This window comes from Pseudomonas sp. NPDC089396, from assembly GCF_044749545.1.
Taxonomy (GTDB): domain Bacteria; phylum Pseudomonadota; class Gammaproteobacteria; order Pseudomonadales; family Pseudomonadaceae; genus Aquipseudomonas.
Genome location: NZ_JBIVIC010000002.1, coordinates 395168 through 560137 on the forward strand (window position 1 = coordinate 395168; position 164970 = coordinate 560137).

At 62.7% G+C, this 164970-nt stretch carries 151 protein-coding genes and 3 tRNA genes (1 of these 154 running past the window's edge); 96 read left to right on the forward strand and 58 right to left on the reverse strand.

The features are described from left to right. Positions 1-135, reverse strand: partial view of a membrane-bound lytic murein transglycosylase MltF gene (mltF, locus tag ACIPZB_RS04805; RefSeq protein ID WP_043273522.1) — the start only. The gene continues 1323 nt to the left of window position 1, outside the view; only the first 135 of its 1458 coding nucleotides appear in the window; the start codon lies at positions 133-135; the stop codon falls past the left edge of the window. Positions 136-430: 295 nt separating this feature from the next. On the opposite strand from mltF, the gene purL reads away from it, so the two are divergent. After that, positions 431-4330: a phosphoribosylformylglycinamidine synthase gene (gene purL, locus ACIPZB_RS04810; protein ID WP_400639186.1), complete on the forward strand. Its 3900-nt coding sequence runs from the start codon at positions 431-433 to the stop codon at positions 4328-4330. A 2-nt stretch (positions 4331-4332) separates the two neighbouring features. Continuing rightward, on the forward strand, positions 4333-4644 hold the full coding sequence (locus ACIPZB_RS04815) for an NGG1p interacting factor 3 protein, NIF3 (RefSeq protein WP_043273524.1): 312 nt from the start codon (positions 4333-4335) through the stop codon (positions 4642-4644). Positions 4645-4720: 76 nt separating this feature from the next. Here ACIPZB_RS04815 and ACIPZB_RS04820 read toward each other — a convergent pair whose 3' ends face one another. Beyond that, positions 4721-6745 carry an HET-C-related protein gene (locus ACIPZB_RS04820; RefSeq protein WP_400639187.1) on the reverse strand — a complete coding sequence of 675 codons (2025 nt, stop codon included), beginning with the start codon at positions 6743-6745 and terminating at the stop codon, positions 4721-4723. Between the two features lie 218 nt (positions 6746-6963). Between ACIPZB_RS04820 and ACIPZB_RS04825 the strand changes: the two genes are divergently transcribed. After that, a complete protein-coding gene (locus tag ACIPZB_RS04825; RefSeq protein ID WP_400639188.1) occupies positions 6964-7782 on the forward strand; it encodes a DNA/RNA non-specific endonuclease in 819 nt (272 codons plus the stop codon). Positions 7783-7841: 59 nt separating this feature from the next. Here the strand turns inward: ACIPZB_RS04825 and ACIPZB_RS04830 are convergent, their stop codons facing one another. From ACIPZB_RS04830 to ACIPZB_RS04850, 5 genes are all read right to left on the reverse strand, one after another. After that, a complete protein-coding gene (locus ACIPZB_RS04830) occupies positions 7842-10022 on the reverse strand; it encodes an HET-C-related protein (protein ID WP_400639189.1) in 2181 nt (726 codons plus the stop codon). 117 nt (positions 10023-10139) lie between these two features. Next, positions 10140-12200, reverse strand: a complete 2061-nt coding sequence (locus ACIPZB_RS04835) for a PhoX family protein (protein ID WP_400639190.1) — start codon at positions 12198-12200, stop codon at positions 10140-10142. After that, positions 12200-12520 carry a hypothetical protein gene (locus ACIPZB_RS04840; protein WP_400639191.1) on the reverse strand — a complete coding sequence of 107 codons (321 nt, stop codon included), beginning with the start codon at positions 12518-12520 and terminating at the stop codon, positions 12200-12202. The genes ACIPZB_RS04835 and ACIPZB_RS04840 overlap by 1 nt, the downstream gene beginning before the upstream one ends. A gap of 160 nt (positions 12521-12680) precedes the next feature. Then, entirely contained in the window at positions 12681-13235 is a 555-nt protein-coding gene (locus ACIPZB_RS04845; protein WP_400639192.1) for a murein L,D-transpeptidase family protein, read from the reverse strand. Positions 13236-13256: 21 nt separating this feature from the next. Continuing rightward, positions 13257-13808 carry an NUDIX hydrolase gene (locus tag ACIPZB_RS04850; protein ID WP_400639193.1) on the reverse strand — a complete coding sequence of 184 codons (552 nt, stop codon included), beginning with the start codon at positions 13806-13808 and terminating at the stop codon, positions 13257-13259. 125 nt (positions 13809-13933) lie between these two features. Between ACIPZB_RS04850 and ACIPZB_RS04855 the strand changes: the two genes are divergently transcribed. The 5 genes from ACIPZB_RS04855 (at position 13934) to purT (ending at position 17199) form a co-directional block, all read left to right on the forward strand. After that, positions 13934-14533: a CoA pyrophosphatase gene (locus ACIPZB_RS04855; RefSeq protein ID WP_008094467.1), complete on the forward strand. Its 600-nt coding sequence runs from the start codon at positions 13934-13936 to the stop codon at positions 14531-14533. Positions 14534-14575: 42 nt separating this feature from the next. Continuing rightward, positions 14576-15100, forward strand: coding sequence for a gamma carbonic anhydrase family protein (locus tag ACIPZB_RS04860; protein ID WP_400639194.1), 525 nt, complete (start codon positions 14576-14578; stop codon positions 15098-15100). Then, complete coding sequence (locus tag ACIPZB_RS04865; protein WP_400639195.1) at positions 15093-15293, forward strand: DUF1289 domain-containing protein; 201 nt, start codon at positions 15093-15095, stop codon at positions 15291-15293. Before ACIPZB_RS04860 ends, ACIPZB_RS04865 begins: the two co-directional genes overlap by 8 nt. 180 nt (positions 15294-15473) lie before the next feature. After that, positions 15474-15941 (forward strand): preQ0 transporter, encoded by a 468-nt coding sequence (locus ACIPZB_RS04870; RefSeq protein WP_400639196.1) that lies wholly within the window; start codon positions 15474-15476, stop codon positions 15939-15941. A gap of 76 nt (positions 15942-16017) precedes the next feature. Beyond that, positions 16018-17199 (forward strand): formate-dependent phosphoribosylglycinamide formyltransferase, encoded by a 1182-nt coding sequence (purT, locus tag ACIPZB_RS04875; protein ID WP_008094474.1) that lies wholly within the window; start codon positions 16018-16020, stop codon positions 17197-17199. Positions 17200-17323: 124 nt separating this feature from the next. Here purT and ACIPZB_RS04880 read toward each other — a convergent pair whose 3' ends face one another. From ACIPZB_RS04880 to ACIPZB_RS04890, 3 genes are all read right to left on the reverse strand, one after another. Then, a complete protein-coding gene (locus tag ACIPZB_RS04880; protein WP_400639197.1) occupies positions 17324-18625 on the reverse strand; it encodes an MFS transporter in 1302 nt (433 codons plus the stop codon). Between the two features lie 264 nt (positions 18626-18889). Continuing rightward, positions 18890-20095, reverse strand: coding sequence for a transporter associated domain-containing protein (locus tag ACIPZB_RS04885; RefSeq protein WP_400639198.1), 1206 nt, complete (start codon positions 20093-20095; stop codon positions 18890-18892). 9 nt (positions 20096-20104) lie between these two features. Continuing rightward, positions 20105-20914, reverse strand: a complete 810-nt coding sequence (locus ACIPZB_RS04890) for an inner membrane protein YpjD (protein ID WP_400639199.1) — start codon at positions 20912-20914, stop codon at positions 20105-20107. Between the two features lie 292 nt (positions 20915-21206). Here ACIPZB_RS04890 and ffh point away from each other — a divergent pair, with 292 nt between their 5' ends. The 6 genes from ffh (at position 21207) to ACIPZB_RS04920 (ending at position 25274) form a co-directional block, all read left to right on the forward strand. Beyond that, a complete protein-coding gene (gene ffh, locus ACIPZB_RS04895) occupies positions 21207-22583 on the forward strand; it encodes a signal recognition particle protein (protein ID WP_008094479.1) in 1377 nt (458 codons plus the stop codon). Positions 22584-22830: 247 nt separating this feature from the next. Further along, on the forward strand, positions 22831-23082 hold the full coding sequence (gene rpsP, locus ACIPZB_RS04900) for a 30S ribosomal protein S16 (protein WP_008094480.1): 252 nt from the start codon (positions 22831-22833) through the stop codon (positions 23080-23082). A 5-nt stretch (positions 23083-23087) separates the two neighbouring features. Then, on the forward strand, positions 23088-23624 hold the full coding sequence (rimM, locus tag ACIPZB_RS04905; protein ID WP_008094485.1) for a ribosome maturation factor RimM: 537 nt from the start codon (positions 23088-23090) through the stop codon (positions 23622-23624). Positions 23625-23627: 3 nt separating this feature from the next. Next, positions 23628-24380 carry a tRNA (guanosine(37)-N1)-methyltransferase TrmD gene (gene trmD, locus ACIPZB_RS04910; protein ID WP_008094486.1) on the forward strand — a complete coding sequence of 251 codons (753 nt, stop codon included), beginning with the start codon at positions 23628-23630 and terminating at the stop codon, positions 24378-24380. A gap of 42 nt (positions 24381-24422) precedes the next feature. Beyond that, on the forward strand, positions 24423-24773 hold the full coding sequence (rplS, locus tag ACIPZB_RS04915; protein ID WP_008094487.1) for a 50S ribosomal protein L19: 351 nt from the start codon (positions 24423-24425) through the stop codon (positions 24771-24773). A gap of 93 nt (positions 24774-24866) precedes the next feature. Next, positions 24867-25274 carry an acyl-CoA thioesterase gene (locus ACIPZB_RS04920; protein ID WP_008094490.1) on the forward strand — a complete coding sequence of 136 codons (408 nt, stop codon included), beginning with the start codon at positions 24867-24869 and terminating at the stop codon, positions 25272-25274. Here ACIPZB_RS04920 and ACIPZB_RS04925 read toward each other — a convergent pair. Next, positions 25265-27082 carry a cation:proton antiporter gene (locus ACIPZB_RS04925; RefSeq protein ID WP_400639200.1) on the reverse strand — a complete coding sequence of 606 codons (1818 nt, stop codon included), beginning with the start codon at positions 27080-27082 and terminating at the stop codon, positions 25265-25267. The genes ACIPZB_RS04920 and ACIPZB_RS04925 overlap by 10 nt on opposite strands. A 68-nt stretch (positions 27083-27150) precedes the next feature. Here ACIPZB_RS04925 and xerD point away from each other — a divergent pair, with 68 nt between their 5' ends. The 6 genes from xerD to ACIPZB_RS04955 all read left to right on the forward strand — a co-directional run bounded on the left by xerD (position 27151) and on the right by ACIPZB_RS04955 (position 32803). After that, on the forward strand, positions 27151-28047 hold the full coding sequence (xerD, locus tag ACIPZB_RS04930) for a site-specific tyrosine recombinase XerD (protein WP_400639201.1): 897 nt from the start codon (positions 27151-27153) through the stop codon (positions 28045-28047). Positions 28048-28200: 153 nt separating this feature from the next. Then, complete coding sequence (locus ACIPZB_RS04935; protein ID WP_008094498.1) at positions 28201-28962, forward strand: thioredoxin fold domain-containing protein; 762 nt, start codon at positions 28201-28203, stop codon at positions 28960-28962. Positions 28963-29044: 82 nt separating this feature from the next. After that, a complete protein-coding gene (locus ACIPZB_RS04940; protein ID WP_400639202.1) occupies positions 29045-30349 on the forward strand; it encodes a homoserine dehydrogenase in 1305 nt (434 codons plus the stop codon). A gap of 54 nt (positions 30350-30403) precedes the next feature. After that, a complete protein-coding gene (gene thrC, locus ACIPZB_RS04945) occupies positions 30404-31813 on the forward strand; it encodes a threonine synthase (RefSeq protein ID WP_008094500.1) in 1410 nt (469 codons plus the stop codon). Between the two features lie 229 nt (positions 31814-32042). Beyond that, positions 32043-32441: a histidine kinase gene (locus ACIPZB_RS04950; protein ID WP_400639203.1), complete on the forward strand. Its 399-nt coding sequence runs from the start codon at positions 32043-32045 to the stop codon at positions 32439-32441. An 80-nt stretch (positions 32442-32521) separates the two neighbouring features. Further along, on the forward strand, positions 32522-32803 hold the full coding sequence (locus ACIPZB_RS04955; protein ID WP_400639367.1) for a DUF3509 domain-containing protein: 282 nt from the start codon (positions 32522-32524) through the stop codon (positions 32801-32803). Positions 32804-32933: 130 nt separating this feature from the next. Here the strand turns inward: ACIPZB_RS04955 and ACIPZB_RS04960 are convergent, their stop codons facing one another. Beyond that, entirely contained in the window at positions 32934-33791 is an 858-nt protein-coding gene (locus ACIPZB_RS04960; protein ID WP_400639204.1) for a TIGR02285 family protein, read from the reverse strand. Positions 33792-33805: 14 nt separating this feature from the next. Next, entirely contained in the window at positions 33806-35005 is a 1200-nt protein-coding gene (locus ACIPZB_RS04965; protein ID WP_400639205.1) for a CaiB/BaiF CoA transferase family protein, read from the reverse strand. Positions 35006-35138: 133 nt separating this feature from the next. On the opposite strand from ACIPZB_RS04965, the gene ACIPZB_RS04970 reads away from it, so the two are divergent. From ACIPZB_RS04970 to ACIPZB_RS04980, 3 genes are all read left to right on the forward strand, one after another. After that, positions 35139-35681 carry a YaeQ family protein gene (locus tag ACIPZB_RS04970; protein WP_008100080.1) on the forward strand — a complete coding sequence of 181 codons (543 nt, stop codon included), beginning with the start codon at positions 35139-35141 and terminating at the stop codon, positions 35679-35681. Between the two features lie 12 nt (positions 35682-35693). Beyond that, positions 35694-37403, forward strand: a complete 1710-nt coding sequence (gene recJ, locus ACIPZB_RS04975; protein WP_400639206.1) for a single-stranded-DNA-specific exonuclease RecJ — start codon at positions 35694-35696, stop codon at positions 37401-37403. Positions 37404-37640: 237 nt separating this feature from the next. Beyond that, positions 37641-38747, forward strand: coding sequence for an NADH:flavin oxidoreductase/NADH oxidase (locus ACIPZB_RS04980; RefSeq protein WP_400639207.1), 1107 nt, complete (start codon positions 37641-37643; stop codon positions 38745-38747). 126 nt (positions 38748-38873) lie between these two features. Here the strand turns inward: ACIPZB_RS04980 and ACIPZB_RS04985 are convergent, their stop codons facing one another. The 5 genes from ACIPZB_RS04985 to ydcS form a co-directional block, all read right to left on the reverse strand. After that, the gene (locus ACIPZB_RS04985; protein ID WP_400639208.1) at positions 38874-40298 is read right to left on the reverse strand and encodes a gamma-aminobutyraldehyde dehydrogenase; all 1425 of its coding nucleotides are present in this window, start codon (positions 40296-40298) and stop codon (positions 38874-38876) included. Between the two features lie 16 nt (positions 40299-40314). Continuing rightward, on the reverse strand, positions 40315-41121 hold the full coding sequence (locus ACIPZB_RS04990) for an ABC transporter permease (RefSeq protein WP_400639209.1): 807 nt from the start codon (positions 41119-41121) through the stop codon (positions 40315-40317). Then, the gene (locus ACIPZB_RS04995) at positions 41111-42043 is read right to left on the reverse strand and encodes an ABC transporter permease (RefSeq protein WP_400639210.1); all 933 of its coding nucleotides are present in this window, start codon (positions 42041-42043) and stop codon (positions 41111-41113) included. Before ACIPZB_RS04995 ends, ACIPZB_RS04990 begins: the two co-directional genes overlap by 11 nt. Position 42044: 1 nt before the next feature. After that, positions 42045-43085, reverse strand: coding sequence for an ABC transporter ATP-binding protein (locus tag ACIPZB_RS05000; protein WP_400639211.1), 1041 nt, complete (start codon positions 43083-43085; stop codon positions 42045-42047). A gap of 162 nt (positions 43086-43247) precedes the next feature. Next, on the reverse strand, positions 43248-44399 hold the full coding sequence (ydcS, locus tag ACIPZB_RS05005) for a putative ABC transporter substrate-binding protein YdcS (protein WP_400639212.1): 1152 nt from the start codon (positions 44397-44399) through the stop codon (positions 43248-43250). 220 nt (positions 44400-44619) lie between these two features. On the opposite strand from ydcS, the gene ACIPZB_RS05010 reads away from it, so the two are divergent. The 15 genes from ACIPZB_RS05010 to ACIPZB_RS05080 all read left to right on the forward strand — a co-directional run bounded on the left by ACIPZB_RS05010 (position 44620) and on the right by ACIPZB_RS05080 (position 60837). Beyond that, positions 44620-45306 (forward strand): tellurite resistance TerB family protein, encoded by a 687-nt coding sequence (locus ACIPZB_RS05010; RefSeq protein ID WP_400639213.1) that lies wholly within the window; start codon positions 44620-44622, stop codon positions 45304-45306. Between the two features lie 183 nt (positions 45307-45489). Beyond that, positions 45490-47112: a methyl-accepting chemotaxis protein gene (locus ACIPZB_RS05015; RefSeq protein WP_400639214.1), complete on the forward strand. Its 1623-nt coding sequence runs from the start codon at positions 45490-45492 to the stop codon at positions 47110-47112. Positions 47113-47117: 5 nt separating this feature from the next. Then, positions 47118-47630 (forward strand): chemotaxis protein CheW, encoded by a 513-nt coding sequence (locus ACIPZB_RS05020; protein WP_400639215.1) that lies wholly within the window; start codon positions 47118-47120, stop codon positions 47628-47630. Then, the gene (locus ACIPZB_RS05025; RefSeq protein WP_400639216.1) at positions 47627-48883 is read left to right on the forward strand and encodes a CheR family methyltransferase; all 1257 of its coding nucleotides are present in this window, start codon (positions 47627-47629) and stop codon (positions 48881-48883) included. Before ACIPZB_RS05020 ends, ACIPZB_RS05025 begins: the two co-directional genes overlap by 4 nt. After that, complete coding sequence (locus tag ACIPZB_RS05030; protein ID WP_400639217.1) at positions 48880-49545, forward strand: chemotaxis protein CheW; 666 nt, start codon at positions 48880-48882, stop codon at positions 49543-49545. The genes ACIPZB_RS05025 and ACIPZB_RS05030 overlap by 4 nt, the downstream gene beginning before the upstream one ends. Then, complete coding sequence (locus tag ACIPZB_RS05035) at positions 49542-51836, forward strand: hybrid sensor histidine kinase/response regulator (RefSeq protein WP_400639218.1); 2295 nt, start codon at positions 49542-49544, stop codon at positions 51834-51836. The genes ACIPZB_RS05030 and ACIPZB_RS05035 overlap by 4 nt, the downstream gene beginning before the upstream one ends. Further along, positions 51833-52846: a chemotaxis response regulator protein-glutamate methylesterase gene (locus tag ACIPZB_RS05040; protein ID WP_400639219.1), complete on the forward strand. Its 1014-nt coding sequence runs from the start codon at positions 51833-51835 to the stop codon at positions 52844-52846. The genes ACIPZB_RS05035 and ACIPZB_RS05040 overlap by 4 nt, the downstream gene beginning before the upstream one ends. A gap of 51 nt (positions 52847-52897) precedes the next feature. Continuing rightward, positions 52898-53902, forward strand: coding sequence for a Wsp signal transduction system regulator diguanylate cyclase WspR (wspR, locus tag ACIPZB_RS05045; protein WP_008094032.1), 1005 nt, complete (start codon positions 52898-52900; stop codon positions 53900-53902). A gap of 189 nt (positions 53903-54091) precedes the next feature. Continuing rightward, positions 54092-55187, forward strand: a protein-coding gene (prfB, locus tag ACIPZB_RS05050) for a peptide chain release factor 2 (RefSeq protein ID WP_157214868.1) whose coding sequence is annotated in 2 segments (ribosomal slippage) — positions 54092-54163 and positions 54165-55187 — 1095 coding nt in all. Because the reading frame shifts where the segments join, the coding sequence is not laid out codon by codon here. Between the two features lie 93 nt (positions 55188-55280). Continuing rightward, positions 55281-56783: a lysine--tRNA ligase gene (gene lysS, locus ACIPZB_RS05055; RefSeq protein WP_008094030.1), complete on the forward strand. Its 1503-nt coding sequence runs from the start codon at positions 55281-55283 to the stop codon at positions 56781-56783. Positions 56784-56985: 202 nt separating this feature from the next. Next, complete coding sequence (locus tag ACIPZB_RS05060; protein ID WP_008094029.1) at positions 56986-57690, forward strand: TetR/AcrR family transcriptional regulator; 705 nt, start codon at positions 56986-56988, stop codon at positions 57688-57690. Between the two features lie 29 nt (positions 57691-57719). Continuing rightward, complete coding sequence (locus tag ACIPZB_RS05065; protein ID WP_400639220.1) at positions 57720-58268, forward strand: hypothetical protein; 549 nt, start codon at positions 57720-57722, stop codon at positions 58266-58268. Positions 58269-58341: 73 nt separating this feature from the next. Next, positions 58342-59619, forward strand: a complete 1278-nt coding sequence (locus ACIPZB_RS05070) for a flavohemoglobin expression-modulating QEGLA motif protein (RefSeq protein WP_008101157.1) — start codon at positions 58342-58344, stop codon at positions 59617-59619. Next, positions 59591-60514 (forward strand): alpha/beta hydrolase, encoded by a 924-nt coding sequence (locus ACIPZB_RS05075; protein ID WP_400639221.1) that lies wholly within the window; start codon positions 59591-59593, stop codon positions 60512-60514. The genes ACIPZB_RS05070 and ACIPZB_RS05075 overlap by 29 nt, the downstream gene beginning before the upstream one ends. After that, on the forward strand, positions 60511-60837 hold the full coding sequence (locus ACIPZB_RS05080) for a hypothetical protein (protein WP_008101153.1): 327 nt from the start codon (positions 60511-60513) through the stop codon (positions 60835-60837). Before ACIPZB_RS05075 ends, ACIPZB_RS05080 begins: the two co-directional genes overlap by 4 nt. A 153-nt stretch (positions 60838-60990) precedes the next feature. Here ACIPZB_RS05080 and ACIPZB_RS05085 read toward each other — a convergent pair whose 3' ends face one another. The 3 genes from ACIPZB_RS05085 to ACIPZB_RS05095 form a co-directional block, all read right to left on the reverse strand. Beyond that, on the reverse strand, positions 60991-61776 hold the full coding sequence (locus ACIPZB_RS05085) for an OmpA family protein (RefSeq protein WP_400639222.1): 786 nt from the start codon (positions 61774-61776) through the stop codon (positions 60991-60993). A 49-nt stretch (positions 61777-61825) separates the two neighbouring features. Then, positions 61826-62239, reverse strand: coding sequence for a DUF4398 domain-containing protein (locus ACIPZB_RS05090; protein ID WP_400639223.1), 414 nt, complete (start codon positions 62237-62239; stop codon positions 61826-61828). 277 nt (positions 62240-62516) lie between these two features. After that, the gene (locus ACIPZB_RS05095) at positions 62517-62861 is read right to left on the reverse strand and encodes a pilin assembly protein (protein WP_400639224.1); all 345 of its coding nucleotides are present in this window, start codon (positions 62859-62861) and stop codon (positions 62517-62519) included. A gap of 168 nt (positions 62862-63029) precedes the next feature. On the opposite strand from ACIPZB_RS05095, the gene ppc reads away from it, so the two are divergent. From ppc to ACIPZB_RS05130, 7 genes are all read left to right on the forward strand, one after another. Then, complete coding sequence (gene ppc, locus ACIPZB_RS05100; protein WP_400639225.1) at positions 63030-65657, forward strand: phosphoenolpyruvate carboxylase; 2628 nt, start codon at positions 63030-63032, stop codon at positions 65655-65657. Positions 65658-65914: 257 nt separating this feature from the next. Further along, a complete protein-coding gene (gene adk, locus ACIPZB_RS05105; protein ID WP_008098202.1) occupies positions 65915-66565 on the forward strand; it encodes an adenylate kinase in 651 nt (216 codons plus the stop codon). A 135-nt stretch (positions 66566-66700) separates the two neighbouring features. Then, positions 66701-67375, forward strand: a complete 675-nt coding sequence (gene tsaB, locus ACIPZB_RS05110; protein WP_400639227.1) for a tRNA (adenosine(37)-N6)-threonylcarbamoyltransferase complex dimerization subunit type 1 TsaB — start codon at positions 66701-66703, stop codon at positions 67373-67375. A 130-nt stretch (positions 67376-67505) separates the two neighbouring features. After that, a complete protein-coding gene (locus ACIPZB_RS05115) occupies positions 67506-67793 on the forward strand; it encodes a hypothetical protein (protein WP_400639228.1) in 288 nt (95 codons plus the stop codon). Positions 67794-67796: 3 nt separating this feature from the next. After that, positions 67797-68666: a DUF72 domain-containing protein gene (locus ACIPZB_RS05120; RefSeq protein ID WP_400639229.1), complete on the forward strand. Its 870-nt coding sequence runs from the start codon at positions 67797-67799 to the stop codon at positions 68664-68666. 30 nt (positions 68667-68696) lie between these two features. Beyond that, positions 68697-69527 carry an oxaloacetate decarboxylase gene (locus ACIPZB_RS05125; protein ID WP_400639230.1) on the forward strand — a complete coding sequence of 277 codons (831 nt, stop codon included), beginning with the start codon at positions 68697-68699 and terminating at the stop codon, positions 69525-69527. Between the two features lie 6 nt (positions 69528-69533). Further along, on the forward strand, positions 69534-70220 hold the full coding sequence (locus ACIPZB_RS05130; protein WP_400639231.1) for an extensin family protein: 687 nt from the start codon (positions 69534-69536) through the stop codon (positions 70218-70220). Between the two features lie 2 nt (positions 70221-70222). Here the strand turns inward: ACIPZB_RS05130 and ACIPZB_RS05135 are convergent, their stop codons facing one another. After that, positions 70223-70843 carry an energy transducer TonB gene (locus ACIPZB_RS05135; RefSeq protein WP_400639233.1) on the reverse strand — a complete coding sequence of 207 codons (621 nt, stop codon included), beginning with the start codon at positions 70841-70843 and terminating at the stop codon, positions 70223-70225. A 103-nt stretch (positions 70844-70946) separates the two neighbouring features. Between ACIPZB_RS05135 and ACIPZB_RS05140 the strand changes: the two genes are divergently transcribed. Continuing rightward, the gene (locus ACIPZB_RS05140) at positions 70947-71723 is read left to right on the forward strand and encodes a class I SAM-dependent methyltransferase (RefSeq protein ID WP_400639234.1); all 777 of its coding nucleotides are present in this window, start codon (positions 70947-70949) and stop codon (positions 71721-71723) included. A 136-nt stretch (positions 71724-71859) separates the two neighbouring features. On the opposite strand, the gene ACIPZB_RS05145 is transcribed toward ACIPZB_RS05140, so the two are convergent. Then, the gene (locus ACIPZB_RS05145) at positions 71860-72489 is read right to left on the reverse strand and encodes a TetR/AcrR family transcriptional regulator (RefSeq protein ID WP_400639235.1); all 630 of its coding nucleotides are present in this window, start codon (positions 72487-72489) and stop codon (positions 71860-71862) included. A gap of 182 nt (positions 72490-72671) precedes the next feature. On the opposite strand from ACIPZB_RS05145, the gene ACIPZB_RS05150 reads away from it, so the two are divergent. Together ACIPZB_RS05150 and ACIPZB_RS05155 are read left to right on the forward strand one after the other, a co-directional pair. Continuing rightward, positions 72672-73772, forward strand: coding sequence for an efflux RND transporter periplasmic adaptor subunit (locus ACIPZB_RS05150; protein ID WP_400639236.1), 1101 nt, complete (start codon positions 72672-72674; stop codon positions 73770-73772). Between the two features lie 6 nt (positions 73773-73778). After that, on the forward strand, positions 73779-76844 hold the full coding sequence (locus ACIPZB_RS05155) for an efflux RND transporter permease subunit (RefSeq protein WP_400639237.1): 3066 nt from the start codon (positions 73779-73781) through the stop codon (positions 76842-76844). 135 nt (positions 76845-76979) lie between these two features. On the opposite strand, the gene ACIPZB_RS05160 is transcribed toward ACIPZB_RS05155, so the two are convergent. The 5 genes from ACIPZB_RS05160 to plsB all read right to left on the reverse strand — a co-directional run bounded on the left by ACIPZB_RS05160 (position 76980) and on the right by plsB (position 81385). Beyond that, positions 76980-77666: a DUF4197 domain-containing protein gene (locus ACIPZB_RS05160; RefSeq protein ID WP_400639238.1), complete on the reverse strand. Its 687-nt coding sequence runs from the start codon at positions 77664-77666 to the stop codon at positions 76980-76982. Positions 77667-77699: 33 nt separating this feature from the next. Beyond that, entirely contained in the window at positions 77700-78098 is a 399-nt protein-coding gene (locus ACIPZB_RS05165; protein ID WP_400639239.1) for a YbaY family lipoprotein, read from the reverse strand. Positions 78099-78171: 73 nt separating this feature from the next. Next, positions 78172-78387 (reverse strand): hypothetical protein, encoded by a 216-nt coding sequence (locus tag ACIPZB_RS05170; RefSeq protein WP_400639240.1) that lies wholly within the window; start codon positions 78385-78387, stop codon positions 78172-78174. A gap of 35 nt (positions 78388-78422) precedes the next feature. Then, positions 78423-78818, reverse strand: coding sequence for a YbaY family lipoprotein (locus ACIPZB_RS05175; RefSeq protein ID WP_400639241.1), 396 nt, complete (start codon positions 78816-78818; stop codon positions 78423-78425). A gap of 80 nt (positions 78819-78898) precedes the next feature. Beyond that, positions 78899-81385, reverse strand: coding sequence for a glycerol-3-phosphate 1-O-acyltransferase PlsB (gene plsB / locus ACIPZB_RS05180; RefSeq protein ID WP_400639242.1), 2487 nt, complete (start codon positions 81383-81385; stop codon positions 78899-78901). A 242-nt stretch (positions 81386-81627) separates the two neighbouring features. Here plsB and ACIPZB_RS05185 point away from each other — a divergent pair, with 242 nt between their 5' ends. Further along, a complete protein-coding gene (locus ACIPZB_RS05185; protein ID WP_003252255.1) occupies positions 81628-81837 on the forward strand; it encodes a cold-shock protein in 210 nt (69 codons plus the stop codon). Positions 81838-81929: 92 nt separating this feature from the next. Here ACIPZB_RS05185 and ACIPZB_RS05190 read toward each other — a convergent pair whose 3' ends face one another. The 4 genes from ACIPZB_RS05190 to ACIPZB_RS05205 form a co-directional block, all read right to left on the reverse strand. Continuing rightward, positions 81930-82304, reverse strand: a complete 375-nt coding sequence (locus ACIPZB_RS05190) for a hypothetical protein (protein ID WP_400639244.1) — start codon at positions 82302-82304, stop codon at positions 81930-81932. A 17-nt stretch (positions 82305-82321) separates the two neighbouring features. Beyond that, positions 82322-83134: a putative RNA methyltransferase gene (locus tag ACIPZB_RS05195; protein ID WP_400639245.1), complete on the reverse strand. Its 813-nt coding sequence runs from the start codon at positions 83132-83134 to the stop codon at positions 82322-82324. Then, positions 83134-84285, reverse strand: a complete 1152-nt coding sequence (dapE, locus tag ACIPZB_RS05200) for a succinyl-diaminopimelate desuccinylase (protein ID WP_400639246.1) — start codon at positions 84283-84285, stop codon at positions 83134-83136. Before dapE ends, ACIPZB_RS05195 begins: the two co-directional genes overlap by 1 nt. Before the next feature lie 278 nt (positions 84286-84563). Continuing rightward, positions 84564-87155 carry a glycosyltransferase gene (locus tag ACIPZB_RS05205; RefSeq protein ID WP_400639247.1) on the reverse strand — a complete coding sequence of 864 codons (2592 nt, stop codon included), beginning with the start codon at positions 87153-87155 and terminating at the stop codon, positions 84564-84566. Positions 87156-87288: 133 nt separating this feature from the next. Between ACIPZB_RS05205 and tcdA the strand changes: the two genes are divergently transcribed. Further along, complete coding sequence (tcdA, locus tag ACIPZB_RS05210) at positions 87289-88098, forward strand: tRNA cyclic N6-threonylcarbamoyladenosine(37) synthase TcdA (RefSeq protein WP_400639248.1); 810 nt, start codon at positions 87289-87291, stop codon at positions 88096-88098. 200 nt (positions 88099-88298) lie between these two features. Here the strand turns inward: tcdA and ACIPZB_RS05215 are convergent, their stop codons facing one another. The 4 genes from ACIPZB_RS05215 to ACIPZB_RS05230 all read right to left on the reverse strand — a co-directional run bounded on the left by ACIPZB_RS05215 (position 88299) and on the right by ACIPZB_RS05230 (position 91425). Next, entirely contained in the window at positions 88299-88712 is a 414-nt protein-coding gene (locus ACIPZB_RS05215; protein ID WP_400639249.1) for a SufE family protein, read from the reverse strand. Further along, a complete protein-coding gene (locus tag ACIPZB_RS05220) occupies positions 88709-89914 on the reverse strand; it encodes a cysteine desulfurase (RefSeq protein ID WP_400639250.1) in 1206 nt (401 codons plus the stop codon). Before ACIPZB_RS05220 ends, ACIPZB_RS05215 begins: the two co-directional genes overlap by 4 nt. Before the next feature lie 82 nt (positions 89915-89996). Beyond that, positions 89997-91031, reverse strand: a complete 1035-nt coding sequence (gene dapD / locus ACIPZB_RS05225; RefSeq protein ID WP_400639251.1) for a 2,3,4,5-tetrahydropyridine-2,6-dicarboxylate N-succinyltransferase — start codon at positions 91029-91031, stop codon at positions 89997-89999. 31 nt (positions 91032-91062) lie between these two features. Then, positions 91063-91425: an ArsC family reductase gene (locus ACIPZB_RS05230; RefSeq protein WP_400639252.1), complete on the reverse strand. Its 363-nt coding sequence runs from the start codon at positions 91423-91425 to the stop codon at positions 91063-91065. A 529-nt stretch (positions 91426-91954) separates the two neighbouring features. On the opposite strand from ACIPZB_RS05230, the gene ACIPZB_RS05235 reads away from it, so the two are divergent. The 3 genes from ACIPZB_RS05235 to ACIPZB_RS05245 all read left to right on the forward strand — a co-directional run bounded on the left by ACIPZB_RS05235 (position 91955) and on the right by ACIPZB_RS05245 (position 94837). Continuing rightward, the gene (locus ACIPZB_RS05235) at positions 91955-92953 is read left to right on the forward strand and encodes an SGNH/GDSL hydrolase family protein (protein ID WP_400639253.1); all 999 of its coding nucleotides are present in this window, start codon (positions 91955-91957) and stop codon (positions 92951-92953) included. A 158-nt stretch (positions 92954-93111) separates the two neighbouring features. Continuing rightward, positions 93112-93831 (forward strand): CatB-related O-acetyltransferase, encoded by a 720-nt coding sequence (locus ACIPZB_RS05240; protein ID WP_400639254.1) that lies wholly within the window; start codon positions 93112-93114, stop codon positions 93829-93831. A 304-nt stretch (positions 93832-94135) separates the two neighbouring features. Then, positions 94136-94837 (forward strand): CatB-related O-acetyltransferase, encoded by a 702-nt coding sequence (locus tag ACIPZB_RS05245; RefSeq protein WP_400639255.1) that lies wholly within the window; start codon positions 94136-94138, stop codon positions 94835-94837. A 106-nt stretch (positions 94838-94943) separates the two neighbouring features. Here ACIPZB_RS05245 and ACIPZB_RS05250 read toward each other — a convergent pair whose 3' ends face one another. The 3 genes from ACIPZB_RS05250 to ACIPZB_RS05260 are packed head-to-tail and all read right to left on the reverse strand — an operon-like array spanning position 94944 to position 98198. After that, a complete protein-coding gene (locus tag ACIPZB_RS05250) occupies positions 94944-96818 on the reverse strand; it encodes a glycosyltransferase family 4 protein (RefSeq protein ID WP_400639256.1) in 1875 nt (624 codons plus the stop codon). Positions 96819-96834: 16 nt separating this feature from the next. Further along, complete coding sequence (locus ACIPZB_RS05255) at positions 96835-97104, reverse strand: hypothetical protein (RefSeq protein WP_400639257.1); 270 nt, start codon at positions 97102-97104, stop codon at positions 96835-96837. A gap of 2 nt (positions 97105-97106) precedes the next feature. Continuing rightward, on the reverse strand, positions 97107-98198 hold the full coding sequence (locus ACIPZB_RS05260; protein WP_400639258.1) for a hypothetical protein: 1092 nt from the start codon (positions 98196-98198) through the stop codon (positions 97107-97109). A 726-nt stretch (positions 98199-98924) separates the two neighbouring features. Between ACIPZB_RS05260 and ACIPZB_RS05265 the strand changes: the two genes are divergently transcribed. Continuing rightward, positions 98925-100571, forward strand: a complete 1647-nt coding sequence (locus ACIPZB_RS05265; RefSeq protein WP_400639259.1) for a Na+/H+ antiporter — start codon at positions 98925-98927, stop codon at positions 100569-100571. A gap of 122 nt (positions 100572-100693) precedes the next feature. Here the strand turns inward: ACIPZB_RS05265 and dapC are convergent, their stop codons facing one another. From dapC to map, 3 genes are all read right to left on the reverse strand, one after another. Further along, entirely contained in the window at positions 100694-101890 is a 1197-nt protein-coding gene (gene dapC, locus ACIPZB_RS05270; RefSeq protein ID WP_400639260.1) for a succinyldiaminopimelate transaminase, read from the reverse strand. 30 nt (positions 101891-101920) lie between these two features. Next, positions 101921-104623: a [protein-PII] uridylyltransferase gene (locus ACIPZB_RS05275; RefSeq protein WP_008094918.1), complete on the reverse strand. Its 2703-nt coding sequence runs from the start codon at positions 104621-104623 to the stop codon at positions 101921-101923. Positions 104624-104684: 61 nt separating this feature from the next. After that, positions 104685-105467, reverse strand: coding sequence for a type I methionyl aminopeptidase (gene map, locus ACIPZB_RS05280; protein ID WP_400639262.1), 783 nt, complete (start codon positions 105465-105467; stop codon positions 104685-104687). 459 nt (positions 105468-105926) lie between these two features. Here map and rpsB point away from each other — a divergent pair, with 459 nt between their 5' ends. The 22 genes from rpsB to ispD all read left to right on the forward strand — a co-directional run bounded on the left by rpsB (position 105927) and on the right by ispD (position 131162). Next, positions 105927-106664 (forward strand): 30S ribosomal protein S2, encoded by a 738-nt coding sequence (gene rpsB / locus ACIPZB_RS05285; RefSeq protein WP_008094915.1) that lies wholly within the window; start codon positions 105927-105929, stop codon positions 106662-106664. Between the two features lie 185 nt (positions 106665-106849). Continuing rightward, a complete protein-coding gene (tsf, locus tag ACIPZB_RS05290) occupies positions 106850-107713 on the forward strand; it encodes a translation elongation factor Ts (RefSeq protein ID WP_008094914.1) in 864 nt (287 codons plus the stop codon). A gap of 178 nt (positions 107714-107891) precedes the next feature. Then, complete coding sequence (gene pyrH / locus ACIPZB_RS05295; protein WP_016392310.1) at positions 107892-108635, forward strand: UMP kinase; 744 nt, start codon at positions 107892-107894, stop codon at positions 108633-108635. Next, positions 108632-109189, forward strand: a complete 558-nt coding sequence (frr, locus tag ACIPZB_RS05300) for a ribosome recycling factor (protein ID WP_008094910.1) — start codon at positions 108632-108634, stop codon at positions 109187-109189. Before pyrH ends, frr begins: the two co-directional genes overlap by 4 nt. A gap of 15 nt (positions 109190-109204) precedes the next feature. Further along, entirely contained in the window at positions 109205-109960 is a 756-nt protein-coding gene (uppS, locus tag ACIPZB_RS05305; protein ID WP_400639263.1) for a polyprenyl diphosphate synthase, read from the forward strand. After that, positions 109960-110775 (forward strand): phosphatidate cytidylyltransferase, encoded by an 816-nt coding sequence (locus tag ACIPZB_RS05310; protein WP_400639264.1) that lies wholly within the window; start codon positions 109960-109962, stop codon positions 110773-110775. Before uppS ends, ACIPZB_RS05310 begins: the two co-directional genes overlap by 1 nt. Then, positions 110772-111962, forward strand: a complete 1191-nt coding sequence (gene ispC / locus ACIPZB_RS05315) for a 1-deoxy-D-xylulose-5-phosphate reductoisomerase (RefSeq protein WP_400639265.1) — start codon at positions 110772-110774, stop codon at positions 111960-111962. Before ACIPZB_RS05310 ends, ispC begins: the two co-directional genes overlap by 4 nt. 42 nt (positions 111963-112004) lie before the next feature. Continuing rightward, positions 112005-113357 (forward strand): RIP metalloprotease RseP, encoded by a 1353-nt coding sequence (gene rseP / locus ACIPZB_RS05320; RefSeq protein WP_400639266.1) that lies wholly within the window; start codon positions 112005-112007, stop codon positions 113355-113357. A gap of 70 nt (positions 113358-113427) precedes the next feature. Beyond that, complete coding sequence (gene bamA / locus ACIPZB_RS05325; protein ID WP_400639267.1) at positions 113428-115776, forward strand: outer membrane protein assembly factor BamA; 2349 nt, start codon at positions 113428-113430, stop codon at positions 115774-115776. Positions 115777-115820: 44 nt separating this feature from the next. Beyond that, a complete protein-coding gene (locus tag ACIPZB_RS05330) occupies positions 115821-116324 on the forward strand; it encodes an OmpH family outer membrane protein (protein WP_008094900.1) in 504 nt (167 codons plus the stop codon). A 1-nt stretch (position 116325) separates the two neighbouring features. Further along, complete coding sequence (gene lpxD / locus ACIPZB_RS05335; RefSeq protein ID WP_400639269.1) at positions 116326-117381, forward strand: UDP-3-O-(3-hydroxymyristoyl)glucosamine N-acyltransferase; 1056 nt, start codon at positions 116326-116328, stop codon at positions 117379-117381. Positions 117382-117495: 114 nt separating this feature from the next. Continuing rightward, the gene (gene fabZ / locus ACIPZB_RS05340; RefSeq protein WP_008094893.1) at positions 117496-117936 is read left to right on the forward strand and encodes a 3-hydroxyacyl-ACP dehydratase FabZ; all 441 of its coding nucleotides are present in this window, start codon (positions 117496-117498) and stop codon (positions 117934-117936) included. Continuing rightward, complete coding sequence (lpxA, locus tag ACIPZB_RS05345; protein ID WP_008094892.1) at positions 117933-118709, forward strand: acyl-ACP--UDP-N-acetylglucosamine O-acyltransferase; 777 nt, start codon at positions 117933-117935, stop codon at positions 118707-118709. Before fabZ ends, lpxA begins: the two co-directional genes overlap by 4 nt. Position 118710: 1 nt before the next feature. Continuing rightward, on the forward strand, positions 118711-119838 hold the full coding sequence (gene lpxB, locus ACIPZB_RS05350) for a lipid-A-disaccharide synthase (RefSeq protein ID WP_008094891.1): 1128 nt from the start codon (positions 118711-118713) through the stop codon (positions 119836-119838). Position 119839: 1 nt separating this feature from the next. Continuing rightward, positions 119840-120463 carry a ribonuclease HII gene (gene rnhB / locus ACIPZB_RS05355; RefSeq protein ID WP_008094890.1) on the forward strand — a complete coding sequence of 208 codons (624 nt, stop codon included), beginning with the start codon at positions 119840-119842 and terminating at the stop codon, positions 120461-120463. Positions 120464-120641: 178 nt separating this feature from the next. Next, complete coding sequence (dnaE, locus tag ACIPZB_RS05360; protein ID WP_400639271.1) at positions 120642-124166, forward strand: DNA polymerase III subunit alpha; 3525 nt, start codon at positions 120642-120644, stop codon at positions 124164-124166. A gap of 105 nt (positions 124167-124271) precedes the next feature. Beyond that, positions 124272-125219: an acetyl-CoA carboxylase carboxyltransferase subunit alpha gene (locus tag ACIPZB_RS05365; protein ID WP_400639272.1), complete on the forward strand. Its 948-nt coding sequence runs from the start codon at positions 124272-124274 to the stop codon at positions 125217-125219. A 130-nt stretch (positions 125220-125349) separates the two neighbouring features. Next, positions 125350-126630 (forward strand): tRNA lysidine(34) synthetase TilS, encoded by a 1281-nt coding sequence (tilS, locus tag ACIPZB_RS05370; protein WP_400639273.1) that lies wholly within the window; start codon positions 125350-125352, stop codon positions 126628-126630. Between the two features lie 269 nt (positions 126631-126899). Next, entirely contained in the window at positions 126900-128528 is a 1629-nt protein-coding gene (locus ACIPZB_RS05375; protein ID WP_008099634.1) for a CTP synthase, read from the forward strand. A gap of 196 nt (positions 128529-128724) precedes the next feature. Further along, complete coding sequence (gene eno / locus ACIPZB_RS05380) at positions 128725-130014, forward strand: phosphopyruvate hydratase (RefSeq protein WP_008099635.1); 1290 nt, start codon at positions 128725-128727, stop codon at positions 130012-130014. Between the two features lie 162 nt (positions 130015-130176). Then, positions 130177-130458 (forward strand): cell division protein FtsB, encoded by a 282-nt coding sequence (gene ftsB / locus ACIPZB_RS05385; protein WP_008099637.1) that lies wholly within the window; start codon positions 130177-130179, stop codon positions 130456-130458. Beyond that, positions 130455-131162 (forward strand): 2-C-methyl-D-erythritol 4-phosphate cytidylyltransferase, encoded by a 708-nt coding sequence (gene ispD, locus ACIPZB_RS05390; protein ID WP_400639275.1) that lies wholly within the window; start codon positions 130455-130457, stop codon positions 131160-131162. Before ftsB ends, ispD begins: the two co-directional genes overlap by 4 nt. 182 nt (positions 131163-131344) lie before the next feature. Here ispD and ACIPZB_RS05395 read toward each other — a convergent pair whose 3' ends face one another. After that, positions 131345-132241 carry a LysR substrate-binding domain-containing protein gene (locus ACIPZB_RS05395; protein WP_400639276.1) on the reverse strand — a complete coding sequence of 299 codons (897 nt, stop codon included), beginning with the start codon at positions 132239-132241 and terminating at the stop codon, positions 131345-131347. A 106-nt stretch (positions 132242-132347) separates the two neighbouring features. Between ACIPZB_RS05395 and ACIPZB_RS05400 the strand changes: the two genes are divergently transcribed. From ACIPZB_RS05400 to rpoS, 8 genes are all read left to right on the forward strand, one after another. Continuing rightward, entirely contained in the window at positions 132348-133460 is a 1113-nt protein-coding gene (locus ACIPZB_RS05400) for an S-(hydroxymethyl)glutathione dehydrogenase/class III alcohol dehydrogenase (protein WP_400639277.1), read from the forward strand. A gap of 8 nt (positions 133461-133468) precedes the next feature. Then, positions 133469-134323 (forward strand): S-formylglutathione hydrolase, encoded by an 855-nt coding sequence (fghA, locus tag ACIPZB_RS05405; protein ID WP_400639278.1) that lies wholly within the window; start codon positions 133469-133471, stop codon positions 134321-134323. A gap of 109 nt (positions 134324-134432) precedes the next feature. Beyond that, positions 134433-134906 carry a 2-C-methyl-D-erythritol 2,4-cyclodiphosphate synthase gene (gene ispF, locus ACIPZB_RS05410; protein ID WP_400639279.1) on the forward strand — a complete coding sequence of 158 codons (474 nt, stop codon included), beginning with the start codon at positions 134433-134435 and terminating at the stop codon, positions 134904-134906. Continuing rightward, positions 134903-135961: a tRNA pseudouridine(13) synthase TruD gene (gene truD / locus ACIPZB_RS05415; protein ID WP_400639280.1), complete on the forward strand. Its 1059-nt coding sequence runs from the start codon at positions 134903-134905 to the stop codon at positions 135959-135961. Before ispF ends, truD begins: the two co-directional genes overlap by 4 nt. Further along, complete coding sequence (gene surE, locus ACIPZB_RS05420) at positions 135949-136698, forward strand: 5'/3'-nucleotidase SurE (RefSeq protein ID WP_008099650.1); 750 nt, start codon at positions 135949-135951, stop codon at positions 136696-136698. The genes truD and surE overlap by 13 nt, the downstream gene beginning before the upstream one ends. 38 nt (positions 136699-136736) lie before the next feature. After that, positions 136737-137375, forward strand: coding sequence for a protein-L-isoaspartate(D-aspartate) O-methyltransferase (locus ACIPZB_RS05425; protein WP_400639368.1), 639 nt, complete (start codon positions 136737-136739; stop codon positions 137373-137375). A 191-nt stretch (positions 137376-137566) separates the two neighbouring features. Then, complete coding sequence (locus ACIPZB_RS05430; RefSeq protein ID WP_400639281.1) at positions 137567-138427, forward strand: peptidoglycan DD-metalloendopeptidase family protein; 861 nt, start codon at positions 137567-137569, stop codon at positions 138425-138427. Between the two features lie 109 nt (positions 138428-138536). Then, positions 138537-139544, forward strand: a complete 1008-nt coding sequence (rpoS, locus tag ACIPZB_RS05435) for an RNA polymerase sigma factor RpoS (RefSeq protein ID WP_008099655.1) — start codon at positions 138537-138539, stop codon at positions 139542-139544. A 753-nt stretch (positions 139545-140297) separates the two neighbouring features. Here the strand turns inward: rpoS and fdxA are convergent. Then, positions 140298-140621, reverse strand: coding sequence for a ferredoxin FdxA (gene fdxA, locus ACIPZB_RS05440; protein WP_004375459.1), 324 nt, complete (start codon positions 140619-140621; stop codon positions 140298-140300). Positions 140622-140761: 140 nt separating this feature from the next. Next, entirely contained in the window at positions 140762-143335 is a 2574-nt protein-coding gene (gene mutS / locus ACIPZB_RS05445; protein WP_400639282.1) for a DNA mismatch repair protein MutS, read from the reverse strand. A 140-nt stretch (positions 143336-143475) separates the two neighbouring features. On the opposite strand from mutS, the gene ACIPZB_RS05450 reads away from it, so the two are divergent. The 6 genes from ACIPZB_RS05450 to recX all read left to right on the forward strand — a co-directional run bounded on the left by ACIPZB_RS05450 (position 143476) and on the right by recX (position 147821). Continuing rightward, entirely contained in the window at positions 143476-144222 is a 747-nt protein-coding gene (locus ACIPZB_RS05450) for a helix-turn-helix transcriptional regulator (RefSeq protein WP_400639284.1), read from the forward strand. A 333-nt stretch (positions 144223-144555) separates the two neighbouring features. Beyond that, a complete protein-coding gene (locus tag ACIPZB_RS05455; RefSeq protein ID WP_400639285.1) occupies positions 144556-144891 on the forward strand; it encodes a phage holin family protein in 336 nt (111 codons plus the stop codon). A 14-nt stretch (positions 144892-144905) separates the two neighbouring features. Beyond that, positions 144906-145454: a glycoside hydrolase family 19 protein gene (locus ACIPZB_RS05460; protein ID WP_400639286.1), complete on the forward strand. Its 549-nt coding sequence runs from the start codon at positions 144906-144908 to the stop codon at positions 145452-145454. Positions 145455-145677: 223 nt separating this feature from the next. Continuing rightward, a complete protein-coding gene (locus tag ACIPZB_RS05465; RefSeq protein ID WP_400639287.1) occupies positions 145678-146160 on the forward strand; it encodes a CinA family protein in 483 nt (160 codons plus the stop codon). 103 nt (positions 146161-146263) lie between these two features. Next, complete coding sequence (recA, locus tag ACIPZB_RS05470) at positions 146264-147331, forward strand: recombinase RecA (protein WP_008101027.1); 1068 nt, start codon at positions 146264-146266, stop codon at positions 147329-147331. A gap of 22 nt (positions 147332-147353) precedes the next feature. Further along, the gene (recX, locus tag ACIPZB_RS05475; protein ID WP_400639288.1) at positions 147354-147821 is read left to right on the forward strand and encodes a recombination regulator RecX; all 468 of its coding nucleotides are present in this window, start codon (positions 147354-147356) and stop codon (positions 147819-147821) included. A 130-nt stretch (positions 147822-147951) separates the two neighbouring features. Here recX and ACIPZB_RS05480 read toward each other — a convergent pair whose 3' ends face one another. Further along, positions 147952-149070, reverse strand: a complete 1119-nt coding sequence (locus ACIPZB_RS05480) for a TIGR00730 family Rossman fold protein (RefSeq protein ID WP_400639289.1) — start codon at positions 149068-149070, stop codon at positions 147952-147954. 302 nt (positions 149071-149372) lie between these two features. On the opposite strand from ACIPZB_RS05480, the gene ACIPZB_RS05485 reads away from it, so the two are divergent. Then, positions 149373-149576: a hypothetical protein gene (locus tag ACIPZB_RS05485; RefSeq protein ID WP_008094702.1), complete on the forward strand. Its 204-nt coding sequence runs from the start codon at positions 149373-149375 to the stop codon at positions 149574-149576. On the opposite strand, the gene ACIPZB_RS05490 is transcribed toward ACIPZB_RS05485, so the two are convergent. Beyond that, positions 149577-149996, reverse strand: coding sequence for a quorum-sensing-regulated virulence factor family protein (locus ACIPZB_RS05490; RefSeq protein ID WP_400639290.1), 420 nt, complete (start codon positions 149994-149996; stop codon positions 149577-149579). A gap of 223 nt (positions 149997-150219) precedes the next feature. Here ACIPZB_RS05490 and ACIPZB_RS05495 point away from each other — a divergent pair, with 223 nt between their 5' ends. The 3 genes from ACIPZB_RS05495 (at position 150220) to ACIPZB_RS05505 (ending at position 152197) form a co-directional block, all read left to right on the forward strand. Next, positions 150220-150930, forward strand: a complete 711-nt coding sequence (locus tag ACIPZB_RS05495; RefSeq protein ID WP_008094700.1) for a tRNA-uridine aminocarboxypropyltransferase — start codon at positions 150220-150222, stop codon at positions 150928-150930. Between the two features lie 180 nt (positions 150931-151110). Further along, positions 151111-151761 carry a response regulator transcription factor ErdR gene (gene erdR, locus ACIPZB_RS05500; protein ID WP_008094699.1) on the forward strand — a complete coding sequence of 217 codons (651 nt, stop codon included), beginning with the start codon at positions 151111-151113 and terminating at the stop codon, positions 151759-151761. A gap of 64 nt (positions 151762-151825) precedes the next feature. Continuing rightward, positions 151826-152197, forward strand: coding sequence for a diacylglycerol kinase (locus ACIPZB_RS05505; protein WP_177324910.1), 372 nt, complete (start codon positions 151826-151828; stop codon positions 152195-152197). Here ACIPZB_RS05505 and finR read toward each other — a convergent pair. Then, positions 152194-153120 (reverse strand): LysR family transcriptional regulator FinR, encoded by a 927-nt coding sequence (gene finR / locus ACIPZB_RS05510; RefSeq protein WP_400639291.1) that lies wholly within the window; start codon positions 153118-153120, stop codon positions 152194-152196. The two genes, ACIPZB_RS05505 and finR, sit on opposite strands and share 4 nt — an antisense overlap. 118 nt (positions 153121-153238) lie before the next feature. On the opposite strand from finR, the gene fpr reads away from it, so the two are divergent. Then, the gene (gene fpr / locus ACIPZB_RS05515; RefSeq protein ID WP_008094696.1) at positions 153239-154018 is read left to right on the forward strand and encodes a ferredoxin-NADP reductase; all 780 of its coding nucleotides are present in this window, start codon (positions 153239-153241) and stop codon (positions 154016-154018) included. 68 nt (positions 154019-154086) lie between these two features. On the opposite strand, the gene tsaA is transcribed toward fpr, so the two are convergent. From tsaA to rimO, 5 genes are all read right to left on the reverse strand, one after another. Further along, positions 154087-154782 carry a tRNA (N6-threonylcarbamoyladenosine(37)-N6)-methyltransferase TrmO gene (gene tsaA, locus ACIPZB_RS05520; RefSeq protein WP_400639292.1) on the reverse strand — a complete coding sequence of 232 codons (696 nt, stop codon included), beginning with the start codon at positions 154780-154782 and terminating at the stop codon, positions 154087-154089. A gap of 6 nt (positions 154783-154788) precedes the next feature. Next, on the reverse strand, positions 154789-155250 hold the full coding sequence (locus ACIPZB_RS05525) for a DUF1456 family protein (RefSeq protein ID WP_008094694.1): 462 nt from the start codon (positions 155248-155250) through the stop codon (positions 154789-154791). A gap of 48 nt (positions 155251-155298) precedes the next feature. Next, positions 155299-156009, reverse strand: coding sequence for an rRNA pseudouridine synthase (locus tag ACIPZB_RS05530; RefSeq protein ID WP_400639293.1), 711 nt, complete (start codon positions 156007-156009; stop codon positions 155299-155301). Positions 156010-156131: 122 nt separating this feature from the next. Beyond that, a complete protein-coding gene (locus ACIPZB_RS05535) occupies positions 156132-156587 on the reverse strand; it encodes a GNAT family N-acetyltransferase (RefSeq protein WP_400639294.1) in 456 nt (151 codons plus the stop codon). An 87-nt stretch (positions 156588-156674) separates the two neighbouring features. Continuing rightward, positions 156675-158006, reverse strand: coding sequence for a 30S ribosomal protein S12 methylthiotransferase RimO (gene rimO, locus ACIPZB_RS05540; RefSeq protein WP_008094690.1), 1332 nt, complete (start codon positions 158004-158006; stop codon positions 156675-156677). A gap of 235 nt (positions 158007-158241) precedes the next feature. Here rimO and ACIPZB_RS05545 point away from each other — a divergent pair, with 235 nt between their 5' ends. Beyond that, entirely contained in the window at positions 158242-160140 is a 1899-nt protein-coding gene (locus tag ACIPZB_RS05545; RefSeq protein ID WP_400639295.1) for a potassium transporter Kup, read from the forward strand. A gap of 121 nt (positions 160141-160261) precedes the next feature. Here ACIPZB_RS05545 and ACIPZB_RS05550 read toward each other — a convergent pair whose 3' ends face one another. The 5 genes from ACIPZB_RS05550 to ACIPZB_RS05570 form a co-directional block, all read right to left on the reverse strand. After that, entirely contained in the window at positions 160262-161554 is a 1293-nt protein-coding gene (locus ACIPZB_RS05550; RefSeq protein WP_400639296.1) for a virulence factor family protein, read from the reverse strand. Further along, positions 161554-164196: a bifunctional lysylphosphatidylglycerol flippase/synthetase MprF gene (gene mprF / locus ACIPZB_RS05555; RefSeq protein ID WP_400639298.1), complete on the reverse strand. Its 2643-nt coding sequence runs from the start codon at positions 164194-164196 to the stop codon at positions 161554-161556. Before mprF ends, ACIPZB_RS05550 begins: the two co-directional genes overlap by 1 nt. Positions 164197-164453: 257 nt before the next feature. Then, positions 164454-164530 (reverse strand) — tRNA-Met (locus tag ACIPZB_RS05560). 134 nt (positions 164531-164664) lie between these two features. Next, positions 164665-164741, reverse strand: a tRNA-Met gene (locus ACIPZB_RS05565). A gap of 137 nt (positions 164742-164878) precedes the next feature. Continuing rightward, positions 164879-164955, reverse strand: a tRNA-Met gene (locus ACIPZB_RS05570). Positions 164956-164970: the final 15 nt, after the last annotated feature.

Genomic DNA, 164970 nt, shown 5'->3' on the forward strand with positions numbered 1-164970 from the left:
GACGCGCAGCACGCCATCCTCCTTCACGCGCTCGAGGGTGCTGGGTTTTTCAACGCAGGCACCGAGCATTAGAAAGAGTCCGGTTGCGAAGAGCCATTTGGCGCAACGCTGGCGCAAAGCAGTGTGGGCGAACATAGGTTGCAGTATACGCAAAGGACTGGCACAGCCATATCTCGACAACAGATAGCTTGTCTGCTAGCGCGTTATGTGCAGCCCTGGCCCCATCGCCGGCAAGCCGGCTCCCACAGGTCCTTGTGGGAGCCGGCTTGCCGGCGATGGGGCCAGGGCGGGCAAAACAAGGTAATTTTTTTGACCCGAAAGTCCGGTTCCACCGCCCGGCAGTCATGGCTTAGAGCGGGTGCCGAAAACCGCGGAATTAGGCTAGAATGCACGGCCTCTAAGCACACCCCTTCCTGAGGCTGTCCCGACGATGTTGATCCTGCGCGGCGCTCCTGCCCTTTCTGCCTTTCGCCACGGTAAATTACTCGAGCAACTGAGCCAGAAAGTCCCCGCTGTTACTGGTTTGTATGCCGAATTTGCCCACTTCGCCGATGTTGCCGGCGAGCTGACCGCCGACCAGCAGCAGGTGCTGGGCCGTCTGCTCAAATACGGCCCGAGCGTGCCGGTACAGGAGCCGACCGGCCGCCTGTTCCTGGTCGTACCGCGCCTGGGCACCATCTCGCCATGGGCCAGCAAGGCCAGCGACATCGCCCACAACTGCGGCCTGCAGTCGATCCAGCGCCTGGAGCGCGGCATCGCCTACTACGTTGCCGGCAACCTGAGCGACGCTGACGCCGCATTGATCGCCGCCGAGCTGCACGACCGCATGACCCAGCGCGTACTGGGCCAGCTCGAGCAAGCCGCCGACCTGTTCAGCCATGCCCAGCCCAAGCCGATGACCTCGGTCGACATCCTGGCCGGTGGCCGCGACGCCCTGGCCCAGGCCAACATCGACCTGGGCCTGGCCCTGGCCGAAGACGAGATCGACTACCTGGTCAATGCCTTCCAGGGTCTCAAGCGCAACCCGAACGACATCGAACTGATGATGTTCGCCCAGGCCAACTCCGAGCACTGCCGTCACAAGATCTTCAACGCCAGTTGGGACATCGATGGCCAGGCTCAGGAAAAGAGCCTGTTCGGCATGATCAAGAACACCTACCAGATGCACAACGAAGGTGTGCTGTCTGCGTACAAGGACAACGCCTCGGTGATTGTCGGCAACGTTGCCGGCCGTTTCTTCCCGAACCCTGAAACCCGCCAGTACGGCGCGGTGCAGGAGCCGGTGCATATCCTGATGAAGGTCGAAACGCACAACCACCCGACCGCCATCGCCCCGTTCTCCGGCGCCTCCACCGGCTCCGGCGGCGAAATCCGCGACGAAGGCGCGACTGGCCGTGGCGCCAAGCCCAAGGCTGGCCTGACCGGCTTCACCGTGTCCAACCTGCGTATCCCGGGCTTCGAACAGCCGTGGGAGCAGGCTTATGGCAAGCCGGAGCGCATCGTCGACGCCCTCGACATCATGATCGAAGGCCCCCTGGGCGGCGCCGCGTTCAACAACGAATTCGGTCGTCCGGCCCTGACCGGCTATTTCCGTACCTTCGAGCAGTCCATCAACACCCCGCACGGTGAAGAAGTGCGCGGCTATCACAAGCCGATCATGCTCGCTGGCGGTATGGGCAACATCCGTGAAGATCACGTGCAGAAGGGCGAGATCACCGTCGGCGCCAAGCTGATCGTGCTCGGCGGCCCGGCCATGCTGATCGGCCTGGGCGGCGGCGCCGCTTCGTCGGTTGCCACCGGTGCCAGCTCGGCAGACCTGGATTTTGCCTCGGTGCAGCGCGAAAACCCGGAAATGGAGCGCCGTTGCCAGGAGGTCATCGACCGCTGCTGGCAGTTGGGCGACAACAACCCGATCGCCTTCATCCATGACGTTGGCGCCGGCGGTATCTCCAACGCCTTCCCTGAACTGGTCAACGACGGTGGCCGTGGTGGCCGCTTCGAACTGCGCAACGTGCCCAACGACGAGCCGGGCATGGCCCCGCACGAAATCTGGAGCAACGAGTCGCAAGAGCGCTACGTGCTGGCTGTCAGCGCTGTCGACTTCGAGCGCTTCCAGGCCATCTGTGAGCGTGAGCGCTGCCCGTTTGCGGTGGTCGGTGAAGCCACTGAAGAGCCGCACCTGACCGTAAGCGACAGCCACTTCGGCAACACGCCGGTGGACATGCCGCTCGACGTGCTGCTGGGCAAGCCGCCACGCATGCACCGTTCGGTCACCCGCGAAGCCGAGCTGGGCGATGATTTCGACCCGAGCGAGCTGGACCTGGACGCCGCCGTGCAGCGCGTGCTGAACCACCCGGCCGTGGCCAGCAAGAGCTTCCTGATCACCATCGGCGACCGCACCATCACCGGCCTGGTTGCCCGCGACCAGATGGTCGGCCCGTGGCAGGTACCGGTGGCCGACTGCGCCGTCACCGCCACCAGCTTCGACGTCTACACCGGTGAAGCCATGGCCATGGGCGAGCGTACCCCGCTGGCGCTGCTGGATGCCCCGGCGTCCGGGCGCATGGCAATCGGCGAGACCCTGACCAACCTGGCGGCTTCGCGCATCGAGAAGCTGTCCGACATCAAGCTGTCGGCCAACTGGATGTCCGCCGCCGGCCACCCTGGCGAAGACGCTCGCCTGTACGACACCGTCAAGGCTGTCGGCATGGAGCTGTGCCCGGAGCTGGGTATTACCATTCCGGTCGGCAAAGACTCGATGTCGATGAAGACCAAGTGGAGCGAAGAGGGCGTCGACAAGAGCGTCACCTCGCCGATGTCGCTGATCATTACCGGCTTCGCCCCGGTCACCGACATCCGCAAGACCCTGACCCCCGAACTGCGCATGGACAAGGGCGAGACCGACCTGATCCTGATCGACCTGGGCCGCGGCAAGAACCGCATGGGCGCTTCGATCCTGGCCCAGACCTACGGCAAGATCGCGGCCCTTGCACCAGACGTCGACGACGCCGAAGACCTCAAGGCGTTCTTCGCCGTGATCCAGGGCCTGAACGCCGACGGCCACCTGCTGGCCTACCATGACCGTTCCGACGGCGGTCTGCTGACCACCGTGCTGGAAATGGCCTTCGCCGGCCACTGCGGCCTCGATCTGCACCTCGACCCGCTGACCGACATCCGCAAGGACGTGCCGGCGATCCTCTTCAACGAAGAGCTGGGCGCGGTCATCCAGGTTCGCCAGGATGCCACCCCGGACGTGCTGGCGCAGTTCAGCGCCGCCGGGCTGGGCGAAGGTTGCGTGTCGGTGATCGGCAAGCCGGTCAACAACGCTGAAGTGTCCATCAGCCTCAACGGCGAAGTGCTGTTCGACGACGATCGCCGCATGCTGCAGCGCCAGTGGGCCGAAACCAGCTACCAGATCCAGCGCCTGCGTGACAACGCCGACTGCGCCGATCAGGAATTCGACCTGCTGCTCGAAGAAGACAACCCAGGCTTGAGCGCCAAGCTTGGCTTCGACGTCAATGACGACATCGCCGCGCCGTACATCAAGAAAGGCGTGCGTCCGCAAGTGGCGATCCTGCGCGAGCAGGGCGTCAACGGCCAGGTCGAGATGGCTGCTGCCTTCGACCGCGCCGGCTTCGCTGCCATCGACGTGCACATGAGCGACATCCTCGCCGGCCGCGTCGACTTCGAGGCCTTCAAGGGCCTGGTCGCCTGCGGTGGTTTCTCCTACGGTGACGTCCTCGGCGCCGGTGAAGGCTGGGCCAAGTCGGCGCTGTTCAACGCCCGTGCCCGTGATGCCTTCCAGGCCTTCTTCGAGCGTAACGACAGCTTCGCCCTGGGCGTGTGCAACGGTTGCCAGATGATGTCCAACCTGCACGAGCTGATTCCGGGCACCGAGCACTGGCCGCACTTCGTGCGCAACCGCTCGGAGCAGTTCGAAGCGCGCGTGGCCATGGTCGAGGTGCAGAAGTCCAACTCGATCTTCCTGCAGGGCATGGCCGGTTCGCGCATGCCGATCGCCATCGCCCACGGTGAAGGCCATGCCGAGTTCGCCAGCGAAGAGGCACTGCTGGCAGCCGACCTGTCCGGTTGCGTGGCCCTGCGCTACGTCGACAACCACGGCAAGGTTACCGAAGCCTACCCGGCCAACCCGAACGGCTCGCCGCGTGGCATCACCGGCCTGACCAGCCGCGACGGCCGCGTGACCATCATGATGCCGCACCCGGAGCGTGTGTTCCGCGCCGTGCAGAACTCCTGGCGCCCGGATGAGTGGCAGGAAGATGCCGCGCTGATGCGCATGTTCCGCAATGCGCGGGTGTGGGTGAACTAAGGGTGTACAAGCTCGCCTTCTTCGTCCCGGCCAGCCATGTCGACGTGGTCAAGGCCGCCGTGTTCGCCGCCGGTGGCGGGCGTATCGGCGACTACGACCACTGCGCCTGGCAGACCTTGGGCCAGGGCCAGTTCCGCCCGTTGGACGGCAGCCAGCCGTACCTCGGGCAAGCTGGCCAGGTCGAGGTGGTCGAGGAGTGGAAGGTGGAGCTGGTGGTGGCCGATGAGCTGATTCGTCAGGTCGTCACTGCGTTGAAGCAGAGTCACCCCTATGAGACCCCGGCGTATGAGGTCTGGCCGTTGGCTGACTTCTGAGCGCCTTGAAGCCTCGCGGTTACAAAACGCCAAGCCCCGGTATTCTCCTACCGGGGCTTGGCGTTTTTACAGGGGCTTAGATGAACAGCCCACGCAAGCGGTCCCAGACGCTTGTGTCGACGTGCGCGCGCTCATGCCCGGGCGACTTGTCGAAGATGGAGGCCTTGCCGGCCTGTTCAATGGCTTCGCTGTGCTCGCTTGCCCATACACTGACCAGCTCGTCCTGCCAGTCGCTGTCGTTGGGGTGGGTGAAGTAGCTGCGCGCGACCACCAGCGGATCGAGGAGCCGCCCGCCCTGCCAGTGCTTGTACATGGCAAGGCCGACGTTGCGTACCGCAACGCGTGCCATCAGCACGGCCAGAGTATGCAAGGGATGGACGTCATGGTCCTTGGCCAGCTGGGAGTGGGTCGGGTTGGTGGAACCGGATGTATTGGGGTTGTCCTTACGGAGGGTCTGTATGTCATCGACGGTATTGCCGATCAGGTTGAGCAGGGCCTGGTAACCCATCTTTATCAGGTCCTGCGTATTGCGAATGGGGGAGTCGATGATCCAGGAGGCCAGCCTCAGCCCATTGAATCCGGGTATGTCCGCCAGGATGTCGCGCACTTCGAGAGAGGTCTGCAGATACGCCTGCCATTTCGGGTCGGGGTGGTCACGCAGCAGGATCAGCAGGGCGAGCTCCGAATCAGCACGCTGGCCAGGTGTGATGTTCTCGAAGTTGCCGGACGTCTTGAACAGCACCCGCGCCATCGGTTCGGCCAAGCTGGCGATCACATCGGTGCCGGAGAACATGCCGGTGACGACTGGCCAACCGTGCGTGCAGTCGGTTTTCCCTGTCCATGGCAACACGTGGTCGTGCCCCATTTTGCGCAGGCTCAGTTCGGCGTAGTTGGAGTGGGCAAAGTAATCCTCCAGCACGTGCAGGGCCGCACCGAACTCACGCAGCCCTTGGGGAGTCGGACCCGATGACATGGCAACACGCAGGCGCTCGCACATGTAGTCGACTGAGGTGAAGATGTGGCGCTTCATGGATTTCTTCGGGTCCACCTGCAGCAGGGGATCATCTTGGGCGATGGGCGCCTCGAAATCCTCGTCGATGGTGCGTGGGTCGAAGTTCGATGGGGTGGGGTTGTAGGGGTTGTCGATATGTTCGCTCGGTCGATAGACCCCAAGCATCTGCGGCGTGACCACATAGTGACTGCGTTCTTCCGGGGTGCTTTGCAGGCTGGGGAAAGATCTCAGCGCCAGCAGGTCGACGAGCTGTGTCAGCACCTCTCTGGAAAGCTTGGCGGGGAAGTCTTTCGGCGCATCTGTGGCGCGGACCAGTTTGGGGTCGAGCAGCTGTGAAAAGTCGCGCAACCAGTTGCCGAAATAGATCGCCCGGCGTTGCTTCTCGTTGAAGCCTGCGTATTTGAGATCCTCCTCGATCGACCCGTGCCCCCAGGACTCATCCGGACGATCTTTGTTGCCGCCCCCTGCAGAAAAACCCTCATGGCTTCCGTCCTGGGTATCGGCGTGCTGCGCATGCTCATCCTGGCTCAGGCGGATGAAGCGTTGCAGCGCTGGGTGGCCCACCTGCAAGTGGGTGTCTCGATCGCGCGTGCAGAGGCGGGCGACCGTCAGCTTGCCAGGGTTGATGGGCTCAATGTTCGAGAACAAGTTGGCAAAACGGGCCCCCTCTTCGAACGTGGCATCCTCGGCGACGCTGGCACGGCCGTTGGCCAGGCGGGGCGCGTAATCCTGGCGCAGGACGTTGTCCAGGTGGTGACCGAACTCATGCAGCAGGATGGTCGCCAGCTCGCAGGCGGCCTCCGGCTGTTGCAGCGCGGTCTCGATCACCTCGGGGTGCAGGTGGATGATGCGGGTGGCGTTGTCGTAGCTGGCTTTGCCTACTGCTTGTGTACCGATCTGGTGGACAGGATTGACCAGCGTGCCGTCGCGCATTGCGTTGTGCAGTTGTTGGTAGCAGGTAGCTGGCAGGTCGTCTCCGAACACGGGGACCAGCATCGCGCGGAGGGCTTTCGGCGAAAGCGGTGTGGCAAGTTCAGTCAGTCGATCCAGTGCAAAGGTGGTAGCCAGGGTCGCAGGAAGAGGAGGCATGGCGGGGACTCAGCAAGAGATGGAGCACCCAGCATGTGAGCGCGACCGTTCTCGGGGGAGCGGGCAACTTATCCCGCAGCACGGCTTCCGGCGGGACCTCGCTCAGCCCCGGTGACAAGCCTGCACCTGCGGTCGGTAGTTCCTGCTGCTTGAAGCTGGGGGCAAAACCTTAGCGTCGGTGGCGTTCATTTCGAACGCCACCAACCGAGGTAATGCCCATGCGACATCCATCCTGGCCCAAGCGCTGCCTGTTCGCCTGTCTGCCACTGACGCTGGCCGTCCAATCGGCGGGCTTGCATGCCGAGCCCAGCCCTGAGCTGCCCGACCATTGTCAGGTCGGTTGCCCCGTTGGAGGGGGCGAGCAGACCCTGTATCGACATGGCTATGCCCTGAACAACAACCCACAGACCAAGTTCGCCAACTGGGTTGCCTATCGCATCACCGCGCAAACCCAGGCGCATGGCGCCAAGCGAGAGTGGAAAGCCGACCCGGACATCGACGAAGCGAACACACTTGAGCTGGCTGACTACAAGCATGCCAACGGTACGCTGGGCGTCGATCGCGGTCACCAGGCCAACCTGGCGTCCATGGCGGGCGTGCCGAATGCCTATGAGCTGAATTACCTGTCGAACATCACGCCCCAAATGGGCAATCTCAACAAGGGGGCCTGGGAAAAACTGGAAAGCCGGGAGCGCAATCTGGCGCGAGACGAGGGTGTCGACGCGGTCTACGTGCTGACGGGCCCCTTGTACGAGGCAGACATGGACCCACTGCCAGAGGCGGATGAGCCACACCGAGTACCGAGCGGCTACTGGAAAGTGCTGTTCATCGGCGATACACCGCAGCAGGCCTCCCACGCCGCGTTCGTCATGAGCCAGGCGACACCGTTCAATGCAGGCTTCTGCGACTACCAGGTTACGGTCGAGGAAATCGAAAAACGCGCCGGTCTGAAGCTCTGGAGCGACCTGCCGGCAGATCAGGCGGTTCCCTTGAAAGCTGCCAAGGGAGATCTGGCGAAACAACGTCTTGGCTGCTGATGTCCCGAGGCCTCCATCAGCGCAGCAAAGCTGGGGCCGCTTGGCGGCCCCAGTGGTCCTTACATGTGGTACCCCGGCCCTACGTCGCTCATGTTCGCCACGGTCCAGTAACTGACGCCTGTAAGCTCTTCTGCTTCCTTGATGAACTGTTCGGCCTCCTGCCAGGCGCGTTCGATGTCCTGCAGGGCCCCCGCCAGATCCGACATGTGCAGCGTCCTGAGGCTTTCATAGGATTTCCCCTGTTCGACGCTGGCCGGATTCGCCTGGGCCCATTTCCTGACGATCGCCTCGTGCCACTCGGTATCGTTGGGGTGGACCATGAAGCTTTCGGCAATATCCGCCGGCGTGCGCGCGGTTGCGCCATTGCCTTTCCAGCATTCGAACATGGCCCGGCCCACGGCTTCCACCGCCGCACTGGCCAGCGCCACGGCCAAGGTATGAAAAGGATGTGTGTCATGGTCCTTGGCCAGTTGTGAGTGGCTGGGCATGACATTGGGGTCGACGTTGGGGTTGCCGTCGAGGTGAACCTGCAGGGTCGCGACCTCGTCACCGGCCCATTTCAACAGAGGCTTCTTGAGCAAGGCCAGCGCGTGTTCGACGGTATTGCGCGGAAGCTCGACAACCTGTTGGACCTGGTTGACCAGTTTGTATAGCCAGTTGTCGCGGACCTGATCGCGAGCCTTCAAGTACAGCAGATAGGCTTCTCGATACACGGTCTGTCCGCCGTCATCCAGCAGGATCAGCATGACCTCGTCGAAGTCGCTGCGCTCGCCTGGCTTGAGCTGATCATTTTTCAATATGTCGTCGGGGTAGAGTTTTTCGGCGATAGGATCGATCACGCTGGCGATGATATCGAGTGAACCGAACAGACCGGTGACTACTGGCCATTCATGCCTGGAGGCTTCTTTGCTTTCGACCCAGGTAGTCCAGGTCAATACTTCGTGCCCCAGTTGCCTCAGGCTGAGCTCGACAAAGTTGGAGTGGGCGAAATAGTCCTCCAGCACATGCAGGGCCTCGCCAAAATAACGCAAGCCCTTGGCGCTCATACCCTCCTTCTGCGCCTGACTGAGCTTCATGTGCATGTAGGCGATGGGCCTGCGGATGTAACGCTTCATCGAACGCTTGGGCATCAGTGAATTGCGTTTGTCGCCGGGCAGTACCAGGGGAGGGAAATCCCGGTCGATGGAGCATGGGTCCATGGCATTGGGGTCAAGTACGGTGGGGTTGTCGATGTGCTCGTAGGGCCGGTAGACACCGAGGATCTGCGGTGTCACCCGGTAGTCCTCGCGGCCTTGCGGTGTTTTCTGCAAGTCTTTGAATTCCTTGAGTGCGAGCAAGTCGACAAGTGCGGTCAGCTTGCTGCGCGCAATGCGCGGTGTTTTGCCCTGTATCAGGCTGGCGATCAGGTCGCTCTGTGCGTTCGTACCTTCGCCGGTGGGCAGCACGATCTTGGGATCGATCAGTTGCGAGTAGTCGCGCAACCAGTTGCCAAAATAGATGGCCTTGCATTGCTCGTCACTGAAGCCAATGTCCTTGAGGACCGCCTCGATCGATTCATGACCAAAGGATGCATGTCCTTTGCCGTGCCCGGGGCCGGCAATAAAGCGCTTGTCGCGGCTTTTATCCTGATCCTCATTGGCGATTTCGGGGTCGCTGACGGGCTCCATGGTGACCTGCTCGAGCTTGAGCGGCTGGCGATTGGCAGAGGTGCCATAAGTGGCGAAAGTGCAGTCGGCGCTGACGGGGCTGTCGTAGAACAACAGGGTCGCTGCGAAATGCGCTGCCAGGTTGGCCGGGGGCGGCGGGGCGTCTGAGGGGGCGTCGTCCGGCGAGGCATCGTTGAAGTCGCTGCGCAGCACGGTATCGATGTGCAGGCCCAGGGCTTCGATCAAGGCCATCAGCAGCGCCGCGCTTGTTGCCGGTTGCTGTAGCGCCTGTTCGATGGCTGCCCGGCTGACGTCGATGGCGCGAGCCTCGCTGTCGTAAGTCGCCAACGGACTCATGTCCTTGACCCGATGTACCGGGTTGGGAACCTGCTGGGTGGCCAAAGCATCCTTGAGCCTGGCCAGGTTGGCAACGGGTATGCCGACACCGAACACCGGCCTGAGCAGATAAGTGAACAACTGTGGTTCCAGCCGGCCGGCGATCTCCGAAAGGAGTTCCAGGGCGAAGCGGCTGTGCAGGGTCGGCAGGGAAGGGTCGTCAGTTACTGGACTTTCATCGCTGTCGTCATAGGTCATCATTGTGTCCTCACTGAAGGGGGCACAATGGTGAAGCGAGTGTGCAGACTCAATCAGCCGGAACACGTACCCCGCGCTTGCACAGCTTGCAACGCTGCGCCAGCACGGGGTAGCCGATCAGGCGGTACCGATCTCCCCCCCATCGTCACGCTGGATCACCACCGTCGAAGCCCGTGGCCGCACCTTGGTCCCCGCCGGGGTGACGTCGGTTGCCTTGCCGGTAGACGGCCAGTTGTCCGGATGCTGGATGTTGACGAACAGGGTCTTGTTATCCGGCGTGAAGGCAATCCCCGTCACCTCGCAGCCGTTCGGCCCGACGAAGAAACGCCGCAAATCTACCTGGTTCCTGGCATTGACCGGCACCTGCTTGCCCGTGGCATCCACCAGGTCGGTGGGGATCACCGCCAGCAGCTGGTCGTTGGTGTAGTCGGTCAGCGTGGTTTCGCTATTGTCGGTCTCGAACCACAGCACGCCTCGGCTATCGAAACGCATGCCGTCGGGACTGGCGAACTGGTTGAGCTCGGTCAGGCCCGAGCGGTTGATATCGGCGCTGCCGGCAGCATTGGCGCCGAACACGAAGATGTCCCAGGTGAAGCTCGAATGGTCGTCGCTGTCGTGCCAGCGGATGATGTGGCCGTGGCGGTTGGGGCCCCGCGGATTGGCCGCGTCGACCTGTTCCGGTGACCGCACGCTGTTGTTGGTCAGGGTCAGGTAGACATCGCCGTTGAGCGGGTTGACCGCCGTCCACTCGGGGCGGTCCATCGGCGTCGCGCCTACGGCATCGCCCGCACCGCGCGTGTTGAGGATGATGCCCGGCAGGTCGCCATACAGTGCCCCCAGGGTGCTGCCATCCTGGGTCGCCGTGGCAACGTCCAGCAACAACCAGACGCCGGTGCCATCGGCATTGAAGCGGGCCACGTAGAGCTTGCCCTGGTCCATGTACTTGGCACCGGTAGCCAGGCGATCGGCGGGTTTGGCGTCGGCGGCATCCCACAGGGCGGTGGAGACGAACTTGTACAGGTATTCGTTGTTGGAATCGTCGCCCATGTACCAGACCAGGGGCTTGCCCGCCACCGCCAGGCCCGGGCAGCAGCCTTCGTGACGGAAGCGGCCGAGGGCGGTGCGCTTGGTGGCCAGGGTATTGCTGTTGTACGGGTCGATTTCGACGATGTAGCCAAAGGTGCTGGCTTCGTTGCGGTAATCGTCCGTGGCGCTGGCGCCCTTGAGGGTCACGTCGAAGCGGGCGAATTCGTCGTCCACCTCGGTGCTGTCGCCGGCAGCGCTCTCCCACTTGTACAGGCCGCTGGAGGTGCCGACACCGATACGGCGCTGGTCTGCCGAGAGAGTGCCCTTGTTGACGAAGATGCCCGGCCAGTTCTCTTCGCAAGTCAGGTAGGTACCCCATGGGGTGTAGCCGTTGCCGCAGTTGTTGTTGGTGCCGCGGCAATGGGTGCCGGCGGTCGAGTACTTCGTCTTGACGTGCTCGCTGCCACGCAGCGGGCCGCTGATCTGCATGCGCGAGGCGGTGGTGAAGCGGCGGTTGAGCGGGTCGTTGTCGACCACCTGCCAGCGACCGCCGCGCTTCTGCAGGCGTACCACGCCGGCACCGTGGGCGTTGATTTCCTTGCGTACTTCCTCGGCCGGGCGCTTGCCATCGACGTCGGTGGTCGGGCCGTTGGGGTGCAGGGCGGCGGTATCGATGTATTCGAAATTGATCGCCAGCAGCCCGTCCTCGGCGCTGCCATCGATCGGGAAGAAATGCATGCCGTCATGGTGCATGCCCATGGCATTGGCCTGGTCGCTGGAGGTGTTGCTACCGTCCGCTTTCCAGGGGTTGCCTTGGCTGTTGAGCGGCGTGCCCCACGGCGCCAGCACATAGGCGCTGTAGCCCGCGGCGACCACGCAGCCGTCGGTGCGCGAGCCAGGGATGGACTGGAAGCCCAGCGCCAGTTTCGACCCAGGGCCTGTCACAAGTGACTTGGCGACCGCAGTGTCGCTGTCGGCGCCACCCGCGCTGTCGAAGCAGCCCGTCAGGCCCGTACCGACAATCATGGCGACGGCAGCACCGAGGCTGCCACGCATCACACTGCGCCGGCTCAGGTAAACGTCCATGATGCTGGCCATCGGCGGGTTGCCGCTGTGGTTGCGGTCCCGGTTGTCGCCGGTTTCTCGACTCATCAAGGCGTCCTTATGTTGGCTGAGTTAGAAGAAACCGCGACTTTAGAGCGCAAGTATGATGATTTCTTTACAAAGATATGAATGGGACTTTCACGCGCCAGCGTGACTGCACCGAGTCCGAGGCTCATGCGGTGACGTCCGGTCAGCTCGCGGTCGCGGTTGTCGACGGGGCTGTCGAGGTGCCAACGTGGGGCTAGGTGCCGCAGGGTCTGCCGCCGGTCGCGCAGTTGCTGGCTGGCAGGGTCGTCGGCCAACGCCGTTGATGCGGTCAGGCGACCGGCGATGCAGAAGGCGGCAATGTGGCGCAAGAGGAACGGCATGGAAGCACCCCGCAAAGGCTGTACGGCTTACGTACTTGTTTGCGTGGATGCTAAGAATTTGCTCATCCAGTTGGATGCCGTCCCCTGCCTACGCTGGCGTAGGACGCGAGTGGAACTGAGGTGCGAAAGCTCCTACAGCTTTAATTGCAACGGCGGATTGTCAGGGCCGAATCTCGATCAACGTTCCATCTCGCACCAGCTCCCACACTTCCTGCATGTCGCGGTTGCGCATGGCGATGCAGCCATCGGTCCAGTCGAGGGTGTGGAAGTACCACTCGGGGTAATCGTCGTTCACCGGCGTGCCGTGAATCATGATCATGCTGCCGGCGCTCACGCCTTCGCGGGTGGCGCGGGCGGCGTCGGTGATGTTCGGGTAGGTGATGTGCATGGCCAGGTTGAAGCGGTCGCTTTCCTTGCGCCAGTCAAGCCAGTACAGGCCTTCCGGGGTCTTCTTGTCGCCCTCGCGCTCCTTGGCGCCCTTGGGTTGCTTGCCCAGGGAAATGCGGTAGGTCTTGAGCGGTTCGCCTCGGCTGATCAATTGCAGGCGGCGCTCGGACTTGATCACCAGCACTTTGTCGATCAGCGGCTGCATGGCAGCTTGCGATTGCGATTGCTGCGGTACCGGTGGCAACGGCTTGCGAATGATGGTCTCGGTGAAGGCCGCCTGGGACACCGAGGTAACGCAAAGGCAGAAAAGGGCAAGCAACCAGCGCATGTAACGGTATCCCTGAAGGCTTTAAGTAATGGGCGAGACGGTCATCGGTGGCAGGTACTCATGGCCTACGGGGTAGTGCTGCCCGATGCGGTCGCGATAATAGCATTCTAGTGTGCGTGTGACGGTCCGGAAAGCCAGGCGGTCCCACGGGATCTCGTGCTCCTCGAACAACCGCACCTCCAGGCTTTCGACACCAACCGCGAAGTCAAGGTCCACCAGTTCGGCACGGAAGAACACGTGCACCTGGTTGATGTGCGGCAGGTCGAACAGCTGGTAGAGGGCCATCGCGCCTACCCGAGCGCAGGCTTCCTCGACGGTTTCGCGACGGGCGGCCTGGTCCAGGGTTTCGCCGTTTTCCATGAAACCGCCGGGCAGGGTCCAGAAGCCGCGACGAGGCTCTATCGCGCGGCGGCACAGCAGCACCTGGCTGCCCCAGGTCGGCAGCACCCCGGCGACGATATTGGGGTTCTGGTAGTGGATGGTCTGGCAATGGTCGCAGACGTAGCGCAGGCGGCTGTCGCCTTCCGGGATCCGCTGTATGACTGGCTGGCCGCACGCGTTGCAGAATTTCATGCTGTCTCCCTTTTGTTGCGGTTATCTTGGCGCGCCAGGCAGTGCTGCCGCAAGCGTGCGGGGGTTGGGTGCTGCGTGGCTTTTGGTGCATCATGCACGGCAGGCCTTGGAAACGAGAGTGCGCAATGCTGGACGAGCTACTTCGCCGAATGAGCAACCACCAACCGGCTTCGCTGGAAACCGACCGACGGTTCCCCGAAGCGGCGGTCCTTTTGCCCATTACCCGCAGCGAAGCGCCTGAACTTGTCTTGACCTTGCGTGCCAAGGGCCTCTCGACCCACGGCGGTGAAGTCGCCTTTCCGGGCGGTCGCCGCGACCCGGAAGACCCGGACCTAGTGTTCACCGCCTTGCGCGAAGCCGAAGAAGAAATCGGCCTGCCGCCTGGCCTGGTAGAGGTGATCGGCCCCCTGAGCCCGTTGATTTCCCTGCATGGCCTCAAGGTGACGCCATTCGTCGGGCTGATCCCCGATTTCGTCGAATATCACGCCAATGATGCGGAGATCGCGGCAGTATTCAGCGTGCCGCTGGAATTTTTCCGTCAGGACCCGCGTGACCACACCCACCGTATCGATTACCAGGGCCGCAGTTGGTATGTGCCCAGCTATCGTTATGGCGAATACAAGATCTGGGGGCTATCGGCGATCATGATCGTCGAACTGGTCAACCTGCTGTACGACGCCGGTATCAGTCTGCACCAGCCCCCCGAGCGCTATATAGAGATCTGAGCGGGGCACACCCCGCCGCCGTTGCCATCCTGAGGAGCGAACATGAAATACCGCCTGGGCGACCTGCGGGTCGAAAGCCATCCCACCAGCTGGGCCGCACCGAATGCCACGCTGATCGGCCGCGTGCGCCTGCAGGCCCGCGCCAGCGTGTGGTTTGGCGCGGTACTGCGGGGCGACAACGAGCTGATCGACATCGGCGAGGACAGCAATGTCCAGGACGGTACGGTGATGCACACCGACATGGGTTCGCCGCTGACCCTCGGCAAAGGCGTGACCATTGGCCACAACGCCATGCTGCATGGCTGCAGCATTGGCGACTACAGCCTGATCGGCATCAATGCGGTGATCCTCAATGGTGCGCGCATCGGCAAGCACTGCATCATCGGCGCCAATGCGCTGATCCCCGAAGGCAAGGAAATTCCCGATGGCTCGCTGGTGATGGGGTCGCCGGGCAAGGTGGTGCGCGAACTGAGCGAGCAGCAGAAACGCATGCTCGAGGCCAGCGCCGCCCACTATGTGCACAATGCCGAGCGCTATGCGCGAGAGCTGGTGGTCGACGATGAGTGAGGCGGTTGCCGTTGAGCGGCCGGTCGCTTCGCCTTGCGTGAGCATCTGTGCGCTGGATGAGCAGGATATCTGTACCGGGTGCCAGCGCACCGTGGCCGAGATTGGCCGGTGGGGCCGGATGGACAACAGCGAGCGCCGGGCGGTGCTGAAGTTGTGTCATGAGCGAGCGGTGGCTGCAGGGTTGATCTTGTAGGAGCGGCCTTGTGTCGCGAAAGGGTTGCGAAGCAGCCCCAGCAATTCTCGAAGCACCGCGGAAAAAAAACTGGGGCCGCCTTGCGGCCCTTTCGCGACACAAGGCCGCTCCTACAGGATAGGCGCTGCGGCTGACTCGAAAATCAAGTAATCTGTACCGCTTGCCCGACGGTCTCTGCCCATGTTCTTTCTCATCGCCTACATCGCCAGCGTAGTGCTGATCAACTATGCCTTCTCCAGCGCCCCGCACCTGGACGTGATCTGGTCCGCCTGGGGCGGGCTGGTGTTCATCCTGCGCGACATGGTGCAGACCCGCTTCGGCCATGGCGCGCTGATCGCCATGCTGCTGGCCCTGGTGCTGTCGTATGTCACCTCCGAGCCGGCCATCGCCCTGGCCAGCGCCACGGCATTCTTCGTCTCCGAACTGATCGACTGGCTGGTGTTCAGCATCACCCGCCGGCCTTTGCGCGACCGTTTGTGGCTGAGCTCGGCGCTGAGCATTCCGGTCGACACGTTCATCTTCTTCGGCATGATCGGCGCCCTGACGCCCGCCGTCATCGGCACCGCCATGGCCTCGAAATTCGCCGGCGTGACCGCGGTGTGGCTGGCCATGGCATTTCGTGCGCGGCGGGCCGCCGTCACGGGCTGATGGTGTAGAATACCGGTCCTTTTTCAGCGGGCTGCGCCAAGCCTGGTGCGACCCCGGACGCCTTCGAGGACCTGAAATGACCCGTATCGGAACCCCATTGTCGCCCACCGCGACCCGAGTACTGCTCTGCGGCTGTGGCGAGCTGGGCAAGGAAGTGGTGATCGAGCTGCAGCGCCTGGGCGTCGAAGTGATCGCCGTGGACCGCTACGCCAATGCCCCGGCGATGCAGGTCGCGCACCGCAGCCACGTGGTCAACATGCTCGATGGCGTGGCCCTGCGTGCGGTAATCGAAGCTGAAAAACCGCATTACATCGTCCCTGAAATCGAAGCCATCGCCACCGCCACCCTGGTGGAGCTTGAGAACGAAGGCTTCAACGTGGTGCCGACCGCCCGCGCCACCCAGCTGACCATGAACCGCGAAGGCATTCGCCGCCTGGCTGCCGAAGAGCTGGACCTGCCAACCTCACCCTACCACTTTGCCGACACCTTCGAAGACTACGCCAAGGCCGTGGCCGACGTCGGCTACCCCTGCGTGGTCAAGCCGGTGATGAGTTCGTCGGGCAAGGGCCAGAGCCTGCTGCGCAGCGATGCCGACTTGCAGAAGTCGTGGGACTACGCCCAGGAAGGCGGCCGTGCCGGCAAGGGCCGAGTGATCATCGAGGGCTTCATCGATTTCGACTACGAAATCACCCTGCTGACCGTGCGCCACGTGGGCGGCACCACGTACCTGGAACCGGTCGGCCACCGTCAGGAGAAAGGCGACTACCAGGAATCCTGGCAGCCCCAGGCCATGAGCGCGAAGGCCTTGGCCGAATCGCAACGCGTGGCCAAGGCCGTCACCGATGCACTGGGTGGGCGCGGCCTGTTCGGTGTGGAATTGTTCGTCAAGGGCGACCAGGTGTGGTTCAGCGAAGTCTCGCCACGCCCGCATGACACCGGCCTGGTCACCCTGATCTCCCAGGACCTGTCGCAGTTCGCCCTGCATGCCCGCGCCATCCTCGGCCTGCCGATACCGGTGGTGCGCCAGTTCGGGCCTTCGGCTTCGGCGGTGATCTTGCCTGAGGGGCAGTCGCAGCAGACCAGCTTTGCCAACCTGGGCGCGGCGCTGAGTGAGCCGGATACTGCGATCCGCTTGTTCGGCAAGCCGGAAATCAATGGCCAGCGCCGCATGGGTGTGTGCCTGGCGCGTGATGAGTCGGTGGAAGCGGCGCGGGCCAAGGCGACCCGTGCTTCGCAGGCGGTCAAGGTCGAGTTCTGAATTGAAATTGGGGGGGCCGCTTCGCGGCCCTTTCACGACACAAGGCCGCTCCTACAGGGATTACGCGTTCCCCTGTAGGAGCGGCCTTGTGTCGCGAAAGGGCTGCAAAGCAGCCCCAGCCCACTCAAAGTTTGCTGTCGCGGGTCTCTTTCAGGCACAGGACAGCGATCAAGCTGATCACCGCCGCCACCGACACATAACCCCCCACCCAGCTAAGCCCGCCCATGCTCACCAATTTCTGAGCAAAAAACGGCGCCGCCGAAGCCCCGACGATCCCGCCCAGGTTATAGGCCGCCGAAGCACCGGTATAACGCACGTGCGTGGGGAACAGCTCCGGCAACAATGCGCCCATCGGAGCAAAGGTCACCCCCATCAGGAACAGTTCGATGGCCAGGAACAGCGCCACGCCCGTGGTCGAGCCCGAGGTCAGCAACGGCTCCATGGTGAAGCCCGAAGCTACCGCCAGCAGGCCACCGACGATCAGCACCGGTTTGCGCCCGTAACGGTCGCTGAGCCAGGCCGACAACGGCGTGGCCAGGGCCATGAAGACCACGGCGAAGCACAGCAGGCCGAGGAAGGTTTCGCGGCTGTAGCCCAGGGTGGTCACCCCGTAGCTCAGCGAAAACACCGTCGAGATGTAGAACAGCGCGTAGCACACCACCATTGCCGCCGCGCCCAGCAAGGTCGGCAGCCAGTACTTGGCGAACAGGTCGACCACCGGCATCTTCACGCGCTCATGACGGGCTACCGCCTTGGCGAACACCGGGCTTTCTTCAAGCTTCAGGCGCACGTACAGGCCCACCAGTACCAGCGCGGCGCTGAGCAGGAACGGAATGCGCCAGCCCCAGTCACGGAACTGTTCATCGCTGAGCACCAGCGCCAAGGTCAGGAACAAGCCATTGGCCGCCAGGAACCCGATCGACGGGCCAAGCTGCGGGAACATGCCGAACCAGGCGCGCTTGCCTTCCGGCGCGTTCTCGGTGGCCAGCAACGCCGCGCCACCCCATTCCCCACCCAGGCCCAAGCCTTGGCCAAAGCGCAGCACACAGAGCAGAATCGGTGCCCAGACGCCGATGCTGTCATAGCCCGGCAGCACGCCGATCAGGGTGGTTGATACCCCCATCAGCAGCAACGAGGCGACCAGCGTCGACTTGCGCCCGATACGGTCGCCGAAGTGGCCGAACAGCGCCGAGCCCAGCGGACGGGCGAGGAAGGCGATGCCGAAGGTGAGGAAGGCCGCGAGCATCTGCGCAGTGCCCGACCCGGACGGGAAGAATACCGGGCCGATCACCAGCGCGGCGGCGGTGGCGTAAACGTAGAAGTCGTAAAACTCGATGGCAGTGCCGATGAAGCTGGCGGTGGCCACCCGCGCAGGCGAGTTGACCGGCGCGGCAGGCGCTTCGGCGTAGGTGCTGCTGGTTGTCATTAAGTAGGTCCCTAACAGTCTGATTCCGCTCCATGGGCTTTGCCCGCAGCGGCCTGGCAGGCACGGCTTTGCGGACGCCGGAGCGTATTGTTCTTGTGTTCGCCCGACTGACGATAGCCCAAGGGGGGTAGGGGCGGGAGCGGGCACTGTTCGGGGTGTTGAAGCAGGACCACGGGGCGTGTCAGTGGAGCGGACTGGCCGTGTGGCGCCGGGTGCGGGTAGCAGGCGGGACGGCGGGGCTGGGTAAGCGTGACCCGAGTATAGCTAGCGGGTCACGGTCCACACCAGTACCTTGCTGGCGCAATTGTCCTCTGTTTCGAGGATTTCCAGGCGATAGCGGCCGATCTTCAGGCAAACGGCGCTTTCCGGGATGCTTTCCAGTGCTTCGGTGACCAGCCCGTTGAGGGTCTTCGGGCCGCCGTCGCAGGGCAGGTGCCAGCCAAGGGTGCGGTTGATTTCGCGCAGCGAGGCGGTGCCTTCGATGACGAAGGTGCCGTCGGGTTGGGGGTGGACGTGTGGGTTGTCGAGGCTTTGCTCGTCCTCGAACTCGCCGACGATCTCCTCGAGGATGTCCTCCAGGGTGACGATGCCTTGTACTTCGCCGTACTCGTCCACCACGACGCCCAGGCGCCGTTGCTGCTTGTGGAAGTTCAGCAGTTGCAGTTGCAGGGGCGTGCTTTCGGGAACGAAGTAGGGTTCGTAGCAGGCGCTGTGCAGTGCCTCCAGGGTCAGCTCGGCCTTGGGCAGCAAGTGGCTGATGAGCTTGGTGTTGAGGATCGCTTCGACCTGGTTGATGTCGTTGTGGTAGACCGGCAGGCGAGTGTGGCGGCTGACGATCAACTGCTCGATGATGCGTTCGATCGAGTCGTCCAGGTTGATGCCGTCGACCTCGTTGCGCGGTACCAGGATGTCGTTGACGGTGATCTTGTCCAGTGCCTGCAGGCCGTCCTGCAAGCCGTGGCGAGGCGAGTCGAGCGCGTCGTCCTCGTCGAAGTCGTCAGCTTCCTGCGGGTGCAGGGCGACCGCCGTGGGTTGCACGCGGAACGGGCGCAGCAGCAGTTTGGCGCAACCATCGAGCAGGCAGGCCAGGGGCTGCAGCAGGGTGAGCGGTGGTTTGAGCAGGCTGACACCGAGGCTGACGAACGCCTGCGGGTTGCGCCGTGCCAGGCGTCGAGGCAGGTATTCGGCAAGGATCAGCAGGGTCAGGGTCGCCCCCAGGCCAGCCAGCCAGAAGCCATGCTCGCCGCTGTAGCGCTGGCCGATCAGGCACGCCAGGCCCAGCACCAGCAGCTTGCCCAGGCTGGCGCAGAGCACCAGGGCCTGGGCCGGCAGTGGCGGCAGCCCATCGTCACCGTTGCGCAGCGAGCCGTTGAGTTGCAGGCGGGCGGCATCCACCGCGGTGAACAGCGCCGACCACAGCAGCGCCAGTGCCAGAGTGCCGAATAGCGGAGCGTACGGCAGGGTGTCCATGGGCGACCGTCAGATATGCAGGATGAATTCGCGAACCAGCTTGCTGCCGAAATAGGCCAGCATCAGCAGGCAGAAACCGGCCAGGGTCCAGCGGATGGCCTTGTGGCCTCGCCAGCCCAGGCGCGTGCGGCCCCACAGCAGCACGCTGAACACTATCCAGGCGACACAGGCCAGCAAGGTCTTGTGCACCAGGTGCTGGGCGAACAGGTTGTCGAGGAACAACCAGCCGGAAATCAGCGACAGCGACAGCAGGCACCAACCCGCCCAGAGGAAGCCGAACAGCAGGCTTTCCATGGTCTGCAGGGGCGGGAAGTTGCGGATCAGACCGGACGGGTGCTTGTTCTTGAGCTGGTGATCCTGCAACAGCAGCAGCAGCGACTGGAACACGGCAATGGTGAACAGCCCGTAGGCCAGGATCGACAGCAGGATATGCGCGAGGATGCCTGGCTCTTCGTTGATCAGCGGCACGGTGCCGGGCGTGGCGAACTGGGCCAGCAGCGCGGTGATGGCACCGAGCGGGAACAGCAGCGCCAGCAGGTTCTCCACTGGGATGCGCAGGCAGGCCAGCAGGGTCAGGGCGATGACCGCCACGGCGATCAGGCTGGCGGCACTGAAGAAATCGAGGCTCAGGCCCAGCGGGGTGATCAGCTGGAAGAACAGCGCACCGGCCTGGGCGAGCACGGCGATGGCACCGAGCAGGCCGAGCAGCCGCTTGTCGGCTTTGTCCGACTGGGCCAGGTGCAAACCTTGATACACGGTCGCAGCTATATAGAGGCCGGCGGCGATCAGGGTAGGGATGAGGCTGGGTGAGGAGAACATAAGTCCTGGTTGGCGAGCCTTAAAGAGACGGAGTTTGGCATAGATCGTCACTGTCAAGGAAGTCTGGCAGGGCCCTATCGCCGGCAAGCCGGCTCCCACATGGAAGGCGGTAAGGTCCTTGTGGAAGCCGGCTTGCCGGCGATGGAGGCACCGAATATCCCCCAGGCCGCCACCAAGGTGTGCGCCGCCGCCGCTCTTCGCTATAATCGCCGCCTTGCTGTGCCCAGCGCGTTTACATTTTTACCTGGGCGCCTGACAAACCTCGGCTTTTACTGGGCCTGAAAGGATCACCATGTTCGAAAACCTGACCGACCGCCTGTCACAGACGCTGCGCCATGTCACCGGCAAGGCCAAGCTGACTGAAGACAATATCAAGGATACGTTGCGCGAAGTGCGCATGGCCCTGCTCGAGGCCGACGTTGCCCTGCCGGTGGTCAAGGATTTCGTCAACAGCGTCAAGGAACGTGCGGTCGGCACCGAAGTGTCGCGCAGCCTGACCCCAGGCCAGGCCTTCGTGAAGATCGTCCAGGCCGAGCTGGAAAGCCTGATGGGCGCGGCCAACGAAGACCTCGCGCTGAATGCCGCGCCACCCGCCGTGGTGCTGATGGCGGGCCTGCAGGGCGCTGGTAAGACCACCACCGCCGGCAAGCTCGCGCGCTTCCTCAAGGAGCGCAAGAAAAAGAGCGTGATGGTGGTGTCGGCCGACGTCTATCGCCCGGCGGCGATCAAGCAGCTGGAAACCCTGGCCAACGACATCGGCGTGACCTTCTTCCCGTCCGACATCAGCCAGAAGCCGGTGGCCATTGCCGAGGCCGCCATCCGCGAGGCCAAGCTCAAGTTCATCGACGTGGTCATCGTCGACACCGCCGGTCGTCTGCACATCGACGCCGACATGATGGCCGAGATCAAGGCGCTGCATGCTGCGGTCAAGCCGATCGAGACCCTGTTCGTGGTCGACGCCATGACCGGCCAGGACGCCGCCAACACCGCCAAGGCCTTTGGCGAAGCCCTGCCGCTGACCGGCGTGGTGCTGACCAAGGTCGACGGTGACGCCCGTGGCGGTGCCGCGCTGTCGGTACGTGCCATCACCGGCAAGCCGATCAAGTTCATCGGTATGGGCGAGAAGACCGAGGCCCTCGAGCCCTTCCACCCGGACCGTGTCGCCTCGCGCATCCTCGGCATGGGCGACGTGCTCAGCCTGATCGAGCAGGCCGAGCAGACCATCGACAAGGCCAAGGCCGACAAGCTGGCCAAGAAGCTGAAGAAGGGCAAGGGCTTCGACCTCGAAGACTTCCGCGACCAGCTGCAGCAGATGAAGAACATGGGCGGCCTGGGCGGCCTGATGGACAAGCTGCCGAGCATCGGCGGGGTCAATCTGTCGCAGATGGGCAACGCCCAGGGCGCGGCCGAGAAGCAGTTCAAGCAGATGGAAGCGATCATCAACTCCATGACGCCGGCCGAGCGTCGCGACCCTGACCTGATCAGTGGTTCGCGCAAGCGCCGTATCGCCCTCGGTTCCGGTACCCAGGTGCAGGACATCGGCCGCTTGATCAAGCAGCACAAGCAAATGCAGAAGATGATGAAGAAATTCTCCGCCAAGGGCGGCATGGCCAAGATGATGCGTGGCCTGGGCGGAATGCTGCCAGGCGGCGGCATGCCGAAGCTGTAACCCCTATTCCGGGAGCCGGCCTTTCGCTGGGCAGGCTTCCAGAACCCCCGCCGTGGCGGGGCAACTGCCGTGGATTTCACGGCTAAACCGGCAAATCTGGACGGTGGGGCAATGCCTTGCCGAAAAAGTCATTTGCAAATGTCCGTGTATTCCCCGAGAATATGCGGCCTTTTGGGCACCCGTGTGCCTATTTGGCATTCAGATTTGCAGTACAAACTGCAACACCGACTATAGGAACGATGTTCACATGGTAACCATTCGTCTGGCCCGTGGCGGCTCGAAAAAGCGCCCATTCTACCACCTGACCGTGACCAACTCGCGTAACGCCCGTGACGGCCGTTTCGTTGAGCGCGTTGGCTTCTTCAACCCGATCGCATCGGGCGCCGAAGTCAAGCTGTCGGTCAACCAAGAGCGCGTCACCTACTGGCTGAGCCAGGGCGCACAGCCGTCTGAGCGCGTTGCTCAGCTGCTGAAGGACGCTGCCAAGGCCGCTGCCTGAACAGTATGAACGCGACGCCAGAAAAGGCTGACGACCTCATCGTCGTTGGCAAGATTTTTTCGGTTCACGGCGTTCGCGGCGAGGTGAAGGTGTATTCCTTTACCGATCCGATTGAAAACCTGTTGGATTATCCGCGCTGGATGCTTCGGCACGAAGGCACGGTAAAGCAGGTCGAGCTGGTCAGCGGTCGTGGCTCCCAAAAGGGCCTGGTCGTGAAACTGAAAGGCCTCGATGATCGCGATGAAGCCCGTCTTCTGAGTGGTTACGAAATCTGCATTGCGCGGAGCCTTTTGCCCAACCTGGCCGCAGACGAGTACTACTGGTACCAGCTGCAGGGCCTGAAGGTCATCAACCAGGACGAACACCTGTTCGGCAAGGTCGATCACCTGTTGGAGACCGGTGCGAACGATGTAATGGTGGTCAAACCCTGCGCAGGCAGCCTGGATGATCGCGAGCGTCTGTTGCCCTATACGGCGCAATGCGTGCTCAACGTCGACCTGGAAGCAGGCGTGATGCGGGTTGAATGGGACGCGGACTTCTAGACGATGGGTAACCTTCGCGTAGACGTCATCACGTTGTTCCCCGAGATGTTCTCGGCCATCACGGAGTACGGCATTACCAGCCGCGCGGTGAAACAGGGGTTGCTTCAGGTGACTTGCTGGAACCCGCGGGACTACACCACAGATCGTCACCACACGGTGGATGATCGGCCGTTTGGCGGTGGTCCGGGCATGGTGATGAAAATCAAGCCTCTGGAAGACGCCCTGGTTAGCGCCAGGCAAGCGACCGGAGCATCGGCAAAGGTGATCTACCTTTCGCCGCAAGGCCGCAAGCTTACCCAGCAGGCGGTCAAAGGCCTGGCAGAGCAGGAATCGTTGATCCTGATCGCCGGTCGTTATGAAGGCATCGACGAGCGCTTTATCGAGGCTCATGTCGATGAGGAGTGGTCGATTGGCGACTATGTGCTTTCCGGTGGCGAGCTGCCGGCCATGGTACTGATCGATGCGGTTACGCGGCTGCTGCCCGGAGCTTTAGGGCATGTGGACTCGGCGGAAGAAGATTCCTTCACCGACGGTCTGCTCGATTGCCCGCATTACACCCGACCCGAGGTGTATGCGGATCAGCGTGTTCCCGACGTGTTGCTAAGTGGCAACCATGCACATATCCGGCGTTGGAGGATGAAGCAGTCCCTTGGTAGGACCTTCGAACGACGCGCCGATCTTCTGGAAAGTCGCTCGCTTTCTGGAGAAGAGAAGAAGCTGCTCGAGGAATATCTCCGCGAGCGGGACGATAGTTAAACGTATCGATGGTGGATCAAGTATCCATCTTAGGAGCACAGCATGACCAACAAGATCATCCAGCAGCTCGAAGCCGAGCAGATGAGCAAGGAAATCCCAACCTTCGCACCAGGCGACACCATTGTCGTTCAGGTTAAAGTGAAGGAAGGTGAGCGTTCCCGTCTGCAGGCGTTCGAAGGCGTCGTTATCGCCAAGCGTAACCGCGGTCTGAACAGCGCCTTCACCGTGCGCAAGATCTCCAGCGGCGTTGGCGTAGAGCGTACCTTCCAGACCTACAGCCCGCAGATCGACAGCCTGGCCGTGAAACGTCGTGGTGACGTGCGTAAAGCCAAGCTGTACTACCTGCGCGACCTGTCCGGCAAAGCCGCTCGCATCAAGGAAAAACTGTCCTGAGTACAGTTTGCCCGGTGGCCCAGGCCGCCTAGCGAGAAAAAAGCAGCCTTCGGGCTGCTTTTTTGCTTTTTGAAATTCAGCAATGTGACAGACATGACTGCCCGAGATCAGGAAATCCAGCGCCGCACCGAGCTTTCGGTGACCCGCGTGACCAAAGCCGTATTCCCCAACACCACCAACCACCACAACACCCTCTTCGGCGGCACTGCGCTGGCCTGGATGGACGAAGTGTCGTTCATCGCCGCCACGCGCTTCTGCCGCCTGCCGTTGGTGACCGTGTCCACCGACCGCATCGACTTCAAGCACCCGATCCCGGCGGGCTCGATCGTCGAGCTGGTCGGCACGGTGATCAAGGTCGGCAATACCAGCCTGCAAGTGCAGGTCGACGTGTTCGTCGAAAACATGTACCTCGATGGCCGCGAGCGTGCGATTCATGGCGTGTTCAGCTTCGTTGCCATCGACGAGGACAAGCGCCCGGTGCCCGTGCTGCCTCAGGCCTGATTCAACTCCGCGACTGCGGGTTCCACCAGCGCCACCAATGTCCAGCCTGCTTGGGGTTGCAGTGGTTCGTCAGCGCTGGCGACATGCACCCAACCGTGTTCGTCACGTGCGAACAGCAGGTGTGCCCGTTCACCATGCAGGGCCCGGTAGTCCTCCCAGTCGAAGCCTTCGGTGAGCGTGGTGCTGTAGAACTGCGCGCCTTCATGCAGGCGGTTGGCCAGTTGCAGATAGGTCATCGGGCTTGCGCCGAGCAGATGCCCGCGGTGCTCTTCGGCGGCCCGGTGCTTGTCGCTGCGCTGCTTCTCCAGGCCGCTGGCCAGCACGAACAGGCGGCCGTGGCCAAAGTCATGGCGAAAGCGGGCGCAGGCCAGGGCATTGATCTCGCCCGCGGGCGACAACCCCAGCAGATGGCCCAGGCCGACCAGGTCAAGGTGCGCATCAGCATGCTGCGAGGCCGGGTTGCCAAAATAGGTGGGCAGCCCATCCATGCGCGCTGCACGAATGTTTTCCCAGCTCGAATCGGTCAGCAGCACGCGACAGCCCAGTTGCTGCAACGCCTTGGCGATGGCCCGGGCCGGCTCGTTGGCGCCGACGATGAGAAAGCCGCTGGGCGCCGGCTCTGCGACCTTGAGCAGGCGTGCCAGGGGGCGTGCCGTGGCGCTCTGTATGACCACGGTGCCGATGATCACGGCGAAGGTCAGCGGCACCAGCAGCAGGGCGCCCTGGTGGCCGGCCTCATGCAGGCGGATGGCGAATATCGCCGACACCGCCGCGGCGACGATGCCGCGTGGCGCGACCCAGGCGAGCAGGGCGCGTTCGCGCCAGTTCAGCGATGAGCCCAGGGTCGACAGCGCCACATTGAGCGGTCGCGCCAGCAACTGGATTACCAACAGCAGCGCCAGCACAGCGGGCCCCAGGCCGATCATGGCGTGCAGGTCGAGGCGCGCGGCGAGCAGGATGAACAGGCCGGAGATCAGCAATACGCTGAGGTTTTCCTTGAAGTGCAGGATCTGCCGCACATCGACCCCGCGCATGTTGGCCAGCCACATGCCCATCACCGTGACGGCCAGCAACCCGGATTCGTGGACGATCTGGTTGGCGGCGATGAAAATGCCCAGCACCGCGGCCAGCGAGGCCAGGTTGTGCAGGTATTCCGGCAGCCACTGTTCCCGCATGATCTGCCCGAGCAGCCAGCCGCCTGCCGCCCCCAGGGCACTGCCGCAGAAGATCACTCCGGCGAAGGTCACCAGGCTCTGGGTCAGGCCATCGCCAGCGCCACTGGCGATGATGAAGCTGTACACCACCACGGCCAGCAGGGCACCGATCGGGTCGATCATGATGCCTTCCCAGCGCAGGATGTTGGCGATGGCCGCCTTGGGCCGCACCACCCGCAGCATTGGCACGATCACGGTGGGGCCAGTGACCAGGGTCAGGGTGCCGAACAGGATCGCCAAGGGCCAGTCGAATCCCAGCAGCCAGTGGGTGGCCAGCGCGATCACCAGCCAGGTCGACAGCGCCCCCACGGTCACCAGCCGGTGCACCACGTTGCCGATGTCGCGCCACTGCGACAGGTGCAGGGTCAGGCTGCCCTCGAACAGGATCAGCGCCACCGCCAGCGACACCAGTGGCATCAGCAATGGGCCGAACAGTGCTTGCGGGTCGAGCCAGCCAAGGATCGGCCCGGCGAGGATGCCGGCCAGCAGCAGAAACAGGATGGCGGGTAATTTCAGGCGCCAGGCCAGCCACTGGCAGGCCAAGGCGGCAGCGCCGATACCGCCGACGCTGAGAAGGATCTGCTGTTCGTTCATGCGGGCTCCCTATGCCGGCGTGGTTATGAAAGACTAAGCGCCATTTCGTCGTTTTCCACCGAGTTTTCATGCCTGCCCTCGACCACCCTCTGATCGACCAGTTCCTCGACGCCCTGTGGCTGGAAAAAGGCCTGTCCGACAACACCCGCGTTTCCTATCGCAGCGACCTGGCACTGTTCAATGGCTGGCTGCAGGAGCATTCGGTTACCCTGCCCGACGCCGGCCGCGAGTTGATCCTCGACCACTTGGCCTGGCGCCTCGACCAGGGCTACAAGCCGCGTTCCACGGCGCGCTTTCTCTCGGGCCTGCGCGGCTTCTTTCGTTACCTGCTGCGGGAAAAACGGGTAGCCGTCGACCCCACCTTGCAGGTCGAGATGCCGCAATTGGGCAAGCCACTGCCCAAATCGCTGTCGGAAGCCGATGTCGAGGCGCTGTTGCAAGCCCCGGACCTTGGCGAAGCCATCGGCCAGCGCGACCGCGCCATGCTCGAAGTGCTCTACGCTTGCGGCTTGCGGGTGACCGAGCTGGTGAGCCTGACCCTCGACCAGGTCAACCTGCGCCAGGGCGTGCTGCGGGTGATGGGCAAAGGCAGCAAGGAGCGCCTGGTGCCGATGGGCGAGGAGGCGGTGCTGTGGCTGGAGCGCTATGTGCGGGACGGCCGCGCTGAGCTGCTCAACGGCCGGCCGAGCGACGTGCTGTTCCCCAGTCAGCGCGGCGAGCAGATGACCCGCCAGACCTTCTGGCACCGGATCAAGCACCATGCACGGGTAGCGGGCATCGACAAGTCCTTGTCGCCGCACACCCTGCGCCACGCCTTCGCAACCCACTTGCTCAACCACGGCGCCGACCTGCGCGTGGTGCAGATGCTGCTGGGCCACAGCGACCTGTCGACCACGCAGATCTACACCCATGTGGCCAAGGCCCGTTTGCAGCAGCTGCATGCCCAGCACCACCCGCGTGGATGAATGATTTTCATGTTCCGCCGGCCGGTACCTGCAGACCCCTTCATTGGTGGTGTGATGTGGTAGGCTTGAGCGGTTTGCACCAAGGGCCGCACGGTCGCCGCGGTTTTTCCGCAGGTGACGCCCTCCGGCCCCTGTCCGCCTTCAGGAGTTCCCATGCGTTTGACCCAGATGATCGCCGCCGCCGCGTTGGCGCTGGCCAGTACCTTCGCCGTTGCCGCGGCGACCGATAGCAATGCCGTTGCCGAGCAGGCCATCCGCAAATCGTTGCAGAACCTCGAACTGGAAGTGCCCGTTGAAAGCGTGGCCAGCAGCCCGGTCAGCGGCCTCTATGAAGTGAAGCTGCAGGGCGGCCGCGTGCTGTACGCCAGCGGCGACGGCCAGTTCGTCATGCAGGGCTATCTGTTCCAGATCCAGGACGGCAAGCCGGTCAACCTGACTGAAAAGACTGAACGCCTGGGCATCGCCAAGCTCATCAACGGCATTCCAGCCGCCGAGATGGTGGTTTATCCTGCCAAGGGCGAAACCAAGTCGCACATCACCGTATTCACCGACACGACCTGCCCGTACTGCCACAAGCTGCACGCCGAAGTCCCGGAGCTCAACCGTCGCGGTATCGAAGTGCGTTATGTCGCCTTCCCGCGCCAGGGCCTCGGTTCGTCGGGTGATGAGCAGTTGCAGGCCGTGTGGTGCTCCAGCGACCGCCGCGCGGCGCTGGACAAGATGGTCGAAGGCAAGGAAATCAAGGCCGCCAAGTGCGCCAACCCGGTCAGCAAGCAGTTCCAGCTGGGCCAGTCGATCGGGGTCAATGGCACCCCGGCGATCGTGCTCGAGAACGGCCAGGTGATCCCTGGCTACCAGCCTGCGCCACAAGTGGCCAAGCTGGCCCTGGCCGGCCAGCAGCAGGCCGCCAAGTAATTCATTCAGTACGCCGTCGTCATGGGGTGACGGCATGTTTCACGGTCGGCGCAGGTGCCGGCCGTTCAATGGGGAGTTCACAGTGAAACCGGTCAAAGTAGGCATCTGTGGGTTGGGGACCGTCGGTGGCGGTACCTTCAATGTACTTCAGCGCAACGCCGAGGAGATTGCCCGCCGTGCCGGGCGCGGTATTGAAGTGGCACAGATCGCCATGCGCTCGCAGAACCCGAACTGCCAGATTACCGGTACCCCCATTACCGCTGATGTGTTCGACGTTGCGAACAACCCGGAGATCGACATTGTCATCGAGCTGATCGGTGGCTACACCGTGGCCCGTGACCTGGTGCTCAAGGCCATCGAAAACGGCAAGCACGTGGTCACCGCCAACAAGGCGCTGATCGCCGTGCACGGCAACGAAATCTTCGCCAAGGCCCGCGAGAAGGGCGTCATCGTCGCCTTCGAAGCCGCTGTGGCTGGCGGCATCCCGGTGATCAAGGCGATCCGCGAAGGCCTGTCGGCCAACCGCATCAACTGGCTGGCCGGCATCATCAACGGCACCGGCAACTTCATCCTCACCGAAATGCGCGAGAAAGGCCGTGCCTTCCCCGACGTGCTGGCCGAAGCCCAGGCGCTGGGTTATGCCGAAGCCGACCCGACCTTCGACGTCGAAGGCATCGATGCGGCGCACAAGCTGACCATCCTGGCTTCCATCGCCTTCGGCATCCCGCTGCAGTTCGAAAAGGCCTACACCGAAGGCATCACTCAGCTGACCACTGCTGACGTGAACTACGCCGAAGCCCTGGGCTACCGCATCAAGCACCTGGGCGTGGCCCGCAGCACCGACGCGGGCATCGAGCTGCGCGTGCACCCGACGCTGATTCCGGCCGACCGCCTGATCGCCAACGTCAATGGCGTGATGAACGCGGTGATGGTCAATGGCGACGCTGCCGGTTCCACCTTGTACTACGGCGCCGGTGCCGGCATGGAGCCGACGGCTTCCTCGGTGGTCGCCGACCTGGTCGATGTGGTCCGCGCCATGACGTCCGACCCGGAAAACCGTGTGCCACACCTGGCCTTCCAGCCGGACTCGCTGTCGGCCCACCCGATCCTGCCGATCGAAGCCTGCGAAAGCGCCTACTACCTGCGCATCCAGGCCAAGGACCACCCGGGCGTACTGGCCCAGGTCGCGAGCATCCTGTCGGAGCGCGGCATCAACATCGAGTCGATCATGCAGAAGGAAGCCGAGGAACAGGATGGCCTGGTGCCGATGATCCTGCTGACCCACGGTGTGGTCGAGCAGCGCATCAATGACGCCATCGTCGCCCTGGAAGCCCTGCAGGACGTGGTCGGCAAGGTCGTGCGCATCCGCGTCGAACAGCTCAACTAATTTCCCCCACGGGCCGCGACGGCGGCCCGGGCCCAGCATCGAAGGTTTGTAGCCATGCGTTATATCAGCACCCGCGGCCAGGCACCGGCCCTGAATTTCGAAGATGTCCTGCTGGCGGGCCTTGCCAGTGACGGCGGCCTGTACGTACCCGAGAACCTGCCACGCTTCACCCAGGAAGAGATCGCCTCCTGGGCCGGCCTGCCGTACCACGAGCTGGCCTTCCGGGTAATGCGCCCGTTCGTCACCGGCAGCATCGCCGACGCCGACTTCAAGAAGATCCTCGAAGAAACCTACGGTGAGTTCGCCCACGCCGCGGTCGCACCGCTGCGTCAGCTGAACAGCAACGAGTGGGTCATGGAGCTGTTCCACGGCCCGACCCTGGCCTTCAAGGACTTCGCCCTGCAACTGCTCGGCCGCCTGCTCGACCACGTGCTGGCCAAGCGTGGCGAGCGCGTGGTGATCATCGGTGCCACCAGTGGTGACACCGGTTCCGCCGCCATCGAAGGCTGCCGCCGTTGCGACAACGTCGACATCTTCATCCTGCACCCACACCAGCGTGTGTCGGAAGTGCAGCGCCGTCAGATGACCACCATCTTCGGTGAGAACATCCACAACATCGCCATCGAAGGCAACTTCGACGACTGCCAGGAAATGGTCAAGGCCAGCTTCGCCGACCAGTCCTTCCTCAAGGGCACTCGCCTGGTGGCGGTCAACTCGATCAACTGGGCGCGGATCATGGCCCAGATCGTCTACTACTTCCATGCTGCCCTGCAGCTGGGCGGCCCGGCCCGTTCGGTGGCGTTCTCGGTGCCGACCGGCAACTTCGGCGACATCTTCGCCGGTTACCTGGCGCGCAACATGGGTCTGCCGATCAGCCAGCTGGTGGTGGCAACCAACCGCAACGACATCCTGCACCGCTTCATGAGCGGCAACCAGTACGTCAAGGAAACCCTGCACGCGACCCTGTCGCCGTCGATGGACATCATGGTCTCGTCCAACTTCGAGCGCCTGCTGTTCGACCTGCATGGCCGCAACGGCGCCGCCATCGGCGAACTGATGGCCAACTTCAAGCAGGGTGGCGGCTTCAGCGTCGAGCAAGACCGCTGGACCGAAGCCCGCAAGCTGTTCGATTCGCTGGCCGTGAGCGATGAGCAAACCTGCGAGACCATCGCTGAAGTCTTTGCCAGCACCGGTGAAGTGCTCGACCCGCACACCGCGATCGGCGTCAAGGCCGCCCGCGAGTGCCGCCGCAGCCTTGATACGCCGATGGTGGTGCTGGGTACTGCGCACCCGGTCAAGTTCCCGGAAGCGGTGGAGAAGGCCGGCGTCGGCAAAGCGCTGGAGCTGCCAGAACACTTGAGCGACCTGTTCAGCCGCGAAGAGCGCTGCACGGTACTGGCCAACGACCTGAAGGCAGTGCAGGCCTTCGTCAGCCAGCACGGTAATCGCGGCAAGCCGCTTTAAGCGCAAGTCGAAGGGGCCGCTGTGCGGCCCAATCGCCGGCAAGCCGGCTCCCACTGGGAAACCACTGCGTCATAGCCTGTGGTGTATCTGTGGGAGCCGGCTTGCCGGCGATTGGGGCGCGCAGCGGCCCTTTTTTTGTAGCGCTTTCTTCGGTCTTGTTCGGAATCGTCCTACATAAATCATGCTGAAACTTGCATAAAGTTGCCGCCCTTTTCCAAAGGAGCGGCTCATGCGTCAGCCCTACGTGTTGATTCACCAGTCTCGGCCTTCCCACCAGATCCTCCTGCACCAGGCGTGCAATGCCCAGGGCATTTTCGACGTGCGTGTCACCGCCGATCTTGCCGACCTCGGCGCTTGCCTTGCGCGCCCGCGCAAAGCCGACTTGCTGATCCTTGATCATTCAATGAGCGATGGCCTGAAGTTACTCAAGCGCATCGAGCAGGACCGCTCATTGCGCGCCGTGTTGTTCACCGGCTGTCCCAGTGCCCAGGGGCCGGACCTTGCTGAAGAGGCTCGCAAGCGCGGCCTGTGGGTGCTCGCCGAGCTGCCCTGGCCATTGCCAATGCCGCGCTGGCAACAGGCCATACGGTGTATTCAAACCGTCACATCGCCCAAGCATGCTCAATGAACCAGCCGCAGCCGGGCGAACTTTCCGCTGCGCTTGTTGGTCAGTTCCTGTATGTCCCACTACCTGCGCGAGTGATCCGGATGGAAAGAATCTGCAGACTGCTCAACGACGCCCTGTCGCCTTATCGAACCCACCTTGACGCCGCCGATGCCAGCGGCAACCGCCAATTGATCGTTTACGACAGCCTCGGTGGCACGGCGTTGCGCCGCACTGTCAGCCTGCGCCAATTGCAGGAGCAAAGGCTGCTGATCGACTTGGTAGACGGTTTGCATCGTGACTTGCAGATTGTCGAGGGGCGTTTGCAGCCCTGTGTGATCGCGGCGTTGCAACAGCGTATGCCACCGCAGGGAACCTTTGCCTGATTGGCTTATCAGACGCAGTAGGGCAACCCACTTGCGCAAAGCTCCGGTGCAGGCAGGTTGTCACGGAAAGCCCGTAAGGACTTTCGCTTGACCCCGGACGTCTTCCCCAGCGTTCCGGGGTTTCTTTTTTCTAGCGCTTTTCGAAAAACTGCTTGCTCTGTTGCAGGTAGTCTCCGCGCAACTCCGGGTCCAGCCAGCGGGCATACAGTGCTGGCAGCGTATCGCGACGTAACGCCGGCAAGAGCTGGTCGATATGGGCAATGGCCTCGCGCCCCAGTGGCGAGTCCGAGCAGCCCACATGCAGGAACTGATAGCGGTTCACGCCCAGAATCGGGTGGAAGCGGTATTCGTCCAGCGAGCCCCCCTGTTGCTGAATCAGGTAACGCACTTCTGGCCAATAGCCGAGTACCAGTTGCAGGCGACCGAGTTGCTGCATTTGCAGCAGGCTGGCGGTGGCATCGTTACCGTAATGCCGGCTGAACACGTCGTCGGGTAACTGGCGCAGAATCTCATCGATCTGCGTGCTGTAGCTGCGGCCGGCGACGATGCCCAACTTCAGTTGCGTGCTGTCGAGCAAACCTTTCAAATCGACCTGCTGGCCCTCTAGAAAAGGTGCCAGCAGTGCTTCGCCCTGCTTGCGAACCACCAGCCCGCCGCTCATCACGCCCAAGGTCGGCACCGAGAAGTGCACGAACTTGGCGCGCTCTGCCGTCCACAGCAGGGTCGGGTCGCAGGTGAAACTGCTTCGGTCCTGCAGCATCTGGATGCCGCGGGCACGGTTGACCCGCACGATGGCGTGGTCGTACTCGGGCATCTGTTCGATCAGCAGCGGCAGCATCTGGTCGACCACGCCCTGGCCTTTTTCCGCACCTTCGAAAATGGTGAACGGCGGCAGGTCGCGGACCAGCCACAGCAAGCGTTCCCTGGCCTGCACCGGCGCCAGGGCCATGGAAAGCAACAGACCGCAGAGCAAGGACCGGGCGCGCATGGGCAAGGGCGATCTCAGACCGTGCCCGCGGTGCGCAGGCTGGCGATAGCGGCCGTGTCGTAACCCAGCCTGGTCAGCAACGTGTCGGTGTGTTCGCCCAGGGCCGGGCCGACCCACTCGGTGGAACCTGGCGTTTCGGAAAGCTTCGGCACGATGCCGGGCATCTTGAACGGCTTGCCGTCCGGCAGGCGAGCCTGCAGGAACATTTCCCGCGCCAGGTACTGCGGATCGTTGAACATGTCCTCGGCCGAAAAGATACGGCTGGCGGGCACTTCTGCGTCGTTGAGTGTGCGCATGACCTGTTCCAGCGGCAGGCCGTTGGCCCAGCGGTCGATCACGCCATACAGCTCGTCACGGCGCGCGTCGCGGCCATCATTGCTGGCCAGCGACGGGTCTTCGGCAAGGTCAGTGCGGCCGATGGCCTGCATGAAGCGCTTGAAGATCGCATCGCCGTTGGCGCCGATCTGCACATGCTTGCCATCGGCAGTGGTGTGGATGGAGGAGGGGGTGATGCCCGGCATGATGTTGCCGGTACGCTCGCGAATGAACCCGAACACGTCGAATTCCGGGACCATGCTTTCCATCATGGCGAAGATCGCTTCGTACAGGGCCACGTCTACCACCTGGCCCTCACCGCCGTTGACTTCGCGGTGACGCAGCGCCATCAGCGCGCCGATCACACCCCACAAGGCGGCAATCGAATCGCCGATGGAGATCCCGGTGCGCACCGGCGGACGGTCGTCGAAGCCTGTGATGTAGCGCAGGCCACCCATGGATTCGCCCACTGCACCAAAGCCCGGCTGGTCCTTCATCGGCCCGGTCTGGCCGAAACCCGACAGGCGGACCATGACCAGGCGCGGGTTGAGCGCATGCAGTACATCCCAGCCCAGGCCGAGTTTTTCCAGCACGCCAGGGCGGAAGTTCTCGATCAGGATGTCGGCCTCGGCCAGCAAGCGCTTGAGGATTTCGCGGCCCTCAGGGTGCTTGAGGTTAAGCGTCAGAGACTGTTTGTTGCGCGCCTGAACGAACCACCACAGCGAAGTGCCCTCGTACAGCTTGCGCCATTTGCGCAGCGGGTCACCCCCGTCGGGGGACTCGACCTTGATCACCTCGGCACCGAACTCGGCGCAGATGCGTGAGGCAAACGGGCCGGCGATCAGGGTGCCGAGTTCGATGACTTTGAGTCCGGCGAGGGGTTTGCTGGGCGTAGGCATGTGGCATCCGTGGCAACAAGGCAGAGCGGTGGTTTTATCATAGGTCTTCAGCGGCAGATACTGCTGCGGCGCAAGCCTGGGCAGGATCAGTTAGACTAGGCAACTTTTCTCTTTGCACGAAGCCCATTCGACCATGGCCCAGCCGTCCACCACCTACAAATTCGAACTGAACCTCACCGATCTCGATCGTGGCGTGTACGAGAACGTCCGCCAGACCATTGCCCGCCACCCTTCGGAAACCGAAGAGCGCATGGCCGTGCGCCTGCTGGCCTACGCGCTGTGGTACAACGAGAACCTGTCGTTCGGCCGTGGTTTGTCCGACGTAGATGAAGCGGCGCTGTGGGAAAAGAGCCTGGACGACCGCATCCTGCACTGGATCGAAGTCGGCCAGCCCGACGCCGAGCGCCTGACCTGGTGCTCGCGCCGTACCGAGCGCACCAGCCTGCTGGCCTACGGCAGCCTGCGGGTGTGGCAGAACAAGGTCGTGGACGCGGTCAAAGGGCTGAAGAACCTGAATATCGCCGCCGTACCGCAGGAGGTCCTGGAAGTCCTGGCCACCGACATGCCCCGCACCATCAAGTGGGACGTGATGATCAGCGAAGGCACGGTATTCGTCACCGACGACCGTGGTCAGCATGAAGTGCAGCTCGAGTGGCTGCTCGGCGAGCGTGGCTGAGCCCAAACCCCCATGCGTATCGAACCTCGCCCGCTGCCATCGACCCTGCCATTTCTGGGGAACCTGCCACCTTTGCTGACCCGCCTGTACGCCGCCCGCGGCGTGCAGAGCGAAGCCGAACTGGACAAGAGCCTGGCGCGGCTGTTGCCGTATCAGCAGCTCAAGGGTATCGAGGCCGGCGTGGACCTGCTGGTCGAGGCTATCGACCAGCGCCAGCGCATCCTGATCGTCGGCGATTTCGATGCCGATGGCGCCACGGCCAGTACCGTTGGCGTGCTGGGCCTGCGCCTGCTGGGCGCGGCCCACGTCGACTACCTGGTGCCCAACCGCTTTGAGTACGGCTACGGCCTGACCCCGGAAATCGTTCAGGTAGCCCTGCAGCGCCAGCCACAATTGCTGATCACCGTCGACAACGGCATCTCCAGTGTCGAAGGCGTGGACGCGGCCAAGGCGGCCGGGCTCAAGGTACTGGTCACCGACCACCACCTGCCGGGCGCGCAACTGCCGCAGGCCGACGCCATCGTCAACCCGAACCAGCCGGGCTGCGCGTTCCCCAGCAAGTCGCTGGCGGGCGTCGGGGTGATCTTCTATGTGCTCATGGCCTTGCGGGCGCGCTTGCGCAGCCTGGGGCGCTACGAGACGCAGCCACAGCCGAACATCGGCGAGCTGCTCGACCTGGTTGCCCTGGGCAGTGTCGCCGACGTGGTGCCGCTGGACGCCAACAACCGCATCCTGGTGCACCAAGGCCTGGAGCGCATCCGCGCGGGCCGCGCACGGCCTGGCCTGAAAGCCATTCTGGAAGTCGCGCGTCGCGATCATCGGCGCATTACCTCCACCGACCTCGGTTTCATCCTCGGCCCACGGTTGAACGCTGCCGGGCGCCTGGATGACATGAGCCTGGGTATTGAATGCCTGCTGTGCGAGGACGAGGCGCTGGCCCAGGACATGGCCCAGCAGCTGGATGACCTGAACCAGGACCGCAAGTCGATCGAGCAAGGCATGCAGCGCGAGGCCCTGGCCCAGCTCAAGGATTTGCCGGTCGAATCCATGCCGTATGGTCTGTGCCTGTTCGATGCCGACTGGCACCAGGGTGTGATCGGCATTCTCGCCTCGCGCCTGAAGGAGCGATACCACCGGCCGACCATCGCCTTTGCCGATGCCGGTGACGGCATGCTCAAGGGGTCGGCGCGTTCGGTGCCGGGCTTTCATATCCGCGATGCGCTGGATGCGGTGGCGGCGCGCCACCCGCAGCTGATCAGCAAGTTCGGCGGGCATGCCATGGCGGCGGGGTTGTCCTTGCCCGAAGGCAACTTCCCGGCGTTTGCCGAGGCGTTCGACGAAGAAGTGCGGCGCCAGTTGCGCGAAGAAGACCTGACCGGGCGGCTGCTGTCGGACGGCAGCCTGGCCGTGGAAGAGTTCCACCTCGACCTGGCCAAAGCCCTGCGCCACGCAGGGCCCTGGGGCCAGCACTTCCCCGAGCCGTTGTTCCATGGCGTGTTCCAGCTGGTGGAGCAGCGCGTGGTCGGCGAGCGCCACCTGAAGGTGGTGCTCAAGAGCGAATGCGGGTCGGTGCGCCTGGATGGCATCGCCTTTGGCATCGACCGCGAGGTATGGCCGAACCCGACCGTGCGTTGGGTGGAGTTGGCGTACAAGCTGGATGTGAACGAGTTCCGGGGTAACGAAAGCGTGCAGCTGATGATTGCCCACATGGAGCCGCGCTGACCCCCAGGGCCTCATCGCCGGCAAGCCGGCTCCCACAGGTTCACCACAAGCCTTGAACGCGGTGGGGTTCCTGTGGGAGCCGGCTTGCCGGCGATAGGGCCCTAAAGGCACCCCCAATTCCCGAGGAACCTTCCCCCCTACCAATCTGGTCTAGTCTGATTAATGACCGATACCGGACCAGCGTCGTGCATGAGTGTCCGGGCCGGATCACCATTGGAGTCCTTGGGAGGTGCCCTCATGAGCCTGCTGCTCGAGCCTTACACCCTGCGTCAGCTAACCCTGCCCAACCGCATCGCGGTTTCGCCAATGTGCCAGTATTCCGCCGTCGATGGCCTGGCCAACGACTGGCACCTCGTCCACCTGGGCAGCCGCGCCGTGGGTGGCGCCGGACTGGTCATCACTGAAGCGGTGGCGGTCACCGCCGATGGCCGTATCACCGCCGAAGACCTGGGCCTGTGGGACGACGCGCAAATCCCGCCGCTGCAGCGCATCACTCGCTTCATCACCGCCCAGGGCGCCGTACCGGGCATCCAGCTGGCTCACGCAGGGCGCAAGGCCAGTACCCATCGCCCGTGGCTGGGCAAACAGGGCAGCGTCAAGCCCGAAGAAGGGGGCTGGCAGCCGGTGGGGCCTTCGAGGATTGCCTTCGACCCACAGCACACCGTCCCGCATGAATTGACCCTGGGTGAAATAAAGGATGTGGTCGACGCGTTCGTTGCAGCCACCGAACGGGCACTGAAGGCGGGGTTCAAGGTGGTCGAGATCCACGCCGCCCATGGCTACCTGCTGCACCAGTTCCTGTCGCCGTTGAGCAACCAGCGCCGGGACGAATATGGCAGCTGCTTCGAAAACCGTATCCGCCTGACCCTGCAAGTCACCGAGGCGGTGCGCAAGATCTGGCCCCAGGAGTTGCCGCTGTTCGTTCGGGTTTCGGCGACCGATTGGGTGGAAGATGGCTGGAACCCGGATGAAACCGTCGAACTGGCCCGCCGCCTTCGCGCGCTCGGGGTCGACCTGATCGATGTGTCCTCGGGCGGTACCTCGGTCAATGCCGAGATCCCCACCGGCCCCGGCTACCAGACCCGCTTCGCCGAGCGCGTGCGCAAGGAATCGGAAATTGCCACCGGCACAGTGGGCATGATCACCGAACCGGCCCAGGCCGAACACATCCTGCGTACCGGGCAGGCCGATGTCATCTTCCTGGCCCGTGAACTGCTGCGCGACCCGTACTGGCCGCTGCATGCCGATGACGACCTGGGCGGCAACAAGGCGACCTGGCCGGCGCAGTACCAACGCGCGACCAGTCGGGCGAATCCGATTCATGAGTCCGATTTGCGGGATTAGCTTTAGCTTGTTCTGGCCTCATCGCCGGCAAGCCGGCTCCCACAAGTACAGCGCTGCTCTTATGGCTTGCGCTGTACCTGTGGGAGCTGGCTTGCCGGCGATAGGGCCGGGAGCATCACCCCAGATTCAATGCTTGATCATCACATGCCGCACACAGGTGTAATCCTCCAGCCCATACATCGACAGGTCCTTGCCGTACCCCGAATGCTTCTGCCCGCCATGGGGCATTTCGCTGACCAGCATGAAGTGGGTGTTGACCCAGGTGCAGCCATACTGCAACCGCGCCGCCAGGCGGTGGGCGCGGCCGGTGTCGCGGGTCCACACCGATGAGGCCAGGCCGTATTCCGAATCGTTGGCCCACTCCAGTGCCTGGGCTTCGTCGGTGAAGCGCGTCACCGATACCACGGGGCCGAAGACCTCATTGCGCACGATCTCATCGTCCTGCAAGGCGTCTGCCAGCACCGTTGGCTCGAAGAAGAACCCCTCTCCCGGCAGTGCCTTGCCGCCGGTGATCAGGCGGATGTGCGGCTGGGCAATGGCGCGGTTCACCAGGCCCGCCACCTTGTCACGGTGCTGGGCGCTGATCAGTGGGCCCAGCTCGGTGTCCTCGGCGTCCTGCACGCCGGGCTTGAGGCTCGCCACGGCCTTGCCCAGGCGCTCGACGAAGCGATGGTAAATGCCCTCCTGCACGTACAGGCGGCAGGCCGCCGTGCAGTCCTGGCCGGCGTTGTAGAAGCCGAAGGTGCGGATGCCGTCGATGGCGGCATCGATGTCGGCGTCGTCGAACACCAGTACCGGGGCCTTGCCGCCCAGCTCCATGTGCATGCGCTTCACGCTGTCGGCGGTCGACCCGATGATGTGCGCGCCGGTAGGGATCGAGCCGGTCAGCGACACCATCCGCACCTTGGGGTGGGTGACCAGCGGGTTGCCGACCGTTTGCCCACGGCCAAAGAGGATGTTGAGCACGCCGGCAGGCAGCAGGCCCTTGGCCAGCTCGCCAAAGCGCAGGGCGGTCAGCGGTGTCAGCTCGGACGGCTTGATGACCACGGTATTGCCGGCAGCCAGGGCCGGGGCGACTTTCCAGGCCAGCATCATCAGCGGGTAGTTCCAGGGGGCGATCGAGGCGACCACGCCCAGCGGGTCGCGGCGGATCATCGAGGTATGGCCCGGCAGGTATTCGCCTGCCGCCGAGCCCCCCAGGCAGCGGGCGGCGCCGGCAAAGTAGCGGAACACGTCGACGATGGCCGGTATTTCGTCGTTGAGGGCGGCGGCGAACGGCTTGCCGCAGTTTTGCGATTCCAGCCTGGCCAGTTCATCGCCGTGCGCTTCGATGGCGTCGGCCAGCGCCAGCAGGGCCAGCGAACGTTCCTTGGGGCTGGTCTGCGACCAGCTGTCGAAGGCCAGGTCGGCGGCGCGCACGGCGGCATCGACCTGGGCCTCGCTGGCTTCGTTGATCTGTACCAGGGCGTTGCCCTCGGCCGGGTTGAGGACGGTCCAGGCCGGGCCTTCGCCCGCGACCAGGCGACCGTTGATCAGCATGTTGATTTGCATGGGGGCTCCTTGTAGGTCATTTGCCGCTGCCCGCGACGCTTTCACCGCCGCGGGTCAGGTAATAGGCGCCGAGGATCGGCAGCATGGTCACCAGCATCACCAGCATGGCGACCACGTTGGTCACCGGCACGTCGCGCGGGCGGCTCAGCTGGTTGAGCAGCCAGATCGGCAGCGTGCGCTCGTGCCCGGCGGTGAAGGTGGTGACGATGATCTCGTCGAACGACAGGGCAAAGGCCAGCATGCCGCCGGCCAGCAGTGCCGAACCGAGGTTGGGCAGGATGATGTAGCGGAACGTCTGCCAGCCATCGGCGCCCAGGTCCATCGAGGCTTCGATCAGGCTCTGCGAGGTGCGGCGCAGTCGCGCGATCACGTTGTTGTAGACGATCACCACGCAGAAGGTGGCGTGACCGACCACGATGGTGAATATTCCGGGCTCGATCCCAAGGCTCTTGAACGCCGACAGCAGGGCGATGCCGGTGATGATCCCCGGCAGGGCGATCGGCAGGATCAGCATCAGCGAAATCCCCTCCTTGCCGAAGAAGTTGCGCCGGTACAGCGCCGCCGAAGCCAGGGTGCCGAGCACCAGGGCGATCAGCGTGGCGAGGCAGGCTACCTGGATCGACAGCTTGATGGACTCGAGCACGTCGGGGCGGGCGAAGGCCACAGCGAACCATTTGAGGGTGAAGCCCTGGGGCGGGAAGCTGAACGCCGCGTCTTCGGTGTTGAAGGCGTACAACACGATGATCAGGATCGGAAAGTGCAGGAACAGCAAACCACCCCACGCCGCCAGGCGCAGGCCGGTCGAGGCTTTTTCAGAGTGCATCGAAGGCTCCCAGGCGCTTGACGATGGACAGGTAGACCGCGATCAGCACGATCGGCACCAGGGTGAACGCCGCGGCCATCGGCATGTTGCCGATCGCCCCTTGCTGGGCGTAGACCATGCTGCCGATGAAGTAGCCGGGCGGGCCGATCAGTTGCGGCACGATGAAGTCGCCCAGGGTCAGCGAGAAGGTGAAGATCGAGCCCGCGGCAATACCGGGGATCGACAGGGGCAGGATCACTTGCCAGAAGGTCTGCCCTGGCCTCGCGCCGAGGTCCGCCGAGGCCTGCAGCAATGATGGCGGCAGGCGCTCCAGCGAGGCCTGGATCGGCAGGATCATGAACGGCAGCCAGATGTACACGAACACCATGAAGCGCCCCAGGTGCGAGGTCGACAGCGTGCTGCCGCCCACCCCGGGTATGGCCAGCACGGTTTGCAGCAACCCATCCAGGTGCAGTTGCTGGACGAACCACTGGGCCACGCCGCCCTTGGCCAGTAGCAGGGTCCAGGCGTAGGTCTTGACGATGTAGCTGGCCCACATCGGCATCATCACCGCGATATAGAAAAAGGCCTTGGTCTTGCCGGTGGTGTAGCGCGCCATGTAGTAGGCGATAGGGAAGGCAAGCACCGCGCTGGCCAGCGACACCGCCACGGCCATGACCAGGGTACGCAGGATGATGTCGAAGTTCGCCGGGTTGAACAGCGCGGCGAAGTTGCCCAGGGTCAACGCCGGCGTCACCGCCATGGTGAAGTCGTCGAAGGTGTAGAAACCTTGCCACAGCAAGTTGAGCAACGAGCCCAGGTAAATGGCGCCGAACCAGGTCAGCGGCGGGATCAGCAGCAGTAACAGGTACAGGTTGGGGCGCCGATAGAGCAAGTTGGACAGCCGGCGCAACGGGCTTGAAGGTGGCTGGGCCAGGCTCATTTCAGCGGCCCTCGACCAGCACGGTTTCCTGCAGCGCCGTCATCGCTTCACGTGGCCAGCGCACCTGCACCCGCTGGCCGGCCTGCCAGGGTTGTGGCTGCTCCTGCCAGCGGTCGTTGGCCTGGCTTACCGCCAGCAGCTGGCCGTTGTCCAGTTGCACCTCGTAGCGCGTGGCGCTGCCCTGGTACTGGATGTCGCGCAGCAGGCCACTGAGCTGAACGTCCTGGCCGCTGCTGGGCGTGTCCCCCAGGCGGATGTGTTCGGGGCGGATGGAGAAGGGCGAGCGGCCACCGCTGAGTTGCTCGGCCAGGTCGCCACGCACCACGTTGGAGGTGCCGACGAACTCGGCGACGAAGGTGGTGGCGGGCTTCATGTAGAGCTGGCGCGGGGTGTCGACCTGTTCGATGCGGCCGCGGTTGAACACTGCCACGCGGTCGGACATCGACAGGGCTTCGGTCTGGTCGTGGGTGACGAAAATGAAGGTGATGCCCAGCTGGCGCTGCAGCTTCTTCAACTCGCCTTGCATCTGTTCGCGCAGTTTCAGGTCGAGCGCGCCCAGCGGCTCGTCGAGCAACAGTACTCGTGGCCGGTTGACCAGGGCGCGGGCCAGGGCGACGCGCTGGCGCTGACCGCCGGAAAGCTGCGCCGGCTTGCGCTCGCCGTAGCCGGCCAGGGCGACCATGGCCAGCGCCTCTTCGGCCCGCGCGTGGCGTTCGGCCTTGGCCACGCCCTTGACCTTGAGGCCATAGGCAATGTTGTCGCGCACGTTCATGTGGGGGAACAGGGCGTAGTCCTGGAACACCGTATTGACGTCGCGCTGGTAGGGCGGCACGCCGGCGGCTTCGCTGCCATGGATGCGAATCGAGCCGCTGTCGGGTTGCTCGAAGCCGGCGATCAGGCGCAGGCAGGTGGTCTTGCCCGAGCCCGAGGGGCCGAGCATGGAGAAGAACTCGCCGTCCTCGATGTCGATGCTGACCTGGTCGACGGCCTTGACCTCGGCGAAGGTGCGCGAGACCTGGGTGAACTGGACTGCTAGGGGCATGGGCGACTCCACGGTGAATCGGGGGGCGCTGTGCGCCCCTTTCGCGACGCAAGGCCGCTCCTACAGAAACCGCGCAGGCCCCTGTAGGAGCGGCCTTGTGTCGCGAAAGGGCTGCGCAGCAGCCCCAGTTTCGTCAGCAAAAAAAACCCTTGTAGGCCTACACTAGCGCCCTCCCATGATCGCAATGTAGTCCTGGGTCCATCGGCTATACGGCACGAACTTGCCCCCCTGGGCCTGCGGGGTTTTCCAGAAAGCGATCTTGTCGAAGTTGTCGAAGCCGTTGGTCTTGCATCCCTCAGCCCCCAGCAACTCGCTGCTGGTGCACGCCGCCGGCACCGCTGGCAACGACCCGAACCAGGCCGCCACATCGCCCTGCACCTTTGGCTGCAGCGACCAGTCCATCCACTTGTAGGCGCAATTGGGGTGCTTGGCCTCGGCGTGCAGCATGGTGGTGTCGGCCCAGCCAGTGGCGCCTTCCTTCGGAATGGTCGAGGCCACCGGCTGGTTCTCGGCCTTCAGGCCATTGACCATGTATCCCCAGGAGCTGGAGGCGACCACCCCTTCGTTCTTCACGTCGCTCATCTGCACCGTGGCGTCATGCCAGTAGCGGTGAATCAGCGGTTGCTGCTGGCGCAGCAGGTCGAGCACCGCCTTGTACTGGGCTTCGTTCAGCTCGTAAGGGTCCTGGATGCCCAGTTCCGGTTTGGCCGATTTCAGGTACAGCGCCGCGTCGGCGAGGTAGATCGGACCGTCATAGGCCTGCACACGGCCCTTGTTCGGCTTGCCATCGGGCAGGTCCTGCGGCTCGAACACTACCCCCCAGGTAGTCGGCGCCTCTTTGAAGGTATTGGTGTTGTACAGCAGCACGTTCGGGCCCCACTGGTACGGGGTGCCATAGACCTGCTTGTCGACCACGTACCAGCCGCCGTTCTGCAGGCGCGGGTCGATGTTCTTCCAGTTGGGGACCAGCGCGGTGTTGATCGGCTGCACCTTCTTGCCGACGATCAGGCGCAGCGAGGCATCGCCGGAAGCGGTGACCAGGTCGTACCCGCCCTTGTTCATCAGGCTGACCATTTCATCGGAGGTGGCGGCGGTCTTGACGCTGACCTTGCAGCCGGTTTCCTTCTCGAAGCCGCTGACCCAGTCATAGGCCTTGTCGCTCTCGCCGCGCTCGATGTAGCCGGGCCAGGCGACGATATCCAGCCGGCCTTCAGTGGCGCCCAGGGCCTTGGGCAGCTCGGCGGCCTGCAAGCCGGCGCTGGCCAGCAGCGCGCCGGTCACGGCGCCGAGCAATGCGGTCTTGTGCACTGACATGGTGTTCCCTCTTCTTCTTGGAGATCTTGGTAGGGGCAGTCATCAAGAAAGCAGTGATGCGATTGTTATAAGCGTAGTGTGCTTGCGCAGGATGTTGGCGATATCGAGTCTAGTTGGCTTTTTGCCCGCTAAAGCAACATCTGGAAGCAAATCCAGGGGTGGCCCGGCACACGGCAGGCCTTACTCTGGCCGTTACATTTCGCAACGTGGAGACATGCTCATGAACACCCGTGGCTTGCTCGATCAATTGCTCAAATCCGGTCAGGATCTGCTGAACAAACAGTCAGGCGCCGGCAAACCCTCGGCGGGCGCAAATGGGCTCGGCGGCTTGTTGTCCGGGGCTGGCGGCGGGGCGTTGGCCGCCGGGGTCATGGGCATGCTGCTGGGCAACAAGAAAACGCGCAATGTGGGCGGCAAGGTGCTGACCTACGGGGGGCTGGCCGCCTTGGGCGTGCTCGCCTACAAGGCCTACGGCAACTGGCAGGCGAGCCAGGGCGCAGGGCAGGGCACCGCGCCGCAGACACTCGACCGGCTGCCCCCGGCCCAGGCCGAGGTGCATAGCCAGGCGGTACTGCGTGCGCTGGTGGCGGCGGCCAAGTCCGATGGCCATATCGATGAGCGCGAACGCCAACTGATCGAAGGCGAATTCACGCGACTGGACAGCGACGGTGAGCTGCAGCAGTGGCTGCACACGGAGCTCAACAAACCCTTGGACCCGGCCGAAGTCGCCCGCGCGGCGCAAACACCGGAGATGGCGGCCGAGATGTACCTGGCCAGCGTGATGATGGTCGATCAGGAAAACTTCATGGAGCGCGCCTACCTGGATGAACTGGCCCGCCAACTGCGCCTGGAACCGGCGTTGCGCCAGGAGCTGGAGAACCAGGTGAGGCTTGCTGCTGGGCAGTGACAAGGGCCTGCTTTGCAGGCCATCGCCGGCAAGCCGGCTCCCACAAGGGCCGAGCTGAGTCGGCGATGGTTTGTATATCGGTAAAGACCACATTTTCCGCGCATTTCAGCCGCAAAAGCGTAGGGCGCCTACGCTATACTTCGACGATTTTTCCCGCTCGTTGTGAATTCCTGAGGGCTGAATGTGAAGAACTGGACCTTGCGCCAACGGATCCTGGCAAGTTTCGCCGTGATCATCGCCATCATGTTGCTGATGATCGTCGCCGCCTACTCGCGGCTGATGGCGATCGAAAAGGCCGAAGAGGCAGTGGGGACCGACAGCATTCCAGGGGTCTACTACAGCTCGATGATCCGCAGTGCCTGGGTCGACAGCTATATCACCAGCCAGCAGCTGGTGGGGCTGTCCAACCGCCGTGAAGTGACCCCGGCAGACATGGAGCAGTTCAAGAGTTTCGAGGCGCGCCTCAAGCAACACATGGCCAGTTACCAGGCCACCATCCAGGCGAGTGACGACCAGGCCAGGTTCGATGACTTCGTGCAGATGGAAGAAACCTACATCAAGCTTATCGGCGAGGTGCTGGACGCCTATCGCCAGCACAACTACAGCGAAGCCGAGCGGCTGATCAGCGATGTTCTAACCCCGGCCTGGGTCGACGGGCGCCAGCATCTGAACGCGGTGATCGAGCACAACCGCGAGTCGGCCGACGCCGCCACCCACGAAATCGGCAGCGCCGTGAGCACGGCCAAAGGCAGCATGATGATCTCGCTGTTGCTGGCGATCATTGCTGCCTGTATCTGCGGGCTGCTGCTGATGCGGGCCATCACCGCACCCGTGCAGCGTGTGGTGCATGCCCTCGACAAGCTGCGCTCGGGCGACCTGAGCATGCGCCTGAGCCTGGACCGCAAGGATGAGTTCGGCGCCATCGAAAGTGGTTTCAACGAAATGGCCGAAGCATTGGCCAACCTGGTGTCCCAGGCCCAGCGCTCGTCGGTCCAGGTGACCACGTCGGTGACCGAAATTGCCGCCACCTCCAAGCAGCAGCAGGCCACGGCCACCGAAACGGCGGCCACCACCACGGAAATCGGCGCCACCTCGCGTGAAATCGCCGCCACCTCGCGCGACCTGGTGCGCACCATGACCGAAGTCACCAGCGCCGCCGACCAGGCATCGAGCCTGGCCGGCTCTGGCCAGCAAGGCCTGGCGCGCATGGAAGAAACCATGCACCAGGTCATGGGCGCCGCCGACCTGGTCAACGCCAAGCTTGCGATCCTCAATGAAAAGGCCAGCAACATCACCCAGATGGTGGTGACCATCGTCAAGGTCGCCGACCAGACCAACCTGCTGTCGCTCAACGCCGCCATCGAAGCCGAAAAAGCCGGCGAGTACGGCCGTGGCTTCGCGGTGGTCGCCACCGAGGTGCGTCGCCTGGCCGACCAGACGGCCGTGGCTACCTACGACATCGAACAGATGGTGCGGGAGATCCAGTCGGCGGTGTCGGCCGGGGTCATGGGCATGGACAAGTTCTCCGAGGAAGTGCGCCGCGGCATGTTCGAGGTGCAGCAGGTCGGCGAGCAACTGAGCCAGATCATCCATCAGGTCCAGGCCCTGGCGCCACGGGTGCTGATGGTCAACGAAGGCATGCAGGCCCAGGCCACCGGTGCCGAGCAGATCAACCAGGCCCTGGCCCAGCTCAGCGATGCCAGCACCCAGACCGTGGAGTCGCTGCGCCAGGCCAGCTTTGCCATCGATGAGCTGAGCCAGGTAGCCGCAGGCCTGCGCGGCGGCGTATCGCGCTTCAAAGTCTGATCGTCATGACCGACCTGCATCCGCATACGGCAGCGGCGGCCCGCGCCAAGGGCACGCTGTACCTGCAGTTTCGACTCGGCCAGCAGCGCTTCGCCCTGAATGTGCACGAGGTGATCGAGGTGCTGCCACGCCGGCCACTCAAGCCGATTGCCCAGGCACCGGCCTGGGTCGCCGGTATCCTCGCCCACCGGGGTGTGCTGGTGCCGGTGATCGACCTGTGTGCCTTGAGTTTTGCCGAGCCCGCCGCCGAGCGCACCAGCACGCGCCTGGTGCTGGTGCATTACCGCAAGGAACATCAACTTGGGCTGATCCTGGAGCAGGCCACCGAGACCCTGCGCTGCCACCCGGAGGAGTTCCAGCCCTATGGCCTGGATAACGGCGAAGCGCCTTACCTGGGCCCGGTGCGCCAGGATGCACAGGGGCTGCTGCAGCGCATCGAGGTGGATGACCTGCTCAGTGATGCCGTGCGTCAGCTGTTGTTCCCGAACCCGTCAGGCCAGCAGCAGGTGTGGTCATGAGCCAGCAACGCTTTTTCCGTTTTCTGCAGGAGCGCATTGGCCTGGACGTCGAGTCGGTGGGCGTACCGATGGTCGAGCGTGCCCTGCGCCAGCGCTGCGTCGCGCTCAATGCCGCCGACCTCGACGATTACTGGCTGCGCCTGCAGCAATCGGCAGACGAGCAGCAGGCCTTGATCGAAGCGGTGATCGTTCCGGAGACCTGGTTTTTCCGCTATCCCGAGTCGTTCACCGCGCTGGCCGGCCTGGCCCACAAGCGCCTGGCCGAACTGGCCGGCGAGCGGCCGTTGCGCTTGCTCAGCCTGCCGTGTTCCACCGGTGAAGAGCCTTATTCGCTGGCCATGGCGCTGCTGGATGCGGGGCTGAGCCCCGCCACCTTCCAGATCGACGCCATGGATATCAGCGCCAATTCGGTGGCCAGGGCCGTGCAGGCCGTGTATGGGCGCAACTCGTTCCGTGGCAGCGACCTGGCGTTTCGCGAGCGACACTTCGTTGATGCTGGCGACAGCCATCAGCTGGATGAACGGGTACGTCAACAGGTGCGGTTTGAGGTGGGCAACGTGCTCGATCCGATATTGGCCAGCCGCAATGGCCAGTACGATTTCGTGTTCTGCCGCAACCTGCTGATCTACTTCGATGTGCCGACCCAGCAGCGGGTCTTCGAGGTGCTCAAGCGCCTGGTGCATGACAAGGGTGTGCTGTTCATCGGGCCTGCCGAAGGTAGCCTGCTGGCGCGCCTGGGCATGCGTCCGCTGGGGCTTGCCCAGTCATTTGCCTATGTGCGTCAGCCTGCGGATGCTCCCACTGCCGCACCTCAGCCCCTGCGCAGTGCTTCCCCGCCCCCGACGGCGGCCCCGATCGCGCCGAGCCGGCCTGCACCTGCGCCGCGACCGCGACCGGCGACACCACTCGCTGCCCCCGTGGTCGCGCCACGCGAGCGCGAAAGCGAGTTGCTGGCCAGCATCGCGCGACAAGCCAATGCCGGTGACAGTGTGCAAGCGCGCGCCAGCTGCCAGCGCTACCTGCGCGAGTTCGCGCCGAAAGCTCAGGTGTACTACTGGCTGGGTCTGCTCAGTGATACCGAAGGCGACGCCGCGCAAGCGCTGAGCCATTACCGCAAGGCCTTGTACCTGGAGCCGCAGCACCCTGAAGCGCTGCTGCACCTGGCCACGTTGCTGGCCGCCCAAGGTGATAGCGCGGGCGCCCGCCGCCTGCAGGAACGTGCGGCGCGCGTCGGAAGGGAGTCTGAACGATGAGCGTCGAACACGCGCTTGGGCTGCTCGCCAAGGACGATCAGGCCATCGACGATTGCTGGAACCGTATCGGCGTGCATGGCGACAAGCAGTGCCCGCTGCTGGAGCGGCACATCCACTGTCGCAATTGTGAAGTCTACGCCGCTGCCGCCACGCGCCTGCTGGACCGTTATGCGCTGGTTCAGGACGACCAGGTGCACGAAGCTCAGGAGAGCGAGGCCGTTGCTGGGCGCTCGCTGCTGCTGTTCCGCCTGGGCGAGGAATGGCTGGCCCTGGCCACCGCCTGCCTGGCCGAAATCGCCCCTGTTCAGCCGGTGCATTCACTGCCCCATCAGCGCTCGCGCGTTCTGCAGGGTGTGGCCAACGTACGTGGCGCCCTGGTCCCGTGCCTGTCCCTGAGCGACCTGCTGGGGGCCGAGCATGTGCCTGATCAGCCGCGCAGTGGCCGGGCGATGCCGCGCCTGTTGATCCTGGCAGCGACGGGTGGACCGGTGGTGATGGCCGTGGACGAGATCGATGGCATCCACCGTCTGGACCTCGCGCTGGCAGGTGCCAGCGAGGAAACGGCCCCCTTCACGGCTGCTGTGATGCAGTGGCGCGGGCGCAGTGTGCGCGTGCTGGACGACCAACAACTACTGTCTGCCGTGCAGCGGAGCCTGTCATGACCCCAGAGCAAATGCGCGACGCATCGTTGCTCGAACTGTTCAGCCTGGAGGCCGAAGCCCAGACACAGGTGCTCAGCACCGGGCTGATGGCGCTGGAGCGCAATCCGACCCAGGCCGATCAACTGGAAGCCTGCATGCGCGCCGCTCACTCCCTCAAGGGCGCGGCGCGGATCGTCGGTCTCGATGCCGGGGTCAGTGTTGCCCATGTGATGGAAGATTGCCTGGTGGCGGCCCAGGAAGGCCGGCTGCTGCTGCGTGCCGAGCATATCGATGCACTGCTGCGCGGTACCGACCTGTTGCTGCATATCGCCATGCCCGGTGATCCGCAGGGCGAGGCTGGCGTGCCGGCATTCCTCGTGCAGATGGCCGGCTTGATCGATCCGGGGGCTGCTCCCGTGGTGTCGACGCCGACGCCGACGCCGACGCCCGTGGCCGAACCAGCCGTGTCTAAGCCAGCGCCAGCCGAGCCGGCACTGCTCGACGCTGAGCCCGAGAACGAACTGCCGGCGCTGCGCAAGACCGGCAAACGCGGTGGGGAAGGGGGCGAGCGGGTTCTGCGGGTGACCGCCGACCGCCTCAACAGCCTGCTCGATCTGTCCAGCAAGTCGCTGGTCGAGACCCAGCGCCTGAAGCCCTACCTGGCCACCTTGCAGCGCCTCAAGCGCATGCACGGCCAAGGCATGCGCGCCCTCGATGGCCTCAAGACCGAACTGGAGGACCGCGGCCAGAGCCCGGAAGTGCTCGAAGCCCTGGCCCAGACCCAGCGGCTGCTGCTGGAGACCCAGCAGATCCTGCAACAGCAGGCGGCCGACCTCGACGAATTCGGCTGGCAGGCCAGCCAGCGCGCACAGTTGCTCTACGACACCGCCCTGGCCTGCCGGATGCGCCCGTTTGCCGACGTGCTCACCGGCCAGAGCCGCATGGTCCGCGATCTGGGGCGCTCGCTGGGGAAACAGGTGCGCCTGCAGATCGACGGCGAGAAGACCCAGGTCGACCGCGATGTGCTGGAAAAGCTCGATGCGCCCCTGACCCATTTGCTGCGCAATGCCGTCGACCATGGCATCGAGCGGCCCGAACAGCGCCTGTTGGCCGGCAAGCCTGAGGAGGGCGCAATACGCCTGCGTGCGTCTCACCAGGCGGGCCTGCTGATCCTCGAGCTGAGCGACGACGGTGCCGGTATCGATATTGCGCGGTTGCGCCGCAGCATTGTCGAGCGGGGCTTGTCGCCAGCCGACACGGTGGAGCAGATGAGCGAGGCAGAGCTGCTCACCTTCTTGTTCCTGCCGGGCTTCAGCATGCGCGACAAGGTCACCGAGGTGTCTGGCCGTGGCGTCGGCCTGGATGCAGTGCAGCACATGGTCCGCGAGCTGCGCGGTTCGATCGAGCTGACCCACGTGGCCGGTCAAGGGTGCCGCTTCCACCTGGAAGTACCGCTGACCCTGTCGGTGGTACGCAGCCTGGTGGTGGAGGTCGGCGGCGAGGCTTACGCGTTCCCGCTGGCGCATATCGAACGCACCCTGGAGGTCGCCGCCGAGCAGATCGTGCAGATCGAAGGGCGCCAGCATTTCTGGCACGAGGGCCGGCATATCGGCCTGGTGGCCGCCAGCCAGCTGCTCAACCGGCCGGCGGAGCACGGTGAGGGCGGTAGCTTGCGGGTGGTGGTGATCCGCGAGCGCGAACAGCTTTACGGGGTGGCCGTGGAGCGCCTGATCGGCGAGCGCGTGCTGGTGGTGATGCCGTTGGACCCGCGCCTGGGCAAGGTCCAGGACATCTCCGCCGGGGCCTTGCTGGACGATGGTTCGGTGGTGTTGATCGTCGACGTCGAAGACCTGCTGCGCTCGGTCGAGAAGCTGCTCAGCACCGGTCGCCTCGAACGTATCGAACGCGGCGCCCAGATGGGCCGGGGCGTGACCCGCAAACGCGTCCTGGTGGTCGACGACTCCCTGACCGTGCGCGAACTGCAACGCAAGCTGCTGAGCAACCGCGGCTACGAAGTGGCCGTCGCCGTCGATGGCATGGACGGCTGGAACGCCCTGCGCGGCGAGGACTTCGACCTGCTGATCACCGATATCGACATGCCGCGCATGGACGGTATCGAGCTGGTCACGCTGGTGCGCCGCGACCAGCGGCTGCAGTCACTGCCGGTGATGGTGGTGTCGTACAAGGACCGCGAAGAAGATCGACGCCGTGGCCTGGATGCCGGAGCCGACTACTATTTGGCTAAGGCCAGTTTCCACGACGACGCGTTGCTGGATGCTGTGGTTGAATTGATCGGAGGTGCTCAAGGATGAAGATCGCCATCGTCAACGACATGCCCATGGCCGTGGAGGCATTGCGCCGTGCGCTGGCCTTCGAGCCCGCGCACGAGGTGATCTGGGTGGCCGGCAATGGCGCCGAGGCGCTGCGCAAGTGTGCCGAGGTCACCCCCGACCTGATCCTCATGGATCTCATCATGCCAGTGATGGACGGCGTCGAAGCGACCCGGCGGATCATGGCCGAGACGCCCTGCGCCATCCTCATCGTGACCGTCGATCGCAAGCAGAACGTGCACCGGGTGTTCGAGGCCATGGGCCATGGCGCCCTGGATGTGGTCGATACCCCCGCCCTCGGCGCGGGCGATGCGCGCGAGGCAGCGGCGCCGCTGCTGCGCAAGATTCTCAACATCAGCTGGCTGATAGGCCAGCAACGGCCCAGTGCGACCAAACCTGTGGCCGCGCCCTTGCGCGATGCCGTCCAGAGCCGGGGCCTGGTGGCGATCGGTTCTTCGGCGGGTGGGCCTGCCGCCCTGGAGGTGCTGCTCAAGGGTTTGCCCAGGGCGTTTCCGGCGTCCATCGTGCTGGTTCAGCATGTGGATCAGGTGTTCGCCGCTGGCATGGCCGAATGGCTCAGCAGCGCTTGCGGGCTGCCGGTGCGCCTGGCCTGTGAGGGCGAGCCTCCGCAGCCGGGGCAAGTGCTGTTGGCGGGCACCAATCACCATATCCGCCTGCTACAGGGTGGCCAGTTGGCCTACACTGCTGAACCTGTCAACGAAATCTACCGGCCCTCGATCGATGTGTTCTTCGAGAGCGTGGCGCGCTACTGGCGCGGCGATGCGGTGGGCGTGCTGCTCACCGGCATGGGCCGCGATGGCGCCCAGGGCCTCAAACTGATGCGCCAGCAGGGCTTCCTGACCATTGCCCAGGACCAGTCCAGCAGCGCCGTCTACGGTATGCCCAAGGCCGCTGCGGCAATCGACGCGGCGGTGGAAATCCGTCCGCTGGAGCGAATCGCCGGGCGCTTGATGGAAATCTTTGCAAAATGACGACATGTATTGAATCACGCGGCCCAGGCTGCAGTGATCAGGTGAAAACGGATGACTGATTTACCGATCGAAGGTTTCGCGACCGCCAACGAAAACTCGGCGATGGTCCTGCTGGTCGACGATCAGGCGATGATCGGCGAAGCCGTGCGCCGTGGCCTGGCCCACGAAGAGAACATCGACTTCCACTTCTGCGCCGACCCGCACCAGGCGGTGGCCCAGGCCATGCGCATCAAGCCAACGGTGATCCTCCAGGACCTGATCATGCCTGGCCTGGATGGCCTTACCCTGGTGCGCGAATACCGCAACAACCCGGCCACCCAGGACATTCCGATCATCGTCCTGTCGACCAAGGAAGACCCGCTGGTCAAAAGCGCGGCATTTGCCGCCGGGGCCAACGACTACCTGGTCAAGCTGCCCGACACCATCGAGTTGGTGGCACGTATCCGCTACCACTCGCGCTCGTACCTGACCCTGTTGCAACGCGACGAGGCTTACCGTGCCTTGCGCGTCAGTCAGCAACAGTTGCTCGACACCAACCTGATGCTGCAGCGGCTGATGAACTCCGACGGCCTCACCGGGCTGTCCAACCGCCGCCATTTCGACGAATACCTGGAGCTGGAATGGCGCCGGGCCATGCGTGAGCAGCAGCAATTGTCGTTGCTGATGATCGATGTCGACTACTTCAAGGTCTACAACGACAGCTTCGGCCACCTGGCCGGTGACGAAGCGCTGCGCCAGGTGGCCGAGGCCATTCGTGGCTCGTGCTCGCGGCCCACCGACCTGCCGGCGCGTTATGGCGGCGAAGAGTTCGCCCTGGTGCTGCCCAACACCTCCCCAGGCGGTGCGCGGCTGGTGGCCGAGAAGCTGCGCCAGACCGTGCTCGGCCTCAATATCCCGCACAGTGCACCGCAGGCCGATTCGCGCCTGACCGTCAGCATTGGCCTGGCGACCCATACGCCGCCGGTTGGCAGCCATTGCCGGCAATTGATTCTGGCGGCGGACAAGGGCTTGTACCTGGCCAAGCACAGCGGGCGCAACCAGGTCGGGATCGCCTGAACGGGCCTCATCGCCGGCAAGCCGGCTCCCACAGGTACAGCGTGTGCCTGAGATTGACGCCCAACCTGTGGGAGCCGGCTTGCCGGCGATAGGCCCACAGGATTTCTACCGCCCGGCGGGTCTGCCGCCATGCTCCAGACTCGGTTATACTCCCCGACTTTTCACCGAATTCGCGCGAGTAGCCAGCCCATGGAAATCCAACCGATCCTGAACACCATCAAGGACCTCACCGAGCGTTCCCAGTCCATTCGGGGGTATCTTTGACTACGATCACAAGCATGACCGCCTGATCGAAGTCAACCGCGAGCTGGAAGACCCGGCCGTCTGGAACAAGCCCGAGTACGCCCAGGCCCTGGGCCGCGAGCGCGCCATGCTGGTGCAGGTCGTCGAGACCCTGGACAAGATGTCCAACGGCCTGGCCGACTGCCAGGACCTGCTCGACATGGCCGTCGAGGAAAATGACGAAGGCGCCGTGAGCGATGTCGTGACCGAGTTGCAGAGCCTGGAAGAATCCCTGGCCCAGCTCGAGTTCCGTCGCATGTTCAGCGGCGAGATGGACATGAACAACGCCTACCTGGACATCCAGGCAGGCTCTGGCGGTACCGAGGCACAGGACTGGGCCAACATCCTGCTGCGCATGTACCTGCGCTGGGCCGACAAGCGCGGCTTCGACGCCACCATCATCGAGCTTTCCGAAGGTGAAGTCGCTGGCATCAAGGGCGCCACCGTGCACATCAAGGGCGAGTACGCCTTTGGCTGGCTGCGCACCGAGATCGGCGTACACCGCCTGGTGCGCAAGAGCCCGTTCGACTCCGGTGCCCGTCGCCACACCTCGTTCTCGGCGGTGTTCGTGTCGCCCGAGATCGACGACAAGGTCGAGATCGAGATCAACCCGTCTGACCTGCGCGTCGACACCTACCGCTCCTCCGGTGCCGGTGGTCAGCACGTGAACACCACCGACTCGGCGGTCCGTATCACCCACGTGCCGACCAACACCGTGGTGGCCTGCCAGAACGAACGTTCCCAGCACGCCAACAAGGACACCGCCATGAAAATGCTGCGGGCCAAGTTGTACGAGCTGGAAATGCAGAAACGCAACGCCGCTTCCCAGGCGCTGGAAGACAGCAAGTCGGACATCGGCTGGGGTCACCAGATCCGCTCCTATGTACTGGATGACTCGCGCATCAAGGACTTGCGTACCGGCGTCGAGCGCAGCGACTGCCAGAAGGTTCTGGACGGCGACCTCGACCAGTACCTGGAAGCGAGCCTCAAGCAGGGGCTGTAAGCCGCACACCACCGCCGCGATACCTGGCCGCCCGCCGGTATCGCGTGCCCTGCCCGAAAAGGGCAACGAACACCTGATGGAAAGAATGACGACATGAGCGACCTCAAGACCGAAGCGCAAGACCTGCAACAGGAAGAAAACGCCCTGATCGCCCTGCGCAAGGAAAAACTTGCCGCCGAGCGCGCCAAGGGCAATGCCTTCCCCAACGACTTCCGTCGCGACAGCTACTGCAACGACCTGCAGAAGCAATACGCGGACAAGACCAAGGAAGAGCTGGAAGCAGCCGCGATTCCGGTCAAGGTCGCCGGCCGCATCATGCTCAACCGTGGCTCGTTCATGGTTATCCAGGACATGACTGGCCGTATTCAGGTCTACGTCAACCGCAAGACCCTGCCGGAAGAAACCCTGGCTGCGGTCAAGACCTGGGACCTGGGCGACATCATCAGCGCCGAAGGCACCCTGGCCCGTTCCGGCAAGGGCGACCTGTACGTCGAGATGACCAACGTGCGCCTGCTGACCAAGTCGCTGCGCCCGCTGCCCGACAAGCACCACGGCCTGACCGACACCGAGCAGCGCTACCGCCAGCGCTACGTCGACCTGATGGTCAACGAAGAAACCCGCAACACCTTCCGCGTTCGCTCGCAGGTGATCTCGCACATCCGCAAGTTCCTCATCGAGCGCGACTTCCTCGAAGTCGAGACGCCGATGCTGCAGACCATTCCGGGCGGCGCCGCGGCCAAGCCGTTCGAAACCCACCACAATGCCCTGGACATGGCCATGTTCCTGCGCATCGCGCCTGAGCTGTACCTCAAGCGCCTGGTTGTCGGTGGCTTCGAGAAAGTCTTCGAGATCAACCGCAACTTCCGTAACGAAGGCGTTTCGACCCGGCACAACCCCGAGTTCACCATGCTGGAGTTCTACCAGGCCTACGCCGACTACCGCGACAACATGGACCTCACCGAGGAACTGTTCCGCGAGCTGGCGCAGCTGGTGCTGGGCAGCACCGACGTGCCGTATGGCGACAAGGTGTTCCACTTCGGCGAGCCGTTCGTGCGCCTGTCGGTGTTCGACTCGATCCTCAAGTACAACCCGGAGCTCACCGCTGCCGACCTGCAGGACGTCGACCGCGCCCGCGAGATTGCCAAGAAGGCCGGTGCCAAGGTGCTCGGCCACGAAGGCCTGGGCAAGCTGCAGGTGATGATTTTCGAAGAGCTGGTCGAGCACAAGCTGGAGCAGCCGCACTTCATCACCGAGTACCCGTTCGAAGTCTCGCCGCTGGCCCGTCGCAACGACGACAACCCGGCCGTGACCGACCGTTTCGAGCTGTTCATCGGTGGCCGCGAGATCGCCAACGCCTACTCCGAGCTCAACGATGCCGAAGACCAGGCCGAACGCTTCCTGGCCCAGGTGGCCGAGAAGGACGCGGGTGACGACGAAGCCATGCACTACGACGCCGACTTCGTTCGCGCGCTGGAGTACGGCATGCCGCCGACCGCAGGTGAGGGCATCGGTATCGACCGCCTGGTGATGCTGCTGACCAACTCGCCGTCGATTCGCGATGTGATCCTGTTCCCGCACATGCGCCCACAGGCCTGAGTGAATTGAACAAGCCGCCTTTCGAGGCGGCTTTTTATTGCCTGAAGGCTTATGTTGTCTGTACCGGCCTTATCGCCGGCAAGCCGGCTCCCACAGGGACCCCACAACGCTTGAGTATTGTGGGGGCCCTGTGGGAGCCGGCTTGCCGGCGATAGGGACAGCCGATGACTAGAACAATGAGGTATCCAGCGTGACACCCGCAATGCCCCAGCAAGGCGCCGCCGGCATCGCCAGCGCCGTCGCCGAAAGCGTGCAATACCAAGGTCGCAAGACTGCCCGCCAGGGCAGCGAGCAGCGTCGCCAGCTGATTCTGGACGCCGCCATGCGCATCGTCGTGCGTGATGGCGTGCGCGGCGTGCGTCACCGCGCGGTAGCGGCCGAGGCCGGCGTGCCGCTGTCCGCCACCACCTATTACTTCAAGGATATCGAGGACCTGCTCACCGATACCTTCGCCCAGTACGTCGAGCGCAGCGCTGCCTACATGGCCAAGCTCTGGGCCAACACCGAGGTGGTGCTGCGCCAGTTGCTCGCCCAGGGCGACGGCAGTGCGCAATCGCGGGCGCGGCTGGCCGACGAAGTGGCGCGCATGACCGCCGACTATGTTTCGCGTCAACTGCTCACCCGCCGCGACTTCCTCATGGCCGAGCAGGCCTTCCGCCAGGAAGCGCTGTTGTGCCCGCGCCTGGCGGAGCTGGTGTGTGCCCATGAGCAGATCCTGCTGCATGGCACGCGGCAACTGCTGCAGGTCGTAGGCTCGCGGCAGCCCGAACAGGACGCTCAGATGTTGACGGCGATAATCGAGCAGATGGAATATCAGGGCCTGCTCAAGGATGCCGATGCACAGGCCGATGGGCAGATGCTCGCTATGCTTACCCGTTACCTGCACCTGGTGTTGGCATCGGCCTGAGACGAGATCGACCCTTCAAGGAGAACCTGATGAAAGCCTGGCGTGTGGTGTTGTTGACGTTGTCATTCCTGCTGCTGGGCGGTTGTCTGGTGACCTTCCACGAGCCTTTGCCGAGCAACCAGGCGGCGCCCAAGGCCCTGCTTGGCAAATGGCGCAGCAAGGATGCCTGGGGCGAGCCGCTGCAACTGACGATCAGCCGCAGTGGCGCCGATGCCTACAAGGCCGTGGCCACGGCCAAGGGCAAGAAGCCCGAAGAGTATGTGTTCACCGTCTCGCGCCATGGCAACCGCTGGTACCTGTCGGCCGGGGTGCCCAAGCGCCTGGGCGGCAACTTCCTGATTGGCGGTTTCGACATCGTCGATGGCAAGGAGCTGGTGGTCTACAACCTCGATGTCGAGCAGGTGCAGCAGGCGGTCGAGAAGAAAGAGCTGACCGGGCGCAGCACCGTGGTGCCGGAGGACAACGGCGACGGCGTACTGATCGACAGCCCGGCGGCGCGGGTGCTGGCTTATCTGGATGACCCGGCCAACTCCGACCTGTTCGTCGAGGTGGCGCGCTTCCAGCGCTCCGGCAAATGACCGTGCGGGCCTCATCGCCGGCTTGCCGGCGATAGGGCCGGTACAGGCGCCCAGTTCTAGAAAGGAGTCCCCGGTGGACGAGTACCAGCTAACCATCCGCACCTTGTCCGACCGCATCGTCGCGGCGCAGACCCCAATCCGCGTGCTCGACGCGGTGAAGTGGGACGACAGCATCCGCCAGGGCTTCCTCAAGGCCAAGGGCACGGAGCCGCCCGCGGTGGACCGTGCCTATTACCAGTCGCGCCCGCTGTCGTTCGATTCCAGCGCGGTCAAGGCCGAATTCCAGAGCATCGAGCGCGACATCACCCGCCAGTTGGGCCAGTTCAACCCGGTCGGGCAGATCATGCGGCGCATGTGCAAGGAGTACCGGATGGTGGTGCGCATGCTCGAAGCGCGTGGCACCGAGGACTTCGGCCTGATTTCCCAGGAACTGTATGGCGCCGCCTCCGATGCCTTCCACGCCGGTGACCCGACCCTGGCCGACCTGGGGCTGATGTTTTCGGACTACCTGAACAACATCGATGGCCGCGGCGACCTCAAGGACGAGCCGAAGAACCTCACCGCCAAGGAAGCCGTCAATATCCTCCAGCACCGCCTGAACAAAGTGTTCGGCGAGGCGGAAGAAACCATCCGCGTGTTCGAGTCCGACGGTATCGTCGCCGACGCGGCGGCGGGGGCCGACTACATCAAGATTCGCGCCGACGCCATGTTCAACACCCGCGATGTGCGCGCGCTGGAGGTGCATGAAGGGCTGGTGCACGTGGGCACCACGCTCAATGGCCTCAACCAGCCGATCTGCACCTTCCTGGCCAAGGGCCCGCCCTCGTCGACGGTGACCCAGGAAGGCCTGGCGATCCTTATGGAGGTGATAGCCTTCGCCTCCTACCCCAGCCGCCTGCGCAAGCTCACCAACCGAACGCGCGCCATCCACATGGTCGAGGAGGGGGCCGATTTCCTGCAGGTGTATGGATTCTTCCGCGACCAGGGCTTCGAAATGGCGCAGAGCTACAGCAATGCCAGCCGGGTGTTCCGCGGCTCGGTGCCCAATGGTCTGCCGTTCACCAAGGACTTGTCCTACCTCAAGGGCTTCATCATGGTTTACAACTACATTCAGTTGGCCGTGAAGAAGGGCAAGCTCGAACAGATTCCGTTGCTGTTCTGCGGCAAGACCACCCTGGAAGACATGCGCACCTTGCGCCAACTGGTCGAAGAGGGCCTGGTCGAACCGCCCAAGTACTTGCCTGAACAGTTCCGCGACCTCAACGCCCTGTCGGCATGGATGTGCTTCTCCAACTTCCTCAACCACCTGAGCCTGGATCGCATTGAAGCCGACTACGCGAACATTCTCTGAGCGCTGCCGCCTGCTGGCCCTGGGCTTGCTCCTGCTGGGGCTCGGGGGTTGCAGCAGCTTGCTGTTCTACCCCGAACCAGGCCAGCCGTTCACCCCCGAGCGGGCCAAGCTCGAATACCGCGATATCACCCTCACCACCGCCGATGGCGTGCGCCTGCACGGTTGGTGGCTGCCGGCCAAGGCGGGCGTCGCGGTCAAGGGGACGGTGCTGCACCTGCATGGCAACGGCGGCAACCTGGCCGGGCACCTGGGCGGCAGCTACTGGTTGCCGGAGCAGGGTTATCAGGTGCTGATGATCGATTACCGCGGCTATGGCCTGTCCCAGGGCGAACCCGGTTTGCCGGAGGTCTATGAAGACATCGCTGTAGCCATGGCCTGGCTCGACAAAGCCCCCGAGGTAAAGGGCAAACCCCTGGTTTTGTTGGGCCAGAGCCTCGGTGGCGCGATGGCCATTCATTACCTGGCCGCCCATCCTGAGCAGCAACAGCGCTTCAGTGCCCTGGTGTTCGATGGGGTGCCGGCCAGTTATCGCGATGTCGGCCGTTACGCCTTGAGTACATCGTGGATGACCTGGCCGTTGCAGGTGCCGCTGTCCTGGCTGGTGCCGGACGGCGATAGCGCGATTCGCTCGGTCGAGCGCCTGAGCACCCCACCCAAGCTGTTTTTCCACAGCATCGACGACAACCTGGTGCCGATGGACAGCGGCATTCGTCTATATCAGCACGCGCCGCCGCCGCGCGTGCTGCAACTGACCCGCGGAGGCCACGTGCAGACCTTTGCCGACCCGGTCTGGCGCCAGGTGATGCTGCGTTTCCTGGATGACCCCAGCCATTTCAACGGCCTGCGGCGGCTTGCCGAAGTGCCCAACTACCCTGACGAGAAGAGCAAGCAATGAGTGAAGAACGCAACGCCATCCCGCTGATCCTGACCGGTGTCGGCAGCATCATCGTGACGGTGGGGGCCCTCTGGTACTACGGTTACCTGCATTTCGCCAAACCCGAGGACGCCCTGCTGCTGCAGGATTTCACCATGCTCAAGACCATTCCCGGCGAGGACTACAAGGTCTCCCTCGAGCCGGCCCCGCAGGTGGCGCAGTGTATGGATGGCGTGCTGGTGCTGTTCGATACCCAGCAGAAGGGCCTGACCGGGGTGCTGGTGGACAACCGCAAGCGCGCGGTGCGCTGCATGGGTGAGGACACGCCGCAGCAGGTGCAGTGATCCGACCGGCCCTATCGCCGGCAAGCCGGCTCCCACAGGTACAGCGCTGCCCCTCCCTGTGGGAGCCGGCTTGCCGGCGATAGGGCCGGTACAGCCAATGAAAAGCCCCGCATCGATCGCGGGGCTTTTCATTTCAGCTAACCAACCTTACTGCTACCTCTGGCTCACCGAACGCGGTGCCACCGGCTGGTTGTCGTTGGAGATGGTCACTTCCACCCGACGGTTCTGCGCGCGCCCCGAGTTGCTCGAGTTGTCCGCCACCGGGTACTCCTTGCCATAACCCTGGGCGACGATCCGCGCAGGGTCCACGCCAGCCCGTACCAGCGCCATGCGCACGGCAGCAGCGCGGCGTTCCGAGAGGGTCTGGTTGTAGTTGGCCGAACCTACACTGTCGGTGTAACCCTCGACGATCACCTTGCGCTCAGCGTTCTCCTGGAGGAACTGGGCCAGCTTGGTGACGTTGGGCAAGGCGCTGCTCTTGAGCTCGGCCTTGTTGAAGTCGAACAGCACATCGCCGAAGGTGACCAGGGTGCCGCGGTCGGTCTGCTTGGCGTTGAGGCTGTCCTGCAGCTTGGCGATCTGCGCATCGCGGGCATCGAGCTTGGCCTTGGCGCGCTCGGACGAGGCGTTCTTCAGCTCGTTCTCGGCAGTGCGCAGTGCGATGGTCTGCTTGGCCACTTCGATGCGCTGGTTGGTCAGGTAGGCCAATTGGTCGACCTGCTGGGTGTTCTCGCGCTCCATGAAGGCTTTGTCGGCCTTGTTCAGCGAATCCTGGGCATCCTTGGTTTCAAGCGCCGCGACCTTGCTCGACTGCGGGTCGCTCTGCAGCGCCGAGAAGTTGGTGCGGGCCGACTCCAGGTTCGGATTCGGGTCGTGCGAGCAGGCAGCGAGGCTGACACTCAGGGCCAGCAGGGCGGGAATCATGATGTGATTGCGCATGGTGTTCATCCTTTGATCGGTTGCGAAGGCTCAGGTAGACGTGGCGCGCTCACTGAGCGCTGCGCAGGCCTTCCTGACGCACGTCCTGGGCGCCCTGACGGGCTTCCTGTACGGCCTTCTCGGCCTTGGCCGCCTGTGCCTTGCGTTCGGCGAGGCGGGCATCCCACTCGGCCTGTTCGGCCAGGCGCTTGGCTTCGTCGTACTGCTTGTCGTGCATGGCGATTTCGGCCTGCTTGAACTTGTCCTGAGCCGCTTTCATTTCCACGGCGGCGAACTCGGTACCGCCTGCACTGACGGCGGAATTCACGGCCGATTGGGTCACGGCGTACTGCTCGCTGGGCGGATTGCCGGCACAGCCGGCCAGGACCAGGCTACTGCCCAGCGCCAGCGCGGCCAGCTTGAGTCCGTGCACGTGGGGGGATGAAATTTTCGCGGTGCGGGTTTTCATGATGGTCAGCTCCATTGGATCACTCCTGAAAACGACGATATCCGTAGCAGTCCATCGCTCAATCCCTGGCCCCTGTCCGCACTAGCGCTGAACGATGCACGACGGCAGTTGTGCAGGGTTTTAGCGTGATGGCTATTGGCTCTGACTGAGGGCTTTTTTGAATGGTTCAGAAAAATTGCCAAGGCTGGGCGACTATTTCTGACTTCATGGTCAGTGGTCGTGACGGGGAACTTTCAAGGGCGACACGTGGTATTCCGGGCCATGGGGGAGCCCGGAACAGTGGAGAGCGCTATCAATTGCCGGTGTCATCGCCTGGGGTGCTGAGGCCATGCAAGTGGCGCCGCGAGAGGGCCAGGAAACGCGGGGTAGAGCCGATGTCTTCGTACAGCGGGTCGCCTTGTTCGTCAGTCGAAATGACTTTCTGGCCTTGCACGTAGGGGAAGCTGGCTTCCAGTTCCTCCAGCGCGGCGGCCACCAGTTCGCCAAGCAGTTCCTCGGCGGTACGTTTGGGGTACATGTCGATGAGCGCGGCCAGGCGGGCCTCGGACTCCAGGTCCAGGTGCAAGGTGTGGCCGGTGGGGCTCAGGGTGCCAGCGGCATTCTGCTCCCAGTGCTGGGCGAGTTCGCGGATTTTCATGGTGACCTCTGTCGACGCCTGGAAAGGCTGCATTCATCGGACTGCTCTGCTCTTACTTTAGTTTGCTTTGCCCGATCGCGGCTTGCCATGGCGCCCTGGCTGTGGGCACTCTTGGGGCATGCTGTTACCTGGGCGATGCGCGGGCGAGCCGCGCCAAAGAGAGGGCCAATGACCGATATCGATGTGCGCTTGCGTGAAGATGTCCATGTGTTGGGAGAGTTGCTCGGCGAAACCATTCGCCAGCAGCACGGTGAGGCCTTCCTGCAGAAGATCGAGGACATACGCCACAGTGCCAAGGCCGACCGGCGCGGTGCCGGCGAGCAATTGAGCTCGACGCTGGCCGACCTTGCCGAGGAAGACTTGCTGCCGGTGGCGCGGGCCTTCAACCAGTTCCTCAACCTGGCGAACATGGCCGAGCAGTACCAGCTGATTCGCAGGCGCGATGCCGAGCAGGGGGAGCCCTTCGAGGCACGGGTGTTGCCCGAGCTGCTGGCGCGCCTCAAGCGGGCGGGGCACAAGGACGATGCCTTGGCCCGGCAGCTGGCCAAGCTCGATATCCAGTTGGTGCTGACCGCGCACCCCACCGAGGTTGCTCGCCGCACGCTGATCCAGAAGTACGACGCCATTGCCGGCCAGTTGGCGGTGCAGGACCATCGCGACCTGACGCCCGCCGAGCGCCAACAGGTACGCGAGCGCTTGCGCCGGCTGATCGCCGAGGCCTGGCACACCGAAGAAATCCGCCGCACCCGGCCCACGCCGGTGGATGAAGCCAAATGGGGCTTCGCGGTCATCGAGCATTCCCTGTGGCAGGCCATCCCCAGCCACCTGCGCAAGGTCGACAAGGCGCTGTTCGAAGCCACTGGCCTGCGCCTGCCGCTGGAAGCTGCGCCGATCCGCTTCGCCTCTTGGATGGGCGGCGACCGCGACGGCAACCCTAACGTCACGGCTGCCGTGACCCGTGAAGTGCTGCTGCTGGCACGCTGGATGGCGGCCGACCTGTTCTTGCGTGATATCGATGCACTGGCCGCCGAGCTGTCCATGCAGCAGGCCAGCAGCGCGCTGCGTGAACAGGTAGGTGACAGCGCCGAACCCTACCGGGCCGTGCTCAAGCAATTGCGCGACCGCTTGCGCGCCACCCGCGCCTGGGCGCACAGCGCCTTGACCAGCAACCAGCCGGCTGGAGCCGACGTGCTGGTGGACAACCGCGACCTGATCGCCCCGCTGCAGCTGTGCTACCAGTCGTTGCATGAATGCGGCATGGGCGTCATCGCCGATGGCCCGCTGCTCGACAGCTTGCGCCGTGCGGTGACGTTCGGCCTGTTCCTCGGCCGCCTGGACGTGCGCCAGGATGCCGCCCGGCACCGTGATGCGCTGTCGGAGATCACCGATTACCTGGGGCTGGGCAGTTATGGCGACTGGGATGAAGAGCAGCGGATTGCATTCCTGCAGACGGAGCTTAAGAACCGCCGGCCATTGCTTCCTGCGCATTTCCAGCCCCAGGCGGACACCGCCGAAGTGCTTGACACCTGCCGTGAAATCGCTGCCGCGCCGGGTGCCTCGCTGGGTTCCTACGTCATCTCCATGGCAGGCGCCGCCTCCGATGTACTGGCGGTGCAACTGCTGCTCAAGGAAGTAGGGCTGACCCGGCCCATGCGCGTGGTGCCCCTGTTCGAGACCTTGGCCGACCTGGACAACGCCGGGCCGGTCATGCAGCGCTTGCTGGGCCTGCAGGGCTACCGCGCTGGCTTGCGCGGGCCGCAGGAAGTGATGATCGGTTACTCCGACTCGGCCAAGGACGCCGGCACTACCGCTGCCGCCTGGGCCCAGTACCGCGCCCAGGAAAGCCTGGTGCGTATCTGCCGGGAGCATCAGGTCGAGCTGCTGCTGTTCCATGGCCGCGGCGGCACCGTGGGCCGTGGCGGCGGCCCGGCCCACGCGGCGATCCTGTCGCAGCCACCGGGCTCGGTGGCCGGGCGTTTCCGCACCACCGAGCAGGGCGAGATGATCCGCTTCAAGTTCGGCTTGCCGGGCATCGCCGAGCAGAACCTCAACCTGTATTTGGCGGCCGTGCTCGAAGCCACCCTGCTGCCACCGCCTCCGCCGCAGCCGGCCTGGCGCGAGCTGATGGACCAACTGGCGGCCGATGGCCTCAAGGCCTACCGTGGCGTGGTCAGGGACAACCCGGACTTCGTCGAGTACTTCCGCCAGTCCACACCCGAGCAGGAACTCGGACGCCTGCCCCTGGGGAGCCGCCCGGCCAAGCGGCGCGCCGGGGGGATCGAAAGTCTGCGGGCGATTCCGTGGATCTTCGGCTGGACCCAGACCCGCCTGATGCTGCCCGCCTGGCTGGGCTGGGAGACGGCACTGAGCAATGCCCTGGCACGCGGGCAGGGCGAGCTGCTGGCCCAGATGCGCGAACAATGGCCGTTCTTCCGCACCCGCATCGACATGCTGGAGATGGTCCTGGCCAAAGCCGATGCCCAGATCGCCGAGGCCTACGACCAACGTCTAGTGCAACCGGACTTGCTTCCTTTAGGTGTGCACCTGCGCGACCTATTGTCGCAGTCCTGCCAGGTGGTGCTGGGCCTGACCGGGCAGCCGGTGCTACTGGCGCACAGCCCCGAGACCCTGGAATTCATCAGCCTGCGCAACACCTACCTGGACCCGCTGCACCGCTTGCAGGCCGAGTTGCTGGCGCGTTCGCGCAGCCGTGAAGCCGCTCTGGACAGCCCGCTGGAGCAGGCCTTGCTGGTGACCGTTGCGGGCATTGCGGCGGGTCTGCGCAACACCGGCTAAGGGCATGCAGGCGTGCCTCGGTCCTGATGCATAGCCTGGGCCAGGGCAGGGTGAAGAGGGTGGTTGCGACGGGCGCAACCACCCGCAACCGAGGTTGCCGATGGCACATTCCTGCAACTTTGTGGCGCTTGTCTGGCTGCCGAGCGCTGTGTATCTTGAGCAGCCTTCTGACCGATTTATGGTCATACCCGATTTTCCGGACTTGGCCCTGATTGCCGAATCCATTGAATTTCATACAAAAATTTGAGGAGCACGAGATGCGCGTAATTCTGCTGGGAGCTCCCGGGGCCGGTAAAGGTACTCAGGCAAAGTTCATCACCGAGAAGTTCGGTATTCCACAGATCTCCACCGGTGACATGTTGCGTGCCGCCGTCAAGGCTGGCACCCCGCTGGGCCTGGAACTGAAGAAAGTCATGGATGCTGGCCAGCTGGTCTCCGACGAGCTGATCATCAGCCTGGTCAAGGAGCGCATTGCCCAGCCTGATTGCGCCAATGGCTGCCTGTTCGACGGCTTCCCGCGGACCATCCCGCAAGCCGAAGCCATGGTCGCGGCCGGTGTCGATATCGACGCCGTGGTCGAAATCGCCGTCGACGACGAAGAAATCGTCGGCCGCATGGCTGGCCGTCGCGTGCACCTGGCCTCGGGCCGCACCTACCACATTCAGTACAACCCGCCGAAAGTGGAAGGCAAGGACGACGTCACTGGCGAAGAACTGATCCAGCGCGACGACGACAAGGAAGAAACCGTGCGTCATCGCCTGTCGGTCTACCACAGCCAGACCAAGCCGCTGGTGGACTTCTACCAGAAGCTCTCGGCCGCCAACGCTGGCAAGCCGAAGTACAGCCACATCGAAGGCGTCGGTTCGGTCGAATCGATCACCGGCAAGGTCCTGGCAGCCCTGAGCTGATCCAGCACCGTGCTTGACAACGGCCCGCTTGCGGGCCGTTGTCGTTTTGGGGCCGCACAGCGGCCCCTTGACGACACAACGCCGCGCCTCCTCTATACTGCCGCTCTTTTCCCTCTGCACCTGGATACCTGTTCGATGACCACCCTGCTGGCCCTGGATACCGCCACCGAAGCCTGTTCCGTCGCGCTGCTGCATGATGGCAAGGTAACCAGCCACTACGAGGTGATCCCGCGCATGCACGCGCAGAAGCTGCTGCCGATGATCAAGCAGCTGCTGGGCGATTCCGGTGTGGCACTGAACGCCCTCGACGCCATCGCGTTCGGCCGTGGCCCGGGCGCCTTCACCGGCGTGCGCATTGCCATCGGTGTGGTGCAGGGCCTGGCCTTCGCCCTGGAGCGCCCGGTGCTGCCGGTGTCCAACCTGGCCGCGCTGGCCCAGGGTGCGCTGCGCGAGCATGGCGTGCAGCAGGTGGCAGCGGCCATCGATGCGCGCATGGACGAGGTGTACTGGGGTTGCTACAAGGCAGAGGCCGGCGAAATGCGCCTGCAAGGCCTGGAGGCGGTGCTGCCGCCGGAGCGTGTGGCTTTGCCGGAAGGCAGCAGCGGCGACTGGTACGGCGCGGGCACCGGTTGGGGCTACGCCGAGCGCCTGGGCGTGCAGGTCAGTGCCAGCAACCCGGCAGCGCTGCCCAATGCCTTGGACATCCTGAGCCTGGCCCGCTTCGCCTGGGCACGCGGCGAGGCCATCGCTGCCGAACAGGCGCAACCGGTTTACCTGCGCGATAATGTAGCCACGCCCAAGGCACGTTGAGTGCTGTTCGTCGGTTATCGCGGTTGTCGATAAACCTTTGGCGTGAACTGTGGTCCAGTTATCACTCGAGCATTAGCGATGGAACTCTGATGCTGCTAAATTGCCATCATCGGTTCTGAGTGCTCACGCCATGCGTATCGACGGTTTCTCATCGCAGTCCTACCCGGTCAAGCGCGCACCGCGCAAAGCAGGGGTGCGCGATCAAGCCATCGAAGATGCCGAACTGATCGAAGAGAGCGAAGTCGCTCATGAATCCGCGCCGCGCCTGCGCGGTGCTGGCCTGCCGGCCCGCCAGCAGGACATGGTTTTCCCCCGCGCCCGCGACCGCCGCACTGCTACGGCGCTGGCCAGCTACCTCAGCACCGCCGGTTTTACCGATTGGGACATGGAAGTACTGGGGCTCGACCTGTACATTTGAGGGATGAGTCCATCCCCCCTGCCTTATTTTCTGGGTTGTCCGTCGTGGAGCGAAAACGCCTGGCGCGACTACCTGTATCCCGTCGATGCCAGCAGCGGTGAAATGCTTGGCTTCTACAGCCAGGTGTTCAACGCCGTCGAGGGCAACACCACCTTCTACGCCCGTCCCGCCCCCGGCACCCTTGCGCGCTGGGCGCAGGTCATGCCCGCGCACTTTCGCTTCACTGCCAAGTTTCCCAGGGATATCAGCCATGAGGGAGACCTGCGTGATCAACTCGAGCCTGCTTTCGAATTCACCCGCCTGATGGCCCCGTTGGGCCAGCGAGTATCGCCGTACTGGCTGCAGCTGTCGGCCCAGTTCGGGCCGGCGCGGTTGGGCGAGCTCAGCTACTTTCTCGACGAGATCGGCGTGCCGGTGGCCGTGGAGGTGCGCAATCAGGCCTTCTTCGCCAAGGGTGAGGAGGAGCGCTTGCTCAACCGGCTGCTACATGAGCGTGGCGTCGAGCGCATCTGCCTTGACCCACGCGCGCTGTTCAGTTGTACCTCGCGCGATCCCGCCGTGCTTCACGCGCAGTCGAAGAAACCCAAGGTTCCGCCACGGCCCGCCGCCTTCAGTCAGCACCCGCAGGTGCGTTTCATCGGCCATCCCGAGCTTGAGGCCAACGAAACCTTTCTCACACCCTGGGTGGACAAGGTCGCTGCCTGGATCGAGGAAGGGCGCAGCCCTTATGTGTTCCTGCACACCTCCGACAACCGCCTGGCCGCCGCACTGGCCCAGCGTTTCCACCAGCGGCTGATGGCACGCCTGCCGGGCCTTGCCGCTTTGCCGGAATTGCCGCGCGCCCCCGAGGTCGAACAACTGGGACTACTCTGACCATTCCCCGACCAGCCGGAGGTTGTGACCATGGATGTACAAACACTGCGTGCCGAAGCCTTCAAGGCCCTGCACGAGCGTGATGGCGCCTTCGTCATCCCCAACCCTTGGGACGCCGGCTCTGCCAAGCTCCTGGCCAGCCTGGGCTTCGAGGCGCTGGCCACGACCAGTGCCGGGCTTGCCTTCAGCCTCGGGCGGCCGGATGCCGAGGGCGCCTTGAGCCTGGACGAGACGCTCGACAACGCCGGGCTCATCGTCGACGCCACCGCCTTGCCGGTCGCCGCCGACCTGGAAAATGGCTTCGGCGACCTGCCCGAAGATTGTGCCCAGACCATTCTGCGGGCCGCCGAAACGGGCCTGGTGGGCGGCTCGATCGAAGATGCCAGCGGTCGCAGCGAAGCGCCGATCTATGACTTCGGCCTGGCCGTAGAGCGTGTGCGCGCCGCCGTGCAGGCCGCGCGCAGCCTGCCATTCCCGTTCACCCTCTGCGCCCGTGCGGAAAACCTGCTGCACGGGCGCATGGACCTGGACGACACCATTTTGCGCCTGCAGGCCTATGCCGAGGCGGGCGCCGATGTGCTGTATGCGCCGGGGCTGCGCAGCGTCGATGAGATTCGCGCGGTGGTGCAGGCGGTGGCGCCGAAGCCGGTGAACGTGCTGATGGGGCTGGCGGGTGTGCCACTGAGCGTCAACCAGCTGCAGGACCTGGGTGTGCGCCGTATCAGCGTGGGTTCGTCGTTGGCCCGTGCGGCGCTCGGGGCGTTCCAGCGTGCGGCGCTGGAGATCCGTGACCAGGGTACGTTCAGTTACGGGGAGCAGGCATTGCCCTTCGCCCAGCTCAACGATCTGTTCCGTCGCTGAGGGGGCGTGCGCGCGCTGGCCTGGCTGTGCGGCCTGCTGCTCGCGGCGGGCCTGGCCTGGCTATACGGCTGGCGCCTGCCGGACGCCTGGAACCCCTGGGCGGCGCTGGACGTCCGCCAACCGCCCAACCTGTTGACCCCCTACAAGCTGGCCCGTTTGCGCAAGGACCCAGGCTTGTGCCGACAGGCGCTTGAGACCACTCGCCTGCGCTACAGGGCGCAGGCCGACAGCCCTGTAGCGGCCAACTGCCCGCTGCAGAATGTATGGCGTATCGAACAAGGACAGGCGCGACTGAGCAGCAGTTTTCTCGCCAGCTGCCCGTTGGCGGTGGCTTATGCGTTGTTCGAAGCGCACGGCCTGCAACCTGTAGCGCAACAGGTCTTTGGCCAGGCCGTGACGCAGGTCGATCATCTGGGTAGCTTTGCTTGCCGCAATGTCTATCACCGCAAGCAGGGCCGGCTGAGCCAGCACGCCACCGCCAATGCCCTGGATATCAGCGGCTTTCGCCTGCAGGACGGCCAGCGCATCGTGCTGGCGCGGGATTGGCAGGCGGGCGGGCAGAAGGCGCAGTTCCTGCGCCAGGTTCAGCAGGCCGCATGCGAAAGCTTCAGTACGGTGCTGGGCCCGGACTACAATGCCGCCCACCACAATCACTTTCACTTGGATATGGGACTCTGGCAGGTCTGCCGCTGATCTCAGGCGTGGACGCGAACGTTGTTCAGCACCACCGGGCGCGCCCAATGGATGTCGAATTCCAGGTCGTTCTGCTGCCGGGCCAGGGCCGCTTCGGCGTAGGGTTCCGGCGCCGGGTCGAGCAGGTCCATCTCGAATTCGGCAATCGGCAGGTGCAGTGGGCGCGGCGAGGGTGCGGGGCCAGGCTGCGCAAGAGGGTGGCCTTGGCTCATGACCACCGGGCGCAGCCAGGTGTTGCTGATGTCGAGCTGTCGCTGCTGCTGGATCATCTCGGCGGTGCTGAACGGCTCGGGTGCCGGCTCCAGCAAGTTGGCCTCAAGCTCCGCCTTGGGCAGGAACAGCGGTTCGGGCGGTGCGACGACGGTGTCGTGCACGGGGCAGGCGCGCTGGGCGTCGATCAGGGCCAGGGCCTTGGCCCCGCCGATCGGCTCTCCGCTGTCCTTGTCGTACTGCACCAGCGCCTGGCTGACGCTATCGCGCTCTTGCGCTTGCTGCTCGGCCATGGCGCGGGCGAAGAAATCCTGCCACAGGTGGCTGACGCCCCCGAGTGCCTGGGTATTCTGCCGACCGTAGTTGCCGACGGGCGACAGGTAGGTCAAGCCGATGGGAAGAGTATCTGTCATGGCAGTCGCGCGCGTTGTGCTCTGGCAGAATAGCGGGATATTGCCTGTATCGGCCGACGCGCCGATTCATTAAGGGCTTGGTTTGATTTTTTAGGTGTGGACGATGGAAGAGCAAGGCACGGGTATCAGGGTCGAAGCGATGTCGGCTGAGTATGCGCAACAGGCCACGGTATGGGCCGAGCGCCTGGGGCTGCCGCTGCAGGACGATGCCGCCGGCTTCGCCGTGCAGGTGGGCGCTGAAGGCTTGCAGATCCAGCAGCTGGGCCCGCAGGCGCCCGGGCCGGTGCGTGTGGACTTCGTTGAAGGCCAGGCCGCGCACCGGCGCCAGTTTGGCGGTGGAAACGGGCAGATGATCGCCAAGGCCGTGGGCATCTCCCAAGGCGTCCGGCCGCAGGTGCTCGATGCCACGGCGGGATTGGGCAAGGATGCGTTCGTGCTGGCCAGCCTGGGTTGCCAGATGACCCTGATCGAACGCCAGCCGCTGATCGCCGCATTGCTGGAGGACGGTCTGGCGCGAGCCCGGTCGGATGCAGAGGTGGGCCCTATCGTCGCACGCATGCGCCTGCTGACCGGCAACGCCATCGAGCGCATGCGCGCCTGGGAAGGGGAGGCGCCGCAGGTGATCTACCTCGACCCGATGTTCCCGCACCGCGACAAGAGTGCGTTGGTGAAGAAGGAAATGCGCGTGTTCCGGCCGCTGGTCGGTGATGACCTGGATGCGCCCGCGTTGCTCGAAGCAGCCCTTGCGCTGGCCAGCCACCGGGTGGTGGTGAAGCGGCCGCGCAAGGCGCCGATCATCGACGGGCCGAAGCCGAGCCATAGCCTTGAGGGCAAGTCGAGCCGGTATGACATTTATCCGAAGAAGGCGTTGAAGGCTTGATCCGGATGCGGTGCTGAGTCGACTGGCCCTATCGCCGGCAAGCCGGCTCCCACAGCGACCCCGCTGCTCTCGGGCTCTGCGGGGCATCTGTGGGAGCCGGCTTGCCGGCGATGAGGCCAGTACTACCAGCCAGGAATCAAGGTTGGAATGCCCGAATGAACACTCCAACCACCTCGCGCACATGCGCCTCGGCCTCTTCCCCCTGAAGCGGCCCCGCACACCCCAGCAACAACCGGTAATCCGGCGCCCCTTTGACCAGGCAGAAGAAGTGCTCGGCCGCCCGCAATGGGTTGTCGATACGCAACAAGCCGCGTTCGTCGACCCCGCGCAACAGCGCCTCCATCCCCGTCAGCACGCGCTTGGGCCCGGCCTCGTAGAAGAATTCGCCAAAGCTCGGGTCCTGACTGCCCTGGGCCATGATCAAGCGGCTCAGCTTGACCGCCTCGTCACTGCTGATCAGTGCCTGGAAGCCCCGGGCGATAGTCAGTAGCACATCCTCCACCGCCGCGCCTTCGGGGTACTCGAAGATCAGGTCAGGCAGCTGGTTCTGGCAGGTCGCCATGACCGCCGAGCCGAACAGGGTCTGCTTGTCGTTGAAGTGGCTGTAGACGGTGAGCTTCGAAACACCTGCCGCCGCAGCGACCGCATCCATGCTGGTGTTGGCATAGCCAAGGCTGAGGAACAGTGTCTTGGCGGCCTCGAGGATTGCCTCGCGCTTGGCCAGGTCCTTGGGCCGGCCAGGGCCGATGGGTGCGTCGTTGAGCATTGGAGTCCGCGTCTGGTGGAAGGGGCGCACATCTTACCGGCTCAGACGGCTTCCGGCTGTAGGGGCGCGACCAATCGTTGATGTTGTTTTTCTTTCCGACGCTGGCTTCCCGGCCTCGGTTCCCTGATTTAATATACTCGTCAGTATAAATATTCAATGCGCCCGTCGCGAAAGGATTCATCATGTTGCGTCATGCCTTGTCCCTTGCTTTGCCCGCTGCCGCGCTGCTGCTCCTTGCGGCCTGCGGGCAGGAAGCCGCTGCGCCCACCGCGCCGCGCCCAGCCCTGGTGGTCCAGCCGCAGCCGGCCGAAGCGGCTGCCGACAGTTACCCCGGTGAAGTGCGCGCGCGCTTCGAGCCGGAGCTGGCCTTCCGCATCGGCGGCAAGGTGAACAAACGGCTGGTCGAGGAAGGGCAACGGGTCAAGGCCGAGCAGCCGCTGGCCGAGCTCGACCCTCAGGACGTGCGCCTGCAACTGGAAGCCAACCGCGCCCAACTGGCTGCCGCCGAAGCCAACCTGTCGCTGGTGCGCGCCGAGCGTGACCGCTACCAGAAACTGCTGGCGCGGCAGATGGTCAGCCACTCGCAATACGACAATGCCGAAAACCTCTATCGCGCTGGCCTGGCTCGCCTGAAGCAGGCCAAGGCGGAGTTCGACGTGGCCGGCAACCAGGCTGAATACGCCGTGTTGCGCGCGCCGCAGGCCGGGGTCATCGCCAAGCGTCAGGTCGAGGTCGGCCAGGTGGTCGCTGCCGGGCAAACGGTGTTCACCCTGGCCGCCGATGGCGAGCGCGAGGTTGCCATTGGCTTGCCGGAGCAGCAGTTCGCCCGCTTCGCCGTGGGCCAGCAGGTGAGTGTCGAACTGTGGTCGCACCCCAACCAGCGGTTCGAGGGGCGTATCCGTGAGTTGTCGCCTGCTGCCGACCCGCGTTCGCGTACCTTCGCCGCGCGCATTGCCTTCACGTCGACCAAGACGCCAGCCGAGCTCGGCCAGAGTGCCCGGGTGTTCATCGCCCATGACGGGGTGATCCCGTTGGCGGTGCCGTTGTCGGCGGTGACGGCCGAGAACGGCCAGGCCTATGTCTGGCGGGTCAATCAGGACAGCCGTCTGGAGCGTGCCGCGGTGCGCCTCGGCGCCTATGGCGCAGAGAGCGTGCCGGTGCTCGACGGCCTCAAGCCTGGCGACTGGGTAGTCGCTGCAGGTGGCCATGTGCTGCGAGAGGGGCAACAGGTGCGCCCCGTGGATCGCACCAACCGTGTAGTGAACCTGACGGCCAAGGAGTAAGTCCCGATGGGTTTCAACCTTTCCGCCTGGGCGCTGCGCAATCGCCAGATCGTACTGTTCCTGATGATCCTGCTGGCAGCCATTGGCGCCATGTCCTACACCAAGCTGGGTCAGAGCGAAGACCCTCCGTTCACTTTCAAGGCCATGGTCATCCGCACCCTGTGGCCGGGGGCCACGGCCGAGGAAGTGTCGCGCCAGGTCACCGAGCGCATCGAGAAAAAGCTGATGGAGACCGGCGAGTACGAAAAGATCGTCTCGTTCTCCCGCCCTGGTGAATCGCAGGTCACCTTCATGGCCCGTGACTCGATGCATTCCAAGGACATTCCCGAGCTGTGGTACCAGATCCGCAAGAAGGTCGCGGATATCCGCCACACCTTGCCGCCGGAAATCCAGGGGCCGTTCTTCAACGACGAGTTCGGCACCACCTTCGGCAATATCTATGCACTGACCGGCACCAGCTTCGACTATGCGGTGCTCAAGGATTACGCCGACCGCATCCAGATCCAGCTGCAACGGGTCAAGGACGTGGGCAAGGTCGAGCTGGTGGGCTTGCAGGACGAGAAGATCTGGATCGAGCTGTCCAACCTCAAGCTGGCCACGCTCGGCGTGCCGCTGGAGTCTGTGCAGCGGGCACTGAGTGACCAGAATGCCGTGAGCGCCGCCAGCTTTTTCGAGACGCCCAGCGAACGCCTGCATTTACGGGTCAGCGGGCGTTTCGACAGTGTCGAGCAGATTCGCCAGTTCCCCATTCGCGTAGGTGACCGCACCTTCCGCATCGGTGATGTCGCCGAGGTGCACCGCGGTTTCAACGACCCGCCCGCGCCGCGCATGCGCTTCATGGGCGAAGACGCCATTGGTCTGGCCGTGTCGATGAAGGACGGCGGCGACATCCTGGTACTCGGCAAGGCCCTGGAAGGCGAGTTCGAGCGCCTGGCGCGCAACCTGCCGGCCGGCATGGAACTGCGCAAGGTCTCGGACCAGCCAGCCGCGGTCAAGGCCAGTGTCGGCGAGTTCGTCCAGGTGCTGGCCGAAGCGCTGATCATCGTGCTGCTGGTGAGCTTCTTCTCGCTCGGGCTGCGCACTGGGCTGGTGGTGGCATTGGCGATTCCCCTGGTGCTGGCCATGACCTTTGCCGCCATGTACTACTTCGGCATCGGCCTGCACAAAATTTCGCTTGGGGCGCTGGTGCTGGCCCTGGGCTTGCTGGTGGACGACGCGATCATTGCCGTGGAAATGATGGCGATCAAGATGGAGCAGGGCTTCGATCGGCTCAAGGCGGCCAGTTACGCCTGGACCAGCACGGCCTTCCCGATGCTCACCGGTACCCTGATCACCGCTGCCGGCTTCCTGCCGATCGCCACCGCTGCATCGAGCACCGGTGAATACACCCGTTCGATCTTCCAGGTGGTGACCATCGCGCTGCTGACCTCATGGGTGGCGGCCGTGGTCTTCGTGCCCTACCTGGGGGAGCGCCTGCTACCGGACCTGGCGAAGCTGCATGCGGCCCGCCATGGCAAGGATGGGCAAGCGCCAGACCCCTATGGCACGCCGTTCTATCAGCGCGTGCGGCGCGTGGTGGAGTGGTGCGTGCGGCGGCGCAAGACGGTGATCCTGCTGACCATCGCAGCCTTTATCGGCAGCATTCTGCTGTTCCGTTTCGTGCCCCAGCAATTCTTCCCGGCCTCCGGACGCCCGGAGCTGATGGTCGACCTGAAGCTGGCCGAAGGCGCGTCGCTGGCCAATACCGGCGAGCGGGTCAAGCAGCTGGAAGCGCTGCTCAAGCAGCAGGACGGCATCGACAACTACGTGGCCTATGTCGGCACCGGTTCGCCGCGCTTCTACCTGCCGCTGGACCAGCAATTGCCGGCCGCCAGCTTTGCTCAGTTCGTGGTGCTGGCCAAGTCGATGGAAGACCGTGAACGCCTGCGCAGCTGGCTGATCGCCACGATGGACCAGCAGTTCCCTGACCTGCGCGCCCGGGTCACTCGGTTGGAAAACGGCCCGCCCGTGGGGTATCCGGTACAGTTCCGGGTCACCGGCGAACACATCGAGAAGGCCCGTGCACTGGCCCGCGAAGTGGCGGACAAGGTGCGCGAGAACCCGCATGTGGTCAACGTTCACCTGGACTGGGAAGAGCCGAGCAAGGCGGTGTTCCTGGAGATCGACCAGGACCGCGCGCGCGCCCTTGGCGTCAGCACCGCGCAGCTGTCCACGTTCCTGCAGAGCTCGCTGACCGGCACCACGGTCAGCCACTACCGCGAGGACAACGAGCTGATCGAGATCCTCCTGCGCGGCACCCAGCAAGAGCGCAGCGAACTCGGCAACCTGGGCAGCCTGGCGCTGCCTACCGACAATGGCCAGAGCGTGGCGCTGTCGCAGGTGGCAACGTTGGAGTACGGCTTCGAGGAAGGCATCATCTGGCACCGCAACCGCCTGCCGACGGTGACCGTGCGTGCCGACATCTACGACAAGGAACAGCCGGCGACCCTGGTCAGGCAGATTGCGCCGACCTTGCAGGCGATCAAGGACAAGCTGCCCGACGGTTACCTGCTGGAGGTCGGCGGTACGATCGAGGACTCCGAGCGCGGGCAGCGTTCGGTGAACGCCGGGATGCCGTTGTTCATCGTGGTGGTGCTCAGCCTGCTGATGATTCAGCTGCGCAGCTTCTCGCGCACGGTGATGGTGTTCCTCACCGCGCCCTTAGGCTTGATTGGCGTGACCCTGTTCCTGCTGGTGTTCCGCCAGCCGTTCGGCTTCGTCGCCATGCTCGGCACCATCGCCCTGGCGGGGATGATCATGCGCAACTCAGTGATCCTGGTGGACCAGATCGAACAGGATATCGCCTCCGGGCTGGACCGCTGGCAGGCGATCATCGAGGCCACGGTGCGGCGCTTCCGGCCGATCGTGCTGACCGCGCTGGCGGCGGTGCTGGCGATGATTCCGTTGTCCAGAAGCGTGTTCTACGGGCCGATGGCGGTGGCGATCATGGGGGGGTTGATTGTTGCTACCGTGCTGACGCTGTTGTTCCTGCCGGCGTTGTATGCGGCGTGGTTCAGGGTCAAGAAAGGCTGACGATCGCGGGGGAGGGCTTTGCCCTCCAATCGCCGGCAAGCCGGCTCCCACAGGTTAAACATAGCTGTTGAAAACTGTGCTGTACCTGTGGGAGCCGGCTTGCCGGCGATGGGCTGCAAAGCAGCCCCTTGGCAATCAAAGCGCGCCGAACACCTTCTTGGCCAGGCTGGTAGCCGCCTGCGCCGGGTTCTGGCGAATGTTCTGTTCCTGTTTGCCAATCATCTCGAACAACCCGTCCAGGGCTTTTTCGGTCACGTAGTTTTCGATATTGGCATCAGTCTTGATCAGCCCCAGGCCCTTGGCCTGGCCTGCGAAGCTGTTGTACTGCTGGGCCAGGCCGACCTTGTCGGTGGCTTGCTTGACGATGGGCAGGAACTTGGCGCGGATCTGCTCGCGGCTGCTCTTGTTCAGGTACTGGGTAGCCGAATCGTCGCCGCCACTGAGAATACCCTTGGCGTCGGTGACGCTCATGTTCTTCACCGCATCGACCAGGATCGCCTGAGCTTGCGGCACTGCAGCTTCGGCGGCCTTGTTCATGCTGGCTTCCAGGGCTTCGACCTGGTCACCTTTGCCGAACATCTTCATGGCCTTGGCGGCCTTGCCGAGGTTGCCCGGCAGTTCGATGCGCACGTCCGGGTCGTTGCTGAAACCACCCGGGGTGCTCAGTTGCTTGACGGCCAACTGGGCGCCCTGGGTCAGGGCGTCCTTCAGGCCGCCGGTGGCGTCTTTCTGGCTCAGGTCGCCGAGCGACAGGGCAAGGGCGCTGGCCGACAACAGCAGGCCGGCGCACAGCGTGGTGAAGCGCAGGGAAGAGCGAATCATGAGGCGTTCCTTCTGAACGAAAACAAAAGCGCGTCAGCGCACCGGATCGACCTTGATCCGCACGGGCTGTGGGTCGCTGCCGTCGAGCTTGACGCCGTGGTGTTCGGTATTGATGAACAGCAACTTGCCGTCCAGTTCGATTCGGGCGCTGACCGCATAGCGGTGGCCGGGCTTGATCTGGGCCGGGTCATAGCTGAGGTGGAAGGGCAATGGCACGTTGCCCTTGACCGGCCCGGCCTGGCTGGCCAGGGTCACGGCGGGGGCGTCCATCAGCGAAACGTCCTGCAGGCTCACATTCAAGGTAGCGGCAGGTGGCAGGGCGATGCGCTGCAGGTAGAAGACTTCACCGTCCAGGCTGGCCTGGTTCGAGGGTGTTTGGCTGGAACAGGCTGCGAGCAGAGATGCGCAACACAGCATAAAGAGTTTTTTCATGGAATCTCCGGTGTCCTTGGGGCTGGCTTTTGGCCAACCCCGAGGACTTTAGCGGATTTTGCCGGTGGGGTGGTCAACCCTTGTGCTTACCTCCCTGAATACCCTCGACGCTTTCCTGGGGCAGGTTGCCGCCATGAATGCCGTCCGTACCCGGCAGCGGCAGGTTGCCGCCATGAATGCCGTCCGTACCCGGCAGAGGCAGGTTGCCGCCATGAATGCCGTCTGTGCCCGGCAGTGGCAGGTTGCCGCCGTGGATGCCATCAGTGACAGTCGTTTTTCTTGAGGTCATGAGTGAACTCCTTGAGCAGGGATCAATGGACGTGTTCAGCGTACCGTCAGTGGGATACCCCAGCTGCCGCCGTGAACTTCGTCGGTCATCGAGTCGATCTTGTCGACGGTTACCTGGAGCCTGCCCTTGACCTTGTCGAGTGCGACTTCATGGGGGTCGGTGTTGATGTACAGCAGCTGGCCATCCTGTTCGATGCGCACCGACAGCGCGTAGGTGTGGCGAGGGTCGATCTGCTGGCTGTCATAGTTCAGGCGCAGGTTGATCGGCATCGTACCGGCGCAGCGCAGGCGCAGCTGGGCATGGCAGATGGCCGGTGCATCGGCCAGTGACACATCGTCCAGGCTCACTTGCACGAGCCCGGAAGGCGGCAAGGTGCCGTCGGTCGAGGCCACGATTTCGATATCCAGTGATCGGATGGAAACGTCGCTCATGTCTGTACTCCTAATGGGTTTGGAAGGGTTCAGCGAACCCATCCTCATCCACTCGGCGCACCTCGCGGCAGCAACAAGCCTTACCCTGTGACAGCCTCCGCTGCCTCATCGCGGTGCAGCGCAACCTGGCGAATCGACAAGCGCAGCTCGGCCGACAGCACACGCTTGGCCACACCCTCGGCGAGTTCGCCGAGTTTTTCATGGTGGCCGAGCTTGCCGTCACTGCCTGGGTGCAGCACGCCTTGCTCGATCAAGGTCTGGATGAAATGCCGGAACAGGGTCTTGTCGAAGAACTCCGGGGCGTTAAGGCCATGCAGGATCGACAGGCGCTGGGCCATCATCACGCAGAGGTCTTCCAGTTCTTCGGCGCTCAGGGTGTTCTGGCCGCTGTTGAGCAGCAGCGAAGTCGCCATGTAGAAGCGCTGCAAGGTCTGGGTGATGGTGCGGGCGAGCAGGGTCAGCAGGACGTACTGGCGCGAGCTCGGGACGGGGCGGATGTACATCTCGCCCTCCTGGCGCAGCAGGCCCTGTTCGACCAGCGCGGCCAGCCACTGGTCGATCACTTCGTCCAGTTGCGCAACCTCCCAGCGCAGGAACAGTTCGGCCTGCAGGTACGGGTACAGCGCGTGCACGTACTGGCCAAGCAGGTCGCGGCTCATTCGCGAGCTGCTGTGGAAGAAGCTCGCCAGCAATGCCGGCAGGGCAAAGATGTGCAGGACGTTGTTGCGGTAATAGGTCATCAGTACCGCGTTGGCTTCATCCAGGTACAGGATGCGGCCCAGGGCGTCTTTCTGCTCGGCCAGCAGGTCCATGCGCCTGACGTGTTCGATCAGCGCCTGGCCGTTACCTTCAGGCAAGGTGGTGTGCTCGGAGTACGGCACCTTGCGCAACAGCGCCAGGTACAGGTCGAGCACCCGCTTCAGGGCCTGTTCGTCCAGGGCCAGGCGGCTGGTGGACAGCAGTGCCAGCGCCACCAGGTTGACCGGGTTGATCGCCGCCGCCTCGTTCAGGCGCCGGGCCACGGTTTCGCCCAGGCGGGTGGTGGTCTCATTGAGCCAGGCGGGGCGGCACTGCGGGCCATGATCCTGCTCGCGCCAGCCGGGTTGCTGCTGGTCGAGGAAGCCGGCCAGGCGGATCGGCTCGCCGAAGTTGACGTAGACCTGGCCGAAGCGCTGTTTCAGTGCACCGATCACCTTGAAGATGTCGAAGATCGACTCCTTCTTCTTGCTCGCGCCCCGCAGTTCACCCAGGTAGGTGCGGCCTTCGAGCACACGCTCGTAGCCGATGTATACGGGGACGAAGACGATTGGCATGCGTGACGAGCGCAGGAAGCTGCGCAGGGTGATGGCCAGCATCCCGGTGCGGGGTTGCAGCATGCGCCCGGTGCGCGAGCGCCCGCCTTCGACGAAGTACTCCACCGGGAAGCCTTTGCTGAACAGGGTGTGCAGGTATTCGTTGAACACCGAGGTATACAGCGGGTTGCCCTTGAAGGTGCGGCGCATGAAGAAGGCGCCGCCACGGCGTAGCAGGCTGCCGATACCGGGCATGTTGAGGTTGATGCCGGCGGCGACGTGTGGCGGCGTCAGGCCGTTGCGGAACAGCAGGTAGGACAGTAGCAGGTAGTCGATGTGGCTGCGGTGGCACGGCACGTAGATCACTTCGTGGCCCGGGGCGATTCCTTGCACCTGCTCGATATGGTTGACCTTGATACCGTCGTAGATCTTGTTCCAGAACCAGCTCAGGACCACTTCGAGGAAGCGGATCGCGGTGTAGGTGTAGTCCGAGGCGATCTCATTGCCATAGCGCAGCGCCTGGGCTTCGGCCTTGGCCTGGGGAATGTTCTCGCGTTGCGCCTCTTCGGCGATGGCCTGACGGACCAGCGGGGCATGCACCAGGCCCTTGACCAGGTTGCGCCGGTGCGAGATGTCCGGGCCGATCACCGCGGTCTTGAGGTTGCGGAAATGCACGCGCATCAGGCGCTGGGCCATGCGCACGGTGCGTTCATGGCCCTTGTTGTGCTGCACCAGTTCGCGCAGGTGGATGGGGGCGGAGAACTGCACGCGGGTCTTGCGGCCCAGGATCAGGATGGTCAGCAGCCGGCGCAGGCGCCCGGTGACCGCCCAGCTGTCGGCGAACAGCAGCTTCCACGGGCTGGATTCGCTGGCCGGGGTCTGCCCCCAGAACACGCTGACCGGAATGATTTGCGCGTCTTCTTCGGCGTGCTGGCTCACGGCGGCGACCAGACGCTCCAGGGTCGGCGGGGCGCCGCGTTTGTCATGGCGGCCCAGCCAGTCAGGGTCGGGGGTGAGGTAGAAGAACCCGGCGGGTTCGTGCAACGGGCCCACGGCCACTGGCAGTACCGGGCGCGGCAGGCCGGCCTTGGTGCACTCATGATCAAGTACCGCCAGGTCGCTGAGCGAGGGCGAGGGCAGGGCATAGAACACCGGCCGGCTGCGGTCGAGGTTGAGGCTCATCGACGATTGGTTGATGGTCTCGGAGCGCACCCACAGGTACAACAGGCGACGCAAGGCGCCGAAGATCAGGCGGCGCAGGGGGGAACGGGTCATGGGGTGTGTGCCCTGGGTGTGATGACAGGTGGTGATTTTTTGCGAGTGCAGTCAATTAGTCTGCCGTATCTGCGCAAGTTCAGCAAAATCCTGCAAGCGGCGCCGCAGTCATGAAATTTATTTGTTCCGTGTCATATACTCGGCCTGCCACTTGCAGGATATTTCATCAAGCGGCGTCGGCACGGGGTGAAGACCTTGTGCCTGCAAGGCGATCTTCACAATAAAAATTCGGAGTAGTTCAGATGTCGTCTCGTGAGACTGGGAATGTAAAGTGGTTCAACGATGCCAAGGGCTATGGCTTCATTCAGCGCGAAGGTGGTGCGGATGTATTCGTCCACTATCGGGCGATCCGCGGTGAGGGGCATCGTACCCTGGTCGAAGGGCAGCGGGTGGAATACGCCTGCGTGCAGGGCCAGAAAGGCCTGCAAGCCGAGGACGTAGTAGGCCTCTGAGCTTGTAGGAGCTGGCTTGCCGGCGATCAGCGGCGGATACCGCGGTGCTTGCATCGCCGGCAAGCCGGCTCCCACAAAAGAGCGTTATGCGCTCAGGTACGCCAGGTGATTTCCTCTTCACCGTCGGCACTGATGCGGACCCAGCGGTCGGCATCTTCTTCCCCGTCTTCCTCGACCCAGCCACCGGGTGCACAGCGTACTTCGACGCCCAGTGCGGCGAACGCGGCGCGGGCGCAGGCGATGTCATCGGCCCAGGGGGTCTGGTCGCTCTCCAGGTACAGGCTGTTCCATTTCCCTACAGCCTTCGGTAACCAAGTGACTGGAATGTTACCGGCTTGGCATTTGAAGGTCTGACCTTTCTGCTGCCATTCGCTGCACGGGCCGATGGCCTCGGCCAGCCACTTGGCAAGTTGCTGGTGGTCGACGTCGGCGTCCTTCAGGTAGATCTCGATATCAGGTTGGCGCATAAGGGCTCCGGGTGTGCTCAGTCTTGGCGCACGAAATAGTCATAACGCATGGAAACCGTGACCTCGAACGGCTCGGGCTGGTCGATCACCCGCGCGCGCTTCTCGGCACTGGCTCGCCAGCCGTGAGGGGTCATTGCCAGCAGGTCGGCGCGGGCCTTGGGTTCGGCCAGGCTCAGGCGGAATTCGAGGATTTCGCCGTGGGCGTGGGCCATGCCCTCCGGCACCAGGGCCAGGTGCTTGTCGTCGGCGTAGGGGCGTACTTCATCGTAGAGCACTTCGCGCAGTTCCATCAGGTGACCGCTGGTCGGGCCAACCCGCATCAGGCCACCACCGGGGCTGAGCAGGCGCTTGGCTTCGGCCCAGTCGAGCGGGCTGAACACACTGGCGATGAACTGGCAGCTGGCGTCGGCCAGCGGCACGCGGGCCATGCTGGCGACCATCCAGGTCACGTCAGGGTCGCGGCGACAGGCACGTTTGACCGCTTCGCGGGAGATGTCCAGGGCATAGCCGTCGGCCTGTGGCAGGGCCTGGGCCAGTTGCGCGGTGTAGTAGCCCTCGCCGCAGCCGATGTCGAGCCAGGCGCCAGGCTTGCGCTCGGCGGCCAGCTCAGCCAGACGGCGGGCCACGGGGGCATAGTGGCCTGCGTCGAGGAAGTCGCGGCGGGCTTCGACCATGGCCTGGTTGTCGCCTGGGTCACGGCTGTTCTTGTGCTGCACCGGCAGCAGGTTCAGGTAACCCTGGCGAGCACGGTCGAAGCGGTGGCCAGCGGGGCACACCACGCCGTTGTCGAGGCGCGTGAGGGCGGCCTGGCAGATAGGGCAGGCGAGCATCAGGCGAGCAACCGGACCAGGGTCTGGTAGTAGATCTCGGTCAGCAAGTCGAGGTCGCTGGCCAGGATGCGCTCGTCGACCTGGTGGATGGTGGCGTTGACCGGGCCCAGCTCGACCACCTGGGTGCCCATGGTGGCGATGAAGCGGCCATCGGAGGTGCCGCCACTGGTGGACGGCTGGGTGTCGCGGCCGGTGACGCCCTTGATGCTGGCTGCCACCGCATCGAGCAGTTCGCCCGGCTCGGTGAGGAAGGGCAGGCCCGACAGCGCCCAGTCGATCGACCAGTCCAGCTCATGCTTGTCGAGGATCGCCGAAACCCGTGCTTGCAGGCCTTCGACGGTCGACTCGGTAGAGAAGCGGAAGTTGAACAGCGCAGTCAGCTCGCCCGGGACCACGTTGGTGGCGCCGGTGCCGGAATTGAGGTTGGAGATCTGGAAGCTGGTCGGCGGGAAGAACGCATTGCCTTCGTCCCAGTGTTCGCCAGCCAGTTCTGCCAGGGCCGGCGCGGCCAGGTGGATCGGGTTGCGCGCCAGGTGCGGGTAGGCCACGTGGCCCTGCTTGCCACGCACGGTCAGCTTGGCGCCGAGCGAGCCCCGACGGCCGTTCTTGACCACATCACCGAGCAGGGTGGTGCTCGACGGCTCGCCGACGATGCACCAGTCCAGGCGCTCGTTGCGCGCCTTCAGGCGCTCGACCACGGCCTTGGTGCCGTGGTGCGCCGGGCCTTCTTCATCGCTGGTGATCAGGAAGGTGACCTTGCCGCGGTGGTCAGGGTAGTCGCGCACGAAGCGCTCGCTGGCCACCACCATCGACGCCAGGCTGCCTTTCATGTCGGCGGCGCCACGGCCGCAGAGCATGCCGTCGGCATCGATCAGCGCCTCGAACGGCTCGTGTTGCCACTGCTGCACCGGGCCGGTGGGGACCACGTCGGTGTGGCCGGCAAAGCACAGCACCGGTCCGTCCTGATTGCCGTGGCTGGCCCAGAAGTTGTCGACGTCTTCGATGCGCATCGGTTCGAGCTGGAAGCCCGCGGCGCCCAGTCGATTCATCATCTGTGCCTGGCAGTCGGCGTCGACAGGGGTGACCGAGGGGCGACGGATCAGGTCGCAGGCCAGTTGAAGGGTGGGCGAGAGCTCGGCTGGGGCCGTCATGGGGGACTCCGGGGCAAGGCAAGGCGGGAAAACGAGGGGCGTTATCTTATATCAAACTAGGGGCGTCGGCACGGGGCAATGGGGCCGCTGCGCGGCCCAATCGCCGGCAAGCCGGCTCCCACAGGTGCTGCGCAGTTCTCAAGGTAGCGAGAATCCTGTGGGAGCTGGCTTGCCAGCGATTGGGCTGCTCCCACAGGTGCTGCGCAGTTCTCAAGGTGGCGAGAATCTTGTGGGCGCTGGCTTGCCGGCGATTGGGCTGCAAAGCAGCCCCAGCAATCTCAAGCCTGCTGCGGTTCTGCGACCTTGTCCGCAGGCTTTGGCAACGACGACAAGAACGCCATCACCAGCGCCGCCAGGTACGGCAACGATTGCACCAGCAGCATCGCCACCCAGAAGCGCATGTCCGAGCTCGGCAGCCCTTGCACCAGATAGATGCCAGCCGCCGCGCCCCACAGCAACAACATGATGAACAGCTCTTCCCTGGCTTCGGAAATCGCCACCAGCAACCCGTGGCTGTCGGCATTCTTCGGCGTGCGGAAGAACGGCATGCTGCTGGTGAAGAACCCGTACAGCACCGCCTTGGCGATCGTGTGCGACAGCGCCAGACCGGCCAGCGCCGCCGCGAAGGCATCCTTCAGGTTCACCCCCACCGCACGGCGGTACAGGAAGATGATCTTGCCCACCTTGAAGAAGAACAGCGCCAAGGGCGGAATGGCAAAGATCATCAGCGGCGGGTCGACCCGATGGGGCACGATGATCATCGCCGCCGACCACAACAAGGCGCCGACGGTGAAGAAGATGTTCATGCCGTCGGCGATCCACGGCAGCCAGCCGGCCAGGAAGTGGTAGCGCTGGCCGCGGGTCAGCTCGCTGCCTTTGCCACGCAGCAAGGCCGCGGCATGGTGCTTGATGATCTGGATGGCGCCATAGGCCCAGCGAAAGCGCTGCTTCTTGAAGTCGATGAAGGTGTCGGGCATCAGGCCCTTGCCATAGCTGTTGTGGGCGTAGGCGGCCGACAGGCCTTTCTCGAACACGCGCAGGCCCAGCTCGGCATCCTCGCAGATGCACCATTCAGCCCAGCCCAGTTCTACCAGCACGCTACGCCGGGTCATGGTCATGGTGCCGTGCTGGATGATCGCGTCACGGTCGTTGCGGGTGACCATGCCGATGTGGAAGAAACCCTTGTATTCGCTGTAGCACAGTTTCTTGAAGGCGCTTTCGTGTTGGTCGCGGTAGTCCTGCGGCGATTGCACCACGGCGATTTTCGGGTCGGCGAAGTGCGGCACCATGTGCTTGAGCCAGTTGCGGTCGACGCAGTAATCCGAGTCGATCACTGCGATCACTTCGGCATCCTTGGCCGTGTGCGGGATCAGGTAGTTCAGCGCGCCGCCCTTGAAACCGGCCAGCGGCGCTACGTGGAAGAACTTGAAGCGTTCGCCGAGCTTTTCGCAGTGAGCCTTGAGGGGCTCCCACACGGCCGGGTCCTTGGTGTTGTTGTCGATCACCAGTACTTCGTAGTCCGGGTAATCCAGCGCGGCCAGGGCGTCCAGGGTCTGTTTGACCATCTCCGGCGGTTCGTTGTAGCACGGCACATGCACCGAGACTTTCGGCCGGTAGGCGGTGTCGCCCTGCACCGGCAGGAATTCTCGGCGGCGTTTGTGGATCCACACCGCCTCGGCCAGTTCGTGGGCCTCGGTCATCAACACGATGAACACGCCCAGCGCGCCCAGTGCCAGCAACACGCCGACGGTGAGGCTGAACCAAGTGCTGTACTGCTGGCTGTAGTCGTAGCCGATCCACACCAGAACCGAACCACAAAGGAAGGTGATGAAGGTGAGGAAGGTTCGCCCGCGCTGGCGCAGGGCCGAGCCGTCGATCAGCAGCACGGTCAGGGCGATCATCGCCAGCACCACCGAGGCGACCGCCAGCGCACGCCATTGCGGAATCGCCACCACGGGCCCTTCGAAGTTGAATTTCTGCTGGCGTTCGGCGTTGAACACGCCCCAGTAGGCCCCCACCGAGCCTTCGTCACTGGCTTTCCACGGCTGGTCGTAGGCTTCGATGACGAAGTAGTTGTAGCCACGGCGGTTGAGGGTGTTGACCAAGGTGCGCAGGTAGATGGCCTGGTCGGCCTGGGTGGCGTCGGCACCGCCGCGCATGCGGCCATTGCTCGGCCAGCCGACTTCCGAAAGCAGCAGGGGCTTGCGCGGGAACTGCTGCTTGAGCTCGCGGGCGCGGTCGAGGACGAACTCCACCGAGTCCTGCATCGGCACGAACTCCCAGTAGGGCAGGATGTGCGCGGCGATCAGGTCGACGTGCTTGGCCAGCTCCGGGTGTTCTTTCCAGATATGCCACTGTTCGCTGGTGGTGACCGGCACCTTGACCGCGGCACGCACTCGGTCCAGGTACTGGATGAGGGCTTCGGGGGTGATCTCTTCACGGAACAGGGCTTCGTTGCCTACTACCACGCGCACCACGCTGCGCGAGGTATTGGCCAGTTCGATGGCTGTGGCGATCTCGCGCTCGTTGCGTTCCAGGTCGGGGCTGATCCAGATGCCCAGGGTCACCCGCAAGCCGAACTCCTCGGCCAGGCGCGGAATGTCGGCCTGCGAGCCTTCGACGGTATAGATGCGGATGCTGTCGGTCAGCTTGTTCATCTGCTCCAGGTCCTGGCGCATCTCGTCGTCGCTGGGGTACTGGCCCTTTTGCGGGCTTTCCCCGAGGCGGAATGGCGAGTATGAGAAGCCGGAGATCTGCTCTGGCCAGTCAGGTGCGGACACTGGGCGATTGACCAGCGCCCAGAACCCGGTGAACAACGCGGCGATGGCCAGCACCACGACCAGGTTGAGGCCGAATTTGCGTGAAGACATTGTGATCCAGTTCTGTCCAGGTGGTAGGACATTAAAGCAGTATTGGTAGGCTGTTTCCTAACGATGGAGCTGGTGGCGGTCGCTGGCCTATAATGCGCGCCGTTTTTTGCGGTATGAGCTTCGGGATAGTCACATGAGCACAGAAGATCCACGCTTCGCCGGCGTCGCCCGGCTTTACGGCGACGAAGGCCTGCAGCGCCTGAGCCAGGCCCACGTGGCGGTCGTCGGTATCGGCGGGGTCGGCTCGTGGGCGGCCGAGGCCCTGGCACGCAGTGGTGTAGGCGAAATCACCCTGTTTGACCTCGACGATGTCTGCGTCAGCAACACCAACCGCCAGGCCCATGCCCTGGAGGGCCAGGTCGGGCGGCCCAAGGTCGAGGTGATGGCCGAGCGTCTGCGGGCGATCAACCCGGCGTGCACGGTGCATGCAGTGGCCGATTTCGTCACCCGTGACACCATGGCCGAGTACATCACCGAGAACCTCGATGCCGTCATCGATTGCATCGACAGCGTGATGGCCAAGGCGGCGCTGATCGCCTGGTGCCGGCGTCGCAAGATCGCCATCGTGACCACCGGCGGGGCGGGGGGGCAGATCGACCCGACGCAGATCCAGATCGGCGACCTCAACAAGACCTTCAACGACCCACTGGCTTCACGGGTGCGTTCGACCTTGCGCCGTGACTACAACTTCTCGCGCAATGTCAGTCGCAACTACGGTGTGCCATGTGTATTTTCCAGTGAGCAGCTGCGTTATCCCAAGGGGGATGGCAGTGTTTGCCTGCAGAAGAGCTTCGTTGGCGAGGGCGTGCGCCTGGACTGCGCGGGGGGCTTCGGTGCGGTGATGATGGTGACCGCGACCTTTGGCATGGTGGCCGCGAGCAAGGCGGTGGAGAAGCTGGTGGCCGGTGCCAGGCGGCCGTCGGAGCGGGTAAGGGCTCAATAACCGTATCACCCCTCGAAAAGCTTGCGCGATCCCCTGTGGGAGCCGGCTTGCCGGCGATGGGGCCGGGGCAGACAGAAGTGGGTAGCCTGTTCAGGCCCTATCGCCGGCAAGCCGGCTCCCACAGGTACCCCGCAGTCATCGAAATCTGTGGGGTGCCCTCCCACAGGTACCCCCGCAGTTTTCGAAATCTGTGGGGTGCATCACTGCTGATGTCGGGTCAATTCGGCCATGCGCTGCAACACCGCATGCAGCCCATTGCTGCGCGATGGCGACAGTTGCCGCTCCAGCCCTAGCTGGGCAAACCACGCATTGAGGTCAACACCTGCCAGCTCTGCGCTGGCGAGGCCTTGCACCCGCACCAGCAGCAACGCCAACAAACCACGCAACAATCGCGCATCACTGCCGGCCTTGAACCGCCATTGGCCATCGTGCTGCTCAGCCACCAACCACACCAGGCTTTCACAGCCATGCACGCGGTTGTCTTCGGACTTGTCCGCATCGCCAAGCGGTTCCAGGGTGTCGCCCATCTGCATCAGCAGCCGCGCACGCTGCTCCCAGCCACGGGCCTGCTCGAAACGCGCCAATGCCTCCTGGGCTTCTACCGGCAAACTCATCGCAACAGCTCCAGGCCCTGGTCGAGCGCGTCGAAGAACCGCTGCAGGTCATCGCTGTCGTTGTACATCGCCAGCGACACGCGAATCGCGCCTTCCAGCCCCAGGCCCTTGAGCAGCGGCATCGCACAGTGATGACCGGCGCGCACGGCAACGCCTTGCTCGGTCAACAGGTGCGCGATGTCGGCGTTGTGCACGCCTTCGATGACGAAGCTGGCCAAGGCGGTTTGCGGTGTGCCGAGCACACGCACACCCTCGCGGTCGGCAAGCCCGCGTAGCAGCGCCTGATGCAGATGCGCTTCATGGGCTTCGACGGCATGGGCATCGAGGCTGGCCAGGTAATCCAGGGTCGCGCCCAGGCCGATCACCCCGGCAATCGGCGGGGTGCCTGCTTCGAAGCCCAGCGGTGCGGGGCGGAAACTGGCGTCCTGGTAGTCGGCCAGCTGCACCATTTCACCGCCGAACTGCCAATGGCGCAGCAATTCCAGCGCCTGGCTGCGCCCATACAGCACACCTACGCCTTCGGGCCCGTACAACTTGTGGCTGGAGAACACGTAGAAATCACACCCCAGTTGTTGCACGTCATGGCGGCCATGGACCACGCCCTGGGCGCCATCGACCACGGTCAGCGCGCCCTGGGCGTGGGCATGGGCCAACAACGCGGGAAGCGGCTGCCAGGTGCCGAGCACGTTGGACAGCTGGCTGAGCGCAAGCAACCGGGTGCGTGGGCCGATCAGCTGCAGCGCTTGCTCCAGGTCGATACGGCCATGGGCATCCAGCGGCAGCACGACCAAACGCAGGTTGCGCCGGCGTGCCAGTTGCTGCCAGGGCAGCAGGTTGGCGTGGTGCTCCAGGGCGCTGATGGCGATCTCGTCGCCTGCCTCGAAGCGGTGCTCCAGGCCATAGGCCAGCAGATTCAGGGCCGAGGTGGCGCCGTGGGTGAAGATGATCTGCCGCGATTGCGCTGCATTGAGCCAGGCGGCAACCTTGTCCCGGCTTCCCTCGAACGCCTGTGTCGCCAAGGCACCGGGCAGGTGCTGGGCGCGGTGCACGTTGGCCGCGCCATGGCCGTAGTAATGGCTCAAGGCATCGAGCAAGGCTTGGGGCTTCTGGGTGGTGGCGGCGCTGTCCAGGTAGGTCTGGTGCTGCCGTTGCAGGGCGGCGATGGCGGGGAAGTCGGCACGCCAGGGGGAGGGCTGGAACATGATCACGGGGCCTGGAATGAAAATCGGGTCTGGCGTGTGTGCGCCAGACCCGATCTTAACACTTCGAACCCGCGGGGAGTTCTCAGTTGTGGGCGTGCAGCGCCTCGTTCAGCTCGATGGCCGACTTGTGCGTCTTGCACTCGACGGCACCGTTCAGCGAGTTGCGGCGGAACAGCAGGTCGGTCTGGCCAGCCAGGTCACGGGCCTTGACCACCTTGACCAGCTCGTTGTTTTCGTCCAGCAGGTTCACCTTGGTACCGGCGGTGATGTACAGGCCGGCTTCGACGGTGTTGCGATCGCCCAGCGGAATGCCGATACCGGCGTTGGCGCCGATCAGGCAGCCTTCACCGACCTTGATGACGATGTTGCCGCCACCGGACAGGGTGCCCATGGTCGAGCAACCGCCGCCCAGGTCAGAACCTTTGCCCACGAACACGCCAGCCGAGACACGGCCTTCGATCATGCCCGGGCCTTCGGTGCCAGCGTTAAAGTTGACGAAGCCTTCGTGCATGATGGTGGTGCCTTCGCCGATGTAGGCGCCCAGGCGCACACGGGCGGTATCGGCGATACGCACGCCGGCCGGGACCACGTAGTCGGTCATCTTCGGGAACTTGTCCACCGAGAACACTTCCAGCAGCTCGCCTTTCAGGCGTGCTTCCAGTTGCAGCTCGGCCAGTTCGCTCAGGTCGACGGCGCCCTGGTTGGTCCAGGCCACGTTCGGCAGCAGCGGGAAGATACCTGCCAGGCTCAGGCCATGTGGCTTGACCAGGCGGTGCGACAGCAGGTGCAGCTTGAGGTAGGCCTCCGGGGTGGAGGTCAGGGCTGCGTCTTCGGCCAGCACGGTGGCGACCAGCGGCTTGTGGCTCTCGGCCAGTCGGGTCAGCAGCGCTGCCTGGGCGGCATCGATTCCTTTGACGGCTTCGGCCAGTTGAGCGGCCTGGGCATTGCTGAAGGTGATGGCCTGGTTGCCAGCTTCGTAACCCAGGATCGGGGCTACGGCGGCAACCAGCTCGGCGCTCGGGTTGAGCAGCGGCTGTGCGTAGAAGACTTCCAGCCAGGTGCCCTGGCGGTTCTGGGAGCCGACGCCGAAGGCCAGGCTGAACAGGGTATTGGACATGTGATTACCTCGTGCGAAATAGGGTAGGGGCTCAGGCCAGGGCAGCGGCATACAGGTCGGGCTTGAAGCCGACCAGGGTACGCGCGCCAAGGTCGAGCACCGGGCGCTTGATCATCGACGGCTGGGCCAGCATCAGTTCGACGGCCTTGGCCTGGTCAAGGTCGGCCTTGCTGGCGTCGTCGAGCTTGCGGAAGGTGGTGCCGGCACGGTTGAGGATGACTTCCCAGCCGTGCTCGTCGCACCAGCGGTTCAGGCTGTCACGGTCGATGCCTTGAGTCTTGTAGTCGTGGAATTCGTAGGCGATGGCCTGGTCTTCGAGCCAGGTGCGCGCCTTTTTCATGGTGTCGCAGGCTTTGATACCGTAAAGATGTAACTGCTTGATTTCATTGGGCATAAATTCTTCCCCAAAACTTCCCCAATATCACCTTGAAACTCAGCAGCGCATTATGCCACGTCGAACCACTCAGTGCCTCGCCTGTCGCGGTACGCATCGGTCCGTATGACCGAACGTGCACCGAGCTGTTTCCTGGGCGCCACGGCCTTTATGCGGGGCCATCTTTGACCGGGCATGCCTAGGCAGCTTTTGCCCGAGCATGGCGGAGAACGCGGCTGTGCGGGGCGGCAACCCTGTCGATGTACTGGGTACGCGCCTTGAGGTGATTGTTCGAGGTTTGGAGACGGCCCGCGCATTCGGTGCCTTCGATTGCGTGTCGGAAGAACGGCTGGGATCGCTGGTTGGTCAGATTCCGTGATTGCGAACATTGCCGGGAGCTGGGCGAATGCTTCACTTGGTCCGGCTTGGTGCAACCTCCCCGTCGGAGGAGCTGTGCAATCAACAGTAGGCCTGTGGATGCAAATTTTGTTGGTATGTGGCGGTGAGGGCTATATCTTCGAGTTCGATTTAAGTCGTGGTTGGTCGGGCTATGTACAGTAAGAAATCTTTCACAATAAGTCTGCTGGCATGGTGTTTCTCCATATTTTTCGCACCGTTCTCCGTCCTCGCTGGCCCTTCAAGTGCATCTGGCCTGGATGGAATTTCTGGGTTGGAAAGTTTGCCACTCGGTATTCATAGCGATGATTCCGGCTCATCTTCACGGAAAAGAAATTTAAATTTTTCGGGGTGGGGTAGTTCAAGTGTCGAACGCATCGCTTCGCATTTTTCAGAAATGATCAAAGAACTTGATCCGCGCGCGAAATATTACAACGGTGGGAAAGGGGGGGAATTATCTTCGCAAACAGCCGCGAGACTGGGGTCGATGCCGCTGCGGGTGAATGTTGTTAGTGGAAGAATCCCTCCGTCCGGTTCCGTGCGTTTATTGGCGTTAAACGTAAAGCCAAGTGATTCCTGGGCAAAATATGAAGCTACGATGTCAGGCATTCGTGGCGAGGTTTCCGCGACCCATGCCGGGATAAAATTTACCCGGCATTTACCTGGGGCGGAAGTAGCGGTGTCTGGATCCCAAGAGGTTGTGCCCATTGAGGGACCAAAGCATCGGTCGGACATCGTCCTTCTATGGATGGGGAAGAATGACATTACATCTGGATATGAAGTATCAGGTATCGCTGCCAGAATTGGCAGAACGTGTGACTGGCTTCGCACTCATGATGGAAAATGCCTGATTATAGGTAATTTCAATGATTCGGATGCTGAGGTAGACGGTGTCAAGCAGAAAAAGCTTGCAGCATTGAACGCGCTGCTTGCTCAGGAATACGGAGACTTGTTCGTCGATGTGCAATCGCTTTTGGTCTCGAATAATGTTTGGGCGCTTTCCAGGATAAACCCAACGCCTGCGGATCTTGAAAGCCAGCGTAATGGACAAAAACCACCGTCTCTGTCACAGGATAACGGCCATATGAATACTGCGGCCTATAACGTCGTCAGGCGTATGGTTCAAAAGCGAATCGAACAGCTTGGCTGGTAGGGAGATAGGGATCGACAGGCCACGATCCGCGCGACGGGGGCTATTGCAGTGGCTCATTAGTTGTCAAGTTATTGATTTTGCATGTTTTTAGTCGCTGAGGTATAATTTTCGGAGTCCGGAATTGTGTGGTGCCATATGTTGGGGTTGGAGGAGGGGTAATGATATTTGAGAGAGATGGAAGAAGTGATCGGGATTGGAGTGGTTTTCTTCTAGGGAAAGGCATTCAGTATGTAAACTCCTCTATAAGGAAAGGGCATAAGCTCCAAGGCGCACTACCCGTCACTTTGATGGATACGAAAGTGCTCACCTCTTCAAGTATTGGCAGGTTTTCGGTGGTGCGAGGCGGGCGCATCTCTGCCATCATTGGCGATTATTGTTCTATCGCGCCGGATGTGATGATGGGGGAGGGGAATCATCCTACGCCCTGGCTTGGAACGAGTGGGCTTTTTTATCAGCAAAATAAGTACGGTTTTTTTGCAGAGTCAAAGGATTTTCCAATACAACCTTGGAGTGACAGCAAGAAGCCTCCCGTCATTCGTCACGATGTCTGGATCGGGGCGGGTGTAAAAATCATGCGAGGCGTTACTATTGGTGTTGGGGCCGTGGTAGCGGCTAACTCTATTGTCACCAAGGATGTGCCTCCGTATGCCATTGTGGGTGGTGTCCCCGCGAAAGTTATAAAATATCGCTTCGAGCCTGAATTGATCGAGGCGCTTTTAAAAAGCAATTGGTGGACCTTTGATCTTTCGGTGCTTAAGAAGATTGATTTTACCTGCCCTGAAAAGGCGCTTGAGCAATTGTCTGAAATGGAACATAAGCCCGCGGCTAAGCGAAATAAATTCATGCTGACGAACGAGACGCTTGAGCTGTTCGAGTGATCGAGTTGGATATCTTTATATCTTCAAAATGCATGATGTTGTTGGGTGTGCATGAAAGGCGAAATCTTTTGTAACACATTAATCGGTGCAAATATGGATATCTGTAATCGCCTGCCAAAACGAGTAACTCCAGACATAGTGCGCATTTGAAATACAACAAAGGGCCCTCATGTGGAGATATGGGATCCCCGCGAGCAGGTTTTTTCAGTCGACGGGCTTGGTAGGGCACAGTGGGAGCCTATCGCGGCGTTGCGGCAAGGCCGTGATATGATCATAAGCTGTAGAGGTGTTATCAGGGCGGGACATGAAGAGCGAAGATCTGCATCAGCGCGAGAAACCAATTGGAATGGGGCGGGGAAGGCTTGAACTAGAGCTTCCCTGTGTTGTCGACAAGATTAGCTTTCGCGGGCGTCTGAACAAGTTTGGCGCGTTCAGCTACGGCAATGTCGGCGCGGTACTATATGATGCAGATGTAGGTCGCTATTGCTCGATAGCGCACGAAGTCATGGCTGGTCCCACCGAGCACCCTGTTGACTGGTTATCGTCTCACTGTTTTGTTTTCAACGATCAGGGGACCTTGGGTCACGCTTCTGAGTTCCAGGATATTGTGTCGGGCAATAGCTTTGCAGGGAATAATGCCAGAACTATCATTGGTAATGATGTCTGGGTTGGGTATCGCGCCTTCATACGGCGCGGTGTTGTTGTTGGCGATGGCGCGATAATCGCAGCCAATGCAACAGTCGTAAAGGATGTGGAGCCCTACACGGTTGTCGGTGGAACCCCCGCAAAGGTGATCCGAAAAAGATTTGATGAGGCGACTATCAAGCGCTTGCAGGCTCTGCAGTGGTGGAAATATTCGATGAGTAAGCAAGTTCTTGGTGATCTTGATTATTCCAATGTGTCGAAGTCACTAGATGCAATAGAGCGTGCTATCGAAGAAGGGTGTTTAAAGCGACTTGAGCCGAGCCGTGCTGTTTTTGTTGATGGAAAGATCGTTGAGTCATAATTATTAATGGTGGTTCGGCGTGCATTTTTCCTACGGCAGAGCCGGCAAACATTCGCGAAAGTTGGTGTAATCGTTCAGAAGCGAAAGTTTGCCGGTTCCCTGCTTGTTACTTGGCTCGTGATTTAAGGCTGTCTAGCAGTGTGTTGACGATGATGAAGTGATCCTCCCAGCGCGGCGGCGTATAGTTGTTCAGCACCTTCACTGCGTCGTTGTGAGCGTCTTTATCCGGGTCGCAGAAATCAAGGATTGTTTTCTGCCAGGTAATGGCGTCGAGGGGGTTGATGAAGGTGGCTAATGCCGAACTGGCTTCATGGAAAACAGGTATATCAGAGCAAATGACAGGGGTGCCCATCGCTTGGGTTTCAATCAGTGGCATGCCCCAGCCTTCGCTGAAGGATGGGAAAAGCAATGCCTTGGCTCCACGAATGACCCGTTTCAATCCGGAGTCACTGAGATCGCTGAGTTCAACCACATACGGTTTCAAGGCCTCGCACTGGTCAATGAAATTGAATACATTCTGATTTTCCCAGCCGCGTTTTCCAACGATGACGAGTTTGGGAGGTGTAATACCTCGCGAAACCCAGTCCCTCCATATTTGTAGCAGGAAAAGATGATTTTTGCGTGGTTCGATAGTGCCGATATAGGTGAAGTAGCTTTGTTGCTCCAGTGTCTCCAGCGCAGGTGAAAATTCTTCGGCCGGGTTCTCAAAGAAGCTTTCTTCAACCCCGATGTAGGCAACTTCGCATTCCGGCAGGCGGAGCGCTTGTTTTTCACACCACGACAGGAAGGACGTTTTAGTTGCTTCGGAGTTGACAATAACCATGTCTGCACAGAACGAGACAGTGTCCATTCTCTTTATATGGTCACTGTAGCCGCTTGCGCGCACGTACTCGGGAAAGTCAATCGGGATCAAGTCGTGAATATAAAAGGCGAACTTCACCCCGAGCTTCATTTTCAGGGTGAAGAAGCCGTCCTTGTTGGAAATGCCGTGGTGAGACGTATTGACATACACGGAGTTTCCGCGCGGGTAAGAGTTGATCAGTCGCGCCAAAGGCCTGCTGCAGTACTTCAAGAGTTCCGCGTCAATTTCGCGGCGATCGCTGGGTGACGACAGGTTGGTGTCTTTAAGCTGTACAGATGTTTGGGTTCTGCATATCGGAAGCAGGTTTGTGTACGACTCAACCAGGCTTTTGGAACTGAGTGGAAGCAACCGACTGGTGATCAGCTCAATGAAATCGTTGTAGGATAGCTCTGGTAACTCACTCAGCGGCTGGTCGGGGCTCTCCTTCTCGATGAAGGACAGTTTTTCAAAGCTCAAGGGGTTGGCGAACAGATCTTCCATCTTCTCGGCAAAGACTTTTGTGCAGCGATCTACGACAATGGCGCCTGGCTTTGTGGTGAATGCGTAGTCGAATGCCGCGCCCGAAGCATTACTTTGTGAGTTGTTGATGAGCACCGTGGTGGAGTCTGGGTTCACATCGCGGTACTCGCTCAGCTGATTAGATACCTCAGCAAGCTTTTCCTGCAGTATGAAGAGAGACTTCTTTACTTGGGGGAGCTTGAGGAGTGAAGCCCCGGTGTGCCGCGCGTGTTTGTCAGTCAGCTCAGTCTGGAGTTGCGACAGGTGATCAGCGCCCAATATGAACTGAGTATTGCAGAGCGCATGTTCTGCTAGTCGAAGGTAGCTTTCATTGTTAAGCGTCAAAAGCTCGAAACCGACAGCGGAAATGCCGGAGTCCTTAAACCAGTCTTTGGCTTCTTGAGTAAGGAACCGCGAGGACACCAGTGTCAATGCGCGCTTTTGAGGCTTGAGCAGATGTGAGCGCTCGGTCAGCCAACTGCTGGGCGCGAACGTGATCTTGGTGGACGCCAGTAGCGCTGAAATGTAGGCCTGCTTTTCGGGTGGGCAGGCGACGATAATAACCTCGCTTGCCACTTGATCGTTTTGAGCGACCAATACGGGGGATGCAATTTCTGTCATTGGATTGGCCGCTTATTTATTCTAAGGCATCAACTGGAACTGAAGGAGGCGTTTCTTTCTCTCCGTAATTCCATCGGTTCTCGATGGTCTTTATGAACGCTCTGCTCGATGTATCGTCCAGCAGCACCAAGCGAACACCGTCCTGCCTGACAAAGGCCACGTCTTTATCCTCAGCGTCATAAAGTTCGAGCGCATACCTCAGGTCCACGCGGTCGATACCTGTTGGCGTCTCTGCGTTCCTGCGTGCAATCAACCGGGTGAGGTCGTAGACAACCAATTGCTTCATGGTTACCGTCCCCACTTCTGGTTGATCATGAACTTCATTGCGTCGGAAGGAAGCGGAACCCGTGGGTTCAGTGTTTCCTCTGAGCCCGAGAGCAGGTAGCGCCAAAATGCCGGAGTGAGCGAGATTCCCGATACAGGAAGGTAGGTTGTGCTGCGGTCATTTGGTGCAACGTCGGACGGTTTGACGCCCTGTGGGGAAGGCGTCTTGCTCAGGCGCAATGTGGTTTTCCCAAAGAGCTCTGCTTCGATCAGGGAACCGGAAGAAATAGAGCAGAAAGTGAGGTTTTTATCGATGACGAACAGGTCGTAGATATTCACATCCAGGATATTGATGTTGTGCGCCTTCAGCTCCGCTTCAAAGGGTTGTCTGTTTTTAAAGTGTGGGTGGAACTTATAGTACACTTTCGGGAAGTAGGACTTGAGCTCGACCAGTGTGGCGATGACTTCCTTCGGGGTAATCATCTTCTTGCCGTCAATCAGCGAGGAGTCGATGTCAATCTGTCCCAGGAATACTGCGGAACCCGGTGAGACGGTGATATTTCTGAAGACACGCGCGCTGCGCCCGAGGGAAAGGCGCGCATGCGATACAATATCCTCGTGAGGGATCGTCATTGCCGCAATTCGCTCCTGGAATGCCGGAACGTTGGTGCGCATGCCGAACACATAATCAGGCAGGAAGCGAATGGCGTGGAGTGTCAGGTCAATGTAGTGGATCGAAGCCTTGTTGAGCGCATTTATCAGCAGCGGAGAAAGCTCAAAGCCTACGAAGAGATGATTTTTATAAGACTTCAAGGTCTCTGCGATGTAATCTGCTTCGTCTTCATTTGAATGGTACACCGATGCCCAGCCGGAGCTGTCAAATGGAAGCTGGAAGTCAGAATAGAATTTAAATCGATTTAGCGGATCGCTGGGTTCTGTGCCGACCAGGGACGAGATGTTGCAATTCAGAATTTCAGAGAACGTATTACCAAGCAAAGAAGAAAGCCAGTCGCTGTGAATGGCTTGGGGGTTTTCATATTTTTTATCTGACCGATCATCAACTTTCAGAACATCTGTTGTGAAAACTACACCGTCGTACAGTTTTTCCGTGGACATCAACAAACTCCGTGTGTGCATATAAATTGCAAGTTGCAAGTGTTACCAGGTTGAGATCGGAAAATTGACAGTCGATCTGAAATTGAATGGTTTTCACTCTGCAGATAGTTAGGCTCGCGCCTTCCCAATTTTACCTGTAACGGGAGGCCAATTGGAAGTGAGGGGCTGCGTGCCTGCAGTGTATCGCGCGCTGCGTTCCGCAGCGTGTGCTTGCCGGTATTAGCCCCTAAGGCAGGGATAGGGGCCTGTCGCCGGTTCAGCCGACCTATCTGAAACTTGGCGTACTTCAACCACACCCCCTGGCAAAGTGCACGGCGACTGGGCTTTACTGGATGTGTCATGAGTCATTAGCGCTCTTCTGAAGAATTCCACGTCGAGCGGTCAAGCAAACCATCGAAAACCGCAAGCTCGTTTTCGATATTGCCAAGCGCCTGGGGCCCGTTCACAGCCTGACGCTCGGATCAAGCTCTGGTGTGGATACTGTGCAGATCACGGTTCCCGCTCAGTGACTCCGTGTGATTACCGGGAGCTTTCAAGAGGGTGTGAGGCGACCCGTAATGTTCGCAGGGGTGGTCGCGACACCTGGGTATCATCATGTTACATATTCATTCGCAACCTGCGACTATCGTGCAGCGGTCCCCTGTCGCAGGACACCGCTAACATATTGTTTCAATGGCGATGTTTCGCCCCGCTGTAGTTATTGGTTCACAAAGGAAGCCTTCACGGATGCAGTCCGCCTATACCGTCCTCATCCTGCTGACGCTGGTAAGCGTGTCAAAACTGGTCGGACGGGTCATTCCGCTGCCCCTGCCGCTGGTACAGATCGCCGCTGGCGCCTTGCTGGCGTGGCCGACCCTGGGTTTGCACGTCGCCCTGGACCCGGAGCTGTTCCTCTTCCTGTTTCTGCCGCCGCTGCTGTTCGCCGACGGTTGGCGCATGCCCAAGCGCGAACTGTGGCGAATACGCGGCCCCGTGGTGGCGTTGGCCGTGGGGTTGGTGCTGTTCACGGTGGTGGGGGCGGGTTATTTCATTCATTGGCTGCTGCCGACGATCCCGCTGCCGGTGGCCTTCGCGCTGGCGGCGGTGCTCTCGCCAACCGACGCCGTGGCGGTTTCAGCCATTACCCAGGACCGTTTGCCTACACCGTTGATGCACATGCTGCAGGGCGAAGCGCTGATGAACGACGCCTCGGGCCTGGTGACCTTCAAGTTCGCCCTGGCTGCAGCCATTACCGGGGCATTCTCGCTGGCAGACGCCAGTTTCAGTTTCGTCCTGGTCGCCTTGGGTGGCCTGGCCGTGGGTGTGGCCCTGAGTTGGTTGATCGGCCGCCTGCGGGCCTGGATGATCGCCCGCGGCTGGGATGACCCGGCAACCCACGTGGTGTTCATGTTGCTGCTGCCCTTTGCCGCCTATGTGCTGGCCGAGCGACTGGGCGTTTCCGGCATCCTCTCGGCGGTAGCGGCCGGCATGATGCAAAGCTGGCTCGACCTGCTGCCGCGCCAGACCAGTACTCGTCTGCTCAACCGCAGCGTCTGGTCGCTGCTGGAGTTCGCCTTCAACGGCCTGATCTTCCTGCTGCTGGGGCTGCAGCTGCCGGACATCATCAAGGCAGTGGTCAGCCATGAAGCCACCCTCTGGCCGACCTTGGCCTACCGTTGCCTGGATGTGCTGGCGATCTTCGCGGCGTTGATCCTGTTGCGCTTTATCTGGGTGCAGAGCATCTGGCGGGCGATCGGCGTGGTCCGGCGCTGGCGCGGCAAGCCGGCGCTGTTGCTGATGCCCACGGCCCGTTCCTGCTGGTTGCTGACCTTGGGTGGCGTACGGGGGGCGGTGACCCTCGCGGGTGTGATGTCGGTGCCGTTGCTGATCGGCGCAGGCCAGGCATTCCCCGAGCGTGACTTGCTGATCTTCATTGCCGCCGGCGTCATTCTGCTGTCGTTGATCAGTGCCTGCATGGCTTTGCCATTCCTGCTGCGCGGGGTGACCAGAAGCCCCGATGAGCGGCTGCACCAAGAGGTGCTGGAAGCTTGGCGGCGCACGGTAGAGGCCGCGATTCATGCGCTGGAGGCGGAGGAGGTGATTGACGCCAGCGCACCACAGGATGCGGCGCAGGCAACCATGGCCACCGAGCTCAAGGCGCGGCTGATGGCGGAGTATCGCGATGAGCTCAACAGCTACAACGACACTGCCGAGGCAAGGGCCCTGGCCGATCAGATGGACTTGCTGGAGCGGCGTTTGCGCTTGCGTGCGCTGCGGGCGCAGCGGTTGGAGTTGTATAACTTGCATCGCCAGCATCTGGTGGGCGATGAGGTGGTGCGGCAGGTGTTGGGGGAGTTGGATATGAGTGAGGCGAACCTAGGGGCGGTCAAGTAGATTGGCGGTGCTGCAATCGCCGGCAAGCCGGCTCCCACAGGTACACCACTGCTCTCAAGTCCTGTGGGGTACCTGTGGCAGCCGGCTTGCCGGCGATTGGGCCGCAGAGCGGCCCCACTCGATCAGCGATTCTGCAGGAACGCCCGAATCCGCTCAGCGGCCTCGATGCACTCGGCCAGCGGCGCAACCAATGCCATGCGCACCCGTCCAGCCCCCGGGTTCACGCCATCGACTTCACGCGACAGGTACGACCCAGGCACCACGGTCACATGCTGCGCCTCGAACAGGTCACGGGTGAACTCCGCATCATCGCCCGGCACCTTGGCCCACAGGTAGAAGCTGCCATCCGGCCGCTGCACGTCCAGCACCGGCTGCAGGATGTCCAGCACGGCGTCGTACTTGGCGCGGTACTGGTCGCGGTTATCGCGCACGTGGGTTTCGTCCTGCCAGGCAGCGATGCTGGCCAGCTGGGTTTGCACCGGCATCGCGCAACCGTGGTAGGTGCGGTACAGCAGGAACGGCTTGATGATCTCGGCGTCACCGGCGACAAAGCCCGAACGCAGGCCTGGCAGGTTGGAGCGCTTGGACAGGCTGTGGAACACCACGCAACGCTTGAAGTCGCTACGGCCCAGCGCCGCACAAGCGCTGAGCAGGCCTGGCGGTGGTGCATCTTCGTCGAAATACAGCTCGCTGTAGCACTCATCGGCGGCAATCACGAAGTCATGCTCGTCGGCCAGGGCGATCAACTTCTTCAGGGTATCCATCGGCACCAGCGCGCCGGTGGGGTTACCCGGCGAGCAGAGGAACAGGATCTGGCAACGCTTCCAGACCTCGGCCGGCACGGCATCGAAGTCGGGGTTGAAGCCATTGCTTTCCAGGCATGGCAAGTAATGCGGCGTGGCGCCGGCGAGCAGGGCCGCGCCTTCATAGATCTGGTAGAACGGGTTGGGGCTGACCACCAGGCCATCATCGGCCCGGTTGACCACGGCCTGGGTGAAGGCGAAGAGCGCCTCACGGGTGCCGTTGACCGGCAGGATGTGGCGGTCGGCATCCAGCCAGCCGGCCGGCACGCCGAAACGACGTTCGCACCACTGGCCGATGGCTTGGCGCAAGGCCGGCAGGCCCAGGGTGCTGGGGTAGACCGCCAGCTTGTCGAGGTTGTCGGCCATGGCCTTGGCGACGAAGGCCGGCGATTCGTGCTTCGGCTCACCGATCGACAGGGCGATGGCGCGTTTGTCCGCAGCAGGTTTCACGCTGCCCAGCAGGGCGCGGAGTTTCTCGAACGGGTAGGGCTGAAGCTGGGTCAAGGCGTGGTTCATCGGCGCAAGGTCTCGTCAATCGTCTAATCGTTAAAAGGTCATGCGGGTCGGGCTGGATTCGCTGGCCTGGCCGGCCTGCAGCTGCTGCACGATGGCCTCCTGCAGGCGGCTGCACAGCTGCGGGTCGGACAACGGCTGGTTGTCGGCATCGGTGATGAAGAACACGTCTTCGACGCGTTCGCCGAGGGTGGCGATCTTGGCGTTCTGCAGCGACAGGTCGAATTCCAGGAAGATGCGCCCGAGCCGGGCCAGCAGCCCAGGGCGGTCTGGCGCGGTGATTTCGAGGATGGTCACCTGTCGCTGGGCATCGTTGAGGATGGTCACCTGCGGCGGGAAATTGAAGTGCTTGAGCTGGCGCGGCACCCGACGCTGGATGATCGTCGGATAGTCCTCGGGGTTGCGCAGCGCTTCGGTCAGCCCGTCGCGGATCTGCTTGACCCGTTGCGGGTTGTCGCCAATCGAGCCGCCATCGTTGTCCAGCACGATATAGGTGTCGAGGGTGAACTGGCTGCTCGAGGTGATGATCCGTGCATCATGGATGTTCAGGTTCAGCTGCGACATGGCCGCCACGGTCACGGCGAAGAAATCGTGCTGGTCGGGGGCGTAGATGAAAATCTGCGTACCGCCCTCGAACTCGCGCTGGGTGGTTTCCTTGATCAAAACCAGCGGCCCGCCGTCGGCCGGCTGCTGGAGGATGGCGTCACTGTGCCAGGCCACGTCGGCGGCGGTGTGGCGCAGGAAATAGTCATCGCCCAGTTGCGACCACAGCTGCTCCACGTCGTCCGGGTCAGTGCCTTCGCGCACCAGGATGTCCAGTGCGGCGCTCTGCGTCTGGCGGATCTGCTCCTCGCGGTCCAGCGGATTTTCCAGGCCGCGGCGCAGGGCGCGCTTGGTCTCGGTGTACAACTGACGCAACAGGCTGGCACGCCAGGAGTTCCACAGGCTGGGGTTGGTGGCATTGATGTCGGCCACGGTCAGTACATAGAGGTAGTCCAGGCGCGTTTCATCGCCTACGTGCAGGGCGAAGTCGTTGATGACCTGCGGGTCGGAAAGGTCCTTGCGTTGGGCGGTGGTGGACATCACCAGGTGGTTCAGCACCAGCCAGACGATCAGGCGGCTGTCCCAGGCGGGCAGTTGGTGGCTTTCGCAGAACTTCTGCGCGTCCACCGCGCCGATTTCCGAATGGTCGCCTTGGCGACCCTTGCCGATGTCGTGATAAAGGCCGGCCAGGTAGATCAGCTCGGGCTTGGGCAGGCGGCCCATGAGCTTGCTGGCGAGCGGGAATTTCTCTGATACCGGGGTGTACTGCAGTTTGCGCAGGTGCTTGATGAGGTTCAGGGTGTGCGCATCGACCGTATAGATGTGAAACAGGTCGTGCTGCATCTGCCCGACGATCAGGCCGAATTCGGGCAGGTAGCGTCCGAGAATGCCGTAGCGGTTCATCCGCCGCAGGTTGCGGTGGATGCCGATCTCGCACTTGAACAGCTCGATGAACAGGCTGGTGTTGCGAATATCGTGGCGGAAAGTGTCATCGATCAAATGCCGATGCTCACGCAGCAGGCGCACGGTGTCGGCGCGCACGCCCTTGATCTCCGGGTGCTGGGCCATCAGCACGAAGATCTCCAGCATGGCGAACGGGGTGCGCTTGAACACGTTCGGTTTGACCGCTTCTATATAGCCGTCGTGCAGGCGGAAGCGGGCATTCAGCGGTTGGGTGGTGCCGCTGTCGTCATCGGCGAGGATGACCTCCTCGAAGTGCTGGATGATCAGGTCGCACAGCTGGCTGATGCTCATCACCACCCGGTAGTACTGCTGCATGAACTGTTCGATGGCGCGCTTGGGGTTTTCGTCGCTGTAGCCGAGCAGGGCGGCGATGCTGCGCTGGTGGTCGAACAGCAGTCGGTCTTCGGCGCGCCCGGCAAGCATGTGCAGGGCGTAGCGGACCTTCCACAGGAAGTCCTGGGAAGACGCCAGCAACTCGTTCTCGCTTTCCAGCAGGAACCCTTCGCCGGCCAGTGCGTGCAGGTTGAGCGTGCCGTACTGGCGACGGGCTACCCACAGCACCGTCTGGATATCGCGCAGGCCACCTGGCGAGCCTTTGACGTTGGGTTCGAGGTTGTACTCGGTGTCGTTGTACTTGTGGTGGCGGGCCTTGAGCTCGGCGCGCTTGGCCAGGTAGAAGTCCTTGCTCGGCCACATGTGCGCCGTGCTGGTGACCTCCAGCATGCGCTGGCGCAAGGCTTCGGGGCCGGCGATGGTGCGGCTTTCCATCATGTTGGTGATGACGGTCAGGTCGGCACGGGCCTGTTCGGCGCATTCGTCGACGGTGCGCACGCTTTGGCCGACTTCAAGGCCGATGTCCCAGAGCAGGGTGAGGAAACGTTCGATGGCATCGCGGTACTGCTCATGCTCGGCGGCATCCAGCAGGATCAGCAGGTCGATGTCCGAGTGCGGGTGCAGTTCACCGCGCCCGTAGCCCCCGACGGCGATCAGGGCGATCCCGCTAGGGTCGCCCCAGTCGAACTGCTTCCAGGCCTGCTGCAGGATGTTGTCGACGAGCCAGGCGCGGTCCTCGATCAGGCGGCGGATTTCACGGCCTTCGCGAAAACGCTTGTCGAGCACCTCGCCGGCCTGGCGGATGGCTTTCTTGAAGGCGGCGATGGGGCTCGCCTTGAGGGCCAGTTCCGCCTGGAACTGGCCGCGGTCGAACAGCTCGGGATCCACCTGGGGCATCGCGTCGCGTTCCTGTCGTAGGGTTGCCTTGAGCGAATCAGCAGCGAAATCAGCGGCGAATTCAGGCCGAGGTGCGCGCGATCGTGTCGTCCTTGCGCAGGGTGAAGATCTCGTAGCCGGTCGCGGTCACCACCAGGGTGTGTTCCCACTGGGCGGAGAGCTTGCGGTCCTTGGTGATGGCGGTCCAGCCGTCGCCCAGCACCTTGGTGTCGGCCTTGCCCTGGTTGATCATCGGCTCGATGGTGAAGGTCATGCCTTCCTTGAGCTCCATGCCGGTACCGGCCTTGCCGTAGTGAAGGATCTGCGGCTCTTCGTGGAATACCTTGCCGATGCCGTGTCCGCAGAACTCGCGCACCACCGAGAAACCGTTCTTTTCAGCATGCTTCTGGATCACTTCGCCGATGTCGCCCAGGCGGCAGCCCGGCTTGACCAGCTCGATGGCCTTGTACATGCATTCCTGGGTGACCTTGGACAGGCGCTCGGCCCATACCGGCACGGTGCCGACGTGGAACATGCGGCTGGTGTCGCCGTGGTAGCCGTCCTTGATCACGGTGACGTCGATATTGAGCGTGTCACCGTCCTTGAGCGGCTTGTCGTTGGGGATGCCGTGGCAGACCACATGGTTGATCGAGGTGCAGATCGACTTGGGGTAGCCCTTGTAGTTGAGCGGCGCCGGGATGGCCTGCTGGACATTGACGATGTAGTCGTGGCAGAGGCGGTCCAGCTCTTCGGTGGTGATACCGGGCTTGACGTGCTCTTCGATCATTTCCAGCACTTCGGCGGCCAGGCGGCCGGCGATGCGCATCTTCTCGATGTCTTCTGCGGTCTTGATGGTGACGGTCATTACAGGCTCTCTACGGCGCCGTGCACGGCGCGAACAAACGGGAAAGGCCGGATTCTAGCAGAGCAGGGCGCCGATCGGTCGGGATACGGATAGAGAATTGGGGCTGCTACGCAGCCCATCGCCGGCAAGCCGGCTCCCACAAGGATCGCGGTATCATTGTGGGAGCCGGCTTGCCGGCGATGGGGCGCGTAGCGACCCCAAATGCCCGGAAACTGCCAGCTACAGAAGGCATTCTGGCCTCTTTGGCGGGGTGCTGCAAAAACCGCTGACGGACGCGCCTGTATTCGGGTTTCGTTCGCTTGCGGTCTGTGGTATAAAATGCGCCGCTTTCGGGGATGACCCCGTCAGCCTAAACCCACACACGTGTCGACACGATGGCCTGGGTGCCCTGGATTTTCGAGTCCGTGGGTTGGTCATTGGGATACGTGGAGGCCCAACCCGACTTATCAAGGAACTATCATGTCCCAAGTCAACATGCGCGATATGCTGAAGGCCGGTGTGCACTTCGGCCACCAGACCCGTTACTGGAACCCGAAAATGGGCAAGTACATTTTCGGCGCGCGTAACAAGATCCACATCATCAACCTGGAAAAAACCCTGCCAATGTTCAACGACGCTCTGGCGTTCGTAGAGCGTCTGGCTCAGGGCAAGAACAAGATCATGTTCGTCGGCACCAAGCGTTCCGCCGGCAAGATCGTCGCCGAGCAAGCAGCTCGTTGCGGTTCGCCATACGTTGATCACCGTTGGTTGGGCGGCATGCTGACCAACTACAAGACCATTCGTGCTTCGATCAAGCGTCTGCGCGACCTGGAAACCCAGGCCGACGATGGCACCTTCGCCAAGCTGACCAAGAAAGAAGCCCTGATGCGTTCGCGCGATCTGGAAAAACTGGATCGCAGCCTGGGTGGTATCAAGGACATGGGCGGCCTGCCTGATGCCCTGTTCGTGATCGACGTTGACCACGAGCGCATTGCTATCACCGAAGCCAACAAGCTGGGCATCCCGGTTATCGGCGTTGTCGATACCAACAGCAGCCCAGAAGGCGTTGACTTCGTTATCCCAGGTAACGATGACGCCATTCGCGCTATCGAGCTGTACATGACTTCGATGGCTGACGCCGTCATCCGCGGCCGCAACAACGTTGCTGGCGGCACCGAAGTCTACGCTGAAGAAGCGGCTGCACCAGCTGCTGAGTAATAGGCGCTAGCGTCTACTTGGCACGCGAAAAGGGGGCTTTGCCCCCTTTTTGCCACCTTGAAATCCTGCTGTCAGCTTGCGTCCCGCATCATGGGCCGGCTGAATCAGAAACAGCGGATTTGCAGAATTGAACGCCCGTGACGAGCGGGTGGAATGGTTGAAAAACTTTCCAAGAGGATTTTGAAATGGCAGCAATTACTGCAGCGCTGGTGAAAGAACTGCGCGAGCGTACCGGCGAAGGCATGATGGATTGCAAAAAGGCCTTGGAAAAGGCCGGCGGCGACATCGAGAAAGCCATTGACGACATGCGTGCCTCGGGCGCCATCAAGGCCGCCAAAAAGGCTGGCAACGTCGCTGCTGAAGGCGCTATCGCCGTCAAGACCGACGGTAAATCCGCCGTCCTGCTGGAAGTGAACTCGCAGACCGACTTCCTGGCCCTGCAAGACGACTTCAAGAACTTCGTCGCTGAAAGCCTCGAAGAAGCCTTCGCCCAGAAGCTGACCGACGCCGCTCCGCTGATCGCTTCGCGTGAAGCAGCTCGTGAAGCCCTGGTTGCCAAGTGCGGCGAAAACGTCAACATCCGTCGCCTGGTGCGCGTTGAAGGTGACGTTGTCGGCGCCTACCTGCACGGCAACAAGATCGGTGCTGTCGTTGTCCTGAAAGGCGGCGACGTCGAGCTGGCCAAGAACATCGCCATGCACGTTGCAGCGTCGAACCCAGAGTTCCTGGACGCGTCGGAAATCTCCGCCGAGGCCATCGAGCGCGAGAAGAACGTCTTCCTGCAGCTGAACGCTGACAAGATCGCCGGCAAGCCGGAAAACATCGTTGAGAACATGATCAACGGTCGTATCACCAAGTTCAAAGCCGAAGCCTCGCTGAAAGAGCAAGCCTTCGTCATGAACCCGGAAGTCAAGGTCGGCGAACTGGCCAAGAAAGCCGGTGCTGAAATCGTTTCCTTCACCTACTTCAAAGTAGGCGAAGGCATCGAGAAGCCGGTTGACGACTTCGCTGCTGAAGTTGCCGCTCAGGTAGCAGCTGCCAAGCAGTAAGACAGACTCGTCTGTCGCCCCAAAGAGGCTGCCCGCTCACGCGCGCAGCCTCTTTGTCAAAGCGGGAGCGGTTTTCAAGGCCGCTGCTCGCTGACGCAGTCACTGCGTCACGTTAGAGTTACACGCAGGCTCAAAGTAGCCCGCCAGAATTTTACAAACGCCGCAGGAGAGATTCGCAATGGCTCAGCAGGGCAGTGGTTATCAGGCTCGCTATAAACGCATTCTACTCAAACTTAGCGGCGAGGCCCTGATGGGCTCGGAAGAGTTCGGGATCGACCCCAAGGTCCTGGATCGCATGGCGCTGGAAGTCGGCCAGTTGGTCGGCATCGGTGTTCAAGTAGGTTTGGTGATCGGTGGTGGCAACCTGTTCCGTGGCGCGGCGCTCAGTGCAGCCGGCATGGACCGCGTCACCGGTGACCACATGGGCATGCTGGCGACCGTCATGAATGCCCTGGCCATGCGCGATGCGCTGGAGCGGGCGAACATTACCGCCATTGTCATGTCGGCCATTTCCATGGTTGGCGTGACCGATCACTACGATCGCCGCAAAGCCATGCGCCACCTGAACGCCAAAGAAGTCGTAATCTTCGCTGCCGGTACCGGCAACCCGTTCTTCACCACCGATTCCGCCGCTTGCCTGCGCGCCATCGAAATCGATGCCGACGTGGTATTGAAGGCAACCAAGGTCGATGGTGTATACACTGCAGATCCATTCAAGGACCCGCATGCCGAGAAGTTCGATCATCTGACCTACGATGAAGTGCTGGATCGCAAGCTGGGCGTGATGGACCTGACGGCAATCTGTCTGTGCCGCGACCACAAGATGCCGCTGCGCGTCTTCAACATGAACAAACCCGGCGCCCTGCTGAACATCGTGCATGGCGGCGCGGAAGGAACTCTGATCGAGGAAGTTCAAAAATGATCAACGACATCAAGAAAGACGCTCAGGATCGCATGGGCAAGTCCATCGAGGCGCTGGGTCGCAACCTGGCGTCCATCCGTACCGGTCGCGCCCACCCGAGTATCCTGGACAGCGTGAAAGTCCCGGCCTGGGGTAGCGAAATGCCGCTGAACCAGGTAGCTGCAGTCTCCGTCGAAGACGCCCGCACCCTGAAAATCGTCGCTCACGACAAGAACCTCAGCGCTGCCATCGAGAAGGCCATCCTGACCTCCGACCTGGGTCTGAACCCTTCCAGCGCCGGTACCACCATCCGCGTACCGATGCCGGCCCTGACCGAGGAAACCCGCAAGGGTTACACCAAGCAGGCCAGCGCCGTTGCCGAAGATGCCAAGGTTGCCGTGCGCAACGTGCGTCGCGATGCATTGGCCGACCTGAAGAAGCTGACCAAGGACAAGGAAATCAGCGAAGACGAAGAACGTCGTGCCGCTGACGAGATCCAGAAGCTGACCGACAAGTTCGTCGCCGAAATCGACGCTGCTTTTAAAGCCAAGGAAAAGGACCTGTTGGCCGTCTAAGGCCGAGGTTTTTTAATGGAAAAGACCAAGCTGGCGGCACCGTCTTCGGTGCCGCGTCACGTCGCGATCATCATGGATGGCAACAATCGCTGGGCGAAGAAGCGCCTGTTGCCCGGCGTCGCCGGGCACAAGGCTGGCGTGGATGCCGTGCGTGCGGTGATCGAAGTCTGCGCCAAGTCCGGCGTCGAGGTGCTGACCCTGTTCGCGTTCTCCAGCGAGAACTGGCAGCGCCCGGCCGATGAGGTAGGGGCGTTGATGGAGCTGTTCTTCTCGGCGCTGCGCCGTGAGGCCAAGCGCCTCAATGAGAACAACATCAGCCTGCGCATCATCGGCGACCGTTCGCGTTTCCATCCTGAACTGCAGGCCGCCATGCGTGAGGCCGAAGCGCTGACCGCGGGCAATAATCGCTTCATCCTGCAGATCGCCGCCAATTATGGTGGTCAGTGGGATATTGCCCAGGCCGCCCAGCGTTTGGCGCGTGAAGTTCAGGCCGGGCACCTGCGCCCGGACGACATCACCCCGGGCCTGTTGCAGACCTGCCTGGCCACGGGCGAGCTGCCGTTGCCCGACCTGTGCATCCGCACCGGTGGCGAGCACCGCATCAGCAATTTCCTGCTGTGGCAGCTGGCCTACGCCGAACTGTACTTCTCCGACCTGTACTGGCCGGACTTCAAACACGAGGCCATGCGCACTGCGCTGGCCGATTTCGCTTCACGCCAGCGCCGCTTTGGTAAGACCAGCGAGCAGGTCGAAGCTGGAGCTCGTGCTTAATGCTTAAACAACGCATCATTACTGCGCTGATCCTGCTGCCGATCGCACTGGGTGGTTTCTTCCTGCTCGAGGGTGGGGATTTCGCCCTGTTCATCGGCTTCGTGGTGACCCTCGGTGCCTGGGAGTGGGCGCGCCTGGCCGGGCTGATGACCCAGCCCCTGCGCATTGCCTACGCGGCCGTGGTCGCTGGAGCGCTGATGCTGCTCTATCTGATGCCCGACCTGGCGCCCTGGGTGCTTGGCGCTGCCGTGATCTGGTGGGCGCTGGCCACCTGGCTGGTGCTGACCTATCCGCGCACCAGCGAGCTTTGGGCCAGCGCTGCCTGCCGCTTGCTGATCGGCCTGCTGATCCTGCTGCCGGCCTGGCAAGGGCTGGTGCTGCTCAAGCACTGGCAGCTGGGTAACTGGCTGATCCTGTCGGTCATGGTGCTGGTGTGGGCTGCCGATATCGGTGCCTATTTCTCGGGGCGGGCCTTCGGCAAGCGCAAGCTGGCACCACTGGTCAGTCCTGGCAAAAGCTGGGAAGGCGTGTATGGCGGCCTGGCGGTCAGTCTGGTGGTGGCCCTGGTGGTCGGCATCAGCCGTGACTGGGGTATCGGCCAGATCCTGCTGGGGTTGCTGGGCGCGGCACTGGTGGTCATGGTCTCGGTGGTCGGCGACCTGACCGAGAGCATGTTCAAGCGCCGTTCCGGGATCAAGGACAGCAGCAACCTGCTGCCGGGTCATGGTGGCGTGCTTGATCGCATCGACAGCCTGACCGCGGCCATCCCGATCTTTGCGGTGTTGTTGTGGGCTGCCGAGTGGGGTGTGATGTGAGTGCGCTGCAGCGCATTACCGTGCTGGGGGCGACCGGGTCGATCGGCCTGAGTACCCTGGATGTGATCGCGCGTCACCCTGAGCGCTACCAGGTGTTCGCGTTGAGCGGTTACTCGCGTATCGACGAACTGCTGGCCCTGTGTGTGCGGCATCGCCCGGTTCATGCCGTGGTGCCGAATGCCGAAGCGGCCCAGCGCCTGCGCGAAGGTCTTGCTGCGGCAGGCTGCGCGACCGAGGTGCTTGAGGGTGAAGCGGGGCTCTGCGAAGTGGCCGCTGCACCCGAGGTGGATGCGGTGATGGCGGCCATCGTCGGCGCTGCTGGCTTGCGCCCGACCTTGGCGGCTGTACAGGCAGGCAAGAAGGTGCTGCTGGCCAACAAGGAAGCGCTGGTGATGTCCGGCGCGCTGTTCATGGAGGCCGTGCGGCAGAGCGGGGCCGTGCTGCTGCCGATCGACAGCGAACACAATGCGATCTTCCAGTGCCTGCCGGGCGACTACGGTCGAGGCCTGAGCCAGGTGGGCGTGCGCCGTATCCTGTTGACCGCCTCGGGCGGGCCGTTCCGCGAAACCCCGCAGGCTGCGCTGGCCGATGTCACGCCAGAGCAGGCCTGCGCACACCCGAACTGGTCCATGGGTCGGAAGATTTCGGTGGACTCGGCGAGCATGATGAACAAGGGGTTGGAGCTGATCGAGGCCTGCTGGCTGTTCGATGCGGCGCCGGCCAAGGTCGAAGTCGTGGTGCACCCGCAGAGCGTGATCCATTCTCTGGTGGATTACATCGACGGTTCGGTGCTGGCCCAACTGGGTAACCCGGACATGCGCACGCCCATCGCCAACGCGCTGGCCTGGCCTGAGCGGATCGATTCCGGGGTCGCACCGCTGGACTTGTTCGCCATCGCACGCTTGGACTTCCAGGCACCCGACGAGCAACGCTTCCCTTGCCTGCGCCTGGCGCGGCAGGCTGCCGAGGCGGGCAACAGTGCCCCGGCGGTACTCAATGCGGCCAACGAGGTCGCGGTCGAGGCGTTTCTCCAGGGGCGTATCCGCTTCCCGGAGATCGCGGGTATGATCGAACAGGTGCTCGACCAGGAAACTGTGGTGCCACTGTCATCGCTCGATGCAGTGTTCGCCGCCGACCAGCGCGCCCGCGAGCTGTCCCGTGAGTGGCTGCGGCGTCACGGTCGCTGATGCTCGGCCCAGGGTTTTGCTGAACGTCATTCGGAGATAGACATGACTGCGCTCTACATGATTATCGGCACCCTGGTGGCCCTGGGTGTACTGGTCACTTTCCACGAATTCGGCCACTTCTGGGTGGCCCGTCGCTGCGGCGTGAAGGTACTGCGCTTTTCCGTAGGCTTCGGCACGCCGTTGCTGCGCTGGCATGACAAGCGCGGCACGGAGTTCGTCGTGGCGGCGATTCCGCTGGGCGGCTACGTGAAAATGCTCGATGAGCGCGAAGGCGAAGTGCCGCCTGCGCTGATCGACCAGTCGTTCAATCGCAAGTCGGTGCGCCAGCGGATTGCCATCGTTGCCGCGGGTCCGATTGCCAACTTCCTTTTGGCCATCGTGTTCTTCTGGCTTCTGGCGATGCTGGGTACCCAGCAGATTCGTCCCGTGATCGGTGCGGTCGAGTCGGGGAGCCTGGCGGCGTCGGCTGGCCTGATGGCCGGCCAGGAAATTGTATCTGTGGATGGCAAGCCGACCAGCGGTTGGTCGGCAGTCAACCTGCAGCTGGTTCGCCGCCTGGGTGAGAGCGGAACCTTGCAGGTTGGTGTGCGCGACGAAGGCGCCAGCGCCGAGCGCCAGTTGCAGATAAAGCTCGACAGCTGGCTCAAGGGAGCAGACGAGCCCGATCCGATCCAGTCCCTGGGGTTGCGCCCTTGGCGCCCGGCGATTGCGCCGGTGCTGGCCGAGATCGACCCCAAGGGCCCGGCCGCGGCTGCCGGCCTGAAAACAGGCGACAGGCTGCTGACGCTCGATGGCGTGACCCTGAATGACTGGCAGCAGGTGGTCGATAGCGTTCGTGCGCGTCCAGAGGCCAAGGTCGTGGTTCGTGTCGAGCGCGACGGTGCAGCTCTGGATGTCCCGGTAACACTGGCTCGCAAGGGTGAGGGCAAAGCTTCCGGTGGCTACCTCGGAGCGGGTGTGAAGGGCGCCGAATGGCCCGCCAGCATGCTCCGTGAAGTCAGCTATGGCCCCTTGGAAGCCGTGGGCGAGGGCCTCTCGCGCACCTGGAACATGAGCGTGCTGACCCTCGAATCGCTGAAGAAAATGCTGTTCGGGGAGCTCTCGGTAAAAAACTTGAGCGGACCGATAACCATTGCTAAAGTGGCGGGCGCTTCGGCCCAGTCCGGCGTGGGGGATTTCCTGAATTTCCTGGCCTACCTGAGCATAAGCCTGGGGGTTCTTAACCTGCTGCCCATTCCTGTGCTGGATGGGGGGCATTTGCTGTTTTACCTGGTCGAGTGGGCGCGCGGTCGTCCGCTGTCGGATCGAGTACAAGGTTGGGGGGTCCAGATCGGTATCAGTTTGGTCATAGGGGTGATGTTGCTCGCCCTGATCAACGATCTGGGTCGACTATAAAAGCTTCGCATTGCGAACCTGCCGCCACTTGCGGCAGGTTGTTTATTGCCAGTTGGAATAAAAGGACTTCATGAAACGTCTGCTGCTAACTGCGGTCCTCTCCGCACTGATGATCGCTGAAGTTCACGCCGAGTCCTTCACCATCTCCGATATTCGTGTCAATGGCCTGCAGCGGGTATCCGCCGGCAGCGTCTTCGGTGCCTTGCCGCTCAACGTCGGCGACCAGGCCGATGACCGCCGCCTGGTGGAATCCACCCGTTCGCTGTTCAAGACCGGCTTCTTCCAGGACATCCAGCTGAACCGCGACGGCAATGTCCTGATCATCAACGTGGTCGAGCGCCCGTCGGTTTCGAGCATCGAGATCGAGGGCAACAAGGCGATCAGCACCGAAGACCTGATGAAAGGCCTGAAGCAGTCGGGCCTGGCTGAAGGCGAGATCTTCCAGCGTGCCACCCTCGAAGGTGTGCGTAACGAGCTGCAGCGCCAGTACGTGGCTCAGGGCCGCTACTCGGCCGAGGTCGACGCCGAAGTCGTGCCGCAGCCGCGCAACCGGGTGGCGCTGAAGATCAAGATCAACGAAGGCACGGTCGCTGCTATCCAGCACATCAACATCGTCGGCAACACCGTGTTCGACGATGAGGAGCTGTCGCAGCTGTTCGAGCTGAAGACCACCAACTGGCTTTCGTTCTTCAAGAACGACGACAAGTATGCCCGCGAGAAGCTCTCCGGTGACCTGGAGCGCCTGCGTTCCTACTACCTGGACCGCGGCTATATCAACATGGACATCGCTTCCACCCAGGTGTCGATCACCCCGGACAAGAAGCACGTCTACATCACCGTCAACGTCAACGAAGGCGAGAAGTACACCGTCCGTGACGTGAAGCTTTCCGGTGACCTCAAGGTGCCGGAAGATCAGGTCAAGTCGCTGCTGCTGGTGCAACCGGGCCAGGTGTTCTCGCGCAAGGTGATGACCACCACCTCCGAACTGATTACCCGCCGCCTGGGCAACGAAGGCTACACCTTCGCCAACGTCAACGGCGTGCCACAGCCGAACGACCAGGACCACACTGTCGACATCATGTTCGTGGTCGACCCGGGCAAGCGTGCCTACGTCAACCGCATCAACTACCGCGGCAACACCAAGACCGAAGACGAAGTCCTGCGCCGTGAAATGCGTCAGATGGAAGGCGGCTGGGCTTCGACCTACCTGATCGACCAGTCCAAGACCCGTCTCGAGCGCCTGGGCTTCTTCAAGGAAGTCAACGTCGAAACGCCGGCGGTGCCAGGCACCGACGACCAGGTCGACGTCAACTACAGCGTCGAAGAGCAGGCTTCCGGCTCGATCACCGCCAGCGTGGGCTTCGCCCAGGACGCCGGCCTGATCCTCGGTGGCTCGATCAGCCAGACCAACTTCCTGGGTACCGGTAACAAGGTCTCCATCGGCCTGACCCGTTCCGAATACCAGACCCGCTACAACTTCGGCTTCGTTGATCCCTACTTCACCGCCGACGGTGTGAGCCTGGGTTACAACGCCTTCTACCGCAGCACCGACTACGATGACCTCGATGTCGATGTGGCCAGCTACGCGGTCGACAGCTATGGCGCAGGTATCAGCCTGGGTTACCCGATCAGCGAAACCTCGCGCCTGACCTACGGCCTGAGCGTGCAGCAGGACAAGATCAAGACCGGCCAATACACCGTCGACGAGATCTTCGACTTCCTCGAGGAAGAGGGTGACAACTTCCTCAACTTCAAGGCCTCGATCGGCTGGTCCGAATCGACCCTGAACAAGGGCGTGCTGGCGACCCGTGGTCACTCCCAGAGCCTGACCCTGGAATCGACCATCCCTGGCAGCGACCTGTCGTTCTACAAGCTCGACTACCGCGGCCAGCTGTTCAAGCCAATCACCAACAATTACACCCTGCGCCTGCACACCGAACTCGGTTATGGCGATGGTTACGGTGGCACTTCCGGCCTGCCGTTCTACGAGAACTACTATGCTGGTGGTTTCAACTCTGTCCGTGGCTTCAAGGACAGCAGCCTGGGCCCACGCAGTACGCCAAGTACCGGCAAGAACCCAGGCACCATCGCCGACCCGGATCAAGATCCGCTGCCGTTCGGTGGCAACGTGCTGGTGCAAGGTGGTGTCGAGTTGCTGTTCCCGCTGCCGTTCGTCAAGGACCAGCGTTCGCTGCGCACTTCCGTGTTCTGGGACGTGGGTAACGTGTTCGACAGCAATTGCGGTAGCAAGCCGGATTGCGAAAAGGTCGGTTTCTCGGGCATGGCCAGTTCGGTCGGCCTGGGCGTCACCTGGATCACGGCCCTGGGCCCGTTGAGCTTCAGCCTGGCAATGCCGGTGAAGAAGCCGGACGATGCCGATACCCAGGTGTTCCAATTCTCTCTGGGCCAGACCTTCTAAGGTCGGCCCTAGCTTAACGACAACGGTTTATCCAGGAGTGCATCGTGCGTAAGTTGACTCAACTGGCCGTATTGGCCGCGGCGCTGGTCGCCACCCCGGCTTTCGCCGAAATGAAGGTTGCCGTCCTGAACTATCAGATGGCCCTGCTCGAATCCGATGCCGCCAAGAAGTACGCGGTTGATGCCGAGAAGAAGTTCGGCCCGCAGCTGACCAAGCTCAAGAGCCTGGAAAGCAGCGCCAAAGGCATCCAGGACCGTTTGATCAAAGGCGGCGACAAGATGGCGCAGCCGGAGCGCGAGCGTCTGGAGCTTGAGTTCAAGCAGAAAGCCCGTGACTTCCAGTTCCAGTCCAAGGAGCTGAACGAAGCCAAGGCCGTTGCCGACCGCGACATGCTCAAGCAACTGAAGCCCAAGCTCGATGGCGCCGTCGAGGAAGTGATCAAGAAGGGCGGTTACGACCTGGTTCTCGAGCGTGGCGCGGTCATCGATGTCAAGCCTCAGTACGACATCACCCGCCAAGTCATCGAGCGCATGAACCAAGCCCGTTGATATGACCGTGACCATGACGCTCGGCCAGCTGGCCGAGGCCCTCGGGGCCACACTCCAAGGCCCTGAGGCGCTGCAGATTACCGGCCTGGCCACCTTGCAAGAGGCTGGCCCCGGTCAATTGAGCTTCCTTGCCAACCCGCAATACCGCAAATACCTGGACAACAGCCAGGCAGCTGCAGTGTTGCTCAAGGCTGCGGACGCTGAAGGCTTTGCCGGCAATGCCCTGATCGTGCCCGACCCGTACCTGGCTTACGCACGCATTTCTCACCTGTTCGATCCAAAACCCAAGGCTGAGGCGGGTATTCATCCCAGCGCCGTGGTCGCCGAGGACGCCCAGGTGGATGCCAGTGCCAGTATCGGGCCGTTCGCGGTCATCGAGAGCGGTGCGCGCATCGGCGCCAATGTGAGCATCGGCGCGCATTGCGTGATCGGTGCCCGGTGCGTGGTCGGCGAAGGCGGCTGGCTGGCACCGCGGGTGACGTTGTATCACGACGTGACCATCGGCAAGCGTGTGGTCATTCAGTCTGGCGCGGTCATCGGCGGCGAGGGCTTCGGCTTCGCCAACGAGAAAGGCGTATGGCGCAAGATCGCCCAGATCGGCGGCGTCACTATCGGTGACGACGTGGAAATCGGCGTCAACACCGCCGTTGACCGGGGTGCGCTGTCCGACACGCGGATCGCCGACGGGGTCAAGCTCGACAACCAGATCCAGATCGCCCACAACGTACAGATCGGTGAGCACACTGCCATGGCCGCTTGCGTCGGGATTTCCGGCAGCACGCGCATCGGCAAGCACTGCACCATTGCCGGCGGCGTTGGCATGGTCGGCCACATCGATGTGTGCGACAACGTATTCGTTTCCGGGATGACCATGGTGACCCGTTCGATCACCGAACCGGGTGCCTATTCTTCCGGCACTGCCATGCAGCCACTGGCTGACTGGCGCAAGAGCGCCGCGCGTATCCGACAACTGGACGACATGGCCAAGCGTCTCCAGCAGCTGGAAAAACGCGTCGATACCGTGACCTCAGGTGACCAGCCGACATCAGAAGGCTGATACCATTTCCTGAGCAAGAGTGATCAGTCGCTAGCTGGCTCCTCTTTGGATTTGCAAAAGGAGCGTGTGGTCAGCACCTGCGCTCCCTATTCTTATTACAGGCTTCCCCCCGAAATGATGGACATCAACGAGATTCGCGAATACCTGCCTCACCGTTACCCGTTCCTGCTGGTGGATCGTGTGACGGATCTGGATTTCGAGGCCCAGAGCATTCGTGCCTACAAGAATGTCAGCATCAACGAGCCGTTCTTCAATGGCCATTTCCCGGCGCATCCGATCATGCCGGGTGTTCTGATCATCGAAGCGATGGCCCAGGCGGCCGGTATCCTTGGTTTCAAGATGCTTGATGCCAAGCCAGCCGATGGCACCCTGTACTACTTCGTCGGCTCCGACAAGCTGCGCTTCCGCCAGCCGGTGCTGCCGGGCGACCAGTTGGTGCTGGAAGCCAAGTTCCTCAGCCGCAAGAGCATGATCTGGAAGTTCGAGTGCCGCGCCCTGGTCGACGGCAAGCCGGTCTGCTCGGCACAAATCACCTGCGCGGAACGCTCCCTATGAGTTCGATTGATCCGCGGGCGATCATCGACCCCTCGGCCAAGTTGGCCGCGGGTGTCGAGGTTGGCCCGTGGTCGATTGTCGGCCCCGACGTGGAAATCGGCGAGGGCACTGTTATCGGCCCGCACGTGGTGCTCAAGGGGCCGACGCGGATTGGCAAGCACAACCGCATCTACCAGTTTTCCTCGATCGGCGAAGACACTCCGGACCTCAAGTACAAGGGTGAACCGACGCGATTGGTGATCGGCGACCATAATGTGATTCGCGAAGGCGTGACCATCCACCGTGGCACGGTCCAGGACCGCTACGAGACCACCCTGGGTGACCACAACCTGATCATGGCCTATGCCCACATTGGCCATGACAGCGTGATCGGCAACCATTGCATCCTGGTCAACAACACGGCTTTGGCCGGCCACGTGCATGTCGGTGACTGGGCGATCCTGTCCGGCTTCACCCTGGTGCACCAGTACTGCCACATCGGTGCGCATGCGTTTTCCGGCATGGGCACGGCGATCGGCAAGGATGTGCCAGCGTTTGTCACGGTCTTCGGTAGCCCCGCAGAAGCGCGCAGCATGAACTTCGAAGGCATGCGTCGACGCGGTTTCAGCGACGAGGTGATCCACGCGCTTCGCCGCTCTTACAAGATCGTCTACCGCCAGGGTCTGACCGTCGAAGAGGCGATCAAGGAGCTGGACGAGCTCGCCGGCAAACACCCCCAGGTCGACCTGTTCCGCCAGTCGATCGTGAATTCCGCTCGCGGCATCACCCGCTGATATGGCGCAGCTTTGCGTAGCCCTGGTCGCGGGTGAGGCCAGCGGCGATATTCTCGGTTCCGGTTTGATGCGCGCCCTCAAGGCGCGCCATCCCGATGTGCGATTCATTGGTGTCGGCGGCCCGCTGATGGAAGCCGAAGGCCTGCAGTCGTACTTCCCCATGGAGCGCCTCGCGGTCATGGGCCTGGTCGAAGTGCTCGGGCGCCTGCGCGAGCTGCTCAAGCGGCGCAAAGCACTGATCCAGACGCTGATCGCCGAAAAGCCAGACGTGTTCATCGGTATCGATGCCCCCGATTTCACCCTCAATATCGAATTGAAGTTGCGCCAGGTCGGGATCAAGACCGTGCACTACGTCAGCCCCTCGGTCTGGGCCTGGCGGCAGAAGCGCGTGCTGAAGATCCGTGAGGGTTGTGATCTGATGCTGACCTTGCTGCCTTTCGAGGCGCGCTTCTATGAAGAGCAAGGCGTGCCCGTGCGTTTCGTCGGCCACCCCCTGGCCGATACGATTCCGCTGGATGCCGACCGTCTGGCGGCGCGCCAGGCGCTTGGCCTGGCCGAAGGGCCGCTGGTGGCATTGATGCCCGGTAGCCGCGGCGGCGAAGTCGGCAGGCTGGGCGCGTTGTTCCTCGATGCGGCCCAGCGGCTGCGCGAGCAGGTGCCGGGTGTGCGTTTCGTGCTCCCCTGTGCCAATGCCGCGCGGCGCGAGCAGGTCGAGCAGATGCTCGCAGGTCGCGACTTGCCACTGACCTTGCTGGACGGCCAATCACATCAGGCGCTGGCTGCCTGTGACGCGGTGCTGATCGCTTCCGGTACTGCCACCCTGGAGGCATTGCTGTACAAGCGGCCGATGGTCGTGGCCTACCGCCTCGCCCCGCTGACCTACTGGATTCTCAAGCGTCTGGTAAAAAGCCCCTACGTGTCGTTGCCGAACCTGCTCGCCCAGCGCGAACTGGTGCCCGAGCTGCTGCAGGATGCCGCCACCAGTGAAGCCCTGGCCACGGCCCTGGCCCCCTTGGTGGTCGATGGCAGCCAACAGACCGAACGCTTCGACGAGATTCACCGCACCCTGCGCCGCGACGCCTCCAACCAGGCGGCGGATGCGGTGCTGGCTTTGCTCAAGGTTCGCTGATATGCAGATAGGACTGGATTTCAACCTGGTCGAAGACCTGGTCGCCGGTGTCGATGAAGTGGGTCGTGGCCCGCTGTGTGGCGCAGTGGTGACCGCCGCGGTGATTCTTGATCCTGCGCGGCCAATTCTTGGCCTGAACGATTCGAAGAAGCTGACCGAAGCCAAGCGTGAAGCGCTGTTCGACGAGATTTGCGAAAAAGCCCTGAGCTTTTGCATTGCGCGCGCCGAGGTGGAGGAGATCGACCGGCTGAATATTCTGCAGGCCACGATGCTGGCCATGCAGCGTGCAGTGGAAGGGTTGAGCGTCACGCCCAAGCTCGCGCTGATCGACGGTAATCGCTGCCCCAAGCTGGCGGTGCCGGCCGCGCCGGTGATCAAGGGCGATAGCCAGGTGCCGGCCATCGCTGCCGCGTCGATTCTGGCCAAGGTGACCCGTGACCGGGAGATGAGCGCGTTCGAGCTGATCTATCCGGGGTACGGGATCGGTGGGCACAAGGGCTACCCGACGCCGGTGCACCTTGAGGCCCTGGCGCGGCTGGGGCCTACGCCCATTCATCGGCGCTCCTTTGCACCGGTGCGGGCTGCCTGGGAAGCCCGTGAAGGCGTTACCGATTCTTTGATCTAGTCGATCAGGGCCGCTTTGCGGCCCAATCGCCGGCAAGCCGGCTCCCACAGGAATTGGCGGTGACGCGGACATTGTGGGAGCCGGCTTGCCGGCGATCGGCTGCAAAGCAGCCCAAAAACCCCCTCGCATTTACGCTACAATCCCGCCCTTGTCGTTCAGCACTGCTACAGGATCATCCATGTCGGTTCCCTTCGTTCACCTGCGCGTCCACTCCGAATTCTCGCTGGTTGACGGCCTGGTGCGGATCAAGCCGCTGGCCAAGGCGCTGGCGGGGATGAACATGCCGGCGGTGGCGATCACCGACCAGAGCAACATGTGCTCGCTGGTAAAGTTCTACAAGACTGCCATGGGTGCCGGTATCAAGCCGATCTCCGGTGCCGACCTGTGGCTGGCCGGCGCCGATCCGGAGGCGCCGCTTTCGCGCATCTGCTTCCTGGCGATGAACCCCAAGGGCTATCGCAACCTCACCGAGCTGATTTCGCGGGGCTGGACCGATGGCCAGCGCAATGGCCTGGTTATCCTCCAGCGTGACTGGATCGCCCCGGCCAGCGAGGGCCTGATTGCCCTTTCCGCGGGCAAGGAAGGCGATATCGGCATGGCCCTGATGGCCGGCAGAGACGGCGAAGCCGAAGCGCTGCTGGGCGACTGGATGCGCATGTTCCCCGAGCGCTTCTACGTCGAAGTCCAGCGCACCAACCGCGCCGGTGACGAAGAGTACGTGCACGCTGCAGTGGCCCTGGCCGACAAGCTCGGCGCGCCGCTGGTGGCGACCAACGACGTGCGGTTCATCAAGCAGTCCGACTTCGATGCCCACGAAACCCGTGTCTGTATCGGCGAAGGCTGGACCCTCGACGACCCGCGCCGTCCGCGTGGCTACAGCGACCAGCAGTACCTGAAATCGGCCGAGGAAATGGCCGAGCTGTTCAGCGACCTGCCCGACGCCATCGCCAACACGGTCGAGATCGCCAAGCGCTGCAACATCCAGGTGCAGTTGGGCAAGTACTTCCTGCCTGACTTCCCGACGCCCAATGGCATGGGCATCGACGATTACCTGCGCCACGTTTCCCACGAAGGCCTGGAAGAGCGTCTGGCGGTGCTCTGGCCCAAGGAAACCACGCCGAATTACGAAGAGAAGCGACAGGTCTACCTGGATCGCCTGAAGTTCGAGCTGGACATCATCATCCAGATGGGCTTCCCCGGTTACTTCCTGATCGTTATGGACTTCATCAAGTGGGCCAAGAACAACGGCGTGCCGGTCGGTCCTGGCCGGGGGTCGGGTGCGGGTTCCCTGGTGGCCTACGTGCTGAAGATCACCGACCTGGATCCGCTGGCCTACGACCTGCTGTTCGAGCGATTCCTCAACCCTGAACGTGTATCCATGCCCGACTTCGACGTCGACTTCTGCATGGATGGCCGGGACCGGGTGATCGATTACGTGGCCGAAGCCTATGGCCGCAACGCGGTCAGCCAGATCATCACCTTCGGCACCATGGCTGCCAAGGCGGTGGTGCGTGACGTGGCGCGGGTGCAGGGCAAGTCCTACGGCCTGGCCGACCGCCTGTCGAAGATGATTCCGTTCGAAGTGGGCATGACCCTGGAGAAGGCGTATGAGCAGGAAGAGATCCTGCGCGACTTCCTCAAGGGCGACGAAGATGCCCGCGAAATCTGGGACATGGCGCTCAAGCTCGAAGGCGTCACCCGGGGTACCGGCAAACACGCCGGTGGTGTGGTTATCGCCCCGACCAAGCTCACCGACTTCTCGCCGATCGCCTGTGATGAAGAGGGCGGCGGCCTGGTGACCCAGTTCGACAAGGACGATGTCGAGGCGGCGGGCCTGGTGAAGTTCGACTTCCTCGGCCTGCGTACCCTGACCATCATCAAGTGGGCGATGGAGACGATCAACCGCGAGCAGGCCAAGAACAACCTGCCCGACCTCAACATCGACTTCATTCCGCTGGATGACCGCAAGACCTACGAGCTGTTGCAAAAGGCCGAGACCACGGCGGTGTTCCAGCTCGAATCGCGCGGCATGAAAGAGCTGATCAAGAAGCTCAAGCCCGACTGCCTGGAAGACCTTATCGCTCTGGTGGCATTGTTCCGCCCCGGTCCGCTGCAGTCGGGCATGGTGGACGACTTCATCAACCGTAAGCACGGCCGCGCCGAGCTGGCCTACCCGCACTCCGACTACCAGTACGAAGGGCTCAAGCCTGTGCTGGCTCCGACCTACGGCATCATCCTGTATCAGGAACAGGTGATGCAGATTGCCCAGGTCATGGCCGGCTATACCCTTGGCGGCGCCGACATGCTGCGCCGGGCCATGGGCAAGAAAAAGCCCGAGGAGATGGCCAAGCAGCGCGGTGGTTTCATCGAAGGTTGTGTCGCCAACAATATCGAAGCGGACCTGGCCGGTAACATCTTCGACCTGGTGGAAAAGTTCGCCGGTTACGGCTTCAACAAATCCCACTCGGCTGCTTATGGCCTGGTCTCCTACCAGACCGCCTGGCTCAAGACGCACTACCCGGCGCCGTTCATGGCCGCGGTACTGTCGGCGGACATGCACAACACCGACAAGGTGGTGGTGCTGATCGAGGAAGTGCGCAGCATGAAGCTGCGCCTCGATGCGCCGGACGTGAATGCCTCCGAGTTCAAGTTCACGGTCAACGACGACGGCCGTATCATCTATGGCCTGGGCGCCATCAAGGGTGTCGGTGAAGGCCCGGTGGAGGCTATCGTCGAAGCGCGCTCCCAGGGCGGGCCATTCAAGGACCTGTTCGACTTCTGCGAGCGCGTCGACCTCAAGCGCGTCAACAAGCGTACCCTCGATGCACTGATTCGCAGTGGCGCGCTGGACCGCCTCGGGCCGCACTTCCATGATGAGATCAAGGCTTACCACGCCAGTATCGACGTCAATCGCGCCACTTTGCTGTCGGCCCTGGAAGAAGCCATCAAGGCTGCCGAGCAGACCGCGCGCACCGCTGACAGCGGTCACGTCGACCTGTTCGGCGGGCTGTTCGTCGAGGAAGACTCCGACGTCTACGCCAACCATCGCAAGGTGCGCGAACTTACGCTGAAGGAGCGCCTGAAGGGGGAGAAGGACACCCTTGGCGTCTACCTCACCGGCCATCCGATCGATGAATATGAGGGCGAGATCCGCCGCTTCGCACGCCAGCGCATCATCGACCTGAAGCCGTCTCGCGAGACGCAGACCATCGCCGGGATGATCATTGCGCTGCGTGTGATGAAGAACAAGAAGGGCGACAAGATGGGCTTCGTCACCCTGGACGACCGCTCTGGACGCATCGAAGCGTCGCTGTTCGCCGATGCCTTCATGGGCGCCCAGGCGCTGTTGCAGAACGATGCAATGGTGGTCGTCGAGGGCGAGGTCAGCAATGACGACTTCTCCGGTGGCCTGCGCCTGCGCGTGAAGCAGGTGATGACCATGGAGGATGCCCGTACCAAGCTGGCCGAGAGCCTGCGCCTGAAGGTCGCCCATGACGCCCTCAAGGGCGATCGCCTGAACTGGCTGGGCGAGCTGATCACCCGTCACCGCGGCGGATGCCCGATCACGCTGGAATACACAGGCAGCGACGCCAAGGCCATGCTGCAGTTCGGCGACCAATGGTCGATCGACCCGGCCGATGGCCTGATTCAGGCGCTGCGTGACCAGTTCGGGCGTGAGAACGTCTTCCTGCAATATCGTTGAACCGACCAAATTTAATCTCGACCTGAATGCGCCTGATCCCTTAAGGTAAGGCGCCAAACGGATCAACCGGCCGGCCGCCTGGCCGTAGACCCAAGACGGATGACTATGAACCCGAATTTTCTCGATTTCGAACAGCCGATTGCCGACCTGCAAGCCAAGATTGAAGGGCTGCGCCTGGTAGGCAACGACAACTCGCTGAACATCAGCGATGAAATTGCCCGTCTGCAAGACAAGAGCAACACCCTGACCGAAAGCATCTTCGGCAACCTGACCAGCTGGCAGATCGCGCGCCTGGCCCGCCATCCGCGTCGTCCCTACACCCTGGACTACCTGGATCACATCTTCACCGAGTTCGAAGAGCTGCACGGCGATCGCCACTTCTCCGACGACGCCGCTATCGTTGGCGGTACTGCGCGCCTGGATGGCAAACCGGTGATGGTCATCGGCCACCAGAAGGGCCGCGAAGTGCGCGAAAAGGTTCGCCGCAACTTCGGCATGCCGCGCCCTGAAGGCTACCGCAAGGCCTGCCGCCTGATGGAAATGGCCGAGCGCTTCAAGATGCCGATCCTGACCTTCATCGACACCCCGGGCGCCTACCCGGGCATCGACGCCGAAGAACGCAACCAGAGCGAAGCGATCGCCTGGAACCTGCGCGTCATGGCGCGCCTGAAAACCCCGATCATCGCCACCGTGATCGGTGAAGGTGGCTCCGGCGGTGCACTGGCCATCGGTGTCTGCGACCAGCTGAACATGCTGCAGTACTCCACCTACTCGGTGATCTCGCCGGAAGGCTGCGCCTCGATCCTGTGGAAGACTGCCGACCGTGCGGCTGATGCAGCCGAGGCCATGGGTGTTACTGCCGAGCGCCTGAAGAGCCTGAACATCGTCGACAAGGTCATCCAGGAGCCGTTGGGCGGCGCCCACCGTGATCCGGCGAAGATGTCCGAAAGCATCCGTGCCGACCTGGTCGAGCAGCTGGACATGCTCGGCAAGTTCGACCACGACGCGCTGCTGGCCCGTCGTTACGAGCGCCTGATGAGCTACGGCCTCTGATAGTGCCTGGGGGCGCTTTGCGCCCCAATCGCCGGCAAGCCGGCTCCCACACTTCCCTCCTGTGGGAGCCGGCTTGCCGGCGATTGGGGCGCAGAGCGGCTCCAGCACTTTCAAATCATGTGAGGCATCAATGATCAACCTCACCCCCTGGCTCAATGCCCCTGCCTGGCACATCGCCTTCTCCGGCGGCCTCGATTCCACCGTCCTCCTGCACCTGCTGGCCGACTACGCCCGCAGTCACGCAACCCCTCCGCTGCACGCCATCCACGTCCACCACGGCCTGCAAGCCGCCGCCGATACCTGGCCAGACCATTGCAAGGCGGTCTGTGAACGGCTGGGCATCGAACTCACGGTCATCCGCGTTCAGGTCGCCTCCGGCGCCAGTCTTGAGCAAGCGGCCCGCGATGCCCGCTACGCGGCATTCAAGCGCATTCTCGGCCCCGGCGAGGTGCTGTTCACCGGCCAGCATCGCGAAGATCAGGCCGAAACCCTGCTTTTCCGCCTTTTGCGCGGTGCCGGCCTGCGAGGGCTATCCGCGATGCCGGAGCAGCGCCCGCTGGGGCAGGGCAAGCTGGTCCGGCCGTTGCTGACGACCTCACGCAAACAGCTGCACGCCTATGCCCAAGCCCACGGGTTGATCTGGATCGAGGACCCTTCCAACAGCGACACGACCTTTGCCCGCAATTTCCTGCGCGGCGAAGTGTTCCCGCTGCTGCAGCAGCGTTGGCCACAGGCCAGCCAGAACCTTGCCCGCTGTGCCGAACACCTGGGCGAAGCGCAGGGGTTGCTCGACGAGCTGGCCGAGGGCGACCTGGCAGTGGCCGGGGAGGGCGCACCCGATAACTGGCCAGGGCTGGACTCCCTCGACCTTGCGCCGCTTGTCGCGTTGTCGCCTGCGCGCCAGCGCAATGCGTTGCAGTATTGGCTAGCCCCGCGAACCCGGTTGCCGGACACCCGTCACTGGGCCGGCTGGGCAGATCTGCGCGACGCTGCAGTCGACGCCCGACCCGTGTGGCAGCTGACAGACGGTCACCTTGTGCGCAGTCACGGCCGGATCTGGTGGCTGAGTGGCGACTGGTTGCAGCCTGTCACTGGGGCGCTGTGCTGGGGCCAGCCCGAGACCCCTTTGTCGCTGCCCGGCAACGGCCGTGTCCAACTGCAGGGGTATGCCCATGGCGATCTGCATATCGCCTACCGTCAGGGCGGCGAATGGCTGGACGTCCCAGGCCGCGGCCGACGCGACCTCAAGCGCCTGCTCAACGAGCTGCAGGTACCGCACTTCGTGCGCCCGCGCCTGCCATTGCTGTACTGCGGCGAGCGCTTGCTGGCGGTGGCCAACCTGCCTGCGCTCGGGCAGGCGGATTGCCAGCTGCACTGGCAGCTGCCGACGAACGCGCAAGGTTTGAGCTGAAGGGTACATTCCGGTAGACTACCCTCCCTTCTTGATACAACTTCTGTGGCTTCCTCGGAAACACGGCAGTTGCCGATTACCAAGCAGTTTTTTGCTGGGCTGATTCTGGAAATGACGAGCGAGCTCCATGCCGGGGATACCCCTGGTCTGTACAGACGCGGCAGTTTTTCGAGATGCACTGTGATTGACGCAGGTGATCGGGGGCTTCGGCCTTCCTTCGCTTTCTCCGGCGGCGCAAACCGCCTTAACGCAGACTTCTAGGGTTTTTCATGACGCGCTACATATTCGTCACGGGCGGTGTTGTTTCTTCATTGGGGAAAGGCATTGCCTCGGCTTCCCTGGCGGCCATCCTGGAAGCGCGGGGGCTCAAGGTCACCATGCTCAAGCTGGATCCGTACATCAACGTCGATCCTGGCACCATGAGCCCGTTCCAGCATGGTGAGGTGTTCGTCACCCACGACGGCGCCGAGACCGACCTTGACCTGGGCCACTATGAGCGGTTCATCCGCACCACCATGACCCAGAACAACAACTTCACCACGGGCCGTATCTACGAGCACGTGCTGCGCAAGGAGCGCCGTGGTGATTACCTGGGCGCGACCATCCAGGTCATCCCGCACATCACCGACGAAATCAAGCGTCGCATCATCAAGGGTGCCGGCGACGCCGACGTGGCCCTGGTGGAAATCGGCGGTACCGTGGGCGACATCGAGTCGCAGCCGTTCCTCGAGGCGATCCGTCAGCTGCGTGTCGAAGTGGGCTCCAAGCGCGCCATGCTGATGCACCTGACCCTGGTTCCGTACATCGCTACCGCTGGCGAAACCAAGACCAAGCCGACCCAGCACTCGGTCAAGGAGCTGCGCTCCATCGGCCTGCAGCCTGACGTGCTGATCTGCCGTTCCGACCACCCGGTCGATGCTTCGTCGCGCCGCAAGATCGCGTTGTTCACCAACGTCGAAGAGCGTGCGGTCATCTCCCTGGAAGACGTCGACACCATCTACAAGATCCCGGGTGTGCTGCATGCCCAGGGCCTGGACGATTTCGTCGTCGAGCGCTTCGGCCTGCAATGCAATGGCGCCGACCTGTCCGAATGGGACAAGGTGGTCGATGCCAAGCTCAACCCTGAGCACGAAGTGACCATCGCCATGGTCGGCAAGTACATGGAGCTGCTGGACGCGTACAAGTCGCTGATCGAAGCGATGAGCCACGCCGGCATCACCAACCGCACCAAGGTCAACCTGCGCTACATCGACTCGGAAGACATTGAGAACCAGGGCACCAGCCTGCTGGAAGGCGCCGACGCCATCCTGGTACCGGGCGGTTTCGGCCTGCGCGGCGTGGAAGGCAAGATCACCGCGGTGCAATACGCCCGTGAGAACAAGGTGCCGTACCTGGGTATCTGCTTAGGGATGCAGGTGGCCGTGATCGAGTTCGCCCGTAACGTGATGGGCTGGAAAGACGCCAACTCCACCGAGTTCGACCGCAACGGCGGCCACCCGGTAGTCGGCCTGATCACCGAGTGGGCCGATGCCACCGGTGCCGTCGAGACCCGTACCGAAGCTTCCGACCTGGGTGGCACCATGCGCCTGGGTGCGCAGGACTGCCAGCTGACTGCCGGTTCCAAGGTGCACGACTGCTACGGCAAGGACGTGATCACCGAGCGCCACCGCCACCGCTACGAAGTGAACAACAACCTGCTGCCACAACTGGTCGACGCTGGCCTGGTGGTTTCGGGCCGTTCCGAAGACGGTGCGCTGGTCGAAGTGGTCGAGTCCAAGGATCACCCATGGTTCGTTGCCTGCCAGTTCCACCCGGAGTTCACCTCCACCCCGCGCGACGGCCACCCGCTGTTCAGCGGCTTCGTCAAGGCGGCCCTGGCCCAGAAGAACAAGGCCTGACCTCAGGCTTTGATGAGTTTTCCGACGGTAGAAACCGCGCAAAGCTCATTTCTCGGGTAAAGTACCGCCCGTTCTGCCCCTGACCCGCCGGTCAGGGGCTGCTTCTGCCAGGCTTGCCTGCTGCATATTCGCCTGGCACAAGGCAAGAATTTCCTAAAGCTGCGTTGTTTTCGTCAATTCTGGAGTGCTTACAACAATGGCAAAAATCGTCGACATCAAAGGTCGTGAAGTTCTCGATTCGCGTGGCAACCCCACCGTGGAAGCCGATGTACTGCTCGACAACGGCATCATCGGCAGCGCTTGCGCGCCGTCCGGTGCTTCCACCGGCTCGCGCGAAGCGCTGGAGCTGCGTGATGGCGACAAGAGCCGTTACCTGGGCAAGGGCGTGCTGAAGGCAGTCGCCAACATCAACGGCCCGATCCGTGACCTGCTGCTGGGCAAGGACCCTTCCGACCAGAAGGCCCTGGACCGCGCCATGATCGAACTGGACGGTACCGAGAACAAGGCCAAGCTGGGTGCCAACGCCATCCTGGCCGTTTCCCTGGCTGCCGCCAAGGCCGCTGCCCAGGACCAGGACCTGCCGCTGTACGCGCACATCGCCAACCTCAACGGCACCCCTGGCCAGTACTCGATGCCGGTTCCGATGATGAACATCATCAACGGTGGCGAGCACGCCGACAACAACGTCGACATCCAGGAGTTCATGGTTCAGCCGGTTGGCGCCAAGACCTTCTCCGATGGCCTGCGCATGGGCACCGAGATCTTCCACCACCTCAAGGCTGTGCTGAAGGCTCGTGGCCTGAACACCGCCGTGGGTGACGAAGGTGGCTTCGCCCCGAACCTGGCTTCCAACGAAGACGCCCTGGCTGCCATTGCCGAAGCCGTCGAGAAAGCCGGCTACAAGCTGGGCACCGACGTGACCCTGGCTCTGGACTGCGCGGCTTCCGAATTCTACGAAGATGGCAAGTACAACCTGTCCGGTGAAGGCAAGTCGTTCGACGCCGAAGGCTTCGCCGAGTACCTGAAAGGCCTGACCGAGCGCTTCCCGATCATCTCGATCGAAGATGGCCTGGACGAGTCCGACTGGGCTGGCTGGAAAATCCTGACCGACAAGATCGGCGAGAAGGTCCAGCTGGTCGGTGACGACCTGTTCGTGACCAACACCAAGATCCTCAAGGAAGGCATCGAGAAGGGCATCGGTAACTCGATCCTGATCAAGTTCAACCAGATCGGTTCGCTGACCGAAACCCTGGAAGCCATCCAGATGGCCAAGGCTGCTGGCTACACCGCGGTGATTTCGCACCGTTCCGGTGAAACCGAAGACTCGACCATCGCCGACCTGGCCGTAGGTACCGCTGCTGGCCAGATCAAGACTGGCTCGCTGTGCCGTTCCGACCGCGTTTCCAAGTACAACCAGCTGCTGCGCATCGAAGAGCAACTGGGTGCCAAAGCGGTTTACCGTGGTCGTGCCGAGTTTCGCGGCTAAGCAAGAGATGGTAAAAAGACAGCAGCCGAGGCTGTCGGAACTTTCGTGCTGAAATTTCCGACGCTTCAAGCGGGTTTCTGTCTACGAAGCCTGGCCTCGGCCAGGCTTTGTGCTATTTGAGACTTGCCCCGATGCGGTGGTCTTTTTAACCTGGATACCTTGATGCGCAGTCCCTATTGGTTGTTCCTTGTCCTGCTCCTGCTGCTCGGTGGCCTGCAGTACCGCCTTTGGGTGGGTAATGGCAGCCTGGCGCAAGTGACCGAGCTCAAGCAGCAGATCGACGAGCAGCATGCCGAGAACGAGCGGCTGCTGGAGCGTAACCGCGTGCTCGACGCCGAGGTGCTGGAGCTCAAGAAAGGTATGGAGACCGTGGAAGAACGGGCTCGTCATGAATTGGGAATGGTCAAAGAGGGCGAAACCCTCTTCCAGCTGCCGCAAAAATGAATGAACTGCTACCGGCCTTCTGGGCCGTGATTCCTGCCGCGGGCGTAGGTGCTCGCATGGCTGCCGACCGCCCCAAGCAATACCTGCAACTGGCGGGGCAGACCCTTCTCGAGCACAGTCTCGACTGTTTTCTCGGCCACCCCGCGCTCAAGGGCGTGGTGGTCAGCATTGCTGAAGACGACCCTTACTGGCCTGGCTTGCCCTGTGCCAGCGACCCGCGCATCCAGCGCGCGCCGGGTGGGCGCGAGCGTGCCGACTCGGTGCTCAATGCCTTGCTGTTGCTGCATGCCCAAGGGGCCGCAGACGGCGACTGGGTGTTGGTGCACGATGCGGCGCGGCCGAACCTGGCGCGCACGGACCTGGACCGTTTGTTGTCGGAATTGGCTGATGATCCGGTAGGTGGACTGCTGGCAGTTCCCGCGCGCGATACGCTCAAGCGCGCGGACACCAAAGGCCGGGTCAGTGTTACCGTCGACCGCAGCACCATCTGGCAGGCGTATACGCCGCAGATGTTCCGCCTGGGTGCCTTGCACAGGGCGCTGGCCGAGTGTCTGGTGTCCGATGTGGTGGTGACCGATGAAGCGTCCGCCATCGAATGGTCCGGCCAGGCGCCGCGGCTGATCGAAGGGCGCAGCGACAACATCAAGGTGACCCGGCCGGAAGACCTGGAGTGGTTGCGCCAGCGTTGGGCCGGGCGTCGCTGAGGGCCTCGGGTCCGCTTCGCGGCCCAATCGCCGGCAAGCCGGCTCCCACAGGTACAGCGCTGCCCTCAAGCCTGTGCTGACCCTGTGGGAGCAACTGTCTTACTCAATATCCCGAGGCCTGCGCGATCCCTGTGGGAGCCGGCTTGCCGGCGATTGGGCCGCAAAGCGGCCCCAGCAGGCGATCAAGCCCCCCGATACTCCGGCAACCCCGCCAACCCCTCCTTCAGATAGTCCACCAGCCGCCGAACCTTCGGCGACAGATGCCGTTGCTGCGGATACAACGCCCACACCGCCGTATTCGGCGGTTGATGCGCCTCCAGCAGCGACACCAGCGCACCGCTGTTCAGATGCTCCAGCACGTAGTAGTCCGGCAACTGGCACAACCCCATGCCCAATAGCGCCGCATCCAGCACCGCCTGCCCGCTGTTGCAGCGCCAGTTGCCCTGTACCCGCTGACTGATTTCGCGGCCATCCTGCTGCAGTGCCCACAGGTCGGAACTCCCCACCAGGCAGTTGTGCCGGGCCAGTTCCGACAGGCTGTGCGGCCTGCCGTACCGTTCGAGATAGCCAGGTGAGGCGCACAGGTACATGCGCCGTGGTGCCAGGCGGGTAGCCACCAGCCGAGAGTCGGCGAGCCGGCCCAGGCGGATGGCCAGGTCCATGCCTTCGTGCAGCAGGTCCAAGGTGCGATTGCTCAGCTCAACCTCGACCCGCAACTGCGGATACAGCGCCATGAAGCGGGTCACCAACGGCACGATGAAACGCTCGCCGTAGGCCACCGCGCAGGTCATGCGCAGCAACCCCTTGGGCTCGCTGGCGAGGTCACCCATGGCCCGCAATGCCTCCTCGCGCCCATCCTGCAGGCGCTGGCAATGTTGCAGGAACGTCTGCCCGGCTTCGCTCAAGGTCACGCGTCGGGTGCTGCGGTACAGCAATCGCGTCTGCAGGCGTTCTTCCAGCCGGGCGATCTGCCGGCTGATATGCGACGACGACACGCCCAGGCGCTCGGCTGCCGCAGTGAACTGGCCAGACTCGGCCACGGCGACGAATTCGTCGATCCCTTCCCAGCGACTGCTCATCGATTATCCCTGAATGGCAATAATGTTTTGTCTTTGCCTGGATTATTCATCAAATGAGCATCAATTACACTGCAAGACTGAACCGAACCTCTGCCTGGAGATCCCCATGATCAAGTCCCGTGCTGCCGTTGCCTTCGAGGCCAAGAAACCCCTGGAAATCGTCGAAGTGGACGTGGCCATGCCCAAGGCTGGCGAAGTGCTGCTGCGCGTGGTGGCCAGTGGTGTCTGCCATACCGATGCCTACACCCTGTCCGGTGCCGACCCTGAAGGTATCTTCCCGTCGATCCTCGGCCATGAGGGTGGCGCGATCGTCGAGGCAGTGGGTGAGGGTGTCACCTCGGTGGCCGTTGGCGACCATGTGATCCCGCTGTATACCCCCGAATGCGGCCAGTGCAAGTTCTGCCGCTCGGGCAAGACCAACCTGTGCCAGGCCATTCGTGCCACTCAAGGCAAGGGCCTGATGCCGGATGGCACCACGCGGTTTTCCTACAAGGGACAGCAGCTGTTCCACTACATGGGCACCTCGACCTTCTCCGAGTACACCGTGCTGCCGGAAATTTCCGTGGCCAAGATCCAGAAGGAAGCTCCGCTGGAGAAGGTCTGCCTGCTCGGCTGCGGCGTCACCACCGGTATCGGTGCGGTGCTCAATACCGCCAAGGTCCAGCCCGGTGACACCGTGGCCATCTTCGGCCTGGGTGGCATCGGCCTGTCGGCAGTGATCGGCGCGGTCAAGGCCAAGGCCTCGCGCATCATTGCCATCGACATCAACCCGGCCAAGTTCGAAATCGCCCGCCAGCTGGGCGCTACCGACTGCATCAACCCGAAAGACTACGACCGCCCGATCCAGGAAGTGATCGTCGACCTCACCGACGGCGGCGTGGACTTCTCCTTCGAATGTATCGGCAACGTGCAACTGATGCGCGCGGCCCTGGAATGCTGCCACAAGGGCTGGGGCGAGTCGGTGATCATCGGCGTGGCCGGTGCCGGCCAGGAAATCGCCACACGTCCATTCCAGCTGGTGACCGGGCGCGTCTGGCGCGGTTCGGCCTTCGGTGGCGTGCGCGGCCGCAGCGAACTGCCAAGCTACGTGGAGATGTCCGAGAAAGGCGAGATTCCACTGGATACCTTCATCACCCATACCATGGGCCTGGAAGACATCAACAAAGCCTTCGACCTGATGCACGAAGGCAAGAGCATCCGCAGCGTGATTCACTTCTGAGGTCCGTCATGAGCCTGGATAACATTTCCTGCCAGAAGAGCTTCGGCGGCTGGCACAAGCGTTACCGGCATCACTCCAAGGTGCTGGGTTGCGACATGGTATTCGCCGTCTATCTGCCACCGCAGGCCGAGCAGGGCGAGAAGCTGCCGGTGCTGTACTGGCTAAGCGGCCTGACCTGTACCGACGAGAACTTCATGCAGAAGGCCGGTGCCCAGCGCCTGGCTGCCGAGCTTGGCCTGATCATCGTCGCCCCGGACACCAGCCCGCGTGGCGAGCAGGTGCCGGGCGACCCGGACGGTGCCTGGGACTTTGGCCTGGGGGCGGGCTTCTACCTCAACGCCACCCAGCAACCCTGGGCGCAGCACTACCGCATGCACGATTATGTGGTGCAGGAGCTGCCGGCGCTGATCGAGGCGCACTTCCCGGCCTCTGATCAGCGCAGTATCAGTGGCCACTCCATGGGTGGGCACGGCGCATTGGTGTGCGCCTTGCGCAACCCGGGGCGCTACCGCTCGGTGTCGGCGTTTTCGCCGATCAGCAACCCGATGGACTGCCCGTGGGGCGAGAAGGCCTTCAGCCGTTACCTGGGTGAGGACCGTGCCCGCTGGCGCGAGTGGGATGCCAGTATGCTGCTGGCCGAAACCCCGGCGGGCGAGTGCCCGCCGATGCTGGTGGACCAGGGTGATCGTGATGATTTCCTGGAGAAGCAGCTCAAGCCTGAAACGCTGGAGCAGGCGGCACGCAAAGGCGGGCATGAACTGACCCTGCGCCTGCAGCCTGGCTACGACCACAGCTATTACTTCATCGCCAGCTTCATCGATGAGCATTTGCGCCATCACGCGATGGCACTGGGCCGCCTGTAACGCCTCGCTCGGCGTGGGAGCCGGCTTGCCGGCGATGGGGCTGCGAAGCAGCCCCAATACCGCATAAAGCAGGTAGAATCACGCCCTGACTCTATCAGGGCGTTTTTCTATGCGTATTGGCCACGGCTACGATGTGCACCGTTTCTGCGACGGTGATTTCATTACCCTGGGAGGGGTACGTATCCCCCACAAATACGGCCTCCTGGCCCATTCCGACGGCGACGTGCTGCTGCACGCCCTGAGCGATGCCTTGCTTGGCGCTGCGGCGCTGGGTGACATCGGCAAGCACTTTCCCGACACCGATCCGCAGTTCAAGGGCGCCGACAGCCGCGTGCTGCTGCGCCACGTGGTCGGCATCGTCCTGGCCAAGGGCTGGAAGGTCGGCAACGTCGACGCCACCATCGTTGCCCAGGCGCCGAAAATGGCCCCGCATATCGAAACCATGCGCCAACTGATCGCCGAAGACCTGCAGGTCGCGCTCGACCAGGTCAACGTCAAGGCGACCACCACCGAAAAACTCGGCTTCACCGGTCGCGAGGAGGGCATCGCCGTGCATGCGGTCGCCCTGCTGCTGCCAGCATGACCGAACTGGATCTGCTGGGCCCGCGCGCATCGGGCGAATCACTGGGCACCGCTGTGCTCAAGGCGGTGGCGGAAGACTTCCAGGTCGACGAAGTGCTGGACATTCCATTGTCCGGCCAGGGCGAGCACCTGTGGCTGTGGGTCGAGAAGCGCGACCTCAACACCGAAGAAGCAGCCCGTCGTCTGGCGCGTGCTGCAGGTGTGCCGGCGCGCGCCATCAGCTATGCCGGCCTCAAGGACCGCCAGGCCCTGACCCGCCAGTGGTTCAGCCTGCACCTGCCAGGCAAGGCCGACCCCGATCTGTCGCGTGCCGAAGACGACACCCTGCGCGTACTCAAGCAGGTGCGCCACCAGCGCAAACTGCAACGCGGGGCCCATTCGGCGAACGGCTTCACCCTGCGCCTGACCGCGTTGGCGGCTGATCACCCGGCGCTGGATGCTCGGCTGGAATGGCTCAAGCAACACGGCGTACCCAACTACTTCGGTAGCCAGCGGTTCGGCCACGGCGGCGGCAACGTTCACGATGCCCAGGACTGGGCGGCGCGCAAGGCCCTGCCAGAGCAGCGCAACGTGCGTTCGCGCCTGCTCTCGGCGGCGCGCAGTTATCTGTTCAACCAGGTGCTGGCGGCGCGTGTTGCCGATGGCAGCTGGCAGCGCGCCCAGGTCGGCGACCTGTTGGCGTTCACCGACAGCCGCAGTTTCTTTCCGGCAGGTGAAGAGGAATGCTCCGACCCGCGTCTGGCCATTCTCGACTTGCATCCGACCGGCGTCTTGTGGGGCGAAGGGCCTTCGCCTGCGGCCGGTGCCACCGGCACGTTGGAGTCGGCGATCGCCGCGCAGCACCCGGGCCTTTGCCAATGGCTGGCCAATGCAGGCATGAGTCACGAACGGCGAATCCTGCGGCTCCCTATTGGCGGCTTGACGTGGCATTATCCCGAGCCTGATATCCTGCAACTGGAATTCGTCCTTCCGGCCGGATGCTTCGCCACCGTGGTGGTGCGCGAACTCGTCGATCTGGTGCCGGCAGGGCAGACGGACAGCCCATGCGTATTCTAATTTCGAATGACGACGGTGTTACCGCACCCGGCCTCGCCGCACTTCATGGTGCGCTGGCGGATTATGCCGAGTGCGTGGTGATCGCCCCAGATCAAGACAAGAGCGGCGCCGGCAGTTCGCTGACGCTGGACCGGCCGCTGCACCCGCAGACCTTGGCCAACGGCTTTATCAGCCTCAATGGCACGCCCACCGATTGCGTGCACCTGGGGTTGAACGGCTTGTTGCCTGAACCTCCGGACATGGTCGTTTCGGGTATCAACCTGGGCGCCAACCTGGGTGATGACGTGATTTATTCCGGCACGGTCGCCGCCGCACTGGAAGGACGCTTCCTGGGGGGCACGTCGCTGGCGTTCTCGCTGTTGTCGCGCTTGCCCGACAACCTGCCGACCGCGGCCTTCATCGCCCGCCGCCTGGTGGAAGCGCAGTCGCGCCTGGAGCTGCCCCCGCGCACCGTGCTCAACGTCAACATCCCCAACCTGCCGCTGGAACACATCCGTGGCATCCAGCTCACCCGCCTCGGTCATCGGGCGCGGGCGGCGGCTCCGACAAAAGTGGTCAACCCGCGTGGCAAAGAGGGATACTGGATTGCGGTGGCCGGCGATGCCGAGGATGGCGGGCCTGGCACCGACTTCCACGCAGTGATGCAAGGTTACGTGTCTATTACCCCGTTGCAGCTGGACCGCACCTTCAATGATGCCTTCGAGCAGCTCCACGGTTGGCTGGAGGGCCTGCTCTGATGCGTGAACAGGACGATCTGCAGCATCGTGGTATCGGCATGACCTCCCAGCGAACCCGGGAACGCCTGATCCAGCGCCTGAGCGAGGAAGGGGTGTCCAACCCCAAGGTGCTCGATGCCATCCGCCGTACCCCGCGCCACCTGTTCGTCGATGAGGCCCTGGCCCATCGCGCCTACGAAGACACCGCGTTGCCGATCGGGCACAACCAGACCATCTCCCAGCCGTTCATGGTCGCGCACATGAGCGAACTACTGCTGGAGGCCGGGCCGCTGGACAAGGTGCTGGAGATCGGCACCGGCTCGGGCTATCAGACCGCGATCCTGGCCCAGCTGGTCGAACGGGTTTTCTCGGTAGAGCGGATCAAGGTCCTGCAGGACCGGGCCAAGGAACGCCTGCTCGAGCTCAACCTGCGCAACGTGGTCTTTCGCTGGGGCGACGGTTGCGATGGCTGGCAGGCGCTGGCTCCCTACAATGGCATCATCGTCACTGCGGTGGCCCCGGAAGTGCCGCAGGCCCTGCTTGACCAGTTGGCACCCGGCGGTCGCATGGTGATCCCGGTGGGGCCGGCTGGCGAGGTGCAACACCTGATGCTGATCGTCCGTGAAGAGCAGGGTTTTTCCCAGCGCGTCCTGGGCGCCGTGCGTTTCGTGCCATTGCTCAATGGCCCGTTGGCCTGAGCCAGGCGGAATATTTCCAGCGGCGAAGAATTCTTGCCGTTTCGCCCTGTCTATCTGGCGGGGTATGCCGATACCGTCAAGGGGCGGGCAGGCCTTGGCCTTCCTCGCAGAGACGGTGGGCTCGGTTATAATTGCAACAATATTGCATTTCTGGTCGTTTTATCGATTTCGGCACCATGAGGGGAGCGCGGGTGGGGCACACAGTCATTCTGCAGCGCAAGGATCAATCGGGTTTCAAGCTTCTGGTGGCTGCACTGGCCATCGGCACCCTGCTGACAGGTTGCTCCAGCACCGGCTCGAGCGGTGCGCGCGTGGTCGACCGCAATACTAATACGGCGCCCAAGCGGCCAACCGTGACCTCTGGTCAATACATCGTCAAGCCGGGCGATACCTTGTTCTCCATCGCCTTCCGCTATGGCTGGGATTACAAGGAGCTGGCCGCGCGCAATGGCATCACTGCCCCGTACACGATCCGCCCGGGGCAGCCGATACGCTTCAGCAGCGCATCGACGGGCACCACCACGGTGGTCTCCAGCCCGTCGTCTTCAAGCAAGACCACCGTCATTCGTCGGCCTGTGAATGCGCCTATCACCCCACCCGCCAACGCCGGAAAACCGACGCCAACAACGCCCGCCACGCCTACCCCGGTGGTTGCCACGGTGCCCGCTGCAGAGCGCGCCGTAGGGGGCTGGACCTGGCCTGCCAATGGCGTGCTGATTGGCAAATTTGCTTCAAACGGTAGTTTGAATAAAGGCATTGATATCGCCGGTGATTTGGGACAGCCTGTTTTTGCTGCGTCTGATGGTGCGGTGGTTTACGCCGGGAGTGGCTTGAGGGGCTACGGCGAACTGATCATCATCAAGCACAGCGACACCTACGTCAGTGCCTACGGCCATAACCGCAGGCTGTTGGTTCGGGAGGGGCAGCAGGTCAAGGCAGGGCAGTCGATTGCTGAAATGGGGTCCACGGGCACTGATCGGGTGAAGCTGCATTTCGAGATTCGCCGCCAGGGCAAACCCGTCGATCCACTCCAGTTCCTGCCACGTCGTTGACTGTTGTACCCGGCCTGTTCCTGTGATGTAGAGGGGACAGGCTCCTGCGTTGCCAGGGATACAGGCGCCGCTCGAGTCTGAGTTCGAACTCAGCAAAGGGACTATAACAATGGCTCTCAATAAAGAAGCGCCGGAGTTTGACATCGACGATGACGTCCTCCTGATGGAGACGGGCATCGTTTTGGAAACGGATGTGGTGTCAGACGAACCTGCTGTACCGTCGGTTCGGACCAGGGCCAAATCAGGCTCTTCGCTCAAACAGCATAAGTACATCGATTACAGCCGGGCGCTCGACGCTACCCAGCTGTATCTCAACGAAATCGGCTTCTCACCGCTGCTTTCGCCGGAAGAGGAAGTGCACTTTGCGCGCCTGTCGCAAAAGGGCGACCCTGCTGGCCGCAAGCGCATGATCGAAAGCAACCTGCGCCTGGTTGTGAAAATCGCCCGTCGTTACGTCAATCGCGGCCTGTCACTGCTCGACCTGATCGAGGAGGGCAACCTGGGGCTGATCCGTGCCGTCGAGAAGTTCGACCCGGAGCGCGGTTTCCGTTTCTCGACCTATGCGACCTGGTGGATTCGCCAGACCATCGAGCGGGCGATCATGAACCAGACCCGCACCATTCGCCTGCCGATCCACGTGGTCAAGGAGCTCAACGTCTACCTGCGCGCCGCGCGGGAGCTGACCCAGAAGCTCGATCACGAGCCTTCGCCGGAAGAAATCGCCACCTTGCTGGAGAAGCCTGTTGCCGAGGTCAAGCGCATGCTTGGTCTCAACGAGCGGGTTTCCTCGGTGGATGTGTCCCTGGGGCCTGATTCGGACAAGACCCTGCTCGATACCCTGACCGACGATCGTCCAACCGACCCTTGTGAGTTGCTGCAGGATGACGACCTGTCGCAGAGCATCGACCAGTGGCTGGGCGAGCTGACCGACAAGCAGCGTGAGGTGGTAGTGCGCCGCTTCGGCCTGCGCGGTCATGAGAGCAGCACCCTGGAGGACGTTGGCCTGGAAATCGGGCTGACTCGCGAGCGGGTACGGCAGATTCAGGTAGAGGGGCTCAAGCGCCTGCGTGAGATTCTCGAAAAGAATGGGCTGTCCAGCGAGTCGCTGTTCCAGTAAGCGTTGATTCCCGAATGCAGAGCGCCCCGATGACCTCGGGGCGTTTTTGTTTGTGCTTTTTCTGTATGCCAAGTCCGCCTTTGGCAGTCATTAATGGGAGAAGGAAAGCTCGCACGATCCCTGTGGGAGCCGGCTTGCCGGCGATGAGGCCGGCGCGGGCAAAAGCCGGTCAGTCGGTTTGCACGATGCGATCTGAAGCACTGCTGTAGTTGGATGGGGCCAAGCGAAACACTGTCATTTTGAATAGCCTGTTCGGGCCCTATCGCCGGCAAGCCGGCTCCCACAGGTACGGTGCGACTTTCAAAGCCAGCGGTGTACCTGTGGGAGTGGGCTTCCCCGCAAATTATGTATTGCGCTAGCGCTGATGCATTGCGTGTAAGCCTTTGCTTACTCGTTGTGTAAGCCATTGATGCAGGGGCTAGTAAATCATTGTCGTTTCCAGATCCATAGAATTCGCATCTTGTTGAAAATAAACAACTTTCCGAATATGTGGAAATGTGTCCCCGGTAATGTCTTGTGAGGTTTCTCAGTTGCCCGCCCAGCGGAAGTCGCTAGTATTCGAACTGTGCACACGGACACGCACAGGCTTTCAGGAAGAAGGCCAAGGACATCGCAAGAAGCGATTCATCAGGATGATGTTTGGGACAAGCAGGGACTACGGAAAAAATGTGGGCGGGTCAAACCGCCCCTTTTTTTTGCCTGCAAGAAATGAAAAAAGGCCCGTTGCGGGCCTTTTTTGTTATCTGGGTGCTGTCAGCGTTCCAGATCGGCAATCTTGCCAGTTTTGCCATCCCACTCTTCAGCGTCCGGCAGGGCATCCTTACGCTCGGTGATGTTCGGCCAGATCTCTGCCAGCTCGGCGTTGAGCTCGATGAAGTTTTCCATGCCCGCAGGCACTTCGTCTTCCGAGAAAATCGCCTGGGCGGGGCATTCAGGCTCGCACAGTGCACAGTCGATGCACTCATCGGGATGAATGACCAGGAAGTTCGGGCCTTCGTAGAAGCAGTCCACCGGACAGACTTCCACGCAGTCGGTGTATTTGCATTTGATGCAGTTGTCGGTGACGACGAAGGTCATTTCTAGTTTTCTCCTCAGGCGACGGCGGCGGCCCTTCCTCTCAGGGCCGCGCGGTTTACGGGTACATGGCTGCAGGTCAGGCTAATAACCTGCAGCACCAGCAAACCGCGGCGGATTCTACCAGCTTGTAGTGGGCGCCGTTATAACAGGTTTTTTAGTTGATATAGCGTTTCGATAGCTTGACGCGGCGTCATGTCGTCCAAGTCCAGCTTGCCCAGCTTCTCGATGGCTGGATGTGGCAGGCTGGCGAACAGGTCGCTCTGGTGCGGTGTCTGTGGCTCGCCTTTGGCTTTCTTGGTAACGGGTAACTCATGCGGCAGGCTGCTGGTTTCCAGGCGGCCCAGATGCTCGCGCGCGCGTTGGATAACCACGGAGGGTACGCCTGCCAGTTGCGCCACGGCCAGGCCATAACTCTGGCTGGCGGGGCCAGGCAGGACATGGTGCAGGAACACGATGCGCTCGTTGTGCTCGGTAGCGTTCAGGTGCACGTTGGCCACCAGGGGTTCGCTTTCCGGCAGTACGGTGAGCTCGAAGTAGTGGGTGGCGAACAAGGTGTAGGCGCGCAGTTGCGCCAGGCGCTCGGCGGCAGCCCAGGCCAGCGACAGGCCGTCGAAGGTACTGGTGCCGCGGCCGACCTCGTCCATCAGCACCAGGCTGCGGTCGGTAGCGTTGTGCAGGATGTTGGCGGTTTCGCTCATCTCGACCATGAAGGTCGAACGCCCACCGGCCAGGTCGTCGCTGGAGCCGATGCGGGTGAAGATGCGGTCGACCAGCGACAGCTCGCAGCTGGCCGCCGGCACGAAGCTGCCGATATGCGCCATCAGCACGATCAGTGCGGTCTGGCGCATGTAAGTGGACTTACCGCCCATGTTCGGACCGGTGATGATCAGCATGCGCGTGCTGTTGTCCAGGCTCAGGTCGTTGGCCACGAACGGGGTGGTCAGCACCTGCTCGACGACCGGATGACGGCCTTGGTCGATGCGCAGGCAAGGCTCGTCGACGAAGCGCGGGCAATTGAGGTCGAGGTTCAGCGCACGCTCGGCCAGGTTGCTCAGCACATCCAGCTCGGCCAGGGCGGCGGCGCTGTCTTGCAGCGGTGCGAGATGGCTGATGAGGGTTTCCAGCAACGCGTCATAGAGCATTTTTTCGCGGGCCAGGGCACGGCTCTTGGCCGACAGTGCCTTGTCCTCGAACGCCTTCAGCTCGGGCGTGATGAAGCGCTCGGCACCTTTGAGCGTTTGCCGGCGAATATAGTCGCCCGGTGCCTGTTCGGCCTGCTTGGTGGGCAGTTCGATGAAGTAGCCGTGCACGCGGTTGTAGCCGACCTTCAGGTTGGCAAGGCCGGTGCGGGCTTTCTCGCGGGTTTCCAGGTCGATCAGGAACTGGCCGGCGTTTTCGCTGATGGCCAGCAATTCATCCAGGTCGTTGTCGTATCCGGCCTTGAGCACGCCGCCGTCGCGAATCACTGCCGGCGGGTTGTCGATGATCGCCCGCTCCAGCAGGCTGGCCAGTTCTGGGTATGTGCCGGTGATGGCGGCCAGGCGCGCCAGGTGCGGGGCCTCCAGCTCGGCCATGGCGTTTTGCAGTTCAGGCAGGGCACAGAGGGCATCGCGCAGGCGCGCCAGGTCGCGCGGGCGGGCGTTGCGCAGGCCGATACGGGCGAGAATCCGCTCGATATCGCCAATTTCCTTGAGCTGCGGCTGCAGTTTTTCGAAGCGATAGCCATCGAGCAGGCAGCGGATCGAGTCCTGGCGCGCTTGCAATACCTTGGGGTCGCGCAGCGGGCGGTTTAGCCAGCGCGTCAACAGGCGGCTGGCCATGGCGGTCTGGCAGCGGTCGAGCACCGACTGCAGGGTATTGTCCCGCCCGCCGGCCAAGTTGATATCCAGCTCGAGGTTGCGGCGGCTGGCGCCGTCGAGGATCACCGTATCATCGAGGCGTTCGTGGCGCAGGCTGCGCAGGTGGGGCAGGGCGGTGCGCTGGGTTTCCTTGGCATAGGTCAGCAGGCAGCCGGCAGCGCCGATGGCCAGGGTCAGCTTGTCGCAGCCGAAGCCTTTCAGGTCCTTGGTCGCGAATTGCTGACACAGCGCCTTACGCGCCGAGTCGCGGTCGAAGTCCCAGGGGGCGCGCCGACGTGCTCCCGGACGCTTCTCGGCCGGCAGGTCGCGCGGCCAGTCGTCGGGGATCAGCAGCTCGACCGGGTTGAGGCGTTCAAGCTCGGCCAGCAGGTTCTCCCAGCCCTTGATTTCCTGAACACTGAAGTTGCCGCTGGTGATGTCCAGCACCGCCAGGCCGAACAAGCGCTCATCACCCAGCAGCGCGGCGATCAGGTTGTCGCGACGCTCGTCCAGCAGCGCCTCGTCACTGACCGTGCCAGGGGTGATGATGCGCACTACTTGGCGCTCGACCGGGCCTTTGCTGGTGGCGGGGTCGCCAATCTGTTCGCAGATCACCACCGACTCGCCAAGCTTGACCAGTTTGGCCAGGTAGCCTTCCAGCGAATGGAACGGAATTCCGCACATGGGAATGGACTGGCCGGCCGACTGACCGCGTGCGGTCAGGGTGATATCCAGCAGTTTCGCGGCTTTTTTCGCATCTTCGTAGAAGATTTCGTAGAAGTCGCCCATGCGGTAGAACATCAGCTGGTCCGGGTGCTGGTTTTTCAGCTTCCAGTACTGCTGCATCATCGGGGTGTGTGCGGAAAGATCAGACATTCAGGGCCTTACAGCGGGTGATCTGGTTGGCGATTATGAAACCGGCAATGGTACAGGCTTTTTCAATGAGATGCAGGCAGACGCCCATGGGCGTGCGTGCGCACCCGGGTACGTTGCATTTCGTGTAGCGCCCTTGCATTATGCACGCTATGCAAAAACGCAATGTAGCCATCGTACTTAGAGAACTGCTCGATCGCCACAGCCTGTCCCCGACGGAGCTGCACCGGCGCACGGGCGTACCGCAATCCACCCTGTCGCGTATTCTCGGCGGCAAGATCGTCGACCCTTCGGACAAGCACGTATCGAAGATCGCCGACTACTTCGGTGTCAGCACCGAGCAGTTGCGTGGCCGAGCCGAACTTGGCCAGACGCGCGAGGCCGCACTGCCGGCCCATGGCCACGCGGACCTCAGCGACATCAGCCTGTGGGACGATGAAACCCCCGTCGAGGACGACGAGGTGTCGGTACCTTTCCTTCGCGAGGTCGAGTTGGCAGCAGGATCAGGAAGATTCGTCATCGAAGAGAGCGAGCGTGCGCGCCTGCGCTTCGGCAAGCGCAGCCTGCGGCACAATGGTGTGCAGTTCGATCAGGCCAAATGTGTGACGGTACGCGGCAACAGCATGCTGCCGGTGCTGCGCGATGGTGCCACGGTCGGCGTGAATACCGGAAAGTGCTCGATCGGTGACATCATCGATGGCGACCTCTATGCCATCAACCACAATGGCCAGTTGCGCGTTAAGCAGGTCTACCGCCTGCCTACCGGTATTCGCCTGCGCAGTTTCAACCGCGACGAGCACCCCGATGAGGACTACAGCTTCCAGCAGATGCAGGACGAGCAGATCAGCCTGCTCGGGCATGTGTTCTGGTGGGGGATGTACGCCCGCTGACAGCCCCGGCCTGAGGAAAAACCCGCCCCGGCGGGTTTTTTTTCGCCTGCAGAAAATTCCTACAAGCCCGATCGTGCACAGCCTTCATGCATATCAGCAAAAAGTAGTGCATAGATATTTCCAGAAACGCATTGACTGCATATGCATTGATGCATATCGTGTATTTCAAGCCGGACGCATACCGGTTGTGACATAGGCAGCGATGGGCAGGCCTCAACTGTCCAGGGGCTGGCAACTGGCCCGGGTGTACAGCGTAAAGCTGGAATGCCGAGCTCACCCACAACGGACCTGTTGGCCAGTGCCGGCAGGCATCACGCAGGAGGCAGGACAGCGATGAACGCGCAACAAGCGTTATTGGAAATGCCGCTCTGGCTGGTAATCGTCCTGGCATTGCTGGGCGGCCTGAGCGGCGAGATGTGGCGGGCCGACAAGGCTGGCGCCAAAGGCTGGTCGCTGTTGCGACGGTTGGTGCTGCGCTCCGGGGCATGCATGGTCTGCGGGGTATCGACGGTGATGCTGCTGTATGCCGGCGGCCTGTCGATCTGGGCGGCCAGCGCATTTGGCTGCATGACCGCGGTAGGGGGTGCCGATGTGGCCATGCGGATCTATGAGCGCTGGGCGGTTCGGCGTCTGGGGTTGTGCGACAGCGCGCAGTCCGATGAGCAATAGCGAGGAGATCAACCATGCTTACAGAAACGCAATTGCTACAGATTTTGCCCAACGCTCGCCCCGTCGCGGGCGTTTTTCTTACTGCACTGAATGTCACGTTGCCACGTTGGGAAATCGACAACCCCAAGCGTATCGCGGCGTTCATCGCCCAGGTCGGCCATGAGTCCGGGCAGTTTCGCTATGTGAAGGAACTGGGCAGCGATCGCTATCTGGCCCGCTATGACACCAGTAGCCTGGCCTTGCGCCTGGGCAATACGCCGCAGGCGGATGGCGATGGCCAGTTGTACTGTGGGCGCGGCCTGATCCAGGTCACTGGGCGCAACAACTATCAGGCCTGCAGCCATGCGCTGTTTGGCGACGAGCGTTTGTTGGCACAGCCGCAACTGCTCGAGCAACCGCGCTGGGCCTGTGAGTCGGCGGCGTGGTTCTGGCATTCGCGGGGGCTTAATGGCCTGGCTGATCGGGGTGAGTTCAACAGCATTACGCGTCATATCAATGGGGGGCTCAATGGGTTGAAGGAGCGCCTTACGCTCTGGGCACGGGCGCGCGAGGTGTTGGGTTGAGCCACTTGGTTGATTGCGCTGCGGGCGCTGGTCATTAGTTCTGTAGCGTTCGTAAGATCGAGCGCCGCCCGCGCGGCGCTCGGTCTCAGCAGCAACACAGAACTAAAGGCATACCCCCAGGCCCACCTGCCGATCAGGACATGCCAACCCCCAGAGCACAAACCCCTATCCCGCTACCCTTCGCCAAATGCTACGGTGTCCCGTAATCCCGAAGGAGCCCACCATGGACCCAATCACCGTTCTCTCCACCCGCCTGGGCGAACACCTGCGCCGCCTCAACGCCCAGGTGACTACCGCCGAATCCTGCACCGGCGGCGGCATCGCCGAGGCCATTACTCGCGTGCCTGGCAGTTCGGCCTGGTTCGAGGCGGGTTACGTCACCTATTCCAATGCCCAGAAAACCCGCCAGCTCAATGTGCCCGAGGCGCTGTTCATCGAGGTCGGTGCAGTGAGCCAGGAGGTGGTCGAAGCCATGGCTCGTGGTGCCCAGGCCGCCAGCAGTGCCCGCTTTGCAGTCGCTGTCAGTGGCATCGCGGGGCCCGATGGCGGTTCGCCGACAAAGCCGGTGGGCACCGTTTGGCTGGCCTGGGCCGATGGCGATCGCGTGTTCAGTGAGCGGCGCCACTTCGACGGCGACCGCGAAAGTGTGCGCCGACAGACGGTGATCGCCGCGTTAGACGGCTTGTTACAGCTTGGCGCCGAGTAATTCGACGACAGGGGTTTGCTCAAACGCTTGCCTGTGGAATAATACTGGCTACTTATACAGGTATTCCGGCCGTCAGGGCCAAGTCGAACACGTGAGGATTTCAATGGACGACAACAAGAAGCGCGCCTTGGCTGCGGCCCTGGGTCAGATCGAACGCCAATTCGGCAAAGGCGCTGTCATGCGCATGGGCGATCACGAGCGTCAGGGTATCCCGGCCATTTCCACTGGCTCGCTGGGCCTGGACATTGCCCTCGGCATCGGCGGCCTGCCAAAAGGTCGTATCGTCGAAATTTATGGCCCAGAATCGTCGGGTAAGACCACGCTGACCCTGTCGGTCATCGCCGAGGCCCAGAAGAACGGCGCCACCTGCGCCTTCGTCGACGCCGAGCACGCCCTCGATCCTGAATATGCCGGCAAACTGGGCGTCAACGTCGACGACCTGCTGGTCTCGCAGCCGGACACCGGTGAGCAGGCTCTGGAAATCACCGACATGCTGGTGCGTTCCAACGCGGTTGACGTGATCATCGTCGACTCCGTGGCTGCCCTGGTACCCAAAGCCGAAATCGAAGGCGAGATGGGTGACATGCACGTCGGCCTGCAAGCCCGTCTGATGTCCCAGGCTCTGCGCAAGATTACCGGTAACATCAAGAACGCCAACTGCCTGGTTATCTTCATCAACCAGATCCGTATGAAGATCGGTGTGATGTTCGGCAGCCCGGAAACCACTACCGGTGGTAACGCCCTGAAGTTCTACGCCTCGGTGCGTCTGGACATCCGCCGTACCGGCGCGGTAAAGGAAGGCGACGAAGTGGTTGGCAGCGAAACCCGCGTCAAGATCGTCAAGAACAAGGTTTCGCCACCGTTCCGTCAGGCCGAGTTCCAGATCCTCTACGGTAAAGGTATCTACCGTAACGGCGAAATCATCGACCTGGGCGTATCCCAAGGGTTGGTGGAGAAGTCCGGTGCCTGGTACAGCTACCAAGGCAACAAGATCGGTCAGGGCAAGGCCAACGCCGCCAAGTACCTGCAAGAGAACCCGGCCATCGGTGCAGAGATCGAGAAGCAGATCCGCGAGAAGCTGCTCAACACGGGTGCCGTTGCTGCTGCCGGCAAGGCCGCTGCCGCTGAAGCCGATGCCGGCGACATGGCTGATGCCGACGCCGGTTACTGATCAGCGCTTGTAGAGTACCTGTATGTCCGTCGTCCTCGACACCCCCGTCGCCGTTCGGCGGACAGCCATGGACCTGCTCGCGCGCCGCGAGCATGGTCGCGTCGAGCTGACGCGCAAATTGCGTCAGCGCGGCGCTTCGGATGAACTGATCGAGCCAGAGCTCGATCGGCTCACCGAAGAAGGGCTGCTTAGCGAAGCCCGCTATCTTGAGAGTTTCATTCGATACCGTTCCAACGCCGGCTATGGCCCCGCGCGCATTCGCGAGGAGCTGAGCCAGCGTGGCCTGAACCGTGGCGACATCGACCAGGCACTGCGTGACAGTGGTGTGGACTGGGCGGAACGGTTACAGGAGGCCTGGCAGCGAAAATTTGCCGGCCAACGCCCGCATGACCCCCGCAGCCGTGCCCAGCAGAGTCGATTTCTCGCCTACCGTGGATTTCCCATGGACATGATCGGGCGCCTACTCAGCGGCCGGGATTTGTACGACTAGTAGGAGCGGCCTTGTGTCGCGAAAGGGGCGCGCAGCGGCCCCAGGATATCGACATCGCCGCTGAACTGCTGGGGCCGCTGCGCGCCCCTTTCGCGACACAAGGCCGCTCCTACAGTGGTTGCGAAGGACCCTAGCTAACCTTCAACGCCTCCCGCGCTCGCTGCGTGGTATGCATCGGCTGTGGCTTTGCCCAGTTCTCCGGCAGATTGATGAAGTCCACCAGTTCACGCAGGCGACCCTGATCGCGTCCATTGAAGGCAAAGGTCAGGCGAGTCAGATGGTTGTAATTACCCACCTCATGCTCTGCACCACTGTCTGCCTGCTGGTGATACTTGCCGCTCAGGCGCAAATCGGCGAAGGATTCCTGAATTTCATACAGCGCGGCATCGCTGAGCCGATGGTGCATGCGAATCACGAACTGATTCTTCAGCCAGCGGCTGGAGTGATAATTGCTGTAGAACTGGTTGATCTCTTCCACCGCTTCGTCGGCGTTGTGCACCAGGCGCACCAGTTTCAAGTCGCTGGGCAAGATGTACCGGTTCTCCTGTAATTGACGGCTGATGAAGTCCAGGCAATCGCGCCAGAACGTGCCCCCTGGTGAGTCCAGCAGTACTACGGGCACCAACGGACTCTTGCCGGTTTGAATCAGCGTCAGGACCTCCAGCGCTTCATCGAGGGTGCCGAAACCACCTGGGCAAAGCACCAGTGCATCGGCCTCCTTGACGAAGAACAGCTTGCGGATGAAAAAGAAGTGAAAGGGCAGCAGCTTGTCGGTGCCGTCGACCGTCGGGTTGGCATGCTGCTCGAAAGGCAGGGTGATGTTGAAACCGAGGCTGTGATCGCTGCCAGCACCTTCGTGGGCTGCCGCCATGATGCCGCCGCCGGCACCGGTGATGACCATGAGATCAGAACGGGCCAGGGTAGCCCCCAGTTCGCGTGCCAGCGCATACATCGGGTGTTCCAGCGGGGTGCGCGCCGAGCCAAAGACGGTGACCTTGCGTCGCCCTTTGTAGCGCTGCAAGGTGCGGAAGGAATGGTCCAGTTCGCGAAGCGCCTGCAGGGTGATCTTGGCACTCCAGCGGTCACTGTCATCGTGGGCCATGCGCAAGACGGTCAGCATCATGTCGCGGTACAGCGGCAGGTTGGGGCTGTCGGGCGCGACCAATTGCAGTTGTTCGTCGATCTTGCTCAGGTCGATGCCGCTGTCCCTGAAGTGATTGAACAGATGTTCACTCGATTGGTAAGGCATTCAACGTCTCCTTCTGCAGCAAAACCTCTGACCGAACCGATGGCATGGCTCGGCCGCGACACTGCGTGTGTCGCTGGCTGCTCTGGCTCGAGTATGCATCCCGAGCATTGCAGTTGGCCTTCAGGCCGTGATGCAGGGTTTGGGTCCATCTTGTTGTTTTTTCGGTCTTCGCTATCAATCTAGACCTTCGCGCCAGATCGTGCAGGGAGGATGACGACGGCCACTCGTCGGGGGTTGGCCATTGGCGTCGAGGGTTTGGTTAACTGGAGAAGCGAAACGTCTAGAGGCAGGAGGGTGGCCATATGCATCGCTTGGTCATCGAGGTGGACCGCGAGCTCTATGAGCAACTGGAAAATGCCGCGCAGGATCATCATGTGAGCCTGGAAGAGGAGTGTCGCCGCAGGTTGGCTACGCTGGAGTGCCAGTCGCGCTACCTGCAGGCGCTGCTGGCGGAGATGCGCGCCGACGAAGAACCGCAGCGCGCCGAAGGTGTGCAGGTTACTTGATCACTTCTTCTTGTTGCCGGCGGTGCAGCTGGCAGCATCGAAGGCCTGGTCCATGACCGGCTGATTGGTTTTATAGACGGTGAAGCGATAGACCATCACGGCGCCTTTTGACATCAGATTACGAAAACCACTGTTGCGGCATACGCTGTCACCCAGTTGGCTGCGAACCTGGGCGGGGTTTTCCTGCATGCGCGCAGCATGCTCGGCACGCACGCTCAGGTGATTGACCAACGCCTTGCCTTCGACGGTGTAGCCCTGGTCGAGAATGTCTTCATTGATGGCGCGTGGGGTGCCGACGCTGCTCTCCTGGGCGACTTTCTGCAGCATCTTGTTCAACTCGAACTCCTGCTTGGAAGCTGCCTGGGCGGCGAGTGGCAGTGCGAGCAACAGGCTCAGGGTCGGGACGATAAGACGCAGCATGAATCTCTCCTGGTTCGATGACTGGCGCTTTGACATGCGCTGAGGGCCGGCGTTCCATGAGAAACGCAGCTTTACAGGCAAAATCCGGCCGCCAAAGCTTGGGATTATAAGGGACCAATCCGTCCTGCTGCACGGCAAATGACGCCCGCTCTGGTAGACTGGCGCTTTGTTCAATCCGAGTTTTCGCAGTGTTCAGTCAGATTTTTCGCAGAGGCTTGCCACAATGAGCCATGCGGTAGCGCGCCTGCGCGCCGAACGCCTGGCGCGCAGTAACAAACCGTTCATCGCCCGCGGTTCACGAGCCGAGCGGTGCACGGGTTGCCGGGTCATCGCGACCCATTGCCTGTGTGCCTGGAAGCCTCGGGTGCAGGCCGACTCGGGTGTCTGCTTGCTGATGCATGACACCGAGCCTCTGAAACCGACCAATACCGGCTGGCTGATTGCCGACCTGATCGAAGATACCTCCGCCTTTGGCTGGTTGCGCACCTCGGTGGACGAACGTTTGCTGGCGCTGCTCGACGATCCTCAATGGCAACCCTACATCGTCTTCCCCGGTGAATTCGTGGCCCAGGAGCGTGTGGTGAACGAGGTGCAACGTCAGCCGGGCAAGCGCCCGTTGTTCATCCTGCTTGATGCAACCTGGACCGAAGCGCGCAAGATGTTCCGCAAAAGTCCATATCTTGATCGTTTTCCGGTGCTGAGCCTGCAGGCCGAGCAGATGTCGCGCTATCGCCTGCGCCGGTCCAAGCGCGACGACCATTTCTGCACGGCGGAAGTGGCTGCCATGTGCCTGGATCTGGCGGGTGACAGCCAGGCCTCTCAAGCCCTGGATGCCTACCTGGACGTGTTCAGCCTGCATTACCTCAGTGGCAAGCGCCGCCTGCCCCTGGATGATCAGGATGATACCCACCAGCGTTTGCATACCTTCCTATAGTCCAAGGGGCAGCCACTGCGCTTTGGTTCATAATGACCGAGCTGGCAGCCAGGGTGGGCGAGACGGCAGGGCGATTGGCTTGACCACCCCCAGCCGTGCTCGGCATCCTTGGCGCCGATTCCCCGCCAGGCGCTATTACTCCCCCGCATGCGCCTGGCACAGAACAGGATCCATAGATCGATGGCCACTTACGAAATCCTGATTGCCGATGACCACCCGCTGTTTCGTAGCGCTCTGCGCCAGGCTGTTACCCTCGGCCTGGGCGCGGATGTGCGTCTGGTTGAGGTGGCGAGCATCGCCGAACTGGAAACCCGCCTGAGCGAAAAATCCGATTGGGACCTGGTGCTGCTGGACCTGAACATGCCGGGTGCCTATGGCTTCTCCGGGCTGGTCCTGTTGCGTGGCCAGTATCCGCAGATCCCTGTGGTAATGGTTTCGGCCCAGGAAGAGGCTGCGGTGGTGGTCAAGTCGCGTGAATTCGGTGCCAGTGGTTTCATTCCCAAGTCCAGTGGCCTCGAAGTCATTCAGGACGCCGTACGTAAAGTGCTCGACGGTGACGTCTGGTGGCCACCGCAGGCCTTCGAGAAAGTCGATGTGTCGGCCGAGGCCAAGGCCGCCAGCGAAGGCCTTGCCAGCCTCACGCCACAGCAGTTCCGTGTGCTGACCATGGTCTGCGAGGGCTTGTTGAACAAGCAGATCGCGTATGAGCTGAGTGTCTCGGAAGCGACCATCAAGGCGCACGTAACGGCGATCTTCCGCAAGCTCGGCGTGCGCACCCGGACTCAGGCGGCCTTGTTGCTGCAACAACTTGAATCGGTTGCAAGCAACTGACTGCCTGCGTCTTCACGCTTTTTTGACCCGCGCCAGACTACTCTGCTGGCCTTTTATCTGTGAAATGACACCCATGTCGCCATTCAAGGGCCAAACCGGCCTCAAACGCATCTTCAACGCCGCCGGCTACTCGCTGGACGGTTTGCGCGCCGCCTTCAAGGGTGAAGCCGCATTTCGCCAACTGGTGCTGCTCAACGTCCTGCTGATTCCGATTGCCTTCTGGCTGCCGGTCAGCCGTGCCGAGCGGGCGATCATGATCGCGGTGTGCCTGCTCGGCTTGATCGTCGAGCTGTTCAACTCTGCGGTAGAGGCGGCCATTGACCGCATCTCGCTGGAGCGCCACCCGTTGTCGAAGAATGCCAAGGACATGGGCAGCGCCGCGCAGCTGGTGGCGCTGACCATGGTTGCGCTGGTCTGGGGCGTGATCCTGCTTTAAGCGATCGGCGGCAACACGATTTCATCACTGCGGGTAAAGCCCGCAGTGAAGTTGCGGCACAGCTCGAGAAACTCGCGCATCGCCGTGGTCTGGTATTTCTGCTTGTGCCAGATGAAATAGAACTGCCGCATCAGGTCCAGCTCCGGCGTCTCCACCGGTACCAGGCTGCCTCGACGGAAAGCATCGCGCAGGGCCATGCGCGAGATGCAGCTGATGCCCAGCCCCGACTCCACGGCACGCTTGATCGCTTCGGTGTGTTCCAGCTCCAGGCGGATATTCAGGTTGGCGCGATGATGGCGCATGGCCTGATCGAAGGTCAGGCGCGTGCCGGAGCCTTGCTCACGCAAGATCCAGGCTTCATGAGACAAGCTTTCGACATCCGCTCGGCCCAGCTTGGCGAGCGGGTGTTGCGGTGCACAGAACACCACCAGCTCGTCTTCGACCCAAGGCTGCACTTCCAGGTCCGGGTGGCTGCAGTCGCCTTCGATTAGACCTAGATCAATTTCGTACTGCGCCACCTGGTGCACGATATGCGCTGTGTTGTGCACGTGCAGCTTCACCTGGCTTTCCGGGTGCACCTGCATGAAGCTGCCAATCAACAGGGTGGCCAGGTAGTTGCCAATGGTCAGCGTGGCGCCCACCGCCAGCGACCCGAACCCTGACTTGCCATTGAGCAAGTCTTCAATTTCCTTGGCCTGGTCCAGCAGCGCGACCGCCTGGGGCAACAACTGATGGCCAAGGGCGTTGAGCGCCAGGCGCTTGCCCGCGCGGTCGAACAGTTGGCAGCTCGATTGCCGCTCGAGTTCGGTGATCGACGTACTGGCGGCCGATTGCGACAACGCCAGCACGCTGGCGGCCCGCGAGACGCTTTGGTGCTGGGCCACGGCAACGAAGACTTGAAGCTGACGAAGTGTAAATCGCATATCTATATAACCGATAACACATATCTTGATAATTCAGTTAACAGATATTGTCGCTGCCCCTAAACTATCGCGCAACTGTGCGTTTTGCGCGCTGCGTTTTTCTTCAGGAGCCCCATAGATGAGCAACATGAACCACGAACGTGTCCTCAGTGTGCATCACTGGAACGACACCCTGTTCAGCTTCAAGTGCACCCGCGACCCGGGCCTGCGCTTCGAGAACGGTCAGTTCGTGATGATCGGCCTGCAACAGGACAATGGCCGTCCGCTCATGCGCGCCTATTCCATCGCGTCGCCAAACTGGGAAGAGCACCTGGAATTCTTCAGCATCAAGGTGCCGGACGGTCCGCTGACCTCCCAGCTGCAGCACCTGAAGGAAGGCGACGAGATCATCATCAGCAAGAAGCCTACCGGTACTCTGGTGCTCGATGACCTGAACCCGGGCAAGCACCTCTACCTGCTGAGCACCGGCACCGGCCTGGCGCCGTTCATGAGCGTCATCCAGGACCCGGAAACCTACGAGCGTTTCGAGAAGGTGATCCTGGTGCACGGCGTGCGTTACGTGAACGAAGTGGCCTACCGCGAGTTCATTACCGAGCACCTGCCGCAGAACGAGTTCTTCGGTGAAGCGGTACGTGACAAGCTGATCTACTACCCGACCGTCACCCGCGAGCCGTTCGAAAACCAGGGCCGTCTGACCGACCTGATGCGCAGCGGCAAGCTGTTCAGCGACATCGGCCTGCCGCCGATCAACCCGCAGGACGACCGCGCGATGATCTGCGGTAGCCCGAGCATGCTCGACGAGACCAGTGAAGTGCTCGACAGCTTCGGCCTGAAGATTTCCGCGCGTATGCGCGAGCCGGGCGACTACCTGATCGAGCGAGCCTTCGTCGAGAAGTAAGACGAATGCAGCCATAAAAAAACGCAGGCCTCGGCCTGCGTTTTTTTATGGCCCAAAGCTTATGAGCTTCAAGTTTCGCGCACCACTTCCTGTACCCGGATGACGTCGGCCTGCGGATATTGCCACCTGACCTGTACATCCCAGAACTTCACGCCGTAGACGCGCTCCGGTGCCGGCACCTGGTAGGCCGGCCGAGGGTCCTGGGCCAGGCACTGCTCGATCAGCTCCACAAGAGGTTCACCCAGGCGCATTGCGTGGGCCTTGGCCTGGGGCAGGGCGTCGTCGCTCCATTGCACGGCAATCGCCTGCGGCGCGGCGCTGGCCATCAGGTTGCTGGCTCCGACGATGCTATCGGCATAGGGCACATAGGGCTTGATATCGATCACCGGCGTGCCGTCGAGCAGGTCGATCCCGGACAGTAGCAGTCGCCCTGGTTCCACACCTTCCAACCGCACCACCGACTGGCCGATGCCGTTCGGCCGGTGGGTCGCACGGGTTGCGAACACCCCCATGCTCTTGTTGCCACCCAGGCGCGGCGGGCGCACTTTCAGGCGTGGTTTGTCTTCCAGGGCCTGATGGAACAGAAACAGCAGCCAGACATGGCTGACCTGCTCGAGGCCCTCCACCGCATCACCCTGGTCGAATGGCGGCAGCAGCTCCAGTACGCCGCGCGCCGCCGGTGCCAGCTGTGGCTGGCGTGGGATGGCGAACTTTTCCTTGAAGCAGGAACGCACGATGCCGACCGGCGTAACCGTATGCTGCATGGCCACTTAGCCGCGCACGCGCAGGGTCAGGCCCTTGAGGAAGTTGCGCAGCAACTGGTCGCCGCAAGGCCGGTAGTTGTCATGGCCGACCTTGCGGAACAGCGCGCTGAGTTCAGGCTTGGACACCGGGAAATTGACCGACTTGAGGATCACGTGCAGGTCTTCTTCCTTCAGTTCGAAGGCTACCCGCAGCTTCTTCAGGATGGTGTTGTTGGTCACCGGCAATTCGACCGGTTGAGGAGGGCGGCTGTCGTCCTTGCCACGGCGATGGATCACCAGGCCGTCGAGGAAGTGCGCCATGATCCGCTCGGGGCAGCGTACAAATCCTGCCTCGTCTTCTTTCTTCAGGTAGGTGGCGAGCACCACCGGGTTTACCTCGACGCCGGACAGCGCGATGATTTCGGCCATCTTGGCGTCGTTCACCTTGAGCATGTAGCGCAAGCTGCGCAGTACATCATTGTGGTTCATTGCTGCAAAATCCTGTTCAGATGCCGCGCTTTTGGCGCGGCGTATCGCTTAGAAACGTTCGGTGCTGGCCAGGTAGCGCCATTGCCCCAAGGGCAGCTTGCCCATGGACACGCCGCCCAGGCGGATGCGGCGCATGCCCCGCACTTCCAGGCGCAGGTAGGCGCACAGTTCGGAAATTTGCCCGGGTTGTGGGTTCTTCAGGGCCAAGCGCAGGTGGGTCTCGTTCTGCCAGCTGGCCTTGGCCTTGGGCAGTTCCCGGTCATTGCGCGTTGCCCCGCGGGCCAGGCGTTCCAGTGCCTGAGGCGTGGTTTCGCCACGCACTTCGATGATGTATTCCTGCTCCAGCTTGCGCAGGTCGGCGTCGATCTTGCGGGTTACTCGCCAGTCCTGGGTGAAGACCTGCAGGCCGCTGGCACCGCGTTCAAGCGGTGCGATACAGGATAGCTTGGCAAAGTGCCCATGGAGTGGGCGCACGCCTTCGCCATGGGCTTCGCTGAGGCTAGCCAGGTTGATACCGGCGCGGGCCGTTTCGCTGTCGATGCCTGCCTGCTGGTTGAGCAGCAGGGTCACAGGTTCAAGGGCTTCGGCCTTGGCGCCCGGCAACAGCTCGACGCGCTGGTTTTCCACCTTGAACTGCGGTTGCTCGACCACGATGCCATCGACCGTGACCCAGCCCCCCTCGATATACAGCTCGGCCTCTCGGCGGGAGCAGCCGAGCTGCTCGATGAGGCGTTTGGACAGGCGGATGGGTTCGGACATGGGGGGCGGTTCGCAAGGCAGGAAAAGACCTACATTGTACCTGCCCATGGCCGCTTGATGATGGGAATCTGTGTCAAATGCGCCATTTTAGGACGCATTGCACGGCTTCCTGCGACATCGTCCTAGGATGCTGTACGAATTAGCTGCATGTGCAGTAAGGGATAAGGTTGCCCCAAGCCGTCGGTGTCCGAGCGGCCAATCACTTCGAAGCCCTCGTGCAGGTAGAAGCCCAAGGCTTGTGGGTTCTGTTCGTTGACGTCCAGGGTTTCGGCGTTGAGTTCGGCGATGGCATAGCGCAGCAAGCGCTTGCCGACACCTCGGCCACGATAGGCCGGGGCGACGAACAGCATGTCGACGCGGCCGTTGGCGACACCGGCGAAGCCACAGATGCGTCGGTGATCCTTGCAGCAGATGAGCATCACGGCGTCGAGGTAGGTGCGCAGTACATGCTCGCGCAACAGCAGTATGTAGGCATCGGGCAGGAAGTGGTGGGTCGCGCGGACCGAATCCTCCCAGACCTGGACCAGCTCCGGGTAGTCATGCAGGTGGGGTGTTTGCAGTGTCAGCGCCGAATGCATGCCGGTGATCCTCTGTGACCTTTGAGGAAACCATAGATGCAAAAAAAAGCCCCGCCAGTGGGCGGGGCTTGGTCACATGTGCACGGCTCAGACAGGCTCGGCCCACATGTCGTATTCGTCGGCATCGACCACCCGGCAACGCACCTTGTCGCCCGGCTTGAAGCCATGATCGCCATCGATGAACACGCTGCCGTCGATTTCCGGGGCATCGAAGAAGCTGCGGCCAACCGAGCCCTGCTCCTCGACTTCGTCGATCAGCACTTCGATTTCCTTGCCGATGCGCAGTTGCAGGCGTGCTGCGCTGATCGCCTGCTGATGGGCCATGAAGCGGTCCCAGCGTTCCTGCTTGACGTCGTCCGGCACTTCGTCCAGGCCCAGGTCGTTGGCCGGCGCACCTTCGACAGGCGAGTACTGGAAGCAGCCGACGCGGTCGAGCTGGGCTTCGGTCAGCCAGTCCAGCAGGTACTGGAAGTCTTCTTCGGTCTCGCCCGGGAAGCCGACGATGAAGGTCGAGCGGATGACCAACTCAGGGCACTGCTCGCGCCAGTTCTTGATGCGCGCCAGGGTGCGGTCTTCGAAGGCTGGGCGCTTCATCGACTTGAGCACCTTGGGGCTGGCGTGCTGGAACGGGATGTCCAGGTACGGCAGGATCTTGCCAGCGGCCATCAGCGGGATCACATCGTCGACGTTCGGGTACGGGTACACGTAGTGCAGGCGCACCCAGGCACCCAGGCTGCTCAGCGCTTCGCACAGCTCCAGCATGCGGGTCTTGACCGGGCGACCGTTCCAGAAGTCGGTCTTGTACTTGACGTCGACGCCGTAGGCGCTGGTGTCCTGGGAAATCACCAGGATTTCCTTGACCCCAGCCTTGACCAGTCGCTCGGCCTCGCTCAGCACTTCGCCAACCGGGCGGCTGACCAGCTTGCCGCGCATCGACGGGATGATGCAGAAGCTGCAGCTGTGGTTGCAGCCTTCGGAAATCTTCAGGTAGGCGTAGTGGCGCGGGGTCAACTTGACGCCCTGCGGCGGCACCAGGTCGATCAGCGGGTTGTGGTCCTGGCGTGGCGGCACGACTTCGTGCACGGCGTTGACCACCTGCTCGTACTGCTGCGGGCCGCTGACCGACAGCACGCTCGGGTGCACGTCACGGATGTTGCCTTCCTCGACGCCCATGCAGCCGGTGACGATGACCTTGCCGTTTTCCTTGATCGCTTCGCCGATCACTTCCAGCGATTCGGCCTTGGCGCTGTCGATGAAGCCGCAGGTGTTGACCACCACCACGTCGGCGTCTTCGTAAGTGGGCACGACTTCATAGCCTTCCATGCGCAGCTGGGTAAGGATGCGCTCGGAATCGACCAAAGCCTTCGGGCAGCCCAGGCTGACGAATCCGACCTTAGGGGTGGCGGGAGTGGTGGACATGACTAACCTCGGTATTGAATGCAGATCGCCCGGCCGGTGGCAGGGCGATCCTGACGGGCGCTGTGGGCGCCTCTGATCAAAAAGTGCGCAATTCTAGCGAGCGCAAGGTCGCTTGACCAGCACAAAAGCGACGAACGCTGCGCTATGCTTCGCGCCGTTGCGTCCGGGTATCTGTGATGCCTTGGCGTGGGAGTGAATTTCTACAGGCCGTTGTGGCCGTTCGCGGGAGTGGTCGATGGTTCAGGCAAGCAGTCACGCCGAGGGCGGGCAGGGGGCGACACGCTCGATCAGCCTGCTGGTGGCAGCTGTTGGGGTGGTCTATGGCGATATCGGTACCAGCCCGTTGTATACCCTCAAGGAAGTCTTTAGCGGCGGCTATGGAGTGCCAGTCAATCACGATGGCGTACTGGGGATCCTGTCGCTGATCCTCTGGTCGCTGCTGTGGGTGGTGTCGTTCAAATACGTGATGTTCATCCTGCGCGCCGATAACCAGGGTGAAGGCGGCACCATGGCCCTGATCGCGCTGGCGCGTCGGGCCACGGCTGCCTACCCGCGGCTGCGCACGCTGATGGTCATCTGCGGGCTTATAGGCGCCTCGTTGTTCTATGGCGACAGCATGATCACCCCGGCGGTATCGGTGTTGTCGGCCGTGGAGGGCATGGGTTTGGCGTTCGATGGCATCGACCATTGGGTGGTGCCGATCTCGCTGATAGTGCTGGTGGCGCTGTTTCTGGTGCAAAAACACGGCACGGAAAAGATCGGCAAGGCGTTCGGACCGATCATGGTCATCTGGTTCCTGGTGCTGGGCGCGCTGGGCGTGCATGGCATTTCCCAGAGCCCCGAAGTGCTCAAGGCATTCAACCCGGGCTGGGGTGTCCATTTCTTCGTGGTCCATCCTGGCATGGGTGTGGCCATTCTCGGCGCCGTGGTGCTGGCACTGACCGGTGCCGAGGCGCTGTACGCCGACATGGGCCATTTCGGCCGCAAGCCGATCGCTCGCGCCTGGTTTGCCCTGGTGCTGCCAGCCCTGGTGCTCAACTACTTCGGCCAGGGTGCGATCCTGCTGCAGAACCCTGACGCCGCGCGCAACCCGTTCTACCTGTTGGCGCCGGGCTGGGCCTTGCTGCCGCTGGTGGGCCTGGCGACGATGGCCACGGTGATTGCCTCGCAGGCGGTGATTTCGGGAGCCTTCTCCCTGACGCGTCAGGCCATCCAGCTCGGTTACATCCCGCGCATGCAGATCCAGCACACCTCCAGCGACGAGCAGGGGCAGATCTACATCGGTGCGGTGAACTGGACGCTGATGGTCGCGGTGGTGCTGCTGGTGATCGGTTTCGAGTCGTCCGGCGCCCTGGCCGCGGCCTATGGCGTGGCGGTAACCGGCACCATGCTGATGACCACGATTCTGGTGTCTTCGGTGATGCTGCTGCTGTGGAAGTGGCCGCCGATGGTGGCGGTGCCGATCTTGCTGGGCTTCCTGTTCGTCGACGGGCTGTTCTTTGCCGCCAACGTGCCGAAGATCGTCCAGGGCGGCGCCTTCCCGGTGCTGGCAGGGGGCGTGCTGTTCCTGCTGATGAGTACCTGGAAGCGTGGCAAGCAGATCCTGGTCGACCGTATCGACGAAGGCGGATTGCCGCTGCCGGTGTTCATCGGCAGCATTCGCGTGCAGCCGCCACACCGGGTCGAAGGCACTGCCGTGTTTCTCACTGCGCGGCCAGACGCCGTGCCCCATGCGCTGTTGCACAACATGTTGCACAACCAGGTGCTGCACAACCAGGTCGTGTTGCTGACGGTGGTCACCGAAGACCGGCCGCGGGTGCCGGACCAGGAGCGCTTCGAGGTGGAGGCGTATGGCGATGGGTTCTTCCGGGTGTTGCTGCACTTTGGCTTCATGGACGAGCCGGATGTGCCGGCAGCGCTGAAGCTGTGTCATCTGGATGAGCTGGATTTCAGCCCGATGCGCACGACGTACTTCCTTAGCCGTGAAACGGTGATTGCGTCGCGTCTGGAGGGGATGTCGCGCTGGCGCGGGAACCTGTTTGCGTTCCTGCTGAAGAATGCCAACGGTAACCTGCGCTTTTTCAACCTGCCGCTCAATCGGGTGATCGAGCTGGGGACGCAGGTCGAGATCTGAGTGAAACCTGGGGCTGCTTTGCAGCCCTTTCGCGACACAAGGCCGCTCCTACAGGTAAGCGCCGTCCTGTAGGAGCGGCCTTGTGTCGCGAAAGGGGCGCAAAGCGCCCCCAGGGCTCACCTCAATTCTTGTCCGCCACGCTGGATTTGCCCTGGCGGGTCTCGATCTCGCCAATCAAACGCTTGGCCAGCGCCGGGTAGTTCTCGTCGAAGTGGTGCCCACCCGGCAGCTTCATGCGCTCGCCCACTGCCGTCTTGTCGGTGCAACCGCTCTCGTCGGTCTCTTCCACGCCATATACGCACACCACCTTGGACGCAGGCAGCTTGGCCATTTCCGGCCCGGTTGGCGCTTCCTGGCCTTCTTTGCCCAGCCAGCCTTCTACCTCGATTTCGAAGCTGCCGCTGCGGGCGAAGGCCAGCAGCACCACGGCGTCGATGCGCTGCTGGTCTTCAGCGGGCAGGCGATTGTAGATGGCGGGCAACACGTCGGCACCGAACGAATAACCGGTCAGCACGAAGCGCTTGGTGCCCCATTTCTGCCGGTAATGCTGCATGAGCTCCGACAGGTCGGCGGCGCTTTGCTCCGGCGTCTTGTGCTGCCAGTAGTAACGCAGGGTGTCGATGCCCACCACTGGATAGCCGAGCTTGGCCATCTCACCGGCCACGTCGCGATCAAGGTCGCGCCAGCCGCCGTCGCCGGAGAGGAACAGGGTGACAGTGTCGGTGGTCTGCCCGGCAGGCACTTCGACGACCGGAATGGCCAGGGCGTTGCCGTCACGGCCTACCAGCGCCTGTGTCAGCTGTGCCTTGAGCACTTGTGGCAGGTGGATGTCGTAGTCGCTGATGCTGGTTTCAGCATTGGCCTGGTCACGCACGAAGGCGGCGCTGGCGTCATCCGGGTTGTCGTTCCAGGCCACGTTCCAGTGGCCGTGCGCGGCGGATGTCGGCAGCGCGGTGGCGCAGCCGGGCTGTTCGACGCTGAAGTCGACCGAGATGGCCCTGGCCTTGTCATCGCTCTGTGCCGCCAGCCAGCGCCAGGCTTGGGCTCCACCTGGGCCAATGCCCGCGACCAGGGTGGGTTTGTCGGACAGTTGGGTCAGCGCCTGGTCCATGGCCTGCTGCTGCTTGCTGCAGTCGCTTGGCGGCAGGATCACTTGTACCAGCTGTGCTTCGCCGGCCTGGCTCAGGTCCAGCAGCTGCTTGTCGCTCAATGCCTGGTCCTGGGGCACGCCGATGGCCACCCGGGCCTTGGCATGCACGCCGGGGGTGACGCGGGTGATGCTGGTGCCATCGAGGGTCAGTTGCTCCAGACGCGCTTGCGGGGCGGGGCGGGCCCACAGCCAGAAGACCGCAGCACCGACCAGGGCAGCCGCGAGCAGGGGAATCAGTACGTACAGCCAATAGCGTCGGATCATCAACGTTTCACCAATCCAGTCAGGCCGCCAGCGATCAGGGCGGCAGTGTCAGCCAGTGCCACCAGCGGGTCGAGCCCGGCCGGCACGGCCATGTAACGGGGTTCCCAGTCCGGCTGGAACTTGTCCTTGAAGCGCCGCAGGCCCTGGAAGTTGTAAAGCTGTTCGCCGCGACGGAACACCATCGAGCCCAGGCGCTGGGTCAGGGGCGCGCCACGCCGAGGTTGCAGCCCGGAAAGCGGGACCATGCCCAGGCTGAAGCGGCCATAGTCATGGCTTTTGTAGTGCAGAATCAGGCCGATCATCATGAATTCCATGGTCAGCTTCGGCGCCTCGGGATGCGCGCGCATCAGGTCCAGGCTGGCCAGTTCGTTGCCGTGGGTTTCCAACAGGTTGGCAAAGGCCACCGGGCGACCCTGGAAGCGAATCAGGGCGATGCGGAAATGTTGCAGGTACTCGGGGCTGAAGCGCCCCAGCGAGAAGCCTTTCTCACGCACGTTCTTGCTGCCGAGCCAGGCATCGGAGATTTCCCTGAGCTCCGCCAGTGGGGCCTGGCCGGGTTCGTGGATTTCCAGGCTCAGGCCGTCGCGTCCACCCCGGTTCCAGGTGTAGCGCAGGTCTTTCATCTCCTTGCCCTTGGCTTCGATGTCGAAGCGGCGCAGGTCGACCCGGGCCTCCTCGCCGAGCTTGAGCGCGGTCAGGCCGATGTCCATGTAGAACGGCAGGTTTTCCGCGCGCACCTGGTAGAACACCGGGCGGGCGTGGTGCAGGTCACACAGGTCGCGGAATTGCCAGATCATCTCGGCGCGCTCCTGGGCCGGGCCGATCGGGTCGTACAGCGCCACCAGGCTGCGGCCGCGGCGGGCGTACATCAGGAAGGCGTTGTCGCTGGGGTGGAATAGCAGGGCCTTGTCGCCGGTCAGGGCCAGACCGCCGTCGGGTTGGTCGGACGCCAGCAGAATCCGGTTGGCGCGCTGCAATTCATCGGCATCGGGCAGGTGAATGGTCGGGCGGGCAGTGCGCAGCAGCCAGGTCAGGGCGACGATGACCAGCAGCACGGCACTGCCCATGGCGGCCCGCAGGCCACGCGGGGCATCGGCATCCAGGGTGAATTGCCACCACAGCTGATGGCTGTAGGGCACATCCTGGTAGGCAAATAACAGCAACCATACCGACGCGCCGAGCACGCAGGCACTGGCCACCAGGTAAATGGGCGAGAAGGGCAGCTCCAGCAGGCGGCTCGGGCGGTAGAACGAGCGTCGGAACAACGCCAGCAGCACGGCGGTGGCAGTCAGCAGGCAGGCCTCTTCCCAGTCGAAGCCCTTGAGCAGTGATAGCAGGGCGCCCACCAAGAGCAGCACGGTGGTCAGCAGCCAGGCTGCGGACAGGCGGCGACGCAGGCCTTGTGCCAGCAGCAGGCAGAGCACACCGATCAGGCTGGCGCCGAAGTGCGAGGCATCGATCAGGCGGTGCGGCACCAGAAAGCCCATGTGCTCCAGGCGGGTATCTATTTCTGGGGTGGCACCGGAGAACAGCAGTACCACCCCGGACAGGAACACCAGGATGGCCAGGATCGGCGCAGCCAGCCCGGACGCGGCCTTGATCGCCTGCTGGGCGAACAGCAGGCGACGCGCTTCGTTCGCCAGCAGCAGCGCACACGCCAGGAGCAAGGGCAGCACCACGTAGATCAGGCGGTACAGCAGCAGGGCGGCTGCCAGTGGCGCGGCGCCCAGTTGGTCGGCGAAGGCCGCCAGCAGGATCGCCTCGAACACCCCGACGCCGCCTGGTACATGGCTCAGCACGCCGGCGGACAGGGCCAGCAGGTAGACCAGCACGAACGCGCCGAAGGGGGGCGCCTCGGGCAGTAACAGGTACAGCACAGTGGCTGCGGCCGCGACGTCCAGGGCGGTAATCAGCAGCTGCAGTGCTGCCAGGCGGGCACCCGGCAGACGCAAGGTGCGCCGGCCAATTTGAACCAGCAGGTTGTCTGCCAGTGGCTGCTCTGCCTGGCGCCGACGGTACAGACCAATCACCAGTACGGCTGTCAGCGCCAGCACCGCGCTGGCGATCCCGGCCAGAACGCTGGAGGGCAGGCGCAAGGCTGCGGCCGCAGCTGGCAAGTTGCTCAAGGTCGCCAGCGCGGCAAGGGGCGGTAGTGCACAACCCAGGGACAGGCTGGCAAACACCGTCATGCGCGCGACTTCAGCGGCCCCCAGGCCTTGGCGGGCATACAGGCGATAGCGCACCGAGCCACCTGAGAGCATGGACAGGCCAATGGCATTGCCGATGGCGAACGCGCTGAACCCACCGAGCAGCAAGGTTCGCCCGGGCAGTTTCACGCCGGCATAGCGGCTTGCCGACCATTCGTACCCGAGCAGGATCGCAAAGCCGATGACCGTCGCCAGCAACGCGCCGAGCAGTGACTGGGTCGGTACGCTGAGCATGGAGTCGTGCAGCGCATAGATGTCCAGTTCGCTCAACAGGTGGCGACAGGCAATCAATGCCATGGCAAACAGCAACAGGGTCACGCCCAGGCCGATCGACTGGCGATAGCGGCTCAAGCGTTCGAGCCACGGCAGGCGCTGCGCGGCCGTGGGCAACACGGCGGCAAGTGGAGCCTGGGGTTCGGGGTTCTGGGAGGTCATGGATTACCCCGGGCATACTGCGCGAGGTACGGGAAAGGTGCGGCCAAGTGGAAGTCCCTTTGAAAAACGTATCCAGATATTACTCCGGGCAACGTGACTTTCAGTCGTCCGGCACGGTTAAAGATAGTTCATCCTGGGGAGGAGCTCTCAAACCTGCGGGTTGGCGGACGAAAAGGGGGAGGGGACGGTTTTTAAGGCGACGAAATGCAACAAACCCCGCGCTGCTGTTACACAGGCGGGGTTTGTTCTGACGAATATGGTTGCGGGAGCCGGATTTGAACCGACGACCTTCGGGTTATGAGCCCGACGAGCTACCAGACTGCTCCATCCCGCGTCAGAGGGGCGCATTCTACAGCTTCACGCCTGGCGGTCAAGCTTTTTCGCAGCTTACCAGGCAATTTCTTCAGTTAGGTTTTTCCAGGCCAAAGAAAAAGGCCACTGCATAAACAGTGGCCTTTTCTTTAAATCTGGTTGCGGGAGCCGGATTTGAACCGACGACCTTCGGGTTATGAGCCCGACGAGCTACCAGGCTGCTCCATCCCGCGCCTGTGAGATCGAATTCTACAGCTTTAAAATCTGCCGTCAAGCCTTAGTTGTTGATTTGCCTGAATTAAATGTCAGTGCACTTATTTTCGGGCAAAAGAAAAAGGCCACTGTGTGAACAGTGGCCTTTTCTTTAATCTGGTTGCGGGAGCCGGATTTGAACCGACGACCTTCGGGTTATGAGCCCGACGAGCTACCAGGCTGCTCCATCCCGCGCCTGTGAGATCGAAT

What these genes read in the sequence shown, in the direction of transcription:
- ACIPZB_RS04855 (WP_008094467.1), top strand. Translation starts at nt 13,934, where the DNA reads ATGCTGGACGAGCTACTTCGCCGAATGAGCAACCACCAACCGGCTTCG.
- ACIPZB_RS05185 (WP_003252255.1), top strand. Translation starts at nt 81,628, where the DNA reads ATGTCGTCTCGTGAGACTGGGAATGTAAAGTGGTTCAACGATGCCAAG.
- frr (WP_008094910.1), top strand. Translation starts at nt 108,632, where the DNA reads ATGATCAACGACATCAAGAAAGACGCTCAGGATCGCATGGGCAAGTCC.
- surE (WP_008099650.1), top strand. Translation starts at nt 135,949, where the DNA reads ATGCGTATTCTAATTTCGAATGACGACGGTGTTACCGCACCCGGCCTC.
- ACIPZB_RS05310 (WP_400639264.1), top strand. Translation starts at nt 109,960, where the DNA reads ATGCTTAAACAACGCATCATTACTGCGCTGATCCTGCTGCCGATCGCA.
- ACIPZB_RS05365 (WP_400639272.1), top strand. Translation starts at nt 124,272, where the DNA reads ATGAACCCGAATTTTCTCGATTTCGAACAGCCGATTGCCGACCTGCAA.
- ACIPZB_RS05125 (WP_400639230.1), top strand. Translation starts at nt 68,697, where the DNA reads ATGGATGTACAAACACTGCGTGCCGAAGCCTTCAAGGCCCTGCACGAG.
- ACIPZB_RS04820 (WP_400639187.1), bottom strand. Translation starts at nt 6,745, where the DNA reads ATGCCTCCTCTTCCTGCGACCCTGGCTACCACCTTTGCACTGGATCGA.
- ACIPZB_RS05140 (WP_400639234.1), top strand. Translation starts at nt 70,947, where the DNA reads ATGGAAGAGCAAGGCACGGGTATCAGGGTCGAAGCGATGTCGGCTGAG.
- rseP (WP_400639266.1), top strand. Translation starts at nt 112,005, where the DNA reads ATGACTGCGCTCTACATGATTATCGGCACCCTGGTGGCCCTGGGTGTA.
- ACIPZB_RS05025 (WP_400639216.1), top strand. Translation starts at nt 47,627, where the DNA reads ATGAGCCAGCAACGCTTTTTCCGTTTTCTGCAGGAGCGCATTGGCCTG.
- dapC (WP_400639260.1), bottom strand. Translation starts at nt 101,890, where the DNA reads ATGAACCACGCCTTGACCCAGCTTCAGCCCTACCCGTTCGAGAAACTC.
- rplS (WP_008094487.1), top strand. Translation starts at nt 24,423, where the DNA reads ATGACCAACAAGATCATCCAGCAGCTCGAAGCCGAGCAGATGAGCAAG.
- ACIPZB_RS04860 (WP_400639194.1), top strand. Translation starts at nt 14,576, where the DNA reads ATGAAATACCGCCTGGGCGACCTGCGGGTCGAAAGCCATCCCACCAGC.
- recA (WP_008101027.1), top strand. Translation starts at nt 146,264, where the DNA reads ATGGACGACAACAAGAAGCGCGCCTTGGCTGCGGCCCTGGGTCAGATC.
- tilS (WP_400639273.1), top strand. Translation starts at nt 125,350, where the DNA reads ATGATCAACCTCACCCCCTGGCTCAATGCCCCTGCCTGGCACATCGCC.
- ACIPZB_RS05245 (WP_400639255.1), top strand. Translation starts at nt 94,136, where the DNA reads ATGAAGAGCGAAGATCTGCATCAGCGCGAGAAACCAATTGGAATGGGG.
- ACIPZB_RS04840 (WP_400639191.1), bottom strand. Translation starts at nt 12,520, where the DNA reads ATGCCGTTCCTCTTGCGCCACATTGCCGCCTTCTGCATCGCCGGTCGC.
- ACIPZB_RS05375 (WP_008099634.1), top strand. Translation starts at nt 126,900, where the DNA reads ATGACGCGCTACATATTCGTCACGGGCGGTGTTGTTTCTTCATTGGGG.
- ACIPZB_RS05455 (WP_400639285.1), top strand. Translation starts at nt 144,556, where the DNA reads ATGAACGCGCAACAAGCGTTATTGGAAATGCCGCTCTGGCTGGTAATC.
- ACIPZB_RS05260 (WP_400639258.1), bottom strand. Translation starts at nt 98,198, where the DNA reads ATGTCCACGGAAAAACTGTACGACGGTGTAGTTTTCACAACAGATGTT.
- rimM (WP_008094485.1), top strand. Translation starts at nt 23,088, where the DNA reads ATGAACGCGACGCCAGAAAAGGCTGACGACCTCATCGTCGTTGGCAAG.
- erdR (WP_008094699.1), top strand. Translation starts at nt 151,111, where the DNA reads ATGGCCACTTACGAAATCCTGATTGCCGATGACCACCCGCTGTTTCGT.
- rpsP (WP_008094480.1), top strand. Translation starts at nt 22,831, where the DNA reads ATGGTAACCATTCGTCTGGCCCGTGGCGGCTCGAAAAAGCGCCCATTC.
- plsB (WP_400639242.1), bottom strand. Translation starts at nt 81,385, where the DNA reads ATGACCCGTTCCCCCCTGCGCCGCCTGATCTTCGGCGCCTTGCGTCGC.
- ACIPZB_RS05550 (WP_400639296.1), bottom strand. Translation starts at nt 161,554, where the DNA reads ATGATCCGACGCTATTGGCTGTACGTACTGATTCCCCTGCTCGCGGCT.
- map (WP_400639262.1), bottom strand. Translation starts at nt 105,467, where the DNA reads ATGACCGTCACCATCAAGACCGCAGAAGACATCGAGAAGATGCGCATC.
- lpxD (WP_400639269.1), top strand. Translation starts at nt 116,326, where the DNA reads ATGACCGTGACCATGACGCTCGGCCAGCTGGCCGAGGCCCTCGGGGCC.
- ACIPZB_RS05120 (WP_400639229.1), top strand. Translation starts at nt 67,797, where the DNA reads ATGAGTCCATCCCCCCTGCCTTATTTTCTGGGTTGTCCGTCGTGGAGC.
- ydcS (WP_400639212.1), bottom strand. Translation starts at nt 44,399, where the DNA reads ATGTCAGTGCACAAGACCGCATTGCTCGGCGCCGTGACCGGCGCGCTG.
- ACIPZB_RS05145 (WP_400639235.1), bottom strand. Translation starts at nt 72,489, where the DNA reads ATGCTCAACGACGCACCCATCGGCCCTGGCCGGCCCAAGGACCTGGCC.
- ACIPZB_RS05235 (WP_400639253.1), top strand. Translation starts at nt 91,955, where the DNA reads ATGTACAGTAAGAAATCTTTCACAATAAGTCTGCTGGCATGGTGTTTC.
- ACIPZB_RS05450 (WP_400639284.1), top strand. Translation starts at nt 143,476, where the DNA reads ATGCACGCTATGCAAAAACGCAATGTAGCCATCGTACTTAGAGAACTG.
- ACIPZB_RS05170 (WP_400639240.1), bottom strand. Translation starts at nt 78,387, where the DNA reads ATGACCTCAAGAAAAACGACTGTCACTGATGGCATCCACGGCGGCAAC.
- ACIPZB_RS05035 (WP_400639218.1), top strand. Translation starts at nt 49,542, where the DNA reads ATGACCCCAGAGCAAATGCGCGACGCATCGTTGCTCGAACTGTTCAGC.
- ACIPZB_RS05135 (WP_400639233.1), bottom strand. Translation starts at nt 70,843, where the DNA reads ATGACAGATACTCTTCCCATCGGCTTGACCTACCTGTCGCCCGTCGGC.
- ACIPZB_RS05545 (WP_400639295.1), top strand. Translation starts at nt 158,242, where the DNA reads ATGGTTCAGGCAAGCAGTCACGCCGAGGGCGGGCAGGGGGCGACACGC.
- ACIPZB_RS04880 (WP_400639197.1), bottom strand. Translation starts at nt 18,625, where the DNA reads ATGACAACCAGCAGCACCTACGCCGAAGCGCCTGCCGCGCCGGTCAAC.
- ACIPZB_RS05020 (WP_400639215.1), top strand. Translation starts at nt 47,118, where the DNA reads ATGACCGACCTGCATCCGCATACGGCAGCGGCGGCCCGCGCCAAGGGC.
- ACIPZB_RS05485 (WP_008094702.1), top strand. Translation starts at nt 149,373, where the DNA reads ATGCATCGCTTGGTCATCGAGGTGGACCGCGAGCTCTATGAGCAACTG.
- ACIPZB_RS04845 (WP_400639192.1), bottom strand. Translation starts at nt 13,235, where the DNA reads ATGCGCTGGTTGCTTGCCCTTTTCTGCCTTTGCGTTACCTCGGTGTCC.
- ACIPZB_RS04825 (WP_400639188.1), top strand. Translation starts at nt 6,964, where the DNA reads ATGCGACATCCATCCTGGCCCAAGCGCTGCCTGTTCGCCTGTCTGCCA.
- ACIPZB_RS05190 (WP_400639244.1), bottom strand. Translation starts at nt 82,304, where the DNA reads ATGCGCCAACCTGATATCGAGATCTACCTGAAGGACGCCGACGTCGAC.
- ACIPZB_RS04970 (WP_008100080.1), top strand. Translation starts at nt 35,139, where the DNA reads ATGGCCCAGCCGTCCACCACCTACAAATTCGAACTGAACCTCACCGAT.
- ACIPZB_RS05000 (WP_400639211.1), bottom strand. Translation starts at nt 43,085, where the DNA reads ATGCCCCTAGCAGTCCAGTTCACCCAGGTCTCGCGCACCTTCGCCGAG.
- ACIPZB_RS05250 (WP_400639256.1), bottom strand. Translation starts at nt 96,818, where the DNA reads ATGACAGAAATTGCATCCCCCGTATTGGTCGCTCAAAACGATCAAGTG.
- ACIPZB_RS04955 (WP_400639367.1), top strand. Translation starts at nt 32,522, where the DNA reads ATGGAAAGAATCTGCAGACTGCTCAACGACGCCCTGTCGCCTTATCGA.
- ispF (WP_400639279.1), top strand. Translation starts at nt 134,433, where the DNA reads ATGCGTATTGGCCACGGCTACGATGTGCACCGTTTCTGCGACGGTGAT.
- ACIPZB_RS05030 (WP_400639217.1), top strand. Translation starts at nt 48,880, where the DNA reads ATGAGCGTCGAACACGCGCTTGGGCTGCTCGCCAAGGACGATCAGGCC.
- dapD (WP_400639251.1), bottom strand. Translation starts at nt 91,031, where the DNA reads ATGTCCAATACCCTGTTCAGCCTGGCCTTCGGCGTCGGCTCCCAGAAC.
- mprF (WP_400639298.1), bottom strand. Translation starts at nt 164,196, where the DNA reads ATGACCTCCCAGAACCCCGAACCCCAGGCTCCACTTGCCGCCGTGTTG.
- ACIPZB_RS05090 (WP_400639223.1), bottom strand. Translation starts at nt 62,239, where the DNA reads ATGGAGCTGACCATCATGAAAACCCGCACCGCGAAAATTTCATCCCCC.
- ACIPZB_RS04835 (WP_400639190.1), bottom strand. Translation starts at nt 12,200, where the DNA reads ATGAGTCGAGAAACCGGCGACAACCGGGACCGCAACCACAGCGGCAAC.
- ACIPZB_RS05010 (WP_400639213.1), top strand. Translation starts at nt 44,620, where the DNA reads ATGAACACCCGTGGCTTGCTCGATCAATTGCTCAAATCCGGTCAGGAT.
- ACIPZB_RS05150 (WP_400639236.1), top strand. Translation starts at nt 72,672, where the DNA reads ATGTTGCGTCATGCCTTGTCCCTTGCTTTGCCCGCTGCCGCGCTGCTG.
- fabZ (WP_008094893.1), top strand. Translation starts at nt 117,496, where the DNA reads ATGATGGACATCAACGAGATTCGCGAATACCTGCCTCACCGTTACCCG.
- wspR (WP_008094032.1), top strand. Translation starts at nt 52,898, where the DNA reads ATGACTGATTTACCGATCGAAGGTTTCGCGACCGCCAACGAAAACTCG.
- adk (WP_008098202.1), top strand. Translation starts at nt 65,915, where the DNA reads ATGCGCGTAATTCTGCTGGGAGCTCCCGGGGCCGGTAAAGGTACTCAG.
- rimO (WP_008094690.1), bottom strand. Translation starts at nt 158,006, where the DNA reads ATGTCCACCACTCCCGCCACCCCTAAGGTCGGATTCGTCAGCCTGGGC.
- ACIPZB_RS04890 (WP_400639199.1), bottom strand. Translation starts at nt 20,914, where the DNA reads ATGTTCTCCTCACCCAGCCTCATCCCTACCCTGATCGCCGCCGGCCTC.
- ACIPZB_RS04830 (WP_400639189.1), bottom strand. Translation starts at nt 10,022, where the DNA reads ATGACCTATGACGACAGCGATGAAAGTCCAGTAACTGACGACCCTTCC.
- mutS (WP_400639282.1), bottom strand. Translation starts at nt 143,335, where the DNA reads ATGTCTGATCTTTCCGCACACACCCCGATGATGCAGCAGTACTGGAAG.
- recX (WP_400639288.1), top strand. Translation starts at nt 147,354, where the DNA reads ATGTCCGTCGTCCTCGACACCCCCGTCGCCGTTCGGCGGACAGCCATG.
- purT (WP_008094474.1), top strand. Translation starts at nt 16,018, where the DNA reads ATGACCCGTATCGGAACCCCATTGTCGCCCACCGCGACCCGAGTACTG.
- purL (WP_400639186.1), top strand. Translation starts at nt 431, where the DNA reads ATGTTGATCCTGCGCGGCGCTCCTGCCCTTTCTGCCTTTCGCCACGGT.
- ACIPZB_RS04925 (WP_400639200.1), bottom strand. Translation starts at nt 27,082, where the DNA reads ATGAACGAACAGCAGATCCTTCTCAGCGTCGGCGGTATCGGCGCTGCC.
- ACIPZB_RS05505 (WP_177324910.1), top strand. Translation starts at nt 151,826, where the DNA reads ATGACACCCATGTCGCCATTCAAGGGCCAAACCGGCCTCAAACGCATC.
- ACIPZB_RS04960 (WP_400639204.1), bottom strand. Translation starts at nt 33,791, where the DNA reads ATGCGCGCCCGGTCCTTGCTCTGCGGTCTGTTGCTTTCCATGGCCCTG.
- ACIPZB_RS05425 (WP_400639368.1), top strand. Translation starts at nt 136,737, where the DNA reads ATGACCTCCCAGCGAACCCGGGAACGCCTGATCCAGCGCCTGAGCGAG.
- ACIPZB_RS04980 (WP_400639207.1), top strand. Translation starts at nt 37,641, where the DNA reads ATGAGCCTGCTGCTCGAGCCTTACACCCTGCGTCAGCTAACCCTGCCC.
- ACIPZB_RS05400 (WP_400639277.1), top strand. Translation starts at nt 132,348, where the DNA reads ATGATCAAGTCCCGTGCTGCCGTTGCCTTCGAGGCCAAGAAACCCCTG.
- ACIPZB_RS05525 (WP_008094694.1), bottom strand. Translation starts at nt 155,250, where the DNA reads ATGAACCACAATGATGTACTGCGCAGCTTGCGCTACATGCTCAAGGTG.
- tsaA (WP_400639292.1), bottom strand. Translation starts at nt 154,782, where the DNA reads ATGCAGCATACGGTTACGCCGGTCGGCATCGTGCGTTCCTGCTTCAAG.
- ACIPZB_RS05490 (WP_400639290.1), bottom strand. Translation starts at nt 149,996, where the DNA reads ATGCTGCGTCTTATCGTCCCGACCCTGAGCCTGTTGCTCGCACTGCCA.
- ACIPZB_RS04985 (WP_400639208.1), bottom strand. Translation starts at nt 40,298, where the DNA reads ATGCAAATCAACATGCTGATCAACGGTCGCCTGGTCGCGGGCGAAGGC.
- pyrH (WP_016392310.1), top strand. Translation starts at nt 107,892, where the DNA reads ATGGCTCAGCAGGGCAGTGGTTATCAGGCTCGCTATAAACGCATTCTA.
- fpr (WP_008094696.1), top strand. Translation starts at nt 153,239, where the DNA reads ATGAGCAACATGAACCACGAACGTGTCCTCAGTGTGCATCACTGGAAC.
- ACIPZB_RS05160 (WP_400639238.1), bottom strand. Translation starts at nt 77,666, where the DNA reads ATGATTCGCTCTTCCCTGCGCTTCACCACGCTGTGCGCCGGCCTGCTG.
- ACIPZB_RS05255 (WP_400639257.1), bottom strand. Translation starts at nt 97,104, where the DNA reads ATGAAGCAATTGGTTGTCTACGACCTCACCCGGTTGATTGCACGCAGG.
- ACIPZB_RS05175 (WP_400639241.1), bottom strand. Translation starts at nt 78,818, where the DNA reads ATGAGCGACGTTTCCATCCGATCACTGGATATCGAAATCGTGGCCTCG.
- ACIPZB_RS05535 (WP_400639294.1), bottom strand. Translation starts at nt 156,587, where the DNA reads ATGCATTCGGCGCTGACACTGCAAACACCCCACCTGCATGACTACCCG.
- ACIPZB_RS05040 (WP_400639219.1), top strand. Translation starts at nt 51,833, where the DNA reads ATGAAGATCGCCATCGTCAACGACATGCCCATGGCCGTGGAGGCATTG.
- rpoS (WP_008099655.1), top strand. Translation starts at nt 138,537, where the DNA reads ATGGCTCTCAATAAAGAAGCGCCGGAGTTTGACATCGACGATGACGTC.
- ACIPZB_RS04935 (WP_008094498.1), top strand. Translation starts at nt 28,201, where the DNA reads ATGCGTTTGACCCAGATGATCGCCGCCGCCGCGTTGGCGCTGGCCAGT.
- ppc (WP_400639225.1), top strand. Translation starts at nt 63,030, where the DNA reads ATGACCGATATCGATGTGCGCTTGCGTGAAGATGTCCATGTGTTGGGA.
- ACIPZB_RS05395 (WP_400639276.1), bottom strand. Translation starts at nt 132,241, where the DNA reads ATGAGCAGTCGCTGGGAAGGGATCGACGAATTCGTCGCCGTGGCCGAG.
- ACIPZB_RS05265 (WP_400639259.1), top strand. Translation starts at nt 98,925, where the DNA reads ATGCAGTCCGCCTATACCGTCCTCATCCTGCTGACGCTGGTAAGCGTG.
- fghA (WP_400639278.1), top strand. Translation starts at nt 133,469, where the DNA reads ATGAGCCTGGATAACATTTCCTGCCAGAAGAGCTTCGGCGGCTGGCAC.
- ACIPZB_RS04995 (WP_400639210.1), bottom strand. Translation starts at nt 42,043, where the DNA reads ATGAGCCTGGCCCAGCCACCTTCAAGCCCGTTGCGCCGGCTGTCCAAC.
- truD (WP_400639280.1), top strand. Translation starts at nt 134,903, where the DNA reads ATGACCGAACTGGATCTGCTGGGCCCGCGCGCATCGGGCGAATCACTG.
- ACIPZB_RS05240 (WP_400639254.1), top strand. Translation starts at nt 93,112, where the DNA reads ATGATATTTGAGAGAGATGGAAGAAGTGATCGGGATTGGAGTGGTTTT.
- recJ (WP_400639206.1), top strand. Translation starts at nt 35,694, where the DNA reads ATGCGTATCGAACCTCGCCCGCTGCCATCGACCCTGCCATTTCTGGGG.
- tsf (WP_008094914.1), top strand. Translation starts at nt 106,850, where the DNA reads ATGGCAGCAATTACTGCAGCGCTGGTGAAAGAACTGCGCGAGCGTACC.
- ACIPZB_RS05095 (WP_400639224.1), bottom strand. Translation starts at nt 62,861, where the DNA reads ATGAAAATCCGCGAACTCGCCCAGCACTGGGAGCAGAATGCCGCTGGC.
- dapE (WP_400639246.1), bottom strand. Translation starts at nt 84,285, where the DNA reads ATGACGGCCCCAGCCGAGCTCTCGCCCACCCTTCAACTGGCCTGCGAC.
- ACIPZB_RS05480 (WP_400639289.1), bottom strand. Translation starts at nt 149,070, where the DNA reads ATGCCTTACCAATCGAGTGAACATCTGTTCAATCACTTCAGGGACAGC.
- ACIPZB_RS05155 (WP_400639237.1), top strand. Translation starts at nt 73,779, where the DNA reads ATGGGTTTCAACCTTTCCGCCTGGGCGCTGCGCAATCGCCAGATCGTA.
- ACIPZB_RS05220 (WP_400639250.1), bottom strand. Translation starts at nt 89,914, where the DNA reads ATGTTCCAGCCCTCCCCCTGGCGTGCCGACTTCCCCGCCATCGCCGCC.
- fdxA (WP_004375459.1), bottom strand. Translation starts at nt 140,621, where the DNA reads ATGACCTTCGTCGTCACCGACAACTGCATCAAATGCAAATACACCGAC.
- ACIPZB_RS04870 (WP_400639196.1), top strand. Translation starts at nt 15,474, where the DNA reads ATGTTCTTTCTCATCGCCTACATCGCCAGCGTAGTGCTGATCAACTAT.
- ACIPZB_RS05205 (WP_400639247.1), bottom strand. Translation starts at nt 87,155, where the DNA reads ATGTCTTCACGCAAATTCGGCCTCAACCTGGTCGTGGTGCTGGCCATC.
- ACIPZB_RS05215 (WP_400639249.1), bottom strand. Translation starts at nt 88,712, where the DNA reads ATGAGTTTGCCGGTAGAAGCCCAGGAGGCATTGGCGCGTTTCGAGCAG.
- lysS (WP_008094030.1), top strand. Translation starts at nt 55,281, where the DNA reads ATGAGCGACCTCAAGACCGAAGCGCAAGACCTGCAACAGGAAGAAAAC.
- ACIPZB_RS05195 (WP_400639245.1), bottom strand. Translation starts at nt 83,134, where the DNA reads ATGCTCGCCTGCCCTATCTGCCAGGCCGCCCTCACGCGCCTCGACAAC.
- bamA (WP_400639267.1), top strand. Translation starts at nt 113,428, where the DNA reads ATGAAACGTCTGCTGCTAACTGCGGTCCTCTCCGCACTGATGATCGCT.
- ACIPZB_RS04850 (WP_400639193.1), bottom strand. Translation starts at nt 13,808, where the DNA reads ATGAAATTCTGCAACGCGTGCGGCCAGCCAGTCATACAGCGGATCCCG.
- eno (WP_008099635.1), top strand. Translation starts at nt 128,725, where the DNA reads ATGGCAAAAATCGTCGACATCAAAGGTCGTGAAGTTCTCGATTCGCGT.
- ACIPZB_RS05065 (WP_400639220.1), top strand. Translation starts at nt 57,720, where the DNA reads ATGAAAGCCTGGCGTGTGGTGTTGTTGACGTTGTCATTCCTGCTGCTG.
- ACIPZB_RS04885 (WP_400639198.1), bottom strand. Translation starts at nt 20,095, where the DNA reads ATGGACACCCTGCCGTACGCTCCGCTATTCGGCACTCTGGCACTGGCG.
- thrC (WP_008094500.1), top strand. Translation starts at nt 30,404, where the DNA reads ATGCGTTATATCAGCACCCGCGGCCAGGCACCGGCCCTGAATTTCGAA.
- rpsB (WP_008094915.1), top strand. Translation starts at nt 105,927, where the DNA reads ATGTCCCAAGTCAACATGCGCGATATGCTGAAGGCCGGTGTGCACTTC.
- lpxA (WP_008094892.1), top strand. Translation starts at nt 117,933, where the DNA reads ATGAGTTCGATTGATCCGCGGGCGATCATCGACCCCTCGGCCAAGTTG.
- dnaE (WP_400639271.1), top strand. Translation starts at nt 120,642, where the DNA reads ATGTCGGTTCCCTTCGTTCACCTGCGCGTCCACTCCGAATTCTCGCTG.
- ACIPZB_RS05080 (WP_008101153.1), top strand. Translation starts at nt 60,511, where the DNA reads ATGAGTGAAGAACGCAACGCCATCCCGCTGATCCTGACCGGTGTCGGC.
- uppS (WP_400639263.1), top strand. Translation starts at nt 109,205, where the DNA reads ATGGAAAAGACCAAGCTGGCGGCACCGTCTTCGGTGCCGCGTCACGTC.
- ftsB (WP_008099637.1), top strand. Translation starts at nt 130,177, where the DNA reads ATGCGCAGTCCCTATTGGTTGTTCCTTGTCCTGCTCCTGCTGCTCGGT.
- ACIPZB_RS05495 (WP_008094700.1), top strand. Translation starts at nt 150,220, where the DNA reads ATGAGCCATGCGGTAGCGCGCCTGCGCGCCGAACGCCTGGCGCGCAGT.
- trmD (WP_008094486.1), top strand. Translation starts at nt 23,628, where the DNA reads ATGGGTAACCTTCGCGTAGACGTCATCACGTTGTTCCCCGAGATGTTC.
- ACIPZB_RS05115 (WP_400639228.1), top strand. Translation starts at nt 67,506, where the DNA reads ATGCGTATCGACGGTTTCTCATCGCAGTCCTACCCGGTCAAGCGCGCA.
- ffh (WP_008094479.1), top strand. Translation starts at nt 21,207, where the DNA reads ATGTTCGAAAACCTGACCGACCGCCTGTCACAGACGCTGCGCCATGTC.
- tsaB (WP_400639227.1), top strand. Translation starts at nt 66,701, where the DNA reads ATGACCACCCTGCTGGCCCTGGATACCGCCACCGAAGCCTGTTCCGTC.
- ispD (WP_400639275.1), top strand. Translation starts at nt 130,455, where the DNA reads ATGAATGAACTGCTACCGGCCTTCTGGGCCGTGATTCCTGCCGCGGGC.
- tcdA (WP_400639248.1), top strand. Translation starts at nt 87,289, where the DNA reads ATGAGCACAGAAGATCCACGCTTCGCCGGCGTCGCCCGGCTTTACGGC.
- ACIPZB_RS05530 (WP_400639293.1), bottom strand. Translation starts at nt 156,009, where the DNA reads ATGTCCGAACCCATCCGCCTGTCCAAACGCCTCATCGAGCAGCTCGGC.
- rnhB (WP_008094890.1), top strand. Translation starts at nt 119,840, where the DNA reads ATGCAGATAGGACTGGATTTCAACCTGGTCGAAGACCTGGTCGCCGGT.
- ACIPZB_RS05165 (WP_400639239.1), bottom strand. Translation starts at nt 78,098, where the DNA reads ATGAAAAAACTCTTTATGCTGTGTTGCGCATCTCTGCTCGCAGCCTGT.
- xerD (WP_400639201.1), top strand. Translation starts at nt 27,151, where the DNA reads ATGCCTGCCCTCGACCACCCTCTGATCGACCAGTTCCTCGACGCCCTG.
- ACIPZB_RS05060 (WP_008094029.1), top strand. Translation starts at nt 56,986, where the DNA reads ATGCCCCAGCAAGGCGCCGCCGGCATCGCCAGCGCCGTCGCCGAAAGC.
- lpxB (WP_008094891.1), top strand. Translation starts at nt 118,711, where the DNA reads ATGGCGCAGCTTTGCGTAGCCCTGGTCGCGGGTGAGGCCAGCGGCGAT.
- ACIPZB_RS04950 (WP_400639203.1), top strand. Translation starts at nt 32,043, where the DNA reads ATGCGTCAGCCCTACGTGTTGATTCACCAGTCTCGGCCTTCCCACCAG.
- ACIPZB_RS04920 (WP_008094490.1), top strand. Translation starts at nt 24,867, where the DNA reads ATGACTGCCCGAGATCAGGAAATCCAGCGCCGCACCGAGCTTTCGGTG.
- ACIPZB_RS04965 (WP_400639205.1), bottom strand. Translation starts at nt 35,005, where the DNA reads ATGCCTACGCCCAGCAAACCCCTCGCCGGACTCAAAGTCATCGAACTC.
- ACIPZB_RS05230 (WP_400639252.1), bottom strand. Translation starts at nt 91,425, where the DNA reads ATGCCCAATGAAATCAAGCAGTTACATCTTTACGGTATCAAAGCCTGC.
- finR (WP_400639291.1), bottom strand. Translation starts at nt 153,120, where the DNA reads ATGCGATTTACACTTCGTCAGCTTCAAGTCTTCGTTGCCGTGGCCCAG.
- ACIPZB_RS04990 (WP_400639209.1), bottom strand. Translation starts at nt 41,121, where the DNA reads ATGCACTCTGAAAAAGCCTCGACCGGCCTGCGCCTGGCGGCGTGGGGT.
- ACIPZB_RS04865 (WP_400639195.1), top strand. Translation starts at nt 15,093, where the DNA reads ATGAGTGAGGCGGTTGCCGTTGAGCGGCCGGTCGCTTCGCCTTGCGTG.
- ACIPZB_RS05465 (WP_400639287.1), top strand. Translation starts at nt 145,678, where the DNA reads ATGGACCCAATCACCGTTCTCTCCACCCGCCTGGGCGAACACCTGCGC.
- ACIPZB_RS05460 (WP_400639286.1), top strand. Translation starts at nt 144,906, where the DNA reads ATGCTTACAGAAACGCAATTGCTACAGATTTTGCCCAACGCTCGCCCC.
- ACIPZB_RS05085 (WP_400639222.1), bottom strand. Translation starts at nt 61,776, where the DNA reads ATGCGCAATCACATCATGATTCCCGCCCTGCTGGCCCTGAGTGTCAGC.
- ACIPZB_RS05275 (WP_008094918.1), bottom strand. Translation starts at nt 104,623, where the DNA reads ATGCCCCAGGTGGATCCCGAGCTGTTCGACCGCGGCCAGTTCCAGGCG.